The sequence below is a fragment of the Xanthobacter autotrophicus genome (assembly GCF_005871085.1).
Lineage (GTDB): Bacteria > Pseudomonadota > Alphaproteobacteria > Rhizobiales > Xanthobacteraceae > Xanthobacter > Xanthobacter autotrophicus.
This window is the reverse complement of the sequence record NZ_VAUP01000022.1, coordinates 1-222,428: the sequence shown is the minus strand read 5'-3', so window position 1 is coordinate 222,428 and position 222,428 is coordinate 1. Positions and strand designations below refer to the sequence as shown.

The window sequence follows — 222,428 nt, the reverse complement described above, 5'->3', positions numbered from 1 at the left end:
TCCCGGCACGGCGGCGGCCGGCCGCTCGACCTCGCAGGCCTATGCCGATCCGGTTCCGCGTCGCCCACCGGCCAGTGTCGGCACCGGGGCTGATGTGACCGGTGCCGTGCGCCCGCCGAGCGACGTGCCGGCCTCGCCGCGCCTGCTCGCGGTGCAAAAGGCGCTGGCCAAGCTCGGCTACGGTCCGTTAAAGGTGGACGGCCGGCCCGGCGGCGAGACCCGTTCCGCCATCCAGCGGTTCCAGCGCGACCGCAACATGGCCGCCGATGGCGAGGTCAGCGACAAGCTGGTGCGGGAACTGGCCTCGGTCTCCGGCGTCACGGTCAACTGAATGCGGCTCAAGAGCGCCATCTTCGTTTCCGCGCTTCTCCGCCGTGCCCAGGTGGAAGGTGCCTATGGGGTCGTGGTGCGCCGCGGCTCCGAGGAGGCAGGGGCCATCTTCGTCAAGGTCTCGCGCCTTGACGGTACCGCAGCCCTCTATGGCCCCGCTCCGCAGAGCGCGTTCGATGAAGGTTTTCCCGGCGATCGCCTGTTTTCTGTCCTGGTCGAGCCCGGCCGGCCCGAGGCGGATGCGGACGCGCGCATCGCCAGGGAACTGAAGTTCGACCCGGACATCTTCGTGGTGGAGATCGAGGACCGCGCCGGCCGGCATTTCCTGGATCTGGCCAAGGACTGACAGGGGCGGGCCGGGAGGCGTATGCGGGGGGCGCCCGCCATCATTGGTTAATCTGCGGTTCAGGTACACGAAACCATAAGGACGCCAGCGACGTTGTGATCACGGCTCTCAATGGAGGAGCAGAGCATGAGCACTGTCATTGCGTTCCCCGACGCGTCGACCCTCGCTTCGCGCCGCCCCCCCGCCCGCAGTCGGGATGCGGACGACATACGGTCGCCCGGCGCCGACATTGTGATCCTGCCTGTGGTGCGCGTGGAGCGGTATGAGGCGCCATTGCCGGGACCGGTGCCCTTCAGCACAAATGGGCGGCGCGCGCGCTGAATCAGTTCGAGGGTGTACAGGTGGCGGCTTCGAGCTGGCGCCGCACGAAAGCCCGCATGCCCCGCTCGCGTACGAACGCGCGCACCGCCACGATGCCTTCCAGGGCCGGCGATTCGATCACCAGCCGGTCAGCCGCGGTGATTTCCTCATCCTCCGGCAATGCCGCCTTCTGGCGCGCCGTCATGAGGTCCAACTCGATTACCTTGCCCGCCGCTTGGTCGCTCAGCGCGTAGAAGGCGAGGCCCTCCGCCGTATAGAAGGATACCGAGGTGTAATCGGCCGTCGCCGGCACCCGCACCTTCAGCGGCGCTACCGACAGATCATAAAGGCACACCGCCGAAACGAAGGCAGGGTCCATCATGGGCAACACCTGCTGCTGGGGCGAGGGATCCGGAAGCAGGGTGAGCACATTGGAATCCATCAGCTCAGAGAGCCGTGCATAGGCGTTGCGCTCGGCGAGCGCCGGCATGCTCAGGACGGAGAGGATGTGAGTGATGGCGCCCAGCACCACCGCGAACGCAACGAACAGCAGCACCTGTCCGGGCGAGCTGAAGTGCGGCCGGGACAGGCGCGGGCGCGAGAAATGCGGGCGCGGCAATCCGGCGAAAAAGCGCCCGGCGCGCCGGGTGAGGCGGGCGGCAACGGTGGAGGCTTCCTCGCGCAGGTCGTCCAGCGTCGTCAAAGGCAAGCCTCCTGCGTGATCCTGGGCAGGACGGCTGCGTCCGCGGCACCGGAGGCGAAGGAGAACGGCGCGTCATAGAGACGGAGCGCCACTTGCAGCCGTGGCCGGGCTCCGGTGGGCAGCCAGTTACCCGAGCGGGCGCGCGGGGAGAGGCGCACGTCGATGGCGCCGTCGTCGCGATAGACCACCTCGGCGCTGGTAAAGCTGAAGCGGCCGGCATCATTGGCGATGATGTGGCCGTCCTGGTCCATGACGGTCAGCGTCCACAGCCGGGCCTGGGGCAGCACGCCGACGATGCGCGTCTCGCAGCGCCCGTCGATTGGCTTGCCGGCATCGTCGGTGGCCGCGAGGAACAGCAGGCCGTCGGCCAGTTCCAGCGGTAGCTCACCCGAGCGGGCGAAGGCGGCGCGGGCGTAAGGGTCCGCCTTGGCCGTGCCGGCGCGGGGCCAGCCCTGCCAAGCGCCGGCGCGCACCACATCGAGCCCGCGCGAGTGGGTAACGGAAAACCAGGTGACGCCGAGCCCGAGAATGGTGGCGACGAGAAGCGTGAAGGCAAGAGGCAGAAGGCGCACGGCACATCCGGGGCTGTCGGCCCCTTATCTAGAGCACAATGCCGGTCGGTGCAAAGCGGCGGGCCCGCCTCAGCCGGGACGGCGCATTTTGAGGCTTGCGAGACGCGAGAGGCTTTCCTCGGGAAGGGGCAGGGGACGGCGGGTGACCAGGTCGAACAGCACCAGCACGGTTTCTGCCGTCGCGGTGCAGCGCTCGCCCTGGAAGATGGCCTGCGACAGCGTCATGGAGCTGTTGCCCACGGACAGCACGCCGGTACCGATCAATGCTTCGCCCGGCCACAACATCTCTGCACGGTAGTCCAGCACCAGACGGGCGAGCACGAAGCTCGCGTGCTCCGGCGCCACGGCGGCAGCCCCGCCCCAGAGCAGCCGAGTGCGGCCGGTCTCCAGGAAGGTGGAGAAGACGGCGTTATTCACATGGCCGAGCTTGTCGGTGTCGCCGTAGCGAATGGTGTCGCTCGCCTTGACGGGGAAATCGTCCAGAACCGGCAGGGGCGGCTTCTCGCGGGCGGTCATCGGGCCCCCTTGGCGGGCGTCGCCTTGCCGAGCGCACGCCAGCCGATGTCACTGCGGAAGAAGCCGTCCGGCCATTCGATACGGGCGATCCCCGCATAGGCCCGGTCACGCGCCTCGCCGAGGGTGGAGCCGGTGGCGGTGACGTTCAGCACCCGCCCGCCGTTGGAGACCAGCCCGACGCCTTTGCGCCGTGTGCCGGCCTGGAACACCAGGACACCATCCAGCTCCGTCGCCGCATCGAGCCCGCCGATGGGGCTGCCCACCTGATGCGGGCCGGGATAGCCGCGCGAGGCATAGACCACGGTCATGGCTGCATCCTGCGACCATTCCGGCGTCACCTCGGCAAGGTGGCCGGTGGCGGTGGCGTGCAGCACCTGGATCAGATCGCCCGTGAAGCGGGGCATCAGCACCTGGCATTCGGGATCGCCGAAGCGGCAATTGTATTCCACCAGCTTTGGGCCATCGGCCGTCAGCATCAGCCCGGCATAGAGCACGCCGCGATAGGGCGTGCCGGCTGCCACCATGGCGCGGGCGGTGGGGATGAGGATTTCCTCCAGTGCCCGGCGCTCCAGCTCGGGCGTCAGCACCGGGGCGGGGGAATAGGCGCCCATGCCGCCGGTGTTGGGGCCGAGGTCGCCGTCGAACGCGCGCTTGTGGTCCTGCGCGCTGCCGAAGAGCACGACAGTCTCGCCGTCCACCAGGGCGAACAGGCTGGCCTCCTCGCCCTCCATGAACTCCTCGATGAGCACCTCGGTGCCGCCGCTGGAGAACACCTGCTCCACCGCGTCCACTGCCTCTTCCTCGGAGAGGGCGACCACGACGCCCTTGCCGGCCATGAGGCCGTCCGCCTTCACCACGATGGGCGCGCCCTGCTGGCGCACATAGGCGGCGCCCTCGGCGGCGGAGGTGAAGCGGCCGAAGGCGGCGGTGGGTATGGAATTGGTCTTGCACAATTCCTTGGTGAAGAGCTTGGAGCCCTCCAGCCGGGCAGCCGCAGCCGTGGGGCCGAAGGCGGGGATGCCCACCGCTTCCAGCCGGTCCACCAGCCCCGCCACCAGCGGCGCCTCGGGGCCGACCACCACGAAGTCGATGCCATGGTCCTGGCACCATTTCACGATGGTGTCGTGGGCCGAGAGGGGGATGCCCTCGATCAGCTCTGCGTGCTCGGCGATGCCCGGATTGCCCGGTATGGCATAGAACTGGCCGATACTTGGGCTCTGCGCCAGCTTCCAGGCGAGGGCGTGCTCGCGCCCTCCCGATCCGAGCAGCAGAATGTTCATGCGGCCTCCCCCGTGCGTTGCCCCATGTCTCGCTCGGACGTTTCTGCCAACGTCTCTTGCGAGAGTCTCTTGTCACAATCGCCTATCGGCTCGGAGCCGCGCAAACAAGAGGCACGGCTCTGCGCTCGCCGCATGGGGGGCTTTCCCGCTATGCTTAATCCTTGACCAACAGCCGACTGCGATTCGATGGTGGATGTCGCCGAACCCCGTGCAAATGCGCCGGAATGGAGCGTTTCCGAGCTCTCCGCAGCGCTCCGGCGCACGGTTGAGGACGCCTATGGCCACGTGCGGGTGCGCGGCGAAATCTCCGGCTATCGCGGGCCGCACGGCTCCGGCCACGCTTATTTCAGCCTGAAGGATGCCGGGGCGCGGCTCGACGCGGTGATCTGGAAAGGCACCTTTCAGCGCCTGCGGCTGAAGCCCGAGGAGGGGCTGGAGGTGGTGGCCATCGGCCGCCTCACCACCTATCCGGGCAAGTCGGGCTACCAGATCGTCATCGAGGCGCTGGAATTCGCCGGCGCCGGCGCCATCATGGCCATGCTGGAGGAGCGCAAGCGCCGCCTGGCGGCCGAGGGCCTGTTCGATCCGGCGCGCAAGGTGGCGCTGCCGTTCCTGCCGCAGGTGATCGGGGTGGTCACCTCGCCCACCGGGGCGGTGATCCGCGACATCCTCCACCGCCTCGCCGACCGTTTTCCGCGCCGGGTGCTGGTGTGGCCGGTGCGGGTGCAGGGTGAGACTTCGGCGGCGGAGGTGGCGGCGGCCATTCGCGGCTTCAACGCCTTGCCGGTCGGCGGTGCCATCCCGCGTCCCGACGTGATCGTGGTGGCGCGCGGCGGCGGCGCGCTGGAGGACCTTCTAGGCTTCTCCGACGAGGAGGTGGTGCGGGCGGCGGCGGAAAGCGCTATCCCGCTGGTCGCCGCCGTGGGCCACGAGACCGACGTGACCCTGATTGATTTCGCTGCCGACGTGCGCGCGCCCACCCCCACCGCCGCCGCCGAGATGGTGGTGCCGGTGCGTTCCGAGCTTATCGCGGCGGTGGAAGACCTGGGCGGGCGCCTTGCCGCCGCCCCGGTGCGGCTTCTGGAGCGCCGGCGGGCGGACCTGCGCGGCCTGTCCCGACTCCTGCCCAGCGCGGAAAACCTGCTCTCCGTGCCCCGGCAACGACTCGATGCCGCGAGCGAGCGCCTGCCGCGCGCCCTCAAGGCCAATGCCGCCGCCCATCGCCTGCGCCTGGTGGCGGCGCGTGCCCGCCTCTCCCCCGAGGCGCTGAAGCTGCGCCTGGAGCGTGCCGGCGACCGGCTGGAGACGCTGGAGGGCCGGCTGAAACGCGCCTTGTGGGTGGCGCGCGAGCAGCGTGCGGCGCGGCTGAAATCGGCGGGTCAGCTGCTCGATGCCCTGTCCTTCAAGGGGGTGCTGAGCCGCGGCTTCGCGCTTGTGCGCGATGCGCAGGGCCAGCCGGTGCGTCTGGCCGCCGGTCTTACGCCGGGCATGGTGCTGGATCTTCAGTTCGCGGATGGGCATGTGGCGGCGGTGACGGGGGATGCTGCGCCGGCTGCAACGCCTCCAGTGCCCGCGCCTGCGCGGCCGCGACCGGCCAAATCCAGGAAGCCGCCGAAGGTCGAGGGGCCGACCCTGTTCGATCCGTAAGCCGGCGCCTCTTTCGCGCTGCGGGGCGAATGGCTATGGTGCGTGTTCTTGTTTCAGGACGATAACGGCTGTGATGAACAGATTCGAACGCTTCCCCGAGCCCCATGGCGAGGCGGAGGTCCGCTACCTTGACGGTGAGTTCCGCATCCTGCGGCCGGGCAGCTTCGTGCGCTGCGCCGTGACCGGGCAGGCCATTCCGCTGGATGAGTTGCGCTACTGGAGCGTCGACCTGCAGGAGGCCTATTCCGGCCCCGAGGCGGTGCTGACCCGCGTGAAGGAGCGTCCGGCGGGCTGACGCCTGCGGCCGAAAGGAAGTCCAGTCAACGAAAAGAAAGGGCGCGCCGGTGGCGCGCCCTCTTTCGTTGGAAATCAGCTTGGGGCGTACCTTGGCTCAGCCCCGTGGCTGGAGCGTCTCCAGGAAGCCGATGGGCGCGCCGGTGGCGGGGCCGGTGAGCTCGCCCTCCCACATCACCTTGCGGCCGCGCACGAAAGTGCCCACGGGCCAGCCGGTGACTTCCTTGCCGTCATAGGGCGTCCACTTGGAGCGCGAGGCGATCCAGTCCGCCGTGATGGTGGCGCGGCGCTTCAGGTCCACCACGGTGAAGTCGGCGTCATAACCCACCACGATACGACCCTTGCGGGCGATGCCGAACAGCCGGGCCGGGCCGGCGCTGGAGAGGTCCACGAAGCGCTCCAGGGTCAGGCGCCCGGCGGCCACATGGTCCAGCATCAGCGGCACCAGGGTCTGCACCCCGGTCATGCCCGAGGGGCTTTCGGGATAGGGCTTGGCCTTCTCCTCCAGGGTATGGGGGGCATGGTCGGAGCCGAGCACGTCCACCACGCCGCTCTGGAGCGCCGCCCACAGGGCGTCGCGGTGGCGGCCGTCGCGCACCGGCGGGTTCATCTGCACCAGCGTGCCGAGCCGGTCATAGCAGTCGGGCGCCGCAAGGGTGAGGTGATGGGGCGTCACCTCCACCGAGGCCACGTCGCGGGCGTCGGCGAGAAAATCCATCTCCTCCGCCGAGGTCACGTGCAGCACATGCACGCGCGCGCCGGTCTCGCGGGCGAGATTCACCAGGCGGCGGGTGGCGGTGAGCGCCGCAACCTCGTCGCGCCACACCGGGTGGGAGGAGGCATCGCCGGGCACGCGCAGGCTCTTGCGCTCCTGCAGGCGCGGCTCGTCCTCGCAATGGAAGGCGGCGCGGCGGCGGATGACTTTCAGGATGTTGCGCACGCCATCATCGTCCGCCACCAGCAGGGAGCCGGTGGAGGAGCCGATGAACACCTTCACGCCCGCCGCTCCCGGCAGGCGCTCCAGCTCGGGCAGGTCCTTCACGTTGTCGTGGGTGCCGCCCACATAGAAGGCGAAATCGCAGTGCATGCGGTTGGTCCCGCGCGCGATCTTGTCTTCCAGCGCGGAGGCGGACGTGGTCTGGGGAATGGTGTTCGGCATCTCGAACACGCCGGTCACGCCGCCCATGACGGCGGCCAGCGACCCGGTCTCCAGATCTTCCTTCTGCTCCAGCCCCGGCTCGCGGAAATGCACCTGGGTGTCGATGACGCCGGGCAGGATGTGCAGACCGGTGGCGTCCACCACTTCGCCCGCACTTGCGGCGCCCAGCGAGCCGATGGCGCGGATGCGTCCGCCTGTCACTCCGATGTCCGCAACGGCAATGCCGGCGGGGGTCGCGACCGCGCCGCCCTTGAGCAGCAGATCGAAAGTCACGGGCATGGGAGGAAGCTCGCTCTTGATGGGGACAGGCAAGCGGCCTTAAATCTGGTTTTTATTTTTCTGACAAGGACGGCCCCCATGCCCGTCGTTTATTTGACCGATCGTGTGCTCATTCGTGCCACCGGCCTCGAAGCCTCCAAGTTTCTCCATGGCGTGATCACCTGCAACGTGCAGACCATGGCGAAGGGCGACTCGCGCTACGGCGCGCTGCTCACCCCGCAGGGCAAGATCATCTCCGACTTCCTGTTCTACGCGGAGGGCGAGGACGCCTTTCTGTTCGACGTTCCCGCCGAGCGAGCCGAAGACCTGCTGAAGCGCCTCACTTTCCATCGGCTGCGGGCCAAGGTGACCTTCGCGAAGGCGGATGATTTCGCCGTCGTCGCCGTGTTCGGCGATGCGGGGGAGGTGCCCGAGGGCGCGGTTTATCCCGACCCGCGCCTTGCCGCCCTGGGCCAGCGTCTGGTGCTGCCGCTGGCGGCAGCGCAGGCCCTGTCGTCCGATGCGGCGCCCTATGAGGCGCACCGCATCGCCCTCGGCATTCCCAAGGGCGGGCCGGATTTCGCCTATGGCGACACCTTCCCCCACGAGGCTGACATGGACCAGCTGGGCGGGGTAGACTTCAAGAAGGGCTGCTATGTGGGCCAGGAGGTGGTGAGCCGCATGGAGCACCGCTCCACCCCTCGGAACCGGCTGGTGGAAGTGCTGTTCGATACCCCCCTCGCCACCGGTCAGGAGATCACGGCCGGCGACAAGAGCGTCGGGCAGGTCTTGTCGGTGACGGACGGGCGCGGCATCGCCACCGTGCGGCTCGATCGCGCCAACGATGCCAAGACCGACGGCGTGCCGCTTCTTGCCGGGGAGGTTCCGGTGGAACTGCGTCGCCCCGACTGGGCCGTCTTTTCCATGGAATGGGAAAAGAAGGTCAGCGAGCTGGACCGCAAGTTCAAGGGAAGCTGAGAGGGGCGATGGCTGAGCCGAAGGCGGGAAACGCTAAAAAGAGTGCGCCCGAGGCCGCAAACACAAAGGCGGAAAGCGCGAAGGGAACCGCTCCGGCGGTGAAGGCGGAGCGCGCGCCGCTGCTCCAGCACGGGGACGGGCGCGCGCGCTGTTTCTGGTGCGGCACCGACCCGTTTTATATGGCCTATCACGACGATGAATGGGGCGTGCCCGAGCGCGACAGCCGCGCCTTGTTCGAGAAGCTGCTGCTGGACGGTTTCCAGGCCGGCCTCTCGTGGATCACCATCCTGAGGAAGCGGGAGAATTTCCGCTGCGCCTTCGACGGCTTCGAGCCGGAAAAGATGGCCCGCTACGATGCTGCCAAGGTGGAAGCCCTCATGGCCGACGCTGGCATCGTGCGCAACCGGGCCAAGGTGGAGGGGGCGGTGGCCTCCGCCCGCGCCTATCTCGACCTTCAGGACAAAGGCATCGCCTTTTCCGATCTGATGTGGGACGCGGTGGACGGCGAGACGCGGGTGAACCGGCCCCGCCGCATCGCCGACGTGCCGGCGCAGACCGCGCAGTCCATCGCCCTTTCCAAGCGGCTGAAGGGGCTGGGCTTCAAGTTCGTCGGCCCCACCATCGTCTATGCCGCCATGCAGGCCTGCGGGCTGGTGGACGACCACCTCGAAGGATGTCATTGCGCCAGGCCGTAAGACCCTCCGCTCGCGGGCGGGAGGGTCCAAGCCCGCACGGCGCGTGGGCGAACCTGCCCGGTGCCCGTCGAAGACCGGGGCCGTTGGCGCAAGGTTCCGCGACAAAGGGCGGGGATGGCGGCGGACTTTATGGCGCGCGCCCCTTTCATCGCCGGCGGGCGACGCCTATATTCGATCTGCCGACGCAAGTCGGATACGGCGATAAATGGGTGTCGGAATAAGCCTTTCGGACCCGGGGGCGGTACCCGGCGCCTCCACCAAAGCCCAACTTCCCCTTGCAGGGAGGCGGGCTCCGGCGGGGGCGAAATAGGATCGACGAGGGTGTAAAGGGCATACTTTCGCTCGGCATGGTTCCGCCGTCATCGGGCCGAACTGATAGTTGCGAATGACAACTATGCTCCGGTTGCTCTGGCCGCGTGAGCGGTTTGACGATCGAAATCAAAGTCCTACCGGGTAGCACTGGCTAGGCGGGGTTCGGAGGCACCTGGCAACAGAAGCCTCCACTTCCCTTCCATCCGGCCGGACGAGGGAAGGTTTGAAGCTCCATCGCCAGACCCTCCGGATACGGCATGCCCGTATGGCCCCCCGGAAGGTGCCCGGAGTCTTCTGGATCACCGGGCCGGACGGGGAAGTGCTGCGGGCTCATGTCGGTCGATCATATCCGCTACGATCTTCTCGCCCAGGAGGCCTTGCGCTCCGTGGTGCGCCGTGTGCTCTTGGATGTGGCCAAGACAGGCCTGCCGGGCGAGCACCATTTCTATATTTCCTTCGACACCCGCGCGCCGGGCGTCCGCCTCTCCCAGCGTATGCTGGAGAAGTATCCGGAGGAGATGACCATCGTCCTCCAGCACCAGTTCTGGGACCTCATCGTCACCGACACCACCTTCGAGGTGGGCCTGTCGTTTGGCAGCATTCCCGAGCGGTTGCTGGTGCCCTTTTCCGCGCTGAAGGGCTTCTTCGACCCCTCCGTGAAGTTCGGCCTTCAGTTCGAACTCGCCGCGAACGAGAGCGAAGAAGAGGAAACCGAGGACTCGCCTTTCGAGGCGCCCCGCTCCGCCAATGCCCCCGCTCCGCTCAAGCCCGCCCGGGGCGCGGCCTCCGAGCCGGCACTGGCGAGCGCGGCATCCAACCCCGCGTCATCGGACCAGGACGCACCTGAACGGCCCGCGAGCGGCGCCCAGGTGGTGCAACTCGACGTCTTCCGCAACAAGAAGTAGCTGGCCCTTCGGGACCGCATTGGTGACCGCCGATACTGATGTGGTGGTGATCGGCGCCGGAGCTGCCGGCCTCGCCGCCGGAACGCGCCTGCGTCAGGCCGGCCTCCCTTTCCGTATCATCGAGGCCGCGTCCATCCCCGGCGGGCGCGCGGCCACTGACACCACGACCCTCGGCGTGCCGTTCGATCTCGGTTGCCACTGGCTCCACGACGCGCGGGAAAATCCCTTCACTGCCCTCGCCGACCGGCTCGCCTTCAAGGTGGGCCGGAACACGCCCAGCGCGCGACGGCTGCATCTCGGCACCCGCTTCGCCACACCCGAAGAAAAGGCGCAGGCGGACGCCGAGATGGATCAGGTGTTCGAGGCCATCATTGCTACCGGGCGCGCGGGGCGGGACATTGCGGCTTCCGAGGCTGTGGGGCCGCCGGGGCGGTTCGGGCCGCTGGCGCGACATTGGCTGGCGCTGATGTCGGCGGCGGGGCCGGACGCCGTATCCTGCGTGGATTATGCTTACTATCACGACACCGACGACAATTGGCCGGTGCTCGACGGCTATGGCGCCTTGGTGTTGGCGGCGGCGGGCGTGCTGCCGGTCACGCTCGACTGTCCGGTGTCGCGGATCGACCGGTCGGGCACGCGGCTGAAACTGGAGACAGCGCAGGGCGTTCTTACTTGCCGCAAGGTGATCGTGACGGTCTCCACGGCGGTGATCGCCTCCGGTCGCCTGGCGTTTGCGCCCGCGCTGCCGGTCCACTTTGCCGAGGCGTTCGCGGCGCTGCCGCTGGGCTTTGCCGAGAAGGTGGCGCTGCTGTTCGATGAGGACGTGTTCGGCATGCCCGAGCGCACCGCCCTCGACGCCATCGACCTCGTCCATCCCGCCCGCGCCGGTGCCTCTGCCCTGCTCAAGCCCGGCGGGGCGCCGGCGGCGTTGGTCCATGTGGCGGGACCCGAGGCGCACGCCATCGCGGCGGAGGGGGAGGGGGCGCTGGTCGGCTTCGCGCTTGATGTGCTGGGCGCGGCCTTCGGCGCGGGCCTCAAGACCAGGGTGAAGCGCAGCCTTGTTACCCGCTGGGCCGAGATGCCCTATATCGGCGGGGCCTATTCCTGCGCCTTGCCGGGCCACGCCGCCCTGCGCGCACGGCTGCATGAGCCTTTGGACGAGCGGATCTTCTTTGCGGGGGAGGCTTTGGGGCGGGAGGCCTTCTCTACCTGCCACGGTGCCCACTTCAGCGGCCTTGCCGCCGCCGACGCGGCCCTCGCCGCCCTGAAAAGCGCCCGATGATGGAGATCGCCCCATGACACCTCGCCACGCGCAACGCCATCCTCTCGCCCTCGTGGTCGCGGTGTCGCAGAATGGGGTGATCGGTGCCGACGGCGGCCTGCCCTGGCGCCTGCCCTCGGACCTCAAGCGCTTCCGCGCGCTCACCTGGGGCAAGCCGCTGCTGATGGGCAGGCGGACCTATGAATCCATCGGCCGTCCGCTGCCGGGGCGGACCTCCGTGGTGGTCAGCACCGATCCCGCCTTCACGGTGCCGGAAGGGGTGCTGAAGGGGGGGAGCCTGGAGGACGGGCTGCGCCTTGCCGATGAGGCGGCGGACGCCATGGGCGCGGACGAGATCATGGTCATCGGCGGCGCTCGCCTGTTCCATGACACGCTGCCCCTGGCCCGTACGCTGCATCTCACGCACGTGCATGCGGCGCCGGAGGGCGATGTCTTCTTCCCTGCGTTCAATCAGGCCGAATGGCGCGAGATCGAGCGGGAGGGCCCGATCCAGGGCGAGAAGGACGAAGCCGCCTTCACCGTCGTGACGCTGGTGCGCGCCGGCGCCTGAAGCCGGCCTTCGTTTTCAACCGACACTGAAGGAATGTCCGGGCTTGGCCGGCGGCGTTCGGACGCCTCCGGCCAGCCTTATCGGGCCAAGCCTTATCGGGCCAAGCCTTATCGGGCCAAGCCTCTCGACTGCCGGCGCGTCTACTGCGCCCCCACGAGGCCCGGCGGGCGCGGCAGGTCGCCGAAGCCGCGGGTGGGCGGCAGGGTGGTCTCCGGCGGCAGCGGGGTGAACACGCGCGGCGCCGGCTCGGGCTGAGCACGCTCGGTCCGGCGCGGCGTGGGTTGGCGCACGACGGGCGTGTGGCGCTCGGCGGCGGTTTCCGGCGTGGCGCGGGCCTCGGGCCGCGACGGGCTTGATTGAGCCTGAGATTCGGCTGGCGTCGCAGTGCCGGCGGCGCCCGATGCTGTGGGTGCGCCGAAGCCGGCCGGCGGCGCCTCGCGCCGCTCGATGGCCTGCGGAAATGGTGCCGGCTGGGGCATCGGTGCGGCCTGGGGCGTGGCCGTCTGGGCGGGTACCGCTGGCACGGCTTGCTGCGCCGGCGCAGCAGAAGTCGCCGGCTGCGCAAGGGCTGCGGGCGCCGTTGCGATGGGGGCCGGTGCTGCCGGTCGCGGAGTCGGCGGCGGGGCGCTTGTCTGGGCCGGTGCAGCGGGTTTCGCGGCGGCGGGAGCCGGCGCGGGTTGGGCCTGAACAGGCTGCGGCTGCACCGGTGGTGCGACCGGGGCAATGGCGGCAGGCGCGGGGATCGGTGCCGGCGCCGCTACTGGCTGGGCCAACGGGGGCGCAACCGGGGGCGCAACGGGAGCCACGGTGCCGGCGGGGGCCTCTGGCCCGGTGCGGCCCTGGCGCTCCTCCAGGCGGCGCGTCTCCCGCTCGATGGCGCGCATGGCGATGACGCTGGTGAGCGCCGCGGCGCTCACCCGCCGCTCGGGACCCGTCACCGGGCCGCGCCAGACGATGCTGCCGCCCGGCGCGCCGCCCGCGCTTTCCGGCGCCTCCAGATCCACCGTGGTGTCCAGGGTGAGGCGGGCGAGATCGAAACTGCCATTGAAGCCAACACGCACGCCGTCGGCGGCGGTGCGGGCCGGGGAGAGGCGGGCGACACCGTTCACCACGCCCAGCGTGGTCTCGACGAAGCCGATGCGCAGCGGTCCCTTGGCGAGGGTGCGGTCGAGCATCTGCGCCGCGCGCCGCTCGTCGGGCGGCGGCGAGAGGCCGACGGCTTCCGCCAGCGCCTGATCGAGGCCGGCCGGGCTGGCGCCATCAATGACGAAGTCGCGCACGCCCAGCGTGCCCTGGCCGGAGAGGTTCTGCACCACGGCCAGCACGCTGCGGCCGGACCCGCCAAGGTCCACCAGAAGGTTGACCTTGCCCCGGGGTGCGGTGCGCGCTCCGGTGGGCGCCAGCAGCGCCGCTGCATCCACCTGCTCCAGCACCAGGCGACCATCCGCCTGCACGCCGTCGCCCTGCCGGCGCAGGCGCAGGCTGGCCGCCGTGCGTCCGCCGCCCAGGCTGCCGGACATGTCGCGCACGTCGAGGTCGGCGCCGTCGCTTCCGAGCACGAGGCGCCCGTTGCCGAGAACATAGGGTCCGAGCACCGCGAGGCGGCCGGCGGTCAGTTCCAGATTGAGGGCATAACCCGAGATCGCCGCCGGCTGCAGGCGCGCTGTGTTCCAGATGGCCGGGATGCCGGCCGGATCGGCGCCGGTGCGGGCGGCGAACATGCCGAGGATGCGCGGCAGGGACAGGCTTTCAAACGCCAGCTTGCCGCCGATGCGCGGCACCGGGCCGGGCTCGAACTCCATGTTTCCCGAAACCGGCGCGGCGGCCAGCGAACCGCTGATGCCATCAAGTCGCCAGATGCCGCCGGTGCGGGCAAGCGTGAAGGCGAGGGCCGAGGGCACCGGCCCCTCCACCGCTGCCGAGGCCTGGGGCAGTACGCGGCCGAGGTCGCCGCCGTCGAGGCGCACCGCGAGGCTCGGCTCCATGGCGCCGCCGGAAAGGCGCGCGGTGCCTTCCGCCTGGGCGGTCATGTCGGCAAGGGTGAGGCGGCCGCGCACCTGGGCCTCGTCCTGGGTGAGGGGGGAGACGGAGAGTTCCGCGCGGGCCGGGCCGAGGCGCGGGGCGAGGCCCTCCACGCCGAAGGCCGCGAGCGCCCGCGCGCCGTCCGCCGCATCGGCCTTGAGCGCGATGCGCAGGGGCACGCCGGCATTGTTGCGGGCGAAGGTGACGTCGCCGGAGATCTGCCCCAACGTGCCAGTCACCGTGATGTTGCGGCCGCCGGCCTCGCCCCACACCACGGTGCTGGCAAGCTTCACCGGGGCGGCGATGGGCTGGAGGGTGGCGAGCACCTGCGCCGTCTGCTCGCCAGCCACGAGGCGGGCAAGGGGGACAAGCCCGTCGGCCTTGGCGCCGGAGAGGGCGAAGTTGAACTCGCCGCGCGGGGTGGTGGAGAAATTCTCCATGCGTCCCGCGCCTTCGAGGCGGATGCCGGCGAGGTCGTCCATGACGATGCGCGAGAGCCGCCAGTTGCCGCCGGTGGCCGCCGCATCAAGGGTGAGGCCGCGCAGGGGAAGGCCGGAGAGCATCAGGTTGCGCCCGTCGAGCGCCAGTGTGCCGTCGGCGCCACCGCCCACGGCCGCCGCTGCGGTCTGGAGCGCGGCCACCAGCGGGTCGAGGTCGAAGCCGTCGAGGGACAGCTTGAGGTTGAGCTTGGGCGGCGCGCCGGCATCGAACGCCGCCACCGCCGAGCCGCGCACCCGGCTCGCTGCGAAGGTGGCGTCGAGCCTGTCCACGGCGATTCGGGTCGGCCCGGCATTGACCTTGCCGGAGATGCGCACCGGCCCTTTGGCCGCCGCAACATAGTCACGCGGCGCGGTGGGCGCAGCCCAGCGCAGGAAGATGGCAGGGTCATCCGCCGAGAAGGTCACGGTGCCGTTGAAGCCGCCACCACCGGGCCCGCTCGTGGGCATGCCGGAGATGCGCAGTGCGGCCTTGCCAGGCAGTTGCGCCTCGGCATTGTCCACCCGCCAGCCGGCGGCGGAGCCGGAAATATCGGCGCGCACGTCGCGCACCAGCGTGCCGCCGAGCATCAACTGCTCCACCGAGAGGCCGACGCGGGAAGCGATGTCGGGCGCCGGCAGCGCGGCGATGCCGGAGAGAAAGCGCGCCAAGGCGGCGGCGGGGTTCGGGTCCGTCGGAGCCTTGTCGCGGGTGGCGTTCGGCACGCCGTCGGTGGCGGCGCGCAGGGCATCGAGGTCGAGGCTGCGGGCGTTGAGCACGGCATCGAGCCCCACCGCCCGTCCGAGCGCGAGGCGGGCGGAGCCGGAGAGCTGGGCCGGTGTCTGCGCTCCGCCCAAAGCGAGGTCCAGGCTGTCGGCGAGCACGGCGTCGGGGCTGGCCTTCAGCGTGCCGGAGAGCTGCCAGGCCTCCAGCCCCTCGCCGCCGTGGCGCGAGAGGGTGGCCCGGCCCTCGAATCGCGGCTTTGCGCCAGCGAAGGCGAGGCCGCCGTCAAGGTCGAGGGCATAGGGGCGGTTGCGGCCGTCAAGCACCAGGCGAAGGCGGCCTGTGCCGTCATCGCCGATCTTGCCGAGGGTGGAGCGGATGGCGAAGCGCGCACCCTGGGCCTCGCCCTCGCCGTCGAGCCGGAAGGGGCCGGACAGAGAGCGCGCCTCGCCCTTCAGGTTGAGGCCTTGTAATGTCTGGGTATGGTCGGAGGCGCGATCGAGGATGTCTAGGGTGCCGTCCTTCACCTCGAATCGGGCGATGGAGAGGGCGGCGGGGCGCTGGGCGCCGGTGGGCAGGGCGAGCCGCCCGGCGCTGTCGATGACGAGGCGGATCTGCGGCCGGTCGAGGCTGACGCCGGTGGCCTCCACATCGCCCCGGAGCAGGGCGCCGAGGGACAGTTCCGCCCTGAGCGCCTTCACCGTGCCACCGGTGGAGACCACGTCGCCGAGGGTGACATCGCGCAGCAGGATGCGCGGGGCAGGCAGGATCTCGGCGTCGATGGGCCCGCGGATGACCACAGGAACGCCAAGCGCCTGGCTGATCTGCGTCTCGAACGTCCCGCGCCAGGCGTTCCAGTCCACCACGAACGGGGCTGCGAAGGCCCCGCCGATGGCCAGGATCACCGCCGTGGCGAGACTGATCAGTATGCCCTGCACGCGTGTCTCCCCCAAAGGTTCCCCTCATATGGGGAACCTGTTCCCTATGCGCAGGGAATGCGATCAGATCGCGACGATCTTGCCCGGATTCATGATGTTTTTAGGATCCATCGCGCGCTTGATGGAGCGCATGACCTCCAGCGCCTCCTCGCCGTGCTCGGGCAGCATGTATTTCATCTTGCCCTGGCCGATGCCGTGCTCGCCGGTGGAGGTGCCGCCCATGGCGAGAGCCCGTTCCACCAGCCGCTTCATATAAAGCTTGGCCTTGGCGAAATCCTCGGGGTCGTCCACGTCCACCATCAAGGTGGTGTGGAAGTTGCCGTCGCCCACGTGGCCGACGATGGGGGCGATGAGGTCCATCTCCTCGATGTCACGCTTGGTCTCCATCACGCATTCCGCCAGCCGCGAGATGGGCACGCACACGTCGGTGGCCACCGCCTTAGCGCCCGGCCGCAGGGGCAGGACCGACCAGTAGGCGTCGTGCCGGGCTTGCCACAGCTTCGAGCGCTCCTCCGGCTTCACCGCGAACACCGAAGGGCCGCCGCCGAACTCGGCCGCCAGCTCGCCGAAGCGGTCGGCCTGCTCGTGGACGCTGGCCTCGGTGCCGTGGAATTCCAGGAACAGGGTGGGCGTCTCGGCGAGGGCAAGCTTGGCGTAGGCGTTGGAGGCCTTCACCTGCACCTCGTCCAGAAGCTCGATGCGGGCCACCGGAATGCCGCTCTGGATGGTGGCGATGACGGTGTTGCAGGCCGCCTCCACGCTGGGAAAGGGGCAGACGGCGGCGGAGACCGCCTCCGGAATGCCGAACAGGCGCAGCGTGATCTCGACAATGATGCCTAGCGTGCCCTCGGCGCCGACGTAGAGGCGGGTGAGGTCGTAGCCGGCGGAAGACTTGCGGGCGCGCGTGGCGGTGGTGATGACCTCGCCGGTGGGGGTCACCACCTTCAGGGAAAGCACGTTGTCCTTCATGGTGCCGTAGCGCACCGCATTGGTGCCGGAGCAGCGGGTGGAGGCCATGCCGCCGATGGAGGCGTCGGCACCCGGATCGATGGGGAAGAACAGACCCTGGTCGCGCAACTCCTCGTTCAGCCGCTTGCGGGTGACACCGGGCTCGACCACGCAGTCGAGGTCAGCCGTGTTCACGGCGATGATACGGTTCATGCGCGAGAGGTCCACGCAGATGCCACCGAAGGGCGCGTTCACATGGCCTTCCAGCGAGGTACCCGCCCCCCACGGGATCACAGGTACCTCGTAATCCGCGCAGGCGCGGACCACAGCCTGCACATCCTCTGTGCATTCAGCGAAAACCACCGCATCTGCCGGCTCGTTGGGCAGGTAGGTGGTAACGTTGGCGTGTTGTTCCCGGACGGCGAAGCCTGTCACGACTTTGTGATCAAGCTCGGCCTTGAGCCGTTCGACGACGGCAAAGCTTCGCTCGAGAAGCGTCAGTTCGGATTTCGCGGCTGCAACAACCATTTACGATTCCTTAACTTTGCCTTGCGCCGGCCGCCCAGGGGGCGGATAGGGGCCTTGGAGTCATCCCCAGAAACGGCTCGTTCTGAGCCACATTGAACTTGACAGTGACTTTTATGATTCGGTTTTCGCGCCGTTTTGGGGCGTGACGAATGCCTTTTCTCGCGTCACAGTGTGTTCATCAGCGGCACATTAATGCAGATGAAGCGAGGCGGCCATGCTTGACCGGATCGACTTTGAACCCGTGTTTTTCGCTCCGTTCGTGTCTTCCGCCATGAAGGTGGAGGGGGAGTGGATCGATTATAACGGTCATCTGAATGTGGCCTATTACACCCTCATTTTCGACCGGGCCGTGGATGAGGCGCTTTGCCTTCTGGGTCTCGGACCGAACTATGCGGCGAAGCGCGGCGCCTCCTTCTTCACCGCCGAAAGCCACATCCGCTACCTGAAGGAACTAGCGCCCCATTCTCCCGTGCGCGTCACGTTGCGCCTCGTGGATTATGACGAGAAGCGCCTGCACCTGTTCCAGACGCTGCATCATGCCTCGGAAGGCTGGGTCGCAGCCACGACGGAGCAGATGGTGCTGCACGTGGACTTGCGCACCCGCCACGTGGCGCCCTTCCCCGACGACGTGCTGGAGCGCATCGCCACCATGCGCGCCGCCCATGCCGCCCTGCCGCCGCCCGAGGGTCTCGGCCGCCAGGTGACCATGCCGGCACGCTACTGAGGCCGGCATCTGGCCCGCTCGGCGGGCCGGGTTCAGGCGTCCCGGATTGAGTTCCGGCGGGCACCGGCAGTCTCGGCGGTCGCCTTCTCAGGCAAATCAGTTTCCTTGCGCTTGGCGCAGGGCAGGCATGCTGGTTGATGCGTTCTGGTGCTCTGCATTGAGGGATATATTGCACTGCAAAAGGGCAACAGAGCCCATTTGCAGGAGGCCTCTATGAGCGCCGTCACCTATACCGACAAGATTGTCCGCACCTCCAAGACCGACTCTTCTGCCAAGAAGGGTTTCTTCGCCCGCTTTCTTGAGGCCGTTGTCGCGGCGCGCCTGGAGCAGGCCGAGCGTGAGTATGCGCGCTACGTCGAGATCCACGGGCGCGATCCCGTCGCCTGAGACGCTGCGACAGGATCGGCAACGGGATTGCATCGGTGTCCCTGAAACTGGCCGATGGCTCTGCTGCTTGATTGCAATGCAATCCGGGCGTCAGATGTCGTAATCAGGGCTTGGTCCTCCGTCGGGGTTTGGACCTCAGCCATCGACCACCTTCACGCTATGTCACCGATACCGGATGACCGCTCGCACCTGTTCGGCGCGGGCGGTTTTGTGTTGGGCGGCTATCCGGTTTTCAGCGCAGGGGACGCCCCGCATCCACGGCGAGGGTGAGCGTCGCCCAGCCCTCGATATGCCGCTGCGACACCAGGCGAAGGCCCTGGGCGCGATAGGCCGCGAGCGCTGCCGGCACCTGCGCCGACAACAATCCCGACAGCACGATGCGACCGCCCGGCGCCAGCAGCCGGCGCAGCGGACGCGCCAGCCGCTTCAGCGGCGGTAACAGGATGTTGGCGAGGATCAGGTCGTAGGGACCGCCCTCGCTCAATGCCCGGGCGCCAGCACCCGCCGCGTGGATCATGCGCACGCCCGGTGCCTTGTTGGCCTTCGCGTTGGCGCGAGCGGTGCGCACCGCCACCGCATCGATGTCGCTGGCCACCACGCCGGTGTGGAAGATCCGTTCCGCCGCGATGGCGAGCACGCCCGTCCCGGTTCCCACATCCAGCACGCGTCGGGGAAAAGGCCGCCCACGACGCGCCGAATCGACGATGGCGTGGAGGCAGCCCTGGGTGGTGCCGTGATGGCCGGTGCCAAAGGCGAGCGCCGCCTCGATCTCGATGCCGATCTGGTTCGGCCCGACGCGGTCGCGATCGTGGCTGCCATGGACCACGACGGTGCCGACCCGCACTGGCGCGAGGCCTTCGAGGCTCGCGGCCACCCAGTCCTTCTGCTCTACGTCGCCGAAGGTGACGGTGCTGGCGATTTCCGCCCCTGCGGCGATCTCCACCATCTCCAGCAGCCGGTCGGGGTCGAAGGCCGCGCCGGCATAGACCTCCACCACCCAGTCATTTTCCGTGCGCTCGAAATTGGCCACGGCCACCTCGGCCGGGTCGAACGTCTCGGAAATCATGTCGGAGATGCGCTGGGCGGCGACGCGCGGCGCGGCGACCCGCATCACATGGGTGGCGTCGTTGGGGGGGAGGCCTTCGAGCATGGGTTGTGCAATCATCCGTTCATCTTGAGGGCGTCGGCGCCCGGCCCGCCCGTCGCGCGGTTCCGCCCGGCCGCCTTGGCCACGTAGAGGCGCTTGTCGGCCGCATCCAGCAGCTCCGTCAAGGTGCTGCCGTCTTCCGGAGCGCTGGCGACGCCGATGGAGAGGGTCTGCTCGGCGACCCCCGGAGGCAATGCCATGGCGCGGACGCGCCGGCCCAGTTGGGCGGCGAGCGACAAGGCTCCCGCATTGCCCACGCCCGGGGCGAAGACGGCGAACTCGTCGCCGCCATAGCGCACCACGTGATCCGCCTGCCGCAGGCTCTCGGTGAGGCAGCGGGCGAGCCGACGCAGGACCTCATCGCCGGTGGGGTGCCCGAACTGGTCGTTCACCTCCTTGAAGTCGTCCACGTCGACGAGCAGCAGGCTCACCGGCCGCCCGGTGGTGCGCGCCACCGCCAGCAGGTCGCGGCCCAGCGGCTCCAACTGTCCGCGATGCAACACATGGGTGAGAGCGTCGCGGCGGGATTCCTGCTTCAGGTCCTCGTAGCGCTGGCGATAGGTGAGGGCGTGGAACACGTCGGCGATGGTCCGCCGCGGCGCTGCTCCGGCCAGTTCGAAGCGGGCGAGATATTGGCCGAGCATGACAGCATAGAGCCCCGCCGCAGCGATCTTGCCCAGCCAGCCGCCGATTCCCGCCGTGAGCGGCACGCCCATGGCGAGGGACAGGACGCCGAAGAACGCCACCTGGTCGAAGGTGAGAACCAGCGCCAGCGTGACCCAGATGGCGAGGATCGGCATGCGCCGCAGCGGCCGCGCGATGCGTTCGTAGATCAGGATCATGGCGATGGCATCGATGAAGAGCAGCAGCGTGCCCCACATCATCAGCAGGCCCATGGCATCCATGAAGGACAGGTCGGCCGGCACGCCGGGCGCGGCCACCGCATCGTGCTGGCGCAGCAGGGCGACAAGGCCGATCAGCAGGATGTTGCCGATGAACAGCCCATAGATGGGTTGGCGGGCGACGAGGGCATCCTCGCGGATATAGATGAGCAGGATCAGCGCGAGCTTGCCGGAGAACAGCACCACCGAACCCGGCGACAGCGAGATGTCCAGGGGCAACTGCACATAATAGGCGGCGGCCAGGTACGTTTCCATGAAATGGAAGCTGCCGAGGGCGCAGAAGAAGACGCCCAGCCCCAGCGTTTCGCGCAGGCGAAACAGGGCCAGCATGGCGGTGAAATACACCGCCATCTCGACGACGAGCAGGAAGACGTTGAAGCCGGCCATGATGGTTCGCTGCGCCGGCAGAATTGCAGGCGGGCCGGGATCCTAGCAGGCGGCGGGCGGAAGAAAACAGGAGATGCGTCAAGCCGGGCCGGCAACCGCAAGCTTCACGCACGTCCGGTGGCCGCCGGTGCGTCCGCCGGCGCCTGACATGAGGCGCTCACACCTTGTCGACGAAGGTCTCCAACACGCGCTTCTCGCCGGCTTTGTCGAACTGCACCGTCAGCTTGTTGCCATCGATGCCGGTGACCTCGCCATAGCCGAACTTGATGTGAAACACCCGCTCGCCGGTTTGGAAGGCCGATGCCGGGCCGGCGGAGGTGGCCACCAGCGTGCCCTCGATCACCATGGGTCCGCGCCGGGTGGAGCCGCCCGCATCATAGCGGCCGCCCCGTTCGGAGAAGCCGCTGCGGGAGGAGCCTGAGCCGCCCTGGTCGGTACGGGCGCGGTTGGTCTGCGCCCGCTGCCAGCCGGGGGTGGAATAGGAGGAAGAGGAAAACGGCTCGGCCCGGTCGAAGCGGCTCTGGCCGTAGCTGCCGCCGCCATAGCTCGACCCGCCCCAGCCGGCGCCGCCGCGGCTTTCCTCCACCCGCACATGGGCATCTGGCAGTTCGTCGAGGAAGCGGGAGGGGACCGTTGAATTCCACATGCCGTGGATGCGCCGGTTGGAGGCGACGAAGATCCGCGCCGAGGCCCGCGCCCGGGTGATGCCCACATAGGCGAGGCGGCGCTCTTCCTCCAGCCCGGCCTTGCCCTGCTCGTCCAGTGCCCGCTGGTGGGGGAACAGACCTTCCTCCCAGCCGGGCAGGAAGACGGTGTCGAACTCCAGCCCCTTGGCGGAATGCAGGGTCATGATCTGCACCGCGTCCTCGCCGGCGCCGTTGTCGGTGTCCATGACCAGGGAGATGTGCTCGAGGAAGCCGGAGAGATTCTCGAACGGCTCCATGGAGCGCACCAACTCCTTCAGGTTCTCCAGCCGCCCGGCCGCTTCCGCCGAGCGGTCCTTCTGCCACATCTCCGTATAGCCGCTCTCGTCCAGCACGATCTCGGCCAGTTCGGTGTGGGACAGAACCCGCGCCTGCTCGCGCCAACGCCCGAACGCCTCCACGAGGCCGCGCAGGGTGGCGCGCACCTTGGGCTTCAGCTCCTCGCTCTCGGTGAGCACGCGGGTGGCTTCCTGCAGCGGCAGGCCGACGGCGCGGGCCACATCGTGGATCTGCTTGACGGTCGCATCGCCGATGCCGCGCTTGGGCACGTTGACGATGCGCTCGAAGGCGAGGTCGTCGGCGGATGAATTTACGCAGCGCAGATAGGCCAAAGCATCGCGGATTTCTGCCCGCTCGTAGAAGCGCGGGCCGCCGATGACGCGATAGGGCATGCCCAGCGTCACGAACCGGTCCTCGAACTCGCGCATCTGGAACGAGGCGCGCACCAGGATGGCGATCTCGGACAACTTATGCCCGGCGCGTTGCAGTGCCTCGATCTCCTCGCCGACGGCGCGGGCTTCCTCGCCCGAATCCCATGCCCCGGTGACGGTGACCTGCTCACCGTCCTCGCCCTCGGAGAACAGGGTCTTGCCCAGCCGGCCCTCGTTATGGGCGATGAGATGGGCGGCGGAGGCAAGGATGTGGCCGGTGGAGCGGTAGTTGCGCTCCAGCCGGATCACCTTGGCGCCGGGAAAATCGCTCTCGAAGCGCAAGATGTTGTCCACCTCGGCGCCGCGCCAGCCATAGATGGACTGGTCGTCGTCGCCCACGCAGCACACATTCTTCGAGCCCTGGGCGAGCAGGCGCAGCCACAGATACTGGGCCACGTTGGTGTCCTGATACTCGTCCACCAGCAGGTATTTGAAGCGCTTGTGGTATTCGGCGAGCACGTCCGGGTTTTCCCGGAACAGGCGGATGCCTTCCAGCAGCAGGTCGCCGAAATCCACGGCGTTCAGCGCCTTCAGCCGCGCCTGATAGGCGGCATAGAGGGAGCCGCCACGCCCATTGGCGAAGACCGCGCCCTCGCCGGGGGGCACGTCCTTCGGCGACAGGCCGCGGTTCTTCCAGCTGTCGATGGTGGAGGCCAGGAGCCGCGCCGGCCAGCGCTTCTCGTCGATGTTCTCGGCGGCGAGCAATTGCTTGAGCAGGCGGATCTGGTCGTCGGTGTCGAGGATGGTGAAGCCGGATTTCAGCCCCACCAGCTCGTGGTGGCGCCGCAGGATGCGCACGCCGATGGAATGGAAGGTGCCGAGCCACGGCATGCCCTCCACTTGGTCGCCCACCATGGCGTGGATGCGGTCCTTCATCTCCCGCGCGGCCTTGTTGGTGAAGGTCACCACCAGGATCTGGGAGGGATAGGCGCGGCCCTGCGACAGGATATGGGCGACGCGGGCGGTGAGCACCCGCGTCTTGCCGGTGCCGGCGCCGGCCAGCACCAGAAGCGGGCCGTCCAGGGTCTCCACGGCTTCGCGCTGCTCGGGATTGAGGCCGTTGAGATAATCCGGCGTGGGCGCGGCGGCAGAGACGGCCCGCGCGGCGATGCCGCCCGCGCGGGGGGCGGGACGCTCGGGCGCCGGCTCAGGCGGATGCCGGCGCGGATCGGTCAACTGGGTCACGGGCAAACTCTCGCAAGGCCTGATTCTCTCTTGAGAACAAAATGGCACTCAATGACGGCGATTGCGAGGGCGGGCCGCCGGACCGGGTCCCGGCGGTCACGCTCGTGTCATTTCAGCGCTTCGAGGGTGCCGTCCCGCCGCCAGGTGCGGGCCCTGAGGCGGGGTGCCAGCCACCAGGACAGCGGCAGCGACACGACGGTTGTGGCGCCCACCACCCACGGCATGAGGTCCATGGCCTCCCGCGCCAGCGGCGTCAGAAGCACCAGGAGCAGGCCGATGAAGAACAGGACCGCCTGAATCATCATGAACAGCATGGCGGCGATCTGGAGCCGGACGGACATAGCCTTACCCTCCCTTGTGAAAGTCTCGGAAGGGCAACAGTCGCGGAGCCGGCAATGTTCCGGCGCGCCGGCGCCGGTTCATGTCCTGCACTCAGCCTGGGCTTGCAGCGGAAGAGCTTGCGGAGGTTTCGCTGGTGGGAGCCTTCGGCAGGTGCACCACATAGAATTTGCGAACCGCCGTCACGCTCTTCCAAGTCCCGGTGAAGCCGGAGGGAATGAGGAAGGAGGCGCCGGCCTCATAGGTCTCGGTGTGGCCGGAGGCGTCGGTGAGTTCCACCTTGCCCTCGATGAGGACGCAGAATTCGTCTTCCTCATAGCTCACGGCGATCTCGGACGGGTGCGAGGCCCAGAAGCCGGCGGAGAAGGCGCCGGTGCGGTCCTGGTACCACTCATGCACGGTGGTGCTGGAGGCTGCCTCCACGGCGGGCCTGGGATCGAAGCGGATCGAGCGGATGGTCACGGCGGCCTCCCTAAGTCTCTGTCGCGTCGGCATCATGAGCCTGCGTCCGCCCCGCCACCAGCACCGCGCCGAGGGCGAAGAAGGCGACGAGCACGGCCACCCCCGCCTTCTGGCTGCCGGTGGCCGCCGTCACCAGCGCCACGCAGGTGGGGGCGGCGAACGAGGTGATCTTGCCCGAAAGGGCGAACAGGCCGAAGCATTCCGCCATGTTTTCGGCCGGCGCAAGCCGAACCAGCAGGGTGCGGCTTGCCGCCTGCAGCGGCCCGGCCACGGCGCCGATGAGGAGGCCCAGTCCCACGTAGACCTTCTCCGGCACCGAGCCGAAGAGCCCGCTGCCCGGAGGGGTGGGCACGAGGCCAAACAAAATCGCGCCACGATCCAGCGAAAGCAGGCCCACGCAGGCAAATAGCAGCACCAGCAAAGCACCGAAGATCACCGTGCGCGGCCCCAGCGCGTCGTCGAGCCAGCCGCCGGCCAGCGCCCCGGCGGTACCGGTGAGGGTGAGCAGGATGCCGAAAATGCCGATCTCGATGGAGCCCCAGCCGAAGGTGCCCGCCGCATAGATGCCGCCGAACGCGAACAGCGCCACCAGCGCGTCCGTATAGACCATGTTGGCGAGGAGGAAGCGCGCCAGCACCGGGCGTTCCTTCAGGCGCGGGATCAGGCGGCGGATCTCGCCGAGGCCGGTGCGGATCGCCTCGCCCATGGGCATGGCGCGGGGCGCGTCCGGCACGAACAGGAACATGGGAATGACCAGCACGGCATACCACAGCGCGGTCAGCGGCCCGCTGAAGCGGTCGCCTTCCCGCGCCGACGCGTCGAGCCCGAAGGCCGGAGGGTGGCCGAGGAGGGTGAGGCCTGTATCGGGCTGGGTGGCGAAGAAGGCGAGCATCAGCGCCAGCGCCACCAGCCCGCCGAAATAGCCCGCCGCCCAGCCGGCGCCCGACAGCCGTCCCAGCCGCTCCCTGGGCACCAGGGCCGGCATGATGGCATTGTTGAAGACAGTGGCGAATTCCACGCCGATGGTGCCCACGGCGAAGGCCACAAGCACGAGGGGGATGCGCGCCGTGTTCCCCGGCTCGGCGAACCACAGCAGCGCCGCCCCCGCCATCATCATCAGCCCGAAGGCGAAGATCCATGGCTTGCGCCGGCCCGCCGCATCCGCCACCGCCCCGAGCACCGGTGAGCAGAGGGCGATGACAAGCCCCGCCGCGCCTGTGGCGAAGCCCCACAGCGCCTGCCCCTGTGCCGGCGTCTCCGCCACGGCCGAGGCGAAATAGGGCGCGAAGATGAAGGTGGTGATGAGGGTGAAATAGGGCTGGCAGGCGGGATCGAACAGGATCCAGCCGACGATGGCCCGGCGTGGTACCGGCGGGGAAGGAACAGGCGGGGAAGGGGAGGTTTCGGGCATGCCGGATCCGGACGGGTCAGCTCCGGCCAAGGGCGCACAGGACGCGGCGCTGTGCAAGAGCGGCGGCCCGTCGCGTCAGGCGGTCGTGCCGGTGGCGTTTACTCGGGCATGTCGGGCATGGGTTCGGCGCCCTTGGGCACCACGTGCTCCACCAGCGTCGCCACCGCCTCCTTGACGAGTACGGCGGCGCCGAGTGGCGTGGCGGAGAAGAAATCCTCCTTCACCGTATTGCCGGCGGGGTCGTCGAAGGCGGAGGTGGCGGCGCGCACGCTCACCGCTTCGGTCACAAGGTAGCCGTCCTTTACCAGGTCCCGGGCCATGGCCTTGGGCGAACGCTTGTCGCGCACATGCAACTCGCCTTCGGGGTCTCCGCGCAGCGTGACGCGATAGATGAACATGGCCTTATCTCCTGCGGTCGTTGTGCGAACGCCCGTTGCCGTCCCGGCGTTCCGCAGAGGGAAGCTGTGGTGGCGCGGTGGTGGCGTGGCTGTGGATCGCAAAGCCGCGCCCGAGCGTTATTGCCCTGCGCGGTCCTGTGCGCGGGGCATAGAGGGATTGGTGATGCTGGGTTCGGGTGACTCCTCCTTCAAGATGCCCGTGCTCGGACGCGGGCAGGACCGCCTCGTCACCTTCTTCGCCGCCATCGCCATTGTCACCGTGTTGTACCTAGGGCGCGACGTGTTCGTGCCCATCGCGGTGGCGATCCTGCTCGCCTTCGTGCTGGCGCCGGTGATCATGGTACTGCGCCGCATCCGCATCCCGCGCACGGTCGCGGTGGTGGCGGTGGTGCTGATCACCTTCCTCGGCCTCATGGCGCTGGGCGGAATGATCGCCTTGCAGGTCACCGACCTTGTGGCCGAGTTGCCCCAGTACCGCATGAACATGCGGGACAAGATCAAGTCCCTGAAGGATGCCGCTGGCGGCTCGGGCACGTTCGAGCGCACCATGGACCTGGTGCAGGACCTCAGCCGTGAGATCGACGGCCCGCAGGCCGGGCAGGGACTGGCGGCGGGTGCCGCCGACGGGCGGCCAGTGCTGGTGGAGGTTCACCAGCCGCCGCCGGGCACCCTCGGCACCCTCTCGGCGGTGATGGGGCCGCTACTCCATCCCCTTGCTACCATCGGCATCGTCTTCATCTTCGTGCTGTTCATCCTGCTCCAGCGGGAGGATTTGCGAAACCGCTTCGTGCGGCTTGCCGGGGCTCATGATCTCCAGCGCACCACGGCGGCCCTCGACGATGCCGGGAGCCGGCTGTCGCGGTTCTTCCTGGCCCAGGTGGCGCTGAATGCCTCCTTCGGCGCGGTCATCGGCCTCGGCTTGTGGGCCATCGGCGTGCCGAGCCCCTTCCTGTGGGGGCTGGCGGCGGCCGTGCTGCGCTTCGTTCCCTATATCGGCGCTGCCATCGCGGCGGCGCTGCCCATCGGCCTGGCGCTCGCGGTGGATCCGGGCTGGACCATGGTGCTGTCCACCGCCGCCCTGTTCCTGGTGGTGGAGCCGCTGGTGGGCCATGTGATCGAGCCCTTGCTCTACGGCCGCTCCACCGGCCTGTCGCCGGTGGCGGTGATCGCGGCGGCTACCTTCTGGACCTGGCTGTGGGGGCCGGTGGGGCTTTTGCTCTCCACCCCGCTCACGCTCTGCCTGGTCGTGCTGGGCCGGCATGTGGAGAGCCTTGAATTTCTCGACGTGGCGCTGGGCGACCAGCCGCCTCTTTCGGCGAGCGAACTCCTCTATCAGCGCCTGTTGGCGGGGGATCCGCTGGAGGCGGCGGCCGCGGCCGAGGAGCACCTGAAACAGAAATCGTTCGCCGATTATGCCGATGGCGTGGCGCTGCCGGCGCTGCGCCTCGCCCAGCGCGATGCCGCCCGCGGCGTTCTGGACGAGGCCCGCCAGACCCGCCTCAAGGAAACCCTCGCCGAGCTTCTGGATGATCTGCCGGACGAGGCCGGAGAGACGTCGGCGGACGAGCCCGGGGCGGCGTCGCCCCATGTTTTGATCGTAGCGGCCCGCTCCGCGCTGGACGAGGCGGCGTCCCTGCTGTTCGCCCATCGGCTGCGCCAGTCCGGCACGCGGTGTGAGACGCGCCCGCGCGTCGGTCTCGGTCGGCCCATCGCCGACGAAGTGTCCCTGCTGGTGCTGTCCTATCTGTCGCCGGCCACCCCCGCGCACCGGCGCTACACCATCCGACGCCTCAAGCGCGATGCGCCGGGTCGGCGGGTGATCGTCGCCGACTGGGGCATGGAGGAGGGGAAGACGGAGCGGTTCGAAGGCGAGGATGCCGTCGTCACCTCCGTCGCGGCGGCGGTAGAGGCTGTGGAGGCACCGCCGCCCGCACCCGTCGCCTCGTCCGTCGTGGCACCGCTGCGCGCCGGCGCGGCCTGATCCGTCTCACGCCATTCCGTCTCACGCCATAGGGTGGGTGCGGCTGGACAAAAACTGCGGCCCCGGTCAGGGACCGAGGCCGCAGGTTTCATGTCAAAGGCCCCGGTCCCTGATCGGGCCGAGAGGCACAGCTCAGGTCCGCACCAGGTCCGAGAGCAGGCTTGCGGCCAGCGTCAGCTTGGAGAGGCTGAGGCCGGAGGCCGCGATCTCGCGCACCGTGCGGCGCATGCGCTCCACCTCCTCGTGGCGGGCGCAGATGAAGGCATTCACGGCCGCTTCCCCCGCTGCGTCGTCTACCAGCATCAGCTCGGTGATGCGGCGCATGAAGGTCTCCAACTGGGCCAGAGACCGGTCGAGGGCGAGCCGGTCGTAATAGTCCGGCGCCAGGATGCTGCGGGCCTGCATGAACAGGTCGTCGATGGCGAAGGTCCGCCCGGCCGCGAAGAAGGTGCTGGCAGCGCTGGGGATCGACTTGCCGGTGGTCTCGGCGATGAGGGCGATGTCGGAGGCCGCCGCCAGTCCCGGCATGAAGGCGATCTTGCGGGCGAGCTCTTCCGGCACGTTGTGGCCGATGAGGTCGGCCATGCGCGCCTCGCGCTCGCGGCGCCAGGCCTCCGGCAGGCTCTCTTCCAGCACGGCGGCCACCGCCGCGATCCCGGTGCGATAGCGCTCCACCACCCCGGCGATGCCATCGGCGAAGGAGACGTTGCCGAGGAACCAGATGGTGCGCCCCACCACCAAGTCCTGCACCGCGGCGTAGAGGCCGAGCTGCACCGCGCCCGGCACCTTGGTGTCGAGGGCGTCGATGGCGGCATTCAGTTCCGGCACATGGTAGCTGTCGCGCACCGCGGCGAAGGCGCGGGCGATGGCGGGGGCGTCGGCACCGGTCTGGTCGGCGATCCGGGCAAGGCACGACGGCCCGCCCTGATTGACGATGGCATTGGACAGGCCGGTGGCGATGATCTCCCGGTGCAGCCGGTGGGTCTCGATGGCGTGGGGGTAACGCTCCTTGATCTCGCGCGGGAAGTAATTCACCAGCTCCCCGGAGAGATAGGCGTCGTCCGGCACGTTGGAGGCGACGAGGTCCTGGTCCAGCGCCAGCTTGGCGTAGGCGAGCAGCACCGCCAGCTCGGGGCGGGTGAGATGCTCCCCGCGCGAGCGCCGGTCGGCGATCTCGGCGTCGGACGGCAGGAATTCCACCGCCCGGTCCAGCTCGCCGCGCGCCTCCAGCATCTGCATCAGGCGTTGCTGGAAGGCGAGGTCGTCCGCGCCCTTGTGCTCGGCGAGGGAGAGGGCGAGGGTCTGGAGATAGTTGTTGCGCAGCACCAGGGCGCCGACCTCGTCGGTCATCTCCTTGAGCAGTGCTGCCCGGTCGGGGGCGGTCAGGTCGCCCCGCTCCAGCGGCAAAGCGAGGGCGATCTTGATGTTCACCTCCACGTCGGAGGTGTTCACGCCGGCCGAATTGTCGATGGCGTCGGTGTTGAGCTTCACGCCCCGGCGCGCCGCCTCGATGCGGGAGCGCTGGGTCATGCCGAGGTTAGCGCCCTCGCCCACCACCTTGGCGCCGAGGTCGGCGGCGGCGATGCGCACTGCGTCGTTGGCGCGATCACCCACCTGCGCGTCGGTCTCGCCGGAGGCGCGCACATAGGTGCCGATGCCGCCGAAGAAGAGCAGGTCCACCTGCGCCTTCAGGATGGCGGTGATGAGTTCCGCCGGCGTGGCATGGGCCTTGGGGAAGCGCAGCAGGGCGCGGATTTCGTCGGACAGGTCGATGCTCTTGGCGCTGCGCGGGAACACCCCGCCGCCCTTGGAAATGAGGGCGGGATCATAGTCTGCCCAGGAGGAGCGGGGCAGGTTGAACAGGCGCTGGCGCTCGGCGAAGGAGGAGGCCGGCTCCGGGGTGGGGTCGATGAAGATGTGGCGGTGGTCGAAGGCCGCCACCAGCTTGAGCGCGCTCGACAGCAGCATGCCGTTGCCGAACACGTCGCCGGACATGTCGCCGACGCCGGCCACGGTGACCGGGGTCACCTGGATGTCGATGTCCATCTCGCGGAAGTGGCGCTTCACCGCTTCCCAGGCGCCACGGGCGGTGATGCCCATGGCCTTGTGGTCGTAGCCCACCGAGCCGCCGGAGGCGAAGGCGTCGTCCAGCCAGAAGCCGTGGCGGGCCGAGATGGCGTTGGCGGTGTCGGAGAAGGTGGCCGTGCCCTTGTCGGCCGCCACCACGAGATAGGGGTCGTCGGCGTCGAGGCGCACCGTGTCGGCGGGGTGCACCACCTGCCCGCCCTTCAGATTGTCGGTGAGGTCGAGCAGGCTGGAGACGAAAATGCGGTAGGCGGCGGTGCCCTCCGCCATCACCGCCTCGCGGCTGCCGCCAGCGGGCAGGCGCTTGGGCACGAAACCGCCCTTGGCACCCACCGGCACGATCACCGCATTCTTCACCTGCTGGGCTTTCACGAGGCCGAGGACCTCGGTGCGGAAATCCTGCGGCCGGTCGGACCACCTGAGGCCGCCGCGCGCCACCTTGCCGAAGCGCAGGTGCACGCCTTCCACGCGGGGCGCATAGACGAACACCTCATAGAGCGGCCGGGGCAGGGCGAGGCCCTCCACCTTCGCGCTCTCGAACTTGATGGCGATGGCCTCCTTGGGCCGGCCCTCGGCGTCGCGCTGATAGAAGGTGGTGCGGATGGCCGCGTCCACGAGGTTCACGAAGCGCCGCAGGATGCGGTCCTGGTCGAGGCTCGACACCTCGGCAAGTTCGCTGTCGATGGCGGCGCGCAGGGGCGCCTCGCGGGCAATGCGCGCCTCGGCCGAGGCATCGAGCGCGGGGTCGAAGCGGGCGTGGAACAGGGCCACGATGGAGCGGGCCAGCGCGCCGTGGGCGTTCAGGGTCTGCCAGATATAATCCTGCGAGAACGGGATGCCCGCCTGCCGGATGTAGTGGCCGAGCGCGCGCACCAGCGCCGCCTCGCGCCAGGTGAGCCCGGCGTCGAGCACCAGCGCGTTGTAGCCGTCGTTCGCCGCCGCCCCGCGCAGCACCGCGTTCAGGCAGTCCTCCAGCCGCACCGCCGAGCCCTCGACGGAGATGGTGCCGCCGTCGTGGCGCTCCAGCGTCATGTCGTGGAGCCAGCTGCGCTCGCCCGCGCCGGCCGGGTCGATGCGATAGGTGCGCTCGTTGATGGCCTTGAGGTCCATGTTGTCGAGCATGGGCACCCGGGTGGCCAGGGGCAGCGGCGCGCCATAGGAGAGCAGCCGCAGGGAGATGCGCCGGTCGTCGTCACCGCGCCGGCGATAGAAGTCGAGGGCCACCGGCCGCTCGTTGGACAGCCGCTCCATGCTGTCGATATCGGCGAGCGCCGTGGACACGTCATATTCGGCCACGTAGCCGGGGTCGAACGCCGCGGCGTAGCGGCGCTTCAGCCCGGTGGCGATGTCGGCGTCGATGCCCGGCAGTGCCGAGATGGCGGCGGACAGCCGGTCGCTCCACGACAGGATGGCGCCGGCGACCTGTTGTTCCAGCGCGCCGCGGTCCACCGTCGGGATGCGGCCTTCGCTGCGGTCGATGATGTATTGCACGCGGGTGAGCGGCAGGCCGGGGACGAACGCCTGGTCGAACGAGGCGACACTGCCGCCATAGGCACGGGCGAGGATCTCGCCGATCACGTCCCGCACCTGGGCGTCGAAGCGCTCGCGCGGCAGGAAGGCGAGCACCGACACGAAGCGGTCGAACCGGTCGGCGCGGGGCAGCAGCTTCAGGCGCGGCCGGTCGTAGAGCGAGAGGATCTCGCGGGCGTGGCCGAGCAGCGTCTGGGCGTCGATCTGGAACAGGTCGTCGCGCGGATAGGTCTCCAGTACAGAGGTCAGCGCACGCGCCGAATGGCTATCCGGCTCCAGGCCCGCGCCCTTGATGACGGACGCCGCCTTCAGGCGCAGATAGGGGATCTCCCGCACCGAATGGGTATAGGCGGTGGAGGCGAACAGGCCGATGAGGCGCACCTCGCCGACGAGCCGGCCTTTTTCGTCATGGGACTTGATGCCCACATAATCCATCACGTCGTGGCGATGGACCCGCGAGCGCAGGCTCGCCTTGGTGAACAGCAGCGGGGTAGGCGCTTCCAGGAAGGCGCGGATCTCCGGCGTGGTCACCACCGGCTTGTCGCCGAGCCGCAGCTCGTGGACGGAGGGATCGCGCAGGATGCCAAGGCCGCTGTTGGCTTCCGCCTGGAGGCCGTCGTCGGTCAGTTCGTAGTGCCGCAGGCCGAGGAAGATGAAATTGTCCTCGGTGAGCCATTCCAGAACGTCCGCTGCTTCTTCCTGGGCGTCCTCGTCGTAGGGGCGCTTCTCGCGGCGGTAGCCCTTGCTGAGGCTCTTCACCTGCTTGCGCATGGCGGAGAAGTCCTCGTTGGCGGCGCGCACGTCCGCCAGCGCGGCTTCGAGGGCCGCCCGCAGTTGCAGGCCCTCCGCCGCGCCGATGGCCGACACGTGGATGTGGATGAGGCTCTCGCGATTGTCCTCGGAGCGCTCGCCTTTCGCCGAGGGGGCTTCCAGCCCGGTCACGGTGCCGGACGCGTTGCGTTCCACATGCAGGATGGGATGAGCGGCGAGCTTCAATTCGAGCCCGCGCTCGGCAAGGGTGCCGGCGATGGAATCGAACAGGAAGGCCATGTCGTCATTCACCGCCTCGACCACGGTGACGGCCTCGCCCTTCAGCTCGGGGTTGAACACTCGCACGCTCGGCTCGCCCCGGGGGCGGCCAGCGACATGAGTCCACGCCTCCTTCAGCAGCACGGCGAGACAATCCGGGGTCAGTGGCGCCAGATCCTCGGGCGCGACCGCCGCCAGGACGGCCGCGACGAAGCCCTGGGGCAGCTCCGGGGCGTCCGCGCACAGATGCGCGGCGAGCGCCGTGAGATCGCGGGTCCCGACCTGGGCAGTGTCGGTGGCTTGAAATCCCATGACGTTCATGGCCTTTCCCTTGTGGAGCACCGGCCCGCCGGGCCTGTGCCGTGACGGATCGAATGATGGGCAAGTTCCAGGCCCAGGGGTTGGACCCAAATGCCTGTCCCGAGTTCTGGACGAAGCTGGCAACGCGACAATGACGAGGCGACGCTATGGCAACGAAGGTGAGGGCAGGCGTGGGCGCCGAAAAGGGCAAAAGCGGGACTGCCAAAAATAAAGGCGCGCCTGCGAAAAAGGCGTCAGCCAAACAGGCGAAGGCCAAGCCCGGCGCGGCGTCGCCCGCAATTGCGGCACCGGCTCCGGCGCGGCAGCGGGACGATCTCCCCGCCATCGCCCTTCCGTTGCCGCCGGCGGAGCTTGATCCGGCCAACCGGGCGTATTTCGACAAATGCCTGGAGAAGATCGGCTTCGTTCCGAACGTGCTTCAGGCCTATGCCTTCGACATGGCGAAGCTTTCGGCTTTCGCCGCCATGTACAACGACCTCATGCTCGCCCCATCCGGCCTGTCCAAGCTGGAGCGGGAGATGATCGCCGTGGTCGTGTCCGCCGTGAACCGCTGCTATTACTGTCTCACTGCCCACGGCGCGGCGGTGCGTCAGCTGTCCGGCGATCCCATCCTGGGTGAGCAGTTGGTGATGAATTATCGCGCCGCCCGGCTCGACCCGCGCCGGCGCGCCATGCTCGACTTCGCCGCCAAGCTCACCGAGCGCCCCAATGAGGTGGAGGAGGAGGACCGCGAGGCCCTGCGCCGTGTCGGCCTCTCGGAGCGGGATATTTGGGACGTGTCGGCGGTGGTGGGCTTCTTCAACATGTCCAACCGAATCGCCTCGGCCACCGACATGCGCCCCAACGAGGCCTACCACGCCCAGGCCCGCACCCTGCTCGAGTGAAGCTCGGCTAGTCCTCCCGGCTTCAGTCCTCCCGGCGGTGGCCTACCGGATCCGACCCGCTGGTGGCCGGCGCGGCGACGGTGTATTTCAGGATAAGATATATCCCGTGAGATACATCTTGCGGCAGATGCCGGAGGCGGTGGTGGCCATGGCGTCCTTGGCGAGGGCGGTGCGAAGCGGTGGACGGTGGCGCGCCGCCGGGATGGGGGTGGCCCTGGTTCTGGCTGCTGGATTTCTGGCCGCCAGGGGCGGGGTGGCCGGGGCGCAGCCGGTGGCGGAGGATTGCGAACGTGCCGCCTGGCCGCTCGCGGCAGACCGCGCTTTGCTCTCGGCGCCTGATCCGCGTCGGGTCACGCCGGGCGACACGCTGGTTCTACCTCTGGACGGTGCTCTGCGCCTTGGCCTCGTGCCGCAGGTCGGGGCGAATCTCCCCGTCCCGCCGCGCAGGGGCGACGGCGGGACCTTCGCCGGTGTGATGGATCTGAAAGTACCCCCGCCCGAGCGGGTGTGGCAGGTCACGGTTTCGGCAAATGCGTGGATCGATGTGGTGGTCGACGGGCGGCCTCTGACGCCCATCGCCTTCACCGGCGTGCATGCCTGTCCCGGCCTGCGCAAGAGTCTGCGATTCGGGATTCCCAGCGGTGACGTGCGACTTCAGGTGTCGGGGGTGGAGGGTGCCTGGCTGGATCTCGTCATTACGCCTGCAGATTGAGCAATCACAAGTGTGCGTGACATGCGCGCAGACCAAGATCGAGATAGACGAACGTCGCGTCAGCAGTCTATTGACGCTCCCATGGCGCAACGTGCTAGTTTGCGACGCAAGATGAAGTGCACCGCAAAAGGTGCCGATCCGGAGGAAATTGGCCAGGGGAACGCTCGCTGTCTCCGCAGGCCACAATAGCGAGGGCACCTTACGATCATGGACACCGTCTCAGACGTGCCCTACATCGTTGAAGCGTCTGGTCTTACCAAGGAATTCAAAGGATTTGCTGCGGTCAAGAACGTTGACCTCAGGATCCGCCGGCACACCATTCACGCCCTGATCGGGCCGAATGGCGCGGGGAAGACCACCTGCTTCAACCTGATCACCAAGTTTCTGGAACCGACCCGGGGCACCATTCGCCTGAACGGGAAGGACATCACGCGCACGCCGCCGGCTGATGTCGCCCGGCTCGGGATGGTGCGCTCGTTCCAGATCTCGGCGACATTTCCGCACCTCACCGTGATGGACAATGTCCGCATCGCGCTGCAGCGTCCCATCGGCAATTCCTTCCATTTCTGGAAGTCGGAGACGTCGCTGGACGCGCTGAACGACCGCGCCATGGCGCTTTTGGCCGACGTGGACCTGATCTCCTACGCCAAGCATCTTGCGGTGGAGCTTCCCTACGGCCGCAAACGGGCGCTGGAGATTGCCACCACCCTGGCGCTGGAGCCGGAGATGCTGCTTCTGGACGAGCCCACCTCCGGCATGGGCCGCGAGGACATCGCGCGCACGTCGGACCTCATCAAGCGCGTTTCCGAGGGCCGCACCATCCTGATGGTGGAGCACAATCTCTCGGTGGTTTCCGACCTCTCCGACACGATCACCGTGCTCGCCCGCGGCGAGATCCTCACCGAGGGACCCTATTCCGAGGTGTCGAAGAACCCGCAGGTCGTCGAGGCCTACATGGGCACCGGTGGAGCGCATTGAGATGGCCGCGAACGCAACTCCCCTGCTCGAGGTGAAGGACCTGCACGGCCACTATGGCGAAAGCCACGTGCTGCACGGCATGACCTTCGATGTCCATCCCGGCGAGGTGGTGACGCTGCTGGGTCGCAACGGCGCCGGCAAGACCACCACCATGCGGGCCATCATGGGCCTGTTGCGCAAGCGCGCCGGGTCCATCCGCTACGAGGGCACCGAGACGGTCGGGCTGCAGCCCAACAAGATCGCCCGGCTCGGCATCGCCATCTGCCCCGAGGAGCGCGGCATTTTCGCCTCGCTCTCGGTGCGCGAGAACCTGCTGCTGCCCCCCGTGGTGCTGCCCGGCGGACTGACCGTGGACGAGGTTCACGAGCTGTTTCCGCGGCTGGAAGAGCGGCGCAACAGCCAGGGCACCAAGCTGTCGGGCGGCGAGCAGCAGATGCTGGCCATCGCCCGCATCCTGCGCACCGGCGCCAAGCTCCTGCTTCTGGACGAGCCCTCCGAGGGCCTTGCCCCGGTGATCGTGCAGCATATCGGCCAGATCATCCGGGACCTCAAGAAGAAGGGGTTCACGGTGCTGCTGGTGGAGCAGAATTTCCATTTCGCCTCCACGGTTGCCGATCGCCACTATGTGGTGGAACACGGCCGGGTGGTGGACATGGTCCCCAACGACAAGATCGCGGAAAACGCGGCGCGTCTCGAAGCGTTCCTCGGCGTCTGAAGCCGGGTTCCTGACAGAGAAATCCGGCTTGCAGCCGGTGGGAGGAAACACATGCGTCTTGCAGCCATTTTCCTGGCAGCCAGCAGCCTCATGGGCGCCGGTGCCGCTTACGCCCAGGTCCCGGTGAAGATCGGCGTCCTCAACGACCAGTCGGGCCTTTATGCCGATCTCGGCGGCCAGGGCTCGGTGTGGGCCGCCAAGAAGGCCGTGGAAGACTTCGGCGCCGCCGCCAAGGGCCTCAAGGTGGAGGTGATCTTCGCCGATCACCAGAACAAGGCGGACGTGGGGACCTCGGTCGCCCGCCAGTGGTATGACGTGGACGGCGTGGATGTCATCGTGGATACGCCCAATTCCGGCGTCGCCCTGGCGGTCAGCGGCGTCACCAAGGAAAAGAACAAGGTCTTCATCAATTCCGGCGCGGCCACTTCCGACCTCACCGGCAAGGCCTGCACCCCCAACACCGTGCACTGGACCTACGACACCTGGGCGCTAGCCAACGGCACCGGCAAGGCGATCGTGAAGACCGGCGGCGACACCTGGTTCTTCCTCACCGCCGACTATGCCTTCGGCCACGCCCTCGAGCGCGACACCTCGGAAGTGGTGAAGGCCAACGGCGGCAAGGTGCTGGGTCAGGTCCGCGTGCCGCTCAACAACGCCGATTTCTCGTCCTTCTTGCTGCAGGCGCAGAGCTCCAAGGCCAAGATCGTGGGCCTCGCCAATGCCGGCGGCGACACCATCAACTCCATCAAGCAGGCGTCGGAATACGGAATCGTCGACGGCGGCCAGAAGCTCGCTGGCCTGCTCATCTTCCTCACCGACGTGCACTCCCTCGGTCTCAAGGTGGCGCAGGGCCTGAACCTGACCTCGGCCTGGTACTGGGACCAGACCGACGCCAACCGCAAGTTCGCCGACGCCTTCGCCGCGGCCAATGGCGGGCGTCGTCCCACCATGGTGCAGGCCGGCGTCTATTCGGGCGTCACCCATTACCTGAAGGCGGTGGAAGCGCTGAAGTCCGCCAAGGACGGCGCCGCCGTGGTGGCCGAGATGAAGAAGATCCCCACCGACGACCCGCTGTTCGGCAAGGGCGAGGTGCGGGCCGATGGCCGCCATATCCACCCCATGTTCCTGTTCGAGGTGAAGAAGCCTTCCGAGTCGAAGGGGCCCTGGGACTACTACACCCTGAAGGCCACCATCCCGGCGAACGAGGCCTTCCGTCCGCTCGCCGACAGCGACTGCCCCCTCGTCAAGAAGGGCTGATGCTCCAATTCAGGTGGGTCGGCCTTAAGGGCCGGCCCGCGTCCTCCTGACGAGACGGATCTTCGATGTTCGAGCTTCTCGGCATTCCCCCGCAGGCCCTTTTCGGGCAATTGCTGCTCGGCCTGATCAACGGCGCGTTCTACGCCATGCTGAGCCTCGGGCTCGCGGTGATCTTCGGCCTTCTGAACGTGATCAACTTCACCCACGGCGCGCAATACATGATGGGCGCGTTCGGGGCGTGGATGCTGCTCAACTATGCCGGCGTCCCGTTCTGGGGCGCGCTGGTGCTGTCACCCCTCATCGTGGCCATCATCGGCATGGTGATCGAACGCACATTGCTCAAACGGCTCTACCACCTCGATCATCTCTACGGCCTGCTGCTCACCTTCGGCCTCGCCCTGATCTTCGAGGGCCTGTTCCGGCGGCAGTACGGCTCCTCGGGCCTGCCCTACAACAATCCCCTGCCGGGCGGCACCAACCTCGGCTTCATGTTCCTGCCCAACTACCGCGCCTTCGTGGTGGTGGCCTCCATCGTGGTGTGCTTTGCCACCTGGTACGTGATCGAGCGCACCAAGCTCGGCTCCTACCTGCGCGCCGCCACCGAGCGGCCGGACCTGGTGCAGGCCTTCGGTATCGACGTGCCGCGCATGATCACGCTCACCTACGGCTTCGGCGTCGGCCTTGCCGCGCTCGCCGGCGTGCTCGCCGCGCCGGCCTATCAGGTGAGCCCCACCATGGGCTCTAACCTCATCATCGTGGTGTTCGCGGTGGTGGTGATCGGCGGCATGGGCTCCATCATGGGCGCCATCGTCACCGGCTTCGGCCTCGGCATTGTCGAGGGCCTGACCAAGGTGTTCTACCCGGAGGCTTCCTCCACGGTGATTTTCGTCATCATGGCCATCGTGCTCATGGTGAAGCCCGCCGGCCTGTTCGGCACAGCCAAGTGAGCGCGGCGCAATGAGCACTTCCACCCCCGCCCACCCCGCCGGCGCGCCCGCGGCCACCGGCTCCGGCGCCAGCGCCGGCACCCTCTTCGGCATCCTCGCCATCGCGGTGCTGCTGGCGGCGCCGTTCGGCGTCTATCCCGTGTTCCTCATGAAGGTGATGTGCTTCGCGCTGTTCGCGTGCGCCTTCAACCTGCTCTTGGGCTACACGGGCCTGCTGTCCTTCGGCCATGCCATGTTCTTCGGCGGGTCGGCCTATGTGTGCGCCCATACCATCAAGGTGATGGGCTTCTCGCCGGAACTGGGCATCCTAGCCGGCGTCGTCTTCGCCGCCGCGCTGGGCTTCATCTCCGGCCTGCTCGCCATCCGCCGCCAGGGCATCTATTTCGCCATGGTGACGCTGGCACTGGCGCAGATGTTCTTCTTCTTCTGCCTCCAGGCCCGCTTCACCGGCGGCGAGGATGGCCTTCAGGCGGTGCCGCGCGGGTCGCTGTTCGGCATCTTCGACCTGTCGAAGGACATCAACCTCTATTATCTGGTGCTGGCCATCTTCGTGTTCGGCTTCCTGGTCATCTACCGGACGATTCACTCGCCGTTCGGGCAGGTGCTGAAAGCCATCCGCGAGAACGAGCCGCGGGCCATCTCGCTGGGCTACCGGGTGAACCAGTATAAGCTGCTCGCCTTCGTGCTCTCGGCGGCGCTGGCTGGCCTTGCCGGGGCCACCAAGGTGCTGGTGTTCCAGCTGGCCTCGCTCACCGACGTCGCCTGGCAGATGTCGGGCGAGGTGATCCTGATGACGTTGGTGGGCGGCATGGGCACCATCCTCGGCCCCATCGTGGGCGCGGCGGTGATCGTGACCATGCAGAACTATCTGGCCGGCCTCGGCGAATGGGTGCTGGTGATCCAGGGCGTCATCTTCGTGCTCGCGGTGTCGCTGTTCCGCCGCGGCTTCGTGGGCGAGGTCATCGCCATCATCCAGCAGTTCAAGGCCAAGAAGGCGGGCTGATCGAGACCCGCCGACATTAATGGCCTGAGGTGTAAAGGGCCCGAGGCGTAAAGGGCCTGCCTCGCAAACAAGGATCCCGCGGGTGACTGGTGTCGTCCGCGGGATTTTTTGTTTCAGGGGGCGGGTTGCAGTCCCGCACTTCAGGTCCGCCGCAGGTGATCCAGGCCGATGATGGCGAGCCCCGCCGCCAGCCCCCACACCGGTGCCCCGAGGCCAAGGGCCGTGACTCCCGAAGCCGTGGTGGCGAAGGTGGCTACTGCTGCCAGCCGGTGCCTTTCCTCGTGCAGCGCCGCCGTCAGCGCTCCGGTCAGCGGTGACAGCAAGGCAAGGCCGGCGATGGTGGCGATGAGGGCAGGCGGCAAGGCCGCGAACACGCCCACAAGCGAGGCGCCGGCGGCCGCAAGCAGGACATAGAAGCCGGCATAGGCCGGCCCCGCTCGCCAGCGCTGCCTGGGATCGGGATGGGTCTCCGGCCCCGTGCACAAAGCAGCGGTGATGGCGGCCAGGTTGGTGGCGTGGGCGCCAAAGGGTGCCGTCACCATGGAGGCAAGGCCGGTCACGGCGAGAATGGGCCGCACCGGCGGCACGTATCCGCTCGCGCGCAGCACGGCGAAGCCGGGCAGGTTCTGCGAGGCCATGGTGACGAGGAACAGCGGCACACCGAGCCCCACCAGCACCGATGGATCGAAGCGGGGCGTGGTCCAGACCAGCGCCGACAGCTCCGGCGCCGGCATGGGTCCGACCCGGCCGAGCAGGATGGCCGCGGCGCCGCCTGCGACCAGCGCCGCCGGCACGGCCCAATTGGGCGACAACCGCCGAACGATGAAGAACACCGCGATCACCGGCAGCACCAAAGCCGGCGATGCCGCCGCTTGCTCGGCCAGAGCCATGACGAACCGGACCAGCACGCCGGCCAGCATGGCGGCGGCCACCGCCACCGGGATGCGGGCCACCAGTGCGCCGAGGGGCTTGATCGCCGCGCACAAGACCATCAGCAGGCCAGCGACCAGAAAGGCGCCGGTGGCCGAGGCCATGCCGATCCCCGATCCGAAACCGGCAATGAGGGCAGCCCCCGGCGTGGACCAGGCGGCGATGATGGGCATGCGGTAGCGCATGGAAAGAAAGGCAGACGTCGCTGCGATAGCCAGGCAGATGGCGGCGACCCAGGAGGAGGCCTCGGCGGGGCTTGCCCCCACCGCGGCGGCAGCGGCGAGGATCAGGGCGAGCGTTCCGCCAAATCCCACGAGCGCAGCGACGAAGGCGGACACGATGACGGAGACGCGCACGGATCTGTCCTTGGCTGGCGGCGGCGGGCGCCTTGGAGGGGGCGAATGGGGTGGGCATCGGACGCCGCCGGCTCCGGCGTGGGGGGCCTGTCGGCGGCCGTGGGGCCTGAGGCGCTGGCAAGATCTTGCGGCAGCATCTTGCGGCATGGTCGTCCGGCAAAAGCCTGCCGTCCTTGTCATCCCGGCGGGGCCGCCCGCGCGGCGCGGGCCCTGGTCAGCGTACGGCGCGGGCGCGGCGAGGCAGGTTCACGGCGCCTGAGCCGCCAGCACCGGGGCGAGGACGGCGATGGCCTGCCGCCGCGCCTGCGGGCCGAGGGGCTCGGGGGCGGCCATGTCGAGGGTGGTGAAGCGCACGAACACCACCGTGTGCGCCGCCTTGCGGGCGAAGCCCACGAACCAGCCGAACGGCCGCGCATGGTCGAGGCTGCCGTCGGCGTGCCGGCCGTTGCCGGTGCCAGTCTTGCCGAACACCAGCCAGCCCGCCGGCTGCTCGTCGATGAGCAGGAGCTGCTCAGTGGCGCTGACCGCCTCGGCGGAGACGGGCAGGGCGCCCTTCAGCATCCGGCGCAGGAAATCGATCTGCTCGCGCGGAGAAATGCGCAGGGACGAGGAGAGCCAGAAGCGCGCCAGGGGCTCGTCTTCGCCCTTCAGGCCGCCCATGTTCTCATTGCCGTAGGCGAAGGCCTTGAGATAGCCCGCGATGCGCTCCGCCCCCAGCTCGCGGGCAAGGATCTGGGAATACCAGACCACGGAATTCTCCATCCAGGAGCGCGGCGTCTGCGGCCCGCGCGTCTGTGGCCGGGAAAGATCCGCGCCCTCGGGCGGCTCCAACACCGGCTGGCTCTGGCTCTTCAGCAGGCCGGCATCATAACCCATGAGGGCGAGGGCGATCTTGAAGGTGGAGTTGGGCGGATGGCGGGTGGCGCACAGGCCCTGCTTGGCCAGTACCCGCCCGCTTTCGAGATCGGTGGCCAGGAAGCAGTCTTCCGCCGCCCGCGCCGGCGCGGCGGACACCGCGGCGGCGAGAGCCAGGAAAAGGCCGAATGAGGCGCGTGACAGGGCCGCTCCGGTCCGGCGCGAACCCATCAGGAGGCTTTCGCCGGCTTCTCGACAAGGCGCGGGGCGTAGGTGTGCTCGGCGGCCGGGAAAGTGCGCGCGCGCACTTCATCGGCGTAGCTCGCCACCGCCTTCTCGATGTCCGGGCCGAGATTGGCGTACTTCTTCACGAACTTGGGCACCCGATCGCCGAGGCCCAGCATGTCTTCCAGCACCAGGATCTGGCCATCGCAGGCCGGTGAGCCGCCAATGCCGATGGTGGGGGGCGCCACCTCCTGGGTGATGCGACGGGCCAGCGGCTCGGCAATGGCTTCGAGCACGATGGAGAAGGCCCCGGCCTCGGCGATGGCACGGGCGTCGTCGAGGATGATGGAGGCCTCCGCGTCGTCCCGGCCGCGCGCCTTGAACGAGCCCAGCGTGTTGATGGCCTGGGGGGTGAGGCCCACATGACCCATCACCGGCACGCCGCGATCCACCAGGAATCGCACGGTCTCGGCCATGCGGCGTCCGCCTTCCAGCTTCACCGCGCCGGCGCCGGTCTCCTTCAGCACGCGGGCGGCGGTGTGAAAGGCTTCCGTATGGCTCGCCTCGTAGCTGCCGAAGGGCAGGTCCACCACGATGAGGGCGCGCTTGGTGCCGCGCACCACGGCACGACCGTGGACGATCATCATCTCCACGGTGACGGGCACGGTGGTTTCCATGCCGTGCATCACCATGCCGAGGCTGTCGCCCACCAGGATCACGTCCACATGCCGGTCGAGCAGGCGCGCCGTGTGGGAATGGTAGGAGGTGAGGGAGACGATGGGCTCGCCTCCCTTGCGCGCCTGGATCTGCGGCGCGGTGATGCGGCGGGCATCGGCCTGACTGGACATGGCGTTCCTCTTTTTTCCTTGCGGATGCGACCAGCTTCGCGCGGCGCCTGGGCGAACCCGCCCTGGCATCGGTTGAGAACCGACGCAGCGGGATCACATGACGGGCACGCCGATCACATAGGGATGAAATAGGTAGGCGAGCGCGGCATAGAGCACCAGCCCCCCACCCACGACGAGAGCGTCGCCGGCATAATTGTTTGGCACCACCGGCAGGGGATCGCCGCGCCGCTTCACCGCGATGCGGTCATACACCGCCCAGGCCAGCACCGAGCCGAACAGCACGATGGAGGCCAGGTCACCATTGGCGAGGAGGTGGGCGAGGGCCCAGATCTTCACGCCGACCAGCATGGGGTGCTTGAGCCAGGCCTTGATGTGGCTGGGCACATAGGCCGCCACCACGGCGATGGCTGCAAACACCATCAGCAGCTTGGTGAGATGCATCATCCCCCGCGGCGGGTTCCACAGGTCCGGCGCGCCGTTGGCCCGCCACAGGGCATAGCCATAGGCGGTGAGCAGCAGGCCGCTGATGGCAAGCAGGGAGAAGAAGCCCTTGTAGGTTTTCAGCCCGACTTGGTCGATGAGCTTGGCCCGAAAACCCCTGAGGCTTCCCACCATGTGGATGCCCAGGAAAACGAGTAGGCCGAACAGCATCATCACCATGGATTGATCTCCTTCGCCGGCGCGCGGCTGACGGTCCTGAGGGGCCTGCGGTTCCGCGGACGGCTACGGGACAATAGAACATTTTGAAGGAAAGTGGGCGGTGCACCGCGTGGGGAAGCCGCACGGACGCAAGGATCTAGAGCACCTTCGCGATTCCGTGAAGCCCACGTCCCCTCGGTCCTCGACCGGCGACGCGGCGGTATCCATCGGTGCCCGCCCGGGTCGAGCCGTCGTGGTGCAGCCTTGCGTTGCAGCCTTGGCGTGGCAGTATGGTATTCCCAAAGGGAAAGAAGGGCACGGCGATGCCAGGGTCAAGCGCCGGCTTCCGGTCTACTGAAGGGCGCGCCAGTGGCGTGGACGTCAGAGCCGGGGCCCCGGAATCAATCCCCGCCGGAGCGATCCTCACCGGATCATCGCCCGGCAGAACTTGGACCGGCCAAATTTGGGCCAGCAGGGCAAGGTGGGGCCTGCCGGCGGTTCTGGTCCTGCTGCTCCTGTCCGGCTTCCTCTCCCGGGCCGAGGCGGCGACGGTGGTAGCGCGGGTGGACCTGTCGTCCCAGCGCATGACGGTGTCGGTGAACGGGGTGCCACGCTATTCGTGGCTGGTATCCACCGCACGACGGGGCTACGTGACACCCACCGGGGTCTACCGACCGCAGCGCCTCTATCGCATGTATTATTCGCGCAAGTACTACAACTCGCCCATGCCCTATTCGATTTTCTACAGCGGGGGCTATGCGATACATGGCAGCTATGCGGTGAGCCAGTTGGGGGGACCCGCCTCCCACGGCTGCATCCGCCTGCACCCCTCCAATGCGGCCACCCTTTATTCCCTGGTCCAGAGCTATGGCCGGGGCAACACGGCCATCGTGATCACGCGGTGAGCGTCCCGCCGGGGTGACACCCTCCGCCCGTCAGATGAAGTACAGCACCGTCAGAAGCGCGAAGCAGGGCAGGAGGCACACGATTGACCAGCCCATGTAGCCGAAGAAGCTCGGCATCTTCACGCCGCGGTGGCGGGCGATGGAGAGCACCATGAAGTTCGGCGCGTTGCCGATATAGGTCATGGCGCCCATGAACACCGCACCCGCCGAGATCGCCTCCAGCGTCACCGCGAGCGGCCCCATGAGCTGGTGCGGATCGCCGCCGGCGAGATTGAAGAAGACGAGATAGGTCGGCGCATTGTCGAGGAAGGCCGAGAGCGCCCCCGTCAGCCAGAAATACCACACGTTCACCGGCTGCCCGTCGGGCCCTGTCACCAGATCCACCAACGGGGAGAACGCGCCGCGCGAACCCGCCTTGAGAATTGCGATCACTGGTATGATGGTGAGGAAAATGGCGGCAAACAGCTTTGCCACTTCCAGGATGGGCTCCCAGTCGAAACCGTTGCGCTCGCGCACGATGGGGGGGGTGATGGCGAGGGAGACCAGCGCCAGGCCCACCAGCAGCACGTCACGCACGATCCACTGCAACTCCACATGGGTGCCGTAAATGGTGAAGGTGATGCCGGGCTTCCATAGGGCACTGAGCAGGATGGCGCCGATGACCCCCACCAGCAACGGCAGGTTCTGCCCGCCGCGCAGCCCGATGCCCTCCGTCGGCGGGGTCGGGTCGGGCCGCTTCACCGAGGCGGTTTCCTTCGCGTAGAAGTGGCGATCAAGCAGATAGAAGGCGACGAGCAGGATCCCCGCCACCACTGTCGTGTCGTGCAGCAGGTGGGTGGTGGTCCAGAAGAAGTTCACGCCCTTCAGGAAGCCCAGGAACAACGGCGGGTCGCCCAGCGGCGTCAGCGATCCGCCGATGTTGGACACCAGGAAGATGAAGAACACGACGGTATGCACATTGTGCCGCCGGTCGTCATTGGCGCGCAGCAGCGGACGGATCAGCACCATGGAGGCGCCGGTGGTGCCGATCAGGCTCGCGATCACAGTGCCAATGGCGAGGATGAGGGTATTGACCGCCGGCGTCCCCTTGATGTTCCCGGTCACCAGCACGCCGCCGGAGATCGTGAACAGGGCGAACAGCAGGATGATGAAGGGGATGTACTCCAGCAGAGCGGTATGGACCACCTCATGACCCGTCGCCGACGGGCCGTATACGGCGGCGAAGGGCACCACGAAGGCGAGCGCCCAGAACAGGGCGACCTTACCGTAATGGTGATGCCAGAAGTGGTTGGCCAGCAGCGGAAGCAAGGCGATCGACAGCAGCATGCCTGCAAACGGGATGGCCCAAAGCGGGGACAGCCGTGCCCCGTCCAGCGCGGGCAGTCCCGCAGCCGCGACGGCGGGCGCGGCGGTCAGCGGGAGCGCAAGGAAGGGCAGGGCAAAGATGGCCGCTGAGCTCAGGCCGAACTTCATCCCGCGACGCTGCGCTGCCATCGCCACCCCCCAGATTACCCACCAAGGTGTGATGGACGAAGCGAACGCCGGTGGCAAGGTGGGACTGCCGCAGGAACGGACCTTGCCCGACGCACTGCCGCGTGCCGTCGTGGCCTGTCCGCCACCGGCCGCGACCGGGAGAACGGTTGACCGGGCGGCCTGTTTCTGTCCTAGTCCCGCGCGATTTTACCCTTGACGGATCCATGACCCAAGATCGTACGACGGAGCGCGCCCCCGAGCGTGCGCAAGACCGCTACAATGCCCGCGAAGCCGAGCCGAGGTGGCAGAAGACCTGGGCCGAGCGCGGCATCTTCCGCACGCGCAACGACGACCCGCGCCCGAAATTCTTCGTCATGGAGATGTTCCCCTATCCGTCGGGGCGCATCCACATCGGCCACGGCCGCAACTATGTGATGGGCGACGTGCTCGCGCGCTACAAGCGCATGCAGGGCTTCAACGTACTCCATCCCATGGGCTGGGACGCCTTCGGCCTGCCGGCGGAGAATGCCGCCATCGAGCGCGGCATCCACCCCAAGAGCTGGACCTACGAGAATATCGCCTCCATGCGCGAGCAGCTCCAGCTGCTCGGCCTCTCGCTGGACTGGAACCGCGAGATCGCCACCTGCGACCCGTCCTATTATGCCGAGCAGCAGCGCATCTTCCTGGATTTCCTCGACAACGGCCTCGCCTATCGCAAGGAGAGCGAGGTCAATTGGGACCCGGTGGACAATACCGTGCTCGCCAACGAGCAGGTCATCGACGGGCGCGGCTGGCGCTCGGGCGCCATCGTGGAGCGGCGCAAGCTGTCGCAGTGGTTCCTGCGCATCACCGATTTCGCCCAGGAGTTGCTGGACGCCCTCGATACGCTGGACCGCTGGCCCGAGAAGGTGCGCCTCATGCAGCGCAATTGGATCGGCCGCTCGGAAGGCATGGAGGTGCTGTTCGAGTTCACCAGGGCCTCGGTCTCGGCCGGCACCCTGCCGGCGGCGGCGAAGGCGGTGAAGGTCTACACCACCCGTCCCGACACCCTGTTCGGCGCGTCCTTCCTGGCGCTCTCTCCCGACCATCCGCTGGCCCAGCATCTGGCGCTCAAGGATGCGGCGCTCGCGGCCTTCATCGCCGAATGCAAGCGCGGCGGTACCTCGGCCGAGGAGATCGAGACCCAGGAGAAGATGGGCTACCCGACCGGCCTCGAGGTCGTCCACCCGCTGGACGACAAGCGCACCGTGCCGGTCTACGTGGCCAATTTCGTGCTCATGGACTACGGCACCGGCGCCATCTTCGGCTGCCCGGCCCACGATCAGCGCGACCTCGACTTCGCACGCAAGTACGGCCTTTCCGTCACCCCCGTGGTGCTGCCGGCGGAGACCGATCCCGGCGCCTTCGCGGTGGACGACGTGGCCTATGACGGCGACGGCACCCTGTTCAATTCCGGCTTCCTCGACGGCATGAGCGTGCCGGAGGCCAAGGAAGCCGTGGCCCGCCGGCTGGAGCGCTATCGCATCGGCGACGAGCCGCAGGGCACGCGGCGGGTGAATTTCCGCCTGCGCGACTGGGGCATCTCGCGCCAGCGCTATTGGGGCTGCCCCATCCCGGTGATCCACTGCGACGCCTGCGGCCCGGTGGGCGTGCCGCGCGAGCAGTTGCCCGTGGCGCTGCCCGACGACGTGACCTTCGACCGCCCCGGCAATCCGCTGGACCGCGCCAAGGCGTGGCGCGACGTGCCGTGCCCCAAGTGCGGCAAGCCGGCCCGGCGCGAGACTGACACCATGGACACCTTCGTGGATTCGTCCTGGTATTTCCTGCGCTACGCCTCGGACAATCCGCAGGTGCCGCTGGACAAGGACGCGGTGGCCCACTGGCTGCCGGTGGACCAGTATATCGGCGGCATCGAGCACGCGATCCTGCACCTGCTCTATTCGCGTTTCTTCACGCGGGCGCTGAAGAAGTGCGGGCGCGTGGACCTGGACGAGCCCTTCGCCGGCCTGTTCACCCAGGGCATGATTGTCCACGAGACCTATAAAGATACCGCCGGAAAGTGGCTGTTCCCGGAGGAGGTGAAGCTCCTCGGCAACGGCAAGGCCATCAAGATCGCCGACGGCTCGGATGTCACCGTCTCCCCGCCGGAGAAGATGTCCAAGTCCAAGCGCAACGTGGTGGCCCCCGAGGTGGTGGCCGATACCTACGGCGTGGATTGCGCCCGCTGGTTCATGCTCTCCGATACCCCGCCCGAGCGCGACAGCGAGTGGACGCAGGGCGGTATCGAGGGCGCCTGGCGCTTCGTGCAGCGGGTCTGGCGGCTGGTGAACGAGGCGGTGGAGTTGGGCGCTCCCGCCGATGCACCGCGTCCGGAGGCCTTCTCGCCGACCGCCCTCGGCCTGCGCCGGGCCGCCCACGGCCTGGTGGCGACGGTAGCCGAGGACATCGAGCGCCTGCGCTTCAACGTGGCCGTGGCTCACGTGCATGAATTCGCCAACGCCTTCGGCAGCGCCATTGCCGCCGCGCGGGTGGAGAAAGAGGTGCCGCAGGACCTCGCCTTCGCCCTGCGCGAGGCGGCGGAAATGCTCGCGTCGGTCGTGGCGCCCATGGTGCCGCATCTGGCCGAGGAATGCTGGGTGGTGCTCGGCGGCTCGACGCTGGTGGCTGAGGCCTCGTGGCCGAAGGTGGAGGCCGACCTGCTGCGTCAGGACACGGTCACACTTCCGATCCAGATCAATGGCAAGAAGCGCGATGATATCGTCGTGCCGCGTGAGGCGACGGCGGCGGAAGTGGAAGCTCTGGTGCTGAAGCTGGAAAGCGTGCAGCGGGCACTCGACGGCCGCGCGCCAAAGCGTATCATCGTGGTGCCGCAGAGGATCGTGAATGTCGTTGCCTGATCCCTCGTCCCAAGTGTCTCGCCCTGCCACCCGGCTGGGGCAGCTTGCCCGTGCCCCGCTCGCGGCGCGGCTGGCGCTGGTGTGCGCCCTTTCCGGTGCCCTCGCCGGCTGCTTCCAGCCGCTTTATGCTGAGAACGCGACCATCGGCGGCCCAGCCCTGATGGACAAGTTCCGGGATGTGGAGGTCATCGAGATCCGGGGCCGGCTCGGCAACGATCTGCGCAACGACCTCATCTTCGCCCTCACCGGCGGATCGGGGAACCCCAAGGGCGCACCGCTCCAGCTGATCGTGGCGGTGGATACGTCCACGTCCACGGCCATCGTGAATTCGTCCTCGGGTCTGCCCGAGAACCAGGTGATCCGCGTGACCGCCAACTGGCGGCTGGTTAAGGCGGCGGACGATCCGAAGAAGGCGGTGGTGGTGACCACCGGTGCCACGTCTGGCACCGCCACCATCGACACCAGCGATCAGCGCTTCGCCAATTACAGCGCCACAATCGACGCCGAGAAACGCGCCGCGCGCAGCGTCGCGGACCAGATCAAGGCCCAGCTGGGCGCCTTCTTTATCCGCAATCCCAGCGCCCCCGGCTCGGCGAGCTGAGCCGTGGTCGCGGTCCGGCCCGGCGACGCCGAGACGGCGCTCGCCCGGCGCGACCCGGGCAAGAGCGTCGTCCTCATCTTCGGGCCCGACACCGGCCTGGTGCATGAGCGGGCCCAGGGCCTCGTGCGGCGAGCCGTGCCCGATGCGCATGATCCGTTTGCCCTGGTGCGCCTTGAAGGCGACGACATCTCCTCCGACCCCCGCCGCCTGATCGACGAGACTTCCACCATCGGCCTGTTCGGTGGCGAGCGGGTGGTGTGGGTGCGCGCTGGCAGCCGCAATATCGTGCCGGCGCTCCAGCCGGTGCTCGCGGGCCGCTGCGACGCGCTGGTGGTGGTGGAGGCTGGCGACCTCAAGAAGGGCGCCCCCTTGCGCGCCCTGTGCGAGAACGCCCCCAACGCCCTCGCCATCGCCTGCTATGCCGACAGCGACCGCGATCTTTCCCGCCTCGTGGATTCCATGATGGCCGAGGCGGGCCTCACCATCGACCGCGACGCCCGGGACCTCCTGGTCTCGCTCATCGGCGGCGACCGGCTGGCCTCCCGTGGGGAGATCGCCAAGCTCATCCTCTACGCCCAGGGGCAGCAGCGGGTGAGCCGTGAGGATGTGCGCACTATCGTGGGCGATGCCTCGGCGCTGGCCCTCGACGATGTGGTGGATTCGGCGCTCGCCGGCGAGACGCGGGAGGCCCTGGCCGCCCTCGCCAAGGCCATGGGCGCGGCGACCCGGCCCGACGCGGTGCTTGGCAGCCTGCTGCGCGCGCTCACGGCTTTGCACCCCATGACGCTGGCGGTGGCCAGCGGGGCGAGCCCCGACCAGGTGGTGGGATCGGCCCGCCCGCCGGTGCATTTCTCCCGCAAGGCCAAGATGGAGAAGGCCTTGCGCGCGCTCGATCCGGAGCGTTGCATGAAGGCGCTTCTGGCGGTGGATGACGCCGTGCTCGCCGCCCGCCGCAACGCTCCGCTGGCGCCCGCCATCTGCGAGCGTGTGGTGCTTCAGGTGGCCCAGCAGGCGGGGCGGGGGAAACGGTAACGAGAGAAGATTAGCCCGCTTCGTCGGGCCTCAGCGCCCGGAAATGTCCCTTCGCCTGCAGCCAGCCCAGGGCGGCGAGGCCCGGCAGGCCCGCCACCGCCGTCAAGGCGAAGAATAGCGGCCAGCCCGACGCCTCGGCGATGGCACCGCTGGAGGAGCCGAGCAGGGTCCGGCCCACGGCGGTTAGGGCGGTGAGCAGCGCATATTGGGTGGCGGTATGCTCTCGCGCTCCGCACAAGGCGGACAGGTAGGCGACAAAGATGACCGTGCCGATGGCGCTGGTGAAGTTCTCCACCAGGATCACGCCCGTGAGCACGCTGGCGTTCGGCCCGGCATAGGCCTGCAGGGTGAAGCCCAGGTTCGACGTCATCTGCAGCACGCCGGAGATCCAAAGACAGGTGACGAGCGGATGGGCGCGGGCGAGATAGGCGCCCACGAAGCCGCCGACGATGGTGCCGCCGAAGCCCACCACCTTCACGATTTCCACGTAGGTGGCCTTGCTGAAGCCGATGTCCAGCACGAACGGCCCGGTGAGCACGCCGGCAAAGGCATCGCAGAATTTGAACAGCATGACGAACAGCAGGATCATCACCGCCTGGTCGCGGGTGAGGAAGTCGCGGAACGCCCCCACCGTGGTGGCGAGCAGCCGGTGTCCGGTGCCTTCGCCCGCCTTGCGTTCCGGCGCCTTTGGCTCGCGGGCGAACAGGGTGGCGATGACGCCGATGGTCACGCACGCCCCCGCCAGCATGTAGCCCCAGAACCAGCTGGTGGCCCGAGGCAGGCCGTGAGCCTCCTCGAGGTAGGCAACCAGAGCGATGACGCCGGCGCCGGTCGCCAGCATGGCCAGCCGGTAGCCGGTGACATAACCGGCCATGCCGGCAGCCTGCTCGCTGGAGCTATCCAGCCGCTCCACGCGGAAGGCGTCCACCGCGATGTCCTGGGTGGCGGAGGCGATTGCGACCGCCAGGGCGCAGGCGGCCACCGCGAAGGGCGAGACCACCGGATCCTGCACCGCGAGCGTGGCGATGGCGGCAATGAGCACGATCTGGCAGGCCAGCAGCCAACCGCGCCGTCGGCCGAGCAGCCGCGACAAAAGCGGCACGTCGACGGCATCGAGCACCGGCGCCCAGAGGAACTTCAGGGTGTAGGGCAGGCCCACCAGACTGAAGAGGCCGATGGTGGTGAGCGTCACCCCCACGTCCTTCATCCACAAAGCGAGGGTGCCGCCGGTGAGCGCCAGCGGCAGGCCCGAGGAGAAGCCGAGCAGGCTGACACTCAGCACATCGCGCTGGGTATAGAGCGCGAACGCGTCCTTCAGGGAGCGGCGCTGCGGCGCGGTGCCGCCGGACGGGCTGAGGGTTTGCTCGGTCATGTGGATCCTTCGGCCGTTGCCGGTGGTGAGGCGCGGTCGCGGAGCGTGCGCCTCACCTGTCCCGACATGCTTTAGACCGTGACCGGTGAAAAGGTCCCTACCGGGGCAGCGGCAGTGGCGGCTTCAGCCCCATGGCTATTGGCCGATGACCCTCAGGCCTGGGACTGGCTCCACAGCCCGGCTTCCACCTTGGACACCGCGATCACGGCCTGGGTGCGGCTTTCCACGCCAAGCTTCTGCAGGATGGCGGAGACATGCGCCTTCACCGTCGCCTCCGAGACGCTCAGCTCATAGGCGATCTGCTTGTTGAGCCGGCCCTCGGACAGCATCATCAGCACCCGCACCTGCTGCGGCGTCAGGGTGGCGAGGCGGGCGATGATGGCGTCCGTCTCGGCGTCGGCCCGGGTGGCGAGGTTGATGTCCGACGGCACGAAGGCTTCGCCCCCAAGCACGCTCGACACCGCATCGCGCATGTCGGCGACGCTCATGGTCTTGGGAATGAAGCCCGACGCGCCGAGGTCGATGCAGCGGCGTATGACTGCTGATTCCTCGTTCCCGGATACCACCACCACCGGCAGGCTGGTATATTGGGCGCGCAGATAGATGAGGCCCGAGAAGCCGCGCGCGCCCGGCATGGTGAGGTCGAGCAGGATCAGGTCGAAGTCACGATCGCGTTCCAGGAGCGCGGTGAGGTCGTCGAAGGTGCCCACCTCCTCGATGGTGGCGTCGGCATGACGCCCGAGCACCGCCTCGCGCAGGGCGCCGCGGAACAGGGGATGATCGTCGGCGATAACGAGGCGCAGGCTGCTCCCGGCGGCTTCTCCCAATGCTCCCTCCCAGCGGCTCCGCCCTTCTTGTCTCCGCGGAAGGGCGATGCCCGCCGCGAATCGGCTCGCCCGATCATCAATCCGTGGCGGAGCGGTGACAAGCCGATCACGCCATATGACCGATTGTTCCCGTGAATGCCAGCACCACCTCGCGTTGTTGAGGCCGGTTGCGGTGCTCCATGAGATAAAGGCCCTGCCATGTGCCAAGCACCATGCGGCCCCCACTCACCGGAATGGACAGGCTGGTGTCGCTCAGCAGGGTGCGCACATGGGCTGGCATGTCGTCCGGTCCCTCGGTGTCGTGGACCCAGCCGAAATCGCGAGGCGCGAGGCTGTGGAGGGCGGTGAGGAGATCCGTCCGCACGTCCGGGTCCGCATTCTCCTGAATGGTGAGGGAGGCCGAGGTGTGGCGGCAGAAGAGCGTCAGCACCCCTGCGCCGGCGGCGATGCCGTCGAGGAAGGCCGCTGCCTCGGCAGTGATCTCGGTGAAGCCTTCGCCGGGTGTCGTAACACGAAGGCGGGCCTCGGCATGGCGCACGGCATCGCTCAGGATCGGGGCGGAGCGGGTGGTGCGGGCCATGGTCGTCTCCTCATCCCTGGTCTCGACGTCTTGCGCGGAGCAGTTCCGGCTCGTACCAGTTTTGCCATCTCCCCGCCTCCCTCGCGAGCGCGGCCGGCTGGCCGCCGCTGCCAAGGACTGTCGTCGATGTCGAAGCTGGTTCTCGATGCCGCCGTGTTCTCGCCTTCCTCCGTCGCGCCCGATACCCGCATGGTCAACGACGCCATCGTCAAGATCATGAAGACCATTCCCGACCGCTGGGCGGTGCCGCTGCCGGAGATCCGTGCCGCGCGGCTGTCCGGCAAGGGCGTCTTCCCGCTGGGACCGGAAAGCGCGCGGGCCCGGCAGGAAACCATTGCCGGCCCGCGCGGGGATATTCCGGTGCGCATCTACCTGCCGGACGGCGCCCCCAAGGGCGTCTACCTGCACATCCACGGCGGCGGCTGGACGGTGGGCTCGGCGCGGGAGAACGAGGGGATGCTGGACCGCATCGCCGGCCAGTGCGGGCTGGCCGTGGTCTCGGTGGATTACGCGCTCGCCCCCGAGGTGCCCTATCCGGCAGGCCCAGATGATTGCGAGGCCGCTGCGCTGTGGCTGGTGAAGGAAGGCGGCGCGCGCTTCGGCACCGAGCGCTTCGCCATCGGCGGCGAATCAGGCGGGGCCACGCTCGCTGTGGCGACCCTGGTGCGGCTGCGCGACAAGCACCAGCTCTCGCCATTCGCGGCGGCGGTGCTGACGGCAGGCTGCTTCGACCTGCGTCTCACCCCCTCCGCGCGCAACTGGGGCGACGAGCCGCTGGTGCTGAACACCCGGGACATTACCTTCTTCGTGAACAATTATCTGAGGCTGGAGGGCAAGGCGGAGGAGCCGGACGTTTCCCCGCTGCTCGGCAGCCTGAAGGGCCTGCCCAAGGCGCTGTTCATGGTGGGCACGCGCGATGCGCTGCTGGACGATACCCTGTTCATGGCCAACGCCTGGCTTGCGGCGGGAAACGCCACGGCACTCGATGTCTTTCCCGGCGGCTGCCACGTCTTCATCGGATTTCCCGGCACCCTCGCCGATCAGGGCTTGAAGCGCATGTGCGACTACCTGACCGAGTTCTGAAGACTGGCAAACCCCTCCGAATGCTTAGAGGCGCTCCTCGCCGCTCGGCGCGCGCAAGTCGTCGATGAGGCCCTTCAGGCGTCGGTAGAATCGTTCTGCATAGGCGAACGCCTCGTCTAGGTCGGAGGCGTTGGGCGCGGCGGTTGGCGGTACCGGTGCGCCCGGTTGCGGTGGCATGCCGGCGGCGCGGCGCAGGGTGTCCACCTCGGCCTTGAGCCGGGCGATCTCGGCCTCATAGGCATCGCGAGCGTCGGGCACCACCTCGCAGGTGAAACCCGTGGGATGCTTGGCGCATAGGGACACACGGCCCGTCTCCCGGTCGAGCTTCAGCGCGCCGCCCTCCACGGGGGCGAATGCGAAGCGAGGCACCGAGGTCTCTGCGGACGGCGAGGTTGGGAGCGCGCCCTGCGCCACGGCGGGGGCCGCCGCGAAAGGGATGAGGGCCAGCGGGGAAAGAACCAGAGCGCACAGGGCGACGTGACGCAGATCAGCGGTGGAACGGGTCATCATCGCCTCCCGTGAGGGGCGGCACGCGGCCGCCTTTGGCGAAACATAAGCGCTTTGGCCCGCTCCGGAAGGGGCGGCTGGACCATTACAGGATGCCTCAGGGCATAGGGAGCAGCCTTGATCACCTGGCCCGCCCGGGATCCCACCGACCCCATTGCATCGCAAGTGGGTGGGTGAGCCCGGCTCTAAACTTCAGATACGGGAAGGCTTCGCCGATCAGGCTGCGGCCCTCTGCGCCCAAAAGCGCTCTAATAGGTCGCCGCCAAATAGTCGACGATCGCCTTGGCGTCGGTGTCGTCGATCGGCGCATGGTAGGCCGAAATCATCTTGTGGACTTCAGCCTCCCAGAATGGCCGTCCCATGTGCGGCGGCTGGGTGGTGATGTAGTCCGCCGAATGGCAGGCGGCGCAATTGTTCTCGGCGGCCTCGATGCCAGGTCCCGGCTTGAAGACCGAGGTTTCCTCAGGCAGCTCGTAGGTCAAGGGCTTGGCCGAAGCCAAGCCGGCGAGGGGCCCGGTGACGGTACCGGCGATCGCGACCGCCATGGCGAGGGATTTGAGACACTTTTTCATCGCTCTGTCCCTCACCCGGCCACGACGTTGGTGGTCTCGACGACGCTGCGCATGTAGCCGGGCGGGTTCCATCTGGCTTCCATGGGCTGGGTCTGGCCGAGCGCGTTGGTGGCCCGCACCTTGAGCGCGTGCCGGCCGGCGGGCAGCGTCACGTTCGCGGTCCATTCGCGGAACGAGTATTTGCCAAGATCGGCGCCCAGCGCGGCGGGGACGAAGGACTGCCCGCCATCGGCGGAGACCTCCACGCGAGCGATCCCCGAGCCGCCGTCGAAGGCGATCCCGCGCAATGCCACCGGCTTGCCCGCCGCCACCTTCGCGCCGTCGAGAACGTTGGTGAGAAACGAGCGGACGGCGAAGCGGCCGATGGGCACCGTCTTCTCGGGCTTGCCGCCCGCGGGCACGCAGGCGCAGTCATTGTCGGGGATGCGATAAGCCGTGCTCATCCAGAAATTGTCGAGCGGCTTGTCGAGAATGGCGATCTGGTTGAGGTGCTTGACCCAGTAGGTGCCGAAATAGCCGGGGACCACGAGGCGCAGCGGGAAGCCGTTCAGCCAGGGCAGGTCCTCGCCGTTCATCTGGTAGGCCAGCATGACCTCGCCATCGAGCGCATGATCGAGCTTCAGCGACTTGGCGAAGCGCGGCGTCTCCGGGATGACGGGATTGTCGAGCCCGGTGAAATAGACTTCCACCGCCCCGCTGGCGATGCCGGCCTTTTCCAGCACCGCTTTCAGGGGCACGCCCTTCCACCGGGCATTGCCCATCAAGCCGTTGCCGGCCTGCCCGCCGCCCACGCGAGGATCGAAAAAGCCCCGGCTGTTGCCCGAGCACTGGTGCACGGCGACATACTCGACCGGATCGAACTTGGTCTTCAGCTCATCGAGCGAAAGCGAAAGCGGGGTCGAGACCTTGCCCTTCACTTCCAGGCGGAAGGCGGCCGGGTCGATCTCCAGCGGGATGTCGGCCAGATGATAGCGCACGAAAAACGCGTCGTTCGGCGTCAGGATCCCCTCGTTGAACACCGAAAACGGGGTTTCCAGCTGTGGCGGACGCGAAGTCAGGCCGATCAGCGCCCGCTTGCCGGGATAGGTCACAAGCGGCCGCTCGCCGTTGGCGAAGGGAAGGGTGATGGTCTCCGCAGCGGCGGCCGCGAGCCGCGAGCCGGCCACGAGGGAGGCTCCGTATCCCAAGGCCATGCCGCCGACCGACCTCAATGCCTGCCGTCTCGTGACCATCGCGTATCCTCCCGTCCCTACCGGTCCGTTTGATTTCGGGCCTTGTTCGATTTCACTCTATCCGAGTTCGCCTGAAGCTTGGTCGGAATGAGCGCACTCTATTTTGTGCGCCTTATGGTCCGCCCTCAATCTTCATCGGATTTGCCGGGAGGGCTCTCACGTCGTCGGCCGGAATGGCGGGCGCCTGCTGGCGAGGGCTTCGTCCAGGAGGTCGATGCGGTCTTGCCCCCAGAAAACTTCGCCGTCGAGCACATAGGACGGCGCACCGAACACGTCCGCCGCCACGGCCTTTTCCCGATTGTCCAGATAGGTCGCTTTCGCCGCCTCGCCCTGGGCCGCCGCGACAAGGCTGTCGCCGGGCAGGCCCACGGCGTCGGCGACGGCGGCGATGACCTCCGGCAGGGCGAGATTTTCCTGCCGCTGCCAAACGCCGGAACAGATGCGGGCGATGAGGTCCTCCACCGGCAGGCCGGCCTGAAGCGCGGCGATGATGGTCTGGTCCGCCAGCGCGCCGTCGAAGGGCCAGAAGGCCGGCGCCAGATGCAGCTCCACCCCGCGCTTGGCCCGCCAGCGCTGGAGTTCCACCAGCCGGTAGCGCTGGCGCTCCGCCGCCCGCTTGGCCAGCGGCAGGCCGCCGGTCTTGGCGAACACCGGCCCCAGCTCCACCGGATGGAAGGCCACAGTGGCATGGTGCCGATGCGCGACCGCCATGAACGGCGCGTGGCCGAGGAAGCTCCACGGGCTGACGCATGAGAAGAAGTAGTCGATGCGGCGAGGCGGCGTGCGATCTGGGGTGGTCATGGGAGGCGGGTCCGGTGGGGCACAGGATGGCGGGATCAGGCGGCACGGATCAATCGCCGCCGCGGACAGTTGTACACGCAGGTCAGCTTGACAGGGAAACGCCGGTGGTCCCCTCTCAGGCGGCCCGCATGGTGATCCGGGAGGCATCATTGGGCGAAGAGCGGCATACGGAATTGATGGGGTTCCAGAGCGAGCTTTCGGGCGCTGCCCTGAAGGCGGCCATGGAAACGGACGCGGCGGCCAGTGATGCCGCTGGCGAAACAGGAAGCAGGCGCGCGGGGCGCGCGGTGCGGCTCAATCCCCTGGCCTGGATGGCGGTGTCGTTCCTGGCCGGGCTGGTGGTGGGCTCGCTGCTGCGGCCGGTGACGATCGTGCGCACGGGAAGGAATGCGGGATGAATGTCGATCAGCTGGCGCGGAACCTCAAGATCCTGCTGCGCACCAACACCATCATCGCCGAGATCCACCTGCGGCACGTGGCGGCGCGGGTGGGCCTGTTCGCCTTCGCGGCGCTGGTGGCAAGCTTCGGCGTGGTGATGCTGGGGGTGGCGTTGTTCCTTGCGCTCGAGGCCTCGCTCGGGGCGATCTGGGCGGCGGTGGCGGTGGGCGCCGGCGGCCTGGTGCTGGCCCTCATCGTGGCGGTGGTGGGCGCGACTCTGAAGCCGTCGCGGGAACTCGGCCTTGCCAACCAGGTGAACCAGGCGGCCATGGATGCGGTGCAGGCGGAGGTGAAGGCCACATCGTCCAACCTGTCCCAGTTCGCCTCCTTCGCGGCGGTGCCCGGGCTGGTGGTGCCGATCCTCACCTTCCTGCTGCGCGCCTTCCGCCGACCTAAGGCCTGAGCTGGTTCCGTCCAGGCGCCGCGCGGGGTAGGGTTACGCCTTGTTTCCGCTCAGGCGCCGCGCGGGCTGGGGGTCACGCCCTGCGCACCCAGCGGCCGTTCTCGTCCTGCTGCCAATAGGTGAGGTCATGACCCTGCGCGGTCGCGGCGGCCTTGGCCTCGCGCCAGCGCTCTCGGGCGGCGGCCACCTGCTCGTCGTCCCGCCCATCAAACAGATGCACCACGCGCACATAGGGTGCCGGATCGGCCAGCGGCACCGCATCCACCAGAAAGCGGACCTGCGCGCCGTTGGGGTTGGCCTCGGTGGTGGAGATGAGCACCGGCTGGCGCTCGGGCACCGGTTGGGCCTCGGTGCCGTGGGGCAGGAACGACGCTTCGTTGTAGGTCCAAAGATGCGCATCGAGCGCATCGCGCCGCTCCGCCGAGCCGCACTGCACCACGCACCGCCAGCCGCGCTCCAGCGACTTCTCCAGAAGCGTCGGCAGCACCTGCTCCAGCGGGCGGCGTTCGAGGTGGTAGAAGAGGATTTCGGTCATGGCCGTGGCGGATCAGGGACGGAGTGAGGTTAGAGCACGTTCCGGGCGGTTTGCACCGGGAATTCGGCCGCGCCCGACCGCCATTCGGGCCGGCGGTGGCGCTTGACCGGGGCGGGAGGGCCTTCCATATGCCGCTCCATGAGCCTGATCCACAACGAGCGGACGAAGCTTACGGCCAATGCCCTCGACCGCGCCTCCACCGCCTGCCTGACGGTCGGGGCGCTGGGGCCGGCGGTGGCATCGCTCTATGGATTGGGCATCGCCGGCGCCGCTGCCGCGTCCCATGGCGTACTTATCGCGCTGGGCAGCGTGTTTTGGCTGGCCGCGGCCGGTGTGCTACACTTTATGGCAAGAAGCGTGCTTGGACGACTGATATGATCGGCCTCTGGCTCTATGCGTATGTGGTGCTGCCCGTGGTGGTGATCGCCATGGGCTACGCCGCCGTGCGCCTGACCGAGCCGAAGCATCCCCCGCACGCCGGCCCCGCCGAATAGCATCCGGGCGTTTCGCCAAAGGCTGCGCCCTCTCCCATACGGCTTCCGCGCTGGCCTGCACCGCCGTCATCCTCCGGCTTGACCGGAGGATCCATGGCGCAGCTTGTCCCATCTCTTGCGCCGTCAGTGCTCGCCGGCAGATGGGCCCTCCGGTCAAGCCGGAGGGCGACGGTTGGAGAGGCTTGATGACAAGAGAGGCTCGCCGCCTCACCCCTCGTAATGATCCTTCACCAACTGGTTGAGCAGGCGCACGCCCCAGCCTGAGCCCCAGCTCTTGTTGATGTCGGACGCCGGCGACGACATGGCGGTGCCGGCGATATCCAGATGCGCCCACGGGGTCTTGTCCACGAAGCGCTGGAGGAACTGGGCGGCGGTGATGGAGCCGGCATGGCGCCCGCCGGTGTTCTTCATGTCGGCGAACTTGGAATCCACCAGCTTGTCGTATTCCGGGCCCAGCGGCATGCGCCACACCCGCTCCCCGGTCTCCTGACCAGACTTGGTGAGGCGCTCGCTCAAGGCATCGTCGTTGGAGAACAGGCCGGCATATTCCGACCCCAGCGCCACCAGGATGGCCCCGGTGAGGGTGGCAAGGTCGATCATGAACTTGGGCTTGAACTGCTCCTTGGCGTACCAAAGCACATCGGAGAGCACGAGCCGGCCTTCGGCATCGGTGTTGATGATCTCGATGGTCTGGCCGGACAGGGAGGTGACGATGTCGCCGGGGCGCTGGGCGGCGCCATCGGGCATGTTTTCCACCAGGCCGATCAGGCCCACCGCATTCACCTTCGCCTTGCGGGCGGCGAGGGCATAGAGCAGGCCGGTGACGCAGGCGGCGCCGCCCATGTCGCCCTTCATGTCCTCCATGCCGGCGGCCGGCTTGATGGAGATGCCGCCGGTGTCGAAGGTCACGCCCTTGCCGATGAAGGCCACCGGCGGCTCGCCCGCCGGCCCGCCGTTCCAGCGCATGATGACGACGCGGCTCTCCTTGATGGAGCCCTGGCCGACGCCCAGCAAAGCGTGCATGCCGGCCCGGGCGAGGGCGGCGTCGTCCAGCACCTCGATCTCCACGCCCACGGACGACAGATGCTCCTCGGCCCGGCGGGCGAACTCGGGCGGGTCGAGCACGTTGGCGGGCTCGTTCACCAGGTCGCGGGCGAACAGCACGCCGTCGCCCACCGCATCGGCTACGGTGACGGCGCGCTTGGTGCCGGCCTCGTCGGACACCAGCAGGGTCACGGCGAGGGCGCCGCGCTCGGTGTCGTCCTTCTTCTTGGTCTTGTAGCGGTCGAACGTGTAGGTGCGCAGGCGGATGCCGAGGGCGACCTCGGCGGCCGACTCAGGGCCGATCTTGGCGCCCGGCAGGTCGAGCACGACCGTCGCCTCGCGGGCGGAGGAGGGGATCTTGCCCGCGGCCACGCCGCCCAGCTTGAGGAAGTCGGCGGGCTTCAGTTCGCCTGCCTTACCCACGGAGATCACCACCAGGCGCGGCGCATCAAGTCCGGCGGGGGCGAGCAGGTCGATGGTGCTCCAGGCCTTGCCCTTGTAGCGCTCGGCGTCGAAGGCGCGGGTGATGGCGGCATCGGCGCCCTTCAGCAGCTTCTGCGTCTGCGCGCCGAAGGCGAGGGTCTCGTCGGTCAGCACGATCAGCACGCCCTTGGGGGCGGCGGTGAGCCGTGCGAACGAGAGGGTGACGGGTTCGGACATGCGACGCTCCGGGCAGGAAAGGCTATTCAAGGAATCGGTCTGTCACCTCTGTCTCTAGACCGGCTGGCGCGCGTGTGAAACCGCGCATGCCGCCGCGCCCGAGCTTCGAGGCTCCCGTCTAGATGGGATGCCGTGCGAGGATGGAAAGGGTGCCACCGCGCCGCGGCGGCGATTTCGGCATGCGCGTGCGACGGAGAAACCCACCTGCCTGAAGGGAAGAGGCCATCGCCCAAGGCCGCCTGCGCAAAAGAAAAGGGGGCGCCTGGCGCCCCCTTTGAACCTTCGGATGCAAGGCCGCACGGGCGGGCCTCACTCGGCGGCGGCGTCCTCGGTGCCGGCGGCGGCCTTCTCGGCCCGCTCCTTGGCGCGCTCCTTGGCCTTCTCGCCGGGCTCGCCCTTCTTGGGGTTGTTCTTGGCTTCACGCTTCAGCAGGCCGGCGGCGTCCAGGAAGCGGGCGACGCGGTCGGTGGGCTGGGCACCCTTCTCAAGCCAGGCCTTGGCCTTGTCGAGGTCGAGCACCACGCGGTTCTCGGCATCCTTGGCCAGCAGCGGGTTGAAGGTGCCGATCTTCTCGATGAAGCGGCCGTCGCGGGGCGAGCGAGCGTCGGCGATGACGATACGGTAGTAGGGGCGCTTCTTGGCGCCGCCGCGGGCGAGACGGATCTTCAGGGACATGAGTTTCTTCCTTTGGTCGTTCGATTAAGCGATCGTGCGATTAGGTGATCGTGCTGGTCGGGATCGTGATGCCCGGCCTGTGCCGGGCATGCGAGCCCGGCCATGACGGAGAGCTGGAATCCGCGTTACTTCTTCTTCGAGCCTCCCAGTCCAGGCAGGCCCTTCGGCAGGCCCGGCAGGCCGCCGGGGAACTTGGGCGGCAAGCCGCCAGGCAGGCCGGGGAAGTTGGGGGGCAGTCCGCCCATGCCGCCGCCACCCGGACCGCCAGCGCCCATCTTCTCGGCCATGTCCTTGAGCATTTCCGGCGATGGCCCGCCGCCGCCGAAGCCCATCATGCCGGCGAGACCCGCCAGCGGGCCACGCTTGCCGGCGGGGCCGCCGAGGGACTTCATCACGTCGGCCATCTGGCGGTGCATCTTCAGGAGACGGTTGATCTCCTCCACCTTGGTGCCTGAGCCGGCGGCGATGCGGCGCTTGCGCGAGGCGTCGAGGAGCTTGGGCGCGCGGCGCTCCTTCGGCGTCATCGAATTGATGATGGCCACCTGCCGCTTGAACACCTTGTCGTCGAGATTGGCGGAGGCGATCTGGTTCTTCATCTTGGCGACGCCGGGCAGCATGCCCATGAGGCCACCAAGCCCGCCCATCTTCGCCATCTGCTGGAGCTGGCTGCGCAGGTCGTCAAGGTCGAAGGTGCCCTTGCGCATGCGATCGGCGGTGATCTTCGCCTGCTCGATGTCGATGGCCTCGGCGGCCTTCTCCACCAGCGCCACCACGTCGCCCATGCCGAGGATGCGGCCGGCCACCCGATGGGGATCGAAATCCTCCAGTGCGTCCATCTTCTCGCCGGTGCCGAGCAGCTTGATGGGCTTGCCGGTGACCGCACGCATGGAGAGCGCAGCGCCGCCGCGGCCGTCGCCATCGGCGCGGGTGAGCACGATGCCGGTGAGGCCGACCCGGCCGTCGAAGGCCTTGGCGGTGTTCACCGCGTCCTGGCCGGTGAGGCTGTCGGCCACCAGCAGCACTTCGTGCGGGTTGGTGGCGGCCTTCACCTCGGCCACCTCGGCCATGAGGGCCTCGTCCAGCGTCACGCGGCCGGCGGTGTCGAGCATGACCACGTCGTAGCCGCCGAGCTTCGCCGCCTCGATGGCGCGCTTGGCGATCTGCACCGCGCTCTGCCCGGCCACGATGGGCAGGGTGGCCACGTCCACCTGCTTGCCGAGGGTGGCGAGCTGCTCCATGGCGGCGGGGCGGCGGGTGTCGAGGGACGCCATCAGCACCTTGCGCTTGCCGCGTTCGGTGAGGCGCTTGGCGATCTTGGCCGTGGAGGTGGTCTTGCCCGAGCCCTGAAGGCCGACCATCAGGATCGGCACGGGGGCGGGGGCGTTGAGGTCGATGGGGTCGGCGTCGGAGCCCAGGGTGGCGACCAGCTCGTCATGGACGATCTTGACCACCATCTGGCCGGGGGTCACCGACTTGATGACCTCCACGCCCACGGCGCGATTCTTCACCCGGTCGGTGAAGGAGCGCACCACGTCGAGGGCCACGTCCGCCTCGATCAGCGCCCGGCGCACCTCGCGCATGGCCTCGCCCACGTCGGCCTCGGTGAGGGCGCCGCGCCGCTTCAGCTTGTCGAGTATGCCGCCGAGGCGGTCGGAAAGGGTATCGAACATGGCCGTCCGTGGTTTGGGTTTCACATGAGACGGGCCGGAGCCTGCCCCGCGCACGTGTCGAGACGGCTACGCCTCAAGACAACGCAGATCGCGCCCGAGGGCGCAACGCGCTGTCGGGCGGTGACCTCCGGACCCAAGGTCCGGTCGGCGGGATCGGCATGGCCGTCCTCGTGAAGTGCGGGTGGTTAGCACCTTTGCGCCGGCGAGGCAAATTCCCGATGGCCGTCGTCGCCGCCTGATCTGTTTGCCGTGAAGGAGATCGGGCCACATGATGCGGCTGCGCAAGGCCACATGAAGGCATAGATCTCCGGACGCGCGCACGCGCCGGGGCTGCGCCGACGGAGGAAGTCCCATGCCTGATACGGCCACGACCGGCGCCGCTCCTGCAACCGAGCAGCTCATTCCCTTCCCGGCGGATTTCCGGACCCGGGCGATCGAAACCAACGGTACAACCATCCATGTCCGCTTCGGTGGCAGCGGGCCCGTTGTCGTCCTGCTGCATGGCTATGGCGAGACCGGCGACATGTGGGGGGCGCTGGCGGCCGCGCTGGCGCCGGACCATACCGTGGTGGTGCCGGACCTGAGGGGCATGGGGCTTTCGGCAAAGCCGGATGGCGGCTTCGACAAGAAGACCCAGGCCGGCGATGTTGCCGGCGTGCTGGACGCGTTGAATATCGAGAAGGTCGCCCTCGTCACCCACGACATCGGCAACATGGTGGGCTTCGCCTTCGCCGCCCTGCATCGCGAGCGGGTGACGCGGTTCGTCCTCATCGACGCGCCGTTGCCGGGCGTGGGGCCGTGGGAGGAAATCCTCAAGAATCCGCTGCTCTGGCATTTCCGCTTCGGCGGCCCGGACATGGAGCGGCTGGTGGAGGGGCGCGAGCGCATCTACCTCGACCGCTTCTGGAACGAATTCTCCGCCCATCCCAGCCATTTCGGCGAGGCGGCGCGGGCGCACTACGCCTCTCTCTATGCCTTGCCGGGCGCCATGCGGGCCGGCTTCGCCCAGTTCGCCGCCTTCGATCAGGATGCGATCGACAACCAGGCCTTCCTCGCCGCCGGCAAGCTCACGGTGCCGGTGCTGGCGCTGGGCGGCGAAATGTCGTTCGGCCTGACCATGGCGGAGGTGATGAAATTCGCCGCCACGGATGTTCACGGCGCGGTCGTCCCTGGCAGCGGGCACTGGATCATGGAGGAGAATCCGACCGCGACCGTCGCGCTGGTCAAGGCCTTCCTCGACGCCGGATGAGCTGCCGGCACGGCAAATATGGGCCGTCCGCGGGCGCTCAGGCCCGCAGCGCGGCGCCGACCAGCGCGGCGGCGAGGAGGGCAAGCCAGCAGGCGGCGGCGCGTCGATAGACGAGGGGCGGTTCGGCGCTGTCGCGCTTCATCATGCCGCCGGCGCCGGCCCAGATCGCCGCCACCATCAGGACCGAGGCGGCAAACAGGCCGAGATGCAGCAGGAAGACCGGCGCGGCCCCATGGGGCAGAAGCGTGAGGCCGATGATCAACCCCTTGGGATTGAGCAGCGTTGTCACGAACACCCGGCGCGGGGTGATCGCCTCCATCTGGGCGCGGCCCGCTTCCACCCGCCAGAGCTTCACGGCGAGGAAGGCGACCCAGCCCGCCGCCGCGAACTTCACCGCGCTGGCAGCGAGCGGCTGCCGGGCGAGGAGGTCGGCGCCGAACAGCGCCAGCGGCGTCACGACGAGGAGGTAGGCGGCAAGCTCTGCCGGCATCAGTCGCACGGAGCGGCGCAGGCCCGCCGACGCGCCGGACAGGGCCAGTAGCGTATTAGTGGGGCCGGGCGTGAGCAGAAGGCCCCAGATGGCGAAGAGAAACTCGGCTGTGGGCACGCGTGTCATCCGTTCGGCGGCCATGGGCGAGGCGGACCTTAGAGGGCTCCTCGCCGGCGGCCAACGGAAGCTGGTGTCACATGGGGATTTCCCGGAGCGCGCGGGCCGTTCGGCCTGCATCTCACTCCGATCGGATCGCGCTCCAAGGGGCCGCATTCCCGGCATGCGCGAAGCTGTGCTAGACCTGCGTTCCGACAGGAGAACCCCATGCCCGAGACCAACGAGATCACCCGTTTCTTCGGCGGGTCGCCCGCCTGGGTGCTGGTGCGGCTCGTCATCCTCTCGGTGGTGGTGGGCGTCATCCTCGCGGCGCTGGGCATCGACCCCATGAACATCCTCACCAGCCTTGAGCGGCTGGTGCGCAGCCTGTTCAATTTCAGCTTCGAGGCGGTGGAGCGGCTGTGGCGCTATTTCCTGCTGGGCGCCGTGGTGGTCATCCCGCTCTGGCTCATTTTGCGCGTCCTCGGCCGGCGCTGATCCCCCATGACCCTCGCCGCTGCTGACGGGCGGGTCACGCACGCTCGGGTGCTTGCCATCGCGCTGCCCATGACGGTGGCGCACCTGACCACGCCGCTGCTCGGCATCGTGGATGCGGCGGTGGTGGGGCGGCTGGGCGATGCGGCGCTGCTGGGCGGGGTGGCGCTGGCCGCCGTCATCTTCGACATGCTGTTCTGGGTGTTCGGCTTCCTGCGCATGGGCACGGTGGGTCTCGCCGCCCAGGCGGTGGGCCGGCGCGACGGTGTGGAAGAGCGCGCCGTGCTTGCCCGCGCCCTGCTGCTGGCTGGGGCGCTGGGTCTGGCCCTGATCGCCCTGCAGGCGCCCATCGCCTACGCCGCCCTTGGCCTCGCCGGGGCGAGCGAGGAGGTGAACGCGGCGGTGCGCGCCTATTATGCCGTGCGCATCTTCGCCGCGCCCTTCACCCTGGCCAACTATGTGGTGCTGGGCTGGCTGGTGGGCCTCGGCCGCACCGGCCGGGCGCTGGCGCTCCAGGTTGGCATGAACCTCTTCAATATGGCGCTTTCGGCCGTCCTCGTGCTCGGGGCCGGCTGGGGTGTCGCGGGGGCCGCCGCCGGCACGCTGATGGCGGAGATCGCCGGCACCGCGGCGGGGCTTCTCCTGTGCCTGCGGATGCTGGGCGGCGCGGTGGCCCTGCCGCGCGGGGTGCTGTTCAACCGGGCGCGGCTCGCCGAATCGTTCCTGCTCAATCGCGACATCATGATCCGTACCGCGGCGCTGATGTTCGCCTTCTCCTTCTTCGCAGCGCAGGGCGCGCGGGCGGGGGACGTGACGCTGGCTGCCAACGCCGTGCTCCAGAACGTGGTGATGGTGGCCGCCTATTTCCTTGATGGCTTCGCCACCGCCGCCGAGCAGATCTGCGGCGCAGCGGTGGGCGGGCGGCGGCGGGCCGACTTTTCCGCCGGGGTGAGGCTGTGCCTCATCTGGGGCCTCGTCTTCGCACTGGTGGCCTGCGCGCTCTATCTCGCCATCGGCCCGGCCATCGTGGATGCCATGACCACGAGCCAGGAGGTGCGCGCGGCGGCGCGCGATTTCCTCATCTATGCCGCGCTGCTGCCGGTGGCGGGTGTTGCCGCCTATGCCTTCGACGGTGTCTATATCGGCGCCCTGTGGTCGCGCGACATGCGCAACCTGATGCTGTGTGCCCTCGCTGTCTATCTCGCCGCCTGGTGGGGGCTGCGGGGGCTGGGCAATCACGGCCTGTGGCTGGCCTTCCTCGCTTTCCTCATCGCCCGCGGGGCGTTCCAGGCGCTACGCCTTCCGGCGCTGGAGCGCCGCACCTTCGGGGCGTGATCAGCCCAGATCGGGGAAGATGTGGGTGCCGTCCGGCGCCAGCGGCAGGTCCTTCACCCACAGCGCGGCGGTCAGCGGCAGCGGGCCGTAAAGGTGGGGGAAAAGGGCGCCGCCGCGCGAGGGTTCCCAGCGCAGGGCCGCGCCCAGGGGCTCGGCCGCCACGGCGACGAGCTTGAGATCGCCGGCGCCCTTGAAATGCCGCGCCGCCGTCTCTCGCGCCTGTGCGGCGGTGGAGAAATGGATATAGCCGTCGGCGTGGTCCACCGGCGCGCCGGAGAACACGCCTTCAGCCTCCGCCTGCGCCCACAAGGCGGCGGGGCAGATCTTGAAGATGATGGCAGGTGCGGGGGAGGGTGCGGGGGAGGGTTCGGGCACGGGAAACTCCGCGACGGGGGCTTTCGGATCCTCCCTTAAGGGGGATCGAACAAAACAGCAACCTTATGCGTCTCAGGGTTGCATCAGGACAGAAGTCCTGTACAAAAAGGGAACAAATTCTTATTGTTCGGACTCAAGCCGCAGGACACGGAACCTCCATGCTCACTCACGGCCAGGTCTGGCGTGCCATCGACCAGCTCGCGGAACAGCATGGGCTGTCCACGTCGGGGCTGGCGCGGCGGTCCGGGCTCGACCCCACCACCTTCAACCGCTCCAAGCGCATCACCACGGACGGGCGCCTGCGCTGGCCCTCCACCGAGAGCATCGCCAAGGCCCTGTCGGCCACCGGCACCAGCGCCGAGCTGTTCTTCGCCATGATGGTGCCCGCCGATGCGCGCCACGGCGGGGCCCACGGCTTCGCCGAGGAAAGCCGGCCGCTGACGGGGCCCATCCACGCCATTCCGCAGATCGGCTTCGCCCAGGCGGGCTCGGGCGGCTTCTTCGACGATGCCGGCTTTCCCGTGGGCACGGGTTGGGACGAGATCGCCTTTCCTGAGGTGGAGGACCGGCACGCCTATGCGCTGGAGATCGCGGGGGATTCCATGCAGCCGGTCTATCGCGACGGCGACATCGTGGTGGTCTCGCCGGGCACGCCGGTGCGGCGCGGCGACCGGGTGGTGGTGAAGACCCGCGAGGGCGAGGTGCTGGCCAAGGAGCTGGTCCGCCGGACCACCCGCCACGTGGAGCTGCGCTCCCTCAACCCCGCCCACGAGGACCGTCAGATTCCGCTGGACCAGCTGGAGTGGATGGCCCGCATCATCTGGGCGAGCCAGTAATGCCAAGGGCCGGTGAGCGTGCCTCATCGGCCTTGGCATGAAGCCCGCGCGGCGCTTGAGCGACACCCTCTCGGCTTCGGTCGAAGACCGGAGCCGTTGGTATAAAGGCCCCTACCTCAGCAGCGCCTCCAGCGTCTCCAGCCGGTCGGCCTCGCCCGGCGGCTTGTCCCACCTGAGGCGGGCGATGCGGGGGAAGCGCATGGCGATGCCGGAGCGGTGGCGGGTGGAGCGGGCGAGCCCCTCGAAGGCCACTTCCAGCACCAGCCCCTCGTCCTTCTCGTGCACCACCTCGCGCACCGGGCCGAAGCGGTTGATGGTGGCGCGCCGCACGAAGGCGTCGATCAGCTTCAACTCCTCGTCGGTGAAGCCGAAATAGGCCTTGCCCACGGGCACCAGCACATCGCCCTCCTCGCCCTGCGTCCACACCCCGAAAGTGTAGTCCGAATAGAAGGACGAGCGCTTGCCGTGGCCGCGCTGGGCATACATGAGCACGGCATCCACCGTGTGCGGATCGCGCTTCCATTTCCACCACGGCCCCTTGGGGCGGCCCGGCAGGTAGGGGCTGTCGGCGCGCTTGATCATCACCCCTTCCACCGCGTCGGCGTCCGGTCCCGCGCCGGCCGAGGCGGGGGTCGCGCGGGCGCGGGTGAGGTCGTCCCAGCCGGCGAAGGGCACCAGCGGCGAGAGGTCGATGCGCGGCGACGACAGCTTCTCCACCAGCGCCTCCAGCCGCGCCCGGCGGGCGGTGAAGGGCAGGGCGCGCAGGTCCTCTTCCCCATCGACCAGCAAATCGTAGGCGCGGATGTGGGCGGGAAATTCCGCCAGCATCTTTACTGTGACGGTTTTGCGGTTGAGCCGCTGCTGGAGCACGTTGAACGGCTCAACCCGCCCCTCGCGGACGATCAGCAATTCCCCGTCCATGGCGCCGTCGAAGGCGATGGCGTCCGCAAGATCGGGGAAGGCCTCGGAGATGTCCTCGCCGGTGCGGGAATAAAGCCGCACCGCCCGCACCCCGTCCGGCCCGGTGCCGGCCACCGCCTGCACGCGGATGCCGTCCCACTTCCATTCGGCGCTGAAATCGCCGGGGTTAAGGTCGGCGAAATTGGCTTCCTCGATGGCGTGGGCCAGCATAACCGGGCGGAACGGGGCGGGATTGGAGGTTTCGGGCCGCGGCCCATGGCCCTCCACCCAGGCAAACAGCTCTTCATAGGGAGGTGCGAGCCCGGGCCAGACCAGCTCCACCTCGTCCGGCGTGACGCTTCCAAGGCTCGCCACCGCGGTCTTGGCGAGGCGGGCGGAGGCGCCCACCCGCATGGCGCCGGTGATGAGCTTCAGCAGCGCCCAGCGGCCGGTTTCATCCAGCCCGTCCAGCCAGTCGGCAAGGCGCCGGGGCAGGGTGGACCGCGAGAGGGTGGAGAGGCCGTGGACGATCTCGGACAGCAGCGGCGCGTGGGCGGGGGCATCCTCCAGCCTCGGCCACATGAGGGCGACGGTTTCCGAGAGGTCGCCCACATAATCGTAGGACATCTCGAACAGCACCGGGTCGGCCCGCTCCATGATAAGCGCGCGCACCACGCCGGGCTTGGCATTGGCGAAGGAAAGCGCTCCGGTGAGCGCCGCAAGCGCAAAACCGCGCTCGGGGTCCGGCGTGGTGCGGAAATAGTCCGCCATCAGCCGGATCTTGGCGTTGCGTCCGGCCTCATAGGACATGCGGTCGAGCAGGGCGGCGAAGCGGTTCATGGCGCAGCCCCCGGCGCTGCGCCCTCGGTGGGGGCGGCCTCCTCGTCCTCCTCGCCATAGCCCACCATGTGGAGCGGGCGGGCGCGCAATTGGCGGGTCTGGGCCCAGTGGACCAAAGCATCCTCGGCGCCATGGGTCACCCACAGCTCCTCGCAGCCGGTGGCCTGGATGGAGGCGCAAAGCCCGTCCCAGTCCGCATGGTCGGACACCACCAGCGGCAGCTCCACGCCGCGCTGGCGGGCCCGGGCGCGCACCCGCATCCAGCCGGAGGCAAAGCAGGTGATGGGATCGGCGAAGCGCCGCGCCCAGATGTCGGTCATGGCCGAGGGCGGGGCGATCACCACCGCCCCGGCGAAGGCGGCCTTGTCCGTGCCCTTCACCGGCCGGATGTCGCCCAGGGCCATGCCCTGCGTGCCGTAATAGTCGGTGATGGCGGTAAGGGCGCCGTGCACATAGATCGGCGCGTCGTGGCCGGCGGCGCGCATCAGCGCCATCATGCGCTGGGCCTTGCCGAGCGAATAGGCGCCGACGATGTGGGTTCGCTCGGGGAAGATGCGCACCGAGGCGAGCAGCTTCTCGGTCTCCGCCGCCGCCGGGGGATGGCGGAATACCGGCAGGCCGAAGGTCGCCTCGCTGACGAAGACGTGGCAGCGAACCGGCTCGAATGGCGCGCAGGTGGGGTCGGCGGCGTCCTTGTAGTCGCCGGACACGACGATCACGAGCCCGTCCTTCTCCAGCCGGACCTGGGCCGAGCCGAGCACATGGCCGGCAGGGTGCAGGCTCACCCGCACGCCGTTGATGACCACCGCATCGCCATAGGCCAGTGCCTGGGTCGAACCGGCGAAGCCTTCGCCGTAGCGGATGGCCATAAGGTCCAGTGTCTGCCGGGTGGCGAGCACATGGGCATGGCCGGCGCGGGCATGGTCCGAATGGCCATGGGTGATCAGCGCCCGCGGCACGGCGCGCGTCGGGTCCACGTAGAAGTCGCCGGCGGGGGAATAAAGGCCCTTGGGCGAGGGGCAGAGCAGGTCTTCCGGGCGCATGTCTTTATGAACTGGCTTGCCGCCTATATGGGAAGCGCAAAGCGGTTTCGCGAGGTTTCGGTCCAGTGGCTCATTCCGCCTTCACCCTCCTGTCCGGCGATCCGGTGCTCGACCGGCGGCTCGACTGGGCCCGCGCCTTCCTCGCCGAGGGCGACGCAAGCGCCTGCGCCGAGCTGCTGGCCGAGACCGTGACGGACGCCCCGCATTTCGCCGCCGCCTGGTTCCTGCTTGGGGAAGCGCGCGCCGCGCTGGCGGACCGCACCGGTGCGGCCGAGGCCTTTGAGCGGGTGCGCGCGCTCGATCCCGACGACGCGCTCGGGGCGGGGCTGCACCTGGCCCGGCTGGGCGCGGCGCCGGCCGAGGGGGCCATGTCGGCGGCCTATGTGCGCACCCTGTTCGATCAATATGCCGACCGCTTCGACACCGCCCTGCGCGACAAGCTCGCCTATCGCGGACCGGAACTGCTGTTCGAGGCGCTGACGCGGGCGGCGGCGGCGCGGGGACGCACGCTCGATTTCGCCGAGGGGCTGGATCTGGGCTGTGGCACGGGGCTCGCGGGGGTGCTGTTCGCGACGGTGGTGGAGCGGCTGGCGGGCGTCGACCTCTCCCCGGCCATGCTGGAGAAGGCGGCGGGGCTTGGTCTTTATGCCCGGCTTGAGGCCGGCGAGATGGGCGCGGCGCTGGAGGCAGTCCCCGAGGTCAGTCTCGACCTTATCCTTGCCGCCGATGCCCTGTGCTACGTGGCGGACCTTGCCCCCATCTTCCACGCGGCGCGGCGGGTGCTGAGGGCGGATGGCCTCTTCGCCTTCACGCTGGAAACCCATGAGGGCGACGGCGTGATCTTGCGCGATACCCTGCGTTACGCCCATTCCGCAGATCATGTCCGGGCACTGGCGCATGCGGCGGGGCTCGCCATCGTGCTGCTGGAGGCCGCCTCCACCCGCGCGGAAAAGGGCGTGGCGGTGCCCGGTCTCGTCTGCGTGCTGGGCTAGCTACCCCCTGCGGCCCAGCGCCTGGATGGCGAGGGCGAGGGCGCCGCAGCCAAGTCCCGCCGCGCACACCGCCGGCCAGCCGCCGAAGCCCCAGGCGAGCGTGGCCGCCGCCGAGCCCAGGGCTCCGCCGACGAACATGGTGCCGATGAGGATGGTGTTCAGCCGCGCGCGGGCGGCGGGCCGCAGGGCGAACACGATGTGCTGGTTGGCCACCAGTGCGCCCTGCATGGCGAAATCCAGCACGATGACGCCCACCACCATGCCGGCGATGCCGGGCCAGGCGAAGAAGATGAGCCAGGCCACCAGGGCGAGGCCGGCGCCCCAGAGCACCACGCTGCCGGGGCCCCTGCGGTCGGCGAAGCGGCCGGACAAGGGCGCGGCGAGGATGCCGACAAGGCCGAGGATGCCGAACAGCCCCGCCGCCTGCGCGCCCAGGTGGAATGGCGGCCCTTCCAGCCGGAAGGCGAGGATGGTCCAGAAGGCGATGAAGGCGGCGAAGATGAGCGCCTGGGTGATGGCGGCCCGGCGCAGGGTGGGAAACTCGCGCCACAGGGCGCCCAGCGACCCCAGCAGGCGGCCGTAGGACAGGCTGGTCTCGGGCATGCTGCGGGGCAGGGTCAGCGCCATCAGGCCGCCGGCGAGGAGCGCCATGGGCACGCCCAGCCAGAACATGTCGCGCCAGCCCGCATGGGCGGCGACGAAGCCGGACAGGGTGCGGCTCAGCAGGATGCCGGCAAGGATGCCCGACAGCACCATGCCCACCGTGGCGCCGCGCTTCTCCGGCGCGGCGAGATGGGCCGCCAGCGGCACGATCTGCTGCGCCACCGTGGAGCCGAGGCCCACCAGCAGCGAGGCGGCAAGCAAGGCCAGCGGCCCCTGCGCCAGGGCGGAGAAGGCCAGCGCTACCGCCACCGCCACGAACTGGATCACGATGAGGCGCCGCCGCTCCACCACATCACCCAGCGGCACCAGCAGGAACAGGCCGGCGGCATAGCCGATCTGCGTCACCGTGGGCACCAGAGGCGTGAGGGGCCCGGGCAGGTCGCGCTCCATCACCGCCAGCATGGGCTGGTTGTAATAGATGTTGGCCACCGCCACGCCCGCGGCGGCGGCCATGGCGAAGATGCGTCCGAAGCCGGCGCCCTGGGCGCTGGCGGAAGAGGAGGTCATGGGCAGTCTCCGGCCGCGCGGGCCCCAGCAGGGACGGTGCGCCGGCGGGCAGGGTCGGAAGGGGGCTGGACGCTCCCGGCTTGCGAGGCCGGCTGGGAGCGATGTGCCCACGATCCTAGATCATGCTGCGCCGCAGCGCGATCACCCCGCGCGGTTTTCGACCATCACGCTGTCGCGACATCCGCCCATCATTCACATGCGGGTGCCCATGACGCAAAGGCACGCGCACGGCGCCCGCGACAGCGGCTTCCCGCTTCGGCCGGCCTCAGCGCACCGGCAGGCTGAAGGGCTCGCCCTCGAAGGCGTCGGCGCCGCGGCCGATGGCATGAATGGCGGCCACCATCCTCCCGTCGCGCTTCAGCACCTTATCGGCCAGCGCCACGATGCGCGGATTGGGGGTCGCGGTGGGCGAGGCGTGGCGCAGGCGCTGGGCCAGCTCCGTCTCGTCGCGGTCGGGCAGCAGCGCGCACAGGGTGGCATAGGCCGCCGCGGTGGAGCGCGAGATGCCGGCATAGCAATGGATCACCAGGGGCGCCTCGCGCGGCCAGGCATGCACGAACTCGAACAACTCGTGCATGTGGGCCTCGTCCGGCACCACCATGCCCTCGATCTCCTCGACGATGTCGTTGATGCCGAGGAAGAGATGGTTAGTGGGGTCGACGTTGCTCGGACGGGTCAGAACCGTGTTCCCGTTGATGAGCGTGATGACATGCCGCGCGCCCGTGGTCTCGACCGTATCGTGCAGCTTGGCGAGGGAGCAGACATGGATCATGGCTTCAGCTCCTCGAACCGTTTCAGAAACCGCATTTTTGCGGTCTCTGCCTCCCATGGGGTGAGATAATCCTTTTCCGCCGCAGCGTCGAGGCGGGCCGGGCGGCCGAAGAAGGCCTTGGCTTCCTCGGCAGCGAATCCGGCAAGGCGCGTCGCCTCGAAAAAAGCGGCGGCATGGTCCGATGCCTTCACGATCTTCACCAGCGGCGCGGGCCAGACCGTCGGCAGGCTGAAGCGGATGGAGATGGCCGACAGGAGCCGGGCCTCCACCGCCTTGTAGTCGCCCCCCAGCACCGCCTTGAACGGGGAGATCATGTCGCCGATCACGTATTCGGGGGCGTCATGCAGCAGCACGCATAGCCGCCAGCGCGGATCGAGATCCGGGTGGGAGCGGCGCGACAGGCGCTCCACCAGCAGTGAGTGCTGCGCCACCGAGAAGATGTTGGAACCGGAGGTCTGCCCGTTCCAGCGGGCGACGCGGGCGAGGCCGTGGGCGATGTCCTCGATTTCCACGTCCAGGGGGGAAGGATCGAGCAGATCAAGCCGCCGCCCCGACAGCATGCGCTGCCACGCCCGCACCGGGACCGACTTTTTCCGGCGGGCGGGGGCAGGGGCCTGCTGTGTCTCCTCGGGCTGGGGGGAGGGGTCCTTCATCTCGGCGGTCACGAATCGCGTGCTCCAGGTTGACGGGAAGGGTAAGCTCCCGCCCACCCACGACAAGCCGCCCGTTACGGGCGGGCCGAGCCTTTCAGCCTAAGCCTTCCCAGCGCGAGCTGTTCCAGTGCGAGCCTTGCCATGACCGAGACCCTTTCGCCGCCGACGCCCGCCGCCGCCCCGCGCCCGCCCGTGCGTCCGACGCTGGCGGCCAGCGCCGCCGTGTTTCGCGGCCCGCTGGTGCTGCTCGCCCGCCGCGCCGCCAATCCCGGCGCCGGCCTGTGGAGCCTGCCCGGCGGCCGGGTGGAGCCTGGAGAGACCCTGGCCGAAGCGGCCGTGCGCGAAGTGATGGAGGAGGTCGGTGTGAGCGCCGACATCGTCGGGCTCGCCGCAGCGCGCGACATCATCATCCGCGACAAGGAAGGCGAGCTTGCCGCTCATTTCGTGGTGATCGCCCACGCGGCGCGCTGGCGCGCCGGCGAGCCACAGCCGGGGGCGGAGGCCGCCGAAGTGGGTTGGTTCCGCCCCAATGAGGTTGCCGCCCTGCCCACCACCGAGGGGCTCGCCGAGGTGGTGGCGCAGGCGGCCCTTCTGGTGATCGAGCCTTGACCGCAAGCCCGCCGCGCCGCAGGAGTGGGCGCGGAAACGGCAAGGTCATGCGCATCCTCGTTCTTCTCACCGCCGGCGCGCTCGCGCTCTCATCCCCCGCTTTCGCGGCGGGCCCGACCGAGGGCGCCCCGCCGCCCTATGACGGGGACCTCATGCGGCTCGCCGAGATCCTCGGCGCGCTGCATTATCTGCGCCCGCTGTGCGGCGTGACCTCCGAGGGGCAGCGCTGGCGCACCGAGATGCAGGCCCTCATCGATACCGAGCAGCCCTCGGACGCCCGCCGGGCCAAGATCATATCAAGCTTCAACCGCGGCTATTCCAGCTATGCGGAGGTCTACCGCGCCTGCACGCCAGCGGCGCGGGTGGCGGTGGAACGCCAGCTCGACGAGGGCTCGCGCCTCGCCCACGACATCGTGGTGCGCTACGGCGGAAATTAAGAATTCCGGCGTTAACCTTTTGGTCAGAACTGGCCTGAATGCCTGCGCGCGACATGCTAGAGAGTGCGGAGCGCCGCATGATTTTCGCGGCGCGGAGGCCTTGCCGTGTCGACCTTGCCCACCCCAGCCATCGCCCTTCCCGAGATCGCTGACATGGCCGCGGACGACCGCCACGCCGCGCTCACCTATCTGAACGATGCGTGGGTGGAGGCCGTGCGCGAGGGGCTCGACGAAGACTGCCTGGTACAGGCGGCGCTGTTCACCGCCCTGCGCAGCCTTGTCGCCACCTATGGCGAGACCGCGAGCGCCGAATACATGGCCCGCGTCGCCGAGCGCGTTGCGGCGGGCGATTATACCATCGCCGGTCTGACGCACTGAGGGTGCTTCTTTTTATTCGATAAGACTGAGACCCGGCCGGGAGCCTCATGCTCGGGCGTGTCCCGGAAGTCGGCTGTTGCTGCCTTGAGCCTCTGCGAACGGAACCCGCAATCATGCAGGTTCGGGGCATCCCCGCCGAGCCGCTGGTGTAAGAGCGCGAAAATCCGTCCCAGCCGCCCCGCGTGGATGGCCGGCACAAGGCCGGGCATGACGGCGGCTATATGGGATAGATAGCCGGTTATTGCCGGGTCTCAGCCGGCTCCGACCTCGATGTCCAAAGGCCCCAAAAACAAAACCGGCGCCCCGAGGGACGCCGGTTTCGCTTTCAGAAGGCGATGTGGCTCAGGCTGCCGCGTCGCGCTTGTTCTGGCGGTTGTGGATGAGGTCTTCCACCACGCCGGGATCGGCGAGGGTCGAAGTGTCGCCCAGGCTTTCGAACTGGTCCTCGGCGATCTTGCGCAGGATGCGGCGCATGATCTTGCCGGAGCGCGTCTTGGGCAGGCCCGGCGCGAACTGGATCAGGTCCGGCGAGGCGATGGGGCCGATCTCGCGGCGCACCCAGTTCACCAGCTCCTTGCGCAGTTCCTCGGTGGGTTCCTGGCCGTCCATCAGGGTGACATAGGCGTAAATGCCCTGGCCCTTGATGTCGTGGGGGAAGCCCACCACGGCGGCTTCCGACACCTTGGGATGGGCGACGAGGGCGCTTTCCACCTCCGCCGTGCCCATGCGGTGGCCGGACACGTTGATCACATCGTCCACGCGGCCGGTGATCCAGTAGAAGCCGTCCGCGTCGCGGCGGCAGCCGTCGCCGGTGAAGTACTTGCCGGGATAGGTGGAGAAGTAGGTCTGCTCGAAGCGTTCATGGTCACCGTAGACCGTGCGCATCTGGCCCGGCCAGCTGTCGGCGATCACGAGGTTGCCCTCGCAGGCGCCCTCAAGCACCTTGCCTTCCGCGTCCACCACCTCGGGCAGCACGCCGAAGAAGGGGCGGGTGGCGGAGCCGGGCTTCAGCTTGGTGGCGCCGGGCAGGGGGGTGATGAGGATGCCGCCGGTCTCGGTCTGCCACCAGGTGTCCACGATGGGGCAGCGCTCCTCGCCCACCACGCGGTAGTACCACTCCCAGGCTTCCGGATTGATGGGCTCGCCCACCGAGCCGAGCAGTCGCAGCGAAGAGCGCGACGTGCGCTTCACCGGCTCCTCGCCCGCCTGCATCAGCGAGCGGATGGCGGTGGGGGCGGTGTAGAAGATGTTGACCTGGTGCTTGTCGATCACGTCCCAGAAGCGCGACACGCTGGGATAGTTGGGGATGCCCTCGAACATCAGCGTGGTGGCGCCGTTCGCGAGCGGGCCATAGACGATGTAGGAATGGCCCGTCACCCAGCCCACGTCGGCGGTGCACCAGTAGATGTCGCCGGGGTGGTAGTCGAAGATGTATTGATGCGTCATGGACGCATAGACGAGATAGCCGCCGGTGGTGTGCAGCACGCCCTTCGGCTTGCCGGTGGAGCCGGAGGTGTAGAGGATGAACAGCGGATCTTCCGCGTGCACATGCTCAGCCGGGCATTCGTCAGTGACCATGGCGCAGGCTTCGTCGTAATAGACGTCGCGGCCGGGGGTCATATCCACCTTGCCGCCGGTGCGGCGCACCACGATCACATGGTCCACGCCGCCTTCGATCTGGGCGATCGCCGCGTCCACATTGGCCTTCAGCGGCACCTTGCGGCCGCCGCGCAGGCCTTCGTCGGCGGTGATGATGCACTTGGAGCCGCAGTCGGCCACGCGGCCGGCGAGGCTGTCCGGGGAGAAGCCGCCGAAGACGATGGAATGTACCGCGCCGAGCCGCGCGCAGGCGAGCATGGCGAACGCCGCCTCGGGGATCATCGGCAGATAGATGGTGACGCGGTCGCCCTTCTCCACGCCGCGGTTGCGCAGCACGTTGGCGAGCTTGTTCACCTCGCTGGAGAGTTCGCGATAGGTGATGTTGCGGCTCTCGTCCGGGCTGTCGCCTTCCCAGATGATGGCCACCTGGTCGCCGCGGGTCTCGAGGTGACGGTCGACGCAATTGTAGGCGACGTTGGTGATGCCGTCCTCGAACCACTTGATGGAGACGTGGCCGGGATCGAACGAGGTGTTCTTCACCTTGGTGTAGGGCGTGAACCAGTCGATGCGCTTGCCGTGCTCGCCCCAGAAGGCATCCGGGTCGTTCACCGAGGCGGCGTACATGGACTGATAGTGCGCATCGTCCACATAGGCCTTCTGGGCCCATTCGGAGGGAACGTCGTAGATCTTGTCGGACATGCTCTTGCCTCCCTCGCGCGGGCGCGTTTCCCGCGATCCTTCGTTTATGGCGGATTGTTCCGCTTCGGTTGGGCCGGATTATGGGGAGAGGCAGGAAGCTCCACAAGGCGGTGATGGGGACGACTTTGGGTGCATAGCCCTTCGTCGCCTCCGCAAAAGCCCGCGCCGGCCGGCCTGCAGTGCTAGCCGATCCGGCAAGGCCTTGTGTTTCAACGTACTTGCGGACGCAATCGCCCTTCGGTCCGCTACAACCGGCTTGCAGCGGACACCGTCGAAAATGCTGCCCCGCACTCTCCCGAAACTGTTCGCAGATGCCGCAGCAACCCGGCATTTCGCAGCGGCGGCCGTCGCCCTATAGAAGAGCTGAACCACCGCATCTGCGAGATCCTTGACCCTGCGGCAAGATTTTGCCGTCCCCTTCCTGAACCGGACCCCGCTTCATGACCCCCTGGACCCGTGTTCTTGTCGTCCTTGCCGGCCTCATGGGTGCCGCAGGTGTAGCCAGCGCCGCCGCCGCGGCCCATGTGGGCGGCGGGTCGAATCTGGAGACGGCCGCCCATTTCCTCCTGTTCCACGCCTCCGCCCTGGTGGGGCTCTGCGCCATCGGCCTCATGCTTGGGCGCGGACGCGTGGTGTTGCAATTGGGTGCGAGCGCCATCGCGCTCGGCGCCCTGCTGTTTTCCGGTGATCTGGCGTCGCGGGCCTTGATGGAAGTCAAGCTTCTGGGCGGCAGCGCGCCTTTCGGCGGCTCGCTGATGATCCTTGGCTGGCTCACGGTCGGGGCCAGCGCCCTCGTCGCGCGCCGGGCCTGAGTTAAAAGCGCCGCGCCTGAAAGCGGGTTTCGGCGAGGTCCACAAGGGCGTCGAGCCCATGGGGATCATCGAGGGCGAGGGTGACCGGCAGGGTGGCGATGGCGTCGACCACGGTCGCGAACTCCGGCCCGGCGAAGGCCGGCGCGGAAAGGCGGATCCTGTCCTTTTGCGTGGTCACCAGACGGGCGCCCTGCGCCCGCGCGGCCTCGACGAGGCGGGCGATTTCGGCGGGGCGGAACGGATGATGGTCGGCGAAGGCGTGCCGCGCCAGCAGGGTCAGCCCTTCCCCTTCCAGCGTCGCGAAGAATTTCTCCGGCCGGCCGATGCCGGCGAAGGCGATGAGCGGTACCCCGCGCAATGCCGCCACCGCCGCCGGATCGGGCACCAGCCGCCCGCGCAGCACGGTGCATCCTGCTTGTGCGGCCTCGGCGGCCACCTTCTCCCCCGCTGACCCGTCGCCCACGACCAGCACCGCGTCGGCGCGGGCCAATTGAGGCAGGAGCGGCGCCCGCAGCGGGCCGGCGGGGGTGACGCAGGCATTGCCGGCGCCCACGGCCCCATCCACCACCAGAACCGACACATCCTTGTGCAGGGACGGATTCTGGAAGCCGTCATCCATCACGATGTGGCTCGCCCCTACCGCCACCGCCATCTCGGCGCCGACCCGGCGGGCGCCGCCGGCGACGATGGTGGGGGCGTGGCGGGCCAGCAGCAGGGCTTCGTCGCCTACCGCGTCGGCGCCGTGGATCGCGGAATCCACCTTTAGCGGCATCGGCGCCGCGCCGCCATGGCCGCGCAGCAGGGCGAAGGGCGTGGCGCCACGGGCGGTGAGCCGCCGGAGCAGGGCGATGGCCGTGGGCGTCTTGCCGGCGCCGCCCACGGTGGGATTGCCGATGCACAGCACCGGGGCCTCCACCCGCCCGCCGGCCTTGCCCATGCGGGCGAGCGCGATGGCACCCACCACGGCACCGACGGGGGAGAGCAAGGCACTCGCAAGACCCGGGCGGCGCCACCAGAAGGCGGGCGCGCGCATCTTCAGCGGGCCTCGAGGCGGATCTGGATGAGATAGGGCTCGATGGCCGAGAGCGTGCGATCCAGCGCGCCGCCCAAAGCGGTGACGGTGGCGAAGGCGGCGTCGGCCATATGGCCCTGAATCTGGCTGTCTTGCATCAGGGCATAGGCGGCGCGGGCGATGCCCATGGCGTCGGCTACTTCTGCCGCGCCCTCGTTGGTGTCGAGGGCTTCATAGACGGCGGCGAAGTTCCACACATGGGGACCGTGGAGTACCACCGTGCCGAGCTTGGCCGGCTCGATGGGGTTCTGCCCGCCGTGCTCCACCAGCGAGCCGCCCATGAAGGCCACCTGCGCCAGGCGGTAGAACAGGCCCAGCTCTCCGATGGTGTCGGCCACATAGATGCCGGTGTCCGCGTCGGGCCATTCGTCGAAGGTGCGTTGGCGCGGAGCAAGGCCGGCGGCCTCGGCCAGCTCCGCCACCTCGGTGCCGCGCTCGGGATGGCGCGGGGCGATGATGGTGAGCAGGTCGGGAATCCGCGAGGTGATGATGCGATGGGCCTCGATGATCGCGCCTTCCTCCCCCTCGTGGGTTGAGGCGGCCAGCAGCACCGGTCGCTTGCCCACGGCGAGGCCGAAGCGCTTCAGCTCGGCGGCATCCACGCCGGGCGGCGGCACGTCGAACTTGAGATTTCCGCAGATTTCGACGCGTGGCGTGCCCAGAGCGCGGAAGCGCGCCGCGTCCTCCGCGCTCTGGGCCAGGCAAAGGTCGATGCGCGAGAGCAAGGCGCGGGCGCTCTTGGGCAGGCGGGCCCAGCGCTTGGACGAGCGCTCGGACAGCCGGCCGTTCACCAGTACCACCGGGGTGCCGCGCCGGCCCAGCTCAGCGATCAGGTTGGGCCACAGCTCCGATTCGGCCAGAAGCACCAGGTCCGGCGCCCAGTGGTCGAGGAAACGGGCGATGAAGCCGCGCGCATCGAGCGGTACGAACTGGTGGATCACCCCGGGCGGGGCGCGGGTTGCGGCCACCCGGCTGGAGGTGAGGGTGCCCGAGGTCAAAAGCACCTTGAAGCCGCGCGCATCGAGGCGTTCGATCAGCGGCAGCACCGAGATCACCTCGCCGACGCTGGCCCCATGCACCCACACCAGCGGTCCGTCCGGGCGTTCGGCGCTGGGATGTCCGCGCCGCTCGGCGAGGCGGGAGGGATCTTCCTTACCCTTGCGCACCCTGTAGGAGAGCCAGGCCGGAGCGAGGAGCGAGGCCGCGGCGCTCGCGCCCCGGTAGAGGCGCAGGGTCAGGGGCAGGGCGCGACCCTTCATACGGAGCCTGCTCCGGCGGCAAGGGCCTCGGCCCGGGCGGTGACGGCTTCAAGCCGGGCCTGCACCAGGTCGCGGGCGGCCTTCATGGTCGCCTCGTCCGCCTCGCGCGGCACGAAGATGGGCTCGCCCACCACGGCGGCGCCCCGGCCGAACGGCAGGTTGAGGCTGGCGCGGTCCCAGCTCTTCAGGGTGATGCGGTTGCGGGTGGCCATGGCGAGCGGGATGATAGGGCGTCCCGAATACCGCGCAATGGTCACGACGCCCATGCCAGCCCTGCGCGCGATCTTCGGCACGTCGGCGGTCATGGCCACGTTGATGCCCTGTTCCAGGGTATCGAGCATCTCATAGGTCGCGGAGACCGCGCCCTTGCGGTGGAAATCGTTGCGGGAGGTGGCGCCGGAGCCGCGGATGGTGCCCACCCCCAGCTTCTCGGCGGCGATGGCGTTGATCTCCGCATCCGCGTGGCGGGAGATGAGCACCTTCGCCTTGTGATGGGGCTTCATGGCGAAGGGTGTCAGGAAATGCTGCCCATGCCAGAAGGTGATGATCACCGGCATGCGCTCGTCAATGGTCTCGAAGATGTCCGGCGGCTCGATCACGAACCGCGTGGTGTGGGCCACGAGCTTGAAATAGGACGCGAACGTCGTGCCCGCCGCCACTTTGAAGGCGTGGTTTGTCCTCAGTCGCCGCCACATCTTTTGGTCTTTGCTCCGGGCTATGCGGCCGGCGGCTTATCGCCGGGTCCAGCCAACGCCCCTTCTTATTCATCTTGGAGACGGAAGGGCAGGCCGGGCCTGTGCGTCCCGACCGCTTCCCCTCATGGAGCCCGCCCCCGGGGGGCGGGCATTACACTGCGTCAGCTGCCCTGGACCTTGCCGGTTTCGGGATCCAGCAGGCGGTGCAGGTGCACGACGAAATAGCGCATCAGGGCGTTGTCCACCGTCTGCTGCGCCTTCGCCTTCCAGGCGGCGGCCGCGCTGGCATAGTCAGGGAAGATGCCGACGATGTCGAGCTTGGAGAGATCCTTGAATTCGGAGCCGTCGAGGGTGGTGAGCTCACCGCCGAAGACGAGGTGGGGCAACTGCTTGTGTGTGTCAGTCATGGCTTTTCCCAACTAGCGCTGATCCAAAGTGGTGTTGAAAAACGGGGGCGGGGGCGCATTCTCCACCAGCGCGGCGTGAAGCGCGGGGCTGGCGCAGATGAGCGCGGGGTGGCGCGGATCCGGCGCGTTGTAGCGCAAGGGCATGCCGTCGCGGGTGGTCAGAAGGCCGTGGGCCTCGTGCACGATGAGGTCGGCGGCCGCCAGGTCCCAGTCACTGCTGTTGCCGGCGGCGAAGGCGATGTCGATCTCTCCCGTGGCGACGCGGGCGATGCGCAATGCCAGCGAGCGGATGCGCGGCAGGCGCTCCACCGACGCACGCCGGGCGAGGGCGTCAAGATCTGCGGGAGGGCCGGCCACTCGGGCCCCGTCGAGGGTATGGCAGGGCTTCACCTTCAACGGAGCGCCATTGAGCACGGCGCCCCGGCCGGCCTCGGCGGTGAACAGCTGCCCGGTGGCGGGGGCGAACAGGGCGGCGAGAACGGGCCGGCCCTCTTCCACCAGCGCCACCGAGACCGCCCAGTCATGGCCGCCGGCCATGAAGCCTCGGGTGCCGTCGATGGGATCCACCACCCACAGCCGGCGGGTGCCGAGGCGCGCCGGGCCGTCGGCGGATTCCTCGGAGAGCCAGCCGATGCCGGCATCCAGCGCGGTGAGGTGGCGGTGGAGAAAGGCGTCCACCGCCATGTCCGCCTCGGTGACGGGGGAATTGTTGCCCTTGGTCCAGGATTTCACGCCAGCCTGGAACATGGCGAGCGCGATCTCGCCCGCCGCCGTCACCGTCTCGGTGAGCTGGCGCGCCAGGGGGGCGGGGTCAGGCCCGTCGGGGCCGCTCGTGGGCTCGACGCTCATGGGCCTGCCACATAGGGGCGTCGGCGTCCTGAGGCAAGAAGACTTGTGCTGCACTGCGTCAATGCCGCGCCTCGCCTCAGGGCAGAAGCGGCGCGAGCGTGTTGGGCACCAGGGTGTCGAGGGCAAGGCCCGCGAACAGGATCAGGCCGGCGTCGCGGTTGGACTTGAATACGCTGAGGCAGCGTGCGCCGTCGTCGATGTCGAGTCGGCGCACCTGCCCGGCCAAGTGCATGGCGAAGCCGATCAGGCCCATGACCGCGAACGGGCCGGAGGGCACCGACAGCAGGGCGATGCCGAACAGGACCACGACCAAAGTATAGCAGAGCGCCACTACCAAAGCCGTGCTGCGGCCGAACAGCAGCGCGGTGGAGCGCACGCCCACGATGGCGTCGTCCTCCTTGTCCTGGTGGGCATAGATGGTGTCGTAGGCGAACACCCACAGCACGCAGCCGGCGAACAGCAGCAGGGCCGGGTCGGCGATGGTGCGCATCACGCTGGCCCAGCCCATGAGCGCGCCCCACGAGAAGGCGATGCCCAGGATGAGCTGCGGCACCGAAGTGACGCGCTTCATCAGCGGGTAAATGGCCACCACACCCAGGGACGCCAGGCCGGTGACGATGGCGAAATGGGGCAGCGACAGCAGCACTGCGAGCCCGACGAGGGCCTGCGCCGCGAGGAAGGCGAAGGCCGCCGGTACGCTCACGGCGCCCGAAGCCACGGGGCGGTTGCGGGTGCGGGCCACCTGCCGGTCGATCTTGCGGTCGAGGATGTCGTTCCAGGTGCAGCCGGCGCCGCGCATGGCTACGGCGCCGATGGCGAACAGCACCAGCAGCCGGGGATCGGGATAGGGGGCGTCGTCGGCGATAGCGGCAAGCGCGGTGGACCACCAGCACGGCAACAGCAGCAGCCACGAGCCGATGGGCCGGTCCAGCCGGGCGAGTCGCAGATAGGGGCGCACGCGCAGGGGCGCGAAACGATCTACCCAGTTACCGTGCGAGGCGTCGGCGACAGGTGGGGGCATCGCCCCATCGCGGGAACCCGAGGGCAATCCGACGGCCTCACTTCAGCGCGTTGCCGTTCAGCGTGTCGAACACGCCACCGCTCTTCTGCGAGCCAAGGCTATAGCCGGTGGTGATGCCGAGCGCGCTGGACAGGGAACCCTGCGGCGGCGGCTTGGCGGCCCCGCCGCCGGGCGCGGCGCCACCGTTGGCGGCGGCTTCGCAAATCTTGTTGCGGATGCCCACCGACTTCTTGGCGCCTTCGGCGGCATTTTCGATGGCCTGGGGCGGGATCTGGCACCAGTCCTTGTTGTCGCCCAGGAACTTCACCCACTTGGCCTCGGAGGCGGTGTAGGCGCGGAACAGCGGGCACAGGGTCTGGGGATCGGCCTTCTTCTTGATGGCGGCCTGGAGGGCCTTGCCCTTCTCTTCCAGCTCCCCGCGCACGGAGGCGACATCGCTCTGGCAATCCGCCAGTGCGGCGCCTGTCGACAGCGCGGTCCCGGCCAGTGCGGCCGCCGTGGCGAATGCGAGCGTCAGTTTCTTCATGAGGCCGAGCCCCTCCTCATTCCACCCCTGCGGAACCTTGTGGTGATATACACAGCCCAAAGATGGGGCAATATCGGGGCGGACGGCGAAGAGAGCCTATCATTCGTTCCCTAACGGAATTTTGCGATCCGGCCTCAGAAGTCCTGTGGCACCGCTTGACGTGCGGCCTGCGCATGGGTAGCTTCGCGCAACTTTTGAAAGGGACAGCGCCGACATGCGCAAGATCGTTATTCTTCTCGTAGGGTGGCGCGCCACTTTTTGTCCAGCCTGAGGGCTGCGGCAGACGAGGTGGCGCGTGACGAGGGGCCTTCGGGCCCCTTCGTCGTTTCTGAAGGGCTTCGGCGTCCGGCACCGGCCGCCATTCGTGACCGAGATGCCGGCGTGCCGGCGTTGATGCAAGATTTGCCGGCTTGAGCCCGGCGGGGCCGAAGGCGCCCCTGATGGAGTTGCAGACCATGAGCATCCAGATGACCGGCGCCGAAATGGTGATGCGCGCCTTCGCCGACCAGGGTGTCGAGCACTTCTTCGGCTATCCGGGCGGGGCGGTGCTGCCGATCTATGACGCGCTGTTCCAGCAGAACGCCATCGAGCACATCCTGGTCCGTCACGAGCAGGCGGCGGTTCATGCGGCGGAGGGCTATGCCCGCTCCTCCGGCAAGGTCGGCGTGGTGCTCGTCACCTCCGGCCCTGGCGCCACCAATGCGGTCACCGGCCTCACCGACGCGCTGATGGATTCGATTCCCCTGGTCTGCATCACCGGGCAAGTGGCGACCCACCTCATCGGCAATGACGCGTTCCAGGAATGCGACACTGTGGGCATCACACGGCCCTGCACCAAGCACAATTATCTCGTGCGCGACGTGAACGACCTCGCGCGCGTGCTGCACGAGGCCTTCTACGTGGCGCAGAACGGCCGTCCCGGCCCGGTGGTGGTGGACATCCCCAAGGATGTCCAGTTCGCCACCGGCACCTACATCGGCCGCGAGAACATCCAGCACAAGACCTACCGGCCCAAGCTGAAGGCCGAGGACGCGCAGATCTCTGCAGCAGTGGAGATGATCGCGGGCGCGAAGAAGCCCATCTTCTACACCGGCGGCGGCGTCATCAATTCCGGGCCGGAGGCGAGCCGCCTGCTGCGCGAGCTGGCGCGCCTCACCGGCGTGCCGGTCACCTCGACGCTGATGGGCCTCGGCGCCTTCCCGGCGGCGAACCGGCAATGGCTGGGCATGCTGGGCATGCACGGCACCTATGAAGCCAACATGGCGATGCACGATTGCGACGTGATGGTCTGCATCGGCGCGCGCTTCGACGACCGCATCACCGGTCGCCTCGACGCCTTCGCGCCGGGCTCCAAGAAAATCCACATCGACATCGACCCGTCCTCCATCAACAAGAACGTGAAGGTGGACCTGCCCATCATCGGCGACTGCACCCGCGTGCTCGCCGACATGGTCGAGGCCTGGAACGCTCGTTCGCTGAAGATCGACCAGCCGGCGCTCGCCGCCTGGTGGGCCCAGATCGAGCGCTGGCGGTCGCGCAACTGCCTCGCCTATCGCCCGTCGGACGAGATCATCAAGCCGCAGTTCGCCATCGAGCGCCTCTACGCGGCCACCAAGGACAAGGACGTCTACATCTCCACGGAAGTGGGCCAGCACCAGATGTGGGCGGCGCAGTTCTTCCGCTTCGAGGAGCCGAACCGCTGGATGACCTCCGGCGGCCTCGGCACCATGGGCTACGGCCTGCCCGCCGCCATCGGCGCGCAGAAGGCCCACCCGAACGCGCTGTGCATCGACATCGCGGGCGAGGCCTCCATCCTCATGAACATGCAGGAGATGTCCACGGCGGTGCAGTTCGACCTGCCGGTCAAGGTCTTCATCCTCAACAACCGCTACATGGGCATGGTGCGCCAGTGGCAGGAGCTGCTGCACGGCGGGCGCTATTCCCACTCCTATTCGGAAGCGCTGCCCGACTTCGTGAAGCTGGCCGACGCCTACGGCGGCGTGGGCATCCGCTGCGAGAAGCCCGGCGACCTCGACGCGGCGATCCAGGAGATGATCAACGTGAAGCGCCCGGTGATCTTCGACTGCATCGTGGACCAGCAGGAGAACTGCTTCCCCATGATCCCGTCGGGCCGCGCCCACAACGAGATGATCCTCGGCGACATGGCCATCGACCTCGACGAGGCCATCACCGACGAGGGCAAGATGCTGGTGTGAGGCACGGTCGCGACCGGGGCGGAATGCGCTGACACGCGCCGCCCCTACCCCCTCTCCCGCTTGCGGGGGAGGGCCGGGGAGGGGGCAGGCCCTCTTCGCCATGGCGAGTGGCTCGGCACCATGCCTTGCCCCGCCGTCCCCCCGCCGCCCCGGTTGCATCCGTCCCGGCCGCTGACAGCCCCTTTCCTGGCCCTCTCCCGCTTGCGGGGGAAGGGATCCCGCCGACACCTTTCCTTCAGAGCCCAGCCATGTCCCAATCCCCCGAGCCCATCGAGCGCCACACCCTCTCCGTCCTCGTCGACAACGAGCCGGGCGTGCTTGCGCGCGTCATCGGCCTGTTCTCCGGCCGCGGCTACAATATCGACAGTCTCACCGTGTCCGAGGTGAGCCACGAGGGGCGCCTGTCGCGCATCACCATCGTCACCACCGGCACCCCCATGGTGATCGAGCAGATCAAGAACCAGCTCGACCGGCTGGTGCCAGTGCACAAGGTGCGCGACCTCACGGTCGAGGGCACCGCGCTGGAGCGGGAGCTGGCCATGGTGAAGGTGCGCGGACTGGGCGAGGCCCGCGGCGAGGCGCTGCGCCTTGCCGAGGCGTTCCGCGCCCGGGTCATCGATGCCACCCGCGAGAGCTTCGTGTTCGAGATCACCGGCAAGTCCGACAAGATCGACCAGTTCGCCTGGCTCATGGAGCCGCTGGGCCTCGTGGAAGTGGCGCGCACCGGCGTGGTCGCCATCTCCCGCGGGCCGGAGGCCATGTAGGACGGGATGTTCCCGTTCATCATTTGAGGCAGCGCCTCGCGCCGGGGCAGGGCGGGAAAGCCGCCCTCCGGCGCGAACGGCTGTTCCCATTTCCCGCGATCCGGTGCAAAGGGACGCCCGGCGCGGATCAAACCGACATTCAAGACAACGCCCATAAGGAGAAAACGATGCGCGTTTACTACGATCGCGATGCCGACCTGAACCTGATCAAGGGCAAGAAGGTCGCCGTCGTCGGCTATGGCAGCCAGGGTCATGCCCATGCGCTGAACATGCGCGACTCGGGCGTGAAGGACGTCGTGGTCGCCCTGCGTCCCGGCTCCGCCACCGCCAAGAAGGCCGAGGCCGAGGGCTTCAAGGTGATGAGCCCCGCCGACGCCGCCAAGTGGGCCGACGTGGTGATGATGCTCACCCCGGACGAACTGCAGGGCGACATCTATCGCGAGAGCCTCGCCGACAACATGAAGCACGGCGCGGCGCTGCTGTTCGCCCACGGCCTCAACGTACACTTCAACCTCATCGAGCCCCGCCCCGACCTCGACGTGCTGATGGTGGCCCCCAAGGGCCCCGGCCACACCGTGCGCTCCGAATACCAGCGCGGCGGCGGCGTGCCGACCCTCATCGCCATCGCCCAGGACGCCTCGGGCAATGCCCATGACCTCGGCCTCAGCTACGCCTCGGCCATCGGCGGCGGCCGCGCCGGCGTCATCGAGACCACCTTCAAGGAAGAGTGCGAGACCGACCTGTTCGGCGAGCAGGTGGTGCTCTGCGGCGGCCTCGTGGAGCTGATCCGCGCCGGCTTCGAGACCCTGGTGGAAGCCGGCTACGCCCCGGAGATGGCCTATTTCGAGTGCCTCCACGAGGTAAAGCTCATCGTCGACCTCATCTATGAGGGCGGCATCGCCAACATGAACTATTCCATCTCCAACACCGCCGAATACGGCGAATACGTCACCGGCCCCCGCATCATCACCCCCGAGACCAAGGCGGAGATGAAGCGCGTGCTCACCGACATCCAGACCGGCAAGTTCACCCGCGACTGGATGCTGGAGAACAAGGTGAACCAGGCCTCCTTCAAGGCCACCCGCGCCCGCGCCAACGCCCACCCCATCGAGGAAGTGGGCGAGAAGCTGCGCGCCATGATGCCCTGGATCAAGGCCAAGGCCCTCGTGGACAAGACCAAGAACTGAGGGCGAGCCGCCCATTCGTGGTTAAAGGTTCTTTAACCCCGCTGCAACGTCACCGGTGTAGATTCAAAAAATCTGGACTGGGAGGCATTCGTGGGCGAGACCGACGACCTCGAATGGCACGATGACAAGGACGCGGCAAACCGTGTGAAGCACGGTTTGCCGCTCTTCTTTGCGGCGGTCATTTTTGATGGCCGGCCGCGCTTTGAACGTCTCTCTCCGAAGCAGGTCGCCGGCGAGGCCCGCGTGGAAGCCATGGCAGAAGTGGCCGATCGCGTGCTATTCTGCGTTTATATCTGGCGTGGCACGAGACGACGCATCATCTCCGTCCGGGCTGCGCATCGGAGTGAACGGCGTGCCTACGAAAAAGCAACTCGAGGAAGCTGAACGTCTCTTGCGCACCTTCGATTGGTCGAAGGTGGACGCGATGACTGACGCTGAGATTATCGAGGCGGCAAAGGCAGATCCGGATACTTCTCTTCCGACCGACGAGGAACTCGCCGAGTTCGATCTCGTCATCCCTGCGAAAAGCCGGCGCAAGCCGCCGAAGGAAGCTGCCGAATAGGCTGGCGCGCCATTGCGCGAGGGGCTTGTGTGCGGATGACCGCACCGCCCTGTGGAACGGCCGCCGTCAAGCTCCCCGCACCCAGATCGCCCACCCAGCTTCCCCGCCTCAGCGCGTCCCAAACGCCATATAGCGGACGATGCGCCAGACGCCGTCCGGATCGCGGCGGAAGACATCCAGCCCCTGCTCCGCCCAGCTCTCGCTCCTGTCGGGCGTGTTCTCGCCCGCCGCGCTCAGCGTGGAGGTCCAGGTGAGGCGGACCGCGGCCATGTCGCCTGAAACCAGAATGTCGTGGATCGCCACCGCGTAGGTGAGCCGGCGGTCCGGCTTTGCCAGTGCGGCCTTCAGGCGGGTGCACACGGACGCCTTGTCGCCGGCAGGGGCGGTTTCCACGTCCGATTGCAGGTCGTCGGCGAAGAGGTCGCAGACGCGGCCGGCGTCGCCCGCATTGAAGGCCTCGGCCCAGCCCGTGAGGCGGGCACGGATCGCGGCCTGATCGGCGGCCTGGGCGGTCTCGCCGGCGGCGGCTGCCCGCAGCGGCAGCGCCATCGCCAGAGCAAGCGCCACCGAAGCGAGAGGCAGCGCGGCGCGGCGCATCATGGGGTTCTCCAAGCTGGCCCGATCCCCGGCGGGCGCACGCCCGTCCGGCTCAAGGTCGCGGCGAGGATAGCGCGGCCGTCGCCGGGCTCAATCCACGATCTGGGTCTGGATGGTGAGGATGTCGTAGGCCGGCGCTTCCGGCGGGTTGGCGTAGAGGCTGGCGAAGGTCGAGGCGCCACCCTCCGCCGTGATGGCGCGGCGCGCGAGACCGCCGATTTCCCCACCATAAACCTGGATGGCGATGGCCACCTCCGCCTCTGAGGCATTGGCGATCTTCAGGCCGTCGCCGCCCTTGGGGGAGAAGGTCTCCACGTTGCCAGCCGGCAACGTCTTCACCGGCGCGCGGGGTGCGGGGGCGGCGCTGTCGGGCAGGGCGAAGCGCTGGCGGTGGAGGGCGCCGCGCAGCACCCCGGAAATCTCCCAGAATGGTTCCTGGCAGAGGGGCAGGTCGGCGCCGCCCGACAGAACCGTGGCGACCACGGTGAAGCGCTCCATGCCGTCCGCATAAAGCTGGTACTGGCGGAACGGCACATCCCCGGCCGTGGCGAACACAGCCGGCAGCCAGTCGTCGGTGGCGACGAGGCGGCCCATGAGGTCGGCGCCGATCATCAGGATCTCGCGCGGGTCGTCCGCCAGCTCCACCATGGACTGGATGTCCCAGATGAAGCGCTTGAGGGCGGGCGGAACGGGTTCTGTCACGGGCGGGTCCTCGCGTCGGGCTCAGTGGTCGTGATCGTGGTCATCATGCTCGTCGTGGTCATGATCGGCCTTCGCTGCCGGCGGCTTCACCAGCGTGGCGGCCAGCACCGTTCCGGCGGCGAGGATGCCGTCGTCGTCGACGGTGTGGCCGAGGCCCGGCCGGCGCATGCTTTTTGCCGGCACGCCCAGCGCCTTCAGCCGCTCGCGGGTGGCGACCATCTGGTCGAAGGGAACAACCGCGTCCTCCTCCCCATGGATCAGCAGCACCGACGGCCGCGCGCGGATCTCGCCGGAGAGATCATCCGCCTCGGGCAGCGCGCCGCAGAAGCCGATGACGAGGGCGGGGGATGCGGCGCGGCGCAGCCCCACATGGAGCGCCAGTATGGCCCCCTGCGAGAAGCCCACCAGAGCAAGGTGGCTGTCCGGAAGCCGGCGCTCGGCCAGCATGCGGTCGAGGAAGGCGTCGAGCCACGGCCCGGCGGTGGCGAGGCCTTCGGAGATGGCTTCCTGCGTCATGGCCTCGGAGGGAAACCAGCTCCGGCCGCCGCCGGGGGCGGGGAAGGGGGCCTCGGCGGCGAGGAAATCGGCCTTGGGCATTTCGGGCGCCCAGTTGAGGGCGAGGTCGATCACCTTCTGCCCGTCGGTGCCTTCTTCATGCAGCAGCACCACCAGCCACGTCGGCTTGCCGCAGGACAAGGCCGCGATCTTCGGTCCCGCGACGATGGGCAGGTCGGTCGGCATCTCGATGCCGGCGGATGCGACGTGCGTGGTCATCCGCGCGCCCTCACGGATGTCCGGCGCAAGGCGCGCCGGCCGTTGTCACACGCATGTCGGGTTCCGAACGCGAGCGGGCAGCCGCGCGCCTGGTCGAATTTACCCTCATCGCCAAGGCCATGGCCGGCCTCACTTGCCATCGCGCCCCTGCCGCAGGGGCTTCACGACAGTGATCCAGCAAGAAATGGGCCGGCGGTGAGCCTCAGGCGATGGGCGCTTTGGCGCTCACCACCCCGCCCACCAGATTGAGGCCCAGCAGGAATTCGGATGACAGCTCGGTGCGGATGAGGGGCACGCGCTCCACCGGCCGCTCCAGCGCCTCGGCATGAACCCGCCGCGCCGCCACGGCAGTGGCGATGTCCACCGCCGCGAAGCGGAAGCTGGCGCCCGGGCGCAACTGGGCGAAGCTGCCCAGATCGGCGCCGATGACGGTGGCGATCTTGGGATAGCCGCCGGTGGGCGCGCGGTCGGCCATCTGCACGATGGGCAATCCCTCGCCCGGCACCTGGATGGCGCCATGGGCGATGCCGTCGGAGACGATGTTGAAGCCGCCGGCGTGGGTCAGCGGCTCGCCCTCCAGCAGGTAGCCCATGCGGTCGCTGCGGCCGGAGAGGGTCCAGGGCTGGGTGAGGAAGCGCTCCACCACCTCGGGTGCAAAATAATCATCCTGCGGGCCGAGCACCACGCGGACCACGTCGCGCGAGCGCTCCAGCCAGGGGGCGATGAGGCGGGAGGGGGCGGTATGGCCCAGCTCTGCCCCCGCGCCCAGGGGCAGGCGGTCGCCCGCCTTCAGCGGCCCGCCGTCGAGCCCGCCGAGGCCGGAACGGGTATGCGTGGCGGTGGAGCCCAGCACCGGCGCGAGGACGAAGCTGCCCGCCGCCGCCACATAGCACCAGGCGCCGGTGGGACCAGCGCGCAGGGAAAGGGCGGCGCCCGGCTCCAGCGTCAGCACCAGCGGGGTTTCCAGCTTCTGACCGTCCAGCGTCACGGCGAAGGGCGCGCCGGCGATGGCTAGGGTCACCGGCCCGTCGTCGGCCGCCAGCGAGAGGCCGCCGAGCCCCACCTCGATGGCGCTGGCGCCGGGCGCGTTGCCCACGGCGAGGTTGGCGGTGGCGTGAGCGAGGGCGTCCATGGGGCCGGCCCCGGTGACGCCGAAGCGCAGGTAGCCGTGCCGGCCGCTGTCCTGGATGGTGGTGCCGGGACCGGCCGCGACGATGCGCAGGGCGGGAGTGCTCATGGCTGGGGCTCCCGCCGCGCCACCACCTCGCCGGCCGCCGCACGGGCTTCCAGCGCGTCGAAGGTGGCGCGGTCGATGGGCTCGAACATGAGTTCGTCGCCCACGTCCAGCAGCACCGTCGGGGTGCGGGTGAGGGAGAACATGCGCTCCGGCGTGCGTCCGACGAGGAACCAGCCGGTGGGCATGGAGACGGTGGCGATGCTGGCGAGCCCGCCCGCCATCATCACCACGTTAGGCGGATGGGGCGGGCGCGGCTTCAGGCGGCGCGAGACCGTGGCGAACGCCTCCGGCAGGCCGCCCAGATAGCAGAAGCCGGGGGCGAAGCCGTACATGTAGAGCCGGTAGCGCGCGCCGGAATGCAGCCTCACCACGTCGTCCGGGGTGAGGCCGGTGGTGGCGGCGATGGTGGCGATGTCCTCGCCGAATTCGGGATCATAGCAGCAGGGGATGGTCCAGAGTGCGCCACGCCGGGCTTGCGCAGGAGCGGCCTGCGCCAGTGCCGTCACCTCGGCGGCGAGGGTCGCGCGGTCGATCACCAGCGGGTCATAATGGATCATCAGCGAGCGATAGGTGGGCACGCTCTCGCGCACGCCGGGCAGGGCGCGCGCGGTGACGGAGGCATCAAGGGCCAGCACACGGTCGCTGATGGTGGGGTCCACCTCATTGCCGAACTCGGCGACGAGGGCGGTTTCCCCGGCATCCAGCAATCGGGGGCCGGAACGTTCAGGCGCAGGACTTTCAGGCGAAGGGGACAATGGAAATGCCCTCGTCTTCGAGCCGTCGGCGTACGCGCCTCGCGGTCTCCACCGCATGGGCTGAATCGCCATGCACGCAGATGGAGCCGATCTCGGTGGGCAGCGGCGTGCCGGATGCGGTGATGATGGCCCCGGCCTTCACCATGGTGACCACGCGCGCGGCTGCCTCGTCCGGATCGGTGATGACCGCGCCGGGCTGGCCGCGCGGCACCAGCAGGCCGGCTTCCGTATAGGCGCGATCGGCGAAGATCTCGGCGATGGGGGTGAGCCCCGCCGCGCGGGAAGCCTCGGCCTGCGCCCCCAGCGGCCCAGCGAGGATGGGCAGGCTTGCGTCCACCGCCTTCACCGCGCGGGCGATGGCAGCGGCGACCTCCGCGGTCTCCTCCGCCATGTTGGAGAGGGCGCCGTGGGCCTTCACGTAAGCCACGCGATGGCCGGCATAGGCGGCCAGCCCTTGCGCGGCGCCGACCTGGTAGGCGACGAGGCGCTCGATCTCCCCCGTTGAGAAGGGGATGCGGCGCCGGCCGAAGCCCCACAGGTCGGGAAAGCCGGGATGGGCGCCGACGCTGACCCCCTTCTGCTTCGCCAGCGCGAACACCCGGGCCATGATCTCGGGGTCCCCCGCGTGCAGGCCGCAGGCCAGATTGGCCGAGGAGACGATGTCGAGCAGCGCTGCGTCGTCGGTGATGGCGTAGGCGCCGAAGCCCTCGCCGAGGTCGGAATTGAGGTCCACCCGCATGGTGCTGTCCCCTCAGGATTGGCTTGATACTGACCGAATATGGCGTGCCGCGATCCCGGCGTCAGGCCCGGCCTTGGGCGGGGCTTCGCCGCCGGGCGGCCGGCCGTCATGGCCGGGACGCGCCCGGCCATGACGGCTTCATCGTTTCGGCTCCGCCGTGAGAATCCGGTTCAGATGCCCAGATAAGCTCGCCGCACGTCCGGATTTTCGCGCACCTCGGCGGCGGAGCCTTCGAGAATGACGCGGCCGGTCTGCAGCACATAGGCGCGGTCGGCAATCTCCAGGCTCTCCACCAGCCGCTGCTCCACCAGAAGGATGGTGACGCCGGTGTCGCGGATGGTCTTCACCGCGTCGAAGATCTCGTCCACGAGCTTGGGCATAATGCCCTGGGACGGCTCGTCGAGCATCAACAGGCGCGGCCGGGTCATCAGCGCGCGGCCGATGGCGAGCATCTGTTGCTCGCCGCCCGAGAGCGTCGCCGCCTTCTGGGGCAGGCGCTCCTTCAGCCGCGGAAACAGGGCGAAGACCTGTTCCAGCGGCGCCTCGCGGTCGGCCTTGTCGGCGTGCAGATAGCTGCCGAGGCGCAGATTGTCCGCCACCGTCAGGCGCGGGAACAGGCGCTTGGCCTCCGGCACGTAGGCGATGCCCCGCGCGGTGATGAGGTGGCCGGCCATGCCGTCGATGCGATCGCCGGCGAAGGTCACGGTGCCGCTCTTGGGGCGTTCCATGCCGGCGATGGATTTCAGCAAGGTGGACTTGCCCGCGCCATTGGCGCCGGCCACCACCACGATCTCGCCCGCCTTTACCCCGACCGAGATATCGGAGATGGCGATGAGGCCGTCATAGGCCGTGGTCAGGGATTTCACATCAAGCAGCACGGTGGCGATCCCCGAGATAGGCGGTGATGACATCCTCGTTGCGGACGATCTCGGCGGGGCTACCCTCGGCGAGGAGCTTGCCGAGGTTGAGCACGATGGCCCGGTCCACCAGCTGCATGACGATTTCCATCACGTGCTCCACCATCACCACGGTGATGCCGCGGGCGCGCACCTTGCGCACCAGATCCATGCCGAGGCGTGCCTCGGAGGGCGTGAGGCCGGTGAGCACCTCGTCCAGCAGCAGCAGCTTGGGCTCGGTGGCGATGGCGCGGGCCACCTCCAGCCGGCGCTTCTCCGGCGGGGTGAGCTGGCCGGCGGTGGCATCCGCGCGGCCGTCGAGGCCCACATAGTCCAGCACCTCCAGCGCGGCGGCACGGGCGCGGGTGGAGTTGGCGTGGCGGACGAAGGCGCCGATCATCACATTCTCGGCCACGCTCATGGAATCGAAGGAGCGCGGCACCTGAAAGGTGCGGGCGATGCCCAGCCGGCAGCGCTCGGCCGCCGGCATCTGGGTGATGTCCACGCCCTCGAACAGGATCGAGCCGGAGGTGGGCACCCGCGCCCCGGAGATGGCCGCGAACAGGGTGGACTTGCCAGCCCCGTTGGGGCCGATGAGCCCCAGGATCTCGCCGCGCTTGATGGAGATGGAGACGTCCGAGTTGGCCACCAGGCCGCCGAAGCGCTGGGTGACGCCGCGCGTCTCAAGCAGGATATCAGACGTCATGCCTTGCCTCCCGACTTGCGGGTGAAGAGGCTGAGCAGGCCCTCGGGCTTGGCCAGCGCCACCACCATGATCAGCGCGCCGTAGATGATGAGGTCGAGGCCGGAGCCCGACCCGCCGAGATAGGAGCGGGTGATCTCGGTGAGGGGGATGAGGATGGCCGCGCCGAGCGGGGCGCCCCACAGGGTGCCGATGCCGCCGAGCACCGCCGGCAGGGCGAACAGCAGCGAGAAGCGGAAGCTCATCACGCTCTCGGGGTCGATGTACGAGACGAAGGCCGCATAGAAGCCGCCGCCCACCGCGGTGAAGAAGGCCGAGACCGCCGCCGCCGCAAGCTTGGAACGGAACACTTCCACGCCGAGGCTTTCGGCCGCCTCCGGATCGTCCTTCACCGCGCGCCACCAGAAGCCCCAGCGGGAATTCTCGATGAAGTAGGTGACGAGCCACACCACCACCAGAAGACCGAGGGCGAAGTAGAAATAGGGCACCTTGTCCCGGGCGAACTGGAGGGTCCAGATGCTGTCCTGGCCGAACGGCCACTGGATGCCAAGGGCGCCGCCGACAAAGTCCCAATTGTGGACCAGGACCAGGCCGATTTCCGCGATCACCAGGGTGGCGATGGCGAAGTAGTGCCCCTTCAGCCGAAAGGTCATGAAGCCGAGGCCCACCGCCAGCACCGCCGAGAGCACGCCGCCCACCACCATGCCGAACCAGGGCACGATGTCGTAGTTCACGTAGAGCACGGACGCCGCATAGGCGCCGATGCCGAAGTAGAGGGCATGGCCCAGCGAGATCTGGCCGCAATAGCCGCCCAGGACGTTCCAGCTCTGCGACACCGCCGCATAGAGCAGGGTGAGGATGAGGACGTTCTGGAGATAGACGTCCCGGATGCCGAGCGGCAGGCAGGCCACGGCGGCAAACACAAGGGCCGCGACGACGAGCTGGCGCCGGCGTTTGGCGATGAAGGCATCGCCGCGCAGCTTGAGGGAGGTGAGGGTGCTGTCGGTCATCTTCACAGCTTTCCGAACAGGCCGCTCGGGCGGAAGAACACCACGGCGAGATAGAGGGCGAAGATGCCGACGGCCTTCATGGTCGGTGGCAGGATGAGGGCGGTGATGGCCTCCACCAGGCCCACGATGATGCCGGCCACCAGCGCGCCGAACACGCTGCCGAAGCCGCCCAGCGCCACCGTCACATAGGCGATGGTGCCGAAGGTCGCGCCCACCTGGGGGTGGATGTAATAGAAGATCGCGAGCACCGTGCCGGCGAGGCCGACGAGAGCAGCGCCAAGGCCCCAGCCAATGGCGAACACCTTGTTGCGGTCGATGCCTACGAGAGCCACCGCGCCCTGGTCCTCACGGGTGGCTTCCAGCGCCTTGCCGAAGTCGGTCCGCGAGATCAGGGAGAGGGCGGCGAATGCCGCGATGGAGATGAGACCGCCATAGATCTGCGGCCACGGCAGGAAGATGCCGAAGAGGTCCAGCGTGTGCCCGCCGAGCCACGAGGTCTTGATGGAGCGGTAGTCGGGCGTGAAGAAATACTGCGCGCCACCCTGGATCAGGATGGCGAGGCCGAAGGTGGAGAAGATCTGCACCATGCCGGCATTCGCCTTGGTGCGCATGGCATAGCGCACCACGGCGACATAGACGAACGCGCCTGCGCAGAACATGAGGCCCACCACGAACGGTGCGACCACGATGGGGTCGAGCGTCGTCCACAGGACGAGCCCGAAGGTGGCGTACATGGCGATCATGAGGAATTCGCCGTGGGCGAAGTTCACCACATCCATGAGCCCGAAGATGAGCGAGAGGCCGACTGCGATCAGGGCATAGATGAGCCCCATCAGCAGGCCGCTCGCAAGCACCTGGATCAGCGCTTGCGCGGTCATTGTGTGTCCTTCCAGCCGTTGCTTCAGCCGTTTGCCTGGGAGCTTTGGCTTCAGCCGTTCATGGGCCAGATGGGCGCGGCGATGGCCACGTCGCCGGGGAAGATGGTGACGAACTTGCTGCCGGTGTACTGCAGCAGAACCGGGCTTGCGTCGGGGTTCTGGCCTTCGTCGTTAAAGTGCACGCGCGCCCAGGGCATGATGGTGCGGGTGCCGGGAATGTCGGTGGCCACCAGTGCGTCGCGGATCTTGGTGCCGTCGGTGGACTTGGCCCGGTCGATGGCGTCGGCGAGAATGACGAGGCCCATCAGCTCGCGGGACGAATTGTCGTTGAGGTCGCGCGAGGAGCGGGCCTTGTACATCTCGTTCACCTTGCCGATGAACGGGCGCTTGGCGGCCAGATCCAGCGAGAAGGAGGCGCGGGAGATGGCGCCGACGAGCTTGTCGCCCACAGCGTCGAAGGTCACCTGCTCGGAGAAGCCAGAGGCCTGGGCGACGAGGTTCTTCGGCTTGTAGCCGAGCTCTGCCATGGTCTTCACCAGCAGGATGGCGTCGGTGGTGTAGGTGGACGGCATCAGCACGTCCGGATCGGCGCTTTTCAGCTGCTGGACCTCCGCGGAGAGCGAGGGCGAGTTGGACTTGTACTTGATGTCGGCGGCGATCTTGTAGCCGCGCTCGTTGGCCAGCTTGCGCTGCACATTGGACGAATCCACGCCGAAGATGGTGTCCTCGTAGAACAGGCCGACGCTGTCGATTTTCTTGCCCTTCTTCTTCTGGTCGTCGAAGAAGTCGAACATGGCGGCGGAGAACATCTCGTCCTGCGCGGCAGGGCGGAAGAAGAATTTCAGCTTCTTGCGCTGCAGGCTGGGGGAGGAGCTGTCGGCGCACAGGAAGGGCACTCCATAGCGCTCGGCCACCGCCGAGACGGTGGAGGACACCGCCGACTGGTAGCAGCCGATGAGGGCGGCGACCTTATCCTGCGTGATGAGGCGCTCGGCCTCGGCGCGGCCCTTCTGCGGGTCGGCCTGGTGGTCGGCATAGACGAGGCGCACCTTGGCGCCGCCGAGGCCCGCAAGGCCGGCGGCCTTGGCGGTGGGCATGTCGAAGTCGAACGAGCCGTTGATGATTTCGGCGGCGGTCTCAAAGGCGTGGCGGGCATCGATGCCCACCTGGGCGCTCGGGCCGGACATGGCGTAAAGCACACCGATGACCACTTCCGGCGCGCCCTGGGCGAAGGCACGGGAAGCGGCGCCGGTGAGGCCGACGAGCGGCAGGGCGGAAGCGGCGAGAAGAAGCTCTCTGCGGTTCATGTGTGGTCCCCTCTGAAGGTCAGGATGGCTGGACAGGTATTGGTTGCAGTCTGCGCCGTTTTCGGCGTCAGTCCGAGCGTTGCCGCCCGGGAATGATCAAAGGATCGCGAATTCGGTATTGCGCCGGTCGGTGACCAGCATGCAGCCGGGCGCGTGGGTAATGGCGAAGGACGGGCGCGCCTCGGCGATCACCGACTGCGGGGTGACGCCGCAAGCCCAGAACACGGGCAACTCGTTGTCGAGCACCTCCACCGCGTCGCCGTAGTCGGGCTGCATCAGGTCCTTGATGCCGATGAGCTCAGGCAGGCCCACATGCACCGGCGCGCCGTGCACGGCGGGAAAGCGCGTGGTGATCTGGATGGCGCGGATGGCGTGGGCCGGCACCAGCGGCCGCATGGACATCACCATCCGTCCCGAAAAACGGCCCGCCGGAACGCACTGCACATTGGTGCGGAACATAGGCACCCGCACGTTGCGTTCCACGTGGCGCAGCGGAATGGCCTCGGCCATCAGCGCTTCCTCGAAGGACAGGGAGCAGCCGATGACGAAGGCGACCAGATCATCGCGCCAATAGTCCGTCACGTCGGCGGTGTCGGCGATGACCTCGCCGTCCTGCCACACCCGGTAGCCGGGGAAGTCGGTGCGGATGTCCAGGTCCTCGCCCAGCGTGGGCACCTTGAAGCTGCCCGGCTCCGACATGCCGATGACCGGGCAGGGGCGCGGATTGAAATGGCAGAAGCGCAGGAATTCCTCTGCCAGATCCTTGGGCAGAATGGCGAGGTTGCCCTGCACATAACCCGGCGCCATGCCGGCGGTGGGGCCGGTAAGGGCACCGCTTCGGCAGGCCAGCCGCACCGCGAGCGGGGTCTGGTAGGCGGCATAGGCGTCCGGCTGGGGCGTCGAGCGCGTGGCAGTGCGGAGGCTCGCTGTGCTGGTGTTGGCCATGGTGCTGCTCATCATGTTCATCGCCGCAGCGATTCGGGCTGATCTGGCATCGAGTGCGTCCGCGCGGATGGTGGCTTGCCCATGGAATGAGCGCGCTCGATCTATGAGCAATATTTGGACGAAGGACGCACAAGGTCCAATGATGATTCAAGATTGTTTTGGATAAGCCAGGCTTATGAGTGAGCTGCGGTCACGCTTCGATGGCGAAACAGGCTTCCACCTCCACCGTCATTCCGCTGGGCAGGGAGGACGCGCCGCTGGCGATGCGGGCATGCCGCCCCCGCTCGCCAAACACGGCGCACAGGAGATCGGAGGCACCGTTGACCACGCCGGGATGACTCTCGAACGTCTCCACACAATGTACCAGTCCGGCCACGCGCACCACTTGCGTCACACGGTCGAGGTCGCCGTCGCAAGCCACCTTGAGCTGAGCGAGGAGGTTGAGGGCGCAGAGCTTTGCGGCCTCATAACCCTCTTCGGGCGTGCGCTCGGCGCCCACCTTTCCGGCATAGAGAAGCGTGCCGTCTCGGCGCGGCGCCTGCCCCGAGACGAAGACGAGGTTGCCCACCCGCACGAACGGCACATAGGTGCCGCGCGGGGTGCCGGCTTGGGGCAGGGTCAGGCCGAGGGCGGTGAGCTTTTCTTCCGTTACAGTCATGTGCGATTCCTCTTTCACTTCACCTGACGCCAGTCGCCCCGATCGCCCTTCCAGTTGACGCTGTCGCCCAGGGTGCGCGCAACGGTGAGCTTCAGGGTGCGCACCAGGCCTTCCCATTCCTTTGCGGAAAGCCCGTCCACCGCCGGCTCAGGCGCCATGAACATGCCGTCCACGCCGCCGAAGGCCACGCACTGCTCGATGGCGCGCACCTCCAGTTCCGGATCGTGGAACACCACCGGGTTTTCCAAAAGCGCCGACAGCGCCGCCACGAGGCCGGTCGCCCCCAGGTTGGAGATGTTGGCCACCACCAGATGGCCCGCAGCGGTGGCCGCCGCCACCCCGCCGCGGCCGGGAATGCCGCAGTCCGCCGCCTTGGGCGAGAAGGCGGGCAGGTCCTGCGCGATCACGCCCATGCCCAGCTCGTTGCCGCCGTCGCCGATGCCGATGAAGGGCAGGCCCATGGCCTTTCCGGTGCGGAACAGATAGTCGAGATCGCCCACCATGCCGTCCAGCGGGCGGCCTCCGAGGCCGTGATAGAGCCCGTTGGCATTGGCGCCCGGCCGCTCGATGGCGATGAGCAGTTGCGGGCGGGTGTGCTCCAGAAGCTCGTCGGCCACGGTGCGGCAGCCTTCCGCATCTTTCGGCACGGTGCGGATATAGACCGGGCGCAGGAACGGGACGGGCCGGATGACGCCGTCCGACGGGAAGGGCAGGGGGGCAAGCCCCGCGCCACGGCAGGTGGCGGCCATCATCTCCGCCCAGTCCTCGTCGATGACGATGACGCTCTCCACCCCGAAGCCCAGGAACAGGGCGCGGGCGATGAGCGCAGCGCCCACCGGCCCGTCGGTCTCCGGCACGCCGCCGCCCTCGGGAAAGCCGGTGGCGATGAGGGCGGGGCCGCTGTTCGTGGTGAGGGTCTCGGCGATGATCTCCGCCGCCCCCATGGCGATGAAGCCCGGCTGCCGGCGCGCGAGCGCCGCCCGGATCGGCCCGATGAGACCGACGCCGGTGAAGTCGAGGCAGATGAAGTCGTCGATGGTGCGCGCGACCCGCGCATAAAGGGCCGTGTCCTTGGCGAGCATGGTGAACCCTGCAGATTGGAAGCAAGAGGAAAGGGTTCAAGCGCCGATGCAGGCGGCGTAGGTGCCGGGATCCACATTGCCGCCGGACAGCATGACGCCCACGGTCTTGCCCTTGGCGTCCACCTTGCCGGCGAGCACGGCAGCGAGTGGGGTGACGCCGCCGGGCTCCACCACCAGCTTCAGCGTCTCATAGACAAGGCGCATGGCAGCCTTCACCTCGTCGTCAGTCACGGCCACGCCGCCCGCGAGCAGCGCGCGGTTGATGGGGAAGGTGAGCAGGCCGGGGGTGGGCACCATCAGGGCGTCGCAGAGCGTCGTAGCGCCCGGCGCGTTGCGCTCCGGCTTGCCGGAGGCGAGCGAGCGGGCGGTGTCGTCGAAGCCGGCGGGCTCGGCGCTATAGACAAGGGTTGCTGGCGAGCGGGCCTTGAGGGCGGTGGCGGCGCCCGCCACGAGGCCGCCGCCGGAACAGGCGAACAGAGCCATGTCGAGCTGCGCGCCCAGGGCTGCCGCCTGCTCGGCCAGTTCCAGGCCCACCGTGCCCTGGCCGGCGATGACGTGGGGATCGTCATAAGGCGGGATGATCACGGCGCCGGTCCGGGCGGCGATCTCGGCGCCGATCTCCTCGCGGACTTCGGTGGCACGGTCATAGAGGCGCACGGTGCCGCCCAGCCGTTCGGCGCCCTCGATCTTGGCGCGCGGGGCGTCGGAGGGCATCAGGATGGTGGCCTTTATGCCGTGGCGCGCCGCCACCGCTGAAATGGCGAGGGCGTGGTTTCCCGAGGACCAGGCGACGATGCCGCCTGCGCGCTCGGCGGCGCTCATCAGCGCCACGCGATTGGAGGCGCCGCGGAACTTGAACGAGCCGGTATGCTGCAACATCTCCGGCTTGATGAGAATGCGCGCGCCGCAGGCTGCGCTGATGGCAGCGCTTTCGAATAGCGGTGTGCGGATGATCTGGCCGGCAATACGATCCGCCGCTGCCTCTACGTCAGCAATCGTGGCGGCGAATACCTGCTTGGTGTCGGAAATGGCGGGCGAAAGCGCTGAATTGGAAGACATGATAAGGCCTCGGCGGAAGAGGCTTTCATGTCACCATGCTCCATGCATGCATTCAAATTATGATCCAGCATGAACTTTAATCATGCTTCCTTATTGGTGATCAATCCCGCCCGGTCCTCCCGTGCGACCTCGGCGGCGAGGGCGGCCAGCGGCCCCGCGATGCCGCCGCCCATGGCCATGGGATAGCTGGCGGTGAAGGCGAGGTCCGGCAAGCTGACCTCGGTTTCGACCACGCGGAGCTTGCCGGCGGCCAGCTCCGCGCGGATCACGTCCGGTGGAATGACGCTGATGCCGATATGGTCCTCGGTCATGCGGATGATGGTGGAGAGGGAAGAGTTGCTGAACAGGCGCGGCGATCCGATCTCGGGAATGCTCAGGATCTCGCGCAGAAAGGTGTAGGGATAGGTGGATTTGGGATAGGTGATGAGCGGATACTTCAATAGATCCCGCCGGGACAGGGGTTCGGCGGCGATGGGCAGGTCGCTGGCGGCCACGAATGCCAGGGCATAGCTGCCGAGGTCGAGGTTGTGCATGTTGGGCTCGCTCACCGGGCCGAGCAGGAAGGCAAGGTCCAGTTCGCGCTTCACCAGGGCGTCGCGCATTACCGGCGTCACATCCACGGTGATGTCGATGAGCACGTTGGGATAGACCGCGTGGGCGCGCTCGATGAAGCGCGAAAGCCAAGTCTGCACGATGGTTTCGGACACGCCGAGGCGCACAACTCCGCGCATGGCCTCGGGGGTCGCCACCGCCTCCAGCATGGCAGCGCGCAGCCGGAGGAAACGCTCGGCATAATCCACCAGCACCCGGCCCTTCTCGGTGAGGCTGATGGAGCGCGAGGAGCGCTCGAACAGGCGGGTCCTCAGCTCGGTTTCCAGCGCGGCGATGCGCTGGGAAACGGCGGGTTGGGTGGTGTTCAGCCGCTCGGCCGCCTTGCTGAAGCTTTCCAGCTGCGACACCCAGTAGAAGATTTCAAGGCTGCGGAAATCGACCATCGAACGCGGTACGCCTAAGGAGGGGCTATAATTGTAGGCCAATGGAGGGCACTGGCAATTGCGGGACCAATGGGGGAGCCGGCGGCACTGAAACGCTGCGGCTTCCGAGGCCCCCTTCCTGTCAAGCGGGAGGGGGCAACCGCCTGCCGGTTCAAAAAGGCCCCCGAAGGCATCCGGCTCAGGTGAGCGGCAGCACCATGAGTTCGGCCGCGATGGGGCGGGTCTTCAACCGCTCGTACCAGGCCAGCAGGTGGGGGAAATCCGGGCGCTCCAGCGCCGTGCCCTCCAGCGGCAGGTTGAACCAGCGATGGCAGGCACAGGCGAGCGGGATGTCGGCCATGGTGAAGCGCTCGTCCACGAGATAGGTGCGCGTCGCCAGCGCCCCGTCCGCCACCGCCAGCGCGTCCTTCAGCTCGCCGAAGGCGCGGGTGATCAGCGCCATGTCGCGGGCGTCCGGCTTGGTGCGCACCAGGCCGCGGAACACCGGCGACAGCACGGGCGCCACTGCGCTGAGCTGGAAATCCATCCAGTGTTCGGCATCGGCCCGCAGGCGCAAATCGTCCGGCATCAGCGTGCCCAGCCCGTGGCGGGCGCACAGATAGCGCACGATGGCGTTGGATTCCCACAGCACGAAACCGTCGTCCTCGATCACCGGAACCCGGCCGAAGGGGTTGAGCGCGCGGAAGGCGGGCGTATCCACGAGGCCGAAGACACCGCCCGCGTCGATGCGTTCGAACGGGACGGACAGCTCACGCGCGCACCACACCACCTTTTCCACGTTCACCGAGTTCAGCCGGCCCCAGATCTTCAGCATTCCCGTCTCCTTGCCCCGAAACCGGTTCGGGTGTCACTCCCGCGCCAACCCTTCTCAGCGCTCGGTGAAGGAGCGGGAGAAGGCATCGGTGAGCGGCCGCACCAGATAGCTCAGGACGGAGCGTTCGCCCACATAGAATGCAACTTCCGCATTCATGCCGGGCACGAGGCGCTGCTTGAGTTGGGGCGGGATGTCAGTGTCCGCCACCGCCACCCGGGCGAGGAAATAGGGCTGGTGGGTGGTCTCGTCCACCAACCGATCGCGGGAGACCGACTTCAGCTTGCCCATGACCATGGGCGTGGTGCGATCGTGGAAGGCGGGGAAGCGAACCTCCACCGCGTCGTCCTTCTTCAGACGGTCGATGTCCTGCACCGGCACCTGGGCGTCCACCACCAGGGGTTCGTCCAGGGGCACGATCTCCAGCAGGGTATCGCCCGCCCGCGCCACCGCGCCGACCGTGTAGGCACGGGCATTGATGTTCTGCACCATGCCGCCGCGCGGGGCGCGGATGTCGATGCGCCCCAGCACGTTGCCAGTCACCCGCACCTTCTCGTTCAGCTCGGCGATGCGCTGGCGGGCTTCCAGCAATTGCTTGCCGATGTCCTCGGCGCGCTGCTGGCGCAGCTGGGAGACCTGCATGGTGAGTTCGCCGATGGAGCCGCGCACCTTGGCGGTGTCGGCGGTGTTGCGGCCGACCACGCCTTCGAGCCGCGCCTTCTCCCGCTCGATCTGCGAGACGCGAGACTTGTTCACCAGCCGCTTCTGCTCCAGCTGGCGCAGGGAATCGAGCTCGTCGTCGATGAACATCAGCTGCTGCTCGGCGGAAAGCCTTTCCTGGGCGAGACCCTCGATCTCGTGGCCGGACTGCTCGGCGCGGTTTTCCAGGATGCCGGTCTGGCTCTTGAAGGCGGCGCGGCGGTCGCGGAACTGGGTAAGCTGGTCGGCCATGGCGTCGCGCACAACCGGTTGGCCGGCGTTGGCGAGAAGGTCATCGGGAAAGGCGATCTGCTCCCGCTCGTCCCGTTCGGCGACCAGCCGGGCTTCGAGCGCGAGGGCGGCGCGCAACTGGGCCAGGGCGGCGTCGTCGCTGGCCTTGGACTGGGTCGGGTCGAGGCGGAACAGGACCTGGTCCTTCACCACCTCCTGGCCTTCCTTCACCAGGATTTCGGCGACGATGCCGCCTTCCAGGTGCTGCACCACCTGTCGCTTGCTTTCCACTCCCACCACGCCGGGGGCGATGACGGCGCTATCCACCCGCGCCAGCGCCGCCCAGCCGCTGACCCCCAGGAAGGTGAAGGCGATGACGGCGTAGCCGATACGCACCATGGTGTGATAGTCGCCCGAGGGCGGCGGGGGGCCGCCCGGGGTGGTCGCGGCTGGCGGCGTGCTGGGTCGGGTGGTGCTGGCCACGGCCATGTCGGGGCCGACCGGAACGGTGCGGCGACTGAACCAGCCTTCAAGAAACCGCATGGCCATCCTCCATCGCCGGGGGGCGCGGGGCCGGGGGCATGTTGGGCGGAGCATCGGCCGGGGCGACGCCGAGCGGAACGCTAGCCAGCGGCGGGCGCGGGCGGAGCGCCTGGGGTGCAGGCTGCGGCCCGGTATGGCCCATGGCTGCGCCCGTCGGCTGGCCGGGCTGGCCCGTCGGCGGGGGACCGCCGGTCATCCGCTTCAGCATGTCCTCGCGTGGGCCGAAAGCCTGCGGGGCGCCGTCGGCGATCGCCAGGATCAGGTCGCACTGGCTGAGGGCCGCCGGGCGGTGGGTTACGATGACCACCGTGCGCTCGGCCGCCTTGAGCAGCCGGAGCGCCTCGGCGAGGGCCAGCTCGCCGGGAGGATCGAGGCTGGAATTGGGTTCGTCGAGCACGATGAACGCCGGCAGGCCAAACACCGCTCGCGCCAGGCCGATGCGTTGGCGCTGCCCACCGGACAGGGCGACGCCGCCCTCGCCGATCTGGGTATTGTAGCCCTGTGGCATGTGCTGGATCAGGTCATGCACGCCGGCGAGGCGGGCCGCGGCCACAACTTCCGCGTCGTTGGCCTCGCCGAAGCGGGCGATGTTCTCGGCGATGGTGCCGGAAAACAGCTCCACGTCCTGCGGCAGATAGCCGATGCATCGGCCGAGCTGGTCCTCGTCCCAGTGGCCGAGTTCCGAGCCGTCGAGCCGCACGCAGCCGGAGACCGCCGGCCATACCCCCACCAGTGCGCGCGCCAGGCTCGACTTGCCGGCGGCAGTGGGACCGACGATGCCGAGCCCGGTGCCCGCCGGAAGCCGGAAGGACACGTTGCGCAGCACCGGCACGTCGCGGCCGGGGGCGCGCACGAACAGATTCTCCACCGAGATTTCGCCGCGGGGGTCGGGCAGGCGCAGCCGCCGTCCCGGCTCCGGCGCGCCGGCCAGGAGTTGCTGGATGCGCCCATGGGCGGCATGCACGTTCACCACTGACTTCCAGTTGCTCACCGCAAGCTCGATGGGCTGGATGCAGCGCCCCACGAGGATCGAGCCGGCGATGATCATGCCGGGCGAAATCTCCTTGTGGATGGCCAGATAGGCCCCAAGGCCGAGAACCACGCTCTGCACCAGCGCGCGGTTGAACTTGGTGAGCGCCACCAGGATGGAGCTGCGGTCACCGGCCTGACCCTGCCAGCCCAGCGCCTGCTCGCGCATGGCGCCCCAACGTCGGCGTAGCTCGGGGGCCATGCCCATGGCCTGCAGCACTTCGGCGTTGCGCAGAGTGGCCGTCGCCAGGGTGCTGGCGGTGATGCTGGAGCGGGTCGAGGCGGCAAGGCTGGCCTGGGTGGCCCGGTTGTTGAGCACGGCGAGGGCACCGGAAAGCAGGGCGCTGCCCAGCGCCAGATAGCCGTAATAGGGATGCAGCAGGGTGGCGCAGATGGCGTAGATGGGCATCCACGGCAGGTCGCACAGGGCGGTGAGGGCGGGGCCGGCGAAGAAGTCGCGGACCGTGTCGAGGTCGCGCAGGGTCTGGGTCTGGCCCGAGCTGCGGTCGCGCACCGCGGTGCGCTGGATGGCGTCGAACACCGGCACGTGGACCTGGGCGTCGAAGGCGAAGCCGGCCCGTTCCAGCACCCGTGCCCGCAGCGCCTCCAGCGCCGACCAAACCATGTAGAGGAAGGCGGTGATGAGTGTGAGCAGGATCAGTGTCTCGATGCTGCGGCTGGACAGCACGCGGTCGTAGACCTGCATCATGTAGATCGAGCCGTTGAGGCCCAGCAGGTTGATGAAGAAGCTGAAGACGATCACGGCTATGAAGGCGGGGCGGATGGCCCGCAAGGCCTGATCGAGCGCTGTCGGCTTGTGCGCGGGCGACGGCCCCCGATGGCCGGGCGAAAGGCTCATGAAAAATCCTCGGCGCGGGCCCAGGTGCGGTACCCGGCAGGCGCCGGCCGCTCGATGCTCGAGCAGCGGCGGGCCTGCTTTGAATTCAGATTGTCGTGACGGCGAGGCGACGACCCAGGCCGGTCACGGACATGGGCACGGCGCCATTCCCGTCAGGAAGCCCAAATCCCCGGAAGGGAGCAGTGCACAAAAGGTGGCGTGGTGCCCCGCGCGACGCCGAGGCTCGCGGATAGAGGTCATGACGATGACGCCTCCGGTTTCGACGGTATGACGATGCATTACCGTCGTCGCAGATCAAGCCCTAAACCGGGGGTACACTGGCGCAATTGGAAGCAGGCGGTGGAAAATCACGCTTTACTGGCACATGCTTACGCTTGTTAGCAACCTTTGCGAGTAGATCTTTCATAAAACATGCGGTGACGCCCGGAGTGTGGGCCTAATTTCGCAAATTGCCATACGCCGCAAGGAAGACGCGCACCGCATCGGCCACGGTCCGCTCCATCTCGGCGGGAGTCGGCTGCTGCCCGGTGCCGAACAGCAGGCCCTTCACCAGGTTGCCCTGGCACAGGTTGAAGAACTGGAACGCGGCGGTCTCGCAGTCATCCACCTTCAGGCGGCCGAGCGCAGTCTGACGGGCGAGCAGATCGGCAAGCCGGCGACCGCCGTGGCAGGGGCCGGCGTCGAAGAAGGTACGTCCCACCGCCGGGAATTTCTCCGCGGCACCGATGACCATGCGCAGGAGGCGGATGTGATCGGGCTCAACCATCATGGTCATGAAAGACAGGCCGATGCGCTTCAACAGGCATTCCGCGTCCGCGTGGTCCGCATCGAACTCGAACAGGCCCTCTGCGGCCTTGCGGCGGTCGGTTTCCACCAGCGCCTGGAAGAGTTCTTCCTTGCTGGAGAAATAAACATAAATGGTAGCCTTGGAGACCGTGCTGGCGCGCGCGATCTCATCCATGCTGGCGCCATCGAAGCCCTTTTCGAGGAACACACGCCTGGCGCCGTCGATGATGTCGCGACGTTTCCGGGCTTCGGGTTCGGCGGGTTCGGGCGCCACCACGACTTTCGGCGCGGCGCCCTTGGTGGGATGCCTCATCTCGACCTTTCCTGATACTGGCCCTGCATAGGTGGCTCAGGGCGTGCTGTCAAAATAATTGACTGAACGGTTCAGTTCAATATAATTGCCATAAAATTAGACTGAACCGTTCAGTTAACTTCGTGCCAGCCGGAGAGCGACCGTGACACAGGCCAACAGGATCGAGACGGCGGCGGAGGATGCGGTCCCTCAAGCGCTGGCATATCCCCCGCCTGCTGACGCGTCTCCGCTCGCGGTGTCTCAGGTTGAACCGTCTCCGGCCGTCGGCGTGACGGTTCTAAAGCGGCCGGCTGGAGCGCCTGGCGCCAAACCGGGTGGAGCGCCGCCCGTCATCGACGCTCCGGCCTCCGCCCCGGCGGGTGCGGCGCCTCCTAAGAAGCGAGCGTTGAAGTCGTATGTCTTCGGCGCCCTGCTCGTGGCTCTTGCGGCGGGCGGCGGCTGGTATGGCACGCACTGGTGGCAGGTGGGCCGCTTCGAGGTCTCCACCGACGATGCCTATGTGGCCGCCGACACCTCCATCCTCGCCGCCAAGGTGGGCGGCTACGTGAAGAGCGTGGACGTTGTCGCCAACCAGTGGGTCAAGGCCGGCGACGTGATCGCGCGCATCGATGATGGCGACTACACCCTCGCCCTGCGCGCCGCCCAGGACAAGATCGCCACTCAGGAGGCCGCGCTGTCGCGCTTTGACGAGCAGGAGAAGGCGGCGGAAGCCGCCGTCGCCCAGGCGCGGGCGCAGCTTGTGGCCACCCAGGCGGACCTGCAGCGCACGCAGCTTGAATTCGACCGGCAGAACAAGCTTGCCAGCTCCCATTTCGCCAGCCAGTCGGTGCTCGACAATGCCCGCGCCGACCGCGACAAGGCGCAGGCGAACGTGGCTGCGGGACAGGCCGCCGTCGCTTCCGCAGAGGCTGCGGTGGCGGTGCTCAAGGCCCAGCGCACCGAGGCCTCGCGCGTGCTCGACCAGTACCGCACTGGCCGCGACCAGGCCCAGCGCGACCTCGATTTCACCGTGGTGCGTGCGCCCATCGACGGGGTGGTGGGCAACCGCGCGGTGCAGGTGGGCCAGCTGGTGCAGGCCGGTACCCGCCTTGCCGCCGTGGTGCCGCTGGCCGGCGTCTATGTGGACGCCAATTTCAAGGAAACCCAGCTCGGCCGCCTGCATCAGGGCCAGAGGGTCCGGGTGTGGGTGGATGCCTATCCGGACCGGGATTTCGTCGGCACGGTCATGAGCGTTTCCCCGGCGTCCGGCTCGGTGTTCAGCCTGCTGCCGCCGGAGAATGCCACCGGCAACTTCACCAAGATCGTGCAGCGCGTTCCCGTGCGCATCGGATTCGACGCCGGCGCGCTCGAAGGGCGCAACCTGCGGCCCGGCATGTCGGTGACCGCCGTGGTCGACACCCGCGCCGACGCCTCCTGAGGGGCGTCCGTTCGGGCCAAAGGGCGAACACCATGTCCACCACCGTCACCCAAGGCACGTCCATCGCCCCGCCCATCGCACCCGCCGCCGCGCCGGGCGTCGAGGGGCGGCGCATGTTCGCCTTCCTGTGCATGGTGTTCGGCATGTTCATGGCGATCCTGGACATCCAGATCGTCTCCGCCTCGCTGGCCGAGATCCAGGCGGGCCTTGCCGCCTCCTCGGACGAAATTTCCTGGGTGCAGACCAGCTACCTCATCGCCGAGGTGGTGATGATCCCGCTGTCGGGCTTCCTGTCGCGGGCGCTGTCCACGCGCTGGCTGTTCGCGGCCTCGGCGGCGGGGTTTACGCTCATGAGCTTCATGTGCGCGACGGCCACGAGCATTGAGCAGATGATCGCCTATCGCGCGCTCCAGGGCTTCCTCGGCGGTGGCATGATCCCCACCGTGTTCGCCGCGGCCTATTCGGTGTTTCCCAAGGAAAAGCAGCCCATCGTGGCGCCCATGATCGGCCTCGTGGCGACGCTGGCGCCGACCATCGGGCCGACGGTGGGCGGCTATCTCACCGACCTGTTCTCCTGGCACTGGCTGTTTCTGGTGAACGTGGGGCCGGGCATCCTGGTGGTGATCGCGTCGGTGACGCTGATCGACTTCGACGAGCCGGATTTCGCCCTTCTGGACCGCTTCGACTGGTGGGGTCTGTTGTTCATGGCCGGCTTCCTCGGCAGCCTGGAATTCGTGCTGGAGGAAGGCCCCACCAACGACTGGTTCGAGGACACCTACATCTCGGTCTTCGCCCTCGTGTGCGGCGTCTCGGCCATGGCCTTCTTCGCCCGTGTGCTGATGGCGAAGGAGCCGGTGGTGGACATCCGCGCCTTCGTGAACCGCAACTTCGCCATCGGCTCGGCCTTCAGCTTCGTCATGGGCATCGGGCTCTACGGTCTCACCTATCTCTACCCGGTGTATCTTGGCCGGGTGCGGGGCTATTCGGCGCTCCAGATCGGCGAGACCATGTTCGTCACCGGCGTGTTCATGTTCGTGAGCGCGCCCATCGCCGGGCGGCTGATGACGCGGCTCGATCCGAGGATCATGATCGGCGCCGCCTTCGCCGGCTTCGCGCTGGGCACGTGGTGGATCACCTTCATCACCAAGGACTGGGATTTCTGGGAGCTGCTGATCCCGCAGATGCTGCGCGGCACCTCGTTGATGATGGCCATGATCCCCATCAACAACCTGTCGCTGGGCACGCTGCCGCCGGCGCAGCTGAAGAATGCGTCGGGCCTGTTCAACCTCACCCGCAATCTCGGCGGGGCGGTGGGGCTCGCCCTCATCAACACCGTGCTCAACAACCGCTGGGACCTGCACCTCGCCCGCCTGCACGAGAGCGTGGAATGGGGCAACCAGGCCGCGCTGGAGCGGATCGACGGCCTCACCAAGACCTTCGAGGGGCTCGGCTCCTTGGCCTCCGACGCGGCGCTGAAGCAGATGGCGCTGCTGGTGCGGCGCGAGGCGCTGGTGATGTCGTTCGCCGACGTGTTCTATCTTTTGACCTTCGTGTTCCTCGCTTTGGTGGTGGCCGCCCCGCTCATGCGCCGGCCCAAGCCCGGAGGGGCAGGGGGTGGCGGCGGGCATTGAGGGGGCGGATGCCTTCCGGGCGCGATCTCCCGCCGGCGCAAGACGCTCCCATCCTTTCAAATCCCGAGGGACATGAAAGCCGGCTGAAAGCTTGGATGGACTAGGAAGGTCCACGGTCCCCTGTCGCCAACGGGGGCCGCAAGACCAAAAGAATGCCGCAAGGCATCACCATTCGAGGAAACGCGCGCGCAAAGCGCCCTTCAGGGAAGGCCGACCCATGCCCCATTTCTCCCCGTTCCGCCGTGCGGGACGCGGCCTGCGCGTCGTCGCCGGGTCGTTCATCGTCGCCGCCGGCCTCATGTCCGCGAGCGCGGCGTCCGCGGAAAAGCTCACCATCATCGTCGGCGGCATGGAGAAGCAGATCTATCTGCCGGCCGTGCTCACCCGCGAACTGGGCTACTTCAAGGACGAGGGGCTCGATGTCGAGCTGATCAACACCCGCGCCGGCGTCGAGGCGGAAAATGAGCTGCTCGCAGGCGCCGTGCAGGGCGTGGTGGGCTTCTACGACCACACCATCGACCTCCAGGCCAAGGGCAAGTTCCTGAAATCCGTGGTGCAGTTCAGCCAGGCGCCGGGCGAAGTGCAGATGGTCTCGGCGAAGTTCGCGGATCAGATCAAGTCGCCCGCCGACTTCAAGGGCCACACCCTGGGCGTGACCGGCCTTGGTTCCTCCACGGACTTCCTCACCCGCTATCTCGCCGCACGGGCGGGTCTGAAGCCGGGTGACTTCTCGCTGCTGCCGGTGGGCGCGGGCAATACCTTCATCGCGGCCATGAAGCAGGACCAGATCCAGTCCGGCATGACCACGGAACCCACCATCGGCCAGTTGGTGAAGACCGGCGTCGCCAAGATCCTGGTGGACATGCGCACCCCCGAGAAGACCGTGGCGGCCCTCGGTGGCCCTTATCCGGCCGCATCCTTCTATGTGCAGTCATCGTGGCTCGACAGCCATGCCGAGGATGCGCAGAAGCTCGCCAACGCCTTCGTGCGCACCATGCGCTTCATCGGCAGCCACAGTGCTGCCGAGATCGCCGAGAAGATGCCCAAGGACTACCTCGTCGGCGACAAGGACCTCTACATTCAGGGCCTCGCCGAGGGTAAAGCCCAGTTCACCCCGGATGGCCGCATGCCGGCGGATGGCCCGGAGACGGTGCTGAAGGTGCTCGCCGCCTTCTCGAAGAACGTCCAGGGCAAGCAGATCGACCTGTCGAAGACCTACACCACCGTCTTTGTGGACAACGCCGCCAAGACGCTGGGTAACTGACACTGGGTAGCTGACGCTCGGCAACTGAGCCTTCGCATTTGACTGCGGGCGCCTGACCCTCGGCGCCCGCCGTCCCGAACCCGACCCAACATCCGCAAGACCAAGGTCGCCGCGCGCCTGACGCCGGCGACGGGAGGAAACTCATGTCTCTTCAAGCCGTGGCGGACGTGCGTCCGCCGATCATGCCCGCCGCCGTGCTCTCGCCGGCGATCGAGCTGAACAACGTCACCCGCCGGTTCCTGACGCCCAACGGCAAGTCCATGACGGCGCTGCGCGATTTCACCATGAGCGTGGATCGCGGGGAGTTCGCCTGCGTGGTCGGACCCACCGGCTGCGGCAAGTCCACCACCCTCAACCTCGTCACCGGCCTCGCCAAGCCCAGCGCCGGCGAGGTGCGGGTGATGGGAGGTCCGGTGGATGGCATCCACAAGGATGTGGGCTTCGTGTTTCAGGCAGATGCCCTGTTTCCCTGGCGCAGCGTGCTCGACAATGTGGCGGCCGGCCCGCTCTATCGCGGCCTGCCGCGCAAGACGGCCTACGAGAAGGCGCGCGACTGGATCGCCCGCGTCGGCCTCTCCCGCTTCGAGAACCACTATCCGCACCAGCTCTCCGGCGGCATGCGCAAGCGCGTGGCGCTGGCCCAGACCTTCATCAACGAGCCGAAGATCCTGCTCATGGACGAGCCCTTCTCGGCCCTCGACGTGCAGACCCGCACCAACATGCAGGACGAACTCTTGGACCTGTGGTCCGGCTCCGGCGCTTCGGTGGTGTTCGTGACCCATGATCTGGAAGAGGCGGTGGCGCTGGCCGACAAGGTCTATGTGCTCACCGCCGGCCCGGCCACGGTGAAGAGCGTCTACCACATCGATCTGCCGCGCCCGCGGGTGATGGAGGAGATCCGCTACGACACCGCCTTCGTCGAGAAGTGCCGCATCATCTGGAACGACCTGCGCGAGGAAGTGCAGATCGGCCAGCAGCGCACCCTCGAAACCGGCCACTGAAGACAGGGAGGACTTACAATGACCATGCAGGCAGAAGCCCCGTCCGCCCCGTTCAAGGCGGCCCCCCGCGCTATCCCCACCGAAGCCGAGATCGAGGCCAAGGCCCGCGCCCGCCTCAAGGCCCGGCGCAACCTCGTCATCAGCCTGCGCATCGCCATCCTGGTGGCGGTGCTGGGCATCTGGGAGCTGGGGGCGCAGACCGGCTTCATCGATCCCTTCTTCTTCGCCAGCCCGTCGGGCATCGCCGAGCAGATCTGGGTGTGGATGACCGAGGGCACCTCGCAGGGCTCGCTCTGGGTGCAGATCCTCGTCACGCTGGAAGAGACCGTGCTGGGCTTCTTCATCGGCGCCGCGGGCGGCATCGTCTGCGGCATCGTGCTCGGCCGCAACAAGCTCCTGGCGGACGTGTTCTCCATCTACATCAAGATCGCGAACTCCATTCCGCGCGTGGTGCTGGGCTCCATCTTCATCATCGCACTGGGCCTCGGCATGGCGTCGAAGGTGGCGCTGGCCGTGGTGATGGTGTTCTTCGTGGTGTTCGCCAACGCCTTCCAAGGCGTGCGCGAGGCCGACCGCGCCATGATCGCCAATGCGCAGATCCTCGGCGCCTCGCCGTTCCAGATCACCACCTCGGTGATCATTCCCTCGGCCATGAGCTGGATCCTCGCCTCCCTGCACGTCTCCTTCGGCTTCGCGCTGGTGGGCGCCGTGGTGGGCGAGTTCCTGGGGGCGAAGCAGGGCGTCGGCCTGCTCATCGCCACGGCGCAGGGCGCGTTCAACGCCAACGGCGTATTCGCGGCCATGATCATCCTCGCCGTGCTGGCGCTGGTGATGGAGTTCTTCATCACCCTGGTGGAGAACCGGCTCGTGAAGTGGCGGCCCGTGCCCTACAGCGAGCAGAACTGAGGAACGGGTCGTCGTCGGAGACCCTGTCGGCGAGCGAGGGCACCCGGTCTGGCGGTCAGGCGCCCCGGATGCCGTCCTCCAGCCTGCCGGTGGCGGAAGCTGCCGGCAGACGCATTTCCACTTTCAGCCCGCCGGCCTCCGCGGTGCCGAGGGTAAGCGTGCCGCCGGCGCCCTCCACCACCTCCCGCACGATGGACAGGCCGATGCCCGAGCCCTCGCCGGGCGTGCCCGGCACCCGGTAGAAGCGCTCCCACACCTTGTCGCGCTCCTGTGGTGAGATGCCGGGCCCGGAATCCTCCACCAGCAACACCGCCCAGCCGTCCTCTGCGCGCACGCTCACCGCGACGCTGCCGCCGGAAGGCGTGTAGCGCAGGGCATTTTCAACGAGGTTCACGATGGCCTCGCGGGTCATGGCGCCGTCGCCGCGGGTGAGCACGGGGGCATCCGCATCAAGCGCAAGGTCGATGCCACGCTCGATGGCGAGATCCACCAGCCCCTCCAGCACCAGCCGCGCGGAAGCTGATAGGTCGATCTCCTCGTCGCGCGGCCGGCGGCTGCCGGGTTCCGAGCGGGACAGGGTGAGCAACTGGCTGGCGAGGCGTGCGAGGCGACGCGTGCTCTCCTGGACGCCGGAAAGCGCCTCCTCTCGCTCGGCCGCATCGGGAGTGCGGCGGGCGTAGGTGACCTGGGTGGCGAGCAGCGCCAGCGGCGTGCGCAACTGGTGCGCCGCATTGGCCACGAAGCGGCGCTGCGCCGCCATCTGCCCCTCCACGCGGGCCATATAGGTGTTGAGGGCCACCACCAGCGGTCGCAGCTCGCTCTGTACCGCGGCGTCGGGAATGGGGGCGAGGTCGTCGCGGCCCTTGTTCATCACCGTGTCGCGCAGGCGCAGCAGCGGGGCGAGTCCCTGCCTGAGCCCCACCAGAACGAGCAGGCCGGCGGCGGCGAGCAGCACCAGTTGCTGGCTGAAGCCGCCCACCCATAATTCGCGCACCATGGCGGCGTGCCCCGCCAGAGTCACTCCGACCACGACGGTCACGCGTTCCCCGTCATGGGCGCCCACCACCGGATACTGGAGCGCGGCGAGGCGCAAGTTCTGGTCGCGATAGGGGGCGGAGAAGTGCAGGGGAACACCTTCCTTCGGCGTGCCGCGCGGCAGCGGCAGATCCGGATAACCGGTCAGGAGACGCCCCTCGGCGGTGTCCACGCGGTAATAGACCCGGTCGCGGTGGCCGGTGTCGAACATCTCCAGCGCCACCGGTGGGATGGTGGCGTCGATCACCCCCCGGTCGAGGCGTACATCCTCGGCGATGGCGCGGGCGGAAGCATCCAGCGTGCGGTCGGTGACGAGGTCGGCGGTGGCGCGGGCCTGGTGCCCGCTGGTCCAGACGTTGAGCGCCACCAGCCCCGCCAGCGGCAAGAGCAGCCAGCACAGGAGCTGGAGGCGCAGGCTCTCAATGCGCATCGTGCTGTAGCAGGTAGCCGAGGCCGCGCAGAGTGACGATGCGCACGTCGCTGCCTTCCAACTTCTTGCGCACGCGGTGCACATAGATCTCGATGGCGCTGGGATCGGCGAGATCGTCGAGGCCGAAGATGCTCTGGGAGAGCTGGGCCTTGCTGACGGTCTGGCCCGATTTCATGAGCAGCATCTCCAGCACCGCATGCTCGCGCGGGGTGAGGGCGAGCGCGGCGCCGGAGAGGGTGAACAGGCGGGTGTTGGTATCGAACGCCAGCCCCCCGCAACTGATCACCGGGTCCGGCCGCCGCGCCGAGCGGCGCAGCTGCACGCGGATGCGCGCTTCCAGCTCGGCGATGTCGAAGGGCTTGGCGAGATAGTCGTCCGCGCCTTCGTCGAGGCCGGCGACGCGGCCGTCGAGGCTGGCATTCGCGGTGAGGATGATGACCGGCACCGTATCCTTGCGGCTGCGGATGCGGCGCAAGAGCTGCATGCCGTTGATCTTCGGCAGCGTGAGGTCGAGAATCACCAGGTCATAGACCGCAACGGCGAGCGCGTGGTCGGCCTCTTCCCCGTCGTGGAAGACGTCGACCACGTAGTTATCCTGCCGCAGGATCTTCGCCAGCCAGCCGGCGAGTTCCAGATTATCCTCGACCAGAAGGAGGCGCATGCGGTTCCTATCCCCACTGAGAACAGTAATGCAGCGCCCGACTGCCGAGAAGGGCGTTTCCTCCGATCTACGGCGTTGCCACGTTCACCGGGTGGCCGGCGGCGAAGGCCTCGATGTTGGCGATGAGCTGGTCGGCCAGCGTCTGTTGCGCCTCCATGGAGGCCCAGGCCACGTGGGGCGTCACGATGGCCTTCGGGTGGTGGGCAAGGCGCATCACCGCGCTGTCGGCGGGAGGCGGCTCGGGCATGGCCACGTCGATGCCGGCGCCTGCCACCTGACCCGCGTCGAGTGCCGCGATCAGTGCCTCCTCGTCCACGAGGCCGCCACGGGCGGTGTTGACGAGGATGGGCCGTCGGCCCATGCGCGCGAATTCCGCAGCGCCGATCAACCCGCGTGTCTCAGGTGTCAGAGGGCAGTGCAGGGTCAGCACGTCCGCGGTCTCGATCACCTCGGCGAACGGCACGGAGCCGGGCCGGGCCTCGCGCGCGCCCTTGCGGCCGGCGAACACCGGCTCCATCCCGAACGCGCGCCCGAGGGCCGCCACCTGCTGGCCGAGATCCCCCGAGCCGAAGATGCCGAGCCGCCGGCCGTGAAGATCGATGATGGGATGGGTGTGGAAGCAGAATTGCCCCGCCGCCTGCCATGCGCCGGCCTTCACATCCGTCGCATAGGGGCCGATGGCCCGCGATAAGGCGAGGATGAGCGCGAACGTGTGCTCCGGCACGCTCGCCTTGGCATAGCCGCGCACATTGCTGACCACGATGCCGGCGGCGGCGCATGCGGCCTTGTCCACGCAATCTGTGCCGGTGGCCGCCACCGCCACCAGGGCGAGGCGCGGCAGCCGGGCGATGGCGTCGGCGTCGAGCCGCACCTTGTTGAGGATGAGGATGTCCGCGTCGCGGGCATGCTCCATCAGCTCGGCCGGCGCGGTGCGCTCGTATTCCACCCAGTCGTGGGTGAAGGCGGGGCGCTTGAGCGTCACGGCCGGGGCCAGCGTCTCGCGATCGAGGAAGACGATGCGTGGCACGCGGCCCTGGGGCGGGAAGGGCACGTTCACAGCCGCGCCCGCGCCGCATCCGCCACGGCGGCGGGGGTGATGCCGAAATGGCGGAACAGCTCGTCGGCCGGCCCCGAGGCGCCGAAGCCGTGCATGCCCACGAAGGCGCCGTCCGCCCCAATCCAGCGTTCCCAGCCCATCTTCACCGCCGCCTCCACCGCAACCCGCACCGTGCCCGGTCCGAGGACCTCCCAGAGATAGGCCTCGTCCTGCTGTTCGAAGATCTCCCAGCAGGGCATGGAGACCACGGCGGTGGGTATGCCTTCCGCCTGCAGAAGATCGCGCGCCTGGACCGCCACGTCCACCTCCGAACCGGTGCCGATCAGCGTCACCCGGCGCGGGCCGCCTTCGGCCGCACGCAGCACATAGGCGCCGCGGGCGGAGCGGTTCTCGCTCGCGTCGCGACGCTGGGCCGGCAGCGCCTGGCGCGAGCAGATCATGGAGGAGGGGCCGTCGCGGCGGGCGAGCGCCAGCTGCCAGCATTCGGCGGTCTCCACCGCGTCGGCGGGGCGGAACACCGCCATGTTGGGCATGGCGCGGAGCGAAGCGAGGAACTCCACCGGCTGGTGGGTCGGCCCGTTCTTGCCGATGCCGATGCTGTCGTGGCTGTAGAGGGTGATGACCGGCAGCTCCATCAGTGCCGACATGCGCAGGGGCGGGCGCATGTAGTCGGAGAAGACCAGATAGGTCGCGCCCAGTGGCAGCACGCCGCCATGGGCCACCATGCCGTTCATCATGGACCCCATGGCATGCTCGCGGATGCCATAGTGGATGTAGCGCCCGGCCGGGTTCTCGGCGGTGAAGGCGTCCAGCCCGCGCTTGCAGTTGGTGGGGCCTTCCAGATCCGGCGCGCCGGGCAGCAGCTCCGGCACGAGGCCGGCGAGCAGGTCCACGATGTCGGCGGTGGACTGGTTGGAGGACTGGGCGGGCGCCGCCGCGGCGAGGGCCTCGGCATGGGCTTTGAGCGCCGGCAGGACGCCCGCCGGCAGGTCGCCGCGGATCAGCCGCTCGAATTCGGCGCGGGTGTCCGTGGGCAAGGCGGCGACGCGGGCCTGCCAGGCGTCATAGGCGGGGCGGTTGCGGTCGGCGGCGCCGGCCTGCCATGCGGCGGCGACGTCCTGCGGCACCTCGAACGGGCCGTGGGTCCAGCCGGCGACGGCGCGGGCTTCCACCACATCCTCGGGGAACACCCGTCCGCCATGGGCGCCGCGCTTGCCTTCAAGGCGCGGCAGGCCTTTGCCCAGCACCGTGGCGCAGGCGATCATCGTGGGGCGCGGATCCTTGTTGGCGAGGGTGAGGGCGGCGCTCACCGCTTCCACGTCGTGGCCGTCGGCGTCGATCACCTGCCATCCGGCGATGCGGAAGCGGGCGCGCACGTCCTCGGAGATGGCGAAGTCGGTGCCGCCATCATCGGTCATCCGGTTGTCGTCCCACAGGAAGGTGAGCTTGCCGAGCTTCAGGTGGCCGGCCAGCGAAATCACCTCATGGGCGACGCCCTCCATCAGGCAGCCGTCGCCGACCACCGCATAGGTGCGGTGGTCCACCAGCTCGGGGCCGTAGGTGGCGGAAAGGAAGGCTTCCGCCACCGCCATGCCCACCGCATTGGCGATGCCCTGGCCCAGCGGCCCGGTGGTGACCTCGATGCCGAGCGCCACGTCGCGCTCGGGGTGGCCGTGGGTGTGGGAGCCCAGCTCGCGGAAGTGGCGGATCTCCTCCATGGGCATGCCCGCGTAGCCGGCGAGCTGGAGCACGGCATACAGCAGCATGGAGCCGTGGCCGTTCGACAGAACGAAGCGGTCGCGGTCGAACCAGGCCGGGTCGGCCGGATTGCACTTAAGGTGGCGGGTGAACAGCGCCGTCGCCAACTCCGCCCCGCCGAGGGGCGCGCCGGGATGGCCATCCTCTGCCTTTGCGATGGCGTCGAGGGCGAGGAAGCGGATGGCGTCGGCCATACGGCGAGCGGAAGCGAAGCCGTCACCGGAGTTCTGGCGCGCGGAAGGGGCGCCGTCCTCGGCATTCGGACGCGTGGGGGCGTTACCGGCTTCGGCGAAGCCAGTGGAGGCAATGAGCGACATGGGGCGTGACCTTGGCTGGCGCCGGGGCACGGGCCCCGGCGCATCAAAGGAACATCAGGGCAGGAAGCCGATGGAGAACCACGGCACGGCCGCGACCAGCGCGAGGCCGATGAGCAGGGCCACCATGTAGCCGACGATTGGCTTCATGCCGGCGTCGGGGCTGACCCCGCCGATGGCCGTGGCACAGTAATAGCCGACGCCGAAGGGCGGGGCGAACAGGCCGAGGCCCATGGAGAGGATCACCACCATGGCATAGTGCACCTCGTGGATGCCCATGCTGCGCGCGATGGGGAACAGCAGCGGCCCGAACAGCACGATGGCCGGGATGCCCTCCAGCACCGATCCCAGAATGATGAAGGCGATGATGGACACCACCATGAAGGTGGCCGCCCCGCCGGGCAGGCCGCCCATCACCCGCGCCAGCTCCTGGGAGAAGCCGGATTGTGTGAGGGCCCAGGCCATGCCCGTCGCCGCGCCGATAATCAGCAGGATGGCGCCGGAGAGCGCCGCCGTGGCGGTGAGCATGGGCATCAGCCGCTTGAAGTCGAACTGCCGGTAGATCAGCAGCCCCACCACCACGGAATAGACGATGCCGATGGTGGAGACCTCGGTGGCGGTGGCGATGCCTTCCATCACAGCCGCGCGGATGACGAAGGGCAGGGCGATGGCCGGCACGGCGATGGCGAGGGCGCGCAGGATTTCCTTGCTGCTCGCCCGGCGCACGCCGGACAGGTCCTCGTTGCGGTAGCGCCAGCGCACCAGGATGCACAGCATGACGCCGAGCACCACGGCGGGCATCAGGCCGCCGGCGAACAAAGCGGCGATGGACACGCCGGTCACCGAGCCGATGGTGATCAGCACGAGGCTGGGCGGGATGGTCTCGGTCTGCGCGCCGGTGGCGGCGAGCAGGGCCACGAGGTCGCCGGGCTTGGCGCCGCGCTTGATCATCTCCGGGAACAGCACCGGGGTCACCGCCGCCATGTCCGCCGCCTTGGAGCCGGAGATGCCCGAGACGAGGTACATGGCGCCGATCAGCACGTAGGACAGGCCGCCGCGCACATGGCCGAGCAGGCTGGCGAGGAAGCCCACCATGGCCCGCGCCATGCCGGTCATCTCGATCAGCATGCCAAGGAACACGAACAGCGGCACCGAGAGCAGGATGAGGTGGCTCATGCCCTCGTCCATGCGGCCCACCACCACCGTCAAAGGGGCATTGGTGGTGAAGGAGAGATAGGCGAGCGTGGCGAGGCCGAACGAGAAGGCGATGGGCACCCCCGCGAACACCCCGGCCGCTACCAGGCCGACAAAGAAGATCACGAGGTTGATGTTGCCCAGGGTCTTCAGAAACGGCGTGCCGAGAATGCCCACCGCGGTCAGCGCCGCGAGGAAGGCGACGACGCCTGCCACCTGCATGGGATTGGCGTTGCGGGCAAGCTTCAGCATCGCGACGATACCCATGAGCGCGAGGCCCACCGGCAGCGCCGCCGCCTTCCACGTGTTGGGCACGTCGAGGGCGGGCAGGGTCACGAACATCTCGTCCTCGGCATATTCGAGGCTGGGATGGAACATGGCCACGAGGAAGATGAGCGGGGCGGCGACGGCCAGAGTCTCCAGCACCGCGCGCTTCGGCAGGGGCAGTGCCCCCACCAGCGCGGTCATGCGCATGTGCTCGCCGCGCTGGAGCGCCACCACGGAGCCCAGCATGGCCAGCCAGATGAACAGGACCGAGGCCAGCTCGTCCGACCAGACGATGGGCTGATGCACGAAATAACGCATCACCACGCCCACGAAGAGCACCACCACTTCCGCCAGCACCAGGAGCGCGGCCGGAATTTCCACCATTTTGATCAGCGCGCGCTCCACTCGGAGCACACTCTTGCGCCAGCCGCCGACCGGCTCGACCGGTTCGGTGAGCAGGTGCGTATGAGCCATGTTCGGCTCGGTGATTACGGTGTCCGTGATTGCGCGATCCATGACGTCACCCGAGCTTGCCGACGGCCGCCTCGAGCAGCGACCAGGCTTCGTTGCCGTATTTGGCACGCCAGTCGGCATAGAAGGAAGTCGCGGCGAGCGCCTTGCGGAAGGGTTCGCGGTCCACGTCGATGAAGGTGATGCCCTTGGCCGTCAGATCGGCCCGAAGCGACTGGCTGAGCGCGGCAATGTCGGCCCGCTCGTCGACGCCGGAGCGGTCGAACTCGCGCACCATGATGGTCCGAAGGTCTTCGGGCAAAGCGGCGAAGGCACGGCGGTTGCCGAGGATCAGGTAGCCGTCCCACACATGTCCGGTCATGGAGCAGGACTTCTGCACCTCGTAGAGGCGAGCCGAGGAGATGATGGCCAGCGGGTTCTCCTGCCCCTCCACTACCTTGGTCTGCAGTGCGGAATACAGCTCGTTGAAGTTGATCGGTGTCGCGCCAGCCCCCAGCGACTTGAACACCGAGGTGAGCATGGGCGCCGGCGGGACACGGATCTTGAAGCCCTTCATGTCCTCGGGCGTCTTGATCTCGCGGGTGGAGGATGTGACCTGACGGAAGCCGTTGTCCCAGAACTTGATGGGCGCGACCAGCCCGGCCTTGGCGATCTGCTCGCGGATGTAGGTGCCCAGCCCGCCGTCCACGGCCTTCCACACCGTGTCGTAGTCCGGGAAGGCAAAGCCGGTGTTCACGATGCCGGAGACCGGCACCAGCGTCGCAAGGATGGAGGCGGAAAGGTTGAACAGTTCCACCCCGCCGGAGCGCACCTGGGTGAGCAGGTCCGTGTCCGAACCGAGCTGGTTGGCCGGGAACACCTTGATCTCCAGTCGGCCGGAGGTGGCCTCCAGAATGCGCTGCGCGGCTTCCTGCGCACGCTTGTTGACCGGATGCGAGGGGTCCTGCCCGGTAGCGAGCTTATAGGTGAATTCGGCGGCGCGGGCGCGGGTGATAATGCCGGCGAGCGGGATAGCGGCCGCTGCGGTCAGCAGGGTGCGGCGGGTGAGGCCCTGCGCAACGCTCCGGGCGGGGGTATTGGTCATGTATCTCTCCCAGTGTGGCCGCTGGGCGGCCTTCTTGATGTTCCGCATATTGGCGGTCGGCGTTTGGCGTGTGGGTCGAGCGGCAGGCGGGTCAGTCCCGGCCCTGCAGGCTGCGATAGGCGCGGATGACCTGGCTGTCGTCGGCAGTGCCGAGGCCACGGCCGGAGACAGACAGGAACAGCTGGTGGGCGAGGGCCGCCATGGGCAAAGCGGCCTTGGCCTCGCGCCCGGCTTCCAGCACGAGGCCCAGGTCCTTTACGAAGATGTCCACGGCACTGGTGACGGTGGGGTCTGCCTCCAGCATGCGGGGGCCGCGGTCGCGCAGCATCCAGCTTGCCGCCGCCGAGCCGCCGAGAATGTCGAGCATGGCGGTGGTGTCCACGCCGAGCCGCTCGGCCAGCGACAGGGCTTCCGCCGCCACGGCGAGATGGGCGCCGCACAGGAGCTGGTTGACCACCTTGGCGGTGGCGCCCTGGCCGGCGTCCTTGCCCACATGCACCACCTTGGCGCCCATGGCGTCGAGGGCCGGCCGGGCGCGGGCGAGGGCGTCTTCACCGGCCCCCACCATGATGGTGAGGGAGCCCGCTGTCGCGCCCACCACGCCGCCGGAGACGGGGGCATCGACGAAGGCGAAGCCCCGTGCTTCCACTTCCGCCGACACCTCGGCCACCGCTGCCGGCGGACAGGTGGACATGAGCAGGATCGCCCCACCGGGGGCGAGGGCATCCAGAACGCCGCCGGCGAAGAGCACGTCGCGGGCCTGGGCGATGTTCACCACCATAAGCACGGCCATGTCCGCCCCGGCACAGGCGGCCGCGGCGGTGTCCGCCGCCTTGCCACCTGCTTCCACGAGGGCGTTGCGGGCCTCGGCGCGCAGGTCGAAGCCGGTGACCTCGAAGCCCCCTGTCACCAGGTTGCGCGCCATGGGCAGACCCATGGAGCCGAGACCGATGAAGCCGATGGCTGTCATTCTTCCTCCCCTTGGCCGCTTTGGGCCATGTCTTTCTTGGGCCATGTCGTTTGCCTGGTCCGTCCGCTCTGCGGCGGATCGGGCGGGAAGGGGCGGGCCCCTTCCCGGGTCGATGGTGGCTTGGGGCGTTTCCAAGTGAAGCGGATATCAGTCCGCTTGAAGAAAGGGCTCTAGCGGCCGGTCCAGTCCTTGACCTGTTCCGCGACGGCTGCGGCGGAGATGCCGTAGCGGTCGTGGAGGGTCGGCAAGGCGCCGGCGTCGAGGAAGGCGTCGGGCAGGCCGATCTGGTGGAAGCCGGCCGGCGCCACGCCGGCGCGCAGCAAAGCGCCCGCTACGGCCTCGCCGAGGCCGCCGATGACGGTGTGGTTCTCCGCCACGATCACCGGGCGGCCGCTCTTGCGCGCCGCCTCCACGATCGTCGCCTCGTCGAGGGGCTTGATGGTGGGCACGTGAAGCACCGCGACCTCGACCTTGTCCTGGCGTAGCAGCTCCGCCGCCTCCAGGGCCCGCATGGTCATGATTCCGGAGGAAACGATCAGGGCATCCGGGCCGTCGCGCAGCATCTTGGCCTTGCCAAGCTCGAACGTGTAGCCGTACTCGTCCAGCACCAGCGGAACCTGGCCGCGCAGCAGGCGCATATAGACCGGCCCGTCATGGGCCGCCATCACCGGCACCGCCTGTTCGATCTCGTGCGCGTCGCAGGGGTCGATCACCACCATGTTGGGCATGGCCCGGAACAGCGCGAGGTCTTCCGCAGCCTGGTGCGAGGGACCATAGCCCGAGGTGAGGCCCGGCAGCGCGCAGACGATCTTCACATTGCGGTTTTCCTCCGCGATCGTCTGGTGGATGAAGTCGTAGGCCCGGCGCGAGGCGAACACGGCGTAGGTGGTGGCGAAGGGCATGAAGCCCTCCGCGGCCAGCCCTGAAGCTGCGCCGAACAAAAGCTGCTCGGCCATGCCCATCTGGTAGAAGCGCTCGGGGAAGGCCTGCGAGAAGATGTGCAGGTCGGTATATTTGCCGAGATCGGCGGTCATGCCCACCACGGCCGGATTCTCGCGCGCCAGGGCAACGAGGGCGTGGCCGAAGGGGGCAGGCTTGGTGCGCTGGCCCTCGGCGGCGATGGAGGCGATCATCGCGGAGGTGGTCAGCCGGGGCTTGCCGGCAGCAGCCGTGGCGGCGGCAGGGGCGGCCTTGCGGGTCGCATGGTTCATGACGGCTTCCTCTCGTCGAGCGCGGCCAGCGCCAGTTGCCATTCGTGGGCGTCGACGCGGATGAAGTGGTTCTTCTCGCGCGCCTCAAGGAACGGCACACCCTTGCCCATCAGCGTGTCGGCGATGATCATGCTGGGCTTGCCGCTGCCCGATTGCGCCTTGGCCGCATCGAAAGCCTCGCGCACCGCGTCGAGGTCGTTGCCGTCCACGCGGCGGACGAACCAGCCAAAGGCTTCCAGCTTCTCCGTCAGCGGCTCGAAGCCGAGCACCGAGGTGGACGGCCCATCGGCCTGCTGGTTGTTGACGTCGACAACGGCGATGAGGTTGTCGAGCTGGAAGTGGGCGGCCGACATGATGGCCTCCCACACCGAGCCCTCGTCCAGCTCGCCGTCGGAGAACAGGGTGTAGACGTGGCGGTCGGAGCCTTTGCGCTTGAGGCCGAGGCAGCGGCCCACCGCGATGGCGAGGCCAAGGCCGAGTGAGCCGCCCGACATCTCCATGCCCGGCGTGTAGCTGGCCATGCCCGACATGGGCAGCCGGCTGTCGTCGAAGCCGTAGGTCTCAAGCTCGTCCTTCGGGACGATGCCGGCCTCGATCAGCGCCGCGTAAAGCGCGATGGCGTAGTGCCCGTTGGACAGCAGGAAACGGTCGCGCCCGTCCCATTCCGGATCTTCGGGCCGGTAGGTCATGGCATGGAAATAGGCCACCGCCAGAACGTCGGAGATGCCGAGCGCCTGCGCGATGTAGCCCTGGCCCTGCACCTCGCCCATGCGCAGCGCATTGCGCCGGATGGCGTGCGCACGTTCGGCGAGCTGCCGGTTGTGGCCGGAAGTTGCGATGGTCATCTGGTTTTCCTCGAAGGCTGGGCGCCGCAGCACCGGAGCGCTCAATGGATGAGCATGCCGCCGTTGACGTCGATCACGGCGCCGGTGACGTAAGCGGACAGGTCCGAGGCCAGGAACAGGAAGATGTTCGCCACGTCCTGCGGCACGCCGAGACGGTTCAGCGGGATGTTCTCCAGGATCTTCACCCGCGCGTCGTCGGAGATCTTGCCGGCGTTGATGTCGGTCTGGATCAGGCCGGGGGTGACGCAGTTGACCCGGATGCCGTCGGCGCCGAGTTCGCGGGCCATGGCCTTCGCCAGCCCGAGCACGCCGGCCTTGGCGGCGGAATAATGCGCGCCGCCGAGAATGCCGCCGCCGCGCTGGGCAGAGACCGACGACATGCAGGCGATGGCGCCGGCCTTGCGCTCGCGCATGTGCGGCATCACCGCCTGGCTCAGATAGAGCACGCCCTTGAGGTTCACGTCCTGGATGCGGGCCCAGCTCTCGGGGTCGATGTCCCACACCTTGATGGCCTGGGTGATGCCCGCATTGTTGATGAGGATGTCGATCCGGCCGGTGGCGGCGAGCACCTCGCCGATGGCGCGGGCGCAGTCGGCCTTGTCGGTCACGTCGCAGCCGATGCCCACATGTTCGGGACCGAGTTCAGCGGCGGCCTTGGCGGCGCCGGCCGCGTCGAGGTCCAGAATGGCGACGCGTGCGCCCTGGGCGGCGAAGGTCTTGGCCGTCGCAAAGCCGATGCCGCGCGCGCCGGCGCCCCCCGAAATGACTGCGGTCTTGCCCTTAAGCAGCACGATACGTCCTCCCGATCCAATTTTGGTTGGTGGGAGTGTGTCGGAAGCCAAGCGTCGAAAAAAACACAAAAATTGCGCTAACCGGTGAATCTGGTTCATCTATATGGGCATGAACAATCTTCCGCTCGGCGCCCTGCGCGCCTTTGAGGCTGCGGCCCGTACCGGCTCGTTCCGCGCCGCTTCCGAGGAACTCGGCATCTCGCCGAGCGCGGTCAGCCACGCCATCCGCAAGCTGGAGGACCTGATGGGCGTTGCCCTGTTCGAGCGGGAAGGGCGGGTGGTTCGCCTCAATCCGGCGGGCGAGGCACTCCAGCTCAGCGTTTCCAACGGCTTCGACGAATTGCGGCACGGCATCGAGCAGGTCAGCGGACGAGCCAGCAACCACTTGCGGCTGCACTGCGCGCCCAGCATGGCGGCGCAGTGGCTGATGCCACGGCTGCGCCGGCTCATCGCCGAGCATCCCGATTTCGACATCCGCCTGTCCGCCAGCACGGATTATCCGCGCTTCCTGAATGATGAATTTGATGCGGACATCTGCTACGGCCCGCCCCGGCAGGAAGGGCTCACCGTCATTCCCTTGGGCGAAGAGGTAGTGTGCCCGCTCTGCGCCCCCGAGATGGCGGCCGGCATCCGCATCCCGGCGGATCTCTACGACCATCCGCTGATCGAGAGTGAACACAAGAGGCTGCGGTGGAATGCGTGGTTTCTCGCCAATGGCCTGGCCCCGCCGAGCCCGCGCGGCAGTCGGTTCGACCGCAGCTTCATGGCCATTGCGGCTGCGGTGGATGGGCTTGGCGTGACGCTCGAATCCACCCGCCTTGCTGAACGTGAGATCGCCGACGGTCGGCTGGTGGCGCCCCTCGACGGCGTGGCCCATGACCTGCGCTACATGGGCCACTTCCTGGTTTTCCCGGCGAAATCCAAGCCGCGCAAGGCGGTTCGCATCTTCGCCGACTGGCTGGCCCGGGAACTGGGGCTGAAGCCGTCTGCTGTCCTGTGACCGCAGGGTGCGGCTTGAGTGGGACTTGCGCCCTGACACCGGAGCACCGCGACGCGGTTTGCGACAATACGGTCGTCGATGCTCCGGGCTCGCTCCCGGACTGCGGCGGGCCCGGGAGGAGGGCTATCTGTGCGAGACCTGCCCGGCTGTCTTCTCCGCACGGCCGGGCAAAAGCCGCGCGTAGGAGGTCTCGTTATTGTCGTTCCAGATGATCTTATCACCGGTCAGAGCGACGAAGACACAATTCCAGCTGATCTTCTTGCCATTCTCCTCATCGTAGGCAAGGCACAGCTTGTTGCCGACGATCCGCCAATAGCCCTGATAGGCCTCGTGCTTGGTGCGGCCATAGATGGCGCCGTTGGGGCTCAGGTATTCGGCGTAGAATTCGCCGTCCTCGATGCCGACCACGGTGTTGCCCACCATGCGCGCGCGGATCTCATCGGCGGTGAGTTCGAAGTCTGAAGCGTGGGCGCATGTCGCCAGGACGGCGATGGCCGCGGCAGCCAGAAGTCTCATGACACGTCTCCTCTTCAGTTCAGCGCGAACAGCCGTTCGATGTACGGATAGCTGGTCGCGATCAGTTCGAGGGCGAGCACCGCGAGGATCCAGGAATCCACCCTGTAGCTCCGGAAGAATTGCGATGCCTCGGTCAGGCGGTTGTTCACCACCTCGTGGTAGTCGAAGGCGAAGTCGAGGGGCTCGCCCAGGGCTTCCAGCCGGTCGAAGAGGTTCGCCTGCAACGCCAACTCCGCGAAGAGCCGCTTGGAGGCGGGGCTGAGCGCCGGGGCCATCTGCTCCAGCGCCGTATCGTCGAGCAGGGCCCGGCGATTAAGCTCCGTGACGCGTTCCGTCATTGCGCCCACCGAGGCGGAGTTGCGGCGGACATCCCCGCGCGTCACGGTATGGGAAAGCTTCACCGTGCGGCGGATCTCGGCCCATATGTCCGGCATGGCGGCCTCGATCTCGCATACGTCGCGCTCCAGCACGGTGAAGCGGACGAGGGCGTCGCGCGCGTCGGCGAACTGGTCTGGCGGGGCGTAGATCACGGCGCGCGCATTGGTCCACACCACGCGCGAGGTCCTCAGGCCCGCCCGGACCACCCGGCCGCCATCCTTCAGGCCTTCGAGGGGAATGCCCTCCAGCCATGCGGAATCCGCGCCGTCGAACGCCAAGGGCGGCATCCACAGCAGGGCCAGGGAGCGTCCGCCCACGTCATCGAACCGCGACGGCGGGGCGGCCGGATCCACCGTCTCGGCGACCGCGTAGACTTTGCGCGGCTCGTTGACCTCGATCACGTCCGCCGCGCCAAGATCCGTGTTGAGGTCTGGCGGCGCATCGAGAAAGCGCAGGCGCCACGCGCGGGCTTCAATCTCGACCGACGGATTGGGAAGTGTCCTTTGCATGACAGGGCCCCTTTCGTGTTCGGCTTCAAGGCATCAGGGCGGCTCGGGCGGCCATGGGCCGGACGGGGACGCGATCGTCGTCATAAAGGTGCTCGGCAATAATCCGCGCGACCTCGGCGGCCGTGGCGATATCCCTCGATGCGGTTTCCTGGCTGGCTTCGTAGGTGCAGTAGCGCAGGCACTCGGCATCCTCGAACCATTCACTGGGCGCCACGCCCGCCCCCACCGAAAGGCGCCATGCGCTGTCGAGCTTGGCGGGGTCGGTGAAGGCGAAGCGGAAGCCCAGGGACAACAGCAGGTCCGACCAGCCCCAGCGGGACGTCAGCGTCTTGATGCCGGTGAGCATCTCATGGCGCTCGATGACCTCGATGGGCAGGTCGCTGGTGACCGAGCCCAGGATGAAGCCATGGGAGGCGACGCGCCGGATCTCGGTGATCACCTCTGTGAGCTGGTCGCGCTCCAGCCGGCACAGGCCGGTTTCGATGACCACGTCGAACGAGCCGTCGGGAAACGGCAGCCGCTGCGGGCAGAGGCGCAGGTTGTGTCCGCGCAGCCGGTGCGGGGTGCCCTCCCAGGCGGCGCGGCAGGGTTCGACCCCCACCGCATCGAATCCGAGGGCCCGCAGGTCCGACAACAGCTTGCCGGAGCCCGAGCCGAAATGCAGGATCCGCGCGCCGGGCTGCACGCCCCATGCGGATTCCATGATCTCTGACAGGTAGCTGCCGTTAAGCGCCCCGTTCCGACCGGTGTCGGTTCGGGTGGCATCGGTGGCTTCGGCGGGCCGGTCGCGGCGCGGAGCGGGGGGCGCGAACTGCGCGCGCCGCCGCGCCATGACCTCGCTGACGACGATATCGGAGGCGGCATCGGCCGAATCCAGGACGCCGTTGAGCGTGGCGTCGAACATGTAGTCGCCCACCACCAGAAGGCCGGGATACTGCTTGGCCGCCGGGCGGTGGTTCACATAGGCGCTGCGCACCGGATAGCCGCCGGGGATTGCATTCACCGACGCCATCCAGCGATGGATCCTGCGATCGACCAGGAGCCGGCGCGCATCCCCGAAGGCCGGCGGCAGGGCGTCGAGGCAAAGGCGCTCGATGTCCTCGTCGGTCATGTTTGCAAGGCCCAAAGCGGCGTTGCCGGCGATGAGGAAGCCTAGCGCGCCCCATGGTCCGATGGGGGTGCGCGCGCCCTCGTCGTAGGCGCAGCAGCCATCGAAGGCATCGAGCATCCACCATGCCCCGGAGATGTGCTCGCGCCAGAACGGGCGCTCGAACAGCAGTGTGGCGCGCAGGTAGTGGCCGGGCCGGTCGAAGTAGTTGATATGCTGGTCCATGGCCGCCTTGAGGTGCGGCGAGCGCCAGTCGATGATGGACAAAGCGGTCAGGGGCAGGCAGACGACCACATAGTCGACCACCTCATGCTCGACGGCGCCGTGGGTGCAGATATCCAGCTGGAAGCGTCCGTCGAAGAGCGGCTTCACGGACTTCACCGTGGCGCCGAGATGGACCTCCGCGTCGATGAGGTCGCACAGCCCGTCCACGATCTGCTCGTTGCCACCGACCACGGAGAAGACGTCCATGTATCCGGGAACATCCATCAGGACATTCTTGAGGAATGTAAGGCCATTTGTGAGATGTGGAGGGGCCGCGACATCGCTGTGAGCCATGATGCGCACGTAACGCCGGGCGGCATCATTGGTGATCTCATTGTAGAGTGTTTCCTCACCCGACTTGCGAGCCCAGGCGTGGTGGTTGTCGACGTTGCGGGTGCTGGCGTAGAAATCCTCGACGCTCAGGAGTTCCGCGCATTTCTGCTTGAAGCGAACAACCTGGTCGCGGGCTTCCGATCCGAAAACCTCTCCCAAATGCTCCATATCGTGGATGATCTGCCCGTCGAGGATGCAGGAGCCCCCGGCGATGTGCCGGATTTCAAGTCCGAGTTCGGTCTCTATCAGGTGGCGGAGCGGGTCGGGACCGAGGGCGGAGTAATCATAGATCTCCGCAACGCCGGCCTCGTAGGGCCCAACGCCGGCGAACTCGCTGGTGACGATCTTGCCGCCAAGGCGCTCGCTCGCTTCGAAGATCTTTATCTTGCAGGCTTCGCCGAGCTTGTCGGTGAGGTGTCGGGCTGTGAATAGGCCCCCCGGTCCACCTCCTATGATGGCGACGGTGCAGGGTTCAGCAGTCTCTCGACAATATTGGGCAGGAGATGGCGCATACCGCATTTCGGCCTCCTTCATGCAGCCGATACTTTCAGGTCCGAAGGCGAAATCGGCGACGCAGTATCTCGGAAGCGATCTGTTCCTAGAGGGTGACGCACCTCTCCTGTCGCTCCTGACGGGTCAGGCGCGGGGGGGGGGGATGGCTTCCAATCAACTGCTTTCGGGGTCGCGCCGTGTCGCAGACGTCCTTCGGGGCAGGTCTTGAGAACTTGCCTGAACGAAAGGTCTTCATCTGGATCGAGAGCGGGTCGGCTTCCTCGTTTCGGTTGTTGTTCTTATTTCGAATGAATTAGCCATAGCATGCGCAAACTGAGCAAGAAACTGCCGCCCGCTTGAGCTGCGAATGCCATAATTTAGACATATTCGCAATGTGCTCGCATTCGCAACAATCAAGCTCTGGCGACGCCTTGAATGTTGCGCGGATGTATTGAAATACCTTCCATGCCGTAGGGTCATTTTCGGCAAGCGGCGGTCAATTCTGGCCTTTTGGATGGTGGAAATCGCGAGAACGTGAACGCGGCAGTCTACGCTTCGGAGCCTGGTACGGCCCGATCCGCGAGGCGCGACGGTATGCCGAGGATCACGTGGCCCGAAGGCGCCGCGGCTGGCCCCGGTGGGGCGGCATGACGGCGGCGGGGGAGGGGTGCGGCGGAGGGCATATTGAGGGACGGGCGAGGAGCCCGTGGCGGGCCGGATCGCGATCCGGCCCGAAGGGTACCCGGTTCAGCGCGGCGCGGGGGCGGCACCGGCGCCAGTCCGGGGCTTCAAGGTCCGCTTCGGCGCGGCGATCAAGCCTTCCCGCTGGGCCTTCTTGCGCGCAGCCTTGCGGGTGCGCCGCACGGCTTCGGCCGCTTCGCGGACGCGACGCTCGGAGGGCTTCTCATACGCCTTGCGCTGCTTCATCTCGCGGAAGATACCTTCCCGCTGCATGCGCTTCTTCAGGACTTTCAGGGCCTGTTCGATATTGTTGTCTCTGACGAGTACCTGCAAAACGGTTCCAATCTGAGGGTTGCCACGAATCCCCGGCCGCAACGCGACCGCTCGCTCGAGGTCTGCCGGCATCATACCGGAAAGTGGGCGTCTTAGCACATATGCCGTGATTTACCGCATCGGTGCAGGATTTATCCGTGCACGCCAATGGTCGCGGGCGGCAGATGGGCCCGATGCCGGGCCGACATGGCGCCATAAAGGCCTTCCAGATCCGCGGTATAGGCCGCCACGTCGAACAGCGGCGCCGTGAGCCTGTTGGCCGCGAGGCGGGCGCGCACATCGTCAAGGCGCTCTTCGTCGACCGCCAGGGTATAGGCGAGGTCGAAATAGGCATCCGGACTGTCGGTCACGAGGTCGGGCAGGCCGATGGCGTGGAGGATGCTACCGGCGACGCGGGACGGAAAGGTGTCCCCGGGGCAGGTCACGAAGGGAAGGCCGGCCCACAAGGCATCGCTGGCAGTGGTGTGGGCATTGAAGGGGGACGTGTCCAACATGAGGTCGGCCAGCTGGAGCCGTCGCAGATGCTCGGCCTGGTCGAGATTGGCGCCGAAGACCAGGCGCCGGGCATCGATCCCCCGCGCGATGGCCTCACTGCGCAGGTTGCCCGTGGCATGGGGCGTGTCCAGCAGCCACAGCACGCTGTCGGGCACGCAGGACAGGAGCCGGCACCAGATGTCGAACATCTGCGGGGAAATCTTGTACGGCTGATTGAAGCAGCAGAACACGAAGCCTTCTTCCGGCAGTCCCGCTTCCCGCCGCGTGGGCTTTGCGCCCACGGGCATTTGCCGGCCATGGGGATGGTAGGTGTTCGGCATGTAGGCGAACGATTCGGCGTAAAAGTCCGCGCTTTCCAGGGGCGTCAGGAACGGATCGGTGATGACATAGTCGCAGATCCCCGCGCCCATGGTGCCTGGATACCCAAGATAGTTCACCACGACCGGCGCCGGCCGCAGCAGGGCGATGCCGGAGCGGGCGCGCGCGGTGAAACCCTTGAGATCAATGAGAATGTCCACCGCGTCGTCATAGATGAGCTGCGCGGCCGCGCTGTCCGCCATGTCGGAGATGTCAACGAAGCGGTCACAGGCCGCCATCAGACGTCGGCGCATGGGCAATCCGTCGTCGGCGCCGAAGGAATAGGCGTTCACCTCGAACGCGTCACGATCATGGGCTTCCAGCACCTCGATCAGGAGATGGGCGGTGGCGTGCTCATGAAAGTCGTTGGAGAGGTAGCCGAGGCGGATCTTGCGGCGCTCCGTGTTCGGGAAGATGAAGGCGAGGGCATTCCGCTCGACCTGAGCCGCCGCTCGCCGCTCGCGGGTCCACAGTTCCGAGCACGCCCGCTGGTCCCCCGCGCTCATGCCCGGCACCGACAGGAGGTGGAAGGGCGAGAGGTGGTGGCCCTGGCCTCCCGCCAGGACGGCCGCAAGGTCCGTGTCATCGGCGGCCAGATCCGCCCACTCGCACATGTGCCGCCTGCGTCCGAATGTATTCGAGCCCATGTGTCGAGGCCCCTCCTGCCTGTTACAGTTCGCCCCGGCGATGTCGCGGGTGCATCTGTCGCGCAGGGCGGGGTCGCAGACCGGCCACCTCGAATGTCAGATCGGTCTTACAAAGCAAGAAATACGCCGCCGCGGCGTTTTCAGCCGGCCAGCGGCACGGGACTCCGGTCCGGCGGGCAGGTTTCCAGTGCCATGGCGAACGCGCCCGCCATGCGCGCCGCCCATTCCGCCTGCCCGGCGGGTTCGGTGATCAGATCCTGCCGGATTTCGATGCCGGTATGGAGCAGTCCGCGCTGCTCTCCGTGAACGGGGATGGTGTAGTCTGTCGTGTCATCGACACTGTATGGCTCGTTGTCGCCAACGGTGAGGCCGCTGTCCTGCCGGAGAGCGGCGAGCGTGGCGCTCGCAAAACGAGTGTCGTGGTTGTAGAGTACGCCCACCTGCCAGGGACGCGCGACGCCGAGATAGACGGGCGTGAAGCTGTGCATGGCGACGAGCACCGTCGGCCGGCCGACCTTCGCCCGGCGGTCAAGCTCGGCGGCAATGCGCGCGTGGTAGGGCTGGAAGAGCTCCCGCTCACGCGCGGCCCTTTCCTCGTCGCTCAGGACGAGGTTGCCGGGGATCAGCGTCGCCTCGCTCTCCGGCGGGATGGAGGAGGGAGCTGCGGGCGGGCGATTGCAGTCAATGATGAGTCGCGAGTAATTCTGCTGTATGAGGGTAGCGTCGAGTCGTTCCGCCAGCGTGCGGCACACGCCCGCAATGCCGATATCCCAGGCGATGTGACGCGCTCGATCCGCCTCGGAAATGCCGAGCCGGCCCATTGAACGCGGAAAGGCATTGCCCGCATGATCCGCGACAATGAGGAACGCAGAAGCTCCTTCCGCATTGTGCACGGTGACAGGCGGCATTTCATCGTCCGCCAGCAGGGATGCGGTTCGGTCCAAATCAGTTCTCACAGCTGCGCGGCGATCAAGGTCGTCTGCGCCGTTTTCCAAGTTGCCGCGAGCCATAGCAGACATCCGCGCGTTCTGCTCGCGCAAACCCCAAGAGGTTCCCACCTATGAAGATCCGCGCGGGCTACGAGATTATCCACACGTGTCCCAAGCCCACTCCGATGATTCTCACGCTCAGCGTACACCCTTCGCGGGTGAACGACCTCGAGAGCGTGGACCGGATGATGTTCGATCCACCCATTCCGGCCAACACCTATCACGATAGCTTCGGCAATTTCTGCCACGTCATCGAGGCGCCGGCGGGCCAGCTCAAGATCCATTCCGATTTCGTGATCCGTGACAGCGGCAAGCCTGACCTTGTGGCACCTGGCGCGGTCCAGCATCCGCTCGGTGACCTGCCGGTGGATACGCTGCTGTTCCTCCTCGGCAGCCGCTATTGCGAGACCGACCGGTTGAGCAACGTCGCCTGGAACCTGTTCGGAAATGTGCCCAAGGGCTGGCCCCTGGTCCAGGCTATCTGCGATTTCGTTCACGGCCACATCACGTTCAACTATGCCCATGCGAGCCCGTTGCGTACCGCCTTCGACGCCTATACTGAGCGGCGCGGCGTGTGCCGGGACTTCGCCCACCTCGCCGTCACCCTGTGCCGCTGCATGAACATCCCGGCGCGCTATTGCACCGGCTATCTCGGCGACTTCGGCGTCCCCATCGATGTGAACCCCATGGATTTCAGCGCATGGTTCGAGGTGTATCTGGGTGACCGCTGGTATACGTTCGACGCCCGGCACAATACCCAGCGCATCGGCCGCATCCTCATGGCGCGCGGGCGTGATGCCACCGATGTCGCCATCGTTACCTCGTTCGGGCCGGCGACGCTGGCCAGCTTCAAGGTGGTGAGCGACGAGGTGGTGTGACCGCAGCCCCCCGCATGCGGGGGGCTTTCACCCCGTCAGCATGTCGATGCGCGCGTTGGCCATGCGCACCCGGCCGGCCAGAAGGATGGCGAGGTTGCGCATGATGCGGTCGGCGGCGCGGGCATGGGTCTCCTGGAAGGCGCGGAACTGCTCGGCGGAAATCTCCAGGCAGACGGCCTCGGTGTCCGCCCACACGTCGGCGATGCGCGGCTGGTCGATGAGCGCCAGCTCGCCGAAGGCCATGCCGGGAATCAGGGTCGACAGGCGCACGTCGTGCGCCGAACGCACGCTGACCATGCCCCGGACCAGGAAATAGACCCTGGCCGGCGGCTCGCCAGCGTCGATGATCCGCGCGCCGGCGTCGAACACCACCCGCGTGCCGAGGCGGGACAGGTCGGCCAGCTCCTGCGGCGACAGTCCGGCCAGCAGCGCCTGTCCCGAAAGGTCGGCCTCGATGCCGATCTGCGAGAAGCCGCCATGGCGGTAGACGATCTGGTCCTCTGCCCAATCCACGGCGGCGTCGTAGGTGGGGAAGATGCGCACGCGCACGCCTTCCTCTTTCATGGCCTTGACCTGCGGCGCCACCGGCGACGTGCCTTCCACCCCGGCGATCACCGTGGTGGTGGAGGCCGGAAGCTGGTTGCGGATCAGGCCGGTGAACAGGCGCAGGCCGGCATCGGTGATGGTGGAGACGCGGTGCAGGTTGAGGATGAGGAAGTCGGGCACGCCAGCGGGATCGGTGAGCCGGCGCGTCACATAATCCATGGTGGCGAAAGAGAGCTTGCCCGCCAGCTCCAACACGCGGATGGAGCCGGAGCGCGATTCCAGGATGCTCTGCTCGTGGGGCTGGCGCCCTGGCTTGGAAGGGACGGTGCGGAAATCATAGTCTGCGGCGATGCAGGTGCGCACATCGTCCCGCCGAGAGAGCATGTGCAGATCGAAGGCATCGGAGAGGGCCGCGCAGGTGCGCAGGCCGCGCACGCTGTTGCCGTGGGCGTCGAGCCGCGGCGAGAAGATGCCAAGGCCCAGCTGGGACGGCAAGGCGGCGAGGATGCCGCCGCCGACACCGCTCTTGGCTGGCACGCCCACGCGGTAGATCCACTCGCCGGCAAAATCATACATGCCGGAGGAGATCATCACCGCCAAGGTGCGCGCCACGGCATAGTTGGAGGCCACCGTCTCGCCGGTCACCGGATTGACCCCGTGATTGGCGAAGCTCGCTCCCATCACCGCGAGGTCGCGGGCGGTGACCAGCACCGAGCACTGGCGGAAATAGGTGTCGAGGACATGGTCCACGTCGCCGCGCACGCCGCCATAGGTGCGTAGCAGATAGGCGATGGCGCGGTTGCGGTCGCCGGTCTGGCGCTCCGACTGGAACACCGCGTCGTCCACCTCCAGCTCGCGGCCGGCGAAGCGGCTGAGGGTGGAGCGGATCAGCTCGAAGGCTTCGTCGCCGGCGGTTTCGGCGAGCAGCCCGCTGCAACAGATGGCGCCGGCATTGACCATTGCATTGAACGGGCGGTTGTCGGCCTTCAGGCGGATGGAGTTGAACGCCTCGCCGCTCGGCTCCACGCCGATGGCCGCCTCCACCTTGTCGGACCCCAGCATGTCGAGGGCGAGGGCATAGACGATGGCTTTCGAAACCGACTGGATGGTGAACGGGACGGTGGTGTCGCCGGCCTCATAGACGTGGCCGTCGGTGGTGGCCACGGCGATGCCGAAATGGTCGGGATCGGCCTTGCCCAGTTCAGGGATGTAGGAGGCGACCTCGCCGTCATGCAAAGGCGTGAAGCGGGCGTGGATATCCCTGATGGCGCGCAGCAGTGGTGTTTCGAGGGGCGTCGTGGGAATGGGCAGGAAATTCGGCACAGCGCGGCTCCGGGAGACTCTTCCCTAGTGAAAGCGCGTGCGCTGCAGTTGGCAATGGTGCAGAGCGGCAAAGGGGTGCTCCGCGTCGGCCATCGGCTCGCCACGGGGGGCATTCGGCCTTGTGCCAGATACCCCCGCGAAGGAGACGGCGGACCTATTCCGCCGCCAGTGCCCGGCTGTCGCGGGCGGCGAGGCGAGCGAGGAGATAGTCCACCTCGGCCCGCGCCGTGGCGGACAGACCCAAGCCCGGCTTGCGCTGGGCATCGCTGGCGATGAAGCCGCGCCGCATCAGCACATATTTGCGCACCGCAAGGCCAACTCCCTGCTGCTGCTCGTAGCGCAGCAGCGGTAGGTGGGCGTCGAACAGGTCGTGGGCCTCGTCCCGCCGCCCGGTCTTGGAGAGGCGCACCACGTCGGCCAGCATCTCGGGGAAGGCGTATCCGGTCATGGCCCCGTCGGCGCCGCGCTCCATCTCGAAGTCGAGGAACAGCCCGCCATTGCCGGTGAGGATGGAGATGGGCCGCATTGAGCCGTCGGTCTCGAAGCCGCGCAGGGTCGAGATCTTCTCCAGCCCCGGCCAGTCCTCGTGCTTCAGCATGACGCAGGAGGGATGGTCCTGGACGATCTGCCGGATCACCTTCGGCGTCATCTGTACGGTGAGGGTGAGCGGATAATCCTGGACGACGAAGGGGATGTCGGTGCCGATGGCCTCCACCGCCTGCCGATAGTAGCCGATGATCTGGTCGTCGGTGCGAAGGCTCGGCGGCGGGGCGATCATGACGCCGGCAGCGCCCCGGTCCATGGCTGCGCGGGCCAACCAGCGCATGGCGGCAAGACCCGGCGCCGAGACGCCGACGATGACTGGCAGGTCGCCCATGCCGGCGATGAACCGGGTGGTGAGGTGGAGCGATTCCTCCGGCTCCAGCTTCGGTGCCTCGCCCATGATGCCGAGCACCGTGATGCCGGTGGCCCCGGCCTTGAGATAGCGGGCGATGAGGGTGTCGATGGAGGCCTCGTCGATCCGCCCGTCCGGCGTGAACGGGGTGGGTGCGATGGGGAAGAGGCCTGAGGCGGTGGCATCAAGGCGCATGGCGATCCCTCAGATGCTGGCGATGAGGCCGCCATCCACGCGGATGACGGAACCGGTGACATAGGACGACGGCGTGCCCGCGAGGAACGCGACCACGTTGGCGTATTCCTGCGGATCCCCGTAGCGGCCCACGGGGATGGAGGCTGTGCTCTCGGCCGAGACTTCCTCCACCGTGCGGCCCTCGCGCTCGGCCTTCTTGGCGTCGAGGAACTTGATGCGGTCGGTGGCGATGCGGCCGGGCAGGATGATGTTGGCCGTCACCCCGTCGCGGGCGACTTCCCGGGCCAGCGTCTTGGACCAGCCCACCAGCGAAAGCCGCAGTGCGTTGGAGATACCGAGGTTGGCAATGGGCGCCACCACGCCGGAGGAGGTGGAGGTGATGATCCGGCCCCATTTGCGGGCGCGCATCTGCGGCAGCACCCGGTCGGTGAGGGTGATGACGGAGAGCACCATCTGCCCGAAGCTCTTGCTCCAAAGCTCCGGGTCCTGGCCCGCGGCGGGGGTGGGGGGCGGGCCGCCGGTGTTGTTTACCAGAACGTCCACCGGGCCGAAGGCCGCCTCCACCTGCGCCACGCGCGCATTGATGCCGGCGATGTCGGAAAGGTCGAAGGGCAGCGCCAGCGCCTCGCCGCCAGCTTGCTTGATGGCCGCGGCCACCCGCGCCAGCGCCGCTTCATCGATGTCGCCAAGCGCCACCCGCGCGCCCTCAAATGCCAGCGTCTTGGCGATGGCGCTGCCGAGCCCGCCGCCGGCGCCCAGAACGAGGGCGGTCTTTCCCTTCAAGCCGAGATCCATGCCGTGTCCCCTTGTCCGCTCAGCGTCTCCACAATCCGTGAAGGAGCACGCATCCGCATTGCTTTATCGCATAGGCCGAACGGGGCCACCTTATGGCGGCCGGCGGCAAGGTCGTGGCTGAAGCAATGCCAAGCTGGGCGACTTATTCCAGCGGGCTTGTTCTGCTTGGATTAAGCGATGCTGCTCGCACAGTGCGTCTGGCGGAGGATCTTCCGTCGGCACCGGAAATGGCGCCATATGGCGGCACTGCCGTCGCGCCGGTGCGCGGCCAGGTTTTCCAGCGTGGGGAGATGGGGTGAGCCGCCGCGTCTTTGCCTTCAGGTCCATCGCGGTGCTCGCCCTGGTGTGGGTCGGGGCGGTGGGCGGCTTTGCGCTGCTTTCAATCCGCACCGCCACGCAACAGGCTGGTGAAGAGCTGAATGCCGCCGGTTCGGCGCTGCATCGCATCGTCTCCCAGCGCGTGGCGCAGCACGACGCCCACCTCACCAGCCTCGCGGCGCTGGTGCAATCGGCCGATCCGCCGCCGCGCGAGGCGGTGCGGCAGGTGGCGCTCGCCATCATGCGCTTTTATCCGCGCATCGTTTCCGTGCGCATCGTGGCGCCGGACGTCGGGGGGGCAGGCGGTTCCGGTGAGATCATCGTGGCGGCGCCGAGCGAGGCGTTGGCGACGCCCTTGCCCGCCTTCACCGCCGGCGTGTTCGCTCAGGCTCCGGGCGAGGCCCGCGCCTATGCCGATCCCGCGGTGCCGGGACGCTATTTCCTCGGCAAGCGCGCGGGGGCTCCGGGCCGCCCGCTGGCCATGATCGTGGAGATCGACCCTGCTCTCCTGGTGGAGGGGGAGGAACGGCCGGAGGCGACCCGCCTGCGGCTGGAGCTTGGCGGGCAAAGCCTTGTGGATCGCGCCGCCGCCGTGCCGCAGGAGAGCGCGGCGCTTGAGACTCTGCGCTTCATGCGCGCCATTGACAGTCAGACCCAGCCCTTGAAGCTTTCGCTGGACCGTAGCCTTGCGCTCGCTCAGGTGGTGCCCATGGGGTCGGTGCTGCTGTTCGCCGTGCTGTCCCTGATCGGCCTTTTGGCCCTGCGTTACACACTGAAGCAGCGCCGGGATGCCGCCCGCTCGCGCGCCGCCGCACGGGAGGCGCAGGAGCGCAGCCTGCTGCTGGAGCGCGAGACGCGCCTCGCCCACGCCTCGCGGGTCAATGCTTTGGGAGAACTTGCCTCCGGCATCGCCCATGAGCTGACCCAGCCGCTCACCGCCCTGCTCAGCCAGAGCCAGGCGGCGCTGCGGCTTGCGGCGCCGGGCGGCGACGCGCAGCGGCTGGACGAGGCGCTGCGGGCCAATGTGCGCGAGGCCAAGCGCGCCGGGGAGATGCTCCAGCGCATGCGCGACTATATCAGCAACCGACCCTCCGCCCGGCTGCCCTGCGATATCAATGCGGTGGTGGGCGATGCCGCCGCGCTGTCGGGAGCCGATCTCGCCCAGCGTGGCATCCGCCTGGAGCTGGATCTGGAACGCTTGCTGCCTCAGGCGGTGGTGGACCCCATCGAACTGGAACAGGTGCTGCACAACCTCATCCGCAACGCCGTGGACAGCCTTGACCGCACGGCGCAGGCCGAGAAGAAGATCGTCATCCGCACCGGGACCAGCGCTGGTCAGGTGGTGATCCGCGTCTCCGACACCGGTCCGGGCCTTGCGCCGGCGGTGCTGCCGCGCCTGTTCGAGCCCTTCTTCACCACCAAGGCGGACGGCATGGGGCTCGGCCTGTCCCTGTGCGCGACGCTGGTGGAACGGGCCGGCGGCTCCATCCGCGCGGATGCGGGGGCGACCACGGGTGCAGCCTTCGTCATCGTCCTGCCTGCCGCCATGCCGCGCATGGAGGCGGCGCAATGAAGGCCCTGCGTGTCTATATCGTGGACGACGACGCGGCGGTGCGGCAGGCGCTGTCGCTGCTGCTTTCCACCTGCGGCATGACGGTGGAGACCTTCGCCGACCCCGAGACCTTCCTCGCCCATGTGGACACGGCGCGCCCCGGCTGCCTTCTCGTCGACCTGCGCATGCCGCTGGTCAGCGGGCTCCAGCTCAAGGCGGCGCTGACGGCGCGCGGCATCGACTGGCCCGCTATCATGATCACCGGCCATGGCGACGTGAACGCCTGCCGGCGTGCCTTCAAGGCCGGCATCGTGGATTTCCTGACCAAGCCGGTGGACGAACAGGTGCTGCTCGATGCCCTCGCCGCCGCCGCCAAGGTGCTGGAGGAGGTATTGGAACGGCAGGAGACCCATGCCTTGCTCGCCACTCTTACCGACCGTGAGCGGGAGGTGATGGACATGGTGTGCCGGGGCTGGGCGAGCAAGGAGATCGCGGCAGCGCTTGCCGTCTCGCCGCGCACCATCGACGCCCACCGAGCCAACATCGCCGAGAAGCTCGGTACCAGTTCGGTGGCGGACCTGGTGCGCATGTCGCTGGCTGTCGGTCTTGCTGCACCGCCGTCTCGGTAGTCCTACCTAGGCGCCCTTGTGAAGGCGCGGATTAAGCGGACGGGCGCTGCGCGGTAGAGCATCGGGCCGTGGCGGCGCGGTTCCGCCATCCCGATCCGCTTGCCGCGCCGGGGGCCGGCGGCCCGGCCGATCCGGCGCCCGTGCATCCGGATCAAAGACATCCGCCGCAACCATAAGGGATTGACGATGAAGCGCCTTCTTCTCGCCGCCGTGGCCGCGGTCTCGCTCGCGCCTGCCGCGTCCGCGCAGGTTCTCCAGGAAAAGAACATGCCGCTGGCAGTCGCGCTGGACATCGCGCGCGAGGCGGTCGCGGCCTGCGCCGCCCAAGGCTACAATGTAACTGCGGCGGTGGTGGACCGGGCCGGGGTGCTCCGGGCTTTGGCGCGGGCCGACAATGCCGGCGTGCATACACCCGACGCGGCACGCCGCAAGGCCTATACTTCCGCATCCACGCGCATTTCCACCTCGACCATGGTGGAGAACATCCAGAAGACGCCGGCCGCCGCCCAGTTGGTCGCCATCGATGGCTTTCTCGTCGTGGCTGGCGGCGTGCCGGTGAAGTTTGGGACCGAGGTCATCGGCGCCGTGGGCGTGGGTGGCGCGCCGGGCGGGCAACTGGACGAAGCCTGTGCTAACGCCGCCATCGCCAAGGTCGAGCCGCAGCTCAAGTGATGTGGCCGGGCGGCGAGGCACCGGAAGCGGTGCCTCGCCGTTCAGGTGGTTCAAGCCAGAGGACGCCCCTGAGCTGCAGACACAAAGAATGCATTGCACGATCAGCGTGCGGTGCAAAATGATCGACGCCTGTTTTTGGGGACTCTCGAAAATTGTGATGCCGTCCGATCTGTGATATGTTTGTCGGATGGCAAGTAATCATCAAGATAGAGAGTTGCCTCGCGCCGATACGGCCGCAGCTATCTCGCGTTGGGACGATGAAGGTGGTGCTCAGATGCCCCCGAACTTGTCGTCGCGGCACCACGCGGCCTTGACTGAACGGGAGCGGCATATTCTCGAATGCTTGGGCGCGGCCTTGGTCAAGGAGTGGACCGACCTGCCGACTGCCGTGCAGCGCGCGCTGTTCCAGCGGGCCACCGCCAGCGATCACGATGATCCTGCGCAGCTCAAGGTTCTCATCGCGCGCTTTCTCCACGATCACAAGCACGCGCCTACCGCCTCGTAGGTGCACGCCCGGTTATAGGAAATCTGTGAGACGATGGGCCGCCCCGCCTCACCACACGCGGACGTCCACGCTCATGTCCCGGAAGGCAAGGGTATCGCCGACGAAGCTGCCGGCGACGGGAATGGCCTGGTGGATGTCGCGGACCACAGCGACGGGAATGAGATTCGAGCCGCCCATGCTGCGATTGGTGGGATCGAACGGTATCCAGCCCGCCCCCGGAACAAATACCTCGCCCCAGGCGTGGGTTGACCCCGCGCCTGCCGAACCCGTCTGGCTCTGGTCGGGATTGTGGAGATAGCCGGACACGATGCGGGCGCCAAAGCCCAGGCTGCGGGCCGCCTCCACGAACAGCACCGCGAAATCGCGGCACGATCCCCAGCCGCGTTGCAGGGTCTGCACCGGGGCCTGCGTGCCCTCCGCGTCGCGGCTCTGGTAGCTGATGGCCTGGGAGACGCCCATGCTCAGGTCCTTGAGCAGGGACAGCGTGTCGGTGGGCATGGCGCACACGAAGCCCTGGGCCCATGTGCTCAGGCGCTTCTCCGGGTCTGGATATTGCGGCGTGCCGAGCGCGCCGAGGTCTTTCCACTCGTCGTCGGAATAGCGGAAGGGGAAGGATTGGGCGGAGCCGGCGATGTCGAACACCGGCCATGCCACCGCGTCCAGCTGGATCTGGGTCAGGCTTTCCACCACCATTAGATCGCCGCCGGCCTGAAACGCCGCGGTGGCAACTGCGTTGCCGGAGACGTCGTGCGCCCAGCTCAGGCTCGCTTGCGGCGCAAGGGTGATGGTGTTGGAGATCACGCGCAGGTCCCGGCTTTCACGGGGGCGGAGCATCAGGCGATGGGGGCCGAAGACGACCGGTCGGTGAAAGCGATAGGTGGTGGTGTGGCGGATCTGGAGAAGGCTCAATGGGCGCTCCACTGCGGCTGGGCCACCTTATGAGCGCATGACCGCGCCGCCATATCAAGGCTTCCCGGTGCCACCCCAGGCCGGCCCTCGGACGGAGCCCGGAGCGTCGCACGCGTGCAGCATCGGTGACCATAGCGCGGCGTTGCCGCGAGCGCCGGTATCGGGACATCGCGCGTCTTCGGCGGGACTTGGCCTACCGACATATGTGGAATTGGCCATATGGAAAATTCCATTGCCATTCATGCCATTTGGGAGCATAGGTAACGTGTCGATGGAAAGCCGGAAAACTTGGCTATAGGCGGGATTGATTTCTGCGCTAAACCAATATCTCTCGCCAGAAAATGCGATTTCGACGGCCGGGCAAGGCTCGGCAAGCAACATCTCAAAATTTGAAAGGGTTTCCCATGGCTGAGGGAACCGTTAAGTGGTTCAACGCCCAGAAGGGCTTTGGCTTCATCACCCCCGATTCCGGCGGCAGCGATGCCTTCGTGCATATCAGCGCGGTTGAGCGCGCAGGTATGTCCGATCTGCGCGAGGGTCAGAAGGTGGCGTTCGAACTCGTCACCGATCGCAAGAGCGGCAAGCTGTCGGCTGATCAGCTCAAGGATCTGAGCTGATCCTCCAGGCCGGAGGGCCCGACTATTCGGGCATCGCCGGCCTCCGCATGTCATGGGGCTGATCTGGCTCATGCCGGCAGCTCGCGTGAAAGATGCGCAGAACAATCCCCTGCAAGGCGCCCGGCGCCTTGCACCCCGCGTGCTCTTCAGCCCGCGTGCCGCAGACGCCGAAATACCAGACGCCGAGTAACCCAAAGGTCGCCGGCACCGTCAGCACATGCGACGCACAGCCAGGCGCAGGAGACGGCAATGGCCAAGGGACAATTGCGCGGAAACCGCGAAACAAAGAAGCCTAAGAAGCAAAAAGAACCCGTGGCGCCGGCCTCGTTCATCAAGGGTACGCCCGTATCAATCGGGCCTCCGAAGAAGAAGAGCTGAGGTGTCATCATGAACGTTCGCACCCATGAAACCATGGTCACGTTCGAGCACCCCTTCCGGATCAGCGGGACCGAAGGCACGCTACCGCCCGGAACCTATCGCGTGGTAGTGGACGAGGAGCAGATCCTCGGCCTCTCCTTCATCGCCTACCGGCGCGTGGCGACCATGCTGCACACGCCGGCCGTAACGGCGCCGCAGGGGCGGAGCGAGAGCCTCGCCATTGACGCCGCCGACCTGGAGGCCGCCCTGCTGAAGGATCGGCAACAGTCGGTGGAGAGCCGCGAGGGTCCCCCTTCGGTCGCGGTCGCCTCGGCCACGCCTATCAAGGGGAATCCCAATGTCACTCCAGTTTCCCAACACCAGTCGCAGCTATAACGCGTCCAGGCGCTGCGTGACATTCTGGGGATACGATTCGACGTTCGAGATATCGTTCCACGTGGATGCGGACGTATTGCAGCGGTTCAACCCCCGGGCGGGGCAGGACGAAGAGGCATCGCTCCAGGTCTTCGACGTGAACCGCTCGCGGATCGAAAGCGTCGCCAGTGGAATTTATGCGCGGCGGAAGCAGAATTTCAATCGTCTCTCCACATCCGATTTCTAGCGCCTCGTCGAGCGGTGTGAGCAGCCCTGATCAGAAGAGCTCTTAAGGCCGACGATATCTGGACCTGCCTCGGGGACCTGTCGCCAGACGGCATTCGACAGTGCGCATTGTGCGCCTCGGCCCCACGACACGGAGGTCCATATGAACAAAGGCCTCAGCATCATTTTTCAGGCGCTTGACGCCCATCATGTCCTAGCCCGAATGGTCTGGCGCGAGCAGGATACGGGCGGCGGGTCGCTGACCCTAGAAATCCCCGTGCGCAACGCTGCTGGCGCTCCCAAAAGCAACGACGAGCTCCAGGCGGATGCGCGTGCCCTTGCGGTGCGGTTCGCCCGTGCCTTCGCCGATACGATCGAGGGATGAGCCGGCAGCGGGCAAGACGCTGCTCGTCACCCGCGACGAGGCGCGGCAGGAGCATTCCATCCGGGCCAGGCGGGAACGATTGGTCGCGTTTGTCGACGTGTCGTTTCAGGCCGTCGGGCCGTATTGGCGACGTACGTTCATGTTCGTCGCCGACATGAGAGCGCGATAAGAGCCGGCCCACCGAAAGAAGAGCCGGCGCACAACTACGATCATTGATTAATTTCTACCGCTCAGAGCCGACATGGTATATGGTGTCGTCTATGGATACATCTTCTCCCGCGCTTCATGAGCGCATTTCCAGTTCGGACCGTCGCCGGCAGCTCGAAAACTCGATCGCCCAGGCCATGGACCGTTACAATTCCGATTTCGAGGCGATTCGTGCCAATACCGCGCGGCTGCGCGCGCTGCGCGAAGCCCGTGAAGCGGAAGCCGAAGCCCTCGTGGTAATCGCTCCCGTCCGCAAGCGTCGCGCCAAGGCGCCGGCCAAGGCGGTCTGAGGCGAGCCCGGAGTCCGGTTCTGCCCGGCCCCGAACTGGTTTCCTGTGATCTGACAGGGCTGTGCCCTTTACCATACTGCGCTTCGCCACGGTGAAGTCGCGACCGTTGATTGCCTGACGGAACGTGTCCAATCACCGGCCCGGCCCGCATGGCGATCATGCCCCGGACGAGTACTTCTCAATACATCCTGCCCAAATGGCCTGCCGAAAGACCTGCTGCCCGCCCCGCGCGGGCCTCAGGCGTCGGCGAAATACGGCAGCAGGCCGGTGCCGCCGTGGCAATTGGCATATTCAGCATGGGCGCCCGGCAGCAACGCGAACACTTCGTGCCAAGTGAACACCTCGCGCTTCTCCTTGTAGAGCCGGTTCATGGCGATGGCGTGCCGGTAGATGTCGAGATGGGTCTCGTGGCTGCGCGACCACTCTTCCAGATGCGCCATTGAGAGAAAATAGCCATGCACTGAGGTTTCGGCGCGGGGCCTGCCCTCGGCATCCAGATTTGTCATGATGCGCAGTGTCAGCGTGCCAGTCTCCTCCGGATGGGAGGCGAGGTGAGCCATGCCGCGCATGAGTTTGGGCTGGAGATGGTCGATATAGTCGGTGGTCTGCTCGTTACCCGCCCCCTCCCAATACTGGCCGGACCGGATCGAGATCAGGTTGAGCGGAAACGTCGCCTTTAGCCGCCGGCCGAGGGAGACAGGCGTGCGCCGGGGCGGCATGGCGCCGAGCGGGCTTTCCAGCGTGTCGATGGCGGAGACGGGCATGCGGTCGCGCATGGCACCGAAATAGCCGTTGGTGGTGATGGATGCGCGCGTCGCACCGGGCGTGCGGGCCAAGCCGATGGCGTAGCTGGGCGTGGAATAGATGGTCTCGTGCCGGTCATAGGGCACGTGCATGGTCTCCCGCCATACTCCGCGCGGGCCTTCGAGACGTGCGGGGTCGCGAAACCACGCCATGAAGGGCGCAGCGCGCTCCCAGCGAGCATGGGTGGTGGCATTGAGCCAGTAGGCGACGAGGATGGCGTTCACCGCGCCGGTCTCGTCGCTCGCGCGCATGAGTTCGTGGGCGACCGGCCCGTCCGTGCCGAAGGAGGCTTCCAGGCGGTCGAAGAAGGCCTTCTGCTCGTCCCAGGCCAGATTCTGTCCCTGCAGGCCGAAATAGGCGCAGACCAAGAGCCCCACCGGCTGCTCCCAGCGTAGGGAGAAGCGCGGAGCGGCGGGTTCATGGCCCGGCGGCCGGCGCTCGGGAAGGATGCGCGGATATTCGACGTGGAAGACCATGGGCGTTTCCTCGTGGCGGAACGTCGCGCCGGGACGAACCGACGTGACGCCTCCATCAGTGATTATGGACTTCAGTTCAGTGTCTTGCCGGCCCAGATGGCAGGGCCCTTCGCGGCCTTGGCGGGGAAGACGGTGACAAGATCGTCGCCGCGCCACTGCACGAAGACCGGATAGGCGGTGCTGGAAAGCCCCGTGGCGTCGAAGGCGGTGCAGCCACCGGGAATGCCGGCGGCAAAGCCGGTGTCGCAGATCTTCAGCGCTGCGATGGCGTCGCGGATCTTCTCCGGATCACGGGATTTGGCCACGTCGATAGCCTTGGCCAGGTGATGCAGAGCGGCGCCATACATGATGACCTCGTGGGTCATGAAGGTGCCGTGCTTGGCCTTGTACAGAGCGTTCAATTCGGGAATGAAATCGTAGTTCGCGGGCGCGATGGAGAACACCCCATCCGAATATTCGCCGAGGCCCTTCTTGAAATCGGGAATGATATAGCCGGCGGCGCCGCCCACGGTGGGAATATCGATCTTCTGCTGCCGCATGGCGCGGATGATCTGAAGCGCGTCGTTGAAATAGGACACCGGGAACACGATGTCGGCTTTGGACGCCCGCAGCTTGTTGATGAGCGGTGCCACATCGGTGATGCCCAGCGGATAGGCCTCGTCGATGGCCGGCGTGATGCCCGCCGCCTTCGCCGCCTCGCGCAGGCCCTTGGCCTGGGCGGTGCCGTAGGCGGTGTCCTCGTAGAAGATCGCCACCTTTTCAAATGGCGCGCCGGCCTGCTTCGCCAGCGCGATGGCATAGTCGAACTGCGCCTTGCCGTAGGTGGTCGCCTTGGCTGACACCTGGAAGATGTACTTGTAGCCGCGCGAGGTGATCTGGTCGGCGAAGGAATGGGTGATCATGGGGATGCCGGCGCGCTCCGTCACCTCCGAGGCGGCCAGCGTGATGGAGGAGACGAAGGCGCCGACCACGCCCACCACCTGATCCTGGCTGACGAGCCGCTGGGTGGCCGCCGCCGCTGTGTTGGGGCTGGGCACGTCCGCCACCACCAGCTCGATCTTGGCCCCGCCGAGGGAGGCGATGCCGCCGGCAGCATTGATGGCGTCCGCTGCCATTTCGATGCCGGTGCGGCTGTTGATGCCGAACTGGGCGTTGGGTCCGCTGAGCGGCAGAACCACGCCGATCTTCACCGGCGCCTGCGCCACGGCTGCGGACGGCAGCAGCGCCGCGGCAAGGGTCGCGGCGGCTGCCGAGGCGAGCGTTTTCCAGGTCCTTTGCATGCGGAAAGGTCCTCTCTTTTTCTGGAAGGTCCGAAAAGATGAGGGTGCGGCGGGCGCCGTGTCAACAATCTTCGACGTAGGTACGCAAATGTCGTCGAGAGTGCCCAAACAATCAACAGTATGACTGATTCTTATCCTCATTGTAGGCTGTCGAAAGGTATCGACAGTCTGGGTTTTCAGGCAATTTCGGAGGTTGCGTCGGGAGGAGCCATGATGTTTACCGTCGAAAAATTCGACACTTGCAATCGGCGCTATATCCTGTGGTTCAGAGGTTGATATGCGTAAAATTTTTGCACATAAATTCGTTTAGTATCAAATATTTAATATGAATCGCTCGCAGCAGAGCGGTCCGTGCTCAAATTTTGGGGTCTGAGGTCGTTGACGGAAAATATCGACACGACGTAGCGTCTAGCCCATCGAAAGCCAGAGCAGAAGGTGGTCCCATGATGTCCGCACCTCTCGACCGGCGCCGCGCGGTGGGTGTCATGCTCGCCGCGGGTGCTGCTGTGTTCGCGTCCTTCCTCCAGCCCGCGCATGCGGCGGATGATGTGGTGGTGGGCGTGATCCAGCCGCTTTCGGGTCCCAACGCCCAGTTCGGCATCGGCGCCCAGCGTGGCACCGAGCTTGCGGCCGAGATGATCAATGCCGCCGGTGGCATCAAGTCTTTGGGCGGCGCCAAGATCAAGCTGGTGGCCGCGGACGTGCCCACCCCCAACACTGCCGCCGCCACCACTCAGCGCCTGATCTCGCAGAACGGCGTGAGCGCCGTGGTGGGCGCCTTCGTCTCCTCCACGACGCTGGCAGCCTCGGAAGTGACGGAGCGCGCCGGCATCCCGCTCGTCACCTTCGCCTTCGCCGACCAGATCACCGGGCGCGGCTACCAATATGTGTTCCAGGTGTCGCCGAAGGGCACGGTGTTCGGCGCCGCGCAGTTCGACTATGCGACCGGGATCGCCAAGGCCGCCGGAGAGAAGATCGACAAGATCGCCATCCTCTACGAGGACACCGCCTATGGCACCGCCCAGGCCAAGGGCCTGCGTGACGCGGCCAAGAAAGCCGGCGTCGAGATCGTGCTGGATGAGGCCTATCCCCTCGGCATCACGGATGTCTCGCCGCTGGTGAACAAGCTGCGCGCGTCGGGTGCCCAGATGGCGTTCCCGGTGTCCTATCTCAACGACAGCCTGCTCATCATCCGCGCCCTGCGCCAGCAGCAGATCGACATTCCGGTGATCGGCGGCGCCGCCGGCTACATCATCCCCGACTTCAAGAAGGGCCTCGGAGACTATGCCGAGGGCGTGCTCTCGGTGGCCGCCGCCAGCGGCGACCTGATCCCCGATCTCGCCGCCAAGTACAAGGAGAAGTACGGCGCCTTCATCACCCATGAGGCCCTGATCCACGCCGCGGCGCTGGATGCGGTGGCACAGGCCATGGAGAAGGCAAAGTCCTCCGATCCGCAGAAGGTGCGCGACGCCCTCGCCAGCCTCGATTATTGCGCGGGCTTTGCGCGCGGCGTGCCCGGCGGCTGTATCAAGTTCGATGCCAATGGCCTGAACGCGTCCGCCTTCCCGGTGATGGTGCAGTGGCGCGGCGAGGAGCCCGTCACGGTCTATCCGCCCAAGGCCGCCAAGCAGGTGCCCATCTGGCGCGGCAAGCCGGTGAACTGACGTAGAGCGCATCTCGCCCTCCGGCCCCTCCACGTGGAGGGGCCGCCCTCCAGCCTGACGGGACACCTATGCTTCAGGCCCTTGTCGATGGTCTCCTCCTGGGCGGCGTCTATGGCGTCATCGCCACCGGCCTCTCGCTGGTGTTCGGCGTGCTCGGGGTGGTCAATTTCGCCCATGCCGAATTCCTCATGCTCGGCATGTATGTGGCCTGGTTCGCCTGGCGCTATCTGGGACTCGATCCGCTGATCGGGTCGGTGCTGTCCTTCATCGTGGTGTTCGCCGTGGGCTATGGGGTCCAGCGCACCCTCATCCAGCGGGTGCTGAAGGCGCCGCCGGCGGCGCAGGTGTTTCTCACCGTTGGCCTGCTCATCGTCATCGAGAATGCCGCGCTGATGGTGTTCGGCTCGGACTTCCGGTCGGTGAGCGTGCCCTATCAGGTGGAGGGCTACAGGCTCGGCGACATCTTCATCGGCGCGCCCTATCTCTACGCCTTCATCGCCGCCGTCATTCTGGCTGCCGCGCTGTGGCTCTTCCTCGACCGCTCCTGGATGGGCCGGGCCATCCGCGCGGTGGCGCAGGACCCCATGGCGGCGACGCTGGTGGGCGTGGATACCGGGCGCACCTATGGGCTGGCCTTCGGCCTCGGGGTGGCGCTCACCGCCTTCGGCGGCGCGGTCATCCTGCCCTACATCACCGTCAGCCCCACCATCGGGGGGCAGTTCGTGGTGCTCATGTTCACGGTGGTGGTGCTGGGCGGGCTCGGATCGGTGGCGGGGGCGCTGGCGGGCGGGATCATGGTGGGCATCGTTCAGTCCATGTCCACCCTCATCTTCCCCATCCAGCTACAGAACCTCTGCCTGTTCGTGATTTTCATCGCCGTTCTCGCCCTGCGCCCGCAGGGCCTCATCAAGGGCGCCTGAGCCATGCGACAGCTTTTCTCGCCGGGGCGCGTGGTGCTGCTCCTGTTCTTCGTCGCGGCGGCTGTGCTGCCGCTGGTGGTGGATCCGCGCGGGCACCTGTTGCGTGTCGCCGCCATGGTGCTGCTGTTCGCGGCCATGGCGCAGTCGTGGAACATCGTGGGCGGGCTCGCCAACCAGATCTCGCTGGGCCATGCCGCCTTCTTCGGCCTCGGCGCCTATACGTCCACCCTGCTGTTCCTGAAGCTCGGCGTCTCGCCCTGGATCGGCATGTTCGCCGGTGCAGTGGTGGCGGGGGTGGCGGCGGCTCTGCTCTCCATCCCCACCTTCCGGCTGAAGGGCCATTACTTCGCGCTTGCCACTCTCGCCTTTGCCGAAGTGATGCGGGTGATCGCCAACAGCTGGGCCGGCCTCACCGGCGGGCCGGTGGGCCTTTCCATCCCCTTCATGGGCACCCAGCCGGCCTATTTCGCTTTCCGCGCGGTGTCGTCCTATTACTGGGCCATCCTCGGGCTGCTGGTGTTCGTCTGCATCGTCTTCCAGCTGCTGGCGCGCGGGGCCATCGGCTATCGCCTGCGGGCGGTGCGGGAGAATGAGAATGCGGCCGAGGTGGCGGGCGTCGACACCTTCCGGGTGAAGCTCACCGCCAGCATCATCTCCGCCGGGCTCACCGCCATGTGCGGCACGGTGTTCGCTCAGTTCACCTTCTTCTTCGATCCGGATTCCATCTTCTCGCTGGCTGGTATTTCGGTGCGCATGGCCATGATCGCCATCGTCGGCGGGCTCGGCACCCTGGGCGGGCCCATCATCGGCGCCCTGTTCCTGATCCCGCTGGAAGAGGTGGCGAACGCCTATCTCTCCTCCAAGGCGGCGGGCCTGTCGCAGCTTGTGTTCGGGCTGATCCTGATCGCCGCCATCCTCATCCAGCCGCGCGGCATCATGGCCTTCTGGCCGAAAAAGCGCCGCGCTGCCAGGGCCGCGCGGTCCTCGGTGGCGCCCGCCCAAGCCGCCGCGAAGGGGGCCTGAGCATGAATGCGCTGCTTCAAGCCGACGCCATCGCCGTCACCTTCGGCGGGCTCAAGGCGGTGGACGGCGTCTCCTTCACCCTGAAGGCGGGCGAGATCATCGGCCTCATCGGTCCCAACGGGGCGGGAAAGACCACCCTGTTCAACGCCCTCGTGGGCCTCCAGCCGCTCACCTCCGGCAAGGTGGTGCTGGACGGCGACACTGTGTCCGGCCTCAAGCCCCACAAGGTGGCGGCGAAGGGCATGACCAAGACGTTCCAGAACGCCGCCCTCTTCCCCGACATGAGCGTGGTTGAGAACGTGATGACCGCCGCCCTGCTGCGCCATGATCTGGCCGGCGCGCGCATGAGGGCGGAACAGGTGCTGGATAAGCTCGGCCTTTCCCCCATCGCGGAGGCGGATGTGGCCGACCTCACCTTCCCGCAGAAGGCGCTGGTGGAGATGGCCCGCGCCCTGGCCACCGAGCCCCGCGTGCTGCTGCTGGATGAGGTGATGGCGGCCCTCACACCGAACGAGATGGACGAGGTGATGGACGTGATCCGCGCGCTGAAGGCTGAGGGTCTGAGCTTCCTCGTGGTGGAGCATCACATGCGGGCCATCATGGCCCTGTGCGACCGCCTTCTGGTGGTGAATTTCGGCCGACTGATCGCGCAGGGCACCCCCGCCGAGGTGGCCGCCAACCCGGCGGTGATCGAGGCCTATCTCGGCCATGGCGCCGCCGGTAAGGAGGCCGCCCATGGCTAATGCGACGATGCTTGAAGTTCGCGACCTTTCCGCTGCCTACGGCGGGCCGGACGTGCTCTCGTCCGTCACCCTGGAGGTGAAGGCGGGGGAGACGGTGGCCGTTCTCGGCGCCAACACGGCAGGCAAGACGACGCTGCTGCGCTCCATCTCCGGCCTCGTGCCCAAGGCGCGCGGCACCATCGCCTTCGAGGGCGCGGCGCTGCTCGGCCGCGCGGCCCACACTATCCCCGGCCTCGGCATCGGCCATGTGCCGGAGGGACGCCACGTGTTCCCGCGCATGACGACGCTGGACAATCTGATGATGGGCGCCTTCGGCCATCGCGGCGCGCGCGACATCCCCGAACGGGTGGAGCGGGTGTTCGCCCTGTTCCCGCGCCTCAAGGAGCGGCAGGCGCAGATGGCGGGCTCCATGTCCGGCGGCGAGCAGCAGATGGTTTCCATCGGCCGCGCCCTCATGGGCCAACCGAAGCTGCTTTTGCTCGACGAACCGAGCCATGGCCTCGCCCCCATCGTGGTGGACGAGCTGCATGCGGCCATCGGCGAGATCAACCGGCAGGGCGTGTCCGTGCTGCTGGTGGAGCAGAACGCCATGCTCGCCTTGTCTGTCGCCCACCGCGGCTACGTGCTGGAGGCGGGCCACGTGGTGCTTTCGGGCACCGCGCAGGCCCTCTCCGACGATCCCGGCGTGCGGCGCGCCTATCTCGGCGTGTGACGCCCCATCAAATCCCAGGGAGAAGAACGATGAAAGTGAAAGCCGGCGTCGCCCAGGTGGGCGCGGTGCCCTTCGACGTGGAGGCATCTGTCGCCAAGGCCGAGGCGTGGATCGCCAAGGCGGGGGCGGAAGGCTGCGAGATCGTGGTGTTCCCCGAGGCCTTCCTCTCGGTCTATCCGAAGGGCTCGGATTTCGACATCTCCATCGGCGTGCGCACCGCGCGCGGGCGCGACGATTTCCGCCGCTATTTCGACGCCGCCATCACCGTGCCAGGGCCAGAGACGGACCGTATCGGCAAGGCGGCCGGCGAGGCCAAGACCTATGTGGTCATCGGCGTGATGGAGCGGGAACTGGGCACCATGTATTGCACAGTGCTCTATTTCGGTCCGGACGGGTCCCTGCTGGGCAAGCACCGCAAGCTGATGCCCACCGCCGGCGAGCGCCTCGCCTGGGGCTTCGGGGACGGTTCGACCCTGCCGGTGTTCGACACGCCCATCGGCAAGATCGGCGCGGTGATCTGCTGGGAGAACTACATGCCCATGCTGCGCATGACCATGTACGCCAAGGGCGTTTCGCTCTATTGCGCGCCCACCGCTGATGATCGCGAGACCTGGCTGCCCACCATGCGCCACATCGCGCTGGAGGGCCGCTGCTTTGTGCTCACCACCTGCCAGGTGGTCAAGCGCGGCGACTTCCCGGACGACTACCGCTGCTCCATCACCGACGATCCCGAGGCGATCGTGATGCACGGCGGGGCGGCCATCATCGACCCCCTCGGCAAGGTGCTGGCCGGCCCGGTCTTCGATCAGGAAACGCTCTTGACCGCCGAGCTGGACATGGACGAACTGGGCCGCGCCAAGTTCGATTTCGATGTGGCCGGCAATTATGCCCGGCCGGACGTTTTCAACCTGACGGTCAATGAAGCCCCGCAGCAGGCGGTCCGCCTGAAAGTCTGAACACGGCGGGACATGCAATCCGCCGCGAATTCCTCCATTCTCACGGCGCGGCTCGCCTGCGCCGCGCCGTGAGACCAACACGTCATGGACATGGAAGAAAAGCTCGCCAAGATCGGCATCACCGGAAAGCTGTTCAAGCTGTACCTCGCCGCAGTGGAACTGGGCGAGGCGCCGGTTCAGGAGGTGGCCGCCCGTGCAGGCCTTGCCCGCACCACGGCCTATGACGTGCTGGAACGGCTGGAGCAGGAAGAGCTGATCCGCATCGTGGAGCGCTCCGGCCGGCGCTTCGTGGTGGCCGAGGATCCGGTGGGCATGCTTCAGCGCCTGGAGTTGCGCAAGCAGGTGATCACCGATGTGATGCCGCAGATCCGCTCCCTCTACAATCGCGCCAAGGGAAAGCCCCAGATTCGCTTCTACGAGGGCGAGGAGGGCATCAACACCGTGCTGTGGGACACCCTGACCTGCCAGAGCAAGACCCTGTGCGGCATCCTCTCCATGAACGAGCTGATCGAGACGCCGGGGCTCGGGGAGATGGATGTCTACATTTCCGAGCGGGTGAAGCGCGGCATCGCGTTGAAGGTTCTTCGCTCGCGTAACAAGGACGTGGAGCAGATCTGGCCTTCCGGCATGGAGCAATTGCGCGAGCTGCGCTATGCGCCGGATGGCATGACCCTGGGCGTGACCCAGTATGTCTATGACGACAAGGTATCCATTATATCCTCCAAGCGGGAGAATTACGGCCTCATCATTGAGAGCGAGGATTTTGCGCGCCTGCAATCTCTGATGTTCGAGACCTTGTGGTCTCTTTCGACGCCGGCGGCGCCGGTGGCCGCGCCGCGCAAGCCCGCCGGCGGGCGGCGCCGGGCCGAGAAGGTGTAGGCCGGTCTACTTTCCGGTCCGCGCGAGGCCGGGCAAATCATTCGCCTGAAGTTGCAGGCGGGTACGGCGGATGTGACTTTCAAGCAGGTGCTGCACGTCCATGCCGTCGCGGCGCCGGATCGCCTCCATGATCAGGCGATGCTCGCTGTGGATGATCCACTGGCCCTCCTTCCCGATGAGGTGGGAATAGGCGCGGCGATAATGCTGGGTGGTGTTCCAGAAGCGCTCGATCATGGCCAGCAGCGTCGGCATGGCCGCCGCCTTGTAGCTGAGCAGATGGAATTCCCGGTCCAGCTTCAGGAAATCCTCCACTTCCGTGGAGGCCTCGATCTGCGCGCACAGGTCCGCGAGGCGGGCGATGGTGGCCGCGTCCATGTTGCGGATGCTTTCGCTGAGGGCGAGAGGCTCGATGCGCTCACGGATCTTGTAGATCTCCACGCATTCGTTGATGTCGGTCTTGGCGATCCACGCGCCGGAATTGGGCACCAGCACCACCAGCCCCTCGCTTTCGAGGTCCCGCAGGGCCTCGCGCACGGGGATGCGGCTGGTGCCGTAGCGCTCGGCCAGTTCCTCCTGCCGCACGCGGGTGCCTGGGGCATAGAGACCCGCAAGGATGCCGGCCCGCAGGTCGGTCGCGATGGCGTGGCTGCGGACGCCGGCGTCCTTGTCCGGCCCGTCCGGGGATTTTTCCGTTCTCATGGTGCGCTCTGCTGGAGGATCCCTGGCTCCCAGGGGGACCGTGCCGCTTAGTCTTTTTGGATACCATGCGCATGCGCATTCTGACAAATGTATCCAACTAGGCGAGTTGTACGCCGTATAGGCCTTTCATATGGCGTAATTGGATACATTGATGTTGACAGCGTATCCCGCCCGCACTATCGGTCAGGAAAGCGGCGCAGATCGTTTGGCAAGGGGAAGAGGCGAGGGCGAGGGGGCTGCGGCGACCGTGATGGTGGCCCGTTTCCCGCGGAATTCGCATCCCTCCCGAGCCGAACGGCGCGCCCATCCTTCCAGCGGGTCGGGTCATGAGCACTGAGGATCGGCAATCCCGGGAGACGGCGGGGCGGGGGCTTCCGGGCCTGCGCGGCACCGATCATATCGGCTTCACCGTTCCTGATATCGACGAGGCGGCGCGCTTCTTCGTCGATGTCATAGGCTGTATCCAGGTCTACGAGCTCGGCCCGTTCCAGGCCGAGGACGACTGGATGGCGCGCCAGCTCAATGTCGATCCGCGCGCCATCATGAAGAAGCTCGTCTTCCTGCGCTGCGGCTTCGGCTCCAATTTCGAGATCTTCCAGTACATCGCCCCGGACCAGCGGACGATCCAGCCGCGCAACAGCGATGTGGGCGGCCATCATCTTGCGTTCTACGTGGACGATATGGATGCCGCCGTCCGCCACCTCGAAGCGCACGGCGCCCGCATCTGCGGCGTGCCGGTGACGCGCGAGAGCGGACCCAGTGGCGGCCAGACCTGGGTCTATTTCCTCACCCCCTGGGGCATGCAGTGCGAGCTGGTGAGCTTTCCCAATGGCAAGGCCTATGAGCGCACCACGTCCCTGAGGCTCTGGCACACCGCCGATCCGGGCGGTTGAGCCGTGGTCCATCCATCGATGCTTTCTTTCGCGCGTGGGCTGTTCGCCCCGCTGACGTTTCCAGCGTTTCCGGAGCTGCCGTGATGGCGACCCATATCGACCTGAAACCCGCCGCCCCCTGGCGTGAGCTGACCACCTCCCGCGACGACTGGAATGCGGCCGATCCGGCCCTGCTCGGCACCATGCTCACCTCCATGGTGCTGATCCGTGCTTTCGAGGAGAAGGTTCTGGAGTTGGCCGGGCAGGGGCTGGTGCACGGCCCCGCCCATTCGGCCATCGGCCAGGAAGGCGGCGCCACCGGCTCGGCCGTGATGATGCGCGCCTCCGACCAGGTGAATGGCTCCCACCGGGCGCACCACCAGTTCCTCGCCAAGTCGCTGGCCTATGTGGCGCCGGATGGCCTGTCCCCCACCGCCGCCATCGGCGGGGACGTGCGCGACCTGTCCAAGAAGACCATGGCGGAAATCCTCGGCCTCGCCCAGGGCTTCTGCAAGGGGCGTGGCGGCTCCATGCACCTGCGCTGGGGCGATGCCGGCAATCTCGGCACCAATGCCATCGTTGGCGGCGGCGTGCCGCTGGCGGCGGGGGCGGCCTTCGCCCACAAGCGCGCCGGCACGGGCGATGCGGTCTTCACCTATTTCGGCGACGGCGCCACCAATATCGGCTCGGTGCTGGAGACCATGAATCTGGCGGCGGCCTGGAAGCTGCCCCTGTGCTTCTTCATCGAGAACAACCGCTACGCCGTCTCCACCCATGTGGAGGAGGCCACCGCCGAGACCCGCCTGTCCGCGCGCGGACTGGGCTTTGCCATCCCTTCCTGGAAGGTGGACGGCATGGACCCGCTGGCGGTGGCGCTGGCCAGCGCCGAGGCCCTGGAGGTGATGCGCTCGGGTGGCGGCCCCACCGTCATCGAGGCGGATGTCTACCGCTTCTTCCACCAGAACGGACCCTTGCCCGGCAGCGCCTTCGGCTATCGCACCCGCGAGGAAGAGCAGGAGTGGCGCCGGCGCGATCCCATCGATCTTCTGGCCCGCGAGATGGCCCTGCGCCAGCTCATCGGTGATGAGGAAGTTGCCGCCCTGCGCGCCCGCGCCAAGGCGCTCATGGAGGATGTGGCCGGGGAACTGGTGGAGCAGGTGGACGGCAAGCGCCGCATCATCCCCGCTTTGTGGCCGTCGCCCGATTTCCGCGATTTCGGCGTGCGCGGCGACCTCTCCGAACTCGATGGCGTGCGCACCGCGGAACTGGAGACCTTCACCGGCCGCATCGAGTCGCAGGCCCGCTTCGTGGACGTGGTGGCGGACGTGATGCACCGGCGCATGGGTGAGGACGACCGCATCGTGGTGATGGGCGAGGACGTGCATCGCCTCAAGGGTGGCACCAATGGCGCAACGCGCGGCCTGAAGGAAGCCTTCGGCGACCGCGTGCTCGGCACCCCCATCAGCGAAAATGCCTTCGCGGGCCTCGCCGGCGGCATCGCCATGGACGGGCGCTATGTGCCGGTGATCGAGTTCATGTATCCGGACTTCATGTGGGTCGCCGCCGACCAGGTGTTCAACCAGATCGGCAAGGCGCGGCACATGTTCGGCGGCGACATGGCGGTACCGCTGGTGCTGCGCACCAAGGTGGCCATGGGCACGGGCTATGGCTCGCAGCATTCCATGGACCCGGCCGGCATCTTCGCCACCGCCGTGGGCTGGCGCATCGTCGCCCCCTCCACGCCGTTCGATTATGTGGGCCTCATGAACAGCGCGCTGGCCTGCCAGGACCCGGTGCTCGTGCTGGAGCATGTGGACCTCTACAACGCCAAGGGCCCGGCGCCGGTCGATGACCTCGACTATTTCATTCCCCTCGGCAAGGCGAAGGTGGTGCGCCCCGGCTCGGCCATGACCATCCTGACCTATCTGTCCATGGTGAAATCGACCCTGGAGGAGGTGGAGCGCCTGGGCGTGGATGCGGAGGTCATCGACCTGCGCAGCCTCGACCGCGCCGGCCTCGACTGGGAGACCATTGAGACCTCCATCGCCAAGACCGGCAATGTGCTGGTGGTGGAGCAGGGCTCGGTGGGCACCTCCTATGGAGGGTTCCTTGCCGCCGAGATCCAGTCCCGCTGCTTCGATGCGCTCGACCAGCCTGTCCAGCGCGTCCATGGCGGGGAGGCGTCGCCCTCCATCTCCAAGGTGCTGGAAGCCGCCGCCTGCGCCGGTCCCAAGGACATCGAGGCCGGCATCCGTCGCGTCATGGCCGAGCAGGGCCTCGCCCTCGCCTGATCAGGAGCCCCACATGCCCAAGGAAATCCTGATGCCTGCCCTCGCCGCCGGAATGGAGGAGGGTCACCTCGTCCGCTGGCTGAAGACCGAAGGCGAAGCGGTGAAGCGCGGCGACCTGCTCGCCGAGATCGAGACCGACAAGGCCGTCATGGAGATGGAGGCGGAGGACGAAGGCCGCCTCGGCCCCATCCTGATCGGGGACGGTTCGCGCGGCGTGGCTGTGGGCACCCTCATCGCCTCCATCCTCGCGGAAGGGGAAACGGCGCCCGCGCGGGTCGCCTCCGTCGCCTCTGTCGCCTCCGCGCCGGCCGTGGCGGCACCTGCGGCGGTTGCTGTTCCTTCGTCTGCGCCCTCGACACCAGCGCCCTCGACACCTGCGCCCTCCGCACGGGCGCCCGTCGCGTCGGTTGCACCGGCCCCAAGCCTTGCGGCGCGGGCGCCGTCCATTGCCGCCCTTGTCGCCGCGCGCAAGGTCGTTGCCTCGCCCCTCGCGAGGCGCCTCGCGGACGATTTCGGCGTCGATCTCAGCACGCTCACCGGCTCAGGTCCCAGGGGCCGCATCGTGCGGATCGACGTGGAGAAGGCCCGCCACCAGCCGGTTGCGCCCGTCGCACCGCGTCTTTCCCCTGCCGCACCACGTCTTGGCACCGGGTCGGGTCAGGGGGGGCTCAACCACGCATGGCTGCGCCAAGGGGAGGGTCGGCCGCTGGTGCTGGTCCATGGCTTCGGTTCGGAGCTGAACGGCTGGCGTCCCTTCCTCGCCGGCGGGGCGGTATCGCGGCCGGTGCTCGGCATCGACCTGCCGGGCCATGGCGGATCGGCCGGCCACGGCGCTGCCCGCTTCGAGGCGCTGGTGGCGGCGGTGGGCGAGACCCTGCAGGGCCTCGGCCTGTTCGACTTCGATCTCGTCGCCCATTCCCTTGGCGCGGCGGTGGCGGTGGCGCTCGCGGCTGAAGGCTATCCCGACGTGCGCTCGCTCTTCCTGCTGGCGCCGGCGGGCCTTGGGCCCGATATCAACGGCGCCTTCGTGTCCGGCCTTGCCCGCGCCCGTACCGCCGAGAGCCTTGCGCCCTGGCTGGGCGAACTGGTTGCCGATCCCGCAGTGCTGACCCCGGCATTCGTGCGCGCCAGTGCCGCGGCTCGCGCCGACGACGCGCTGGTCGCCGCCCAGCAGCGCCTTGCCGGCGCCCTGTTCCCGGACGGCACACAGGCCTTCAGCGTGCGGACGGAACTGGAGCAGTTGCGCATCCCGGTCACCGTCGTCGCCGGCACCGAGGACAAGATCATCCCGCCGGGCCATGTGCGGCGGCTGCCGGGCATGGTGGGCCTGCACCTGTTCGCGGGCGTCGGCCACATGCCGCAGATGGAGATCCGCGACGAGGTCTGGCGCCTTCTGGAGCGCCATCTGCGCGCTGCGGGGTGATCCGCCGCAAAGAGTGAAGAAAAATCGGGTGAAGCCAAGTAAAACGACGTCCCAGGGAGGACTTTTCATGACCATCCGTACACGTTTCCTCGCGCCCATCGCCGCCATGCTTCTGGCCTCCACGGCTGTCGCCAGCGCCGAGCCGCTGAAGGTCGCGGTGATCGAGACGCTTTCTGGTCCGCAGGCCTCCACCGGCCTGCTGTTCAAGACCGCCGCGAAATACGGCATCGACAAGCTCAATGCCGGCGGCGGTTATGGCGGCGAGCCCATCGCGCTTTTGGAATATGACAACCAAGGCGGCCCGGTGGGCGCGGCCGACAAGGTGAAGGCGGCCATCGCCGACGGCGCCCGCTTCATCGTGCAGGGCTCGTCCTCCGCCGTGTCGGGCCAGATCACCGAGGACGTGCGCAAGCACAATCTGCGCAATCCCGGCAAGGAAGTGATCTTCCTCAACGTGGGCGGCGAGGCGCTGGAGCTGACCGGCGCCAAGTGCCACTTCTACCACTTCCGCTTCAATCCCAACGCGCAGGTGCGGGTGAAGCCCATGGTGCTGGCCATGAAGGATGCAGGCATCCTCGGCACCCGCGTCTATTCCATGAACCAGAACTACAGCTGGGGCATCGACATGGAGGGCGCCATCGTCGCCAACGCGCCGCTGGGCGGCTACACGGTGGTGGAAAAGACCCTCCACGACGTGAACAAGATCCAGGACTTCTCGCCCTACGTCGCCAAGATCTCCGCGGCCAACGCCGAGACGGTGATCACCGGCAACTGGTCCAACGACCTGCTGCTGCTCATGAAGGCGGCCCACGGCGCGGGCCTGAAGACCCGCTTCGCCACCGCCTTCCTTGACCAGCCGGGCAACATCGCCAATGCCGGCGACGTTGCCCTTGGCAATGTGGTCTCCCACCCCTTCAACGCCGAGGCGAGCGAGGCCACCGCCGCCTTCGCCGAGGAGTACAAGGGAAAGACCGGCCACTATCCGGTCTATATCGAGCCGCAGACCGCCTTCGGCATGGCCATGGTGGGCGAGGCGCTGAAAAGCGTGCCGCCGGCCAAGGACGGCAGCGTCGACATCAATGCCGTCGCCAAGGTCCTCGAGAACGTCAAGGTCAAGACGCCCATGGGCGAGGCCAGCATGCGCGCGGCCGACCACCAGGCGCAGATTCCCATGGCGGTCTCCATCGTGGCGGAAGATGCCAAGTTCAAGGTGGACGGCACCAATCTCGGCTTCAAGCCCATGAAGCTCTTCACCGCCGCCGAGGCCTCCTCTCCGGTGCAGGAGAGCTGCAAGATGACGCGGCCCAACTGAGCCTTTGCGCCTCGCGATCCGTCATGGCCGGGGTATGCCCGGCCATGGCGATTTTTATGAAACCGCGATCCGCCGTCCAGCCGAACACCTCTGCCTGACGCGAGAGGACATTTGATGGAACATCTCTTTGTCGCCGTCCTGAACGGCACGATCTACGGATTGTTGCTGTTCATGGTCTCGGCGGGACTGACCCTCATCTTCGGCATGATGGGCGTCCTCAATTTCGCGCATGCCTCGTTCTACATGCTGGGGGCCTATGTGGCCTATGCGCTGTCGGGCGTGCTCGGCTTCGCGCTGGCGGTGATCGTGGCGCCCATCGTGGTCGGCGCCGTGGGGGTGGTCGTGGAGCGCTATTTCCTGCGCCGGGTCCACCGCTTCGGCCATGCCCACGAACTGCTGCTCACCTTCGGCCTGTCCTTCATCATCGCGGAGCTGATCAAGCTGTTCTTCGGTAATTTCCCGGTGGACTACCGGGTGCCGGCGGCCCTGAGCTTTGCCGCCTTCCGCATCGGCGGCACTGATTATCCCGTCTACCGGCTCATCATGGGGGCGGTGGCGGTGGCCATGTTCGGCGTCATCTATGCGCTGCTCACCACCACGCGGGTGGGCATCGTGGTGCGCTCGGCCATCTTCCGGCCGCGCATGGCGGAGGCGCTGGGCCACAACGTGCCTCTGGTCTTCATGGGCGTGTTCGGGGTCGGCGCGGCGCTTGCGGGCCTCGCCGGCGCGCTGGCGGGGGCCTTCTACACCACCAACCCCAATATGGCGCTGGAGCTGGGCGTGCTGGTGTTCGTGGTGGTGGTCATCGGCGGTCTCGGTTCGCTGGAAGGGGCCATGGTCGCCTCCCTGCTCATCGGGGTGGTCACCTCGCTGGCGGTCGGCATCGACGCGAGCTTTGCCGACCTGCTCGGCGTCGTCGGCCTGGGCGACTGGGCCCGGGCGGTGGGCGGCCCGCTGACGCTGCAAGTGTCGAGCCTGGCCGCAACCATTCCCTTCGCGCTGATGCTGCTGGTGCTGCTGGTGCGTCCCTCGGGCCTGTTCGGCGACAAGAGCTAAACCATGCGCACCAAGGTCATCCTCCTCGCCCTTGCCGTCGCGGCGCTGGTCGCCGCCCCGGCCTTCCTCTCCCCCGGCCTCGTCAACGCGTCGATCCAGATGCTGATCGCGGCCCTGTTCGCCTCCGCCTTCAGCCTGCTGTGCGGGCAGGCGGGGATGCTCTCCTTCGGCCATTCGGCCTATTTCGGCATCGGCGCCTTCGCCACCATCCATGCCATGAACGCCTTCAACGGGGCAGGGCTCCTGCCCACCCCGCTGCTCCCGCTGGTGGGCGGCTTGCTGGGCCTCGTCAGCGGCATCGCCGCCGGCTGGTTCGCCACCAAGCGCACCGGCGTCTATTTCTCCATGATCACGCTGGCGCTGGCCGAGCTGCTGCACGCTTTGGCTCCGCACCTGAAGGAAATCTTCGGCGGCGAGGCGGGCGTTTCCGCCATGCGCATGCCGGCCTGGGGTTTCAGTTTCGGGAGCAATGTAGAGGTCTATTACCTCACCCTCGGCTGGGTGCTGCTGTGCCTGCTGCTGCTCTATCTCTACACCCTGACGCCGGTAGGCCGGCTGACCCTCGGCCTGCGCGAGAACACCCACCGCCTGCGCTTCCTCGGCTACAACGTCCATCGCCTCAGCGTGCTGGTGTTCGCGATTTCGGCCATGTTCTCGGGCGTGGCGGGCGGGCTGCAGGCCCTCAACATCGAGGCGGCGAACTATGTCGTGCTCGACATGCAGCTCTCCGCTTCCGTGGTGCTCAATAGCTATATCGGCGGCGTGAAGGTGTTCCTGGGCCCGGCCATCGGCGCGGCGCTCATGTCCTTCTTCGGCTATGCGGTGTCGGACCTCACCCGCTCGTGGCTGCTCTATCAGGGCGTGCTGTTCGTGCTGGTGATGATGTTCCTGCCCGACGGCCTGGTGGGCGAGTTTGCCAAACGGATCCGCGAAGGGCGCTTCGGCCTCGGCTGGGAGCGGCTTTCCGCGGGGTTGCTGTTCGCGGTGGCGCTGGTGCTCGCCATCGTCGGCTTCGTGTGCATGGTGGAACTGGCGCAGCGCTTCTTCTCCACCGACTACCGTTCCATGATCGTCGGCACCCCATGGCCGCCGGTCACCCTGTTCGGGCGCGAATGGCTGCCTTTCTCGCCCGTCACCTGGGGCCTGCCCCTGGGCTTGATGGCTGTAGGCCTCGGCCTCCTGAACTTCGCGTCGCATCGTCTGGATCCTGAGCGCGGAGGCGTTTCATGAGCACGCCCGTCCTGTCCCTCCATGGGGTCCGCAAGTCCTTCGGACCCATCGAGATCATCCGCGGCATCGAGCTCGACGTGGTGCCCGGCGAGCGCCATGCGGTGATCGGGCCGAACGGGGCGGGCAAGTCCACCCTGTTCCATCTCATCTCCGGCCAGCTGACGCCCACGGCCGGCGACATCCTGCTGGATGGTCTGCCCATCGGCGGCATGGCGCCACATCTGGTGAACCGGCAGGGGCTGGCGCGCTCCTTCCAGATCACCAACATCTTCCCCGGCCTCTCGGTATTCGAGAATCTGCGGCTGGCGGTTATGCGGCGCTTCGGCCTCGATTTCGTGTTCTGGCGAAGGGCCTCCCGCCTCAAGGCGGTGACCCATCTGGCGGACGAACTGCTGGCCCAGGTGCGGCTGGAGAAGCGGGCGAGCGTGCTGGCCAGCGAACTGTCCTATTCCGAGCAGCGCTCGCTGGAGATCGGCATGACGCTGGCGAGCGATCCCAAGGTGATCCTGCTGGACGAGCCCATGGCGGGCATGTCCCACGAGGAGACGGAATACACGGTGGGCCTCATCCGTGACATCACCAGGGGGCGCACCCTGCTCATCGTGGAGCACGACATGGACGTGGTGTTCTCTCTCTCCGACCGCATCAGCGTGCTGGTCTACGGGCAGATCATCGCTACCGGAACGCCAGCCGAGATCCGCGGCAACCTCGCGGTGCGCGAAGCCTATCTCGGCGAGGAGGCCAGCTGATGCGCGACACGCCGCTTCTCACCGTCGACGGCCTCCACGCCCATTACGGCAAGAGCCACATCCTGCACGGCGTCACCTTCCAGGTGGGGCAGGGGGAGGTGGTGAGCCTGCTGGGTCGCAACGGCTCGGGCCGATCCACGACTCTGAAGGCCATCATGGGCCTGGTGCCGCCCACCGGCGGGCATATCGTGCTGCGCGGCAAGGAGCTCACCGGCGCCCGTGCCTTCACCATCTGCCGGTCCGGCATCGCCTATGTGCCGGAGGAACGCGAGGTCTTCCTCAACCTCACGGTGGACGAAAACCTGCGGATGGGCGAGCAGAAGGGCGCGGAGGGCGCCGCGCGCTGGACCATCGAGCAGATGTTCGATTATTTCCCCCGCCTCAAGGAGCGGCGCAACACCCGCGCCGGCAGCCTCTCCGGTGGCGAGCAGCAGATGCTCACCATGTGTCGCTCGCTGCTGGGCAATCCGCTGGTCATCCTCATCGACGAGCCCACCGAGGGACTGGCGCCGAAGATCGTGACCGTGGTGGGCGAAGCCATCGCCGACATCAACCGGCGCGGGGTGTCGGTGCTGCTGGTGGAGCAGAAGCTCACCATCGCCCTCAAGGTCTCGCACCGGGTGTGCGTCATGGGCCATGGTCGCATCGTGTTCGAGGGCGCCCCCGAGGCGCTCACCTCGAACGCGCGGCTGATGGAGGAGTGGCTCGCGGTCTGACGGTTCGCCGAAGGCGGCCCGCACCGGACGGCCGCCACCGTCGCCTTGCGGCTGGGCGCGGAACGGCCTTGCCCTGTCCGGTGTGGATCTCCTCCACCTGGATCACGAGCTTGAGCAGCTTGACCAGTGGAGTTTCCTGGATCCGCCGGTTGAATGACGGGGAGGGGGCCGGCGACTACTTCTTCACCAGCGGGCACTCGCTCTCGGAGAGGGGGCGGAAGGCCTCTTCCGCGGGGATGGTGGCGCGCAGTTTGTAGTAGTCCCACGGCGCCTTGGACTCGGACGGCTTCTTCACCTCGAAGAGATACATGTTGTGGATCTTGCGCCCATCCTCGCGGATCAAGCCGTCGCCGAACAGGACATCCTTGATGGGCGCCGACTTCATCTTGTCCACGACCGCCTTGCCGTCCTGGCTTGAGCCGAGTTCGGCCACCGCCTTGAGGTAGGCGAGGGTCGCCGAATAGACACCGGCCTGAGCCATGGAGGGCTTGGTGCCGCGCATCTTGTCGGCGAAGCGCGCAGAGAAGGCCCGCGTACCGTCGTTGAAATCCCAGTAGAAGGGCGCCGTCAGGATCAGGCCCTGCGCCGTCGGCAAGCCCATGGAATGCACATCGGTGATGTAGATGAGCAGGCCGGCAATGTTCTGGCCGCCCGAGACGATGCCGAATTCCGCCGCCTGCTTGATGGAATTGGTGGTGTCGGCCCCCGAATTGGCAAGGCCGACGATTTTCGCCTTGGAGCTCTGCGCCTGCAGCAGGAAGGAAGAGAAATCGGCCGTGTCCAGGGGCACCCGAACCCGGCCGATCACCTTGCCGCCGTACTCCTCCACCACCGCGGCAGTGTCGCGCTCCAGGGCCTGGCCGAAGGAATAGTCGGCGGTGAGGAAGAACCAGGTGTCGCCCCCGGTCTTCACGATGGCCTGGCCGGTTCCATGGGCGAACGCCCAGGTGTCGGAGGTCCAGTGTACCGTATTGGGAGAGCACGCCTTGCCGGTGAGGTCTGAGGTTGCCGACCCCGAGGCCAGAATGACCTTATTCTTGTCGCGGGTGATCTCGTTCACCGCGAGGGCGGCGGCGGAATTGGTGAGGTCGGTGATCATGTCGACGCCGTCCACGTCGTACCACTGGCGGGCGACGCTGGCGGCGATGTCGGCCTTGTTCTGGTGGTCCGCCGAGAGCACCTCGATGGTCCAGCCCTTCTGGCTGAGGCCGGAATCCTCGACTGCCATCTGAGCCGCCACCACCGATCCGATGCCGCCCAGGTCGGAGTAGGGGCCCGACTGGTCGTTGAGAACCCCGATCTTGACGGTTTTCGGCGCCTGGGCGGATGCGGCGATGGTCGTCGCCAGCAGCGCGACGAGGCCGATGATCATGCCATGTCTCATTGTGTCCCCCCCCAATTCTATTCTGCCACGTTTCCTCGAGCCGTTTCCTGGCGCGTGCTCTGGCCCGGTTTCGGGCCGGCCCGGCGCTTTGCGCGCTCAGTCCTGATGGGCGTTTCAGCCCTGCCTGAGAAAATCGATGACCCCAGCTTAGTCGGTACAGCGTCCGCGATTCGGCGAAGCGGGCAAAGATGGGTGGTCAGCGCATAGCATTGCCCCGACGAGGTGGAGGTCGCGTCATACAACTCCTGGTGGGAGATGCCGAGGGCTACGCCGAGATTGAAGGCCTCGCTGACCGCGATCATGGAGATGCCGAGGATCATGGTGTTGCAGATCTTCGCGGCCACGCCGGCACGGTGCGGGTCGGCGCGCCGGACGCGTTCGGAGCCTGCTTCCTGGCTCCGCGCCTGATACGGCTGCTCGACCAGCAGCCGGGGCTGACGGTGCAACTGGTGGCGACGCCGCGCTCGTTCAACGTCACCAAGCGCGAAGCCGACATCGCCATCTCGCTGACCATGCCGGAGCGCGGGCGGATTTCATCACGCACGAAGTCGCGCGCGAAACCCAGACGCTGATGCAGCCGTCGCCGCTGAACCTGCCGTGACGCTGCCGAAAGGGTAACGGGGGCAGAGCACGCGGCCGGAGGCCCGGCTCACGACCCCCGCTCAGGATTTGGTTTCAACGATCTTGCGGAGCGCGTCGTTGATGCGGTCCTGCCAGCCGGGGCCACCCTCCTGGAAGTGCTCCAGCACCTCGCGGTCGATGCGCAGCGTGACCATTTCCCGCCCCCCGGGAACCACCGGGGCCTTCGGGGGCGCCTCGACGGGCTTGGTGGTGGCCGATTTGAACGCCGCCTCGGCGGTGTCCCGCACCGAGCTTCCGGTTCGGCGAAATGGCGGTCGAGACATGGATTGTTCCCCTCACTCGTCTTGTGCGTCGGCGGCCGTATGCTCGCGCCTTCCCGCCGCAGGTTGGCCGATTCGGCCAGTCCGTGACCCTGCCATGGGCGAGGCCTGCTATAAAGGCACGGCGGCGAAGGTCAGCGTGGCAGCGAGCAGGACAGCGATCGCGAGCAACGCGAAGGCGGCGACCGGCCAGCGGCGCAGCACGGCGTCGGCCGCCACGGCCCCGCCCATGATCGCCCGGCTTGCGGTGCCCAGAAAGCCGAGGGCGTTGAGGATGTCGCCGGCCGGCACCTCCGGTACGCGCGGCGCTCTCCAGGCCAGGAGTGCCGCGAGCCCGAGGCCGAGCGCCACCGGCCATAGCCCCTTCTGGAGCGCCGATGGCGCGAAGGCCACTGCAGCCGGCAGGCCGGTCACCGCCTCGAACAGCAGGAAAGGCAACACCAGTGCCAGCCCGGCGAGAATGAGCGCGGGCACCGCGAGGCCGCGCGGCGGCGTCCCCTCCGTGCCGCTGCGGGCCACCAGCAGGGCATAACGCGCCATCAGAAGGGTGCTGCCGGCGGCGGATAGGGTGAGCAGAACCCCGGACATCCCCTCGGGCACGATGAGCTTGATGGCGTATTTCGCCATGGCGCCGCCGGTCAGCGGAAGGCCGGCGAGGCTCAGGCCTAGCAGCCCGGCGACCGCCGCGGCCGCTAAGGCGCGGCGGGGCGAGGAGGCCATGGCCACGCCCACCATGAGGAACATGGCGCCCTTCAGCAGCATATGGTTCGCCGCATAGAAGGCGGCGATGGTGAAGGTGCCGGCCGTCCCGTTCAGGATCCCGGCTCCGATCACTGCCGCTACCACGCCCATCTGGCTCACTGTGGAATAGGCGAGGGCGCGCTTGGGATGGGTCTGGGTGAGGCCCACGGCGACCCCGTAATAGGCCGTGAACAGGCCGGCACCGCACAGCACCGCGCCCCAGCCGGGTAAAGGCACGCCCTCGGGCAGGAAGCGCAGAAGGCCGATGACACCGGCCTTCACCACCACCCCGGAGAGCACCGCCGAGCCGGGCACCGGCGCCACGGAATGGGCCAGCGGCATCCACACATGCAGGGGGAAGAGGCCCATCTTCAGGATGAAGCCGAGGAGGATCAGCACGAGTATGGGGGTCTTCCACGGCGAGGTGGGCAGCAGGGCCACCGCATCGCGGATCTGCGGGTTGGCGTCGGTTGCGCCGGAGGCGAGCATGACGAAGGCGGCGATGAGCAGCGCCTCGCCCAGCACCGTCAGGGCGAGATAGAGCGAACCGGCGCGCCGGGCCTGAGGGGTATCGTCATGGGCGGCGAGGCCGTAGGCGGAAAAGCTCACCAGCGCATAGGCGAGATAGAAGCTCGCCACGTCCGCCACCAGGAACACGGCGAAAGATCCCGCCATGGTGAGCAGCCACCAGACCATGAAGGCCGGCCGCGCCGGGTCCTGGCGCAGATAGGCCATGGCATAGGCGCCGGCGGTCATCCACAGGAGCGAGGCCCCGCCGAGCAGCAGCGCGCCCGGGGCGTCGAGGGCGAGGGTGAAGCGGAAGGGATAGGGCGCCACCAGCACCGAAAGTCCCCGCGGCACCGCCAGGGCGGCGATCAACGCCGGAAGCGGGACAAGCGCGAGCACATGGGGCAGGGCGCGGCGCACCGCCGGCACCAATGCGGCGAAGGCCAACGCCAGCGGCAGCGCGATCGCCACCACCATCAGCGCCTCGGAGAGGATGGGCATGGCGGGTTCGAGGGCGGAGAGATCGAGCGGCGGGGCCAGGGTGTCGGCGGTCATGGCAGCACGCTTTCCCAGGTCAGGGGGCGGCCGATCTCCAAGAAGGGCAGGGGCGACAGCGGCATGAAGCCAACCAGCATGGCCCCGAAGGCGAGGGCGAGGGCGATCAGCGCGCGCCAGCGACATTCCCTTACGTCAGGTAGGTCACTATCGGGATGTTGCAGGGCGATCACCACCACGCGCAGCACATAGCCGCCCGCCAGCAGGCCGCCCACGAGCACGACGGTGGCGATCCACCACGAGCCCTGCTGCAGGGCCGAGGTCAGCAGCATCACCTTGGCGACGAAGCCACCGGAAGGCGGCAGCCCCATGAGCGACAGGCCGCCGAGGCCGAAGGCGGCGACGCTCACCGGCGCCAGCCGGCCGACGCCGCCGAGGCCGGACAGCCGGTCGTGCCCCATGGTCTCCGCGATCAGGCCGGCGGCAAGGAACATGGCCGCCTTCGACAAGGCGTGGGAGACGAGATGCAGCGTGCCGCCGGTCCAGGCCAGCGCGCTCCACGGTCCGTCGCTGGACGCCGCGAGGGGGAACATGAGGCACAGGTAGCCGATCTGCGCCGCCGTGGAGTAAGCGATGAGTAGCTTCAGCCGCTCCTGCGCCAGCGCCACCACCCCGCAGAACACGATGGCCGCCGCCCCGCAGACTGCGAAGACCGGGCCGGCGACCTGCGCGAGGGGCAGGGGCGCAAGGTCCGACCACAGCCGCACCAGAAGGAAGAGCGGCGCCTTGATGACCACGGCGGAAAGCACCGCGCTCGCCGCCGGCGGCGCGCCGGAATGGGCCGGTGGCAGCCAGAGATGGAGCGGGAACAGGGCGGCCTTGGCCATCAGCCCCGCGCTCATCAGGGCGAGGGCGGCGGCGGCGGTCCAGCCCCCGGCTCCGTGCGCCATCAGGCCCGCGAGGTGGGCGATGTCCAGCGTGCCGAACAGGCCGTAGATGAGCACCACGCCCAGCAGGTACAGCACCGAGCCGAACAGGGCGAACAACAGATAGGTGAGCGCCGCCGAAAGCTGCCCCGCCTTGCCTTCCAGGCACACCAGCGGCACGGCGGCGAAGGTGAGAAGCTCCAGCGCCACATAGAGGGTGAAGAGGTCCTGCGCCAGGAAGGCGAGGTTGAGGGCGCAGGCCAGCGACAGCAGCAGGATGAAGAAGGTGGACGGCATGCCCGCCGAGCCGCGCGCATTCACCTTGCGTGTCATGTCCCCCGGCCCGGTCATGGCGAACAGGCCGGTGAAGAGCAGCACCAGGGCGGCCATCAGCATCATGGCGGCGGCAAAGCCGTCCGCCCGCAGCCCCACGCCCAGCGGTGGGGCAAAGCCGCCGACCGCATAGCCCAGCGCCCGCCCACCCTGCGCCACCCGCTCGGCGATGCCGGCGGTGATGGCGACATTGACGGCGAGCATCCCCAGCGCGGCGCGCTCGCCGGTGCGCGGCCCGAGCAGGAGGAGCGGGACGAGGCCGAGGAGCGGCGCCGTGATCGCGAGGACGAGAAGGGCGCTCACGTCTCCTTCTCCTTTTCGCCGTCGCGTGCGACCTCGGCATCGACGGCGGAAAGCCGCACCAGCAGGGCCGCGGCGAGGGCGGTGGCGCAGAAGGCCACCACGATGCCGGTGATCACCAACGCCTGCGGCACCGGATCGGCACCGAACCCGGCGCCCGCGCCCCGTCGTGCCACCACGCCAAAAATCAGGAAGACCCCGCCGCCGAGGATGTTGAAGGCGAGGATACGGCCGAGGGCGCCGGGCGCCATCAGCAATCCGTAGACGCCGCAGCCCACGAGGGCCGCTCCGGCGAGACCGAAGAGATGGACGCCGGTCACGAGCGCTCCTCTCCGGCCGGCGGGCCGAGCACGATGAGGCCGAGGGTGACGGCGATGGAGAGGGTGATGGCCACTTCCACGGCGATGATGACCGCTTTCTCCGCCCCCGGCGGATAACCCAGGAACACGCCTGCCGTCGCCCAGCCGGCGAAGCCCACGGCGAGAAATCCGAACGGGCCGGCCAGCAGCATCAGCCGCAGGCCCCGGTTTTGCGTCGCCGGGATGCGGATCTGGTCGCCCATGACTAAAAGGAGGCCCATGGCGGCGAGCACCGCCCCGCTCTGGAACGCCCCGCCGGGATGGTCGGCGCCGGCCCACAGCAGATAGAGCCCCACCAGCACGCCCACGGGCGCCAGCACCCGGGCGAGGAAGGCGGAGGGCGCCGGCGCCGGTTCCAAGGACAGGGGATCCGGCCGCCCCCGGCAGGCTGGATCGCGCGACAGGGCCCAAACGCCCACCAGGGACAACAGCAGCACCACCTTCTCTAGCAGTGTGTCGAGGGCGCGGAAGACGAGCAGCACCCCGGTGACCGGGTTGCCCAGATCGGTGGCGGGCAGGGCGGTGGCCACGTCGGCGGCGCGGGAGGGCGCGGGCTCCGGCAAAGCGAGAACCGCCGCCCCGAGCGCCACCGCTATGGCGATGGAAACCATCGCCGCGAGCGGCCGCAGCAGGGGATTCGGTGCCGGCGCCTTCGGCGTCGCGGGCAGGGCGCGGACGCAGCGCAGCAGCACCACGCCAGAAATGCCGCTGCCGATGGCGATCTCGGTCAGGGCCACGTCCACGGCCGCAAGACGCACCCAGGCCAGGCCCAGCAGCAGCCCGTAGCCGATGAAGGCGATCACTGCCGCCCGCGCGGCGCCGGTGGCCACCACGCCGAGCGCGCCTGCAAGCAGCAGAAGGCAGAGCACGGCATCGAACAGGAGACTCACGGGCGGCTCTCCTCGGGCGGGGCTGCGTCTCCGGCATCCTTCGCTTCCGCCAGCGTCGCTTCGGCCATCACTGCCTCCGCCATGACTTGCGCCACCGCGCCGGAGGCAAGCTGGGCCAGCAGCCAGATCGCCACCATCTTGGCGGCATCCAGCACGCTCGCCGCCTGCGGCAACAGGCCGAGCACGATGAGGGCGAGGCCCACATTGTCGGCCTTGGTGAGGGCGTGGATGCGCGACAGTGTTCCCGGCAGGCGCACGAGGCCGAGGGTTCCGGCGGCGAAGAAGCCGATGCCGGCCGCAACGAACACGAGGGTGAAGGCGCTGGCGAGCAGGCTCATGGCCGGGGCGCCGCCGGGGGCCTCCCCGCCTTCGGGCGCGTCGGGCCGAAGGCAGCGCGATAGGCGCAGGCCGCCAGAGCGGCAAGCAGGGCGAGCAGTAGCGCGGTATCCAGGAGCGAGGAATCGCCCATGGCCGGCGTCAGCAGCAGCAGCACGGCGATCCCCGCTGCACCGAGCAGCTGGACGGCGAGCATGCGATCCAAGTCGTTGCCGGCCCACCAAAGCGAGGCGAGGCCGGCGGCTGCCAAAAGCAGAAGCAGCGTTGCCGCCGCGAAGAGCAGGTCAGCCATGGGGCGGCGCATCCGCCATGGCAAGGAAGGCTGCCGCATCCGCATCCAGTGCCGTTGCCACCGGCGTGGTGATGTCGAGGCAGTGGACCCGCAGGTCAGGTCCTTGTCCGGCCAGGGGCAGCGTGCCGGGCTGGAGGCTGGCGAGCGCCCGAAAGGCATCCCGCGCGAGACCCTGCGGCACGGCGCAGGGCACGGTCAGCACGCCGGGGTTCACCCGGGGCGGACGGGCCGCGACCCGCCATGCCACATCCCAGCCGGCGCGCAACGAGCCGGCGAAGAAACGGGCCGCATAGGCCAGCGTCGCCTTTGGGTTTATGGGGTCCGGGCCTAAGGCCGGCAGCAAATGGAGGCTGAGGGCCGTCGCAAGGGCGGATATGACCAGGCCGGCGGCAAGGTCGATGGCGCCAATGCGCCCGAGCACGATCCATCCGGCGAAGAACGAAAGCCAGCGTGCGGCGCCGTGCGCGCTGAAGAGTTTCCCCATTCCGGCCTTCCCAGCCTGCGTCATCCACCGGGATGCTGCTCTGCAACATGGTTGGCATCATAGCCACCGGCCGCGCCAGACGGAAGGCGCAGGTGACGGTTTGCGCGAGCGGGTCGCAACAGGGCGCGCCCACCCCGGTGTAACGGCAGCTGGAACAAAGCGCGGCTTGCGGAGTCTTATTCGCGCCGTCCGCACGCGGACCAACGGGGGCAAAAATGCGTTTCGCCGTCCAATGCCGCCTCGAATATGAGGTGAAGTCTCCCACCGTGTTCATTCTCAATGTCGAGGCTGCCGCCTTGCGCCGGCAACGCATCATCTCCGAGCGGCTGCAACTGACGCCGGGCTACGCCATCGAGCGGTTCGCCGAGGATGAAGGCGGCAGCCGCTTCCTGCGGGTGATCGCAAATCCCGGTCTCTTCAGCGTGGCCTACGCCGGCGAAGTGGACGTGAACATGATCGAGAAGGAGCCGGCCGGCATCAGCGAGGTGCCGGTGGGCGAGCTGCCGCTGGAGATCCTGCCCTACCTGAACCCCAGCCGCTTCTGCCAGTCCGACCTCTTGGGGCGCTTCGCCCGTCGCGAGTTCGGCGAGCTGGCGCCGGGCCACAACCGGGTGAACGCCATCTGCAGCTGGATCCACGATCACGTGGACTATGTCCGTGGCTCCAGCGACGCCCAGACCTCCGCCTATGACACCATGGTGCTGCGGGCCGGCGTGTGCCGGGACTTCGCGCATCTCGGCATCGCCTTCTGTCGCGCCCTCAATATCCCCGCCCGCTTCGCCAGCGGCTACGCCTGGCAACTGGACCCGCCGGATTTCCATGCGGTGTTCGAGGCCTATCTCGGCGGCGAATGGTATCTGTTCGATGCCACCCGGCAGGCCGCCCTGCAAGGGCTGGTGCGGATCGGCGTCGGCCGCGATGCCGCCGACGCGGCGTTCGCCACCATCTACGGCGACGCGGAATTCAAGGGCATGTCCGTGGGCATCGACGCCGTCAGCCCGGACGCCGAGGAAGAGCCCACGGTCCGCGCCGTCGCCGTCGGCTAGCGCGCGATCTGTCGCACAAGCCGCTCCGCCCGCCGGCGGAGCGGCTTATTGATTCTGGGGCGATGCGGCCAAAGGCGCTCGCGCACATCGAATGTGCCGGGACAGGAAGGGTATCGCAGGAGGGGTCACATTGGATCACACCAAGCTGGCCGTGGTAACAGGGCGTCTGCTCGATTAAGAAGAGCTCCCAAACCCCATCCGATGGCTCCCGTTCGACGCCTGACGACAGTACAAGATAGGCGGAACCAAGCCCGTGCCCTTCATGACGACAAACCCGGCGCTCGCCCGCGCCTTGGCCGAGCGGGACTACAACGACCCGACGCCGGTGCAGCTTGCCGTGCTCGCCCCCGAAGCGTCGGGGCGCGACCTTCTCGTGTCCGCGCAGACCGGCTCGGGCAAGACCGTGGCCTACGGCCTCGCGGTGGCCGACACGCTGCTGGGCACGGACGAGCGCTTCGGACCCGCCACGGCGCCGCAGGCGCTGGTGGTGGCCCCCACCCGGGAACTGGCCCTTCAGGTCCAGCGCGAGTTCGAGTGGCTTTATGCGGCGACAGGCGCGCGCATCGTCTCCTGCGTCGGCGGCATGGACCCGCGCCAGGAACAGCGGGCGCTCAGCCGGGGTGCCCACATGGTGGTCGGCACCCCCGGCCGCCTGCGCGACCATCTGGAGCGGGGCCGGCTCGATATTTCCGCCGTGCGGGTCGTCGTGCTGGACGAAGCCGACGAAATGCTCGACCTCGGCTTTCGCGAGGACCTCCAGTTCATTCTCGACGCTACGCCGCCGGAGCGGCGCAGCCTGCTGTTCTCGGCCACCCTGCCGCGCGGCATCACCATGCTGGCCAAGCGCTACCAGCGCGAGGCGCTGCGCATCGAGGTGGCGAGCGCCGAGGGCGGCCACGCCGACATCGAATACCGCGCCATGCGCGTGGTGCCGAAGGAGATCGAGCACGCCGTCGTCAACGTGCTGCGCTTTTATGATGCGCCGAGCGCCATCGTGTTCTGCAACACCCGCGAGACGGTGCGGCACCTGCACGCGACCCTCCAGGAGCGTCAGTTCTCCGCCGTCGCCCTCTCCGGCGAGCTGAGCCAGAACGAGCGCAATTCTGCGCTCCAGGCCCTGCGCGACGGCCGGGCGCGAGTGTGCGTGGCCACCGATGTGGCGGCGCGCGGCATCGATTTGCCGAGCCTTGGCCTCGTCATTCACGCCGACCTTCCGAATGATGCTGAAAGCCTCCAGCACCGCAGCGGCCGCACCGGCCGGGCCGGTCGCAAGGGCGTCAGCGTGTTGCTGGTGCCGCCGTTCCGCCGCCGCCGCACCGAGGACATGCTGCGGGGCATGGGCCTGACCCCGGCCTGGTCGGGACCGCCCACCGCCGACGAGATCCGCAAGCTCGATCACGAGCGCATGCTGCGCGACCCGCTCCTCACCGACGAGCCGAATGAGGAAGATGCCGCCGTCGCCCGCACGCTGCTGGAGCAGCAGCCGGCCGAGCATCTGGTGGCGGCGCTGGTGCGCCTCTATCGCGCCGGCCTGCCATCGCCCGAGGAGGTCGCCGACCCCGGCGAGCCGCGCGGCCGTGACCGTGCCACCGCGCGGGGGCTCGGCGGACCTGGGGGCGCAGGGGGCGGGGCCTGGTTCCGCCTCAATATCGGGCGCCGCAACAAGGCGGACCCGCGCTGGCTGCTGCCGCTGATCTGCCGCCGCGGGAACGTGACCCGCGACGATATCGGCGCCATCCGCATCTTCGACGAGGAAACCGCCTTCGAGGTCAGCGCCGCCGCCCTCGACCGCTTCAGCACGTCCGCCCGCAAGTCCGATGGCTCGGACGTGATCATCGAGCCGCTGCCCGGTGGCGCGCCGTCGAGCCGTCCCGAACGGCCGGCGCCGCGCTGGAAGGGGCCCCAAGACAAGCAGGGATACGACAAGCAGGGATACGACAAGCAGGGATACGACAAGCCGGGGCAGGACCGGCCGGGCCGGGGCAAGCCGTTCCGCGACAAAGCCGCACCGGCCAAGGGCGGTCATGAGCCGCGCGCCGGGAAGCCCCCGAGCCGAGGCCCTGCGGATCGCGGTCCGAGCGCCTTCGCCGGCAAGCCTCCGGGCAAGAAGCCGCGCCGCTCCTGATCGCCGCTTCCGAGCCGGGAGCGAACCCGCATCGGCGGGCCTTAGGACGGCCCCGAAAAGGGCCGCTCCGGCGGTCGCTTGCGCTTGATCTCTTGCGTTGCAGCACGACTTGCTCTAGCAAGCGCCCCCTTCCGCATCCCGCATCCTGCACGGAGGGCCCATGACCGCCTGCGGCCTCGATTTCGGCACCTCCAACACCACGCTCGGCTTCATCGGCGCAGACGGTCCACGTCTTGCGCCCCTGGAAGGCGTGGCCGACACGCTGCCGAGCGCCATCTTCTTTCCGCGCACGGGCGAGCCCCTGGTGGGGCGCGCGGCCATGGCGGCCTATGTCTCCGGCGAGCAGGGCCGGCTGATGCGCGCCCTGAAATCGGTGCTCGGCACCGCGCTGGTGGATGAGACCACCTCTGTCGGCCGGCTGCGGCTGAGCTTCCGGGCGGTGATCGCGGCGTTTCTAGGCGCGGTGAAGGCCCGGGGCGAGGCGGCGGCCGGTGGCGGGCTCGATCAGGTGGTGCTCGGTCGGCCGGTGCATTTCGTGGATGGCGATGCGGCCGGCGACATGCGGGCGCAGGACGTGCTGGGCGCCATCGCCCGCGAGATCGGCTTTGCCGAGCTGTCGTTCCAGTTCGAGCCCATCGCGGCGAGCCTCGATTATGAGCGGCAGGTGGCGGGCGAGGAACTGGCGCTGATCGCCGACATTGGTGGCGGCACGTCGGACTTTTCCATCGTGCGCATCGCGCGCGGCCATGCCAACCAGGCCGACCGGGCGTCCGACATCCTGGCGAACGAGGGCGTGCGCGTGGGCGGCACGGATTTCGACCGGCAGCTCTCTTTGTCCATGGTCATGCCGCTGCTCGGCCACGGCAGCCCGCTGAAGCGCAAGGGCCTGTCCATGCCGGTGGGCATCTATCAGGATCTTGCCACCTGGTCCTCCATCAACCGGCTGTATGACGGCAAGACCGCCCGTTCCATCCGCGAGCTGGAGCGTGATGCCGAGCGCCCCCATCTCGTATCACGCCTCGCGCGGGCGGTGGAGGACGAACGCGGCCATAGCCTTGCCCTAGACGTGGAATCCGCAAAGATCCGCGTGGCGGAAGCGGGCGCCACCGTGCTGGATCTGGCGGTGCTGGAAGCCGGACTTTCGGTAGGCATCGCCCATGAAGACCTGGTGCGGCACACCGGCCTGCTGGCCGATCGCATCGCCGGGCGGATCTCGTCCTGCCTCGCCACGGCGGGCCTGAAGGCGGAAGATATCGACGCCCTGTTCCTCACCGGCGGCTCCACCCGCCTCAGCCACGTGCGCGCGGCCATCTGCACATGCGTGCCCCAGGCCCGGGTGATCGAGGGCGACACCTTCGGCTCCGTCGGCACCGGCCTCGCCATCGAGGCGAGCCGGCGCTACGGCTAAGGCAGGCACCGGCAGGCTTGGCCGCCGGTGCCTCGCGGTCATTCGGCCGCGATGTGCTCCGGCAGCGAAAGGCCGAAGTACTTCTTGTAGATGTCGTTGAGCTTGCCGTTGGCGAGGTTCGCCTTCACCCACTCGTCCACATAGGCCTTCAGCTCGGGATCGGTCTTGCGCAGGCCGACGGCCATGGGATAGGCGGCCATCTGCAGCTTCACCTCCAGCGTCTTGCCCGGGTTCTGCTCGGCCACCGTGTTGGCGGTGGAGAGGGCGGCGGCGAGCAGGTCCTGCTGGCCGGTGGCGAGGGCGGTGACGGCGGTGGCCTCGTCCTCGTAGCGCACGATGTTGGCCGCCACTTTCGCGTCCTTGATGGTACGCGACAGCTCGATGTCGGCGGTGGTGCCGCGGGCGACCGCGATGGACTTGCCGGCAAGGTCCGCCGGGGTCTTGATGACGGTGGCCTTGGGCGCGGAGACCACCACCGGGATTACGCCGTAGGGGATGGAATAATCCACCACCTTCTTGCGCTCGGGGGTGATGGAGAAGGAGGCGATGACCACGTCCACCTTATTGGCGAGCAGCGAGGGCACCCGGTTGGCGCCGGACACCGGAACCACCTCCAGCGCGACGCCCAGGTCCTTGGCGAGCAACTGCGCGGTCTCAACGTCGGAGCCGGTCTCCTTGGCCTTGTCATCGAGCATGCCGTAGGGCGGGTGGGACACGTCGATAGCGACGATGAGCTTGCCGCGCTGCTTGATGCCGGCGGGCGTCTCGGCGGCGGCGGGCGCAACGGCTGCGACGAGGCCGAATGCCAGCGCCATGGCGCCGATGATGGGGGTCCTGAGCATCCTGGGGTTCCTCCGGTCAGTGTTTTTGATGGCGATTAAAGGCCGCTGCCGACGAACTGGCGCAATTCGTCTGTGACGGGGTTGGCAAGCATGGCGCCGGGCCCGGTTTCCCAGACGCGGCCCTGGTGCATGAACACGACGGTGTTGGCGACCGAGCGGGCGAACGCCATTTCGTGGGTCACCAGCATCATGGTCATGCCCTCGCGGGCGAGGCGCTCGATCACTTTCAGCACTTCGCCGGTAAGCTCTGGATCGAGGGCCGAGGTGACCTCGTCGAACAGGATCAGCTTTGGCCGCATGGCCAGCGAGCGGGCAATGGCGACGCGCTGCTGCTGGCCACCGGAGAGCTGCTCGGGATAGGCCTGCGCCTTCTCGGAGAGGCCGACTTCCTCCAGCACCTCGGCGGCGATGTCGCGGGCCTCGGCCTTGCCGATGCGCCGCACCTTGCGCGGGGCAAGGGTGATGTTCTCCTCCACCGTGAGGTGGGGGAAGAGATTGTAGCTCTGGAAGACGATGCCCACGTCCTTGCGCAATTCCAGCAGGTCCACCTTGCCGGCGTGGAGCTTGCGCCCGCACACCTCCAGCTCGCCGCCATTGATCATTTCAAGGCCATTCACGCAGCGCAGTGCCGTACTCTTGCCGGAGCCCGAGCGGCCGATGAGCGCTACCACCTGCCCCGGCGCCACATCGAGGGTGATGCCCTTGAGCACCTGGAGCGCGCCGAAGTTCTTCTCGACATTCTTGAAGCGCACCAAGGGGGCGGCGGGAGAGGTCATGCGAAGGCCCTCGTGCAGATCGGCGGCGGAAAGGGTTTGGCGGGGGAGAGCAGGGCCATGGCGCGTCCTCAGCTTCGGTGCAGCCGGCGGTCGAACCGGCTCGCCAGAAGCGACATGGGAAAGCAGATGGCGAAATAGATCAGCGCCGCGATGGTGAAGACGGTGAACGGCTTGTAGGTGGCGTTATTGATCACCTTCGCCGAATAGGTGAGGTCGAAGAAGTTGATCACCACCGAATAGGAGGTGTTCTTCACGATCTGCACCAGGAAGCCCACCGTGGGCGGCACCGCGATGCGCAGCGCCTGCGGCAGGATGACGAAGATGAAGCGCTGGGTCTTGGTCAGCGCCAGGCACTCGCCCGCCTCCCACTGGGTGCGCGGCACGGCGAGGATGCAGCCCTTCCAGATCTCGCCGAGGTAGGCGCCGGAATACAGCGTCATGGCGACGCCTGCCGCCACCAGCGCCGGCACATCGAAGCCGGCGATGGAGATGCCGAAATAGACCACGAACATGATGACCGGCAGCGGAATGCCCTGCACCAGCTGCACCAGCACGCCGGACGCAAAGCGCAGCAGCCGGCTCTTGGAGGCGCGGCCGAGCGCCACCGGCAGGCCCAGCAGCGTGCCGCCGACAAAGCCGAGCAGCGACAGCACGATGGTCCAGCCGGCGCCGCGGAAGAGATAGGCGATCTGCTCGATGGTCAGGCCCAGCATGGCATCCTCACAGCGGCGTGCCGAGACGGCGAAGGCGGGGGAAGGACACGTGCGCCACGCCCATGAGTGTCAGGCGCAGCAGCGAGGCCATGGCGAGGTAGATGACGGCGATGACGAGGTAGACTTCGAAGCCGCGGAAGGTGAAGGACTGGATCATGTAGGCGACGCCGGTGAGTTCTTCCGCCGAGATCTGCGACATGATGGCAGTGGCCAGCATCATCAGCACGAACTGGCTGACGAGGGCGGGATAGACCCGCTCCACCGCCTGCGGCAGCTGCACCGACCACAGGGCCTGGGTGGGGGTGAGGGCGAGGCAGTGCGCCGCCTCGATCTGGCCCTTGGGGATGGAGCGGAAGCCCGCCCGCATGATTTCCGCCGTATAGGCGCCCACATTCACCACCAGCGCGATCACGGCGGCAGGAAACGGCCCGATCTTGGCCCCCAGCACGGCGAGGCCGAAGAACAGCCAGAACACCTGGATGATCAGCGGGGTATTGCGGATCGCTTCCACATAGAAGGTGACGGCACGCTGCACGTATGGCGGCCCGTAGAGGCGCCCCACGGCGCACAGGGTGCCGAGCACGAAGCCGGGTAGCACCGAGGCCACCGTCATGCCGAGCGTCAGCCAGACACCATTGAGGAGGTCCGGCCAATACTCATCAAGAAATGAAAAATCAAATGCATAGCCCACGGCATCAGGTCCGCTTCGCCTGAGACGAATTATTCGCGATCATGGTGATCGTGAATTCCTTCAAGTACGACGTGAATCCGTACGAACGAAGCTCGAATTCAAGGATTTCGGGCCATTGTCGTCTCCATACCCCTGATTGTTATTATATTTTTCGTTTGACTAGACCATGTCTAACATGATTGATTGATGCACGCAATGATCATTTTTAGGGAAGCGCCATGCTGACGACGTCCGCCGCATCACCCCTCATCCACCTTCATGCGTCGGATAATGTCGGGGTGGCGCGCGCGCGCATTCCGGCGGGCACCGTCGTGGTCCTTGATGGGGTGGGCGTGACGGCGCTGGCCGAAATTCCGAGCGGCCACAAGATGGCGATCGCGCCCATCCCGGCGGGATCGCGGGTGCTGAAATATGGCCAGACCATCGGCGTCGCCACCGCCGACATCGCGCCCGGAGCCCATGTCCACCTGCACAACCTCACCATGCAGGAGAGCGATGTCGCCCACCATTTCGCCGAGGACGGCCGCGCCACCGAACTTTTGCCGCAGGCTGAGCGGCGCACCTTCGAGGGCTATGTGCGGCCTGATGGCCAGGTGGGGACGCGCAACTACATCGGCATCGTCACCTCGGTGAACTGTTCGGCTACGGTGGCCCGCGCCGTTGCCGATCATTTCAACCGCGGCGGGCTGGAGGGCTTTGCCAATGTGGACGGCGTGGTCGCCCTCACCCACGGCACCGGCTGCGCCATCAACACCAAGACCGAGGGCTACGCCTATCTCACCCGCGTGCTCGGAGGCTATGCCAAGAACCCCAACTTCGCCGGCATCCTGATGATCGGTCTCGGCTGTGAGACCAACCAGATCGAGCCCATTGTCTCCCGCGAGGGGCTGGTGGAAGGTCAGCTGCTGCGCACCATGACCATCCAGGGCCTCGGCGGCACCCGCAAGACCATCGAGACCGCCAGCGGCATCATCCGCGAGATGCTGCCCATCGCCGATGCCGCCCAGCGCACCACGGTGCCCCTCACCGGCCTGAAGGTGGCGCTGCAATGCGGCGGCTCGGACGGCTATTCGGGCATCTCAGCGAACCCGGCGCTCGGCTATGCCGCCGACCTGGTGGTGAAGCACGGCGGCACGGCGGTGCTCAGCGAGACCCCGGAGATTTATGGCGCCGAGCACCTGCTCACCCGCCGCGCGGTGAGCCCTGAGGTGGCACAGAAGCTGATGGACCGGATCGACTGGTGGCGCAGCTACACCGAGCGCAACGGCGCGGAGCTGAACAACAATCCCTCCCACGGCAACAAGGCCGGCGGGCTTACCACCATCCTGGAGAAGTCGCTGGGCGCGGTGGCCAAAGGCGGCTCCATGCCGCTTGAGGCGGTCTATGAATATGCCGAGATCATCGATCGCACGGGCTTTGTGTTCATGGACACGCCCGGCTACGATCCGGTAGCGGTGACCGGCCAGGTGGCGGGGGGCTGCAACGTCGTCGTCTTCACCACCGGCCGCGGCTCGGTCTCCGGCTTCAAGCCGGCGCCCTGCATCAAGGTCGCCACCAACACCCAGATGTACCTGCACATGCACGAGGACATGGACATCAACTGCGGCGGCATCGTTACCGGCGAGGACAGCATCGCCGCCGCGGGCGAGCGCATCTTCGAGAAGATTCTCGCCGTGGCCTCGGGCGCGCATACGGCGAGCGAGGATTTCGGCTTCGGCGACAGCGAGTTCGTGCCATGGCAGATCGGCGCCGTCACCTGAGCGCGGCGCGGGCCACGGCGCCCGTGGTCGATCGCACGCCGGCCTATGCGGTCATCGCAGGCCGGCTGCGCCGCTCCATTGCGGCGGGCGCGCTGCCGGAAGGCATGGTGCTGCTGGAGGGGCCGCTCGCGGCCCTGTTCGGCTCCAGCCGCTCGCCGGTGAAGCAGGCGCTGGCCGAGCTTGAGGAGGAGGGCGTCGTCTCCCGCTTCGAGGGGCGCGGTCTCATGGTCGGCCGCGCCGCCGCCCCGCGCCGGCTGCCGGTGACGGCGGACATGCTGAAAAGCGGCGACGAGGCGGTGGAGGCCCGGAAGGGCTTCGCCTGGCAGGCGCTCTATTACGATTTCGAGCGCGAGATCATCCTGTCCTCGGTGTTCGGCCGCTTCCGCGTCAACGAGCTGGCCATCGCCCGGCATTTCGATGTGGGACGCACGGTGGCGCGCGACCTGCTCATTCATGCACGCGAGGTGGGCATCGTCTCCAAGGGCGAGAAATCCCACTGGTGGACCGTGCCGCTGGACGAGGCGCGCTTTCGCGACCTCTATGAATTGCGCATCCTGCTGGAACCGGTGGCCCTCGACAGCGCCATCGGCCAGATCCCGACGCCGCAGCTCGATGCCATCGAGCGCCGGCTGCGGGACGCCATGGACAGCTATCCCAAGGTCGAGAGCGCCGACCTCGACGTACTGGAGAACGACCTGCACATCGACTGCATCGGCCATGGGCGCAACCCGGAGATCATGGAGGCGCTGAAGCGCACCCGCTGCATCCTCGTCTCGGGCAAGCACATCCAGATGGAGCTGAAGCCCCATGGGCTGGTGGACCCTTTCATGGGCGAGCACCTCGACATCATGAAAGCGGTGCGCAAGGGCCAGCACGCGGCGGCGCGGCGGGCGCTGGTCGCCCATCTCCAGGCCTCCAGCGACAAGGCGGCCCTGCGCCTCGCCGCTTTCCGAGCCACCCATGAGCACGCGCCGCTGCCGTATATCGTCTAGGGCCGCTTCCTAAAGAGGCTGGCCGGCGGTAGCGCAATGACGGGTACCCGGCCGACCGGTGTCGAAGCGCCGCCGGCCTACCGGTTGGTCGCCAGCATCGGGCCGTAGATGATCAGGAAGCCGGCAAAGGCGGTGCCCCAGGCCGCGGCTGCGGCCCACATCAGTGCCAAGCCCCATTCGGGCCAGAGTGCCATTCCGATACGCGTGGCGAGCGCGACAGCCACCAGCAGGTAGACGGCCTGGGTGCCGCGCGAGGCCGTGAGGGCGCGTCCGCCATGGCCCAGCGTCGCGCGCGTCATCATGGCCAGCGTCATGCCGCCGACACCGCCGATGGCGAAGACGTGGATGCCCGCCGCAGCCGGCATGCGCTCTGGCGCGAGGCTATGCGTCCCGGCGCAGAGGAAGCCGATCGCGACCAGCAAAAAGGCCGCATGCAGCACGAGCACCAGCGGGTCGGGGAAGGTGCGCCATCCCCGCCAGCGCGCAAGACGCAGCAGGTTGGCGCCACTGCCCGCCACGAGCAGGACCCCCGTGCCGGCCATGTCGGGCGCCGCCACCCATGCGGCGAGGCCGAGGGCGGAGAGGACCAGTGCCGCCGTGTCCCAGCGATCGGCGGGGGCGGGCCGGCGGGCCTCGCCGCGTTTCGCCAGCCAGTTGCCGGTGAAGCTGGGCACCACCCGTCCGCCGAACAGGAGAATGAGGAACACGATCAGCGCCAGCGCCGCGCGCGCGGCATACTCCGCCGTACCGGTCACGTGCGCCTCCAGATGGAAGCCGAGGTTCACGAGCGCCAGCAGCATCAGCACTGCAACCACCTTCAGGTTTCGGGTATTGCGCCCAGCGACGATCTCGCGTGCCACCACAGCGGTGAAGACCACCAGGAACGCCACGTCGATGGCGGCCGCGACCGCCCAGCCAATCGAGCCCGACACCAGCACGGCGCAGCGCCCCAGAAGCCAGAGCAGGGCGAGGCCCCCAAGCGCCGCCCCGGCCACCGGCAGGCGCCCGGTCCAGTTGGGGATCGCGGTCAGGAGGAAGCCGGCGATGACCGCGCTGCCGTAGCCGAACAGCATCTCGTGGGCGTGCCAGTCGATGGCGGAGAAAGCCGTGGGCAGTTGAAGCGTGCCGCTGAAGACGGCCGGCCATATGGCGATGGCCGTGAGCGCGAACACGCCCGCGCCCAGGAAGAAGGGTCGGAAGCCGCGGCTGAGCAAGGCCATCCCGGTAAAGGTCCTGAAGGTTTGCGCGGTGCGCATGATGATCGCTCCTCCCTGGGCGCGTCGCCGCACCATGGGGCTACAGGAAGAACAGGCCGTGGGCACCGGCGGTGGCACCGAAAAGGGTCGCGGCGGCAAGGGCCAGCAGCACGAGGTGGATGCGCAGCGCCCGTCCCAGCACACGATCCGGCGTCGCGCGGGCGGCGGCCTCCAAGCGGCGCTTCAGCAGCGGCTCCACCACGAAGACCGCGCCCATGAAGACGAGCCAGAGCGCCACCATGGCGCCCATCCACCAGAAGGCGGCGCTGGCGAACCGGTCCCACAGATCCAGCCGCCACGTCATCCAGAAGCCGGCCAGCCCGGCGAGCGGAATGGAGATGCGCACCTGCGCCGAGAAGCGTCGCTCCACCCGCGCGAACAGCTCCGCCCCCTCAGCCCCGGCACGGCGGGCCAGGGGAAGGATCACGAGGGTGACGAAGGAGACACCGCCGATCCAGTGCACGAGGGCCAGCACGTGCAGTGCGCGGGCCAGGGTCACGTCATCCATTCAAGTGTCCTGTCTCCTGTCAGCCGCCCAGGGCCGACATGTGCCGCGCCAGAGCCGGGGTGCCATTGCGGGCGATGACGAAGTCGTGCCCGCGGGGCTTGGCGCGGATGGCGGCGGCAATGGTCGCGCGCAGGGCCGCACCGTCGGTGCCGGCGCGCAGGGGAGTCTTGAGGTCGAAGGCGTCCTCCTGCCCGAGGCAGGTGTGCAGCATCCCCGTCGCGCTCACCCGCACCCGGTTGCAGCTCTCGCAGAAGGAATGGCTCATGGGGGTGATGAAGCCCAGCCGCCAGCCAGTCTCTGCGACACGGGCGTAGCGCGCCGGCCCACCGGTGCCTTCCGTCGTGTCTGTGAGGGTCAGGCGGGTCTCGATCAGCCGGCGCAGGGCATCGAGGGGATAATATTGGTCGATGCGATCGACGCCCACGTCGCCCAGCGGCATGGTCTCAATGAAGGTGAGGTCCATGCCATGGCCATGGGCGAAATCAATGAGGTCGAACACCTCGTCCGGCGTGACGCCGGCGAGGGCCACCGCGTTGAGCTTGACCTTCAGCCCGGCCTCCAGCGCGGCCCGGATGCCGTCCATCACCACGCCCAGGCTGCCCCGGCGGGTGATGGTACGAAAGCGCGCGGCGTCGAGGGTGTCGAGGGAGACGTTCACCCGCTTCACCCCGGCGCGGGCGAGCCCCTCCGCATGGCGCGCCAGAAGCGTGCCGTTGGTGGTGAGGGTGAGTTCCTTCAGCCTGCCGGCGGCAAGATGCCGGGAGAGGCCGGCGAACAGGTCCATGACGCCCTTGCGCACCAGCGGCTCGCCGCCGGTGATGCGCAGCTTGGTGACGCCGGCCGCGATAAAGGCGGCGGCCAACAGATCCAGCTCCTCGATGGAAAGCACCTGGTCGCGCGGCAGGAAGGTCATGTCCTCCGCCATGCAATAGACGCAGCGCAGGTCGCAGCGGTCGGTCACCGACAGGCGCAGATAGGTGACGCGCCGGCCGAACAGATCGACCATGGCGCAGGAGGGCGACGAGGCTGAGGGGCCTGATGAGTGGGGCATCAGCGGGTCTCCTGCCGCGCAGCGAGGGGCGACGCTTCGGGCGCGCCGAGGCCGAACGCGCCGCAAGTGCAGCCTGCGCCGCAGGGCGCGATATCTTCCATGTCCATTTCGAGGAAGGCTGCGATGGCATGGCGGCGCGCCGCCGTCATGGGCTCCACCGGCGCCGCCATCAGCGCATCGAGGGAGGGCAGGGCGGCAAATTCGACGGATGAGGAGACGGTGGTGCCGAGATCGCGCAGCAGGCCGTCGCCGATGCCGTAGATCCAGCCGTGCACGGTCACCTCCATGCCCCGCGCCCACGCGCTCTTGAGCACCGGCGTTGCCGCAAGGCGGCGGACCTGCATCTCGATATTCAGCTCGCACATGCGGTCCAGCCGGTTGGCGGCAGATGCGTCCACGGCGACGCGATGGCGGACATAAAGCTCGACGACGGGGGCGAGCCAGTGGTCCACGAGGCCGCTTCCGCCGATGCCATCGGCATTTTCCAGTGCCCGCCGCACGCCGCCGCAGCCGTAGTGGCCACAGACGATGATGTGCCGCACCCGCAGCACCTCCACCGCGAATTCGAGCACCGCGAGCATGTTCATGTCGCTCGAATGCACCACGTTGGCGATGTTGCGGTGAACGAAAATCTCGCCCGGATCGAGCCCGACCACGTCGTTGGCGGGCACCCGGCTGTCCGAGCAGCCGATCCACAGGAAGCGCGGTGCCTGCTGCTCGGCGAGGCGGCGGAAGAACGTGGGATCCTCTGCCGTCTTCCGGCTGGCCCAGGCGAAGTTGTTGTCGAACAACTCGTCGAGGACGGTCTCAGCCCGGCCCATGGTCGTGCCCTCCGCAGCCGCCGCCTCCGCCGCACCCGCAACCTCCCTGTTCGGGAGGAGGGGCCGCATCCTGCTTCAGCGACCAGTCGATCATGGTGCGCAGGCAGGTGGCGGCGGGGTCGGAACCGCGCTCCAGCGCCGTCATGAGCGCCAGCCAGTCCTCGTCGCTCGCCCCATCGCTGAAGCGGGCGCAGGCGCCGGCGGCATAGTCCGCCGCGGTCTCCCCGAAGCGCGCGCCGGCCTTGGCCACGCGCCCCGCAAGGGTCACGTCGCCGAGGGCGAACAGGGTGTCCTGCGCAAATCGTTCGTCCTGCAATTGCCGCAGGAGTGCGCCGAGCAGCATCGCTTCCCCCTACTGCACGAGGGGCGTTGTCGCCCCTTCGAGGGCGACGCCCTGAATGTCCGCCCTGCCGGCGAGCAGGCTCAGATACTGGCGCATGGCGATATGCCAGGAGGTCACCTCCAGATGCGCCGCGATGGCTTGCTCCGCTGCCTCGAACGGCAGGTCCTCGCCGAGCATGCGCTGGGCGACCCGCACGATGTGGAAGCCGTAGCGCGTCGCCACGAGCTGCGGATGGACCGTGCCGGGGTCAATGGCCGACAGCGCGGTCTCGAATTCCGGCACCGTCTGTCCCGGGCCGATCTGGCCGAGGCTGCCCCCCACCTCGCGCGACGGGCAGGCGGAATGCGCCCGCGCCATCTCGGCGAACGCGGTTTCATCCGTCAGCAGGACGCGCAGCACCGCTTCCGCCTCGGCCCGTGCCACCGAGCGCCTGGCCTCGTCTGCCGGCGGGGCGGGGATGAGGATATGCGAAACCTCGTACAGATCGTCAGACCGGAAGGCCGCGCGGTTGCGCTCGAAATAGCGTCGGCAGGTGGCGGTGTCGGCCTTGGGTACCGTGACTTCGCGTTCGAGGAGGGCGCGGATGGTCGCCTCCTCGTCGGTTTCGCGGGTACCGTCGGCGTGGGTCGCCGGCTGGGGGACGATGTCGAGGCGCCGCGCCTCGGCAAGAAGAAGCTCCCGCACCACGAGGGCGCGGGCGGCGGCGCGCCAGGCGTCCGCCGGGGTCTTCGCCGAGTGGTTCTGGATCTCGCGGGCGATGGCGGCGCGGGGGATGACCACGCCGTCCACGCGCACTTCGTCCGGGCGATGCTGCGGGCGGGCCGCGGGGGATGTGCCGATGATTTCGGTCATGGCGCTCACTCCGCCGGACGGTTGAAGGAGCGGGGCGCGGCCGGGCGCACCGCGGCCAGCGTCCGGCCTCCCGTTGCGGGCCGGGCGGCGCTTCGGGGCAGGCGGGTGCGCACCACCTGATAGCCGGTGCGGCCGAGATACCAGACCGGGGCGCTCCACACGTGGACGAGGCGGGTGAAGGGGAAGACGAGGAAGATCGTCATGCCCAGCAGCAGGTGCGCCTTGAACACGGGGCTGACGTCCGCCACATAGGCCGCCGCCGAGGGCTGGAGGGTGAGGATGCCTTGCGCCCAGTTCATGAACTTCACCATCTCGTGCCCGTCCATGTGGTGCAGCGAGATGAAGATGGTGGAGAGCCCGAGGGTGAGCTGCACCCACAGCAGCAGCAGGATGGCGGTGTCGCCGAAGCTCGAATTGGCCCGGATGCGCGGATCGAACAGGCGGCGGTGAGCCAGCAGCGCGATGCCGACGAAGCACATGACGCCGGCGATGCCGCCCACCGTGATGGCGAGGCCCTGCTTGAAAGAATGGGAGATGCCGAGCGCATCGAACACCCAGATGGGTGTCAAAAGCCCGCCGGCATGGCCGATGAAGATCACCAGGATGCCCACGTGGAACAGGTTCGACCCCAGGCGCAGCTGCCTGCGGCGGAGCAACTGGGAGGAGCCGGTCTTCCAGGTGTATTGCTCGCGGTCGAAGCGGATCAGGCTACCGAGCAGGAATACGGTGAGGCAAAGATAGGGGTACCAGCCGAACAGGGCGGCGTTGATGGACTGGGACATGATCGTCCTCCCTCAAGCTGCGGTGTGGCGCGCGTCGCGCTGGGCGGCACGCAACTGGGTTCTGAAGCGGTCGACGGAGCACGCCCCCATGCCCTCGCCCGGCCCGAAGGTGACGGCGGTCTCCTCCCAGGCGGCGTCGAGGGCGGCAAGGTCGTCCACCGGCTCCGCTCTGGCCGGTGCCGGGGATGGGGTGGCCACCGCCCCGTCCGTCGCCAGCGTCCGCAGGGCCGAGAACACGGCCGCATAGGCAGAGCCGCGCGCGGTGAGCCGCTCCTCCAGGCTCGCGAGGATGTGGGCGATGTCGGCGATAAGGGCCTGTGCCTCGGGCAGGGGGCGGGTGGAGAGGAATTCGAGGAACAGGGGCAGGTAGTCCGGCAACTCGTTGGCGACGAGCACCAGCCCGCCCTTCTCGTAGAGTGCGGCGAGGTCGACCATGGCCTGTCCACGGTCGCGGCTTTCCCCATGCACGTGCTCGAACAGATGCAGTGACAGACGCCGCGTGCGGTCGAACAGGCCCACATAGGTTTCCTGCAGGGCGAACAGGTCGTCTTGCGCCAGCTCCTCAAGCAGTGGCACGAGGCCGGCACGCGCCGGCTCTGCCACGAGGCCCTCCAGGGCCAGCACGTCGGCGATGGCCGGCGCGGCGACCACCAGATCCTCGCCCGGATAGGCGAGGAGCGCGGAGAGGGCTTTGAAGGTCAGGTTCGGGGATGCGCTCGCCATCACTCCACCTCCATGGGGGTGCGGGCCTTCTTCGTGGAAGGACTGCCGAACAGGTTGAGATCGCTGTCGCCGCCGGAGCAGCCGTTGCCGAAGGAGAAGCCGCAGGAGCCCTTCAAATCGTAGGCGTCTTCGCTCCATTCGCGGTGGGCGGTGGGGATGACGAAGCGGTCTTCGTAATTGGCAATGGCCATCACCTGGTACATGTCGTCGATGGCCGCGCCGGTGAGGCCCACCTTGGTGGCGATGCGCTCGTCGATGCGCCCGTCCACGGTCTTGGCGCGCATGTAGGCGCGCATGGCCAACATGCGTCCCAGCGCCAGGGCCACCGGCTCCTCGTTGCCCGCCGTGAGCAGGTTGGCGAGATACTTCAATGGGATGCGCAGGGAGCGCACGTCCGGCATCTCGCCGTCGAGCCCCATCTTGCCGGAGGCGGCGGCATTCTGGATGGGGGAGAGCGGCGGCACGTACCACACCATGGGCAGGGTTCGGTATTCGGGATGGAGCGGGAACGCCACCTTCCACTCCATGGCCATTTTCCAGACGGGCGAGTGGCGCGCCGCCTCGATCCAGGCATCCGGCACGCCGTCGGCGCGGGCCTGGGCGATGACGGCGGGGTCCTTGGGATCGAGGAACAGGTCGAGCTGGGCCTGATAGAGCTTCTTTTCGTCGGCGACGCTCGCCGCCTCCTCGATGCGGTCGGCATCATAAAGCAGCACGCCGAGATAGCGGATGCGGCCGACGCAGGTCTCCGAGCAGACGGTGGGCTGGCCGGCCTCGATGCGCGGATAGCAGAAGATGCACTTCTCCGACTTTCCCGAAGACCAGTTGTAATAGATCTTCTTGTAGGGGCAGCCGGACACGCACATACGCCAGCCCCGGCACTTGTCCTGGTCGATGAGGACGATGCCGTCCTCCTCCCGCTTGTAGATGGCGCCGGAGGGGCAGGCGGCCGCGCAGGTGGGGTTCAGGCAGTGCTCGCACAGGCGCGGCAGGTACATCATGAAGGTGTTTTCGAACTGGCCGTAAATGTCGGCCTGGATGCCCTCGAAATTCGCGTCCTTCCGGCGCTTCTCGAATTCGCCGCCGAGGATCTCCTCCCAGTTCGGCCCCCATTCGATCTTCTCCATCCGCTCGCCGGAAATCAGCGAACGCGGGCGGGCGGTAGGAAACGCCTTGGATTCCTTCGCCGTGTGCAGATGCTCGTAGTCGAAGGTGAAGGGCTCGTAGTAGTCGTCGATCTCCGGCAGGTCCGGATTGGCGAAGATGTTGGCGAGGATGCGCCACTTGGCGCCCATCCTCGGCTCGATCTTGCCGTTCGCCTTGCGGCGCCAGCCGCCGTTCCACTTCTTCTGGTTCTCCCATTCACGGGGATAGCCGACGCCGGGCTTGGTCTCCACATTGTTGAACCAGGCGTATTCGACACCCTGGCGGCTGGTCCACACGTTCTTGCAGGTGACCGAGCAGGTGTGGCACCCGATGCATTTGTCGAGGTTCAGAACCATGGCGATCTGGGCACGGATCTTCATTGGGCCATCTCCTTCGCCGGGGCGGTCGAAAGGGGCTCTTCCAGCCAGTCGACCTTGTTCATCTTGCGGATGACGACAAACTCGTCGCGGTTCGATCCCACGGTGCCGTAATAGTTGAAGCCGTAGGCCAATTGGGCGTAGCCGCCGATCATGTGGGTCGGCTTCAGAACCGTGCGGGTGACCGAGTTGTGGATGCCGCCGCGGTTGCCCGTCAGCTCGGAGCCGGGCGTGTTCACGATCTTTTCCTGGGCGTGGTACATCATCATCATGCCGGGCATGACGCGTTGGGAAACCACCGCGCGGGCAGTGAGCGCGCCGTTGGCGTTGAACACCTCCACCCAGTCGTTGTCGACGATGCCGGCACTGCGCGCGTCATCCTCCGACACCCACACCACCGGGCCGCCGCGGTTCAGCGTCAGCATCAGAAGATTGTCGGTGTAGGTGGAGTGGATGCCCCATTTCTGGTGCGGGGTGATGAAGTTGAGCACGATTTCCGTGTGCCCGTTGGGCCGCGCGTCGCGGTGGCCGACAATGGTCTTCAGGTCCACCGGCGGCTTCCAGGTGACGAGACCTTCGCCGAAGGCCCGCATCCAGAGATGGTCCTGGTAGAGCTGCTGGCGGCCGGAGAGGGTGCGCCACGGGATCAGCTCGTGCACGTTGGTGTAGCCGGCGCTGTAGCAGACCGTCTCGCTCTCGATGCCCGACCAGGTGGGCGAGGAGATGATCTTGCGCGGCTGGGCCTGCACGTCGCGGAAGCGGATTTTCTCGTCCTCCTTCGCCCGCGCCAGGTGGGCATGCTCACGCCCGGTGGCCTTGGAGAGGGCGTCCCACGCCTTCACCGCCACCTCGCCGTTGGTTTCCGGCGCCAGCATGAGGATGACCTCGGTGGCGTCGATGTCGGTCTCGATCTTCGGCAGGCCCTTGGCCGGCCCGTCGCGGTGCACGCCGTTGAGGGCGCGCAGCGCATCCACCTCGTGCCCGGTCTTCCAGGCGATGCCCTTGCCGCCGTTGCCGATGCTTTCCATCAGCGGGCCCAGCGCCGTGAAGCGGGCGTAAGTTGCGGGATAGTCGCGCGTCACCACGGTGACCTGGGGCATGGTCTTGCCGGGGATCGGCTCCACCTCGCCCGTCTTCCAGTCCTTCACGTCGAGGGCCTGCGCCAGCTCGCCCGCGCTGTCATGCAGGATAGGGGTGAGGACGGTGTCCTCCTCCACGCCCAGCACCTCGGGAGCAACCTGCGAGAAGGCCTTGGCGATGCCCTTGTAGATGTCCCAGTCGGAGCGGGCTTCCCACGCCGGGTCCACCGCCGCCGACAGCGGATGGATGAAGGGATGCATGTCCGAGGTGTTGAGGTCGTTCTTCTCGTACCAGGTGGCGGTGGGCAGCACGATGTCCGAGTAGACGCAGGTGGTGGACATGCGGAAGTCCAGCGTCACCAGGAGGTCGAGTTTTCCCTTCGGCGCCTCCTCGTGCCAGACGACTTCCTTGGTGCGCACGGCGCCTTCCGCGCCCAGATCCTTGCCCATGACGCCGTTCTGGGTGCCCAGCAGGTGCTTCAGGAAGTATTCGTGCCCCTTGCCGGAGGAGCCGAGCAGGTTGGAGCGCCAGATGAACAGGTTGCGTGGCCAGTTGGCCTCATGGTCCGGGTCGTGGCAGGACAGCTCCAGCTCGCCGGACTTGAGGGAGGAGGCCACATAGTCCTTCACCTCCCGGCCCGCGGCCTTCGCCCGGCGGGCGATGTCCAGCGGGTTCTGCTTGAGCTGGGGCGCGGAGGGCAGCCAGCCCATGCGCTCGGCCTTCACATTGTAGTCGATGAAGGTCTGGTCCCAGTCGCCCTCCGGCGCGGTGGGCGAGAGGATCTCGCCGGCGGTCAGTGTCTCGTAGCGCCACTGGTCCGTGTGGGCGTACCAGAAAGAGGTGGCGTTCTGCTGGCGCGGCGGGCGGCTCCAGTCGAGGCCGAAGGCCAAAGGCTGCCAGCCGGTCTGCGGGCGCAGCTTCTCCTGCCCCACATAATGCGACCAGCCGCCGCCTGACTGGCCGACGCAACCGCAGAACACCAGGAGGTTGATCACCCCCCGGTAGCTCATGTCCATGTGGTACCAGTGGTTCATGGCCGCGCCGATGATCACCATGGAGCGGCCGTTGGTCTTCTCAGCATTGGTGGCGAACTCGCGCGCCACGGTGACGATGGCCTCGCGCTTCACGCCGGTGATGCGCTCCGCCCAGGCGGGGGTGAAGGGCACGTCGTCGTCATAGGTGGTGGCGATGTGATCGCCACCGAAGCCGCGGTCGAGGCCGTAGTTCGCCATCATCAGGTCGTAGACGGTGGCGACCTTCATCTGGCTTCCGTCCGCGGCCATGAGGGTGCGCACCGGCACGTTGCGGGTGAGGATCTCGCCGTGCTGGGTGGCGACGAAATGCTCGGTCGCCCGCCCGCCGAAATAGGGGAAGTCCACAGCCTCCACCTCACCGCCGTCACCGGCGAGGGTGAGCTTCAGGCGGATGTCGCGGCCCTGCCCGTCCTTTTCCTCCAGGTTCCACTTGGCCGCTTCGCCCCAGCGATGGCCGATGGAGCCGAGCGGCGCCACGAGGTCGCCGGAGGCCTCGTCCAGCGCCACCGTCTTCCATTCGGGATTGTTGGTCTCGCCCAGCGCCCCGGGCAGGTCGGAGGCGCGCAGCATGCGCTCGGGCACCAGGTGGCCGTTGCGCTCCACGAGGCGCACCAGGAACGGCATGTCGGAGTAACGCCGCAAGTAATCGTCAAAATAAGGCACCTGCCGGTCGAGGTGGTATTCCTTCAGGATCACATGGCCCATGGCCAGCGCCAGCGCGGCGTCGGTGCCCTGCTTGGGGTTCAGCCAGATGTCGGCGAATTTGGTGGCCTCGGCATAATCGGGCGAGACCACGGCGCTCTTGGTGCCCTTGTAGCGCACCTCGGTGTAGAAATGAGCGTCCGGCGTGCGGGTCTGCGGCACGTTGGAGCCCCACACGATGATGAAGCCGGCATTGTACCAGTCGGCGCTCTCCGGCACGTCGGTCTGCTCGCCCCAGGTCTGGGGCGAGGCCGGCGGCAGGTCGCAATACCAGTCGTAGAACGACAGGCACACGCCGCCGATGAGCGAGAGATAGCGCGCGCCCGCCGCATAGGAGACCATGGACATGGCCGGGATGGGCGAGAAGCCCGCCACCCGGTCCGGCCCGTGCTTGCGCACGGTGTAGGCGTTGGCGGCGCCGATCAGTTCGTTCACCTCGTCCCAGGTGGAGCGCACCAGGCCGCCATGGCCGCGGATGGAGGTGTAGGAGGCGCGCGCCTCGGGATTCTCGACGATGGAGGCCCAGGCCGCCACCGGCGGCAGCTTCGCCCGCGCCGCGCGCCACAGCTTTAGCAGCCGGCCGCGGATCATCGGATATTTCACCCGCGCGCCGGAATACAGGTACCAGCTGTAGGAGGCGCCGCGGGCGCAGCCGCGCGGCTCGTGGTTGGGCAGGTCGGGCCGCGTGCGCGGATAGTCCGTCTGCTGGGTTTCCCAAGTGACGATGCCGCCCTTCACGTAGATCTTCCACGAGCAGGAGCCGGTGCAGTTCACCCCGTGGGTGGAGCGCACGATCTTGTCGTGCTGCCAGCGCTTCCGGTAGCCGTCCTCCCACGAGCGGTCCTCGTGGGTGAGGATGCCGTGGCCGTCGGAGAAGGTCTGCGTCTCGCGGCGGAAGAAGGTGAGACGGTCGAGGAAATGGGACATGTGCTTCCTGCCTCCCGTTACGCGGCCGTGGCCGGACGGTGGGTGGGGCGCGGGGTGTTCCCGCGCTCGATGTCATGGAGAAGGCCGCCCTTGCGGGTGTAGACGGCGAAGGTGATGAGCAGGCAGCTCACATAGAAGCCGAGGAAGGCCCACAGCGCCGCTTCGGGACCGCCCGTGAGGGCGATGGAGGTGCCGTAGCCCTTGGGGATGAAGAAGGCCCCAAAGGCGGCGATGGCCGAGGTGAAGCCGGTGATGGCGGCGGCTTCCTTCTCGGCCTGCCGGCGGCGCGTCTCGGCGTCGGCGGCAGGCATCAGGCGATCCATCTCCTTCGCCATGATGGCGGGGATCATCTGGAAGGTGGAGGCATTGCCCACGCCGGTGGCGAAGAACAGCACCAGGAAGCAGCCGAAGAAGGCCCAGAACGCCCAGGGCTCGGTGCGCATGCCGATGGACCACAGCACGCCGGAGACACCCGCCATCATCAGCACGAACACATAGATGGTGACGCGCCCGCCGCCGTAGCGGTCCGCGAGCCAGCCCGTGCCGGAGCGCGCCAGAGCGCCGACGAGGGGACCGAGGAAGGCATATTTGAGGGCGTTCACCTCCGGGAAGAGGATGTTGGTGAGCAGCGGAAACCCCGCCGAATAGCCGATGAACGAGCCGAAGGTGCCGGTGTAGAGCCAGCACATGATCCAGTTGTGCCTGCGCTGGAAGATCACCGCCTGCTCGCGGAACGAGGCCTTCGCGGAGGCGATGTCGTTCATGCCGAACCAGGCCGCGAAAGCGGACAGGACGATGAAGGGCACGAAGATGAAGCCGGCGTTCTGCAGCCACATGGGGGCGGGCCCGCCCGCCGCCTTCACCATGGCCGGATCGCCGCCGAACGCGCCGAAGATGCCCGTGGTGATGACGAGGGGAACCACGAACTGCACCACGCTGACCCCGAGGTTGCCGAGGCCGGCATTGAGCGCCAACGCGTTGCCCTTCTCCGCCTTCGGGAAGAAGAAGGAGATGTTGGCCATGGAAGAGGCGAAGTTGCCGCCACCGAAGCCGCACAGCAGCGCCAGGATCAGCAGCACCACATAGGGCGTATCCGGGTTCTGCACCGCATAGCCGATGCCCACCGCCGGGATGATCAGCGACCAGGTGGTGAGCGTCGTCCACAGCCGCCCGCCGAAGATGGGGACCATGAAGGAATAGAAGATGCGCAGCGTCGCCCCGGTGAGGCCCGGCAAAGCGGCGAGCCAGAACAGCTCGTCGGTGGTGAATTTGAAGCCCACCAGCGGCAGCTTGGCCACCACCACCGACCACACCTGCCAGATGGCGAAGGACAACAGCAGCGCCGGGATGGAGAGCCACAGGTTGCGCCGGGCGATGGCGCGACCGGTGGAGGCCCAGAAGCCCGGGTCCTCCGGCCGCCAGTCGGTGAGGATGGCACCCTTGACCTGTGCCGGGGCGGCGACGGAGGCAGGCATACCCTGCATTTCCGGTAGCTGGGGCAGCGTCTCCAGCGTCTGGCTCGTGGCCTCCCGCTCCATCTGACGGATGGCGAAGTGCATCCACGCGAGGGCGCCCGTGGCGAGGACGAACAGCAGCATGAAGCAGCTGGTCCACAGCCCGGTCAGGTCGTTGAGCACGCCGAACATAAGGGGCAGGACGAAGCCGCCGAGGCCGCCGATCATGCCCACGAGGCCGCCCACCGCGCCCACATTGTTCGGGTAGTAGACCGGGATGTGCTTGTAGACGGCGGCCTTGCCCAGGGCCATGAAGAAGCCAAGGATGAAGATGGTGATGGTGAAGCCCACCACCCCCATCTGCATGTGGAAGGCCATGGGGCCATGGATACCCTGCACCACATAGTCGGTGGGCGGATAGGACAGGACGAAGGTGGCCGCCACCGAGACCAGGAAGGTCCAGTACATCACCCGTCGCGCGCCATAGACATCGGAGAGGTGGCCGCCATAGGCGCGGAACAGGCTGGCCGGCACCGAGAAGGCGGCGGCGATCATGCCCGCGCTCTTGATGTCGAGGCCGTAGACCTTCACCAGATACTGGGGCAGCCACAGCGCCAGCGCGACGAAGGCGCCGAAGACGAAGAAGTAATACAGCGAGAACCGCCACACCTGAATATTCTTGAGCGGCTCCAGCTCCAGCCACGCGCTCTTCGGCCGGATGCCGAGGCGGCGGCGCTCCAAGAGAACCGGATCGTCCTTGGTGGTGAGGAAGAAGACGACGGCCATCACCACCAGCGCCGCCGCCCACACCTGCGCCACCATCTGCCAGCCAAAGGCGACGAGGACGAAGGGGGCGAGGAACTTGGTGACCGCCGCGCCCACGTTGCCGGCGCCGAAGATGCCAAGCGCCGTGCCCTGCTTCTGCGGCGGATACCAGCGCGAGACATAGGCGACGCCCACCGCGAACGATCCGCCCGCGATGCCGACGCCGAGGGCAGCGATGAGGAATTGCGGGTAGGTGGTGGCGTAGGTCAGCAGGAAGGTTGCGACCGCCGCCGCGAGCATGGTCAGGGTGAAGACGATGCGTCCGCCATAGAGGTCGGTCCAGATGCCCAGCGCCACGCGGATGAGCGAGCCCGTGAGGATGGGCGTGCCCACCAGGAGGCCGAACTGCGTGTCCGAAAGCCCCAGGTCCTGGCGGATGCGGATGCCGATGATGGAGAAGATCGTCCACACCGCAAAGCATACGGTGAAGGCGACGGTGCTCATGGCGAGGGAGGTCCGCTGGTCGGCGGCGCTCACCTCTCGAATGGGTTGCATGGCCTGATCTCGCCTGTTGCAAGGGCACGGCTTCGTCGTGCGCCGCGCAAACTCCTTCAAGCGGGTCGTGCGAGATTTGACTTATATCAGTAATGACGTGTCATTGGATGAATTTTTGAAGACTTTAAGCGATGTATCGGCGTGGCTTGAATAAGGTTTGATTTAAATTTTACATTCTTATTTCAGTCAATTGACATTTATCAAGTCAGAGCTTCATATGGGCTCATTCGCTCCGATCGAGGGACGCATGAGGCCCGAAGACGCCGCCGCCATTCGCGATCTGCCACTGTTTTCCGATGCGCAGGAGGAGACCTTCGGCGATCTTGTGCGCGCGGGTTTCCTGCAGCGGTTTCCGCCGGGGGTCGTTCTCATCAATGAGCGTGACCCGGCGGACTTCCTGCACGTGGTGGTGGAAGGGCTCGTGGAGATGTTCGCGACCGGATCCGGGCGCGACACCACCATCAGCATCGTGCGGCCGGTGGGCACTTTCATCCTGGCCGCCGTGCTCAATGATCAGGTCTATCTTCAGTCCGCGCGCACCCTTGAGAAGTCACAGGTTCTCATGATCCCGGCCGAAAGGGTACGTGTCGCCCTCGGGACCGACCCGGCCTTCGCGCGTGCCGTTGTCACGGAGCTTGCCCGTGGCTATCGGCGCGCGATCAAGGAGGTGAAAAACCAGAAGCTGCGCACCGGTGCAGAGCGGCTCGCCAACTGGCTGCTGAAGGAGGACGTGGCACAGGGGGCCTCGGGGGTGGTCAACCTCGGCTTTGAGAAGCGCGTCCTGTCCTCCCTTCTGGGCATGACGCCGGAGAATCTGTCCCGGGCCTTTTCAACGCTCCGGGAGCACGGCGTCACGATCCACGGTGCGCAGATGCGGCTGACCGACAGGCAGGCTCTGGAGCGCCTCGCGCAACCAGATCCCCTGATTGATTCCGACGAATAACGGAAAAGCAGGCCGAACTCCCTCCGCCTCCCGCATCTGTTCGATGAGAGGATGGGGCCGTCACGGCAGCCTTCAAGACGCCCGGCGCTTCATCGCGCGAACGCCACGGGCGTCCCGTGCGAGGGGTGGGGCATGACCTCCATGGCGATACCGTAGATGGCCTCCAGGGCGGCCGGCGCCATCATCTCGGCCGGCGTGCCCCGCGCGATCAGGCGACCCGCGGGCAAAGCGATGACCTCGTCGCAGAAGCGGGCGGCCATGTTCACGTGGTGCAGTACGATCACCACCCCCATCCCGGGCTCCACCGCCAGGCGCTGCACCAGCGAGAGCACCTCCACCTGGTGCGCGATGTCGAGGGCGGAGATGGGCTCGTCGAGGAGCCGGCATTCAGCATCCTGCGCCACCAGCATGGCGAGAAAGGCGCGCTGGCGCTCCCCGCCCGAGAGCGTGTCCACGAGGCGATCCGCGAACGGCTCCATGCCGGTCAGCGCCAGGGCCTCGGCCACCTTCTCCCGGTCTGAGACGCGGAACCGGCCGAGCGCCCCGTGCCAGGTGTAGTGCCCAAGGGCCAGCAGCTCCCTGACCTGCAGGCCAGCGGCGGGCGGGGGCTGCTGCGGCAGGTAGACCACCTTGAGGCCGAAGGCGCGGGCGCCCCACCGGGCGAGCGGTGTCCCGGCCAGCCGGACGTGTCCGTGTGACGGTGGCAACTGGCCGGCGAGCAGCTTGAGAAGGGTGGACTTGCCCGAGCCGTTGGCGCCGACGATGAAGACCAGCTCCCCGGCGCAGATCTCGAAATCGGCGGGACCGAGGACGAAAGGCGGCACGTCGACACGCGCGGGGAAGGCGTAGGAGGCCCCGCTCAGCGCGATGGTCTCGAAATGCAGCGACGGGGACTCTCCCGTGGGCTGTCCGCCAGCGGCATGGCGGCCTCGCCGTGGTCGAAATCGTGGCTGAGCCGCGAGATGCGGTCGAGGGAGATGCGCGCCTGGTCGAGCATCGGCAGGGCGGAGGCGATGAGCGAGATGGGCTCGCGCCAGACCAGCAGCAGCGCCATGGTCTCGTTCCAGAGGTCGTCACTCTCGGCGATAGCCGTCCATCACCAGCCGCCAGCGTGGGCCGTGGAGATGGAGAGTTCCGCCGCGATCTGCGCCAGCTTCTTCTCGCCGAGACTGTGCATCTGGAAGGCGCAACGCGTGCGCTCCGGCATGGCGGCGAGGATTTTCAGGGTCTGGAGCAGCGCATCCCGGTCGGCAACGATGGTCTCGGGCGAAGGGCTGGCATCAGCCAGATCAAAGGTGGCGGTTTCCTCCAGGCTCGCCATTCGGGCCTCGCGTCGGCGATGATCCAGGGCAAGGTTCTGGGCGATGCGCGTGAGGTCGGCGACCTGATCACGAGGGGAGGGGTCCAGCTCCCGGCCGATCAGGGTGACGAAGCTGTCATGCACCAGGTCTTCGGCCGTCGCGCTGTTCCGGACGATGCGCTGTTCGGGACGATACGCTGGATGACGCGCGCAAGCCACCCCCTCTCGGAAAGGTAAAGACCAGCGATGTTGCTTGCCCGGGGCATTGTAATGTTACTCGCAGGCGTCATCGTCGGATCGTGTCATACCAGAATGAACATGGATTCCGATCAAAGAAATAAATATAGTTTATAACATTTTTAGTTCAGAAAAGTCGGCCCTCGCCTGATTCGAATCAGATTTGCAGCAAAGGCCAATCGTCGTTCGATGAGTGCGAAGGTGATCCTTCCTCTGCAATGCACTCCTGAATGCTCGATGCCGCCGCGTTCAGGCGGAGCCGGGGAGCCGTGCTGACCCTTGATGTCACGGCCGCGCGGTGACCTGAAACCCCAAGACCGGGGCATTGCGCCATCGCGTGTATAAGGTAACGACGCGTGACGAACCGGCGGGGAGCAGGACATGCGGGCAACGCGATTCCATATGGTGGTGATCTTCCTGCTCTTTGCAGTCACAGTGGTGAACTACATCGACCGGGCCGCCATCTCCTATGCCATCCCGCTGATGGAACAGGAGCTGGGACTCTCGAAGGGCGATGCGGGGATCGTCCTCGGCGCCTTCGGCCTCGGCTACGCGGTGACGACCCTGCTCGGCGGCTTTGCGGTGGATCGCTACGGCGCGCGGCTGGTTCTCACCGTCGCGGCGCTGTTGTGGAGCTTTTCCATCGGCCTGACCGGGGCGGCCAGCGGCTTCCTCACACTGTATCTGGCGCGCACGCTGCTCGGCGTGTCGGAAGGGCCAAACTTCCCGGCACTTGCGGGCGCCGTGAGCCATTGGCTGCCGCCGCAGGTGCAGGCCACCGCGCTCGCCTATGCGCTGGTGTCGGTGCCACTGGCGCTCGCCATCGGCGGCCCCATCGTGACCCAGCTCCTGGCGGTAATGGACTGGCGCTGGACCTTCGGCGTGCTGTTCGTGATTTCCATCGCCTGGGTGCCGCTCTGGTTTCTCCTGTTCCGCGACGATCCCGCCCAATCGCGCCATGTGAATGCGGCGGAGCTGGAGTATATCCGGGCCGAGCGGCAGGGATCCGCGCACCACGCCGTGCGTGAATGGCCCTCGGCGGCGGAAATCCGCGCGTTGCTCACCAACCGCACGCTGCTGGTGAACTACTGGGCCTTCTTCGTCTTCGGCTATTTCCTGTTCTTCTTCATGACATGGCTGCCGAGCTACCTGCGCCAGGCCTATGGGCTGAACCTGACGCAGGTGGGCGTCTTCACCGTCCTGCCCTGGCTTGCCGCCGCCGCCGCGCTGTGGGCGCTCGGGCGGTGGTCGGACCATCTGCTGAAGGTCACGGGCCGGCTCAGGGTGGCCCGCTCCTATCTCATCGCCGGCACGCAGTTCGTCGCGGCGCTGGCGGTGGTGCCGGTGGCCCTGAGCGACAATCTCGCCGTGGCCATTGCCGGCATCACCGTGGCGGTGGCGGCCTCCATGGGCGCCAACGCGGCCTATTATGCGGTGAACGTGGATGTGGTGCCGAAGCGTGCGGCCACGGCACTCGGCATCATGGACTTCGGCTTCGCGCTCTCCGGCTTCGCAGCGCCTGTGATCACCGGATGGGTGCTCGGGCTGCGCGGATCGTTCGCCGACGGCTTCCTGCTGATGACGGGGCTGGCCCTGTCCTCCGTGGTGCTGGTGCTCGCCTTCCACCACCCCGACGCCGATCGCAAGCCGGCCTGATGGCGAGGCGGCACGGGGCGGCCCTCACTCGCCGGCTTCCTGCATGAAAGAGAGGGGGGCCTCGCGCGCGTCCGGTGCCGCCGCGACGGGCGGCCCCGCGACCTCAAGGAAGGCGGTGAGGGCGGGTGAGACATAGACCTGTGCGCGGCGGATGAACACGGTCTCCACATTCGCCTCCTCCTCCGGCAACGGAAGCAGGGAGAGGCGGTGGTCGCGGGCATGGGCCTCGACGAGATCGGTGGGCAGCAGGGTCAGCCCCATGCCGGCGGAGACGCAGGCGAGGATCGCATCGAGGCTGCCATATTCCAGAGTGCGCGCCACCGCGATGCCGCGCCGGGCAAGAAGCACTTCCAGCCGCTGGCGATAAGAGCAGCCGCGGCGGAACACGAAGATGTTGGCGTGCCCACGGTCGGTGAAGCCCTCCAGCGAGGTCACGTCGGGTCCGGCCACCACCGCGAGGGTTTCCTGGAATGCGCGGCGCGCCACAAGGCGCGGGTGCGCCACCGGGCCACACACATAGGCGCCCTCCAGCTCCTGTTGCAGCACCTGCTCGGTCAGCTCGGCGGTGGTGCCGGTGCGCAGTGTCAGGTCCACGTCGGGATAGAGGCCGGCGAAATTCACCAGCCGGTCACGCAGGCGCAGGGCCATGGTGGTTTCCATGGTGCCGATCTGCAAGGGCCCGCGCGGCGCGTCGGTCGCGGTCACGGCGATGCGCGCATCCTGCAGCAGCCGGCCGACCTCGGCGGCAAACGGGAGCAGCCGCTCCCCGGCCGCCGTCAGCTTCACGCCACGGGAATGTCGGCTGAAGAGGATGACGCCGAGGTCCGCCTCCAGCTTCTTGATGCGGTTGGTGACGTTGGACTGGGCGGTGTTGAGCCGTGCCGCCGCACCGCCGATGGATGCTTCCCGGCTCACCGTCAGGAAGAATTCGAGGTCAGTGCTCTGCATGGCCGGACCATCTCATTTTCATATGACTAACATCAGATCAAACCATTTCAAGAATGTCAAAACGGTTGTTAGCCTCGAAAGTAAGCAGGATCAATCCTGAATATTTTTTGGGCAACAGGCGGGCGGAGTGTCTCCCAACCGTGGGCCCGATCCAGACGGCGCGCCGGCGATCCGGTGGGAGGGCGATTGCCGCCGCGCGCCACCGTTGAGGGGAACAAGACCATGTCTCTCGGATCTAAACAGCTTCCGGCCGAAGCCACGGGCGCCGGGCCCGGATTCCTCGCCACCGCCATCCTGGCGTCGGCCTATCTCGGCTTCACGGCGCTCATGGCGTTCGCGCCCGGCGTCCTCGCCACTCCGATCCATGCGGGCGGCACGCTCACCATGGCCTTCGCCCTGGGACTGGGCGTCATCCTGCTCGGGTTCGCGCTCACCGTGGCTTATGCGGTGATCGGAAACCGGCGCGAAATGCAGGCCGACGCGGACAGCGCCATCCTCGCGGCGGAAGGGGCGGCGGAATGAATACGATCGCCACCTCCTGCTTCCTCGCCATCGTGGTGCTGTCCCTCGCAATCACCTGGTGGGCGGCGCGCAACACCAAGGGCACCAATGATTTCTATGCAGCCGGCGGCAACGTCACCAGCTTGCAGAATGGCCTCGCGCTCGCCGGCGACGCGCTCTCGGCGGGGGCCTTCCTGGGCCTGACCGGCCTGATCTTCACCAGCGGGTTCGACGGCTACATCTACGCCATCGGCTATTCCACCGGCATGCCCATCGTGGTGTTCCTGCTGGCGGAGCGGCTGCGCCAGCTCGGCAAGTTCACCTTCTCCGACGTGGTGAGCCTGCGCCTTGAGGAGACGCCCATGCGCATCTTCGGAGCGCTCGCCTCGCTGGTGGTGATCGGCTTCTACCTCATCGCGCAGCTCGTCGGCGCGGGGGCATTGATCGAGCTGTTGTTCGGCATCAACTTCAAGGCAGCGGTCGCCATCGTGGGCACGCTGATGATCTGCTACGTGATGTTCGGCGGCATGATGGCCACCACCTGGGTGCAGATCGTCAAGGCCTGCCTGATGCTCGCGGGCGGGGCCGTGATCGCGGTGCTGGTGCTGGCGCGGTTCGGGTTCGATCTGTCGGCCCTGCTGCGGGGCGCGGCGGCGGTCCATGCGAAGGGGCAGGGCGTGCTGGCTCCCGCGGCTGCGGCGCGCTCGCCCTTCTCCAGCCTGTCGCTGGCGCTGGCCCTCATGTTCGGCACGGCGGGCCTGCCCCACATCCTGATGCGCTTCTTCACCGTGCCGGACGCCCGTGCCGCCCGGAATTCGGTGGTGTGGGGCACCGGTCTCATCAGCACCTTTTATGCCGCCACCGCCATCTTCGGCTTCGGCGCCATTGTCATCCTCTCCGGCGATGCCTCCGCCATCGGCGCGGACGGCAAGGTGATCGGCGGCGTCAACATGGTGGCCATCCACCTTGCGCGACTGCTGGGCGGCGATGTGATGCTGGGGCTCGTCTCGGCGGTCGCCTTCGCCACCATCCTGGCCGTGGTGGCGGGCCTCACGCTCGCCGGAGCCTCGGCCGTGAGCCACGACCTCTATGCCCGCGTGGTGCTGAAGGGGCGGCCCGACGAGGCGCGGGAACTGAAGATCTCGCGCATCGCCACGGTGGTTCTGGGGCTCGTCGCCATCGCGCTCGGCGTCGCCTTCCAGGGGCAGAACGTGGCCTACATGATCAGCCTCGCCTTCGCCATCGCCTGCTCCTCCACGTTCCCCGTGCTGGTGCTCTCCATCTACTGGCGGGGGCTCACCACCCGGGGCGCCATCGCCGGCGGCAGTATCGGGCTGGTGGCGGCGCTGGGCCTCACAGTGCTCGGCCCGTCCATGTGGGTCAAGGTGTTCGGCTTCGCAACACCTGTGGTCAGCCTCGATCCGCCGACCCTCATTTCCATGCCGCTGGCCTTCTTCACCTGCTGGCTGGTCTCGCGGGCAGGGCGGCGCGCCGGTGCGCCCCACCACCTGGCCGGCGCCGCCTGACGCCGGAGGGTCCGGGCCGCCGCGGCCCGGACCAGGCTTTCCACCCCCTCTCCAGCCGCGATCCGGCGCGGCCGCCGCCCGCCGGCTCCCATCGCGCGAAAGGCTCTTCCATGCCCACTCCCCAGCGTTTCCCGACTGCCTCCAATGCGTTCCGCGAGCTGATGGCCATCCGCGCCGCCGCGCCGCTGCCGGCCGACGAAGTCTCGATCAGCGGGGCCGATCCGTTTTTTCGCACGCCGTTCCGCATCGGCGAGGTATCCGCATCGGTGCTCGCCGCGCGCGGCGTCGCCGCCAACGATCTCTGGCGGCTGCGGACCGGCCGCCGGCAGAAGCTGAGCATCGACGCCCGCGCGGCCGCCGCCACCTCCCTGTCCGGCGGGGAGGAGACCCTGCTACGCGCCGACGACGGGCAATACCGGCCCATCCCCGTCTCGTCGGCCGTGAAGCACATGGTCTCGCTGACCCAGCCGTGGGCGACGGCGGATGGGGGCTGGGTGCTGCCCCATACCAACCTGCCCCATCTGGAAGAGCGCGTGCTGGATGTGCTCGACTGCAACAGCTCCGTCGAAGGCATGAAGGCGGGCGTCGCCCGCTGGGGCGCGGACGCCCTGGAGGACGCGCTTGCGGCGGCGCGCGCCTGCGGCGGCAAGGTGCGCACGCCCGAGGAATGGCTCGCCCATCCCCACGGCGCCTATCTCGCCTCCCGGCCCGTGGTGGAGATCACCAAGCTCGCGGACGGCGCGCCGGAGCCCCTGCCGGCGGGGAACGCGCCCATGGCGGGCCTGCGTGTGCTTGATCTGACCCGCATCCTCGCCGGGCCGACGGCCGGCCTGTCGCTGGCCGAGCACGGCGCCGATGTGCTCATGGTCACGGCGCCGCACCTGCCCCAGGTGCCGGCCTTCGTACGCGACACCAGCCACGGCAAGCGCAGCACCTTCCTCGATTTCACCAGCCCGGCCGAGGCAGCGCAATTGCGCGCGCTCGTCCGTGACGCCGATGTCTTCATCGATGGCTACCGGCCCGGGCGCTTGGCCGCCCACGGCTTCGGGGCTGAGGACCTGATGAAGCTGCGGCCCGGGCTGGTGCATGTTTCGGTGAACTGCTTCGGCTCCGGCGGTCCGTTTGCCGACCGCGCCGGCTGGGACCAGGTGGCGCAGGCCGTCACCGGCATCTGCCACACCCAGGGCGAGGCCATGGGGCGCGGCCGGCCGGAGCTGACACCGGTTTTCATGTGCGATTTCATCACCGGCTTCCTCGGCGCTTTCGGGGCCATGCTGGCGCTTGCCCGCCGCGCCCGCGAGGGCGGCAGCTACCGGGTTCAGGTGTCGCTGTGCCAATCGGCCATGCTGCTGCAACGGGAGGGCCTCGTCTCCGACTTCGCCATTGCAGCCGGGCGGCTGGCGCCGGCGGAGTTCGAGGCCCTCGCGGTGCATGTCGATGGCACCTGCTATGGCGACCTGAAGACGTTGGGACCGGTGCTGCGCATGTCCGAGACCCCTTGCCGCTGGTCGCGCCCCACCCCGCGCCTGGGTGGCGACCAGCCGGAATGGATGGCGCGAGAAGCCGCGTCTCAACCCTTGCTTCAAGCAAGGTGAAGCGGCAGGCCGGCTTGTCCCGGTCCCGGTCCCGGTCGCGGTCTCGGCGGCGAGGCCGCAGGGCCCGGCGGCACCGTGGCCCCGGCGGCTCAGGGCACGAGCAGCAGCGAGCCCATGGTCTCGCCGCGCTCCAGCATGAGATGGGCATCGGCCACGCGGGCGAGGGGCAGTTCGGCACCGATGGTGACCGGCAGACCGCGTCCGAGTTCGGCAAACAGCTCCTCGGCTGCCTGGCGATAGGCTCCGATGGAATTGGCATAGGCGAACACGCTCGGCCGGCTCAGGGACAGGGAGCGTCTCGGCCCCAGTTCGGAAAGGGGAATGTCGGGCAGCGCCCCAGATGCCTGGCCGATGCTGGCCACCGCCCCGAAGGCACGGACCGCATCGAGCGTGCGCAGCAGGGTCTGTCCGCCGATACCATCGATGGCAACGTCCACGCCCGCCCCGTCGGTGAGGCGGCGGACCTCGGCGACGAAATCCTGCTCCTTGTGGAGGATCACATGATCGGCTCCCTGCGCGAGGGCGAGATCCGCCTTGGCGGGAGAGCCCACCGTGCCGATCACCCGCGCGCCCAACCGCTTGCCCCATGCGGTCAGCAGCAGGCCGAGGCCGCCGGCTGCCGCGTGCACCAGCAGGGTCGTGCCCGGGCCGGTCGGACAGACCTGGCGCAGGAGCATATGGGCGGTCACCCCCCGCAGCATGGCCGCGGCGGCCGTGCGGTCGTCGATCCCGTAGGGGATGGGCACGAGGCGTGTGGCGGGAATGTTGCGCGACTGCGCATAGCCGCCCACGGGCAGGCCGGCATAGGCGACGCGGTCGCCGACCGCCAGCTGCGTCACGCCGGGGCCGACCGCCTCGACGACGCCGGCGCCCTCCACGCCGAGCACCGCCGGCGTGGCCCCCACGGGATAGAGGCCGGTGCGCTGGTAGATATCGACGAAATTGACGCCGATGGCGGTGTGGCGCAGGCGAACTTCCCCGGCATTCGGTGCGGGAAGTACCCGTGTCGCCGCCCGGAAGCGGTCGATCCCGCCCGGCGCCGTCAACTCGATGGCGAAAGTGGTGGTCGCGACTGTCGTGGTCACGAATGTCATGGGCGCCTCCTGTGATCGCCATGAGCCTAGGTCGGCTTTCTCTGCGCAGGAATTCCATATAAATACGCACTATATGGGGAGTTTTGCGCAGAATGAGCGATGCTTGATTGGGACGACCTGCGGTTCTTTGTGGAGCTGGCCCGGTGCGGCAGCCTTTCGGAATCCGCGCGCCGGCTCGGCACGGATCATTCGACCGTCGCCCGCCGCATTTCGGGCCTCGAAGCGGCACTGTCCCTGAAGCTGTTCGACCGTCTGCCGCGTGGTTACGCCCTCACGCAGGAGGGCGAACGGCTGCTGGAACGAGCCGGCACCGTGGAGCAGGCGGTCCATGGCATCGAGCGCCTCGCGTCAGGCGCCGGCTCCGCGGTGGAGGGGCGGGTGCGGATCAGCGCGCCGCCGGCGCTGGCGAGCCACTGGCTGGTGCCGCGCCTCGCCCCTCTCCTCGCGCGCCATCCTGGGCTGGTTTTGGACGTCTCCGGCACGTCGTCCGCGGCGCGCCTGTCGCGGGGCGAAGCCGACCTCGCGCTGCGCCTCTCGCGGCCGCAGGAGAAAGGCCTGGTGGCCCGCAAGCTCGGCGTCCTCGCCTATGGTCTTTATGGCGCCCGCGCCTATGTCGAGGCGACGCCGGAAGCCGCCCGCACCTTCCTCGGATATGACGAGGAACTGGCCCATTCGCCCCAGCAGGTCTGGCTCGAGGCCATGGCGAAGGGTCGACCCATCGTCTTCACGAGTAACGACCTGTCCAGCCTCGTCTCGGCGGCCCGCGCCGGCATGGGGCTGGCCGCGGTGCCCCACGCGCTGGGCCGCACGGCGGAAGATCTGGTGTGCGTGGCCGAGGGGGCGGGTGCCAAGCGCGACCTGTGGCTGCTGGTGCACCCGGACCTGCGGCGCGCGGCGCGGGTGCGTGCCGTGATGGATCACATCATTGCTGTGTGTCGCGACCTGAACACCCCTTGAACGCCCCTGAAGCGTCCGCCGCGCCGGCGTTTCCTGGAAGCATTCCGCGGCCGGAAAAATTCGGCCCCCTGATTGTTCGGGGCTTGATGGCGCGCGGAATCCGGAGCCTGGAGCCCGGGTCGCGATTTGCCCTTCGCGCCTCGCAACTGGACGCTCCCACCGGATGGGTTCGTCGGCCAGCGGGGGGCTGACAGCAGGGGGTGGTGGTTTTTCTCGGCGCCGCCGCAAGGCGCCGCGCGCACCGGAAATCGCTCCCCTCTTTTGGGGAAGCCTTCAGGCGGCGGGTCCACGCATATGGGTGCCCAGCGATCAGCAAGGAGCCCCGACCGTGCCGAATCCCAACACCCGCCCGATGCATGTCCGTTCCGTCAGCACCCCCGTCGTCCTGCGTTCCATGGGCGAGGCGGTGGACTTCCTCCGTGCCCTGCCCATTGCCGAGCATGCCGGGATGCTGATCGAGGTGATAGAAGCGGCCGACGCGCCCGAGTTGGAGCGTCGCGCCCGGTTGGCTTTCGAGACCTTCGCCTCGGCGATGCGGATCCCGGTGCGGCTGGCGAGCTGAGCGACGGGCGGCTTTCTTGCTGTTCGCGTTCTTTGTGGCGGCGAGCCCTGGCGGGATGGGCCGCCTCAGGCGCCTGCCGGCGGGCGGTTGTAGCCGGGGGGCTGGGCGCGCTCGAATGCCGCCGCCGCGCGCACCACGTCGTCCTCGCAATAAGAGCGGCCGACGATCTGGAGGCCGATGGGCATGCCCTGCGGCGACAGGCCGGCGCACACTGCCCCGGCGGGCTGGCCGGTGAGGTTGAAGGGATAGGTGTAGAACACCCAGGACACGAGGTTGCGGTCCTCCAGCCCCGCCGGCAGGTTCCGCCCGGCTTCCAGCGCGCTCACCGGCAGCACCGGGGAGATGAGGAGATCATAGCGCTCGAAGAACAGGCGCATCTTCTCGCGCAGGGCATAACGGGCGAAGACGCTGGCATAATAGCTCTTCATCTCCTGGCCGAGCGCCGGCATCAGGATGTCCGCCACCGCCGGGTCGAGCAGCTCACGCCGGTTTTCCAGCACGTCGCGCAGGCGGGTGCCGACGCCGGCGTAGAATTCCGCCGTCCACAGGTCGGCGGGGTCGGTGTCGAATACCTCGTCCACCTCCTCCACATGGCAGCCCAGAGCCTCGAAGGTGCGGGCGGCGCGGTCAGTGGCTGCGATCACCTCGGGCGCGGGGCGGGCATAGCCGAAGGTGGGACTGTAGGCGACGCGCATACCGGCCACCGAGGCCTGCGCCGCGCCCATCACGTCCGGCACCGGGCCGGCCACAGTGAAGGGATCGCGCCGGTCGTGCCCGGCCACAGCGGAAAACAGCAGCGCCGCATCCGCCATGGAGCGGGCGATGGGCCCCACATGGGCGAGCGTCGGCGTCGCCGAGGTGGGCCACACCGGCACCCGGCCGAACTGGCCCTTCAGGCCCGACAACCCGCTGAAGGCGCAGGGGATGCGGATGGAGCCGCCGCCATCGGTGCCCAGCGCGAACGGAGTGATGCCCGCCGCCACCGAGGCCGCCGCCCCCGCGCTCGACCCGCCCGGCGTCATGGCGAGGTTCCACGGGTTGCGGGTGATGCCGGTGAGCGGGCTGTCGCCGATGGGCTTGCAGCCGAACTCGCTGGTGGTGGTCTTGCCGATGAGGATGCCGCCCTGCGCCTTCGCCCGCTCCACGGCGGGGGCATCCACCTCAGCGATGTTATGGGCCATGGCGCGGGAGCCGGAGGCATAGGGTGCCCCCTTCACCGCCATCAGGTCCTTGGCGGAGAACGGCAGGCCGTGGATGAGGCCGAGCGGCGCGCCCGTCATCACCGCATCCTCGGCGACGCGGGCGGCGGCCATGGCCTCCTCCTCCAGGATGACGAAGAAGGCGTTGAGGGTCGGCTGGGTGGCGATGGCGCGGTCCAGGGCGCGGCGCGTCAGCTCCACCGGCGAGACTTCGCGCCGGGCCACCATCCCGCGCAGGGCGAGGGCGCTCAGGGTGTCGAACTCGGCGGACATAAGGCTGCTCCGGCGTGTGTTTGATCTTGGAGTTGGACCACGAGGTGAGTGCTGCTGGATGGCTGGCAGTAACCATCCAGCAGGCCCATACGTCTCAGTCAGGGCAGAAGAGACGTATTCGCAAGCTCAATTGAGGACGGCGAAGGCGCGCACCGGCGATCCGGAGCCGCCCTTGAACTTCAGCGGCACGCCGAAGAACTGGAATTCGCCCTTGCCCACCAGTTCCTCCAGATTCACCAGCCACTCCCAATGGCTCATGCCCAGCTCGCGGCACAGGCGGTGCTGGGCGAAGATGTTGTCGGTGGGCTTGTCGGTGGAGGGACCTTCTACTCCCTGCATCATGGAGCCGCGCGCGTAGAGCCACTTGGTGGCTTCCACCGTCAGCAGCGGGTTCTTCCACACGCTGTCGAGGCTCGGATAGTTGCGGGCGTGGAAGCCGGTGCACAGCAGCACGATGTGGCCGTCCACCTTCACGCCGGCGGCTTCCTCGGCCTTCTCCAGATCCTCGTCGGTTATGTCGCCGAGGTCGGGGATGTGGCGCAGGTCGAAGCACACCGCCTTGCCCATGAACATGTCGAGGGGCATCTCGTCGATGGAGGCGCCGTCGGGCTTCACATGACGGTAGGCGTCCACATGGGTGCCCACATGGTCCAGCATGGCGATGAAATTGGTCTGGAAGGTCATGGCGTCGCCGGGCACGCCGAGACCGAACGCCTTGGAGCTTTCGTGGCTGAGGTGAGTGGTGATCACTGGCCGCTGAAACAGCTTGTGAGCGGGCATGTTGTCTTCGATGAGCAGGCTGAGGTCGACAATTCTGGACATGGGGGCTCCTTGGACTGGATGGACTTGCAAAAAGATGAGGCTCAGGCCGCCGGTTTCTTGCGGCCGAGGAAGGCTTCCATCACCTCCGGGTCGCGGGCGAGCACCTGGCTCGGCCCTTCCCGCGCGACGCGGCCGTTGGCGATGACATAGGCGTGGTCGGCGATGGCGAGCGCATAGGAGGCGAGCTGCTCCACCAGCAGGATGGTGAGGCCGGCCTTGTTGAGGGCGGAGAGCACGCCCATGAGCTGGTCGACGATCTTGGGCGCAAGGCCCAGCGACAGCTCGTCGATGATGAGCAGCTCCGGCTCGGCCATCAGCCCGCGGGCGATGGCCAGCATCTGCTGCTCGCCGCCGGACATGGAGCCGGCCTGCTGGGCGAGGCGCTCCTTCAGGCGCGGGAACAGCTCCAGCACCTTCTCCCGCGTCGCCCTGGCCTTTGCGCCCTTGAGGCCGCCATGGACGTAGGCGCCGAGGATGAGATTGTCCTCCACGCTCTGGTCGGGAAAAATCAGGCGGCCTTCCGGCACCATGACGAGGCCCTGCCCCACCTTGGCATTGGCGCTCAAGCGGGTGGTGTCGGCGCCGCGAAACAGCACCTTGCCGCCGGAGGGGGCGACGAGGCCCGTCGCGCCCTTCACCATGGAGGACTTGCCGGCGCCGTTGTTGCCGATGACTGCCACCAGTTGGCCGCGCTTCACCTTCAGCGAGATGTCGCGCACCGCCACCGCCGCGCCGTAGCGCAATTCCATGGACCGGATGTCGAGCAGCACGTCGCCGGGGCTGATCCCGTGAGAGGTCTCTTGGGTGCTCATGCCGTCACCTCCGCAGCCGGGGCGTGGTCGAGGGAGGTGCCGAAATAAGCCTCGATGACGCGCGGGTTCTCCTGCACCACGGCGGGGGTGTCGCTGGCGATCACCTGGCCGTAGTCCAGCACGGTCACCGTGTCGGCCACCGCCATGATGAGTTCCACATGATGCTCGATGAGCAGCACCGAGACCCCCAGCGCTGCGATGCGCCGGATCATGGCTTCCAGCTCGTCGATCTCCTGGGTGGTGAGACCGGCGGCGGGCTCGTCCAGCAGCAGCAGGCGGGGCCGGGCAGCCAGCGCCCTGGCGATCTCCAGCCGCCGCTGGAGGCCGAAGGGGAGGAAGTGAGCCTCCTCGTTGGCATAGTCCTCCAACCCCACGAACACGAGCAGGCCGATGGCGGCGCGCCGGCATTCGGCATCCTGCCGTCGCATGGCGCCGGTGCGCAGCAGCGCGGCGACGAGGCCGTAGCCGAGGCGCTGCTGGTGGCCCACCATCACGTTTTCCAGCACGGTCATCTCGCCGAACAATTCGGTGTTCTGGAAGGTGCGGGAGAGGCCGGCGCGGGCGATCTCGTGGGAGGCCTTGCCGGCAAGCTGGATGCCGTCCAGCTCAAAGGCGCCCTCGCTTGGCTGGTAGAAGCCGGAGATGGTGTTGACGAAGGTGGACTTGCCGGCGCCGTTCGGCCCGATGAGGGCATGCACCTCGCCCGGCTTCACCCGCAGCGAGGCCTTGGCCAGCGCCGTGAGCCCACCGAACCGCACCGTGAGGTCGCGCGCCACCAGCTCGGATTTCTGCGCGCGGGGATCGAGCCGCAATGTGTCCTCGGCGGGCAGTCCTTCGGATGCGGCAACCGCCCGCGGCACCGGCACCAGCCGCTTCAGGCCGGCCGCGAGGGAGCCCATGATGCCGCGCGGCATGACAAACATGACGATGAGCAGCAGCGCGCCATAGGCGAACTTCTGCCACACCGCGAAGTCCTGCAGATATTCCGGCAGGTAGGTGAGGATATAGGCGCCCAATACCGGCCCGAAGGTGGAGGCTGCCCCGCCCAGGATCACCATCAACAGGAAGCGCACGCTGTCCGAGAAGGTGAAGATGTCGGGGGAGATGTAGGAATTGAGGAAGGCGTAGAAGGTGCCGGCGAGGCCCGCCGTCACCGCCGCCGCCACGAAGGCCAGCGTGCGCATGGCGGTGGCGTCCACGCCCAGCGCCCGCGCCGCGATCTCGCTCTGGGACACCGCCAGCATGGCGCGGCCATAACGCGAGACCTTGAGATTGTGCGCGGCGGCGGTGGCGAGGAACAGCACCACCGCCAGCACCCCGTAGAAGGCATAGCCGGACAGCCGCACCCCGAACGCATTGGGCGCGGGGATAGAGGTGAGGCCCGTGGTGCCCCCCGTGAGCGATTGCCACTCGATGGCGACATTCTCCACGATGAGGCCGAAGGCGATGGTGACCACGGCGAGATAGACGCCGCGCACCCGCACCGTGGGATAGGCGAGGAGCACGCCGAAGCCGGCCGCCACCAGCGCGGCGATGAGGCTCGACGAGATCATGTCGAAGCCGAGCCGCGTCGCCACAATGGCGCCGGTATAGGAGCCGAGCGCGAACAGGCCCGCCTGTCCGAGGGAGACGAGGCCCGTGAGCCCCACCAGCACGTTCAGGCCCACGGCGATGATGCCGTAGATCAGGAACAGCATGAACAGGCGCAGTTCGTATTCGTTGCCGGAGGTGAGCGGCACGATCACCAGGAGCGCGGCGAGCGCCACGAAGCCGGCAAGGGTGAGATGGCGGGTGAGGTGTCTCATACCTTCATCACCTCTCGCTTGCCGAACAGGCCCTGGGGGAACACCAGCAAAGTGAGGATCATGAGGGAGAAGCCGATGATCTCGCGCGCGGCGGTGGAGATGTAGCCTTCGACAAATTTCTCCATCACCCCGTAGACGAGGCCGGTGATGACCACCCCCGGCGCCGAGGTGATGCCGCCGATGATGGCCACGGCGAAGCCCTTCAGCCCCGGCAGCACGCCCATGGCGGCGGAGGCCTGCACCACCGGGGCCACCAGCACGCCGGCCGCCGCGCCCAAAAGCCCGGCGAGGGCGAAGGAAAAGGCGACCACCGCATTCACATTGATGCCCATGAGGGCGGCGGCATTCTTGTTGTGGGCCACCGCGCGCATGGCGCGGCCCACCAAGGTGTGGCGCTGCAGCGCCCGCAGGCCCAGCATGGCCACCACCGCCACCAGCGGGATCACCAGTTCCTGCGGATAGATGCCGGCACCAAGGATGTGCACCGAGGCGCCCACCCCCGGCGAGGGCAGCGGCCGGGCGTAGCCCTGGGTCTGGATGGTGGCGAAGCTCTCCACCATGATGCCCACGGCGATGGTGGTGAGCATCCAGCCCACCGAGCCCTGCTGGGACAAAAAGGGGCGCACCGCGATGCGCTCCAGCACCAGCCCGAACAGGCCGCCGGCCACCACCGCAGCAAGGCACGCCAGCCCCAGCGGCAGACCCGCCGCCAGCAGGTAGACGGCCAGCAGGCCACCGATCATCAGCGTGTCGCCATGGGCGAAGTTCACGGCCTTGGCCGACGACCACATGATGTGGAAGCCGAGGGCCACCAGGGCATAGATGCCGCCGATGGCAAGGCCGGACAGGATGTATTGCACCACTGTGGTCATTGCGGGCGACCTGTCGGAGGGAGGGGGCTCGGCCGTGGCCGGTCGAGGCGAGTGGTGGCAGCGTGGGGGAGACAAAAAGCGGGAGGCGGCGAGGGAAACCGCCTCCCGCGCGGGCTCACTTGTCGTAGGGCGAGCCCTTGAGGGGGATCAGCTTGCCGTCGTGCCAGACCGTCAGCAGGTAGTATTGCGGCAGGATGGCGTCCTGGCGCTCGGGATCGGCCTTGTCGAAGGCCGGCTTGTAGGGGGCGACGAGGCCGTCGCGGCTGACCTGGTAGAGGGCCTGCTGCACCTTTTTCCAGTCGAAAGAGCCCGCGATCTTGATGGCGTCGGCCAGCACATAGACCGCGTCATAGGAATTGGCGATGCCGGAGGGCGCCTTGATGTCCTTCGGGTCCTTGATGCCGGTCTTGGCCTCGACGGCGGCGAGCAGCCTCTTGCCGGCCTCGCTCTGCGGGGTGAGGAAGGAATAGGTCTGCATCACCCGCACCCCGTTGGCGAGGGGGCCGGCCAGCTCGCCGAGATTGCCCGAGATGCCCCAGGCACCGACGATGGCCGGCTTCCAGCTCGCCTTGTCCATGGAGCGCAGGATCTGGTTGGCCTCGCGGTCCAGCGACCAGATGATGGCCACGTCGGCCCCGGCGTCGCGGGCGCGGATCACCTGGGGCGACATGTCCTGGTCGTTCCAGTTGAAGGTTTCCGCGGCCAACAGTTCCTTGCCCTTGGCGGCGAGCGCGGCCTTCACGTCCGGCAATGCGCCGTTGCCCCAGCCGGTGTTCTCGTAGAAGAACGCCACCTTGCCGGTCTTGGACACCTTCAACGCCTCGTCCACCAGGAAGCGGGCCACCCACTTGTCCTTGGCGGAGACGCGGAACATGAAGTTGGGATCGCGCCCGTTCTCGATGGCCTTGGTGTTGGCCGCCCACACGCCCATGTAGGGAATGCCGATCTCGTGCACCGGGTCCACCTGCGCCAAAGCGACGGTGGAATGGAAGCCGCCGAGCACGGCGATGCACTTGTCCGCCAGCGCGATGCGGCGGGTGTTGTCGACGCCGCGCGGCGGCGCGCCGGCATCGTCATACTGGATCAGCCGCAGCTTCTTGCCGAGCACGCCGCCGGCCGCGTTGATCTCCTCGATGGCGATCTCCGCGCCCATCTTGATGGCCTGGCCGGAGAATGCCGCCGGACCGGTGACGGCGGCGGAATTGCCGATGCAGGGTTCCTGATCGGCCAGCGCCGCCGGGATCGAAAAGCCGGTGGAAAGGCCGAGCGCCACCGCCGCAGCCAGAAGCTGGCTGCGCAAAATGCTTTGTGGAGGCATGTCTGTTTCTCCTGCCGTGTACAGGACGCGCCGGGCATCACCGCCCGAAAATCATCTGCGAGATGAAGCTGATATAGGCGCAGCCTCAGGACAAAGATTATTTTCCGATCATAGATATAGGCTAAGACTATAGGCTGATATAATAGGCTGAGTCATGCCCCGAACCAAACATCCAACCCATTGATTATAATATAAATATACGATTTTATCGCTCATAGTTTAGGCATATGACTATATATCATGCAATTTGACAATCACTTTTGAGCAGTGCCATTTCAGCTGGTGCAAAGGTGAGCCATGGATCTTCGGCAGCTCAAATACTTCGTCCAGATTGCGGAAAGCGGGAACTTCTCCCGCGCGGCGGAGGTATTGCGCATTGCCCAGCCCTCGCTGAGCCAGCAGATGAAGAATCTGGAGGAGGAGCTGGGTGTCGAACTGCTCATGCGCCATGCCCGCGGCGTCACCCCCTCCGAGCTTGGCCAGCAATTCTACGACCATGCCCGGCGCATCCTGGAGGAGGTGGACCGGGTGAAGGACCAGGTCCGCTCCAAGTCGCTCAATCCCTCGGGGCGGGTGTCGGTGGGGCTGCCCACCTCGGCCTGCCGGGGCCTCGGCCTGCCGCTGATCTCGGCGATGGCCGAGCAGCAACCCAACATCGCCCTTCACGTGGTGGAGGCCATGACCGGCTATCTCGACGATTTCCTCCAGGCCGGCCGGCTGGATGTGGCCCTGCTCTACGACCACAAGGCGTTCGAGCACGTGGCCTGGACCGAGATGATGGTCGAGGAGCTGATGCTGTTCGTGGCGCCGGACCACCCGCTGGCGGCGCAGGGCAGCGTCTCCTTCCGCGACATGTTCGCGTGGCCCATCGTGCTGCCCGGCGCGCCCAACGTGATGCGCACGGTGATCGAGCAGTTCGCCGCCCGCAACGACGTGGAGCCCGTCGCCATGGCCTGCGACAGCCTGCCCACCATCGCCCGCCTTGTGCGTTCCGGCCGGGCGCTGGGGGTCATGCCCCACTTCGCCTTCATGGACGAGATGGCGCGCGGCGAGATGGTGGCCGTCTCCATCCTCGACCCGACGCCGTCCTGGCGGCTGTCCGTCGTCGTCTCCCAGCGCAGCATGAACCCGCGCGGCTCCGAGGCGGTGGCCAAGGTGATGGCCGATGTCATCGCCGAGATGGTCGAAACCGGAACCTGGCGCGCCAAGCTCAAGGGCGAGAAGGCCCGCGCCACCGTGAAGTGAACCCTGCCAGCCCGTCGAGACGCCCCATGGACCTCATCGTCAAGAACGCCCGCCTGCCGGACGCGCCGGACCGTATCGTCGATATCGCCGTCGCCGCCGGCCGCATTGAAGCCGTCGCGCCCGACATCGCGGCCGCCGGCGAGGTGGTGGATGCCGCCGGCTGCCTGGTCGCCCCCGGCTTCGTCGAAACCCACATCCACCTCGACAAGTCCTGCATCCTCGATCGCTGCGCCTCCCGCCGGGGCGACCTGGAGGAGGCCATCGCCGAGGTGGCCCGCGCCAAGAAGGACTTCACCCCGCAGGATGTGTACGCCCGTGGCCGACGCACCATCGAGAAGGCCATCGCCCAGGGCACCACCCACATGCGCACCCACCTGGAGGTGGACCCGGGCATCGGCCTGCGCGGGTTCGAGGGGGTGATGCAACTGGTGGAGGATTATCGCTGGGCCATGGACATTGAGGTCTGCGTGTTCCCGCAGGAGGGCCTCACCAACAATCCCGGCACCGACGAGCTGATGGTGGAAGCGCTGCGGCGCGGGGCGAGGGCGGTGGGCGCGGCGCCCTATACCGACACCGATCCCCACGGCCAGATCGACCGGGTGTTCGAGATGGCCCGCGACTTCGACGTGGACATCGACATGCATCTGGATTTCGGCGCCGATCCCACGGCCCTCGACCTCGATTATGTCTGCGCGCTCACCGAGCGGTTCGGCTGGGGCGGGCGGGTGGCCATCGGCCATGTCACCAAGCTTGCCTATGTGGAGCCGGAGCGGCTTGTCGAGATCGCCACGCGGATGCGGGACGCCGGCGTCGCGCTCACCGTGCTGCCCTCCACCGACCTGTTCCTGATGGGGCGCGACCGCACCTTCGCGAAGACGCGCGGCGTCACCCCGGCCCACCTGCTGCTCCAGCATGGGGTGAACTGCTCGCTCTCCACCAACAATGTGCTGAACCCCTTCACCCCGTTCGGCGACTGCTCTCAATTGCGCATGGCGAATCTGAATGCCAACATCTGTCATGTGGGCTCGGCCCACGACATGACCGAGTGCTTCCACATGGTCACAAGCCGTCCCGCCCGCCTCATGAACCTTCCCGACTACGGGCTGGAAGCCGGCAAGGCGGCGGATTTCGTCATCATCGACAGTCCTTCCCCGCGCGATGCGGTGGCCGAACTGTCCCCCGTGCTCGCCGCCTTCAAGGGCGGCCGGCGCACCCTGACGCGGGAGCGGGCGAAGCTGCACTTTCCCGGCTGCGGGTGCGGACAATGAGCGCCGTCGAGGCGCTGGGCGCCTTCATCCCCGGTCCGCGCCTCGCCCGGCCCGGTGCGCCCGCCGGGCCGCTCGCCGGCCTCGCCTTCGCCGTGAAGGATGTGATGGACGTGGCCGGCACCTCCACCGGCAACGGCCATCCCGACTGGCTCGGCACCCACCCGCCCGCCGCGCGCTCCGCCGTGGCGGTCGAGCGCCTGCTGGATGCGGGCGCAAGCCTTGCCGGCAAGACCATCGCCGACGAGCTGTGCTATTCGCTCACCGGCGAGAATGTGCATTACGGCACGCCGCTCAATCCGGCCGCGCCGGATCGGGTGCCGGGCGGCTCCTCCAGCGGCTCGGCCTCGGCCACGGCGGGGGGCGTGGTGGATTTCGCCCTTGGCACCGATTGCGGCGGCTCCGTGCGGGTGCCGTCGAGCTATTGCGGCCTCTTCGGCATGCGCCCCACCCATGGGCGGATCCCGCTTGACGGCGTCGCCCCGTTCGCGCCCAGCTTCGATTGCGTGGGCTGGTTCGCCCGCGACGCCGGCCTGCTGGACCGCGTGGGCCGCGTGCTGCTGGCCGATGCCGCGCCCGCGCCGCCCATCACCCGGCTGCTTGCCCCGCGCGAGGCCTTCGCCCTGCTGTCGCCGGAAGCGGCCGCCGCCCTCGCCCCCGTGCTGCGGCTGGCGCAGGAGACGCTCGCGCCTTGTGAAGAGATCGCCCTGGCACCTGACGGGCTCGATGCCTGGTCCGCCACCTTCCGCACCTTGCAGGCGGCCGAAATCTGGGCCTCGGTGGGGCCGTGGATCGAGAAGGTGCGCCCCGTCTTCGGGCCGGGGGTGAAGGAGCGGTTCGACGCCGCCCGTGCCGTCGCCCCCTCGGCGGTGGAGAACGCCGCCGCTCACCGGGCCACCATCCGTGCCCGGCTCGGCGATCTGCTGCAACCGGGCACGGCGTTCCTCATGCCCACGGTTCCGCGCCCCGCCCCGCTGCGCGGCATGGCCACCGCCGAGGTGGAGGTCACCACCCGGCATCTCGCCATGAACCTTCTGTGCATCGCCGGCCTCGGCGGCCTGCCCCAGGTGTCCCTGCCGCTGGCCCGGCTGGAAGGCGTGCCCTTCGGCCTCTCGCTGGTGGGGCCGGCGGGCAGTGACACTGCCTTGCTGCGCGCAGCGGTGGCGCTGGCCGGGCGCTGACCCTCGCGCAATGCCGCTGGCGACCAATTTACGATGGCGCACACGCAGTGGCCAAATCTTGCTCTTATACCAACGGCGATTGAGGGTGACTCTCAGGGGCTTTCGGTTGAGTGCGATCGCTGATTCCATGGTGCGGGGAGGATTCGCGCCATGGCCTCTGCGGTGCAGCTTCGGACGGACTACTCGGCTTC

The 222,428-nt window shown here is 67.9% G+C and carries 211 protein-coding genes, 1 other RNA gene and 3 pseudogenes (1 of these 215 running past the window's edge); 90 read left to right on the top strand and 125 right to left on the bottom strand.

Annotated elements, in window-relative coordinates:
- Together FBQ73_RS09910 and FBQ73_RS09905 are read left to right on the top strand one after the other, a co-directional pair.
- A protein-coding gene (locus tag FBQ73_RS09910; protein ID WP_138399318.1) for a peptidoglycan-binding domain-containing protein crosses the window boundary here: on the top strand, positions 1–331 show its final stretch. Its footprint begins 389 nt before the window's first position; 331 of the gene's 720 nt are visible here — the last part of the coding sequence; its start codon lies off the left edge, out of view; its stop codon occupies positions 329–331.
- Positions 332–676, top strand: a complete 345-nt coding sequence (locus tag FBQ73_RS09905) for a DUF1491 family protein (RefSeq protein WP_138399317.1) — start codon at positions 332–334, stop codon at positions 674–676.
- A gap of 322 nt (positions 677–998) precedes the next feature.
- Here FBQ73_RS09905 and FBQ73_RS09900 read toward each other — a convergent pair whose 3' ends face one another.
- The 4 genes from FBQ73_RS09900 to purD form a co-directional block, all read right to left on the bottom strand.
- Positions 999–1,532, bottom strand: a complete 534-nt coding sequence (locus FBQ73_RS09900) for a DUF1254 domain-containing protein (RefSeq protein WP_138399674.1) — start codon at positions 1,530–1,532, stop codon at positions 999–1,001.
- A gap of 143 nt (positions 1,533–1,675) precedes the next feature.
- Positions 1,676–2,251, bottom strand: coding sequence for a DUF1214 domain-containing protein (locus tag FBQ73_RS09895; protein ID WP_138399316.1), 576 nt, complete (start codon positions 2,249–2,251; stop codon positions 1,676–1,678).
- A gap of 69 nt (positions 2,252–2,320) precedes the next feature.
- Entirely contained in the window at positions 2,321–2,767 is a 447-nt protein-coding gene (locus FBQ73_RS09890; protein ID WP_138399315.1) for an acyl-CoA thioesterase, read from the bottom strand.
- Positions 2,764–4,047: a phosphoribosylamine--glycine ligase gene (purD, locus tag FBQ73_RS09885; protein ID WP_138399314.1), complete on the bottom strand. Its 1,284-nt coding sequence runs from the start codon at positions 4,045–4,047 to the stop codon at positions 2,764–2,766. Before purD ends, FBQ73_RS09890 begins: the two co-directional genes overlap by 4 nt.
- A gap of 186 nt (positions 4,048–4,233) precedes the next feature.
- Between purD and xseA the strand changes: the two genes are divergently transcribed.
- Together xseA and FBQ73_RS09875 are read left to right on the top strand one after the other, a co-directional pair.
- Positions 4,234–5,694 carry an exodeoxyribonuclease VII large subunit gene (gene xseA / locus FBQ73_RS09880; protein WP_138399313.1) on the top strand — a complete coding sequence of 487 codons (1,461 nt, stop codon included), beginning with the start codon at positions 4,234–4,236 and terminating at the stop codon, positions 5,692–5,694.
- Between the two features lie 73 nt (positions 5,695–5,767).
- A complete protein-coding gene (locus FBQ73_RS09875) occupies positions 5,768–5,989 on the top strand; it encodes a DUF2093 domain-containing protein (RefSeq protein WP_041575248.1) in 222 nt (73 codons plus the stop codon).
- 96 nt (positions 5,990–6,085) lie between these two features.
- On the opposite strand, the gene FBQ73_RS09870 is transcribed toward FBQ73_RS09875, so the two are convergent.
- A complete protein-coding gene (locus FBQ73_RS09870; RefSeq protein WP_138399312.1) occupies positions 6,086–7,426 on the bottom strand; it encodes a dihydroorotase in 1,341 nt (446 codons plus the stop codon).
- A 78-nt stretch (positions 7,427–7,504) separates the two neighbouring features.
- On the opposite strand from FBQ73_RS09870, the gene ygfZ reads away from it, so the two are divergent.
- From ygfZ to FBQ73_RS09840, 6 genes are all read left to right on the top strand, one after another.
- Positions 7,505–8,383: a CAF17-like 4Fe-4S cluster assembly/insertion protein YgfZ gene (gene ygfZ, locus FBQ73_RS09865; RefSeq protein WP_138399311.1), complete on the top strand. Its 879-nt coding sequence runs from the start codon at positions 7,505–7,507 to the stop codon at positions 8,381–8,383.
- Between the two features lie 8 nt (positions 8,384–8,391).
- The gene (locus FBQ73_RS09860; protein ID WP_138399310.1) at positions 8,392–9,078 is read left to right on the top strand and encodes a DNA-3-methyladenine glycosylase I; all 687 of its coding nucleotides are present in this window, start codon (positions 8,392–8,394) and stop codon (positions 9,076–9,078) included.
- A 139-nt stretch (positions 9,079–9,217) separates the two neighbouring features.
- Positions 9,218–9,583, top strand: a transfer-messenger RNA (tmRNA) gene (gene ssrA, locus FBQ73_RS09855).
- A gap of 139 nt (positions 9,584–9,722) precedes the next feature.
- A complete protein-coding gene (locus FBQ73_RS09850; RefSeq protein ID WP_138399309.1) occupies positions 9,723–10,295 on the top strand; it encodes an SspB family protein in 573 nt (190 codons plus the stop codon).
- Between the two features lie 22 nt (positions 10,296–10,317).
- Positions 10,318–11,577 carry a flavin monoamine oxidase family protein gene (locus tag FBQ73_RS09845; RefSeq protein WP_246089641.1) on the top strand — a complete coding sequence of 420 codons (1,260 nt, stop codon included), beginning with the start codon at positions 10,318–10,320 and terminating at the stop codon, positions 11,575–11,577.
- Between the two features lie 13 nt (positions 11,578–11,590).
- On the top strand, positions 11,591–12,127 hold the full coding sequence (locus tag FBQ73_RS09840; RefSeq protein ID WP_138399307.1) for a dihydrofolate reductase: 537 nt from the start codon (positions 11,591–11,593) through the stop codon (positions 12,125–12,127).
- A gap of 140 nt (positions 12,128–12,267) precedes the next feature.
- On the opposite strand, the gene FBQ73_RS09835 is transcribed toward FBQ73_RS09840, so the two are convergent.
- Complete coding sequence (locus FBQ73_RS09835; protein WP_170218830.1) at positions 12,268–16,287, bottom strand: AsmA family protein; 4,020 nt, start codon at positions 16,285–16,287, stop codon at positions 12,268–12,270.
- 63 nt (positions 16,288–16,350) lie between these two features.
- Entirely contained in the window at positions 16,351–17,763 is a 1,413-nt protein-coding gene (locus FBQ73_RS09830) for an FAD-binding oxidoreductase (protein WP_138399305.1), read from the bottom strand.
- Positions 17,764–17,977: 214 nt separating this feature from the next.
- On the opposite strand from FBQ73_RS09830, the gene FBQ73_RS09825 reads away from it, so the two are divergent.
- The gene (locus tag FBQ73_RS09825) at positions 17,978–18,487 is read left to right on the top strand and encodes a thioesterase family protein (protein WP_138399304.1); all 510 of its coding nucleotides are present in this window, start codon (positions 17,978–17,980) and stop codon (positions 18,485–18,487) included.
- 213 nt (positions 18,488–18,700) lie between these two features.
- Complete coding sequence (locus FBQ73_RS22740; protein WP_170218829.1) at positions 18,701–18,874, top strand: hypothetical protein; 174 nt, start codon at positions 18,701–18,703, stop codon at positions 18,872–18,874.
- A 232-nt stretch (positions 18,875–19,106) separates the two neighbouring features.
- Here FBQ73_RS22740 and FBQ73_RS09820 read toward each other — a convergent pair whose 3' ends face one another.
- The 7 genes from FBQ73_RS09820 to FBQ73_RS09790 all read right to left on the bottom strand — a co-directional run bounded on the left by FBQ73_RS09820 (position 19,107) and on the right by FBQ73_RS09790 (position 26,519).
- The gene (locus FBQ73_RS09820) at positions 19,107–20,039 is read right to left on the bottom strand and encodes a 50S ribosomal protein L11 methyltransferase (protein ID WP_246089640.1); all 933 of its coding nucleotides are present in this window, start codon (positions 20,037–20,039) and stop codon (positions 19,107–19,109) included.
- Positions 20,036–21,310, bottom strand: a complete 1,275-nt coding sequence (locus tag FBQ73_RS09815) for a GGDEF domain-containing protein (RefSeq protein ID WP_138399303.1) — start codon at positions 21,308–21,310, stop codon at positions 20,036–20,038. The genes FBQ73_RS09820 and FBQ73_RS09815 overlap by 4 nt, the downstream gene beginning before the upstream one ends.
- Positions 21,311–21,467: 157 nt before the next feature.
- Positions 21,468–23,900, bottom strand: coding sequence for an ATP-dependent helicase (locus FBQ73_RS09810; protein ID WP_138399672.1), 2,433 nt, complete (start codon positions 23,898–23,900; stop codon positions 21,468–21,470).
- Between the two features lie 116 nt (positions 23,901–24,016).
- Positions 24,017–24,250 carry a hypothetical protein gene (locus tag FBQ73_RS09805; RefSeq protein WP_138399302.1) on the bottom strand — a complete coding sequence of 78 codons (234 nt, stop codon included), beginning with the start codon at positions 24,248–24,250 and terminating at the stop codon, positions 24,017–24,019.
- A 91-nt stretch (positions 24,251–24,341) separates the two neighbouring features.
- On the bottom strand, positions 24,342–24,710 hold the full coding sequence (locus FBQ73_RS09800) for a cupin domain-containing protein (RefSeq protein WP_170218828.1): 369 nt from the start codon (positions 24,708–24,710) through the stop codon (positions 24,342–24,344).
- 10 nt (positions 24,711–24,720) lie between these two features.
- The gene (locus FBQ73_RS09795) at positions 24,721–26,121 is read right to left on the bottom strand and encodes an MFS transporter (protein WP_138399300.1); all 1,401 of its coding nucleotides are present in this window, start codon (positions 26,119–26,121) and stop codon (positions 24,721–24,723) included.
- Positions 26,122–26,219: 98 nt separating this feature from the next.
- Positions 26,220–26,519 carry a hypothetical protein gene (locus FBQ73_RS09790; RefSeq protein ID WP_138399299.1) on the bottom strand — a complete coding sequence of 100 codons (300 nt, stop codon included), beginning with the start codon at positions 26,517–26,519 and terminating at the stop codon, positions 26,220–26,222.
- Between the two features lie 163 nt (positions 26,520–26,682).
- Between FBQ73_RS09790 and FBQ73_RS09785 the strand changes: the two genes are divergently transcribed.
- Positions 26,683–28,500 carry an AI-2E family transporter gene (locus FBQ73_RS09785; RefSeq protein ID WP_170218827.1) on the top strand — a complete coding sequence of 606 codons (1,818 nt, stop codon included), beginning with the start codon at positions 26,683–26,685 and terminating at the stop codon, positions 28,498–28,500.
- Positions 28,501–28,632: 132 nt separating this feature from the next.
- Here the strand turns inward: FBQ73_RS09785 and FBQ73_RS09780 are convergent, their stop codons facing one another.
- Entirely contained in the window at positions 28,633–33,465 is a 4,833-nt protein-coding gene (locus tag FBQ73_RS09780) for an NAD-glutamate dehydrogenase (protein WP_138399297.1), read from the bottom strand.
- A 278-nt stretch (positions 33,466–33,743) separates the two neighbouring features.
- Between FBQ73_RS09780 and FBQ73_RS09775 the strand changes: the two genes are divergently transcribed.
- The 7 genes from FBQ73_RS09775 (at position 33,744) to FBQ73_RS09745 (ending at position 39,961) form a co-directional block, all read left to right on the top strand.
- Positions 33,744–34,349, top strand: coding sequence for a peroxidase-related enzyme (locus FBQ73_RS09775; protein ID WP_138399671.1), 606 nt, complete (start codon positions 33,744–33,746; stop codon positions 34,347–34,349).
- Positions 34,350–34,455: 106 nt separating this feature from the next.
- Positions 34,456–35,061, top strand: coding sequence for a hypothetical protein (locus tag FBQ73_RS09770; RefSeq protein WP_138399296.1), 606 nt, complete (start codon positions 34,456–34,458; stop codon positions 35,059–35,061).
- Between the two features lie 207 nt (positions 35,062–35,268).
- Complete coding sequence (locus FBQ73_RS09765; RefSeq protein ID WP_138399295.1) at positions 35,269–36,039, top strand: ABC transporter ATP-binding protein; 771 nt, start codon at positions 35,269–35,271, stop codon at positions 36,037–36,039.
- A gap of 1 nt (position 36,040) precedes the next feature.
- Positions 36,041–36,754, top strand: coding sequence for an ABC transporter ATP-binding protein (locus FBQ73_RS09760; RefSeq protein ID WP_138399294.1), 714 nt, complete (start codon positions 36,041–36,043; stop codon positions 36,752–36,754).
- Positions 36,755–36,805: 51 nt separating this feature from the next.
- Complete coding sequence (locus FBQ73_RS09755) at positions 36,806–38,011, top strand: ABC transporter substrate-binding protein (RefSeq protein ID WP_138399293.1); 1,206 nt, start codon at positions 36,806–36,808, stop codon at positions 38,009–38,011.
- A 65-nt stretch (positions 38,012–38,076) separates the two neighbouring features.
- Complete coding sequence (locus FBQ73_RS09750; protein ID WP_138399292.1) at positions 38,077–38,958, top strand: branched-chain amino acid ABC transporter permease; 882 nt, start codon at positions 38,077–38,079, stop codon at positions 38,956–38,958.
- A 10-nt stretch (positions 38,959–38,968) separates the two neighbouring features.
- A complete protein-coding gene (locus FBQ73_RS09745; protein WP_138399291.1) occupies positions 38,969–39,961 on the top strand; it encodes a branched-chain amino acid ABC transporter permease in 993 nt (330 codons plus the stop codon).
- A 140-nt stretch (positions 39,962–40,101) separates the two neighbouring features.
- Here the strand turns inward: FBQ73_RS09745 and FBQ73_RS09740 are convergent, their stop codons facing one another.
- The 4 genes from FBQ73_RS09740 to FBQ73_RS09725 all read right to left on the bottom strand — a co-directional run bounded on the left by FBQ73_RS09740 (position 40,102) and on the right by FBQ73_RS09725 (position 43,835).
- On the bottom strand, positions 40,102–41,247 hold the full coding sequence (locus tag FBQ73_RS09740) for a benzoate/H(+) symporter BenE family transporter (RefSeq protein WP_138399290.1): 1,146 nt from the start codon (positions 41,245–41,247) through the stop codon (positions 40,102–40,104).
- A 246-nt stretch (positions 41,248–41,493) separates the two neighbouring features.
- The gene (locus FBQ73_RS09735) at positions 41,494–42,333 is read right to left on the bottom strand and encodes a class D beta-lactamase (protein ID WP_138399289.1); all 840 of its coding nucleotides are present in this window, start codon (positions 42,331–42,333) and stop codon (positions 41,494–41,496) included.
- Positions 42,333–43,175: a 3-methyl-2-oxobutanoate hydroxymethyltransferase gene (gene panB / locus FBQ73_RS09730; RefSeq protein ID WP_012113463.1), complete on the bottom strand. Its 843-nt coding sequence runs from the start codon at positions 43,173–43,175 to the stop codon at positions 42,333–42,335. Before panB ends, FBQ73_RS09735 begins: the two co-directional genes overlap by 1 nt.
- A gap of 93 nt (positions 43,176–43,268) precedes the next feature.
- A complete protein-coding gene (locus tag FBQ73_RS09725; protein WP_138399288.1) occupies positions 43,269–43,835 on the bottom strand; it encodes an NnrU family protein in 567 nt (188 codons plus the stop codon).
- A 467-nt stretch (positions 43,836–44,302) separates the two neighbouring features.
- Here FBQ73_RS09725 and FBQ73_RS09720 point away from each other — a divergent pair, with 467 nt between their 5' ends.
- On the top strand, positions 44,303–44,719 hold the full coding sequence (locus FBQ73_RS09720) for a L,D-transpeptidase (RefSeq protein WP_138399670.1): 417 nt from the start codon (positions 44,303–44,305) through the stop codon (positions 44,717–44,719).
- A 30-nt stretch (positions 44,720–44,749) separates the two neighbouring features.
- On the opposite strand, the gene FBQ73_RS09715 is transcribed toward FBQ73_RS09720, so the two are convergent.
- The gene (locus tag FBQ73_RS09715) at positions 44,750–46,213 is read right to left on the bottom strand and encodes a sodium:proton antiporter (protein ID WP_210236739.1); all 1,464 of its coding nucleotides are present in this window, start codon (positions 46,211–46,213) and stop codon (positions 44,750–44,752) included.
- A 203-nt stretch (positions 46,214–46,416) separates the two neighbouring features.
- On the opposite strand from FBQ73_RS09715, the gene leuS reads away from it, so the two are divergent.
- From leuS to holA, 3 genes are read left to right on the top strand one after another with little or no spacing between them, the layout of a single operon-like run.
- Positions 46,417–49,089 (top strand): leucine--tRNA ligase, encoded by a 2,673-nt coding sequence (gene leuS, locus FBQ73_RS09710; protein WP_138399287.1) that lies wholly within the window; start codon positions 46,417–46,419, stop codon positions 49,087–49,089.
- Complete coding sequence (gene lptE / locus FBQ73_RS09705) at positions 49,076–49,690, top strand: LPS assembly lipoprotein LptE (RefSeq protein ID WP_138399286.1); 615 nt, start codon at positions 49,076–49,078, stop codon at positions 49,688–49,690. Before leuS ends, lptE begins: the two co-directional genes overlap by 14 nt.
- Before the next feature lie 3 nt (positions 49,691–49,693).
- Positions 49,694–50,722: a DNA polymerase III subunit delta gene (gene holA, locus FBQ73_RS09700; protein WP_138399285.1), complete on the top strand. Its 1,029-nt coding sequence runs from the start codon at positions 49,694–49,696 to the stop codon at positions 50,720–50,722.
- A 10-nt stretch (positions 50,723–50,732) separates the two neighbouring features.
- On the opposite strand, the gene FBQ73_RS09695 is transcribed toward holA, so the two are convergent.
- The 3 genes from FBQ73_RS09695 to FBQ73_RS09685 form a co-directional block, all read right to left on the bottom strand.
- Positions 50,733–52,094: an AmpG family muropeptide MFS transporter gene (locus tag FBQ73_RS09695; RefSeq protein WP_210236738.1), complete on the bottom strand. Its 1,362-nt coding sequence runs from the start codon at positions 52,092–52,094 to the stop codon at positions 50,733–50,735.
- A gap of 152 nt (positions 52,095–52,246) precedes the next feature.
- Positions 52,247–52,921: a response regulator gene (locus tag FBQ73_RS09690; RefSeq protein ID WP_138399284.1), complete on the bottom strand. Its 675-nt coding sequence runs from the start codon at positions 52,919–52,921 to the stop codon at positions 52,247–52,249.
- 106 nt (positions 52,922–53,027) lie between these two features.
- The gene (locus tag FBQ73_RS09685) at positions 53,028–53,501 is read right to left on the bottom strand and encodes a secondary thiamine-phosphate synthase enzyme YjbQ (RefSeq protein WP_138399283.1); all 474 of its coding nucleotides are present in this window, start codon (positions 53,499–53,501) and stop codon (positions 53,028–53,030) included.
- A gap of 126 nt (positions 53,502–53,627) precedes the next feature.
- Here FBQ73_RS09685 and FBQ73_RS09680 point away from each other — a divergent pair, with 126 nt between their 5' ends.
- Complete coding sequence (locus tag FBQ73_RS09680) at positions 53,628–54,584, top strand: alpha/beta hydrolase (protein ID WP_138399282.1); 957 nt, start codon at positions 53,628–53,630, stop codon at positions 54,582–54,584.
- A gap of 24 nt (positions 54,585–54,608) precedes the next feature.
- Here FBQ73_RS09680 and FBQ73_RS09675 read toward each other — a convergent pair whose 3' ends face one another.
- From FBQ73_RS09675 to FBQ73_RS09660, 4 genes are all read right to left on the bottom strand, one after another.
- Positions 54,609–55,091 carry a hypothetical protein gene (locus FBQ73_RS09675; RefSeq protein WP_138399281.1) on the bottom strand — a complete coding sequence of 161 codons (483 nt, stop codon included), beginning with the start codon at positions 55,089–55,091 and terminating at the stop codon, positions 54,609–54,611.
- 248 nt (positions 55,092–55,339) lie between these two features.
- The gene (gene sorB, locus FBQ73_RS09670) at positions 55,340–55,663 is read right to left on the bottom strand and encodes a SorB family sulfite dehydrogenase c-type cytochrome subunit (RefSeq protein ID WP_138399280.1); all 324 of its coding nucleotides are present in this window, start codon (positions 55,661–55,663) and stop codon (positions 55,340–55,342) included.
- 11 nt (positions 55,664–55,674) lie between these two features.
- The gene (gene sorA / locus FBQ73_RS09665; protein WP_138399279.1) at positions 55,675–56,895 is read right to left on the bottom strand and encodes a SorA family sulfite dehydrogenase catalytic subunit; all 1,221 of its coding nucleotides are present in this window, start codon (positions 56,893–56,895) and stop codon (positions 55,675–55,677) included.
- 156 nt (positions 56,896–57,051) lie between these two features.
- The gene (locus FBQ73_RS09660; protein ID WP_138399278.1) at positions 57,052–57,696 is read right to left on the bottom strand and encodes a 2-hydroxychromene-2-carboxylate isomerase; all 645 of its coding nucleotides are present in this window, start codon (positions 57,694–57,696) and stop codon (positions 57,052–57,054) included.
- 128 nt (positions 57,697–57,824) lie between these two features.
- Between FBQ73_RS09660 and FBQ73_RS09655 the strand changes: the two genes are divergently transcribed.
- Both FBQ73_RS09655 and FBQ73_RS09650 read left to right on the top strand, forming a co-directional pair.
- On the top strand, positions 57,825–58,094 hold the full coding sequence (locus FBQ73_RS09655; RefSeq protein ID WP_138399277.1) for a hypothetical protein: 270 nt from the start codon (positions 57,825–57,827) through the stop codon (positions 58,092–58,094).
- Entirely contained in the window at positions 58,091–58,537 is a 447-nt protein-coding gene (locus tag FBQ73_RS09650; protein ID WP_138399276.1) for a phage holin family protein, read from the top strand. Before FBQ73_RS09655 ends, FBQ73_RS09650 begins: the two co-directional genes overlap by 4 nt.
- Positions 58,538–58,610: 73 nt before the next feature.
- On the opposite strand, the gene FBQ73_RS09645 is transcribed toward FBQ73_RS09650, so the two are convergent.
- A complete protein-coding gene (locus tag FBQ73_RS09645) occupies positions 58,611–59,072 on the bottom strand; it encodes a DNA polymerase III subunit chi (RefSeq protein WP_138399275.1) in 462 nt (153 codons plus the stop codon).
- A 138-nt stretch (positions 59,073–59,210) separates the two neighbouring features.
- Here FBQ73_RS09645 and FBQ73_RS09640 point away from each other — a divergent pair, with 138 nt between their 5' ends.
- Entirely contained in the window at positions 59,211–59,450 is a 240-nt protein-coding gene (locus FBQ73_RS09640) for a hypothetical protein (protein WP_138399274.1), read from the top strand.
- A gap of 323 nt (positions 59,451–59,773) precedes the next feature.
- Here the strand turns inward: FBQ73_RS09640 and FBQ73_RS09635 are convergent, their stop codons facing one another.
- From FBQ73_RS09635 to ffh, 3 genes are all read right to left on the bottom strand, one after another.
- Entirely contained in the window at positions 59,774–61,270 is a 1,497-nt protein-coding gene (locus tag FBQ73_RS09635) for a leucyl aminopeptidase (protein ID WP_138399273.1), read from the bottom strand.
- Between the two features lie 309 nt (positions 61,271–61,579).
- Entirely contained in the window at positions 61,580–61,945 is a 366-nt protein-coding gene (gene rpsP, locus FBQ73_RS09630) for a 30S ribosomal protein S16 (protein ID WP_138399272.1), read from the bottom strand.
- 125 nt (positions 61,946–62,070) lie between these two features.
- Positions 62,071–63,615, bottom strand: coding sequence for a signal recognition particle protein (ffh, locus tag FBQ73_RS09625; RefSeq protein ID WP_138399271.1), 1,545 nt, complete (start codon positions 63,613–63,615; stop codon positions 62,071–62,073).
- A gap of 352 nt (positions 63,616–63,967) precedes the next feature.
- On the opposite strand from ffh, the gene FBQ73_RS09620 reads away from it, so the two are divergent.
- Positions 63,968–64,864 (top strand): alpha/beta fold hydrolase, encoded by an 897-nt coding sequence (locus tag FBQ73_RS09620; protein WP_138399270.1) that lies wholly within the window; start codon positions 63,968–63,970, stop codon positions 64,862–64,864.
- 37 nt (positions 64,865–64,901) lie between these two features.
- Here the strand turns inward: FBQ73_RS09620 and FBQ73_RS09615 are convergent, their stop codons facing one another.
- Entirely contained in the window at positions 64,902–65,471 is a 570-nt protein-coding gene (locus tag FBQ73_RS09615; protein WP_210236737.1) for a LysE family translocator, read from the bottom strand.
- Positions 65,472–65,678: 207 nt separating this feature from the next.
- On the opposite strand from FBQ73_RS09615, the gene FBQ73_RS09610 reads away from it, so the two are divergent.
- Positions 65,679–65,948 (top strand): DUF6460 domain-containing protein, encoded by a 270-nt coding sequence (locus tag FBQ73_RS09610; protein WP_012113487.1) that lies wholly within the window; start codon positions 65,679–65,681, stop codon positions 65,946–65,948.
- A gap of 6 nt (positions 65,949–65,954) precedes the next feature.
- Entirely contained in the window at positions 65,955–67,280 is a 1,326-nt protein-coding gene (locus tag FBQ73_RS09605; protein WP_138399269.1) for an MATE family efflux transporter, read from the top strand.
- Here FBQ73_RS09605 and FBQ73_RS09600 read toward each other — a convergent pair whose 3' ends face one another.
- On the bottom strand, positions 67,281–67,655 hold the full coding sequence (locus FBQ73_RS09600) for a DUF952 domain-containing protein (RefSeq protein ID WP_138399268.1): 375 nt from the start codon (positions 67,653–67,655) through the stop codon (positions 67,281–67,283).
- Between the two features lie 158 nt (positions 67,656–67,813).
- Here FBQ73_RS09600 and FBQ73_RS09595 point away from each other — a divergent pair, with 158 nt between their 5' ends.
- Positions 67,814–68,491, top strand: coding sequence for a S24 family peptidase (locus FBQ73_RS09595; RefSeq protein ID WP_138399267.1), 678 nt, complete (start codon positions 67,814–67,816; stop codon positions 68,489–68,491).
- Positions 68,492–68,602: 111 nt separating this feature from the next.
- On the opposite strand, the gene FBQ73_RS09590 is transcribed toward FBQ73_RS09595, so the two are convergent.
- Both FBQ73_RS09590 and FBQ73_RS09585 read right to left on the bottom strand, forming a co-directional pair.
- Positions 68,603–70,231 (bottom strand): cisplatin damage response ATP-dependent DNA ligase, encoded by a 1,629-nt coding sequence (locus tag FBQ73_RS09590; RefSeq protein WP_138399266.1) that lies wholly within the window; start codon positions 70,229–70,231, stop codon positions 68,603–68,605.
- The gene (locus tag FBQ73_RS09585; RefSeq protein WP_138399265.1) at positions 70,228–71,274 is read right to left on the bottom strand and encodes a ligase-associated DNA damage response exonuclease; all 1,047 of its coding nucleotides are present in this window, start codon (positions 71,272–71,274) and stop codon (positions 70,228–70,230) included. Before FBQ73_RS09585 ends, FBQ73_RS09590 begins: the two co-directional genes overlap by 4 nt.
- A gap of 65 nt (positions 71,275–71,339) precedes the next feature.
- Between FBQ73_RS09585 and FBQ73_RS09580 the strand changes: the two genes are divergently transcribed.
- Positions 71,340–72,266, top strand: coding sequence for a methyltransferase domain-containing protein (locus FBQ73_RS09580; RefSeq protein ID WP_138399264.1), 927 nt, complete (start codon positions 71,340–71,342; stop codon positions 72,264–72,266).
- On the opposite strand, the gene FBQ73_RS09575 is transcribed toward FBQ73_RS09580, so the two are convergent.
- The 3 genes from FBQ73_RS09575 to FBQ73_RS09565 all read right to left on the bottom strand — a co-directional run bounded on the left by FBQ73_RS09575 (position 72,267) and on the right by FBQ73_RS09565 (position 74,861).
- On the bottom strand, positions 72,267–73,436 hold the full coding sequence (locus FBQ73_RS09575; protein ID WP_138399263.1) for an MFS transporter: 1,170 nt from the start codon (positions 73,434–73,436) through the stop codon (positions 72,267–72,269).
- A gap of 265 nt (positions 73,437–73,701) precedes the next feature.
- Positions 73,702–74,208 (bottom strand): tyrosine phosphatase family protein, encoded by a 507-nt coding sequence (locus FBQ73_RS09570; protein WP_138399262.1) that lies wholly within the window; start codon positions 74,206–74,208, stop codon positions 73,702–73,704.
- Complete coding sequence (locus FBQ73_RS09565) at positions 74,205–74,861, bottom strand: hydrolase (RefSeq protein WP_392567231.1); 657 nt, start codon at positions 74,859–74,861, stop codon at positions 74,205–74,207. Before FBQ73_RS09565 ends, FBQ73_RS09570 begins: the two co-directional genes overlap by 4 nt.
- Positions 74,862–75,002: 141 nt before the next feature.
- Between FBQ73_RS09565 and FBQ73_RS09560 the strand changes: the two genes are divergently transcribed.
- The 3 genes from FBQ73_RS09560 to FBQ73_RS09550 all read left to right on the top strand — a co-directional run bounded on the left by FBQ73_RS09560 (position 75,003) and on the right by FBQ73_RS09550 (position 76,285).
- The gene (locus FBQ73_RS09560; RefSeq protein ID WP_138399261.1) at positions 75,003–75,470 is read left to right on the top strand and encodes an NUDIX hydrolase; all 468 of its coding nucleotides are present in this window, start codon (positions 75,003–75,005) and stop codon (positions 75,468–75,470) included.
- Between the two features lie 47 nt (positions 75,471–75,517).
- Positions 75,518–75,907: a TIGR02301 family protein gene (locus FBQ73_RS09555; RefSeq protein ID WP_170218826.1), complete on the top strand. Its 390-nt coding sequence runs from the start codon at positions 75,518–75,520 to the stop codon at positions 75,905–75,907.
- A gap of 105 nt (positions 75,908–76,012) precedes the next feature.
- Entirely contained in the window at positions 76,013–76,285 is a 273-nt protein-coding gene (locus FBQ73_RS09550; RefSeq protein ID WP_138399259.1) for a hypothetical protein, read from the top strand.
- Between the two features lie 342 nt (positions 76,286–76,627).
- Here FBQ73_RS09550 and acs read toward each other — a convergent pair whose 3' ends face one another.
- Complete coding sequence (gene acs / locus FBQ73_RS09545; protein WP_138399258.1) at positions 76,628–78,583, bottom strand: acetate--CoA ligase; 1,956 nt, start codon at positions 78,581–78,583, stop codon at positions 76,628–76,630.
- A 440-nt stretch (positions 78,584–79,023) separates the two neighbouring features.
- Between acs and FBQ73_RS09540 the strand changes: the two genes are divergently transcribed.
- Entirely contained in the window at positions 79,024–79,395 is a 372-nt protein-coding gene (locus FBQ73_RS09540) for a DUF423 domain-containing protein (protein ID WP_138399257.1), read from the top strand.
- 1 nt (position 79,396) lies between these two features.
- Here FBQ73_RS09540 and lpxK read toward each other — a convergent pair whose 3' ends face one another.
- The 7 genes from lpxK to FBQ73_RS09505 all read right to left on the bottom strand — a co-directional run bounded on the left by lpxK (position 79,397) and on the right by FBQ73_RS09505 (position 85,224).
- Entirely contained in the window at positions 79,397–80,428 is a 1,032-nt protein-coding gene (gene lpxK, locus FBQ73_RS09535) for a tetraacyldisaccharide 4'-kinase (RefSeq protein WP_138399256.1), read from the bottom strand.
- A 2-nt stretch (positions 80,429–80,430) separates the two neighbouring features.
- Positions 80,431–81,726, bottom strand: coding sequence for a 3-deoxy-D-manno-octulosonic acid transferase (locus FBQ73_RS09530; protein WP_138399255.1), 1,296 nt, complete (start codon positions 81,724–81,726; stop codon positions 80,431–80,433).
- Complete coding sequence (locus tag FBQ73_RS09525) at positions 81,723–82,421, bottom strand: lysophospholipid acyltransferase family protein (RefSeq protein ID WP_138399254.1); 699 nt, start codon at positions 82,419–82,421, stop codon at positions 81,723–81,725. Before FBQ73_RS09525 ends, FBQ73_RS09530 begins: the two co-directional genes overlap by 4 nt.
- A gap of 161 nt (positions 82,422–82,582) precedes the next feature.
- Positions 82,583–82,828, bottom strand: coding sequence for a DUF4170 domain-containing protein (locus FBQ73_RS09520; protein WP_138399253.1), 246 nt, complete (start codon positions 82,826–82,828; stop codon positions 82,583–82,585).
- A gap of 12 nt (positions 82,829–82,840) precedes the next feature.
- On the bottom strand, positions 82,841–83,677 hold the full coding sequence (locus FBQ73_RS09515) for a 3'(2'),5'-bisphosphate nucleotidase CysQ (protein ID WP_138399252.1): 837 nt from the start codon (positions 83,675–83,677) through the stop codon (positions 82,841–82,843).
- Between the two features lie 76 nt (positions 83,678–83,753).
- Positions 83,754–84,698, bottom strand: coding sequence for a 4-hydroxybenzoate octaprenyltransferase (ubiA, locus tag FBQ73_RS09510; protein WP_138399251.1), 945 nt, complete (start codon positions 84,696–84,698; stop codon positions 83,754–83,756).
- A gap of 37 nt (positions 84,699–84,735) precedes the next feature.
- Complete coding sequence (locus FBQ73_RS09505; protein WP_138399250.1) at positions 84,736–85,224, bottom strand: hypothetical protein; 489 nt, start codon at positions 85,222–85,224, stop codon at positions 84,736–84,738.
- 455 nt (positions 85,225–85,679) lie between these two features.
- Here FBQ73_RS09505 and FBQ73_RS09500 point away from each other — a divergent pair, with 455 nt between their 5' ends.
- The 5 genes from FBQ73_RS09500 to FBQ73_RS09480 all read left to right on the top strand — a co-directional run bounded on the left by FBQ73_RS09500 (position 85,680) and on the right by FBQ73_RS09480 (position 89,953).
- Positions 85,680–87,440, top strand: coding sequence for an acetolactate synthase 3 large subunit (locus tag FBQ73_RS09500; RefSeq protein WP_138399249.1), 1,761 nt, complete (start codon positions 85,680–85,682; stop codon positions 87,438–87,440).
- 248 nt (positions 87,441–87,688) lie between these two features.
- Positions 87,689–88,204 (top strand): acetolactate synthase small subunit, encoded by a 516-nt coding sequence (gene ilvN, locus FBQ73_RS09495; protein ID WP_138399248.1) that lies wholly within the window; start codon positions 87,689–87,691, stop codon positions 88,202–88,204.
- 167 nt (positions 88,205–88,371) lie between these two features.
- Entirely contained in the window at positions 88,372–89,391 is a 1,020-nt protein-coding gene (gene ilvC, locus FBQ73_RS09490) for a ketol-acid reductoisomerase (RefSeq protein ID WP_138399247.1), read from the top strand.
- Positions 89,392–89,481: 90 nt separating this feature from the next.
- Positions 89,482–89,775, top strand: a complete 294-nt coding sequence (locus tag FBQ73_RS09485; protein WP_138399246.1) for a BrnT family toxin — start codon at positions 89,482–89,484, stop codon at positions 89,773–89,775.
- 40 nt (positions 89,776–89,815) lie between these two features.
- The gene (locus FBQ73_RS09480) at positions 89,816–89,953 is read left to right on the top strand and encodes a hypothetical protein (RefSeq protein ID WP_210236736.1); all 138 of its coding nucleotides are present in this window, start codon (positions 89,816–89,818) and stop codon (positions 89,951–89,953) included.
- A 108-nt stretch (positions 89,954–90,061) separates the two neighbouring features.
- Here FBQ73_RS09480 and FBQ73_RS09475 read toward each other — a convergent pair whose 3' ends face one another.
- The 20 genes from FBQ73_RS09475 to FBQ73_RS09380 all read right to left on the bottom strand — a co-directional run bounded on the left by FBQ73_RS09475 (position 90,062) and on the right by FBQ73_RS09380 (position 109,561).
- The gene (locus FBQ73_RS09475) at positions 90,062–90,553 is read right to left on the bottom strand and encodes a YybH family protein (RefSeq protein ID WP_138399244.1); all 492 of its coding nucleotides are present in this window, start codon (positions 90,551–90,553) and stop codon (positions 90,062–90,064) included.
- An 87-nt stretch (positions 90,554–90,640) separates the two neighbouring features.
- The gene (locus FBQ73_RS09470) at positions 90,641–91,252 is read right to left on the bottom strand and encodes a cysteine dioxygenase family protein (protein WP_138399243.1); all 612 of its coding nucleotides are present in this window, start codon (positions 91,250–91,252) and stop codon (positions 90,641–90,643) included.
- A gap of 21 nt (positions 91,253–91,273) precedes the next feature.
- Positions 91,274–92,026, bottom strand: coding sequence for an alpha/beta hydrolase (locus tag FBQ73_RS09465; protein WP_138399242.1), 753 nt, complete (start codon positions 92,024–92,026; stop codon positions 91,274–91,276).
- 202 nt (positions 92,027–92,228) lie between these two features.
- On the bottom strand, positions 92,229–93,263 hold the full coding sequence (locus FBQ73_RS09460; RefSeq protein ID WP_138399241.1) for a 5-oxoprolinase subunit C family protein: 1,035 nt from the start codon (positions 93,261–93,263) through the stop codon (positions 92,229–92,231).
- Positions 93,260–94,018 carry a 5-oxoprolinase subunit B family protein gene (locus FBQ73_RS09455; protein ID WP_138399240.1) on the bottom strand — a complete coding sequence of 253 codons (759 nt, stop codon included), beginning with the start codon at positions 94,016–94,018 and terminating at the stop codon, positions 93,260–93,262. The genes FBQ73_RS09460 and FBQ73_RS09455 overlap by 4 nt, the downstream gene beginning before the upstream one ends.
- Entirely contained in the window at positions 94,002–94,757 is a 756-nt protein-coding gene (locus FBQ73_RS09450) for a LamB/YcsF family protein (protein WP_138399239.1), read from the bottom strand. Before FBQ73_RS09450 ends, FBQ73_RS09455 begins: the two co-directional genes overlap by 17 nt.
- A gap of 170 nt (positions 94,758–94,927) precedes the next feature.
- Positions 94,928–95,668 carry an ABC transporter ATP-binding protein gene (locus FBQ73_RS09445; RefSeq protein ID WP_392567227.1) on the bottom strand — a complete coding sequence of 247 codons (741 nt, stop codon included), beginning with the start codon at positions 95,666–95,668 and terminating at the stop codon, positions 94,928–94,930.
- Complete coding sequence (locus FBQ73_RS09440) at positions 95,625–96,359, bottom strand: ABC transporter ATP-binding protein (RefSeq protein ID WP_138399237.1); 735 nt, start codon at positions 96,357–96,359, stop codon at positions 95,625–95,627. Before FBQ73_RS09440 ends, FBQ73_RS09445 begins: the two co-directional genes overlap by 44 nt.
- Positions 96,356–97,366 carry a branched-chain amino acid ABC transporter permease gene (locus tag FBQ73_RS09435; protein WP_138399236.1) on the bottom strand — a complete coding sequence of 337 codons (1,011 nt, stop codon included), beginning with the start codon at positions 97,364–97,366 and terminating at the stop codon, positions 96,356–96,358. The genes FBQ73_RS09440 and FBQ73_RS09435 overlap by 4 nt, the downstream gene beginning before the upstream one ends.
- A gap of 2 nt (positions 97,367–97,368) precedes the next feature.
- A complete protein-coding gene (locus FBQ73_RS09430) occupies positions 97,369–98,244 on the bottom strand; it encodes a branched-chain amino acid ABC transporter permease (RefSeq protein WP_138399235.1) in 876 nt (291 codons plus the stop codon).
- A 50-nt stretch (positions 98,245–98,294) separates the two neighbouring features.
- Positions 98,295–99,551 carry an ABC transporter substrate-binding protein gene (locus tag FBQ73_RS09425; RefSeq protein WP_138399234.1) on the bottom strand — a complete coding sequence of 419 codons (1,257 nt, stop codon included), beginning with the start codon at positions 99,549–99,551 and terminating at the stop codon, positions 98,295–98,297.
- A 96-nt stretch (positions 99,552–99,647) separates the two neighbouring features.
- Positions 99,648–100,496, bottom strand: a complete 849-nt coding sequence (locus FBQ73_RS09420) for a putative hydro-lyase (RefSeq protein ID WP_138399665.1) — start codon at positions 100,494–100,496, stop codon at positions 99,648–99,650.
- A 190-nt stretch (positions 100,497–100,686) separates the two neighbouring features.
- Entirely contained in the window at positions 100,687–101,154 is a 468-nt protein-coding gene (locus FBQ73_RS09415; RefSeq protein ID WP_138399233.1) for a RidA family protein, read from the bottom strand.
- 14 nt (positions 101,155–101,168) lie between these two features.
- A complete protein-coding gene (locus FBQ73_RS09410; RefSeq protein WP_138399232.1) occupies positions 101,169–102,236 on the bottom strand; it encodes a DUF4392 domain-containing protein in 1,068 nt (355 codons plus the stop codon).
- Between the two features lie 36 nt (positions 102,237–102,272).
- Positions 102,273–103,295 (bottom strand): threonine/serine dehydratase, encoded by a 1,023-nt coding sequence (locus FBQ73_RS09405; protein ID WP_138399231.1) that lies wholly within the window; start codon positions 103,293–103,295, stop codon positions 102,273–102,275.
- An 80-nt stretch (positions 103,296–103,375) separates the two neighbouring features.
- Positions 103,376–104,290 carry a LysR family transcriptional regulator gene (locus FBQ73_RS09400; protein ID WP_138399230.1) on the bottom strand — a complete coding sequence of 305 codons (915 nt, stop codon included), beginning with the start codon at positions 104,288–104,290 and terminating at the stop codon, positions 103,376–103,378.
- A gap of 178 nt (positions 104,291–104,468) precedes the next feature.
- A complete protein-coding gene (locus FBQ73_RS09395) occupies positions 104,469–105,104 on the bottom strand; it encodes a glutathione S-transferase family protein (protein WP_138399229.1) in 636 nt (211 codons plus the stop codon).
- Positions 105,105–105,158: 54 nt separating this feature from the next.
- Positions 105,159–106,574 carry an HlyD family type I secretion periplasmic adaptor subunit gene (locus FBQ73_RS09390; RefSeq protein ID WP_170218825.1) on the bottom strand — a complete coding sequence of 472 codons (1,416 nt, stop codon included), beginning with the start codon at positions 106,572–106,574 and terminating at the stop codon, positions 105,159–105,161.
- Positions 106,561–108,462, bottom strand: a complete 1,902-nt coding sequence (locus FBQ73_RS09385) for a type I secretion system permease/ATPase (RefSeq protein ID WP_138399227.1) — start codon at positions 108,460–108,462, stop codon at positions 106,561–106,563. Before FBQ73_RS09385 ends, FBQ73_RS09390 begins: the two co-directional genes overlap by 14 nt.
- Before the next feature lie 436 nt (positions 108,463–108,898).
- Positions 108,899–109,561, bottom strand: a complete 663-nt coding sequence (locus FBQ73_RS09380) for a TetR/AcrR family transcriptional regulator (RefSeq protein ID WP_138399226.1) — start codon at positions 109,559–109,561, stop codon at positions 108,899–108,901.
- A 196-nt stretch (positions 109,562–109,757) separates the two neighbouring features.
- Here FBQ73_RS09380 and FBQ73_RS09375 point away from each other — a divergent pair, with 196 nt between their 5' ends.
- The 5 genes from FBQ73_RS09375 (at position 109,758) to FBQ73_RS09355 (ending at position 115,780) form a co-directional block, all read left to right on the top strand.
- Complete coding sequence (locus tag FBQ73_RS09375) at positions 109,758–110,978, top strand: HlyD family secretion protein (RefSeq protein WP_170218850.1); 1,221 nt, start codon at positions 109,758–109,760, stop codon at positions 110,976–110,978.
- 32 nt (positions 110,979–111,010) lie between these two features.
- Positions 111,011–112,609 (top strand): DHA2 family efflux MFS transporter permease subunit, encoded by a 1,599-nt coding sequence (locus FBQ73_RS09370; protein ID WP_138399224.1) that lies wholly within the window; start codon positions 111,011–111,013, stop codon positions 112,607–112,609.
- Positions 112,610–112,907: 298 nt separating this feature from the next.
- A complete protein-coding gene (locus tag FBQ73_RS09365; protein WP_246089667.1) occupies positions 112,908–113,873 on the top strand; it encodes an ABC transporter substrate-binding protein in 966 nt (321 codons plus the stop codon).
- 182 nt (positions 113,874–114,055) lie between these two features.
- Positions 114,056–114,874 carry an ABC transporter ATP-binding protein gene (locus tag FBQ73_RS09360; RefSeq protein WP_138399663.1) on the top strand — a complete coding sequence of 273 codons (819 nt, stop codon included), beginning with the start codon at positions 114,056–114,058 and terminating at the stop codon, positions 114,872–114,874.
- A gap of 18 nt (positions 114,875–114,892) precedes the next feature.
- The gene (locus FBQ73_RS09355; RefSeq protein ID WP_210236735.1) at positions 114,893–115,780 is read left to right on the top strand and encodes an ABC transporter permease; all 888 of its coding nucleotides are present in this window, start codon (positions 114,893–114,895) and stop codon (positions 115,778–115,780) included.
- A gap of 55 nt (positions 115,781–115,835) precedes the next feature.
- Here FBQ73_RS09355 and FBQ73_RS09350 read toward each other — a convergent pair whose 3' ends face one another.
- From FBQ73_RS09350 to FBQ73_RS09305, 10 genes are all read right to left on the bottom strand, one after another.
- Positions 115,836–117,245, bottom strand: a complete 1,410-nt coding sequence (locus FBQ73_RS09350; protein ID WP_138399223.1) for a sensor histidine kinase — start codon at positions 117,243–117,245, stop codon at positions 115,836–115,838.
- Positions 117,235–117,906: a response regulator gene (locus tag FBQ73_RS09345; protein WP_138399222.1), complete on the bottom strand. Its 672-nt coding sequence runs from the start codon at positions 117,904–117,906 to the stop codon at positions 117,235–117,237. The genes FBQ73_RS09350 and FBQ73_RS09345 overlap by 11 nt, the downstream gene beginning before the upstream one ends.
- A gap of 67 nt (positions 117,907–117,973) precedes the next feature.
- Positions 117,974–118,963 (bottom strand): D-2-hydroxyacid dehydrogenase, encoded by a 990-nt coding sequence (locus FBQ73_RS09340; RefSeq protein ID WP_210236734.1) that lies wholly within the window; start codon positions 118,961–118,963, stop codon positions 117,974–117,976.
- Positions 118,960–121,038 (bottom strand): transketolase, encoded by a 2,079-nt coding sequence (gene tkt / locus FBQ73_RS09335; RefSeq protein WP_246089637.1) that lies wholly within the window; start codon positions 121,036–121,038, stop codon positions 118,960–118,962. Before tkt ends, FBQ73_RS09340 begins: the two co-directional genes overlap by 4 nt.
- Before the next feature lie 54 nt (positions 121,039–121,092).
- On the bottom strand, positions 121,093–122,970 hold the full coding sequence (locus FBQ73_RS09330; protein WP_138399221.1) for a TRAP transporter large permease: 1,878 nt from the start codon (positions 122,968–122,970) through the stop codon (positions 121,093–121,095).
- Between the two features lie 46 nt (positions 122,971–123,016).
- Positions 123,017–124,051 carry a TRAP transporter substrate-binding protein gene (locus FBQ73_RS09325; protein WP_138399220.1) on the bottom strand — a complete coding sequence of 345 codons (1,035 nt, stop codon included), beginning with the start codon at positions 124,049–124,051 and terminating at the stop codon, positions 123,017–123,019.
- Positions 124,052–124,142: 91 nt separating this feature from the next.
- Positions 124,143–125,021, bottom strand: a complete 879-nt coding sequence (locus tag FBQ73_RS09320; protein ID WP_138399219.1) for an NAD(P)-dependent oxidoreductase — start codon at positions 125,019–125,021, stop codon at positions 124,143–124,145.
- A 170-nt stretch (positions 125,022–125,191) separates the two neighbouring features.
- Positions 125,192–126,232: a transketolase family protein gene (locus FBQ73_RS09315; RefSeq protein WP_138399218.1), complete on the bottom strand. Its 1,041-nt coding sequence runs from the start codon at positions 126,230–126,232 to the stop codon at positions 125,192–125,194.
- On the bottom strand, positions 126,229–127,077 hold the full coding sequence (locus FBQ73_RS09310) for a transketolase (RefSeq protein ID WP_138399217.1): 849 nt from the start codon (positions 127,075–127,077) through the stop codon (positions 126,229–126,231). The genes FBQ73_RS09315 and FBQ73_RS09310 overlap by 4 nt, the downstream gene beginning before the upstream one ends.
- Before the next feature lie 41 nt (positions 127,078–127,118).
- A complete protein-coding gene (locus tag FBQ73_RS09305) occupies positions 127,119–127,868 on the bottom strand; it encodes an SDR family NAD(P)-dependent oxidoreductase (RefSeq protein WP_138399216.1) in 750 nt (249 codons plus the stop codon).
- A gap of 109 nt (positions 127,869–127,977) precedes the next feature.
- On the opposite strand from FBQ73_RS09305, the gene FBQ73_RS09300 reads away from it, so the two are divergent.
- Positions 127,978–128,868, top strand: a complete 891-nt coding sequence (locus FBQ73_RS09300; RefSeq protein WP_138399215.1) for a LysR substrate-binding domain-containing protein — start codon at positions 127,978–127,980, stop codon at positions 128,866–128,868.
- A gap of 123 nt (positions 128,869–128,991) precedes the next feature.
- Here the strand turns inward: FBQ73_RS09300 and FBQ73_RS09295 are convergent, their stop codons facing one another.
- The 6 genes from FBQ73_RS09295 to FBQ73_RS09270 form a co-directional block, all read right to left on the bottom strand.
- Positions 128,992–129,384 (bottom strand): hypothetical protein, encoded by a 393-nt coding sequence (locus FBQ73_RS09295; protein ID WP_138399214.1) that lies wholly within the window; start codon positions 129,382–129,384, stop codon positions 128,992–128,994.
- A 14-nt stretch (positions 129,385–129,398) separates the two neighbouring features.
- Positions 129,399–130,271: a hypothetical protein gene (locus FBQ73_RS09290; protein ID WP_138399213.1), complete on the bottom strand. Its 873-nt coding sequence runs from the start codon at positions 130,269–130,271 to the stop codon at positions 129,399–129,401.
- A gap of 25 nt (positions 130,272–130,296) precedes the next feature.
- Positions 130,297–132,495, bottom strand: a complete 2,199-nt coding sequence (locus tag FBQ73_RS09285; protein WP_138399212.1) for an FAD-dependent oxidoreductase — start codon at positions 132,493–132,495, stop codon at positions 130,297–130,299.
- A gap of 720 nt (positions 132,496–133,215) precedes the next feature.
- Positions 133,216–133,482: a 30S ribosomal protein S21 gene (gene rpsU, locus FBQ73_RS09280; protein ID WP_138399659.1), complete on the bottom strand. Its 267-nt coding sequence runs from the start codon at positions 133,480–133,482 to the stop codon at positions 133,216–133,218.
- 131 nt (positions 133,483–133,613) lie between these two features.
- The gene (locus FBQ73_RS09275) at positions 133,614–134,948 is read right to left on the bottom strand and encodes an O-linked N-acetylglucosamine transferase, SPINDLY family protein (protein ID WP_246089636.1); all 1,335 of its coding nucleotides are present in this window, start codon (positions 134,946–134,948) and stop codon (positions 133,614–133,616) included.
- 173 nt (positions 134,949–135,121) lie between these two features.
- A complete protein-coding gene (locus FBQ73_RS09270) occupies positions 135,122–135,889 on the bottom strand; it encodes an N-formylglutamate amidohydrolase (RefSeq protein ID WP_246089666.1) in 768 nt (255 codons plus the stop codon).
- Positions 135,890–136,041: 152 nt separating this feature from the next.
- On the opposite strand from FBQ73_RS09270, the gene FBQ73_RS09265 reads away from it, so the two are divergent.
- A complete protein-coding gene (locus FBQ73_RS09265) occupies positions 136,042–136,848 on the top strand; it encodes a transglutaminase-like domain-containing protein (RefSeq protein WP_138399210.1) in 807 nt (268 codons plus the stop codon).
- A 27-nt stretch (positions 136,849–136,875) separates the two neighbouring features.
- On the opposite strand, the gene glsA is transcribed toward FBQ73_RS09265, so the two are convergent.
- The 3 genes from glsA to FBQ73_RS09250 form a co-directional block, all read right to left on the bottom strand.
- Positions 136,876–138,717 (bottom strand): glutaminase A, encoded by a 1,842-nt coding sequence (gene glsA / locus FBQ73_RS09260; RefSeq protein ID WP_138399209.1) that lies wholly within the window; start codon positions 138,715–138,717, stop codon positions 136,876–136,878.
- Between the two features lie 154 nt (positions 138,718–138,871).
- Positions 138,872–139,807 (bottom strand): dihydrodipicolinate synthase family protein, encoded by a 936-nt coding sequence (locus FBQ73_RS09255; RefSeq protein WP_138399208.1) that lies wholly within the window; start codon positions 139,805–139,807, stop codon positions 138,872–138,874.
- 9 nt (positions 139,808–139,816) lie between these two features.
- Positions 139,817–140,602 (bottom strand): SDR family oxidoreductase, encoded by a 786-nt coding sequence (locus FBQ73_RS09250; protein ID WP_138399207.1) that lies wholly within the window; start codon positions 140,600–140,602, stop codon positions 139,817–139,819.
- Positions 140,603–140,897: 295 nt separating this feature from the next.
- Between FBQ73_RS09250 and FBQ73_RS09245 the strand changes: the two genes are divergently transcribed.
- The 4 genes from FBQ73_RS09245 to FBQ73_RS09230 all read left to right on the top strand — a co-directional run bounded on the left by FBQ73_RS09245 (position 140,898) and on the right by FBQ73_RS09230 (position 144,278).
- A complete protein-coding gene (locus tag FBQ73_RS09245; protein ID WP_138399206.1) occupies positions 140,898–142,493 on the top strand; it encodes a sensor histidine kinase in 1,596 nt (531 codons plus the stop codon).
- Positions 142,490–143,101: a response regulator transcription factor gene (locus FBQ73_RS09240; protein WP_138399205.1), complete on the top strand. Its 612-nt coding sequence runs from the start codon at positions 142,490–142,492 to the stop codon at positions 143,099–143,101. The genes FBQ73_RS09245 and FBQ73_RS09240 overlap by 4 nt, the downstream gene beginning before the upstream one ends.
- 186 nt (positions 143,102–143,287) lie before the next feature.
- Positions 143,288–143,773 carry a GlcG/HbpS family heme-binding protein gene (locus FBQ73_RS09235; protein WP_138399204.1) on the top strand — a complete coding sequence of 162 codons (486 nt, stop codon included), beginning with the start codon at positions 143,288–143,290 and terminating at the stop codon, positions 143,771–143,773.
- A gap of 214 nt (positions 143,774–143,987) precedes the next feature.
- Positions 143,988–144,278, top strand: coding sequence for a hypothetical protein (locus FBQ73_RS09230; RefSeq protein ID WP_170218822.1), 291 nt, complete (start codon positions 143,988–143,990; stop codon positions 144,276–144,278).
- A gap of 48 nt (positions 144,279–144,326) precedes the next feature.
- Here FBQ73_RS09230 and FBQ73_RS09225 read toward each other — a convergent pair whose 3' ends face one another.
- Entirely contained in the window at positions 144,327–145,187 is an 861-nt protein-coding gene (locus tag FBQ73_RS09225; protein WP_138399202.1) for a transglutaminase family protein, read from the bottom strand.
- Between the two features lie 404 nt (positions 145,188–145,591).
- Here FBQ73_RS09225 and FBQ73_RS09220 point away from each other — a divergent pair, with 404 nt between their 5' ends.
- The 6 genes from FBQ73_RS09220 to FBQ73_RS09200 all read left to right on the top strand — a co-directional run bounded on the left by FBQ73_RS09220 (position 145,592) and on the right by FBQ73_RS09200 (position 147,643).
- Entirely contained in the window at positions 145,592–145,804 is a 213-nt protein-coding gene (locus tag FBQ73_RS09220; RefSeq protein ID WP_012113582.1) for a cold-shock protein, read from the top strand.
- A 249-nt stretch (positions 145,805–146,053) separates the two neighbouring features.
- On the top strand, positions 146,054–146,182 hold the full coding sequence (locus FBQ73_RS23380; RefSeq protein ID WP_281278798.1) for a hypothetical protein: 129 nt from the start codon (positions 146,054–146,056) through the stop codon (positions 146,180–146,182).
- Between the two features lie 9 nt (positions 146,183–146,191).
- On the top strand, positions 146,192–146,557 hold the full coding sequence (locus tag FBQ73_RS09215; RefSeq protein WP_210236733.1) for a hypothetical protein: 366 nt from the start codon (positions 146,192–146,194) through the stop codon (positions 146,555–146,557).
- Positions 146,520–146,783: a DUF1488 family protein gene (locus tag FBQ73_RS09210; RefSeq protein ID WP_138399201.1), complete on the top strand. Its 264-nt coding sequence runs from the start codon at positions 146,520–146,522 to the stop codon at positions 146,781–146,783. Before FBQ73_RS09215 ends, FBQ73_RS09210 begins: the two co-directional genes overlap by 38 nt.
- Before the next feature lie 141 nt (positions 146,784–146,924).
- Entirely contained in the window at positions 146,925–147,146 is a 222-nt protein-coding gene (locus FBQ73_RS09205) for a hypothetical protein (protein WP_138399200.1), read from the top strand.
- A 212-nt stretch (positions 147,147–147,358) separates the two neighbouring features.
- Positions 147,359–147,643, top strand: a complete 285-nt coding sequence (locus tag FBQ73_RS09200) for a hypothetical protein (protein ID WP_138399199.1) — start codon at positions 147,359–147,361, stop codon at positions 147,641–147,643.
- A 236-nt stretch (positions 147,644–147,879) separates the two neighbouring features.
- Here the strand turns inward: FBQ73_RS09200 and FBQ73_RS09195 are convergent, their stop codons facing one another.
- Together FBQ73_RS09195 and FBQ73_RS09190 are read right to left on the bottom strand one after the other, a co-directional pair.
- The gene (locus FBQ73_RS09195; protein WP_138399198.1) at positions 147,880–148,923 is read right to left on the bottom strand and encodes a phenylacetaldoxime dehydratase family protein; all 1,044 of its coding nucleotides are present in this window, start codon (positions 148,921–148,923) and stop codon (positions 147,880–147,882) included.
- A 71-nt stretch (positions 148,924–148,994) separates the two neighbouring features.
- Positions 148,995–150,203, bottom strand: coding sequence for an ABC transporter substrate-binding protein (locus FBQ73_RS09190; RefSeq protein WP_138399197.1), 1,209 nt, complete (start codon positions 150,201–150,203; stop codon positions 148,995–148,997).
- 443 nt (positions 150,204–150,646) lie between these two features.
- Here FBQ73_RS09190 and FBQ73_RS09185 point away from each other — a divergent pair, with 443 nt between their 5' ends.
- The 7 genes from FBQ73_RS09185 (at position 150,647) to FBQ73_RS09155 (ending at position 157,100) form a co-directional block, all read left to right on the top strand.
- Positions 150,647–151,867 carry an ABC transporter substrate-binding protein gene (locus FBQ73_RS09185; RefSeq protein ID WP_138399196.1) on the top strand — a complete coding sequence of 407 codons (1,221 nt, stop codon included), beginning with the start codon at positions 150,647–150,649 and terminating at the stop codon, positions 151,865–151,867.
- 68 nt (positions 151,868–151,935) lie between these two features.
- The gene (locus FBQ73_RS09180) at positions 151,936–152,787 is read left to right on the top strand and encodes a branched-chain amino acid ABC transporter permease (protein ID WP_138399195.1); all 852 of its coding nucleotides are present in this window, start codon (positions 151,936–151,938) and stop codon (positions 152,785–152,787) included.
- Between the two features lie 3 nt (positions 152,788–152,790).
- Positions 152,791–153,810, top strand: coding sequence for a branched-chain amino acid ABC transporter permease (locus FBQ73_RS09175; RefSeq protein WP_138399194.1), 1,020 nt, complete (start codon positions 152,791–152,793; stop codon positions 153,808–153,810).
- 2 nt (positions 153,811–153,812) lie between these two features.
- Positions 153,813–154,553 carry an ABC transporter ATP-binding protein gene (locus FBQ73_RS09170; protein ID WP_138399193.1) on the top strand — a complete coding sequence of 247 codons (741 nt, stop codon included), beginning with the start codon at positions 153,813–153,815 and terminating at the stop codon, positions 154,551–154,553.
- 7 nt (positions 154,554–154,560) lie between these two features.
- Positions 154,561–155,265: an ABC transporter ATP-binding protein gene (locus FBQ73_RS09165; RefSeq protein ID WP_138399657.1), complete on the top strand. Its 705-nt coding sequence runs from the start codon at positions 154,561–154,563 to the stop codon at positions 155,263–155,265.
- A 29-nt stretch (positions 155,266–155,294) separates the two neighbouring features.
- Entirely contained in the window at positions 155,295–156,221 is a 927-nt protein-coding gene (locus FBQ73_RS09160; RefSeq protein ID WP_138399192.1) for a carbon-nitrogen hydrolase family protein, read from the top strand.
- An 84-nt stretch (positions 156,222–156,305) separates the two neighbouring features.
- Entirely contained in the window at positions 156,306–157,100 is a 795-nt protein-coding gene (locus tag FBQ73_RS09155; protein ID WP_138399191.1) for a TrmB family transcriptional regulator, read from the top strand.
- 6 nt (positions 157,101–157,106) lie between these two features.
- On the opposite strand, the gene FBQ73_RS09150 is transcribed toward FBQ73_RS09155, so the two are convergent.
- Entirely contained in the window at positions 157,107–157,799 is a 693-nt protein-coding gene (locus tag FBQ73_RS09150; protein ID WP_138399190.1) for a GntR family transcriptional regulator, read from the bottom strand.
- 326 nt (positions 157,800–158,125) lie between these two features.
- Between FBQ73_RS09150 and FBQ73_RS09145 the strand changes: the two genes are divergently transcribed.
- From FBQ73_RS09145 to FBQ73_RS09110, 8 genes are all read left to right on the top strand, one after another.
- Complete coding sequence (locus tag FBQ73_RS09145) at positions 158,126–158,692, top strand: VOC family protein (protein WP_138399189.1); 567 nt, start codon at positions 158,126–158,128, stop codon at positions 158,690–158,692.
- Positions 158,693–158,775: 83 nt separating this feature from the next.
- On the top strand, positions 158,776–160,962 hold the full coding sequence (locus FBQ73_RS09140) for an alpha-ketoacid dehydrogenase subunit alpha/beta (RefSeq protein ID WP_138399188.1): 2,187 nt from the start codon (positions 158,776–158,778) through the stop codon (positions 160,960–160,962).
- Between the two features lie 13 nt (positions 160,963–160,975).
- Complete coding sequence (locus FBQ73_RS09135) at positions 160,976–162,385, top strand: acetoin dehydrogenase dihydrolipoyllysine-residue acetyltransferase subunit (protein WP_170218821.1); 1,410 nt, start codon at positions 160,976–160,978, stop codon at positions 162,383–162,385.
- Between the two features lie 67 nt (positions 162,386–162,452).
- Complete coding sequence (locus tag FBQ73_RS09130; RefSeq protein WP_138399186.1) at positions 162,453–163,697, top strand: branched-chain amino acid ABC transporter substrate-binding protein; 1,245 nt, start codon at positions 162,453–162,455, stop codon at positions 163,695–163,697.
- A gap of 114 nt (positions 163,698–163,811) precedes the next feature.
- The gene (locus tag FBQ73_RS09125) at positions 163,812–164,753 is read left to right on the top strand and encodes a branched-chain amino acid ABC transporter permease (RefSeq protein ID WP_138399185.1); all 942 of its coding nucleotides are present in this window, start codon (positions 163,812–163,814) and stop codon (positions 164,751–164,753) included.
- 3 nt (positions 164,754–164,756) lie between these two features.
- Positions 164,757–165,983, top strand: coding sequence for a branched-chain amino acid ABC transporter permease (locus FBQ73_RS09120; protein ID WP_138399184.1), 1,227 nt, complete (start codon positions 164,757–164,759; stop codon positions 165,981–165,983).
- A complete protein-coding gene (locus tag FBQ73_RS09115) occupies positions 165,980–166,732 on the top strand; it encodes an ABC transporter ATP-binding protein (protein WP_138399183.1) in 753 nt (250 codons plus the stop codon). The genes FBQ73_RS09120 and FBQ73_RS09115 overlap by 4 nt, the downstream gene beginning before the upstream one ends.
- Positions 166,732–167,448 (top strand): ABC transporter ATP-binding protein, encoded by a 717-nt coding sequence (locus FBQ73_RS09110; protein ID WP_138399182.1) that lies wholly within the window; start codon positions 166,732–166,734, stop codon positions 167,446–167,448. Before FBQ73_RS09115 ends, FBQ73_RS09110 begins: the two co-directional genes overlap by 1 nt.
- Positions 167,449–167,623: 175 nt before the next feature.
- Here FBQ73_RS09110 and FBQ73_RS09105 read toward each other — a convergent pair whose 3' ends face one another.
- Together FBQ73_RS09105 and FBQ73_RS23150 are read right to left on the bottom strand one after the other, a co-directional pair.
- Positions 167,624–168,832 carry an ABC transporter substrate-binding protein gene (locus FBQ73_RS09105; protein WP_138399181.1) on the bottom strand — a complete coding sequence of 403 codons (1,209 nt, stop codon included), beginning with the start codon at positions 168,830–168,832 and terminating at the stop codon, positions 167,624–167,626.
- Positions 168,833–168,981: 149 nt separating this feature from the next.
- Positions 168,982–169,182: pseudogene (locus FBQ73_RS23150) on the bottom strand (NAD-binding protein); the annotation flags it as partial.
- Between FBQ73_RS23150 and FBQ73_RS23145 the strand changes: the two are divergent.
- A pseudogene (locus tag FBQ73_RS23145) lies at positions 169,177–169,371 on the top strand (LysR substrate-binding domain-containing protein); the annotation flags it as partial. The pseudogenes FBQ73_RS23150 and FBQ73_RS23145 overlap by 6 nt on opposite strands.
- Before the next feature lie 123 nt (positions 169,372–169,494).
- On the opposite strand, the gene FBQ73_RS09090 reads toward FBQ73_RS23145, so the two are convergent.
- The 8 genes from FBQ73_RS09090 to FBQ73_RS09055 form a co-directional block, all read right to left on the bottom strand.
- A complete protein-coding gene (locus FBQ73_RS09090) occupies positions 169,495–169,737 on the bottom strand; it encodes a BrnA antitoxin family protein (protein ID WP_138399179.1) in 243 nt (80 codons plus the stop codon).
- A gap of 108 nt (positions 169,738–169,845) precedes the next feature.
- Entirely contained in the window at positions 169,846–171,537 is a 1,692-nt protein-coding gene (locus FBQ73_RS09085) for a complex I subunit 5 family protein (protein ID WP_138399178.1), read from the bottom strand.
- A complete protein-coding gene (locus FBQ73_RS09080) occupies positions 171,534–173,039 on the bottom strand; it encodes a complex I subunit 5 family protein (protein WP_138399177.1) in 1,506 nt (501 codons plus the stop codon). The genes FBQ73_RS09085 and FBQ73_RS09080 overlap by 4 nt, the downstream gene beginning before the upstream one ends.
- On the bottom strand, positions 173,036–173,356 hold the full coding sequence (locus FBQ73_RS09075) for an NADH-quinone oxidoreductase subunit K (protein ID WP_138399176.1): 321 nt from the start codon (positions 173,354–173,356) through the stop codon (positions 173,036–173,038). Before FBQ73_RS09075 ends, FBQ73_RS09080 begins: the two co-directional genes overlap by 4 nt.
- Positions 173,353–174,285, bottom strand: a complete 933-nt coding sequence (locus FBQ73_RS09070; RefSeq protein WP_138399175.1) for a hydrogenase subunit MbhD domain-containing protein — start codon at positions 174,283–174,285, stop codon at positions 173,353–173,355. Before FBQ73_RS09070 ends, FBQ73_RS09075 begins: the two co-directional genes overlap by 4 nt.
- A complete protein-coding gene (locus FBQ73_RS09065) occupies positions 174,282–174,623 on the bottom strand; it encodes a monovalent cation/H(+) antiporter subunit G (RefSeq protein WP_138399174.1) in 342 nt (113 codons plus the stop codon). Before FBQ73_RS09065 ends, FBQ73_RS09070 begins: the two co-directional genes overlap by 4 nt.
- Positions 174,620–174,913: a monovalent cation/H+ antiporter complex subunit F gene (locus FBQ73_RS09060; protein WP_138399173.1), complete on the bottom strand. Its 294-nt coding sequence runs from the start codon at positions 174,911–174,913 to the stop codon at positions 174,620–174,622. The genes FBQ73_RS09065 and FBQ73_RS09060 overlap by 4 nt, the downstream gene beginning before the upstream one ends.
- A complete protein-coding gene (locus tag FBQ73_RS09055) occupies positions 174,906–175,397 on the bottom strand; it encodes a Na+/H+ antiporter subunit E (protein WP_170218820.1) in 492 nt (163 codons plus the stop codon). Before FBQ73_RS09055 ends, FBQ73_RS09060 begins: the two co-directional genes overlap by 8 nt.
- Before the next feature lie 215 nt (positions 175,398–175,612).
- Between FBQ73_RS09055 and FBQ73_RS09050 the strand changes: the two genes are divergently transcribed.
- From FBQ73_RS09050 to FBQ73_RS09040, 3 genes are all read left to right on the top strand, one after another.
- The gene (locus FBQ73_RS09050; RefSeq protein ID WP_246089635.1) at positions 175,613–176,443 is read left to right on the top strand and encodes a transglutaminase-like domain-containing protein; all 831 of its coding nucleotides are present in this window, start codon (positions 175,613–175,615) and stop codon (positions 176,441–176,443) included.
- 262 nt (positions 176,444–176,705) lie between these two features.
- The gene (locus FBQ73_RS09045) at positions 176,706–178,568 is read left to right on the top strand and encodes a DEAD/DEAH box helicase (protein ID WP_138399170.1); all 1,863 of its coding nucleotides are present in this window, start codon (positions 176,706–176,708) and stop codon (positions 178,566–178,568) included.
- Positions 178,569–178,728: 160 nt separating this feature from the next.
- The gene (locus FBQ73_RS09040; protein WP_138399169.1) at positions 178,729–179,976 is read left to right on the top strand and encodes an Hsp70 family protein; all 1,248 of its coding nucleotides are present in this window, start codon (positions 178,729–178,731) and stop codon (positions 179,974–179,976) included.
- Positions 179,977–180,014: 38 nt separating this feature from the next.
- Here FBQ73_RS09040 and FBQ73_RS09035 read toward each other — a convergent pair whose 3' ends face one another.
- The 4 genes from FBQ73_RS09035 to FBQ73_RS09020 all read right to left on the bottom strand — a co-directional run bounded on the left by FBQ73_RS09035 (position 180,015) and on the right by FBQ73_RS09020 (position 182,998).
- On the bottom strand, positions 180,015–180,818 hold the full coding sequence (locus FBQ73_RS09035; protein ID WP_138399168.1) for a transporter substrate-binding domain-containing protein: 804 nt from the start codon (positions 180,816–180,818) through the stop codon (positions 180,015–180,017).
- A gap of 35 nt (positions 180,819–180,853) precedes the next feature.
- Positions 180,854–181,594, bottom strand: a complete 741-nt coding sequence (locus FBQ73_RS09030; RefSeq protein ID WP_138399167.1) for an amino acid ABC transporter ATP-binding protein — start codon at positions 181,592–181,594, stop codon at positions 180,854–180,856.
- Positions 181,595–181,662: 68 nt separating this feature from the next.
- Entirely contained in the window at positions 181,663–182,307 is a 645-nt protein-coding gene (locus FBQ73_RS09025; protein ID WP_138399166.1) for an amino acid ABC transporter permease, read from the bottom strand.
- A 7-nt stretch (positions 182,308–182,314) separates the two neighbouring features.
- A complete protein-coding gene (locus tag FBQ73_RS09020) occupies positions 182,315–182,998 on the bottom strand; it encodes an amino acid ABC transporter permease (protein ID WP_138399165.1) in 684 nt (227 codons plus the stop codon).
- Positions 182,999–183,216: 218 nt separating this feature from the next.
- On the opposite strand from FBQ73_RS09020, the gene FBQ73_RS09015 reads away from it, so the two are divergent.
- Together FBQ73_RS09015 and FBQ73_RS09010 are read left to right on the top strand one after the other, a co-directional pair.
- Complete coding sequence (locus tag FBQ73_RS09015; RefSeq protein WP_138399164.1) at positions 183,217–184,758, top strand: UxaA family hydrolase; 1,542 nt, start codon at positions 183,217–183,219, stop codon at positions 184,756–184,758.
- A complete protein-coding gene (locus FBQ73_RS09010; RefSeq protein ID WP_138399163.1) occupies positions 184,734–185,750 on the top strand; it encodes a GntR family transcriptional regulator in 1,017 nt (338 codons plus the stop codon). The genes FBQ73_RS09015 and FBQ73_RS09010 overlap by 25 nt, the downstream gene beginning before the upstream one ends.
- Positions 185,751–185,827: 77 nt before the next feature.
- On the opposite strand, the gene FBQ73_RS09005 is transcribed toward FBQ73_RS09010, so the two are convergent.
- The 11 genes and pseudogenes from FBQ73_RS09005 to FBQ73_RS08955 form a co-directional block, all read right to left on the bottom strand.
- Entirely contained in the window at positions 185,828–187,006 is a 1,179-nt protein-coding gene (locus FBQ73_RS09005; protein WP_138399162.1) for an NnrS family protein, read from the bottom strand.
- 40 nt (positions 187,007–187,046) lie between these two features.
- Complete coding sequence (locus FBQ73_RS09000) at positions 187,047–187,514, bottom strand: hypothetical protein (protein ID WP_138399161.1); 468 nt, start codon at positions 187,512–187,514, stop codon at positions 187,047–187,049.
- Between the two features lie 19 nt (positions 187,515–187,533).
- On the bottom strand, positions 187,534–188,565 hold the full coding sequence (gene moaA / locus FBQ73_RS08995) for a GTP 3',8-cyclase MoaA (RefSeq protein ID WP_138399160.1): 1,032 nt from the start codon (positions 188,563–188,565) through the stop codon (positions 187,534–187,536).
- Positions 188,566–188,747: 182 nt separating this feature from the next.
- A pseudogene (locus FBQ73_RS08990) lies at positions 188,748–189,386 on the bottom strand (carbonic anhydrase); the annotation flags it as partial.
- A complete protein-coding gene (locus tag FBQ73_RS08985; RefSeq protein WP_138399158.1) occupies positions 189,373–189,729 on the bottom strand; it encodes a hypothetical protein in 357 nt (118 codons plus the stop codon). The gene FBQ73_RS08985 and the pseudogene FBQ73_RS08990, both read right to left, overlap by 14 nt.
- 9 nt (positions 189,730–189,738) lie before the next feature.
- Entirely contained in the window at positions 189,739–190,581 is an 843-nt protein-coding gene (locus tag FBQ73_RS08980) for a peptidylprolyl isomerase (protein WP_138399157.1), read from the bottom strand.
- Positions 190,582–190,586: 5 nt separating this feature from the next.
- Complete coding sequence (narI, locus tag FBQ73_RS08975; protein ID WP_138399156.1) at positions 190,587–191,363, bottom strand: respiratory nitrate reductase subunit gamma; 777 nt, start codon at positions 191,361–191,363, stop codon at positions 190,587–190,589.
- A gap of 12 nt (positions 191,364–191,375) precedes the next feature.
- The gene (gene narJ, locus FBQ73_RS08970) at positions 191,376–192,086 is read right to left on the bottom strand and encodes a nitrate reductase molybdenum cofactor assembly chaperone (RefSeq protein ID WP_138399155.1); all 711 of its coding nucleotides are present in this window, start codon (positions 192,084–192,086) and stop codon (positions 191,376–191,378) included.
- Positions 192,086–193,612 (bottom strand): nitrate reductase subunit beta, encoded by a 1,527-nt coding sequence (gene narH, locus FBQ73_RS08965; protein WP_138399154.1) that lies wholly within the window; start codon positions 193,610–193,612, stop codon positions 192,086–192,088. The genes narJ and narH overlap by 1 nt, the downstream gene beginning before the upstream one ends.
- Positions 193,609–197,352, bottom strand: coding sequence for a nitrate reductase subunit alpha (locus tag FBQ73_RS08960; RefSeq protein WP_138399153.1), 3,744 nt, complete (start codon positions 197,350–197,352; stop codon positions 193,609–193,611). Before FBQ73_RS08960 ends, narH begins: the two co-directional genes overlap by 4 nt.
- Positions 197,353–197,369: 17 nt before the next feature.
- Positions 197,370–200,126 carry a nitrate/nitrite transporter gene (locus FBQ73_RS08955; RefSeq protein ID WP_138399152.1) on the bottom strand — a complete coding sequence of 919 codons (2,757 nt, stop codon included), beginning with the start codon at positions 200,124–200,126 and terminating at the stop codon, positions 197,370–197,372.
- Between the two features lie 247 nt (positions 200,127–200,373).
- Here FBQ73_RS08955 and FBQ73_RS08950 point away from each other — a divergent pair, with 247 nt between their 5' ends.
- Complete coding sequence (locus FBQ73_RS08950) at positions 200,374–201,069, top strand: cyclic nucleotide-binding domain-containing protein (RefSeq protein WP_138399151.1); 696 nt, start codon at positions 200,374–200,376, stop codon at positions 201,067–201,069.
- Between the two features lie 89 nt (positions 201,070–201,158).
- Here the strand turns inward: FBQ73_RS08950 and FBQ73_RS08945 are convergent, their stop codons facing one another.
- From FBQ73_RS08945 to FBQ73_RS08940, 3 genes are read right to left on the bottom strand one after another with little or no spacing between them, the layout of a single operon-like run.
- Positions 201,159–201,938, bottom strand: coding sequence for an ATP-binding cassette domain-containing protein (locus FBQ73_RS08945; RefSeq protein WP_210236751.1), 780 nt, complete (start codon positions 201,936–201,938; stop codon positions 201,159–201,161).
- A complete protein-coding gene (locus FBQ73_RS22915; RefSeq protein ID WP_210236732.1) occupies positions 201,929–202,123 on the bottom strand; it encodes a hypothetical protein in 195 nt (64 codons plus the stop codon). Before FBQ73_RS22915 ends, FBQ73_RS08945 begins: the two co-directional genes overlap by 10 nt.
- Before the next feature lie 42 nt (positions 202,124–202,165).
- Positions 202,166–202,588: a sigma factor gene (locus FBQ73_RS08940; protein ID WP_138399149.1), complete on the bottom strand. Its 423-nt coding sequence runs from the start codon at positions 202,586–202,588 to the stop codon at positions 202,166–202,168.
- Between the two features lie 399 nt (positions 202,589–202,987).
- Between FBQ73_RS08940 and FBQ73_RS08935 the strand changes: the two genes are divergently transcribed.
- Entirely contained in the window at positions 202,988–204,262 is a 1,275-nt protein-coding gene (locus FBQ73_RS08935) for an MFS transporter (protein ID WP_138399148.1), read from the top strand.
- Between the two features lie 24 nt (positions 204,263–204,286).
- Here the strand turns inward: FBQ73_RS08935 and FBQ73_RS08930 are convergent, their stop codons facing one another.
- A complete protein-coding gene (locus tag FBQ73_RS08930) occupies positions 204,287–205,210 on the bottom strand; it encodes a LysR family transcriptional regulator (protein WP_138399147.1) in 924 nt (307 codons plus the stop codon).
- Between the two features lie 222 nt (positions 205,211–205,432).
- Between FBQ73_RS08930 and FBQ73_RS08925 the strand changes: the two genes are divergently transcribed.
- The 3 genes from FBQ73_RS08925 to FBQ73_RS08915 all read left to right on the top strand — a co-directional run bounded on the left by FBQ73_RS08925 (position 205,433) and on the right by FBQ73_RS08915 (position 208,832).
- Positions 205,433–205,732, top strand: coding sequence for a DUF485 domain-containing protein (locus tag FBQ73_RS08925; RefSeq protein ID WP_138399146.1), 300 nt, complete (start codon positions 205,433–205,435; stop codon positions 205,730–205,732).
- Positions 205,729–207,237: a sodium:solute symporter family transporter gene (locus tag FBQ73_RS08920; protein ID WP_138399145.1), complete on the top strand. Its 1,509-nt coding sequence runs from the start codon at positions 205,729–205,731 to the stop codon at positions 207,235–207,237. Before FBQ73_RS08925 ends, FBQ73_RS08920 begins: the two co-directional genes overlap by 4 nt.
- 110 nt (positions 207,238–207,347) lie before the next feature.
- The gene (locus tag FBQ73_RS08915) at positions 207,348–208,832 is read left to right on the top strand and encodes a CoA transferase (RefSeq protein ID WP_210236731.1); all 1,485 of its coding nucleotides are present in this window, start codon (positions 207,348–207,350) and stop codon (positions 208,830–208,832) included.
- 89 nt (positions 208,833–208,921) lie between these two features.
- Here the strand turns inward: FBQ73_RS08915 and FBQ73_RS08910 are convergent, their stop codons facing one another.
- A complete protein-coding gene (locus FBQ73_RS08910) occupies positions 208,922–209,926 on the bottom strand; it encodes a quinone oxidoreductase family protein (protein ID WP_138399144.1) in 1,005 nt (334 codons plus the stop codon).
- Positions 209,927–210,025: 99 nt separating this feature from the next.
- Between FBQ73_RS08910 and FBQ73_RS08905 the strand changes: the two genes are divergently transcribed.
- Positions 210,026–210,883 carry a LysR family transcriptional regulator gene (locus FBQ73_RS08905; RefSeq protein WP_138399143.1) on the top strand — a complete coding sequence of 286 codons (858 nt, stop codon included), beginning with the start codon at positions 210,026–210,028 and terminating at the stop codon, positions 210,881–210,883.
- Between the two features lie 328 nt (positions 210,884–211,211).
- The gene (locus tag FBQ73_RS08900) at positions 211,212–211,445 is read left to right on the top strand and encodes a hypothetical protein (protein WP_246089633.1); all 234 of its coding nucleotides are present in this window, start codon (positions 211,212–211,214) and stop codon (positions 211,443–211,445) included.
- Positions 211,446–211,510: 65 nt separating this feature from the next.
- Here the strand turns inward: FBQ73_RS08900 and FBQ73_RS08895 are convergent, their stop codons facing one another.
- The 6 genes from FBQ73_RS08895 to FBQ73_RS08870 form a co-directional block, all read right to left on the bottom strand.
- Entirely contained in the window at positions 211,511–212,917 is a 1,407-nt protein-coding gene (locus tag FBQ73_RS08895) for an amidase family protein (RefSeq protein ID WP_138399142.1), read from the bottom strand.
- Positions 212,918–213,043: 126 nt separating this feature from the next.
- On the bottom strand, positions 213,044–213,739 hold the full coding sequence (locus FBQ73_RS08890) for a cyclase family protein (RefSeq protein ID WP_138399141.1): 696 nt from the start codon (positions 213,737–213,739) through the stop codon (positions 213,044–213,046).
- A 41-nt stretch (positions 213,740–213,780) separates the two neighbouring features.
- Positions 213,781–214,551 carry an ABC transporter ATP-binding protein gene (locus tag FBQ73_RS08885; protein WP_138399140.1) on the bottom strand — a complete coding sequence of 257 codons (771 nt, stop codon included), beginning with the start codon at positions 214,549–214,551 and terminating at the stop codon, positions 213,781–213,783.
- Positions 214,548–216,356: a branched-chain amino acid ABC transporter ATP-binding protein/permease gene (locus FBQ73_RS08880; protein ID WP_138399139.1), complete on the bottom strand. Its 1,809-nt coding sequence runs from the start codon at positions 216,354–216,356 to the stop codon at positions 214,548–214,550. The genes FBQ73_RS08885 and FBQ73_RS08880 overlap by 4 nt, the downstream gene beginning before the upstream one ends.
- Positions 216,353–217,228, bottom strand: a complete 876-nt coding sequence (locus tag FBQ73_RS08875; protein ID WP_138399138.1) for a branched-chain amino acid ABC transporter permease — start codon at positions 217,226–217,228, stop codon at positions 216,353–216,355. Before FBQ73_RS08875 ends, FBQ73_RS08880 begins: the two co-directional genes overlap by 4 nt.
- Positions 217,229–217,343: 115 nt before the next feature.
- Positions 217,344–218,546 carry an ABC transporter substrate-binding protein gene (locus FBQ73_RS08870; RefSeq protein WP_210236730.1) on the bottom strand — a complete coding sequence of 401 codons (1,203 nt, stop codon included), beginning with the start codon at positions 218,544–218,546 and terminating at the stop codon, positions 217,344–217,346.
- 297 nt (positions 218,547–218,843) lie between these two features.
- Here FBQ73_RS08870 and FBQ73_RS08865 point away from each other — a divergent pair, with 297 nt between their 5' ends.
- From FBQ73_RS08865 to FBQ73_RS08855, 3 genes are read left to right on the top strand one after another with little or no spacing between them, the layout of a single operon-like run.
- A complete protein-coding gene (locus FBQ73_RS08865; RefSeq protein WP_138399137.1) occupies positions 218,844–219,791 on the top strand; it encodes a LysR family transcriptional regulator in 948 nt (315 codons plus the stop codon).
- Positions 219,792–219,817: 26 nt separating this feature from the next.
- The gene (locus tag FBQ73_RS08860) at positions 219,818–221,059 is read left to right on the top strand and encodes an amidohydrolase family protein (protein ID WP_138399136.1); all 1,242 of its coding nucleotides are present in this window, start codon (positions 219,818–219,820) and stop codon (positions 221,057–221,059) included.
- Entirely contained in the window at positions 221,056–222,237 is a 1,182-nt protein-coding gene (locus FBQ73_RS08855) for an amidase (protein WP_138399135.1), read from the top strand. The genes FBQ73_RS08860 and FBQ73_RS08855 overlap by 4 nt, the downstream gene beginning before the upstream one ends.
- The last annotated feature ends 191 nt before the right edge of the window (positions 222,238–222,428 follow it).

Bases quoted from the DNA above. Each gene is read 5' to 3' on its own strand.
- FBQ73_RS09905 (WP_138399317.1), top strand. From the start codon at position 332: ATGCGGCTCAAGAGCGCCATCTTCGTTTCCGCGCTTCTCCGCCGTGCC.
- FBQ73_RS09890 (WP_138399315.1), bottom strand. From the start codon at position 2,767: ATGACCGCCCGCGAGAAGCCGCCCCTGCCGGTTCTGGACGATTTCCCC.
- purD (WP_138399314.1), bottom strand. From the start codon at position 4,047: ATGAACATTCTGCTGCTCGGATCGGGAGGGCGCGAGCACGCCCTCGCC.
- xseA (WP_138399313.1), top strand. From the start codon at position 4,234: ATGGTGGATGTCGCCGAACCCCGTGCAAATGCGCCGGAATGGAGCGTT.
- FBQ73_RS09875 (WP_041575248.1), top strand. From the start codon at position 5,768: ATGAACAGATTCGAACGCTTCCCCGAGCCCCATGGCGAGGCGGAGGTC.
- FBQ73_RS09870 (WP_138399312.1), bottom strand. From the start codon at position 7,426: ATGCCCGTGACTTTCGATCTGCTGCTCAAGGGCGGCGCGGTCGCGACC.
- ygfZ (WP_138399311.1), top strand. From the start codon at position 7,505: ATGCCCGTCGTTTATTTGACCGATCGTGTGCTCATTCGTGCCACCGGC.
- FBQ73_RS09860 (WP_138399310.1), top strand. From the start codon at position 8,392: ATGGCTGAGCCGAAGGCGGGAAACGCTAAAAAGAGTGCGCCCGAGGCC.
- FBQ73_RS09850 (WP_138399309.1), top strand. From the start codon at position 9,723: ATGTCGGTCGATCATATCCGCTACGATCTTCTCGCCCAGGAGGCCTTG.
- FBQ73_RS09840 (WP_138399307.1), top strand. From the start codon at position 11,591: ATGACACCTCGCCACGCGCAACGCCATCCTCTCGCCCTCGTGGTCGCG.
- FBQ73_RS09830 (WP_138399305.1), bottom strand. From the start codon at position 17,763: ATGGTTGTTGCAGCCGCGAAATCCGAACTGACGCTTCTCGAGCGAAGC.
- FBQ73_RS09825 (WP_138399304.1), top strand. From the start codon at position 17,978: ATGCTTGACCGGATCGACTTTGAACCCGTGTTTTTCGCTCCGTTCGTG.
- FBQ73_RS22740 (WP_170218829.1), top strand. From the start codon at position 18,701: ATGAGCGCCGTCACCTATACCGACAAGATTGTCCGCACCTCCAAGACC.
- FBQ73_RS09820 (WP_246089640.1), bottom strand. From the start codon at position 20,039: ATGATTGCACAACCCATGCTCGAAGGCCTCCCCCCCAACGACGCCACC.
- FBQ73_RS09815 (WP_138399303.1), bottom strand. From the start codon at position 21,310: ATGGCCGGCTTCAACGTCTTCCTGCTCGTCGTCGAGATGGCGGTGTAT.
- FBQ73_RS09805 (WP_138399302.1), bottom strand. From the start codon at position 24,250: ATGTCCGTCCGGCTCCAGATCGCCGCCATGCTGTTCATGATGATTCAG.
- FBQ73_RS09795 (WP_138399300.1), bottom strand. From the start codon at position 26,121: ATGCCCGAAACCTCCCCTTCCCCGCCTGTTCCTTCCCCGCCGGTACCA.
- FBQ73_RS09790 (WP_138399299.1), bottom strand. From the start codon at position 26,519: ATGTTCATCTATCGCGTCACGCTGCGCGGAGACCCCGAAGGCGAGTTG.
- FBQ73_RS09785 (WP_170218827.1), top strand. From the start codon at position 26,683: ATGCTGGGTTCGGGTGACTCCTCCTTCAAGATGCCCGTGCTCGGACGC.
- FBQ73_RS09780 (WP_138399297.1), bottom strand. From the start codon at position 33,465: ATGAACGTCATGGGATTTCAAGCCACCGACACTGCCCAGGTCGGGACC.
- FBQ73_RS09765 (WP_138399295.1), top strand. From the start codon at position 35,269: ATGGACACCGTCTCAGACGTGCCCTACATCGTTGAAGCGTCTGGTCTT.
- FBQ73_RS09760 (WP_138399294.1), top strand. From the start codon at position 36,041: ATGGCCGCGAACGCAACTCCCCTGCTCGAGGTGAAGGACCTGCACGGC.
- FBQ73_RS09755 (WP_138399293.1), top strand. From the start codon at position 36,806: ATGCGTCTTGCAGCCATTTTCCTGGCAGCCAGCAGCCTCATGGGCGCC.
- FBQ73_RS09750 (WP_138399292.1), top strand. From the start codon at position 38,077: ATGTTCGAGCTTCTCGGCATTCCCCCGCAGGCCCTTTTCGGGCAATTG.
- FBQ73_RS09745 (WP_138399291.1), top strand. From the start codon at position 38,969: ATGAGCACTTCCACCCCCGCCCACCCCGCCGGCGCGCCCGCGGCCACC.
- FBQ73_RS09735 (WP_138399289.1), bottom strand. From the start codon at position 42,333: ATGGGTTCGCGCCGGACCGGAGCGGCCCTGTCACGCGCCTCATTCGGC.
- panB (WP_012113463.1), bottom strand. From the start codon at position 43,175: ATGTCCAGTCAGGCCGATGCCCGCCGCATCACCGCGCCGCAGATCCAG.
- FBQ73_RS09725 (WP_138399288.1), bottom strand. From the start codon at position 43,835: ATGGTGATGATGCTGTTCGGCCTACTCGTTTTCCTGGGCATCCACATG.
- FBQ73_RS09715 (WP_210236739.1), bottom strand. From the start codon at position 46,213: ATGGCAGCGCAGCGTCGCGGGATGAAGTTCGGCCTGAGCTCAGCGGCC.
- leuS (WP_138399287.1), top strand. From the start codon at position 46,417: ATGACCCAAGATCGTACGACGGAGCGCGCCCCCGAGCGTGCGCAAGAC.
- lptE (WP_138399286.1), top strand. From the start codon at position 49,076: ATGTCGTTGCCTGATCCCTCGTCCCAAGTGTCTCGCCCTGCCACCCGG.
- FBQ73_RS09695 (WP_210236738.1), bottom strand. From the start codon at position 52,094: ATGACCGAGCAAACCCTCAGCCCGTCCGGCGGCACCGCGCCGCAGCGC.
- FBQ73_RS09685 (WP_138399283.1), bottom strand. From the start codon at position 53,501: ATGGCCCGCACCACCCGCTCCGCCCCGATCCTGAGCGATGCCGTGCGC.
- FBQ73_RS09680 (WP_138399282.1), top strand. From the start codon at position 53,628: ATGTCGAAGCTGGTTCTCGATGCCGCCGTGTTCTCGCCTTCCTCCGTC.
- FBQ73_RS09675 (WP_138399281.1), bottom strand. From the start codon at position 55,091: ATGACCCGTTCCACCGCTGATCTGCGTCACGTCGCCCTGTGCGCTCTG.
- sorB (WP_138399280.1), bottom strand. From the start codon at position 55,663: ATGAAAAAGTGTCTCAAATCCCTCGCCATGGCGGTCGCGATCGCCGGT.
- sorA (WP_138399279.1), bottom strand. From the start codon at position 56,895: ATGGTCACGAGACGGCAGGCATTGAGGTCGGTCGGCGGCATGGCCTTG.
- FBQ73_RS09660 (WP_138399278.1), bottom strand. From the start codon at position 57,696: ATGACCACCCCAGATCGCACGCCGCCTCGCCGCATCGACTACTTCTTC.
- FBQ73_RS09655 (WP_138399277.1), top strand. From the start codon at position 57,825: ATGGTGATCCGGGAGGCATCATTGGGCGAAGAGCGGCATACGGAATTG.
- FBQ73_RS09650 (WP_138399276.1), top strand. From the start codon at position 58,091: ATGAATGTCGATCAGCTGGCGCGGAACCTCAAGATCCTGCTGCGCACC.
- FBQ73_RS09645 (WP_138399275.1), bottom strand. From the start codon at position 59,072: ATGACCGAAATCCTCTTCTACCACCTCGAACGCCGCCCGCTGGAGCAG.
- FBQ73_RS09640 (WP_138399274.1), top strand. From the start codon at position 59,211: ATGAGCCTGATCCACAACGAGCGGACGAAGCTTACGGCCAATGCCCTC.
- FBQ73_RS09635 (WP_138399273.1), bottom strand. From the start codon at position 61,270: ATGTCCGAACCCGTCACCCTCTCGTTCGCACGGCTCACCGCCGCCCCC.
- rpsP (WP_138399272.1), bottom strand. From the start codon at position 61,945: ATGTCCCTGAAGATCCGTCTCGCCCGCGGCGGCGCCAAGAAGCGCCCC.
- ffh (WP_138399271.1), bottom strand. From the start codon at position 63,615: ATGTTCGATACCCTTTCCGACCGCCTCGGCGGCATACTCGACAAGCTG.
- FBQ73_RS09620 (WP_138399270.1), top strand. From the start codon at position 63,968: ATGCCTGATACGGCCACGACCGGCGCCGCTCCTGCAACCGAGCAGCTC.
- FBQ73_RS09610 (WP_012113487.1), top strand. From the start codon at position 65,679: ATGCCCGAGACCAACGAGATCACCCGTTTCTTCGGCGGGTCGCCCGCC.
- FBQ73_RS09605 (WP_138399269.1), top strand. From the start codon at position 65,955: ATGACCCTCGCCGCTGCTGACGGGCGGGTCACGCACGCTCGGGTGCTT.
- FBQ73_RS09595 (WP_138399267.1), top strand. From the start codon at position 67,814: ATGCTCACTCACGGCCAGGTCTGGCGTGCCATCGACCAGCTCGCGGAA.
- FBQ73_RS09590 (WP_138399266.1), bottom strand. From the start codon at position 70,231: ATGAACCGCTTCGCCGCCCTGCTCGACCGCATGTCCTATGAGGCCGGA.
- FBQ73_RS09585 (WP_138399265.1), bottom strand. From the start codon at position 71,274: ATGCGCCCGGAAGACCTGCTCTGCCCCTCGCCCAAGGGCCTTTATTCC.
- FBQ73_RS09575 (WP_138399263.1), bottom strand. From the start codon at position 73,436: ATGACCTCCTCTTCCGCCAGCGCCCAGGGCGCCGGCTTCGGACGCATC.
- FBQ73_RS09570 (WP_138399262.1), bottom strand. From the start codon at position 74,208: ATGATCCATGTCTGCTCCCTCGCCAAGCTGCACGATACGGTCGAGACC.
- FBQ73_RS09565 (WP_392567231.1), bottom strand. From the start codon at position 74,861: ATGAAGGACCCCTCCCCCCAGCCCGAGGAGACACAGCAGGCCCCTGCC.
- FBQ73_RS09560 (WP_138399261.1), top strand. From the start codon at position 75,003: ATGACCGAGACCCTTTCGCCGCCGACGCCCGCCGCCGCCCCGCGCCCG.
- FBQ73_RS09555 (WP_170218826.1), top strand. From the start codon at position 75,518: ATGCGCATCCTCGTTCTTCTCACCGCCGGCGCGCTCGCGCTCTCATCC.
- acs (WP_138399258.1), bottom strand. From the start codon at position 78,583: ATGTCCGACAAGATCTACGACGTTCCCTCCGAATGGGCCCAGAAGGCC.
- FBQ73_RS09540 (WP_138399257.1), top strand. From the start codon at position 79,024: ATGACCCCCTGGACCCGTGTTCTTGTCGTCCTTGCCGGCCTCATGGGT.
- lpxK (WP_138399256.1), bottom strand. From the start codon at position 80,428: ATGCGCGCGCCCGCCTTCTGGTGGCGCCGCCCGGGTCTTGCGAGTGCC.
- FBQ73_RS09530 (WP_138399255.1), bottom strand. From the start codon at position 81,726: ATGAAGGGTCGCGCCCTGCCCCTGACCCTGCGCCTCTACCGGGGCGCG.
- FBQ73_RS09525 (WP_138399254.1), bottom strand. From the start codon at position 82,421: ATGTGGCGGCGACTGAGGACAAACCACGCCTTCAAAGTGGCGGCGGGC.
- FBQ73_RS09520 (WP_138399253.1), bottom strand. From the start codon at position 82,828: ATGACTGACACACACAAGCAGTTGCCCCACCTCGTCTTCGGCGGTGAG.
- FBQ73_RS09515 (WP_138399252.1), bottom strand. From the start codon at position 83,677: ATGAGCGTCGAGCCCACGAGCGGCCCCGACGGGCCTGACCCCGCCCCC.
- ubiA (WP_138399251.1), bottom strand. From the start codon at position 84,698: ATGCCCCCACCTGTCGCCGACGCCTCGCACGGTAACTGGGTAGATCGT.
- FBQ73_RS09505 (WP_138399250.1), bottom strand. From the start codon at position 85,224: ATGAAGAAACTGACGCTCGCATTCGCCACGGCGGCCGCACTGGCCGGG.
- FBQ73_RS09500 (WP_138399249.1), top strand. From the start codon at position 85,680: ATGAGCATCCAGATGACCGGCGCCGAAATGGTGATGCGCGCCTTCGCC.
- ilvN (WP_138399248.1), top strand. From the start codon at position 87,689: ATGTCCCAATCCCCCGAGCCCATCGAGCGCCACACCCTCTCCGTCCTC.
- ilvC (WP_138399247.1), top strand. From the start codon at position 88,372: ATGCGCGTTTACTACGATCGCGATGCCGACCTGAACCTGATCAAGGGC.
- FBQ73_RS09480 (WP_210236736.1), top strand. From the start codon at position 89,816: ATGACTGACGCTGAGATTATCGAGGCGGCAAAGGCAGATCCGGATACT.
- FBQ73_RS09475 (WP_138399244.1), bottom strand. From the start codon at position 90,553: ATGATGCGCCGCGCCGCGCTGCCTCTCGCTTCGGTGGCGCTTGCTCTG.
- FBQ73_RS09465 (WP_138399242.1), bottom strand. From the start codon at position 92,026: ATGACCACGCACGTCGCATCCGCCGGCATCGAGATGCCGACCGACCTG.
- FBQ73_RS09460 (WP_138399241.1), bottom strand. From the start codon at position 93,263: ATGAGCACTCCCGCCCTGCGCATCGTCGCGGCCGGTCCCGGCACCACC.
- FBQ73_RS09450 (WP_138399239.1), bottom strand. From the start codon at position 94,757: ATGCGGGTGGACCTCAATTCCGACCTCGGCGAGGGCTTCGGCGCCTAC.
- FBQ73_RS09445 (WP_392567227.1), bottom strand. From the start codon at position 95,668: ATGTCATCACCGCCTATCTCGGGGATCGCCACCGTGCTGCTTGATGTG.
- FBQ73_RS09440 (WP_138399237.1), bottom strand. From the start codon at position 96,359: ATGACGTCTGATATCCTGCTTGAGACGCGCGGCGTCACCCAGCGCTTC.
- FBQ73_RS09435 (WP_138399236.1), bottom strand. From the start codon at position 97,366: ATGACCGACAGCACCCTCACCTCCCTCAAGCTGCGCGGCGATGCCTTC.
- FBQ73_RS09430 (WP_138399235.1), bottom strand. From the start codon at position 98,244: ATGACCGCGCAAGCGCTGATCCAGGTGCTTGCGAGCGGCCTGCTGATG.
- FBQ73_RS09425 (WP_138399234.1), bottom strand. From the start codon at position 99,551: ATGAACCGCAGAGAGCTTCTTCTCGCCGCTTCCGCCCTGCCGCTCGTC.
- FBQ73_RS09420 (WP_138399665.1), bottom strand. From the start codon at position 100,496: ATGGCCAACACCAGCACAGCGAGCCTCCGCACTGCCACGCGCTCGACG.
- FBQ73_RS09415 (WP_138399233.1), bottom strand. From the start codon at position 101,154: ATGACTGTAACGGAAGAAAAGCTCACCGCCCTCGGCCTGACCCTGCCC.
- FBQ73_RS09410 (WP_138399232.1), bottom strand. From the start codon at position 102,236: ATGCTCGCCAAGGACACGGCCCTTTATGCGCGGGTCGCGCGCACCATC.
- FBQ73_RS09405 (WP_138399231.1), bottom strand. From the start codon at position 103,295: ATGTCTTCCAATTCAGCGCTTTCGCCCGCCATTTCCGACACCAAGCAG.
- FBQ73_RS09400 (WP_138399230.1), bottom strand. From the start codon at position 104,290: ATGGTCGATTTCCGCAGCCTTGAAATCTTCTACTGGGTGTCGCAGCTG.
- FBQ73_RS09395 (WP_138399229.1), bottom strand. From the start codon at position 105,104: ATGCTGAAGATCTGGGGCCGGCTGAACTCGGTGAACGTGGAAAAGGTG.
- FBQ73_RS09390 (WP_170218825.1), bottom strand. From the start codon at position 106,574: ATGCGGTTTCTTGAAGGCTGGTTCAGTCGCCGCACCGTTCCGGTCGGC.
- FBQ73_RS09385 (WP_138399227.1), bottom strand. From the start codon at position 108,462: ATGAGCCTTTCGCCCGGCCATCGGGGGCCGTCGCCCGCGCACAAGCCG.
- FBQ73_RS09380 (WP_138399226.1), bottom strand. From the start codon at position 109,561: ATGAGGCATCCCACCAAGGGCGCCGCGCCGAAAGTCGTGGTGGCGCCC.
- FBQ73_RS09370 (WP_138399224.1), top strand. From the start codon at position 111,011: ATGTCCACCACCGTCACCCAAGGCACGTCCATCGCCCCGCCCATCGCA.
- FBQ73_RS09365 (WP_246089667.1), top strand. From the start codon at position 112,908: ATGTCCGCGAGCGCGGCGTCCGCGGAAAAGCTCACCATCATCGTCGGC.
- FBQ73_RS09360 (WP_138399663.1), top strand. From the start codon at position 114,056: ATGCCCGCCGCCGTGCTCTCGCCGGCGATCGAGCTGAACAACGTCACC.
- FBQ73_RS09355 (WP_210236735.1), top strand. From the start codon at position 114,893: ATGACCATGCAGGCAGAAGCCCCGTCCGCCCCGTTCAAGGCGGCCCCC.
- FBQ73_RS09350 (WP_138399223.1), bottom strand. From the start codon at position 117,245: ATGCGCATTGAGAGCCTGCGCCTCCAGCTCCTGTGCTGGCTGCTCTTG.
- FBQ73_RS09345 (WP_138399222.1), bottom strand. From the start codon at position 117,906: ATGCGCCTCCTTCTGGTCGAGGATAATCTGGAACTCGCCGGCTGGCTG.
- tkt (WP_246089637.1), bottom strand. From the start codon at position 121,038: ATGTCGCTCATTGCCTCCACTGGCTTCGCCGAAGCCGGTAACGCCCCC.
- FBQ73_RS09330 (WP_138399221.1), bottom strand. From the start codon at position 122,970: ATGGCTCATACGCACCTGCTCACCGAACCGGTCGAGCCGGTCGGCGGC.
- FBQ73_RS09325 (WP_138399220.1), bottom strand. From the start codon at position 124,051: ATGACCAATACCCCCGCCCGGAGCGTTGCGCAGGGCCTCACCCGCCGC.
- FBQ73_RS09320 (WP_138399219.1), bottom strand. From the start codon at position 125,021: ATGACAGCCATCGGCTTCATCGGTCTCGGCTCCATGGGTCTGCCCATG.
- FBQ73_RS09315 (WP_138399218.1), bottom strand. From the start codon at position 126,232: ATGAACCATGCGACCCGCAAGGCCGCCCCTGCCGCCGCCACGGCTGCT.
- FBQ73_RS09310 (WP_138399217.1), bottom strand. From the start codon at position 127,077: ATGACCATCGCAACTTCCGGCCACAACCGGCAGCTCGCCGAACGTGCG.
- FBQ73_RS09300 (WP_138399215.1), top strand. From the start codon at position 127,978: ATGAACAATCTTCCGCTCGGCGCCCTGCGCGCCTTTGAGGCTGCGGCC.
- FBQ73_RS09295 (WP_138399214.1), bottom strand. From the start codon at position 129,384: ATGAGACTTCTGGCTGCCGCGGCCATCGCCGTCCTGGCGACATGCGCC.
- FBQ73_RS09290 (WP_138399213.1), bottom strand. From the start codon at position 130,271: ATGCAAAGGACACTTCCCAATCCGTCGGTCGAGATTGAAGCCCGCGCG.
- FBQ73_RS09285 (WP_138399212.1), bottom strand. From the start codon at position 132,495: ATGCGGTATGCGCCATCTCCTGCCCAATATTGTCGAGAGACTGCTGAA.
- FBQ73_RS09275 (WP_246089636.1), bottom strand. From the start codon at position 134,948: ATGTGCGAGTGGGCGGATCTGGCCGCCGATGACACGGACCTTGCGGCC.
- FBQ73_RS09270 (WP_246089666.1), bottom strand. From the start codon at position 135,889: ATGCCGCCTGTCACCGTGCACAATGCGGAAGGAGCTTCTGCGTTCCTC.
- FBQ73_RS09265 (WP_138399210.1), top strand. From the start codon at position 136,042: ATGAAGATCCGCGCGGGCTACGAGATTATCCACACGTGTCCCAAGCCC.
- FBQ73_RS09255 (WP_138399208.1), bottom strand. From the start codon at position 139,807: ATGCGCCTTGATGCCACCGCCTCAGGCCTCTTCCCCATCGCACCCACC.
- FBQ73_RS09250 (WP_138399207.1), bottom strand. From the start codon at position 140,602: ATGGATCTCGGCTTGAAGGGAAAGACCGCCCTCGTTCTGGGCGCCGGC.
- FBQ73_RS09240 (WP_138399205.1), top strand. From the start codon at position 142,490: ATGAAGGCCCTGCGTGTCTATATCGTGGACGACGACGCGGCGGTGCGG.
- FBQ73_RS09235 (WP_138399204.1), top strand. From the start codon at position 143,288: ATGAAGCGCCTTCTTCTCGCCGCCGTGGCCGCGGTCTCGCTCGCGCCT.
- FBQ73_RS09220 (WP_012113582.1), top strand. From the start codon at position 145,592: ATGGCTGAGGGAACCGTTAAGTGGTTCAACGCCCAGAAGGGCTTTGGC.
- FBQ73_RS23380 (WP_281278798.1), top strand. From the start codon at position 146,054: ATGGCCAAGGGACAATTGCGCGGAAACCGCGAAACAAAGAAGCCTAAG.
- FBQ73_RS09215 (WP_210236733.1), top strand. From the start codon at position 146,192: ATGAACGTTCGCACCCATGAAACCATGGTCACGTTCGAGCACCCCTTC.
- FBQ73_RS09210 (WP_138399201.1), top strand. From the start codon at position 146,520: ATGTCACTCCAGTTTCCCAACACCAGTCGCAGCTATAACGCGTCCAGG.
- FBQ73_RS09205 (WP_138399200.1), top strand. From the start codon at position 146,925: ATGAACAAAGGCCTCAGCATCATTTTTCAGGCGCTTGACGCCCATCAT.
- FBQ73_RS09195 (WP_138399198.1), bottom strand. From the start codon at position 148,923: ATGGTCTTCCACGTCGAATATCCGCGCATCCTTCCCGAGCGCCGGCCG.
- FBQ73_RS09190 (WP_138399197.1), bottom strand. From the start codon at position 150,203: ATGCAAAGGACCTGGAAAACGCTCGCCTCGGCAGCCGCCGCGACCCTT.
- FBQ73_RS09185 (WP_138399196.1), top strand. From the start codon at position 150,647: ATGATGTCCGCACCTCTCGACCGGCGCCGCGCGGTGGGTGTCATGCTC.
- FBQ73_RS09180 (WP_138399195.1), top strand. From the start codon at position 151,936: ATGCTTCAGGCCCTTGTCGATGGTCTCCTCCTGGGCGGCGTCTATGGC.
- FBQ73_RS09175 (WP_138399194.1), top strand. From the start codon at position 152,791: ATGCGACAGCTTTTCTCGCCGGGGCGCGTGGTGCTGCTCCTGTTCTTC.
- FBQ73_RS09170 (WP_138399193.1), top strand. From the start codon at position 153,813: ATGAATGCGCTGCTTCAAGCCGACGCCATCGCCGTCACCTTCGGCGGG.
- FBQ73_RS09165 (WP_138399657.1), top strand. From the start codon at position 154,561: ATGCTTGAAGTTCGCGACCTTTCCGCTGCCTACGGCGGGCCGGACGTG.
- FBQ73_RS09160 (WP_138399192.1), top strand. From the start codon at position 155,295: ATGAAAGTGAAAGCCGGCGTCGCCCAGGTGGGCGCGGTGCCCTTCGAC.
- FBQ73_RS09155 (WP_138399191.1), top strand. From the start codon at position 156,306: ATGGACATGGAAGAAAAGCTCGCCAAGATCGGCATCACCGGAAAGCTG.
- FBQ73_RS09150 (WP_138399190.1), bottom strand. From the start codon at position 157,799: ATGAGAACGGAAAAATCCCCGGACGGGCCGGACAAGGACGCCGGCGTC.
- FBQ73_RS09145 (WP_138399189.1), top strand. From the start codon at position 158,126: ATGAGCACTGAGGATCGGCAATCCCGGGAGACGGCGGGGCGGGGGCTT.
- FBQ73_RS09140 (WP_138399188.1), top strand. From the start codon at position 158,776: ATGGCGACCCATATCGACCTGAAACCCGCCGCCCCCTGGCGTGAGCTG.
- FBQ73_RS09135 (WP_170218821.1), top strand. From the start codon at position 160,976: ATGCCCAAGGAAATCCTGATGCCTGCCCTCGCCGCCGGAATGGAGGAG.
- FBQ73_RS09130 (WP_138399186.1), top strand. From the start codon at position 162,453: ATGACCATCCGTACACGTTTCCTCGCGCCCATCGCCGCCATGCTTCTG.
- FBQ73_RS09125 (WP_138399185.1), top strand. From the start codon at position 163,812: ATGGAACATCTCTTTGTCGCCGTCCTGAACGGCACGATCTACGGATTG.
- FBQ73_RS09120 (WP_138399184.1), top strand. From the start codon at position 164,757: ATGCGCACCAAGGTCATCCTCCTCGCCCTTGCCGTCGCGGCGCTGGTC.
- FBQ73_RS09115 (WP_138399183.1), top strand. From the start codon at position 165,980: ATGAGCACGCCCGTCCTGTCCCTCCATGGGGTCCGCAAGTCCTTCGGA.
- FBQ73_RS09110 (WP_138399182.1), top strand. From the start codon at position 166,732: ATGCGCGACACGCCGCTTCTCACCGTCGACGGCCTCCACGCCCATTAC.
- FBQ73_RS09105 (WP_138399181.1), bottom strand. From the start codon at position 168,832: ATGAGACATGGCATGATCATCGGCCTCGTCGCGCTGCTGGCGACGACC.
- FBQ73_RS09090 (WP_138399179.1), bottom strand. From the start codon at position 169,737: ATGTCTCGACCGCCATTTCGCCGAACCGGAAGCTCGGTGCGGGACACC.
- FBQ73_RS09085 (WP_138399178.1), bottom strand. From the start codon at position 171,537: ATGACCGCCGACACCCTGGCCCCGCCGCTCGATCTCTCCGCCCTCGAA.
- FBQ73_RS09065 (WP_138399174.1), bottom strand. From the start codon at position 174,623: ATGAGCCTGCTCGCCAGCGCCTTCACCCTCGTGTTCGTTGCGGCCGGC.
- FBQ73_RS09060 (WP_138399173.1), bottom strand. From the start codon at position 174,913: ATGGCTGACCTGCTCTTCGCGGCGGCAACGCTGCTTCTGCTTTTGGCA.
- FBQ73_RS09055 (WP_170218820.1), bottom strand. From the start codon at position 175,397: ATGGGGAAACTCTTCAGCGCGCACGGCGCCGCACGCTGGCTTTCGTTC.
- FBQ73_RS09050 (WP_246089635.1), top strand. From the start codon at position 175,613: ATGCGTTTCGCCGTCCAATGCCGCCTCGAATATGAGGTGAAGTCTCCC.
- FBQ73_RS09045 (WP_138399170.1), top strand. From the start codon at position 176,706: ATGACGACAAACCCGGCGCTCGCCCGCGCCTTGGCCGAGCGGGACTAC.
- FBQ73_RS09040 (WP_138399169.1), top strand. From the start codon at position 178,729: ATGACCGCCTGCGGCCTCGATTTCGGCACCTCCAACACCACGCTCGGC.
- FBQ73_RS09035 (WP_138399168.1), bottom strand. From the start codon at position 180,818: ATGCTCAGGACCCCCATCATCGGCGCCATGGCGCTGGCATTCGGCCTC.
- FBQ73_RS09030 (WP_138399167.1), bottom strand. From the start codon at position 181,594: ATGACCTCTCCCGCCGCCCCCTTGGTGCGCTTCAAGAATGTCGAGAAG.
- FBQ73_RS09025 (WP_138399166.1), bottom strand. From the start codon at position 182,307: ATGCTGGGCCTGACCATCGAGCAGATCGCCTATCTCTTCCGCGGCGCC.
- FBQ73_RS09015 (WP_138399164.1), top strand. From the start codon at position 183,217: ATGCTGACGACGTCCGCCGCATCACCCCTCATCCACCTTCATGCGTCG.
- FBQ73_RS09010 (WP_138399163.1), top strand. From the start codon at position 184,734: ATGGCAGATCGGCGCCGTCACCTGAGCGCGGCGCGGGCCACGGCGCCC.
- FBQ73_RS09005 (WP_138399162.1), bottom strand. From the start codon at position 187,006: ATGCGCACCGCGCAAACCTTCAGGACCTTTACCGGGATGGCCTTGCTC.
- FBQ73_RS09000 (WP_138399161.1), bottom strand. From the start codon at position 187,514: ATGGATGACGTGACCCTGGCCCGCGCACTGCACGTGCTGGCCCTCGTG.
- moaA (WP_138399160.1), bottom strand. From the start codon at position 188,565: ATGCCCCACTCATCAGGCCCCTCAGCCTCGTCGCCCTCCTGCGCCATG.
- FBQ73_RS08985 (WP_138399158.1), bottom strand. From the start codon at position 189,729: ATGCTGCTCGGCGCACTCCTGCGGCAATTGCAGGACGAACGATTTGCG.
- FBQ73_RS08980 (WP_138399157.1), bottom strand. From the start codon at position 190,581: ATGACCGAAATCATCGGCACATCCCCCGCGGCCCGCCCGCAGCATCGC.
- narI (WP_138399156.1), bottom strand. From the start codon at position 191,363: ATGTCCCAGTCCATCAACGCCGCCCTGTTCGGCTGGTACCCCTATCTT.
- narJ (WP_138399155.1), bottom strand. From the start codon at position 192,086: ATGGCGAGCGCATCCCCGAACCTGACCTTCAAAGCCCTCTCCGCGCTC.
- narH (WP_138399154.1), bottom strand. From the start codon at position 193,612: ATGAAGATCCGTGCCCAGATCGCCATGGTTCTGAACCTCGACAAATGC.
- FBQ73_RS08960 (WP_138399153.1), bottom strand. From the start codon at position 197,352: ATGTCCCATTTCCTCGACCGTCTCACCTTCTTCCGCCGCGAGACGCAG.
- FBQ73_RS08955 (WP_138399152.1), bottom strand. From the start codon at position 200,126: ATGCAACCCATTCGAGAGGTGAGCGCCGCCGACCAGCGGACCTCCCTC.
- FBQ73_RS08950 (WP_138399151.1), top strand. From the start codon at position 200,374: ATGAGGCCCGAAGACGCCGCCGCCATTCGCGATCTGCCACTGTTTTCC.
- FBQ73_RS22915 (WP_210236732.1), bottom strand. From the start codon at position 202,123: ATGGCGCTGCTGCTGGTCTGGCGCGAGCCCATCTCGCTCATCGCCTCC.
- FBQ73_RS08935 (WP_138399148.1), top strand. From the start codon at position 202,988: ATGCGGGCAACGCGATTCCATATGGTGGTGATCTTCCTGCTCTTTGCA.
- FBQ73_RS08930 (WP_138399147.1), bottom strand. From the start codon at position 205,210: ATGCAGAGCACTGACCTCGAATTCTTCCTGACGGTGAGCCGGGAAGCA.
- FBQ73_RS08925 (WP_138399146.1), top strand. From the start codon at position 205,433: ATGTCTCTCGGATCTAAACAGCTTCCGGCCGAAGCCACGGGCGCCGGG.
- FBQ73_RS08920 (WP_138399145.1), top strand. From the start codon at position 205,729: ATGAATACGATCGCCACCTCCTGCTTCCTCGCCATCGTGGTGCTGTCC.
- FBQ73_RS08915 (WP_210236731.1), top strand. From the start codon at position 207,348: ATGCCCACTCCCCAGCGTTTCCCGACTGCCTCCAATGCGTTCCGCGAG.
- FBQ73_RS08910 (WP_138399144.1), bottom strand. From the start codon at position 209,926: ATGACATTCGTGACCACGACAGTCGCGACCACCACTTTCGCCATCGAG.
- FBQ73_RS08905 (WP_138399143.1), top strand. From the start codon at position 210,026: ATGCTTGATTGGGACGACCTGCGGTTCTTTGTGGAGCTGGCCCGGTGC.
- FBQ73_RS08895 (WP_138399142.1), bottom strand. From the start codon at position 212,917: ATGTCCGCCGAGTTCGACACCCTGAGCGCCCTCGCCCTGCGCGGGATG.
- FBQ73_RS08890 (WP_138399141.1), bottom strand. From the start codon at position 213,739: ATGTCCAGAATTGTCGACCTCAGCCTGCTCATCGAAGACAACATGCCC.
- FBQ73_RS08885 (WP_138399140.1), bottom strand. From the start codon at position 214,551: ATGAGCACCCAAGAGACCTCTCACGGGATCAGCCCCGGCGACGTGCTG.
- FBQ73_RS08880 (WP_138399139.1), bottom strand. From the start codon at position 216,356: ATGAGACACCTCACCCGCCATCTCACCCTTGCCGGCTTCGTGGCGCTC.
- FBQ73_RS08875 (WP_138399138.1), bottom strand. From the start codon at position 217,228: ATGACCACAGTGGTGCAATACATCCTGTCCGGCCTTGCCATCGGCGGC.
- FBQ73_RS08870 (WP_210236730.1), bottom strand. From the start codon at position 218,546: ATGCCTCCACAAAGCATTTTGCGCAGCCAGCTTCTGGCTGCGGCGGTG.
- FBQ73_RS08865 (WP_138399137.1), top strand. From the start codon at position 218,844: ATGGATCTTCGGCAGCTCAAATACTTCGTCCAGATTGCGGAAAGCGGG.
- FBQ73_RS08860 (WP_138399136.1), top strand. From the start codon at position 219,818: ATGGACCTCATCGTCAAGAACGCCCGCCTGCCGGACGCGCCGGACCGT.
- FBQ73_RS08855 (WP_138399135.1), top strand. From the start codon at position 221,056: ATGAGCGCCGTCGAGGCGCTGGGCGCCTTCATCCCCGGTCCGCGCCTC.